Genomic DNA, 229,923 nt, shown 5'->3' with positions numbered 1-229,923 from the left:
TGTCGCTCGAGAGCCACTGCGGGCGCTCGGGCAGCTTGCGGACGTCCTTGAAGATCTCCACGAGCTCCGGCGCGTCGAGCGTCTCCTTCTCGAGGAGTTCGCCGGCGAGGCGGTCGAGGATGTCCCGGTTGGCGTTGAGCACCTGGTAGGCCTCGTCGTGCGCGGCCTCGAGCAGGGCGCGGGTCTCCGCGTCGACGGTCTCGGCGATGTTCTCCGAGTAGTCGCGACCGGTGCCACCGCTCATGTCGCGGCCGACGAACGGCTCGGTCGACCCGGCGCCGAGCTTGACGGACCCGACGGCACGGCTCATGCCGTACTCGGTGACCATCTTGCGCGCGGTGCCCGTGGCCTTCTCGATGTCGTTCGACGCGCCCGTGGTCGGGTCGTGGAAGACGATCTCCTCGGCGACGCGACCACCCATGGCGTAGGTGAGCTGGTCGAGCAGTTCGTTGCGGGTGACCGAGTACTTGTCCTCGAGCGGCAGGACCATCGTGTAGCCGAGTGCCCGGCCGCGCGGCAGGATCGTGATCTTCGTGACCGGGTCGGTGTGACGCATCGCGGCGGCCGCGAGGGCGTGTCCACCCTCGTGGTACGCCGTGATGAGGCGCTCCTGGTCGGACATGATGCGCGTGCGGCGCTGCGGCCCGGCCATGACGCGGTCGACGGCCTCGTCGAGGGCGCGGTTGTCGATGAGCTGCGCGTTCGACCGTGCGGTGAGCAGCGCGGCCTCGTTCAGGACGTTCGCCAGGTCGGCGCCGGTGAAGCCCGGCGTCTTGCGGGCGAGCAACTCGAGGTCGACGCTCGCGGCGAGCGGCTTGCCCTTCGCGTGCACCTCGAGGATCTGCTTGCGGCCCTGCAGGCCCGGCGCATCCACGCCGATCTGCCGGTCGAAGCGACCGGGGCGGAGGAGCGCGGGGTCGAGCACGTCGGGGCGGTTCGTCGCCGCGATGAGGATGACGTTCGTCTTGCCGTCGAAGCCGTCCATCTCGACGAGGAGCTGGTTCAGCGTCTGCTCGCGCTCGTCGTTGCCGCCGCCGATGCCGGCGCCGCGGTGACGACCGACGGCGTCGATCTCGTCGATGAAGACGATGGCGGGCGAGTTCTGCTTGGCCTGGTCGAACAGGTCACGGACACGGCTCGCACCGACACCGACGAACATCTCGACGAAGTCCGAACCGGAGATCGAGTAGAACGGCACGCCGGCCTCTCCCGCGACGGCGCGGGCGAGGAGGGTCTTGCCGGTACCGGGAGGGCCGTACAGCAGCACGCCCTTCGGGATCTTCGCGCCGACGGCCTGGAACTTCGCTGGCTCCTTGAGGAACTCCTTGATCTCGTGGAGTTCCTCGATGGCCTCGTCGGAGCCCGCGACGTCGGCGAACGACACCTGCGGGTTCTCCTTGTTGTTCATCTTGGCCTTGGACTTGCCGAACTGCATGACCTTCGAGCCACCCCCCTGGGCGCTCGAGAGCAGGAACCAGAACAACGCGCCGATGAGCAGGAACGGCAGCAGCGTCAGCAGGAGCGACACGAGGACGTTCGACTGCTGGACGTGGTCGTTGTAGCCCTTCGGCAGGTCGGCCTGCGAGACCGCCTCGACGACCTCGGGCCCGCGGGGCGTCGAGTAGTAGAACTGCTCGGTGCCGCCCTCGCCGCGGAGGGTCAGGTCGACGCGCTGCTCCGTGGAGTTGATGACGGCCGCCGAGACCTTGCCGTCCGAGAGCTGCTCGAGGCCCTTCTGCGTGGAGATCTCCTGGGTGCCGGACTGGGCGATGAACGTCCATCCGATGAAGATCCCCACGAGCGCGACCAGTATCCAGATGTACGGCCCGCGGAGGATGCGCTTGAAGTCCATGTGATCCGGGCCCGACGGCCCGACACCTTTCTCTGCCTGAAGTGCGTGCGAGTCAGCATACGGCGGTGACTCTGTGGCGAGAATGGGTGTCCTCTGCGGGCGAACTCCCGCTCGCCTGTCAGGAGTAGACGTGCGGCGCGAGGACGCCGATGCCGCGCAGGTTGCGGTAGCGCTCGTCGTAGTCGAGACCGAACCCGACGACGAAGGCGTCCGGGATCTCGAACCCGGCGTACTTGACGTCGACCTCGACCTTGGCGGCCTCGGGCTTGCGGAGCAGCGCGACGATCTCGACGCTCGCGGCCCCGCGGGACTCGAGGTTCTGCTTGAGCCAGGACAGCGTCAGGCCGGAGTCGATGATGTCCTCGACGATGATGACGTCACGGCCGTGCAGGTCGGTGTCGAGGTCCTTGAGGATCCGCACCACGCCGGACGACTTCGTGCCGGAGCCGTAGGAGGACACGGCCATCCAGTCCATCCGCGCCTGCATCTTGAGGTGGCGGGAGAAGTCGGCCATGACCATGACCGCGCCCTTCAGCACGCCGACGAGCAGCGGGTCGCGCCCGGCGTAGTCACGGTCCACCGCTGCGGCGAGCTCGGCGATCTTGTCGTCGATCTGCTCGGGGGTGAAGAGCACTTCGGAGAGGTCTGCCTGCACGTCGGAGAGTTCCACCACACCACCCTAACCGCCCGGGTGGGGCTCCCTGGCGGCGAAGGACACCCGCTCACCGGACCGGATGGCCCGGACGCCGGGGAGGTCGATCGGCCCCTGCCCGCGCCAGTCGGTCACGAGCCGGCACACCTCGAGCGTCTGCGCCCGGGACAGCGTCACCCCGAACTCGCCCTCCACCGCGAGCCGGACCAGCCGCTGCCGGAGCGCCGGGGGGTTCGCGGCCAGCTCGGGGACGGACAGCGAGATCCCCGCCTCGGAGTGCTCGGCGAGGTCCTCGGCCATCTCCTCGGCGAAGTGGTCGAGCGCCGCGGCGTCCTCGCGGAGCTGGTCGGCCGTGCGCGCCAACGCCTCCGGGACGCCGGCCCCGAGCTCGCGTTCGAGCACGGGCATCAGCGCGGTCCGCACCCGCACGCGGGCGTACGTCGGGTCGTTGTTCTGCGGGTCGTCCCACGGCACCAGGCCGGACGCGGCGCAGGCCTGCCGGGTCACGTGCCGCCGGACCCCGAGGAGCGGACGTCCGTACGCGGGCCCCGCGGTGCGGACGGTCAACGGCGCCATCCCGGACAGGCTGTCCGGTCCGCTGCCGCGCAGCAGGCCGAGCAGCACCGTCTCGGCCTGGTCGTCGAGCGTGTGCCCGAGGAGCACGAGGGGTGACCCGGTGGCGACCGCGGCCTCGGTGAGGGCCGCGTGGCGGGCCTCGCGGGCGGCGCCCTCCGGACCGCCGTCGGAGCCGACGGTGACCCGGCGGACCCTCACCGGGTCGAGTCCCAGCTCGGCGGCCTGCCGGGAGGCCCGTCCCGCCACCGCCTCGGACCCCGCCTGGAGCGCGTGGTCGACGACGACGGCACCGGCACGGAGGTCCTGCTTCGGCGCCTCGAACGCGGTGGCGGCCGCGAGCGCGAGCGAGTCCGGGCCACCGCTCAGGGCGACGAGCACGAGGTCACCCGACGCGACGGTGCCGTCGGCCCGGGCGCGTTCGAGAAGGGACCGGACGGACCGCCGGATCTCGGCGACCGCGGGGTCCAGCCGGGGGCGCGGAGTGTTCACCCGGTAACGTTAGCCGGGCCGTCCCGACGGCCGACAGACCACCACCGGAAGAACCAAGGAGTGCACATGGCCGCGTACGACGTCGTCGTCGAGATCCCCAAGGGCAGCCGCAACAAGTACGAGGTCGACCACGAGACCGGTCGCGTGTACCTGGACCGCGTGCTCTTCACCTCGTTCGTCTACCCGACGGACTACGGCTTCTTCGAGAAGACCCTGGCCGACGACGGCGACCCCGTGGACGCGCTGCTGCTCCTCGAGTTCCCGACCTTCCCCGGTGTGGGCGTCAAGGTCCGCCCGGTCGGCGTCTTCAAGATGAGCGACGAGGCCGGCAAGGACGAGAAGGTCCTCGTCGTCCCCGCGAAGGACCCGCGCTGGGCGCACATCCAGGACATCGCGGACGTCCCGGAGCAGACCAAGGCCGAGATCGCGCACTTCTTCGAGCGCTACAAGGACCTCGAGCCGAACAAGTGGGTCAAGGCCGAGGGCTGGGGCGACGCCGCCGAGGCCGAGGCCATCGTGCAGGCCGGCCAGGCCGCGTACGTGCCGACTGGTCACTGACGCCGGGGCCTCGCGCCCCGCAACGCACAACGCGCCCCGTTCCGACGGGGCGCGTTGTTCGTTGTGGGGCGCGTTCCGCGGCAGTGTTCCGGGTCGGCTCGCGTCAGACCGCGCCGGAGGGCCGCGCCACGTAGGGCAGCAGGTCGCCCGGCAGCCAGATCGGCCGCTCGACCACACCGACCCGGGGGTTCGCGGCCTCGACCATCATGCCGCCGCCCGTGTAGATCGAGTCGTGGTAGCCGCCGGCAGCGGTACCGGTGTGCGAGTAGAACAGGATGTCGCCGGGCTGACGCTGCGACAGCGGCACGAGTCGGCCGATCGAGCCGAAGTAGTTGTATTGCCAGACCACGTTGTGGCCACCGGTCGCGATGCCCTGCGAGTTGTAGGCCATCATCACGAGGCCCGAGCAGTCCCACGAGTTCGGCCCGGCGCCGCCCATCGAGTACGGCTTGCCGAGCTGCCCGCGGGCGTACGCGATCGCGCCGGCGGCCTTCGACGGACTGCTCACGGGCTTGGGTGCCGGAGCCGGCGCGGGCGCAGGAGCGGGGGCGGGCTTCGGCGCCGCCGGCTGCGGGGCCGGTGCGGCGGGCCTCGGGGCTGCGGGCTTCGGAGCTGCCGGCTTCGGGGCTGCGGGCTTCGGTGCTGCCGGTGCCGGGACGGACGGGTTCGCCGGGTTCCTCGACGGCGTCGACCCCGTGGCGTTCCCCCCACCGGCGGCCGCACCGTCGGCGCCGGTCTCCGCCGCGGGACGGGCAGCACCCGGCCGGGTCGGACGCGCCGCCGCCCGCTTCGCCTGCGCCGCGAGCTCGATCTCCGCCTGCTCGGCCTGCTTCGCCGACCAGTACGCCTGCTCGGTCGCGACCGTCGTGCCCTTGAGGAAGGCGAGCTGCTCGAGCACCTCGTCCTGTGCCTCCTGGCCGGCCTGCAGCGCCGACTGCGCGTCGGCGGCGACGTCGTTCGCGGCGTCGAAGGCGTCCTTCGTGGCGTCCGTGGCGTCCGTGAGGGCCTTCGTCGCCTGACGCTGCTGCGCCGCGAGGGAGTCGACCGTGCGGCGGTCGGCCTGTGCTCGCTCGAGCACGGTGGCCGATCGCTCCGACAGGTGTGACATCGTGCCGACCTGGTAGAGCAGGTCGTCGACGTCACGCGAGTCGACGAGCATCGAGGTCGACAGGTCACCGCCACCCGACCGGGACAGCTCGACGACGAGCGCCGCGACCTGACCGGCCGACTCGTCCGCCGCGGCCTTCGCCCGCTCCGACTCCGCGGTGAGGCCGTCGAGCGTGTCCTTCGCCTGCTGCTGCCGGGAGGCCGCCAGGGCGTACGTCTGCCCGGCCTCCTGCACGGTCGCACCGGTGCGGTCCACCCGGTCCTGCAGCGTCGCCATCCGGGCGGTGAGCGCGTCGACGGTGCGCTGCTGCTCCGCCTGGTCGTCCTTCGCCGCCTGCACGTCCTTCCACGACGGAGCGGACGGTGCGGCCTGGGCGGGGACGGCGACCGCGACGGACAGCCCGAGGCTGAGCATCGAGACGGTGGCGATCCCGCAGACCAGGGAACGTGCAGGCTTCTTCATCGGGTCAGTGCCTCCTGGCAGTGCTCGTGCTCATACCGAGATCCCCCGCGCTGCCATGAAGGGGACGGGGTCGACGGCTGCGCCGTTCACCCGGGTCTCGAAGTGCAGGTGGCAGCCGGTCGACCAGCCGGTCGAACCGACCTGGGCGATCTGCTGGCCGGCTGTGACGTGCTGCCCGGAGGAGACCATGATCCCGCCGTCGACGATGTGCCCGTAGGCCGTCGAGATGCCGCCGCCGTTGTCGAGGATGACCTCGTTGCCGTACCCGCCGCCGTTCCCCGCGAAGGTCACCGTGCCGGATGCCGCTGCGTAGATGGGCGAGTAGCAGGCCGGGGCCAGGTCGACGCCCGCGTGCAGTGTGTAGACGTGCGTGTACGGGTCGACGCGCAGGCCGTACGGGCTCGACTGGTAGCCGGCGGCGGGCCGGACCCACCCGGACGAGGCCGCGGGGACGTTCCCGGTCGCGGGTGCGGGCACTCCGGCCGTCGCGGCCGGCGGTAGTGCCTTCGCCGCTTCGGCAGCCGCCGCGGCGCGGGCCGCCGCCAGGCGGGCCTGCCGCGCCTTCTCGGCGCGGACGCCCTTCTCGTACTGGGCCTGCGTCGTCTCGGTCTTCGACGTCAGGGCGGCGAGCTGGGCCTCCAGGCGGTCCTGGTTCGCCTGCTGGGCGGCGACCGCGGCCTGCGCCTGGTCGGCCGCGTCCTGCGCAGCACGCATCTTCGCCTGGGCCTCGTCGGCGAGGTCACCGAGGGCGTCCTCGGCGACCTTCGACTTGTCGGCCAGCGCCTGCGCGGTGCCGCGGTCCTGGCTCGCCTCGGAGTAGATGCCGTCGGCCTGTTCGGTGAGCTTCGACATGGCGCCGAGTTCGTACAGCAGGTCGCCGGAGGCCGAGGGCTTCGTGAGGAGGTCCGTGGTGACGTCCTCGGCGTTCGAGCGGCCGAGCTGCGCGGCGAGCTGTCCCGCCTGCGCCTCGGACGCGGAAGCCGTCTTGGCCGCCTCGTCCGCCTGGGCCTGGAGCTTCCGCTGCTCGAGCGCCTTGCGGTCGTACTCCGTCTGGGCGTCCTGGTAGGCCGTCCCGGCAGCAGCGGCGGCCTTCTCCTTGGCGGCGGACGCGGACTCGAGCTGGGCGATGAGGCCCTTGATCTCGGAGACCTTCTCGGACTGTGCGGCCTGCGACTGCTTGGCGGCCTGCACGTCGTCCCAGCTCGGGTAGCTCGCGGCGGAAGCGGCGCCGCTCGGCACGAGTGCCACGAGGGCTCCGGCCGCGAGGACGACGGACACCCCGGCGGCGACGAAGCGGCGGCGGGGGCGAGCGGGCGATGAGGATGTCGTCATGGTCTCGATCTCGTAACGGTGCGGTGCGGCGTGCGTCACACTGTCAACAAACGCAACAGTAACAACACGACCGAGCCCGGGGACACCCCCGTGGAGGGGTGAGTGGCCGCTGTCGATGGTTCCACCGCGGCGGGCGTCACCGTGGGACACCGCTCGGCTCGCTTGCTGAAGGTCCGTCGAGGTGCACGTCCTGAGCGGTGCGGGAGTCAGCACGCTCGGACGTGCGGGAACACCCGCGACACGCCGAAGGACGGCGTCGGACGGGCTCGATTTGGCAAGAGGGCCGACCGTCCGTATGCTTGTCCATCGGTAGCGCGATGCACTGCTTGCGGCCCCATCGTTTAGTGGCCTAGGACACCGCCCTTTCACGGCGGCAGCACGGGTTCGAATCCCGTTGGGGTCACTCCTCATCGGGGGACAGCAAGCAGAACAGAACGAAACCGAGCAAGATCAGCAATAACAGCAATTCCACATGGCCCTGTAGCGCAGTTGGTTAGCGTGCCGCCCTGTCACGGCGGAGGTCGCGGGTTCAAGTCCCGTCAGGGTCGCCACGGCTGGGTAGCTCAGTTGGTAGAGCGTTCGACTGAAAATCGAAAGGTCCGCGGATCGACGCCGCGTCCAGCCACGGTGAAGAGCCCCTCACGAGAGTGAGGGGCTCTTTTGCGTTGGTGGGGCCGGCCAGCCCGCGGTCGCGGTCGCGGTTCGGTTCGCGGTCGCGGTTCGGATCGTCCCCGCACAACAGGACGCGGCTCGAACCGCGGGGATCCACGGTTCGAGCCGCTTTCTGTTGTGCGGCGTCGGCCAGGAGGCTCCTCCCGGCCGGGCAGCGCGGCCTACGCCTCGCGGGTCTTCGGGCTGCTGTCGTTCGTCTTCGCCGGGTCGCGCTCGACGACACCACCGAGGGCGTCGTCGATGCGGCTCATCAGCTCGGCCGGGATCTGCACCCCGGCAGCGCCGGCGTTGTCGTGCACCTGCTCCGGTCGCGAAGCGCCGATGATCGCCGACGCCACGTTCTCGTTCTGCAGGACCCACGCCACGGCGAGCTGCGCCATCGAGAGACCCAGTTCGTCGGCGATCGGCTTGAGCTCCTGCACGGCCGAGAGGACCTCGTCGTTCATGAAGCGCTCGATCATCTTCGCGCCGCCCTTGTCGTCGGTGGCGCGCGAGCCCTCGGGCAGCGGCTGCCCGGGCTGGTACTTGCCCGTCAGGACGCCCTGCGCGATCGGCGACCAGACGATCTGCGAGATGCCGAGCTCCTTCGAGGTGGGGACGACCTCCTCCTCGATGACCCGCCACAGCGCGGAGTACTGCGGCTGGTTCGAGATGAGCTGGAACCCGAGGTCCTTCGCCAGTGCGGCACCGGCACGGAGCTGGTCGGCCGTCCACTCGGAGACGCCGACGTACAGGACCTTGCCCTGGCGCACGATGTCGGCGAACGCCTGCATCGTCTCCTCGAGCGGCGTCTCGTGGTCGAAGCGGTGCGCCTGGTACAGGTCGACGTAGTCGGTCTGCAGGCGGCCGAGGGAGCCGTCGATCGACTCGAGGATGTGCTTGCGCGACAGCCCGGTGTCGTTGTGGCCCTTGGGACCGGTCGGCCCGAAGACCTTCGTGGCGATCTCGAGCGACTGGCGGCGCTCGCCCTTCAGCGCTTCACCGAGGACGGTCTCGGCGCCGGTGTTGGCGTAGACGTCCGCGGTGTCGAACGTCGAGATGCCGACCTCGAGGGCGGCCTTGACGCAGGCGATCGCCGCGTCGTTCTCGACCTGGGAGGCGTGGGTGAGCCAGTTGCCGTACGTGATCTCGGAGACCTTGAGGCCCGAGTTGCCGGGGTAGCGGTACTCCATGTGCTGTCACTCCTGTCGTGGCCGCTTCGGTGCGGCACCGCCCGTGACGGTAGTCCTCAGCGGGTGAACCGCCTCTGCAGCGGCCCACACACCAGTACGCTGAAGTATCAGTGGCGGCCGGACACGACGAAACCCCGGCGATGTGGCCGGGGCCAGGGATCGTTCCGGGGTCTTCAAGGGGATGCTACACCGGAGGGGAACGATGACGGAAGGACGTCTACGGCCGCAGGATCACCGCGTGCTCGCCGAACTCCTCACCGCGGCGCGCTTGTCCTCCTACGAGCGATCCATGGACTCACGTGGAGGAGCGCTGCGGTTGTACGAGTGGAACATGCGTGCCGCAGCGAGCGTGATGGAACTCACCGGGATGGTCGAGGTCCTGTGTCGAATTCGCTCGACCGGGAGTTACGTGCCTGGGCGGCTCGCCGTGGAACGGAGGGCGACCTCTGGTTCGACTCGGTGCCCTTGGACTCGCACGGCCGAGCGGATCTCGCGAAGGCTCGTGTGCGGGCCGCGCGCGGTACCCGCAGGGAGGAAGCACACGGGCGCGTTGTCGCTGAGTTGACCTTCGGCTTCTGGCGCTACCTCGTCGAGTCCAGATACCACACGTCCCTCTGGGTCCCGGATCTCCACCGGGCCTTCCCGTACGGACCCGCTGATCTCCGATCCCGGAGGAACGAGGTGAAACGCCGGCTGCAGCAACTGCACTTCGTCCGCAACCGCGCGGCTCACCACGAGCCGATCCACCAGCGAGACCTTCGCCGGGACCACGACTACGCGATCGAACTGCTCCGCTGGGTCAGCCCGATCGCCGCCGAGTGGGCGTCCGCGACGACGAGCCTCCCCGCGGTCCTCGACGCCCGCCCCAGCCCCTGAGGTGCAGGATCGCAAGGGACGCGGTGCGCGGATGCACCGCCGGGAGCAAGGGAGCATCCATGACCGGACCCAGTGTGCTGTTCATCGGCGGGAGCGGCGTCATCAGCGCCGCCTGCGTCCGCGAGGCGGTGGACCAGGGCTTCGACGTCAGCGTGCTCAACCGGGGCACGACGGAGAAGCGGGCGCTCCCGGACGCGGTGACGCGCCTCCAGGCCGACGTGTCGGACCGCGACGCCGTCGCGTCGGCGCTCGGCGACCGCACGTTCGACGTCGTGGCGGACTTCGTGGCGTTCACGCCCGACCAGGTGCAGGCCGACATCGACCTGTTCGCCGGGAAGACCAGGCAGTACGTCTTCATCAGCTCGGCCTCGGCGTACCAGACCCCGCCGACGCACCTGCCGGTGACGGAGTCGACGCCGCTGAAGAACCCGTACTGGCAGTACTCGCGGGACAAGATCGCGTGCGAGGACCTGCTCGTCGCGGCCTACCGGCAGGACGACTTCCCGATGACGATCATCCGGCCGTCGCACACCTACGACGAGACGCTGCTGCCGTTCGACGGCGGGTGGACGGTCGTGGACCGCATGCGCCGCGGCAAGCCGGTCATCGTGCCGGGCGACGGGACCTCGCTGTGGACACTCACGCACGTGCGGGACTTCGCGGTCGCGTTCGTCGGGGTGCTCGACCGGGCGGAGGCGATCGGCGAGGCGTTCCACATCACCGGCCAGGAGTCGCCGACGTGGGACCGCATCCACCAGGAGGTCGCAGCCGCGGCGGGAGCGCCCGAGCCGACGATCGTGCACGTCCCCTCGGACGCGATCATGGCCGCCGACGCCGAGTGGGGCGCCGGGGTCGTGGGCGACAAGGCGAACAGCATGGTCTTCGACAACAGCAAGGTGCGGACGCTCGTGCCGGGCTGGGCGGCGCGGACGACGTTCCGCGAGGGTGCCCGCGAGCTGGTCGCCTGGTACGACGCCCACCCGGAGGCGCAGGTCGTCGACGAGGAGAAGGACGCACTCATGGACCGCCTGGCCGAGGCGTACGCGCCGGGCCGCGTCTAGCGAGCGCCGTCGGACGGGAGGCGCGGCCGGTCTGGCCCCGCGCCTCCCGTCCGGCGCGCGGCAGGCTCCGGCCGCCGCGGCGCGCGAGGTGCGGAACGCGGCGCGCACTGGCGGGGCACAACAGGAACCGGCTCGAACCGCGGACGTCCGTGGTTCGAGCCGGTTCCTGTTGTGCGGGTGCGGCTCGCGCCGGCCGGCGTTCGGCGCCGGCCAGCCGGCTGGCCGCCGCTCAGGCGCCGCGCGTGGCGGGGGCGCGGAGGACCGCGCCGAGGGCCTGCATCGCGGTGCCGATCTCCTCGTCCGTGACGACGAGCGGCGGGGCGAAGCGGATCGTCGAGCCGTGCGTGTCCTTCACGAGCACCCCGCGGTCCGCGAGGTCCGCCGCGACCTCCTTGCCGGTGCCGAGCGCGGGGTCGATGTCGATCCCGGCCCACAGTCCGGCGACCCGGTGTGCGACCACGCCCTCGTCCATGAGCTCGTCGAGGTACCCGCGGAGCACCGGTTCGCCGTCGAGCGCCCGCTGCTGGAAGGTGCCCTCGGCGAGCATCGCGACGACCTCGGTGCCGACGGCCGCGGCGAGCGGGTTGCCGCCGAAGGTCGACCCGTGCTCCCCGGGGCGCAGGACCCCGAGCACGTCCGCGCGCCCGACCACGGCCGAGACCGGGACGATGCCACCGCCGAGCGCCTTGCCGAGCGTGATGAGGTCCGGGGTCACGCCGACGCGCTGGACGGCGAGGGTGTGCCCGGTACGGCCGAGCCCGGACTGGATCTCGTCCGCGATGAACAGCGCACCGAACTCGTCGCAGACCGCGCGGACCGCGGGCAGGTAGTCCGCCGGCGGGATCACCACGCCGCCCTCGCCCTGGATCGGCTCGAGCAGCACGGCCACGACGGTGTCGTCCATCGCGTCCCGGAGCGCCGACGCGTCGCCGTACGGGACGGTCCGGAAGCCCGGCGTGTACGGACCGAAGTCCGCCCGCGCCGAGGGGTCGTCGGAGAACGAGATGATCGTCGTGGTGCGGCCGTGGAAGTTCCCGCTCGCGACGATGACCGTGGCCTGCCCCTGCGGGACGCCCTTGACGCGGTAGCCCCAGGCTCGGGCGACCTTGATCGCGGACTCCACCGCTTCGGCGCCGGTGTTCATCGGCAGCATCATCTCGGTGCCGGTGAGCTCGGTGAGGGCGGTGGCGAACGGGCCGAGCCGGTCGGTGACGAACGCCCGGCTCGTCAGCGTCACGCGGTCGAGCTGGTCGCGGGCCGCGGTGAGGAGGCGCGGGTTGCCGTGCCCGAAGTTCACCGCCGAGTACGCGGCGAGTCCGTCGAGGTAGGTGCGGCCGTCGACGTCGGTGACGGTCGCCCCCGATCCGGACGCGATGACGACCGGCAGCGGGCTGTAGTTGTGGGCGAGGGTGCGGTCCTCCACGGCGAGCGCGGCGGCCGTGTTCGCCCCGAGCGCGCCGGCCATCAGGACCGCGCCACCGAGGTGCCGGTGCCGACGGGGTGCAGGTCGAGCGTGCAGCACTTCACGCCACCGCCACCGAGGAGCAGCTCGGACAGGTCGACGCCGATCGGGTTGTAGCCCTTCTCGCGGAGCTGCGAGGCGAACGTGGTGGCCCGGGAGGCGATCACGACGTTGTACCCGTCGGAGTACGAGTTGAGCCCGAGGATCGCGGCGTCCTCCTCGGTGGCGATGATCGCGTCCGGGAAGCGCTCGCGCAGGATGGCGAGGGACGGCTCGTCGAAGGCGCTCTCGAGGTACGCGATGTTCGACTTCCCCTCGGCGTCGGGCACCGGGTCGAGCGCAGCGATGGCGGTGTCCAGGTGGTAGAAGCTCGGGTTGATCAGCTTCAGGGTGACGACCTCGCGGCCGTACACCCGGGCGAGCTCCTCGTGGGAGGTGCTGTCCGAACGGAACCCGGTGCCGGCGTAGATGGTGTCGCCGATGAGGAGGAAGTCGCCCTCGCCCTCGTTCGTCTCCTCGGGCTCGGCGACGGTCAGGCCGGCCTGGCGGAACCAGTCCATGTACGCCGGACCCTCGGGCTGGCGCTCCGGGTACTGGAACTTCGCGCCGTACGCGACACCGTCGAGCACGAAGCCGCCGTTGGCCGCGTAGACCATGTCCGGCAGGCCCTCGACGGGCTCGATCTGGTGGATCTCGAAGCCGAGCTGCTCGTAGACGTCGACGAGGGACTGCCACTGCTCGACGGCCTTCGAGGTGTCGGTCGGCTCCTCCGGGTGCATCCAGGGGTTGATCCGGTAGCTGACCGTGTAGTGGGTCGGCTTGCACATGAGGATGGTGCGCTTGGTGGCCGTGCGCTGCGGAACGGCGGTGGGCTGGGGTGCGGTGTTCGACACGAGGTCCTCCAGGACCGGGGCCCGAGCCTGCCAGGAACCACCACGGTGAGAGCTCCGACGAGACGCAGGCTCACTCGCCGGAGGCGGACCAGGTCGACGCCTGTCCTGAGTCTGGCACAGGAGGGAGGTCCGGCACAGCACCGACGCCGCGCTCCGGGCGCACGATTCCTGCGTCGGACGTGCTGGTCTCGCAAGGAGCCCGCGTAGGATCGGGACAATGGATTCGCTCGACCACCGCATCCTCGACCAGCTCCGGGAGAACGCCCGCGCGGGCTACGGCGAGATCGGTTCGGTCGTCGGGCTCTCCGCCTCCGCCGTGAAGCGTCGCGTCGACCGACTCGTGGCCGACGGGGTCATCCAGGGCTTCACGATCAAGGTCGACCCCGCGGTGGACGACCGCGGCACCGAGGCGTGGGTCGAGCTGTACTGCCGCGGCACGGTCTCACCCGACGAACTCCGCACGCTCCTCGACGCCGTGCCCGAGGTCGTCGACGCCGGCACCGTCACCGGCAGCGCTGACGCCGTCGTGCACATGCGGTCGCGGGACCTCCCGGCGCTCGAGGAAGCCCTCGACCGGGTCCGCCTCGCGCCCCAGGTCGACCACACCCGTTCGGCGATCGTGCTGTCGAAGCTCGTCAGCCGCGGCTCCGACTGAGCCCGGTGCGGAGCTTCGCGACCATGGGACGGACGACGACAGCCGGGAGGCAGGGCACGCCTCCCGGCTCGACCACCGCCCGGCGGATGGTCACCGCTGCGGCCGTCGCGTACGTCGTCAACTGCCTGTGGGGCACCGCCGTGGCGGTGCGCCTCATCCGCACCCGCAGGCTGCGGGTCGTCCACCACGGCCTGTTCGTCGTCACCGCGGCGCTGACCGGTGCCGCCGCGACGACGCCGATGTGGACGCGGTCGCGGGCCGGCCTGTTCCTGCTGCCCGCGCTCGTGCCGCTGGCGCTCGCTCCACGGACCGACCCCCGCAGCGGAGCACACTGGAAGACCGCGGTCGCCGCGGCGCCGTCCTACCTGGGGGCGGTCCTCCTGCGGCGCTGACCGCCCCAGCCGACCCAGTCCGAAGGACAGCAGTGGAACTCATCGAGGCCATCCGGCGCCGTCGCACCACCAACGGGGCGTTCCTGCCCGACCCGGTGTCCGAGGAGCACCAGCGACTGCTGGTCGAACTCGCGGGTCGCGCCCCCTCGCAGCTGAACAGCCAGCCGTGGCGGTTCGTCCTGGTCGAGGAGCGCGAGACGATCGACCGGATCGCCGACATCAGCGGTCGGACGATGACGAAGACCATGTCCGAGGGGACGTTCTTCGAGCGGTACAAGCCGTACTTCCGGTTCTCGCAAGCGGAGATGGACGAGCGCCGCTCCGGCATGCTCTTCGACAAGCTCCCCGCGCCGCTGCGCCCGTTCACGAGCCAGGTGTTCACCAGGCGCGGGCAGTTCCTCATGAACGCGCTCCGGGTGCCGCAGACCCTCGGCGAGGAGAACCGGAAGCTCGTGGCCGGCTCGCCGCTGCTCCTCGGGGTGATGCTCGACCGGGACGAGTACCGGAAGGAGGCCCGCAACGCCTTCTACTCGGTGTTCAGCATGGGCGCCGCGATGGAGAACATCTGGCTCGCCACGACCGAGCTCGGTCTCGGCATCCAGTTCGTCTCGTTCCCGATGGAGATCGAGGAGTCGTGGAACGAGGTGGAGCAGCTGCTCGAGGTGCCACCGGAGCTCGAACTGATGGCCGTCTACCGGATCGGGTACACCCCGCCGGAGCGTCGCCGGCCGGCGATCGACTGGGTGTCGAACGAGCGGAAGCGGCCCTCGCAGTACGTGTTCCGCGGCACGTGTGCGACGCCGCAGGAGGGCTGGGACGACGTCTCGGCCGTCGGACACCTCGACCCCGAGGCGACGGACGGGGGCACGCGGTGACGGCGACCGTGCCTGCCGGTGGTGGTCCGGTCCTCCCGGGCGGGCCCGTCGACCCGGTCTCGGCGACCGCGCCCGCGCTGCCGGGGCGCCCGTGGATCGAGCAGGCCTGGCGCGACGTCGTCTTCGTGCACTGGCGGGTGGACGTGTCCGCGGTCGCACCGCTCCTGCCGGCCGGGACCCGACCGGACACCATGGCTCCCGACGGCTCCGACGACGGGGCGACGACGTGGGTGGGGCTCATCGCGTTCAGCTTCGAGGACACCCGGTTCCCGCCGCTCGGACCGCTCGGCCGGACCGGCGGCCTCGGCGACTTCCTCGAGGTCAACGTCCGCGTCTACACACGGGACGACACCGGACGGCGCGGCGTCGTGTTCCTGTCGCTCGACGCGGGGAAGCTGCTGCCCGCTGCCGCCGCCCGGGTCGTCACGGGGACGCCGTACCACTGGGCGCGGACCGGCCGACGGCAGGACGGCGACCGGACGGCGTACGCGGTGCACCGCCACGGGACGCACCTGCGGTCCCGTCTGGAGGTCGAGGTCGGCGATCCGATCGCCGAGCCGACCCCGCTCGAGTCGTTCCTCACCGCACGGTGGGGCATGCACGTCGGGCGGGCCGGTCGGACCGCGTGGTGGCCGAACGAGCACGACGCGTGGGTGCTGCACCGGGCGACGCTCCGCGGGCTGCGCGACGACCTGGTCCGCGCCGCCGGCCTGCCCGCCGCGCTCACCGAGCTCGAGCCGGACTCGGTGCTGTACTCCCCCGGCGTCGTGACGCGGTTCGCGGGGCCGCGCGCCTGACCGATCGCGAGCGCGTCGGCGGGCCGGGGATCGGGGGACACCGGCTGACACACGGGTCGCAGCGTCCGGTAGAAGGGACGCATGACACGAGTGGCTGTGGTGACCGGTGGATCGGCTGGACTGGGACGGGCCACGGTCCGGGAGCTCGCGGCACGCGGGTGGGACGTCGCCGTGCTCGCCCGTGGTGAGGACGGCGTGCGCGCGGCCGTCGCGGAGGTCGAGGCGGCCGGGCAGCGTGGACTCGCGCTCGTGGCCGACGTCGCCGACCGCCAGGCCGTCGAGGACGCCGCCGACCGCGTCGAGGCGGAGCTCGGCCCGATCGACCTCTGGGTGAACGGCGTCATGGTCGGGGTGTTCGGCAGGTTCCTCGACACCGCGCCGGAGGACTTCGAGCGCGCGACCCAGGTCGACTACCTCGGGTTCGTGAACGGCACGCGTGCGGCACTGACGCGCATGGTGCCGCGCGACTCCGGGCACGTCATCCAGGTCGGTTCGGCCCTGGGCTCGCGGGGCATCCCCCTGCAGGGCGCCTACTGCGGGTCGAAGCACGCGATCGTCGGGTTCACCGAGTCGGTCGTCTCCGAGCTCATCGAGCAGGGCAGCAAGGTGCAGATCAGCCGGGTGGACATGCCGGCCCTCAACACGATCCAGTTCGGGTGGGTGCAGTCCTCGCTCCCGCACCACGCGCAGCCGGTCGCGCCGATCTACCAGCCCGAGGTCGGTGCCCGCGCCATCGCCGTCACCGCCGAACGCCCCCGTCGTCGCACCTGGGTCGGGGAGTCCACGGTCTACACGATCCTGGCCAACCGGATCAGCGGGCGCTTCGCGGACTGGTACGCGGCGAAGACACTCGTCAGCGGGCAGCAGATCCCGGACAAGGACGGCGAGGAGATCGGCGTCAACCTGTACGAGCCGGTACCCGGTGACCACGGGGCGCACGGGGCCTTCGACGAGCAGTCGCACGACTGGTCACCGCAGACCTGGTGGGTCGAGCACCGCCGACTCGGCAACGGGATCCTCGGAGCGGCGCTCGGCGTCGCCGGGGTCGCCCTCGCCACCGCGGCAGGACGCCGCCGATGAGCCGCCGGACCAGCACCACCGGGGTGGACCGCGCCGCCGTCGTCGAGGTCCTCCGCGCCGGCATCGGTGTGGCGCACCTGCTCGGGGCACGGCGGGCGCTCGGTCGCCCCGCGGTCCTCGGGCGGGTCCTCGGCGTCCGGCAGCTCGCGCAGGCGACGATCACGGGACGTGCCGGGACCCCGGAGGCCCACACGCTCGGCGCCGTCGTGGACGCCGTGCACGGGCTCACGATGGTCCCGCTCGCGCTGTTCGACCGGCAGTCCCGACGCTTCGCGGTCCGGCAGGTGTGGATCGCCACGCTGCTGACGGTGTTGGAGGTCGCCCTCGTGGGGACCGGGCGCCGCCGCTGATCGTCCACCCGTCGGCGCGACTGGTATACATCACACCCATGTGATGTTCATGGCCGCGCGTCATCATCCAGGAGTCCGTACACACTCCAGGAAGGTGCACCATGAACATCCGCCCAGTCCTCGTCGGCTCGGCTGCCGTGCTCGGCACGTGTCTGCTCGCCCCCGCGGTCCTCACCGCCCCGGCGAACGCCGCTCCGCTCGCGCCGACCGTGCGCACCGCTGCTGCGGCCGCCGCGTCCTCCGTCGTCACCGACGTCGTCCAGGAGCAGCACGCCTCCGGCGCGAAGCGATGGGTGCGCCTCGCCGTCAGCGTCTCCGCGCGGGCCACAGTCCTGCTCCGCGACGCCTCTGGTGATGTCGTCCAGGCCGAGTCGGCGACGCCGCAGCACGACGCCGTCTTCCGGCTCGAACCCACGGGAGCGGACACGGCCCGGTACACGATCGTCGCGAACGGCACGGAACGGCCCGTCGACGTGGACTTCCACGGTCTCGGTCTGAGTGCACCCGTCGACCAGACCGACGAGCGCGGCCTCGAGCGCCTCCGCCGGGCGATCGTCGCTGGCGACACCGAGCACGGGATCCGGTACCGCGCGGTGCCGGGAGCGGAGGTCGAGGTCTCCGCGAACGGTCGGACCGAGACCGCCGTGGCCGGCGCCGACGGCATCGCCACCGTCCACGTCCACTTCGTCCGCGGTGAGAACGAGGTCTCGGTACGTCAGACCCTCGGGAACGCGTCCTCGGACGTGGACGTGGACCACTACCGCTTCGACGGCGACGAGGCCGGCGGTGGTGACGGCGGCGGCCACCCGGGACCCGGCGAGGGCTCCGGCGACGGCGGCGGGCACCCCGGCCCCGGTGAGGGCGACGGCGGCGGGCACCCCGGCCCCGGTGAGGGCGACGGCGGCGACGACGGGTCGACCATCCCGTCCGACGACGCGTTCTCCGTCGACGTCGACCGTGCCCACCCCCTGCAGCCCGTCGACGGGAAGGTGACCGTCAGTGGGACCGCCACCCGTGGTGCGGTGACCGTGACGGACGCCGAGGGCGTGCCGCTGGGGACCGCGCCGGTGCAGGACGGGCGGTGGCGCGTCGACGTGCCCGCGACGGAGTCCGGCGTGCTCGTCCTGCGCTTCGACCTGCGACCGGAGCCCGGCGGCCAGGTCAGCGACAGCGTGCGGCAGGCCTTCGTCGTCGCGGCACAGCCGAGCACCCCCTTCACCTTCGAGCAGGCGGCGGAGTACCAGCGCCACGACGGGCTGGTGCACTTCGAGGGCACCGCGCCGGAGGGCCGCCTGGTCGTCTTCCGTCTGCGCGAGAAGATCGGTGAGACCCGCGCGTCCGGCGGTCGCTGGTCGATCGACGTCCCGCTCGCTGCGGGGCACCACGGTGTGCGGTTCCTGTTCGTCCCGGACGGCTCCGGGGCCACGGAGGAGAAGACCGCGCTCGTGCACGTCGTCGACTGAGGACGGGGACGCCGACGCGACGGAGCCCCGCCGGCCAGGTGGTCGGCGGGGCTCCGTCGTGCGCGGGGGCCGGGGCTACTCGACCTCGGACGCCGGGTCCTCGGCCTCGACACCGGTCTCGTCGAGACGGTCACGGAGGTGGTCGGCCATCACGCCGGCGCCCTCGTCGCCGTGGTCGTGCTGGACCTGCTCCACGAGGCCGTGCAGCTTGTCGTCGTTCGTCGCGTCGTTCGCACCGTCCATGATCGGCTCGGTCTGGACGCCGTTGTCACGCTCTCCTGCAGTCATGGTCGCGACGTTACGCCGCTCCGGCAGTGCCCTCACGGGGATGCCCCAGGTCCACGCGGTCAGAGCCGGAGGCGGGCGAACTCCGGGTCGACGTCGCCGTGACGGTGGGCCGTGACGATGACCGTCTGCTCGCGGAGGTAGTGCGCCATCTCGACGACACCGGCCTCGACGACGGGCGCGTCGTGGATGGCGGTGTCGATGCCGGCGCCGAGCGCTTCCTCGACCGCGAGGGGGTCCCCGCCGAGCAGCCGGATCCGGGAGCCCGGCCCGGCGAACGCGGTGTGCGGCCGCGGTTCGAAGCCCTGGGACAGCACGATGTCGATCGCGTCCTGCGGTTCGTCGGTGCCACCCGACCAGTCCTCGCGGAAGAGGGCACCGGACGCCGCCCGGGCGAGGAACTCCTCGTCCGTCTCCACCAGGTGGTCGACCACGTCGAGCGGTGACCGACGCCCCGCGAACAGCTGGGTCAGCGGGCCGGGCAGCGCGCGGGCGGTGCTGAGCAGGACGTGCGCGCGGGCGGCGGTCGCGGCGGCGAGGGTCCGGACGAGCTCACCCGTCCCGACGCCCTCGGACTGCCGGACGACCACGGACTGCGGGCGGTACCGGAGCACGTTCCGCTCGACCCGGAGGTCGGCGGTGTCGCGGGAGCGGCCGAACCGGGTCTGCCGGGCCTCCGCGTCGCTCGTCGCACCGGCACGGACCAGGTCGAACTCCTCGAACGACAGCCCGCTGCGGGCGGCCTCGATGAGCGCGGTGACCCGCGGCGGCAGGCCGTGCAGCTGGATGCTCTTGTGGACCGCGCGCGGGACGGGTGCCCAGTGACCGAGCACGGCGACGGACTCCGGTCCCCCGCGTGCGGCACCCGCGCCGACCGCGGCGCGCCCCCATCCCCCGGCCGGCTGTCGTCCGACGACCGGGTCCGTGGTCGGCCGGTTCACCACGAGGGAACCAGCGGCCACGCGGTCCGTCCACGCCGCGACCTCGTCGACGTCGAGCGTGTGCAGGGCCTCCACCAGGCCGTGTTCGGCGCCGTTCTGGATCGCGATCGCCTCGTCGAGGGTCTCGACGTGCACCACACCGAGCACGGGGACGGCCGCGGCGGTCTGCGCGAAAGCGCTGCCGGGACGGACGCCGACGCGGACGCCCGGCGACCAGAGCCGACCGGACTCGTCGAGGACGGTGGGCTCGACGAGCCAGGACTCCCCCGGCGCGAGTTCGGTCAGCGCGGCGCGGGCGGCGCCGGTCGGTTCGACGAGGAGCGGTCCCACCTGTGCGGCGGGGTCCGTCGGCCAGGCGACCCGGAGCGCGCGGGTGGCGTCGGCGAGCTGACGACGGAAACGGTCGTCCTCGCCGACGGACCCGACCAGGACGACGAGCGACACCGCGCGGGCCGCCTGGCCGGACTGACCGAACGCCGAGGCGACCACGTCGCGCACCGCCTGGTCGACGTCCGCCGCCGGGGTCACCACGGCCGCGTTGACCGCTCCGGTGTCCGCGATCAGCGGGAGGCCCGCCCGCCACCAGCGGAAGGACCGGGCGGTGTCGGAGGAGCCGGTGAGCAGCACCCGGTCGACCGCGGGGTGGGCGACGAGGTCACGGCCGAGTTCGTCGACGTCGAGGTCGACGAGCTGCAGGAGCGAGTGCGGGACCCCGGCGTCCCAGAGCACGTCGGCGAGCACGGCGCCGGACCGCTTGGCGAGGGGGGACGGCTTCAGCACGACACCGCTGCCGGCCGCGAGCGCCGAGAGCACCCCGTCGGCGGGCGTCGCGACCGGGGAGTTCCACGGCGGGACGACCACGGTCAGACGCGGTGGGACGAAGACGGCGCCGGCGACGTCGGTCAGGTGCCGGGCACGGTCGGCGGCGTGGTGCGCGGCGTCGACCGCTGCGCTGACCTGCCGGTCGGCGTCGGTGAGGGTCATCGCGGTCTCGGCGACCACGACCTCGACCAGGGCTGCGCGACGGACCTCGAGCTGGTGGGCGACGAGGTCGAGCAGCTCGGCACGGTCCTGGGGATCCTGCCGCCCCCAGTTCACGCCCGCCTGGGCTGTCCGGGCGATGGTCCGTTCGAGTCGCTGACGGTCGGTGACCCGGGCACCGCGGATCGTCGCGGTGCCGAGCTGCGACCGGGGCACCCGACGGAGCAGGTCGGCCGCCCACTCCCGGTTCGCGGCGACGGTGGGGTCGGTGTCCGCTGCGGGTGGGTGCACGACGGTGATCGGGGGAGGACCGAGGGGCGCACGGCGGTCCTGCATGCGGAGGGTCGTCGGCGCCGGGTCGTCGAGCGCGGCGACGGCGGTGGTGAAGCGCTCGCGTTCCCGTGCGGCCACGGCGTCGTCCGTGCCGATCGAGAACGCCGTCGAGGTCGCACCCTCGCGGAGCCGTCGGGCGAGGTACGGGATCGCGGCGTCGAACTCGTCGGGCTGCACGACCGGGGTGCTGACGATGACGGTCCCGAGGTCGGCCCGGACGGCGTCGAGGGCGGTGCCCGCCGTCCCGAGGAGCACCTCGACCTCGAGTGCGTCGCCCACCCCGCGGCGGTCGGCGAGCACCCGCGCGGCGGCGATCGCGAACAGGTCGTGTCCGGCGAGCGTCACCCGGACCGCGTCGGTGTGCTCGGGCGTCAGCGCCGCGTCGAGCAGGCGGAGGAGGGCGGTGTCCGTCGCCTGGCGCGTCGCGTACGTGGCCAGGGGACGGTCGTGGACGAGCGCGTCGGCCAGGCCGGACGCACCGCGTGCACCGGCGACGAGTCGGACCCGGACCGGTGCCCCACCACGGTGGCGCCGCGCCGTCGCCCACTCGGTCAACGAGGCGAGCACCCCGGCGCTGTCGGGGAGGTCGGCCGGCAGGGTGATCCCGGCGGTGGTGTGGGCGAACTCGTCCATGTCGAGCAGCTCGCGGAAGACCGCCGCGGTCAGGTCGAGGTCGCGCGGGTCACCGGTCCGGAACGTGATCATGCTGTCCCCCGCGACGGCGGCGCGGACCACCGGGACGAGCCGTTCGACGGCCTGCTCGGTGGCGGTGTCGAGCGCCCACGGCGACGACGGCGGCAGGACCTCGGACACCGCGAAGGACACGGCCGGCACGTCGGGACGACCGAGCAGGTCGGTGATCCAGCGGAGGCGGCGAGCACTCTCGTCCGGGCCGAGCACGGCCGGGCCGAGCGGGACGACGTCGAGGCGGCTGCCGGTCCCGGCGACCTTGGCGAGCGCCGACCCGAGCCGCGCGGGTGGCGCGTCGACCACCAGGTGCCCGGCGAGTCGTCGCAGCACACGTCGCGCGGACGGGATGACGGCCCACGGTGCCATGGTCGCGAACCCGCCGCCGACCGTGACCGCTCCGCGGAGGTACCAGGCGAGGAAGTCGGGGACGTCCCGGCTGGCCTTCTCGAGGTTCCGCGCCGCGACCTTCGGGTCGTCAGGGCGGATCACCTTGTCGATGAACCCGCGGGCGAAGTCGAGACCGCGGTCGTCGCGCAGGACCTCGGCGAGTCGGGCCGCCCCGGCGTCGGGCTTCGCGCCCCGGGAGGCGTCCAGCCACCGCCCGACGAGGGCGAGTGCGTCGTCGGTGCAGTCCTGGAGGCGTGCGGGCGGCATGCTCTCGATCGTAGGCCGCTCCCCCGACGTCTCCTCGGAGGCCGCCGTGTGCCGCCCAGGAGTCAGCCGGACGGATGATCCTCGGCCCCGACCGCCGCCGCCGTCGATACGCTGGCCCGATGGTGGAGCACGGCGTCGACGGCCACGACTGGGCCACGTGGGACGCGTTCCACGACGTCTGGCGCGGCCTCGACCGGGCGCTGGACCTGGCCGTGCAGCGCGGTGCGGGCATCTCCGTGCCCGAGTTCGAGATCCTCATCGGGCTGCACCGCGACCCCGAGCACCGCCTGCGGGTCCGCGACGTGGCCGCCGGCATCGGGTGGGAGAAGTCGCGCGTCAGCCACCAGGTCACGCGCATGGTCGCCAGGGGACTCGTCGAGCGCGCCGACTGCCCGTCGGACGGCCGCGGCAGCTGGGTGGTCATGACCCCGGACGGCCGCCGGGCGGTCCTCGCCGGCATCCGCGCGCACACCGCCGCCCTCGAGCAGCTGTTCTGGAGGCCCGTGGCGGCGGATGCGGAGACCCTCCGGTCGGTCTCGCACCGCGTTCTCGACGCGCTCGGTCCGGTCGACACCGACACCGACACCGAGGGCGGGCCCGATCCGGGAGACACCTGACCGTGCCCGGGACGGGCGTGGGAGGATGCCTCCGATCGACCTCGTGGGGGAGCAGATGGACACCGACGGTTCGCCGTCCGCGCGCGCGGCACTCGTGGCGGCGTTGGACATCGTCGACGCGGCCCCGACCGAGCGCCTCGAACGCATCGTCCGCATCGCGCGCGACCTCTTCGCCGTGCCGATGTCGTACGTGAACCTGCTCGACGACGCGCTCCTGCACACGCTGACGCCGAACGTCCCGGGCGAGGCCACGACCGTGCCGCTCGAGTGGTCGTTCTGCCAGCTCACCGTGCAGCGGCCCGGGCCGACCGTCGTGCCCGACACCGCCGCCGATCCGCGCACCGCCGACCTGCCGGGCGTCACGAGCCGGGGCATCCGCTTCTACGCCGGTGTCCCCCTGACCATGCCGGGCGACGTCGCCATCGGGACCCTGTGCTTGATGGACGTCGAGCCGCGGGAGTTCAGCCCCCAGGACGAAGCGGCCCTCATCGACCTCGGTCACTGGACCGAGCGGGCCCTGGCCATGGGCCTCCAGCACGACCGGTTGCTCGAGGTCGTCGAAGCCCTCGCTCCGCAGCCCCTGGACGTGCCGGGCTACCGTCTCGCCGGCATCAGCGTGCCGTACGGCGACCTCAGCGGGGACGTACACGACTGGACTGCGGGCGACGACGCCGTGACGTTCACCCTCGCCGACATCATGGGCAAGGAGCAGCCCGCGGCACTGCTCGCCGCCGGGCTCCGCGCAGCACTCCGGCAGCACGAGGACCTCTTGCCCGTCGCAGCCGTCGCCGCGATCGAGCCGCGGATCAGCGAGGACCTCAGCCGCGCCTCGGCCTTCGCGACGCTGTTCCACGCGCGCCTGACGCCGAGCACCGGCCGTCTGGACTTCGTCGACGCCGGACACGGCCTCGTGCTGCACCTGCGATCCGACGGCACGTCGGAGATCCGCCGGTCGCGGGACCTCCCGCTCGGCCTGCACCCGGGCGGCATCCCCTTCCGGGCCGGAGCGCTCGTCCTCGAGCCCGGGGACACGCTCGTCGTCACGAGTGACGGTGCGCTCGACCTGGGCGACGGGACCATCGACACGCTGACCGACATCGGACGGACCCTGCGGCGCGCGCCGGACACCGCCGCGTTCCTCCAGACCGTGCGCCTCCGCGCCGCGGAGCACGCCGAGGACGACGTGACCGTGGCGGTGCTGGCGCGCGACGCCGACGGCTGAGCGCGAGCAGGGCGACGCGGACGGAAGGCGGTGTCGGTACCTGCCCACAGGTACCGACACCGTTGGCTCGTGCGCCTGACCCGAACAGGAACATCGAACTGCGGACGAGCCTGCCGGGTACCACCGACATCGGTGGTGTGCCGACGCGTCAGCGGGCTCCGCCTGCGAGCAGCACCGCGACCGACGCCGCCACCGCGTCGGCACCGGCGTGGTCGTCCGCCGTGATCGTCACGACCGCGCCCGCGGCCTCGTCGAACAGCTGCAGCTGCCCGTTCGCCCCGTGCATCCGCCACAGCCGGCCCGGGCCGTCCCACCCGGCGAGCGCGTACCGCTCGTACGCCGGGCTCCGTCCGGCGGCGACCCAGTCGCCGTGCATCGCCGCGACCCACTCCGGCGCGACGAGCTGCCGGTCCGCGACCCTGCCGCCGTCCCGGACGAGCCGACCCAGACGTGCGACCTCCGCCGTCCGGAGCAGGAGTCCGCCTCCGCCCGCGATGTGGCCGTTCGGGCAGCGCTCCCACTCCGCGTCGTCGATGCCGAGCGGGGTGAGCAGCCGTTCCTGCACGAAGCGGCCGACGTCGCCGACCCGGGCCCCGAGGACCCGCATGGCCGTGTAGGTGCTGGCGTTCGAGTACTGGAACACCCGCCCGTGTGAGGGTCGGCCGAGGAACTCGCGCGCCAGGTCCGGCCAGTCGGTCAGCAGGGTCGGCGACCACGGCAGGTCGACGCCGCTCGTCATGGTCAGCAGGTGACGCAGTGTGACCGCGTCGGTACCCGCTCCGAAGTCCACGTCGGTGAGGGACGCCGACACCGGAGCGTCCGGGTCGATCGCCCCGTCAGCGACGGCGATGCCGGTCGCGATGACGCAGACGCCCTTGGCGATGGACTGCACGTCCTCCCGCACGTCGGGCGTCCAGCGGTGCTCGGCGTCGTCGTCGCCCACGAGCACGTGCAGACCGTGCGCTCGGAAGCCGGTCCGGGCGACCTCGGCCACGACGGCGTCGCGGACGGTCTCGGCGCGTGTCATCCGGCCATCCTCGCGCCTCGGCGGCCGGGAGACGAGTTCGCGGGCAGCCGCCAGTAGTCTGTGCGATCGGACAGTGTTCGGGAAGCGACGAGGGGACCACCACATGTCAGTCGGACTGCTCGCCGTCGTGGACGACATCCTCAGCGCGGCCCTCAAGGCCAGCGCGAAGACCGCGGGTGTCGTGATCGACGACGCCGCCGTCACCCCGCAGTACGTGCAGGGCCTCCAGCCGGCCCGGGAGCTGCCGGTGGTCGGACGGATCGCCCTCGGCAGCCTGTTCAACAAGTTCGTCATCATCATCCCGCTGGCGCTCCTGCTGTCGGCGTTCGCGCCGTGGGTGCTGCCGTGGCTGCTCGTCATCGGCGGCACGTACCTGTGCTTCGAGGGTGCCGAGAAGGTCACCGAGTGGTTCGGCGTCCACCACGAGGCCAGCAGCGACACCACGGTCTCCGAACCGAAGCTCGTGTTCGGGGCCATCCGCACCGACCTCATCCTGAGCACCGAGATCATGCTCATCGGCCTGGCGAGCCTGGACCCGGACCTCGGCTTCTGGCCGACGCTCGGTGCCCTGGCGGTCATCGGTCTCGGCATGACCCTGATCGTCTACGGCGCCGTCGCGCTCCTGGTCAAGGTCGACGACATCGGCCTGCAGATGATGAAGAACCCGTCGCGCGGCACCCGGCGCACGGGCGCCCGCATCGTCAGCGCGATGCCCGCGGTCTTCCGGTTCATCAGCATCGTCGGGACCGTGGCGATGCTCTGGGTCGGTGGGCACCTGGTCATCGCCAACATGGCGGAGACGTTCTGGGCGGGCCCGTACGAGCTGCTGCACCACGTCGAGCACGCGGTCGAGGCCGCCGGACCCGTCGTCACGTGGATCGTCGACACCGCGATCTCAGCCGTCGCGGGCCTCGTGCTCGGCATGGTCGTCGTCGGGATCGTGCTCGGGATCGGCCGGCTGCGGGGGCGCACGCACTGACGGGCAGGCTCGGTCCTCCCGTTCCCTGACCTCTGGCCCCCCTGCCGGGTGGAGACTGCCGGCAGAGGCCAGGACGGCGCCGCAACCGGCGCGGAGACGCAAGGAGCAACGGTGACGGGACTCGACCGACGGACCAGGGTCCTGGGACGACTGATCGGACTGGCTTCGGTGACGCGGCGTTCCGAGGCGCAGATCATCGCCGACCAGCGACGAGTGGTCGGCCACAACGCCGTCACCGACCTGCTGCTCGGCGGCCTCGCGCCGGGGGTCGGCGTCCGCGACACGACCGCCGCCGGGCAGGACGGGCCGATCGGGGTGCGCCTGTACCGTCCGACCACGTTCACCGGGACACCGCCGCTCGTGGTCCTCCTGCACGGTGGTGGCTGGACCTCGGGCACGCTCGACACCTACGACTGGTTGGCCTCGAACATCGCACGGGACGCCCGGGTGGTCGTCGCGTCCCTCGACTACCGACTCGCCCCGCGTCACCGCTGGCCCGCCGCCGCCGAGGACTCGTACGCCGCCACCGTGGACCTCGTCGGGCGCGCGGGCGAACTCGGTGCGGACACGTCACGGGTCGCGGTCGTCGGCGACAGCGCCGGCGGCAACCTGGCCGCCGTGGTCGCGCTGATGGCACGCGACCGGTCCGGCCCCGCGATCGCGTTCCAGGCGCTCCTGTACCCGGCGACCGACCTGACGATGGCCAGTCCGTCGATCGACGAGAACGCCACCGCCCCCATCCTCACCAAGGCCGACATGCTGGCCTTCCGGCAGCACTACCTGGGCGGCGCCGACCCGCGCGAGCCGTACGCGTCGCCGTTGTCCGCGGACCTCACGGGGCTCCCGCCAGCCCTGGTGCAGGTCGCCGAACACGACCCGCTCCGGGACGACGGCCTCCGGTTCGCCGCTGCCCTGCAGGACGCTGGGGTCACCGTCCGGACCACGACCTACTTCGGCATGCCCCACGGGTTCATGGCGTTCCCGCGCATCAGTCGTGCGGTGCCCCAGGCCCTCGGAGAACTCTGCCAGGAGCTCCGCCGGGCGCTCGCCGTCGCGTGAACCGCGCCGACGGGCCGTGCCGAGGAGTCCGTCCGGATGCCGCCGGATCATCCACGCAACGAGCCCGCACAGCGGTGGACGTGGGTGCCACGTTCGGACGGCGTTACGCTTCCGCCACCCCAACCCGCGTGGCCCCGTCTCCGCCCGGTGACAGCGACGTCGCCCGGATGCCGACGGGTGCTGCACATCTGCAAGGAAGCAGGTTCCGGTGAACCCCTTCGCCCCAGCGCCCCTCGGACGGGCCCGAACCAGCAGACGCGTCATCGGCGCGACGGTGGCCGTGAGCGCAGCGGTGCTCGGCGTCGTCGCCACGACGCAGACGGCCGTCGCCGCACCGCACAGCCACGCTCCGGCAGGCGACCTCGGCCCGAACGTGCTCGTCTTCTCCCCGGACATGCCGCAGGCGGACATCCAGGCGAAGGTCGACGCCGTCTACGACCAGCAGGTCGACAACGAGATGGGGACGTCCCGGTACGCGCTGCTGTTCGAGCCCGGCACCTACGGCTCGGCCACGGACCCGCTCGACATCCGCGTCGGGTACTACACGGAGGTCGACGGCCTCGGGCAGGACCCGAGCGGCGTCACCATCAACGGCGGTGTCACCGCGACGGGCCGCAACGGCAGCGGCTCACTCGACACGTTCTGGCGGTCGGTGTCGAACCTGACCGTCCACGTGGTGCCGACCGCTGACGCATGCCACACGGGGAGCGAGATGTGGGCGGTGTCGCAAGCCGCGCCGATGCGCCGGGTGGACGTGAAGGACCACACGACGTTCATGCCGTACTGCGAGGACCCGAACTACGCCAGCGGCGGGTTCGTCGCCGACTCGAAGCTCGAGGGCGGCGCGCTGAACGGATCGCAGCAGCAGTTCTACGTGCGCAACACCGACCTCGGTGCCGGATGGTCGAACGGGGTCTGGAACCAGGTGTTCTCCGGCGACCTCAACGCCCCGGCACAGTCCTTCCCGGTGCCGCCGTACACGACACTGACGGCGACGCCGGTCTCCCGCGAGAAGCCGTACCTGTACGTCGACGGCCGCGGCGCCTACCGCGTGTTCGTGCCGCGCGCCGTGACCGACTCGGTCGGCCCGAGCTGGGCGAACGGGCACACGCCCGGCCGGTCGTTGCCCCTCAGCGACTTCTTCGTCGCGCACCCCTCGGACTCGGTCGCGAAGATCAACGCCGCCCTCGCAAAGGGGAAGAACCTGCTCGTCACGCCGGGCGTCTACGACGTCGCGAAGAGCATCTCCGTGAAGCGCGCCGACACCGTCGTGCTCGGACTCGGCCTGGCCACCCTCACCGCGCAGCACGGCGCGGTCCCGATGGTCGTCGGCGACGTGCGGGGCGTCGACATCGCCGGGCTCACCTTCGACGCCGGCACCGTCAACTCGCCGACGCTGCTCAGGATCGGCAGCGGCCACCACAAGGGCGACCGGCACCGGTCCACCGCCGGCAGCGCAGCCGACCCGACCGCCCTGCAGGACGTCTTCTTCCGCATCGGCGGCCCGCACGTCGGCAAGGCGACGACGAGCCTCGAGGTCAACAGCGACCACACGATCCTCGACGACATCTGGGCCTGGCGGGCCGACCACGGGGTCGCCGGCTCGGTCGGCTGGACCGTCAACACCGCGGACACCGGGGTCGTCGTGAACGGCGACGACGTGACCGCGACCGGCCTCTTCGTCGAGCACTACCAGAAGTACAACGTGATCTGGAACGGGGAGCGCGGTCGGACCGTCTTCTTCCAGAACGAGCTGCCCTACGACGCACCGGACCAGGCGTCGTGGCGACACCAGAAGACCGACGGATGGGCGGCGTACAAGGTGTCCGACCACGTCCGGACGCACGAAGCATGGGGCCTCGGGAGCTACATCTTTACGAACGTGGACCCGACGCTCCACGCGACGCAGTCCTTCGAGGTCCCGGACCGACCGGGCGTGGTCATGCACGACCTCACGACGGTCGCGCTCAACGCGGATGCGGGGACGATCGACCACGTCATCAACGGCCAGGGTTCCGCCGCGACGGGAGCCGTGTCCGGGCAGCCGCAGACCGTGACGCGCTACTCGAACGGGGCCGTCGAGTAGGAGCCGCGCTGTCCGCCCCGGCGCCTCAGGGCGGAGCGGCGACCGTGCGGTCGCACGGACGGAACAGGCCGTCCCGCTGGGATGCGGGACGGCCTGTTTCGATCCGGTCCACCATCTCCGGAGTTGCACGTGTGACGTGCTGGTGCGCGCACCCGGCCGGAGCCGGGGCGCGGTGTCGCTCGACTAGTTCGAGCGGCCGTTGCCGTCGCGGCGGTCGTCGTCGTCGTGCTCCGGCTTGCGGACGCCGGCCTTCGCGATGCCACGGCTGAGGATGTATGCCATCGTCACGAGCGCGACGTAGAGCCAGGCCTGGTCGGCGCCGAAGCCGGTGTGGCCCTCGTCCGCGTTGTCGACGACGGCGGACGCGATGAGGATCGCGAGCGAGACGACGATCCACGCGTAGAACTCCGTGGTCTTCAGGGCGGACTTGGTCTCGTTCCAGGTGCGGCGCACGACGTTGTCGTGGCGCGCGGTGTTCCCTGTCGTGTTCGACATGGTGTCTCCTTCGTGTTCAGTGCCACCGGGCGTCCGGTGGCCGCGTGATCTCGACACTCCTCCAACCGCGCTGATTACTCACCCAGTTTCGTACTTCGCAGAATACGCACTCTGCTTGCTTCCGCCGCTGAGGAGGAGCAGCATCATCGAGAGCCGAAGGACGAGGTCCGATCTGATGCCGAACGAGGACAACGCACGCAACGCCCACCGTTCCGGAGCAGAGGAGCCCCGCAGCACGGCGGGAGCGGCCGCCATCGAAGCCCTGCAGGCACTGAGTGACAGCGTGCACGACGCCGACGAGCAGGCCCTGCGGGCGTTGCAGATGCGTCCCGTCGACGCGGTGGCCCTGCTGCACCTGGTGGAGGCCGGGCGCACGGAGCGATTCCTCAGCCCTACGGAACTGGCGGCGAAACTCCGCCTGACCACGGCCGGCGTCACGAAGCTGGTGGACCGGTTGAGCGGCGCTGACCGGGTCGAGCGACGACCGAACCCGCGCGACCGTCGCAGTGTCGTGCTGGTGCCGACCGAGAGCGCGACCGCCGACCTCACCCGGGCGTACGGGCACATCCACACGCCGTTGATCACCGTCATCGACGAGCTCTCCGACGACGAGGCCGCCGTGGTCACCCGGTTCGCCTCCCGCTTCGCGGACGCGATCCGCCGGGCCGGCGAGCGCGACGACGCGAGATCCGACGGCTGAACCGCTCCGCCGGGTGTCGACTCGTGGGCGCCGCCCGCTGACGGCGCTGACCGACGCGGTCGGGGCCACCCCAGGAGTCGCGGGGACGCGGTCGGGCTGCTGCAGGCGTCGCGGAGACGCACTGCAGCAGCCCGGACCTCACCGTGTCACGCGTCGCCGCACAGCGGGAGGCCGACGAGTGGCCTCCCGCTGCTGGTCACGAGGAGTGACGACGGCGGCGGAGCGCGATCGTGGCCACTCCCGCCGTGAGCAGGAGCGCCGCTGCAATCAGCGCCGACCGGACGGACGCACCCGTGAAGGCCAGGGCCTGCCCGCCGGTCCCGCTGGTCCCGCTGGTCCCGCTGGTCCCGGCCGGGCTGGACCCGTCGGGCGAGAGCGCGCCGGGCGCTGCCTCGTTGCCGCCGCCCTGCCCGGGCGCGCCGTCGTCCTGACCGGCGTCCCCGCCTCCCGGAGCCCCGCCGTCGACCGGCGGATCGACCCGCTCGGTGGTGACGACGGCTGCCGAGACGTCGGCACCGAGTCCGGAACGGTCCGTGAAGTGGACGGCCGTGACGGACCGGTCGGCACCCGTGGTGCGCTGCTCGTTGAGGACGAGCGTGCCCGCGCCTCCCGGCACCGCGATCCGGGTGTCCGCTGCGACCGGACCGGCCGGGATCGTCGTGCCGGCGATCCGACCGCCGCCGGTGGTCACCGTGGTGGCGGTCCCGCTGACCGTGACCTGCACGTCGCGCAGCTCACCCGCAAGGCGCGTGCCGGGGAAGAGCACGACCCGGTCGAGTCGCACCGCACCGCGGTCCTGCGCGGACCGGACGGAGGCCCCGGTCACCCGGAGCTGCCCGGCACCACCGTCGCCCACCACGTCCGCGCGGGCCGTGACCGGACCACCGGAGGCAGCCGGTGCCGCGAGGGGTTGCGCGCCGACGTCACTGGCTCCCGTGCTCCGGAGCCCGTAGGCGTACCAGCGACCGGGTGCCGGGTCGTCGGTGCCGGGAGCCGGTGCGGGCGCCCCGTCGCCGTCGCCGTCGCCGTCGCCGGGGTCACCTCCGGCCGTCGGGGCGATGGTGACCTGGCCGAGTCGGACCTCCGGGTACGTGCCGGTCAGGTCCTCGTAGTGCAGGGCGGTGAGCGTGACGGTGCCGTCGGCGTTCTCGACCCGCTCCCCGACGTGCACGCGGACCCGCTCGTCCCCGTCCCCGTCGAGGCCGGTGTACAGATCGGTGGCGGTGTTGATCCAGACGCCGTTGACGAACACGGCGTTCGCCTCGTCGTCGAACGTGACGTCCATCGTGCCGTCCGCCGTGACCTCGGCGTGCAGCCCGTTCACCTTGAGGGCGGGCCACCGGTACTCGGCGACGGGGTCGTCGCCCTCACCCGGGACCTGTTCGTAGTGTCCGACCGAGAGGGTGGCGGTGTCGCCCCCCGCCCCGATCGCCGCCGTCACGTCCGTGGCCCGGGCGGGGTAGCCGTCCGGGGCTCCGATCCGCTCGGCTGACCGTCGGTCGCCGGCTGCGGTCACCCGCGGCTGCGGGCTGACCAGGGTGCTGCCGTCCGCGGCCGTGACACCGACGCCCCACGCCTCGGTGACCCGCGCGTCGGGAGCGGGACTCGCGGCGGGTGCCGGGAGGGTGACGATCCCGAGTGCGACCTCCGGGTGGGTGCCGGTGAGGTCCGTGTAGCGCAGGGCGGTGAGGGTCGTGCTGCCGTCCTCGTGCACGGTGCGCTCGCCGAAGGCGACCCGCACCCGCTCCTCCCCGTCGGCGTCGACGCCGGTGTACAGGTCGGTGGCGGTGTTGATCCAGACGCCGTTGACGAAGACCGCGCTCGACTCGTCGTCGAACCCGACCGTCATCGTCCCCTCGGGCGTGACGTGGGCGTGCAGGCCGTAGACGCGGAGCGCCGGCCAGCGGTACGCGGCGACGGGGTCGGTCGCGGCGTCGGGGACCTGTTCGAACGAGTCGATCCCGATGTCGGAGGCGCCGTCGGCCGTCGTCGTGACGGTGACGCCACGACCCGTCGAGGCGGAGCCGTCAGCCGCTGTGACCCGGTCCACGCTGCGGGTCCCGGTCCCGGTCAGCGCCGGCTGGCCGTCGATGAGGACGGAGCCGTCGGGCGCGGTCACGGTGATGCCGGAGACCGAGCGGGCGTGTGCTGCGTCGTCCGGGTCGGCAGTCGGCGGTGCGGTCGGCTCCGGCGTGGCTGTCGGCGTGGGTGTGGGTGTCGGCGTCGGGGTCGGCGCCGGCGTCGGTGCGGGCGTCGGCCAGGTGCTCGCCGGTGCGCAGGAGACGGAGCCCGCCCGGACGCGGGAGATCTCGGAGGCGCCCGAGTCCCCGTCGATCCGCAGCCCGACCGTCGTCGCCGTCCCGTCCGCGCTGGTCGTCGTGGTGCCGACCAGGACCCGGGTCGGCCCGTAGCGGGAGTCGGGCAGGTCGGTGCTCCACCCGGGTCGGGCGGTCGCCTCCGCGGTGACGTCGGTGCCACCGATCGACAGGCTGCCGAGGGTGACGACCGGATCGGCACCCGGGGTGCAGGCGACCCGGAGGTCCCGGAAGGTCACCGCCGGGCGGTCACGGAGCGTGAACGTCCCCGACTCGATCGTCGACACGGCGCCGTCCGGTCCTGCCGTCGTCCGCAGCCCGGTCGTCTGGGTCGTGTTGAGCTTCAGGACGTCCGTCGTCCCGTCGGCACGGGCCTCCACGGCTTCGCCGGAACGCCACTCGACGGCGGGCGTCGGACGGGTGAGCGTGCCGCCGTCGATGTCGACGACCTCGACACCGGACGCCTTCGCGAGCGGTGCCCCGTCGGCGGCGAGCGCCGGGGCGGCGAGCGCCGGGGTGGCGATCCCGAGCCCGAGGAGCATCGTCGCGGCGAGCGCGACGGCGGCCCTCGTGCTGGTCCTGCTGCGGGTGCTGGTGCGTGCGGTCATCGGTCGTCCTCCTTGCCGAAGCCCTCGATGAAGGCGCGTCCGTCGGGCACACCAACGCCGGTCACGTCGTCCCAGCCGGGGGCGGACTGCAGGCTCTGCGGCTTCGTGTCCCAGACGAAGACGGTCTCCGGCCAGAGGGCTCCGGCGTCGGGGCCCTTCGGTGACCAGGTGGCCGCCGACGCGGGCGTGACGTCACGGATCGCGTCGGTGCCGAGCAGGTCGTACAGCGCCGGGGTGGCGAGCCCGACCTCGACTCCGGTCGCGGCCTTCGCGAGCGCGACCATCGAGGCGACCATCGGCGTCGCGAGGCTCGTCCCGCCGTGTGTGGCGTACTCGACGCGGCCGTTGTGCGGGCCGTGGACGACGAACCCGGTGTTCGGGTCGCCGATCGAGGCGACGTCCGGGACGAGGCGCCCCGTCCCCGGCTCGTCGAGCAGCTGACGCTGCCACGTCGGACGGTCGTACACGTCGGACTCCCCACCGCCGGCGCCGTACGCGAAGCCGGGCGGGATCAGGGCACCGTTGCGGGCGAACCGGGTCTCGGTCTCCCACCCGGCCTCGACCGCGACGGACCCGTCGGCGGCCAGACCGGTGCTCGTCGCGCCGACGGCGGTGATGTACGGGCTCGAGGCCGGGGACGTCACGTCGGCACCTTCGTCGTGGTCGCCGAAGTCGCTGTGGTCGCCGTCGTTGCCCGAGGACGCGAAGACGGAGATGCCCCGCGACGCCGCCTCGACGAGCACCCGGTTCAGGAGCTCGCGGTCGTCAGCACTGTCGAGGTCCTCGGTCGACCCGAAGGACAGGCTGATGACGTCGGCCTGGTCGTCCTCGACGACGTCGAGGATCCGTGTGAAGAGCGCTGTGGTGCTGCAGTCGTCGGCACCCCAGTAGGCGACGGAGGCATCGGGCGCCATCGCGTGGACCGCCTGCACGTCCAGGTGCTGCTCCTCGGTCCAGCTCTGCGGGCCGCCGCACCGGTCCACGTCGGGCGAGGCCGGTGCGTGGTGCTGGTACTGCCCGCTGCGGAACGGCTGGGCGCCGGCCGCGCGGAAGTACGTGTTCGTGTTCGCTTCCACGTCCGGGTCGTCGTACGCGGCGACGATCGCGATCCGTGCACCCTCGCCGGTGTACTCCGCCGGGACGTGGTGGATCTCGCGGAGCTGCTGCGGCTGGTACCCGCACAGGGCGTTCGAGCGGTGGGTGACGTCCACCGAGGCGGGCCACGCATCGGTCACCCGCTCACCCCAGTAGGCGGCGCACTGGCCGTCGTCCGCCAGGACCGGAGGCCGGGCGTCCGTCTCGCCCGGACCGGGAGTCGGATCGTCGGTCGGACCGGCGACGGTCGGTCGGATCCCGTCGGCGTCGACGACACCGGCCACGCCGACGACGGCGTCGAGCGCACGCGGCACCGAGAGGGCACGGTCCGGTGCGACCGCGGTCGCACCGGCGGTGGTCCAGGAGGCGAAGGACGTCCCGAACGCGTCGCCGACGCGGTCGGCCGGACCGGAGACCGGCAGGACCGCGACCGACTCGCGCAGGTCGTCGACCTGGAGGCCCGCCCCGCGCAGCCACGCGGCCACGTCCGGCGCGGCGTCGGTGCGCGCGGGATCGAGGAGGACGGAGAAGTCCAGGGTGTCGGTGGTCACCGGGGCACCACGCTCGGCGTGGGCGACCCAGGTCGGGACGGAGTCGGAGAGGGTCCGCGTGTCCGCGGCTGGTGGTGCGGGGCGCGCGAGGAGCGCGCCGGGGACGAGCACGGCGAGCGCGAGCGCACCGATGACGAGACGGGTCTGCATGGGGGTCCTGGTCAGGTGGGAGACGGGAGCGCAGCGCGGCGCGCTGCTCCCGGAACCTTACAGGCAAATGAGAATCGTTATCGCTACTGCGAGAGCTCGCGGTCCAGGCGGTCGAGGAGCGCTTCGAGCGAGACCTCGAACTCCTCGTCGCTGCGGTCCTCGCTGAGCAGGGCACGCAGCCGCTGCACCTCCGGGGCGATGTCGAGGGACAGGTTCCCGTCGCCCTCCGGGACGGCGGCGCCGCCCTCGTCGAGCGGCTCCTCGGCGGGTCCTGCCTCGGCTCCCCTGACCACGGACTGCAGGAGGAGCTGGCCGAGCAGGAAGCTGCTGAACGCGCGGTAGGCGTTGACGGCCTGCGCGTCGGAGAACCCGTTCCCGGTGAGGGCCCGGAGGAACGTGTCGACGACCTCGATGCTCCGGAGCGGCGGACGCAGCCAGGGTGCCGCGGGATGGCGGGTGGCGACGAGGGGGAACGCCTTGGGGTGGTCCGTCGCGATCCGGCGGACCGCGTGCGCGACCGTCTGGAGGAACGCCTGCCAGTGCGTGCCCTCGGCCTCCTCGAGGTGGGAGACGAGGTCGCTCATCAGTGAGGCGACGATGCCCTCGAGCAGGTCCTCCTTCCCGTGCACGTACCGGTAGAGGGACATGGCCTCGACGCCGAGCTCCTGCGCGAGGGAGCGCATCGACAGCCCCTGCGTGCCCGACCGGTCGATCTGCCCGAGCGCGGTCGCGACGATGAGGTCCCGGCTCAGCCCGGGTGCGGTCGTCCTGTCGCGTGCCGCCATGGCGGATCTCCCTCGCTGTGGGTGGCTTCCGGCCCCGACTGCGTCCTCGGGGTGCGTCGCTGCCGTACCTGAGACCGTACGCGCGCTTACGTCGTAAGCTCCGACGCGGGCTTACGCCGTAAGTCCGCCGAGGTGATCCCGCACCTCCATCTCGGACGCACTCCTCATCGGATCCGGTGACCACGCCGGGGAACAGGAGCACCACCATGATCGACAGCAACAGCATCAACGACCTCATCGGCGCCGACGTCTACGGCAGCGGCGAGGCCAAGATCGGCACGGTCGGACAGGTCTACGTCGACAACGACACGCAGGCGCCGACCTGGGTGACGATCCGCACGGGGCTCTTCGGCTCGTCCGAGACCTTCGCCCCGCTGACCGACGCCAACTTCGACGCCGGCATCGTCCGCGTCGCGTACGAGAAGGCGTTCGTCAAGGACGCACCGCGCGTCGAGGCGGATGGTGCCCTCAGCGACGAGGAGGAGCAGGCGCTCTACTCGTACTACGGCATGACCGACACCTCCGTGGCGGACGAGCAGCCCCTGTACGACCAGGACGCCGACCGTGGTGTGAACACCCACGGCACCCAGGGCCACGACACCTCCGGCCCGACGACCGACGACGCCATGACCCGCTCCGAGGAGCGTCTGCACGTCGGCACCGAGCAGGTCCGGACCGGCCGTGCTCGTCTGCGCAAGCACGTCGTCACCGAGCAGGTCACCAAGACCGTCCCGGTCAGCCACGAGGAGGTCACCCTCTCCCGCGAGCCGATCACCGACGCGAACGCCGCCGACGCCCTCGCCGGCCCGGAGCTCAGCGAGGAGGAGCACGAGGTCGTCCTCTCCGAGGAGCGCGTCGTGACCGCCAAGGAGACCGTCCCCGTCGAACGCGTCCGCCTCGGCACGGAGACCGTCACCGAGCAGCAGACCGTCGACGAGGAGGTCGCCCACGAGGAGATCGAACTCGACGACAGCGAGGTCCGCAGCGCCACCGGGTCCACCGACCGCGACCTCCGCTCCTGAGCACCACCGGCGGCGACCCCTCCGTCGCCGGGACTGAGCCCGCTCACACCTGTCGGCCCCGATCATGACGAGCGGGGCCGACAGGCGTACCCGCCCCTCCCGTTCCCTCAACGGAGCACCGCACGGCCCAACGGAGCAGAGCATGAACCGAGACCAGCAGCACGTGTCCGACGCCGACGACCACGTCGAGGTGGTCCGCAGCGAGGAGCGCCTCGCCGTCACCACCGAGCGTCACGCCACGGAACGCGTCCGACTCGAGCGGTACATCGTCACCGAGCAGCGCACCGTCACGGTCGACGTCAGCCGTGAGGAGATCCGCCTGACCCGCGAGCCGATCACCGGTGAGACCCGCCTGCCGGCCGGCACCGGCGACACCGTCCGCGAACCGATCGTGGTCGTCCTGCACGAGGAGCAGCTCGTCGTGACCAAGACCGTCGTGCCGGTCGAGCGCGTCACGCTCACCACGCACACCGTCACGCACGACGAGGTCGTCGACGAGACCCTCCGGCACGAGGTCGTCGACGTCGACGAGGTGCGCGCGCCGATGGCCTGAGCAGCCCACCCGAGTGCACCGGGCCTCCTGGCCGTCATCGCGACGGACGGGAGGCTCGTCTCGTTCCCGGCAGGACCGCGTGCTCCACAGGGGTCGGTTGCGCGTTCTGCACAGAACGCGCAAACAGTTGCGCGTTCTGTGCAATCCTGGAGACACCGAGCACGTCAGCGCCCGGGAACGAAACGATGGAGTTGCGTATGTCCGTTCCGATCAAGGCCGGGATCGAGAAGGTCCCCGGCGGCATGATGCTCGTCCCGCTCCTCGTGGGTGCCGTCCTCGCGACGGTCGCCCCGGGCACCGCGGACTTCTTCGGGTCCTTCACCGGAGGCCTCCTTACCGGGAGCACGCCGATCCTGGCCGTCTTCTACGTCTGCATGGGTGCGAGCATCGACCTGCGCGCGACGCCGTACATCCTCAAGAAGGGCGGGGCGCTCTTCGGCTCGAAGGTGCTGCTCGCCGTCGTCATCGGTGTGGTCGCCGGGCAGTTCATGTCCGAGCTGCCCATCCAGGGCGGCTTCCTCACCGGCCTGTCCGTCCTGGCCCTCGTCGCCGCGTTCAGCGACACGAACGGCGGCCTCTACATGGCGCTCATGGGCCAGTACGGCAAGCCCAAGGACGTCGCCGCGTACTCGATCATGACGATCGAGTCCGGCCCCTTCCTCACGATGCTCATCCTCGGGGTCGCCGGGCTGTCCGCGTTCCCATGGCAGGCCCTCGTCGGTGCACTCATCCCCCTGGTGCTCGGCATGGTCCTCGGCTCGCTCGACCCGGCGATGCGGAAGTTCCTCTCCTCCGCGGCACCGGTCCTCATCTTCTTCTTCGGCCTGGCGCTCGGCTTCGGCATCAGCCTGCAGACCGTCCTCAGCGCGGGACTGCTCGGTGTCCTGCTCGGCCTGGTCGTGCTCTTCCTCGGCGGCAGCGTCCTGTTCCTCGCCGACCGCCTCACCGGTGGCACCGGCCTCGGCGGCCTCGCCGCGTCCTCCACCGCGGGCAACGCCGCCGCGGTGCCGATGCTCGTCGCCGCCGCCAACCCGGCCTACAAGGAGGCAGCGGGTCCCGCCACCGTGCTGGTGTCCGCCGCCATCGTGGTGACCTCGATCGGGACCCCGCTCGTCGTCGCCTGGTACGCACGGCGGATCGCGGCGAAGAAGGGCGGCACGGACACGACGCCCGCGAACGCCGCTCCCGTGGAGAGCGCGGGGAACGGAGCCGCCACGTGAGCGGGACGCACGCGACCCTGACGATCGTCGCCGACGACCTGACCGGGGCCGCCGACGCCGCCGGCGGCTACGGATCGGCGCGCACCAGCGCCGTCGTCCTCGGCCCCGACGTGCCGTGGCCCGCCGCGGACGTCCTCGCCGTGGACACCGAGAGCCGGTACCTGCCCGAGCAGGAGGCCGCGGATCTGGTCGGGTCGGTCGTCCGCCGCTCGGTCGCCCTCGGCCGACCGGTCTTCAAGAAGATCGACTCGCTCCTCCGCGGGAACGTCGGCGCCGAACTCGCCGCAGCCCTCACCGCGATCTCCGGCGCTGAACGCGGCCTGGCTGTCGTCGCCCCCGCCTTCCCCGGCACCGGCCGCACGACCGTCGGCGGGGTCGTCCACGTGGACGGCGTCCCGAACACGGACGGCGACCACGCCGGCGACGTCGTCGCCTCGCTCGCCGCCGCGGGCCTCCAGGCCGGGAGGCTCACCCCCGGTCCGGCGGACAGCCCCGCGGTCCTCGCCGGTCGCCTCGACCGTCTTCGCACCGACGGCGCTGACGCGGTGGTCGTCGACGCGGTCACCGACGCCGATCTCGAGCAGATCGCCCGGGCCTCCCGGCTGGTCGCGGGTCCGGTCCTGGCGACCGGGTCCGGCGGACTCGCCGCGCACATGGTGCCGACCGACGGCGCGACCGCGATGTCGGCTCCCCCGCTGCCGGCCGTCGACCGCGTGCTCGTCGTCGTCGGGAGCTACTCCGGCCCCGCCCGGTCCCAGATCGACGAACTCGTACGCCGCGGCGCCGAGCACGTCGAGTTGCGGCACCGCGACGACGGCGAGCAGGCTGCGACGGACCAGATCTCCAGCGCTCCCGGCGACGTCGTCCTGACGCCCGACCTGGGCATCCCGGTCGACAAGGGGAACGCCCTCGACGTCGCCGCGGCACTCGCGACGACCGTCACGCGGAGTGCGCACCGCTTCGACGCCCTCGTCCTGACCGGCGGGGAGACCGCGCGGGCCGTCCTCGACGCGCTCGGCATCGACAGCGTCCGCGTGCACGGGACCGTCGAACCCGGCGTCGTCCTGAGCAGCCACCCCGACCACCGCCCGATCCTCGTGACGAAGGCGGGTGCGTTCGGCGACGCCGGCACCCTCGCCCGCACGGTCCGGGCCCTCCGACAGCTGAACACCGAAGAGTGAGGAACACAATGAAGCCGATCATCGCGATCACGATGGGTGACGCCGCCGGCGTCGGGCCCGAGATCATCGCCAAGGCGATGGCCGACCAGGCGACCCGGTCGCTGGCGACGATGTTCGTCATCGGCGACCTCCGCCGTCTGCAGCTCGCCATGGACGTCATCTCGAGCACGCTGACCCTCAACCGGATCAGTGACCCGTCCGAGGTGACCGAGGACCCGACCACCATCGACGTCCTCGACATCCCGTGCATCCCCGAGGACCTGGCCTGGGGCGAACTCTCCGCCGAGGCCGGACACGGCGCCTTCCTGTTCATCGAGAAGGCCGTCGAGCTCGCGATGGCCGGCACGATCGACGCCATCTGCACCGGTCCGCTCAACAAGGCCGCGCTGCACATGGGCGGGCACCAGTACCCCGGCCACACCGAGATGCTCGCCGAACTCGCGGGGATCGACGAGGTCTCGATGATGCTCACCGCGCCGAACATGCGCGTCATCCACGTCACCACGCACCTGGGCCTCGTCGACGCCGTCGCCGCCATCAACGGTGACCGGGTCTACCGCACCATCGCGCGCGGCAACGACCTGCTCGTCCGCTCCGGCAACGAGCGTCCGCGCATCGCCGTCGCCGCGATCAACCCGCACGGTGGCGAGAACGGCCTGTTCGGCAACGACGAGGAGGCCCAGAAGATCCAGCCCGGCGTCGACCGAGCACGTGCCGAGGGCCTCGACGTCATCGGTCCGCTGCCCGCCGACACCCTCTTCATGCTCGCCAGTCGCGGCGACTACGACCTGGTCGTCGCCCAGTACCATGACCAGGGCCACATCCCGGTGAAGGTGCTCGGGCTGAAGAACGGTGTGAACGTCACCGTCGGCCTGCCGTTCGTCCGGACCTCGGTCGACCACGGAACGGCGTTCGACATCGCCGGGAAGGACATCGTGGACCACGAACCGCTGCTCGAAGCGCTCCGTCAGGCCGCCGACCTGTCCCCGGAGCGCGAAGGCTGACGTGAACGCCCGCGACCGTCGGCGCGAGATCAGCCGCCTGCTGCAGGAGAAGCCCGTCACCGTCGACGAGCTCGCAGCGGTGTTCTCGGTCTCCGCGTCGACGATCCGGCGGGACCTCGACACGATGACGCGGGACGGCACCATCGTCCGGACGTACGGCGGTGCGCAGACCATCGGCGGGGCGGAGCGGAGTCTGCGGGAGCGTGAGGCGATCGCCGTCGAGCAGAAGGCAGCGATCGGCCGGCTCGCGAGCACGTTCGTGGAGGACGGGGCCGTCGCCGTGCTCGACGCCGGGACCACCGTGGGGGCGCTCGCGCGGAACCTCGTCCACCGCGAGGGCATCACCGTCGTGACGACCGGACTGACGACCACCAACGCACTCGAGCACAGCACGGGAGTCGAGCTCATCGTCGTGGGCGGGCGGCTGCGGCACATCAGCTCGGGGTTCGTCGGGCCCTTCGCCGAGCGGGTGATGGCGGATGTGTCGGCCGACGTCGCGTTCCTCGGGGCCGACGGGGTCTCCGCGGAGTTCGGGCTCGGCGAGGAGACGCCGGAGCAGGCGTCGTTGAAGCGCGTGATGGTCGAGCGGGCGCGCGAGCTGTACGTGCTGGCGGACTCGACGAAGCTCGGGGTGGCCTCGGCCCACTGGTGGACGCGGATCGAGCGGCCGTGGGTGCTCGTCACGGACGACGGGGCGACGGAGGAGCAACTGGCGGCGTTCCGGGGGGCGGAGTCGGTGACGCTGCACGTGGCGGCGACCGGTCACCTCGCCTGAGGACGGGCGCTCATCGCACCGGTTCGCCTGCGCACCGCCGGACACCGGCGCACCTTCCGTGGAAGGGTCGAGCCATGCTGCACCACCAGACCGTCGTCATCGCCGGCTGCGGCGACCTCGGCACCGAGGCCGCCCTCCGCTTCGCCGACCTCGGGTACCGCGTCGTCGGACTCCGTCGTCGCGCGGAGCTCCTGCCCGCACCGATCGAGGGCCGGAGCACCGACCTGCGCCAGGACGTGCCCGAGATCGACGCCGACACCGCGATCGTGGTCGTCGCCCTGGCCGCGGGCAGCCGGGACCCGGACGAGTACCGGGCGACCTACGTCGACGGCCTCCGGAACGTGCTGGACGGCATCGACCGGTCGGGAGCGAGCCCGCGGATCGTCGTCGTGTCCTCGACCGCGGTCTACGACGTGTCGGACGGCAGCGTCGTCACCGAGGAGACCCCGGCGACCGGCGGGACGCCCACGGCGCAGGTCCTCGTGGAGGCCGAAGCGCTCCTCCGAGAGCGAGCGCCGCGTGCGGTGCTCCTCCGACTCTCGGGGATCTACGGGCCCGGGCGGGAGCGGCTCATCGACCAGGTGCGATCCGGCGCGGCCCGACTCGCGCCGAGCCCGGGGGCGTCTCCCCACACGAACCGCATCCACCGCGACGACGCCGCGGCCGCGATCGTGCACCTCGCGACACTCGACGACCCGGCGCCGACCTACCTGGGCACCGACGACCAGCCAGTCCGACTCGACGACGTGCTCCGGTTCCTCGCCGACGAACTGGCGGTGCCGGCACCGGGGTCGGGTCCGGCGTCCGACCGGCAGGCGGGAGGCGACAAGCGGCTGTCGAACGCGCTCCTGCGGTCGACCGGCTTCACGTTCCGCTACCCGACCTTCCGCGAGGGCTACCGCGCGGTGCTCGCCGGCGAGGGTGCACGGCACAGCTGACCGCGGGACGCTGCTGCTCCTCCGAGCCATGCCCGCGCGGCTGGCCGTCGGGAGCTACTCATGGGCGGAGCGTCAGTACATGCCGGACACGCGATGTCTCGGACACGTGGCTGTAGACCGCTGGAGCGATGCCATTGAGGATGTTCAACATCTCCCGGTGTACCTGAGCGGGGTCCGGGCTCCCCGACCGCGTCGCTATGGGTTCGTGATGCGCGATCCGGTTGCGGAGCGTGTTCACCGACTCGATCGTGTGGTCGACGTGAGAGCGTTGCGTACCCTTCGGGAAGGCGTGGTGCAGGTACGGCACCCAGACGGTCTTCTCCATCGCGTTGGTCGTCAGCTGCCGCCAGAACCCGAGGGTCAACTCCGCGATCACCTTCCCGGGGGTCGCGCTTCCGAAACCACAGCGAGCGATGGCGGCATCGACTGCTTTCCGGTTGAGGGCGTTGACGTCCGAGCCCCGTTTGATCCCCTTGACGTTCCTCGTGCGCCAGATCGGGACGATCGCAGGCGATTCCGCATCGAGGAGCCAGTGCGTGTTCGTTCGCCAGCGCGCCGAGATGGCCGTGTCGTAGGCGTTCCGCAGTGCCACTTCGAAGTGGGCGATGTCGTGCATGAGCGCTTGCCCCGCCTGGACGTTCCATTCGTACAGGCGAAGGGCCCGGCTTCGGTCGCCGTCGGCGTCTGCCACGTACCGCGCGAACCGCGCGGCGCCGAGCCAGTCGTCCACCCAGGAGTCCGACACTTCCCCAACTTCCCCGCAGAAAAAAAGCAGAGCCCCGGCGACATGGTCGAAACCAGCGGTCCACACGGGGCTTACGAGCACCAGAGTAGCGGAGCCTCGATCGGGCGGCAACGGCGACGGATGTTCAGTGCCCGCGGTGGTCCTGGATCGTCATCCGCGGCCCGAACGCCGGCTTCCGGAACCCCGACCCCGAGATGAGCCGCACGACCCGTTCGCGGTGCCCCCGCCACGGTTCCAGCAGTTCGAGCATCCCGTCGTCGTCGACCGGCCCTCCGGTGAGTGCCCATCCGACGAGGGCTGGCACGTGGTAGTCCCCGACGCTCGGCGAGTCCGGGTCCCCGTGCGACCGCTGCGCCGTCTCGGCAGCGGTCCACGGTCCGACGCCGGGGATCGACTGCAGCCGACTCGCGACGAGCTCCCCGCCGCGGCCGAGCGCCAGCGTCCGTTCGAGTGCGGGCGCGACCTTCACGACGCGCATCACCGTCGCCGAGCGCCCGGGCTCGATGCCGGCCTTGTGCCACTCCCAACTCGGGATGCGCGCCCAGGTGTCGGCGTCCGGCGGGACGACCATGCCCTCGGGAGCCGGGCCGGGTGCGGGCGTGCCGAAGCGTCGGACGAGGTACCGCCACGCACGCCAGGCCTGCCGCGAGGTCACCTTCTGCTCCATGATCGCGGGCACGAGCATCGCGACGACGGTGTTCGTCCGGAGGAGCCGTAACCCCGGCTGGCGGTGTCGCGCCTGTTCCAGGAACGCATGCGCGGACACGTCGAGTTCGGACCAGTCGTCACCGCGGCCGACGAGGTCCGGTCCGTGCGACACGGCCCACGCGGCTCCGGCACCCCACGCGCTGATCGCGACGGCGTCGCCGACGGCCCGGACGAGGACGGACGCCGGCCCCTCCGGGGTGCGCAACGCGAGCCAGACGTCGGACCCGACCACCCGGTGCGCCGGGTCACCGGAGCCGCGCGACAGGGGCCGCAGCGTCGCGATCACGTCCACCGGGCCTCCCGGCCGGTAGACGGTGTCGACGCGGCGTAGGTCGACGAGCGGGTCGCGATCCTGCTCGGCGTCGCCGGTCGACGCCGCAGCGGATCGGACGGAAGCCATGCAGGGATCGTAAGCGTCGGCACGGACACCAGCGACCGTGGCGGACGGCACCACCGGCGGTTGTCCACAACCTCGGTCACAGCGTGGCGGTCCCGGACCCGCGTCGGCCATGATGAGGGAGTCCACCGAACCCGACATCGGAAGTCCTCTCCATGCGCATCGGCATCCTCACCTCCGGCGGCGACTGCCCCGGTCTCAACGCGGTCATCCGGGCCATCGTGCTCAAGGGCATCGCGATCCACGGCCACGAGTTCGTCGGCTTCCGGGACGGCTGGCGGGGCGTGGTCGAGGGTGACATCGTGCCGCTCGGGCGCAAGGACATCCAGGGCATCGCGAAGCAGGGCGGGACGATCCTCGGCACGAGCCGGACGAACCCGTTCGAGGGCCCGAAGGGCGGCGTCGAGAACATCACCGCGACGCTCGAGCGGCACGGCATCGACGCCCTCGTCGCCATCGGCGGCGAGGGCACGCTGGCCGCCGCGAAGCGCCTCACCGACGCCGGGCTCAAGATCGTCGGCGTCCCGAAGACGGTCGACAACGACCTCGGCGCCACGGACTACACGTTCGGCTTCGACACCGCGGTGGCGATCGCGACCGAGGCGATGGACCGCCTCCGCACCACGGGAGAGTCCCACTCGCGCTGCATGGTCGCGGAGGTCATGGGCCGGCACGTCGGCTGGATCGCCCTCCACTCGGGCATGGCGGCGGGCGCGCACGCGATCCTCATCCCCGAGCAGAAGACCTCCCTCGCGCAGATCGCGGAGTGGGTCCAGGCCGCCTACGACCGCGGGCGTGCACCGCTCGTCGTGGTCGCGGAGGGCTTCGTCCCCGACCACGAGGACACCGCCCACACCGAGCGCGGCCTCGACGCCTTCGGCCGACCGCGCCTGGGCGGCATCGGCGAGCGCCTCGCCCCGCTCATCGAGGAGATGACGGGCATCGAGACCCGCGCCACGACGCTGGGGCACATCCAGCGCGGCGGCACCCCCACGGCCTACGACCGGGTGCTCTCGACCCGGCTCGGCCTGGCGGCGATCGACGCCGTCGTCGAGGAGCGCTGGGGCCGGATGGTCGCCTTGAAGGGCACCGAGATCGTGCACGTCTCCTTCGAGGACGCGCTCGGCGAGCTGAAGACCGTGCCGCAGGACCGGTACGACGAAGCCGCCATCATGTTCGGCTGACGCCGGGCGCCGGGACCTCGATCGGTCCTCGGCCACCCGGGTCGCACAACACGCCGCCGGCCGTTCGCCGAGGTCGTACGACATGCCGTTCGCTCCGGAGACGAGCGGCATGTCGTGCGACCTGGAGCGTGTGGCCCACCTGCATCGGCTGCGCCCGCGCCCGACCGGGAGGCCCGGGGTAGCGTCGCGCCCATGACCCGCGCCGTCCTCGTGTCCCGTTCCGCCGCCCCCATCGTCACCGACGTCGACCTGCCCGCCCCCGGCGACCGGGAGGCCTTGGTCACCGTCACGCGGTCGAGCGTCAACTACAAGGACGGCCTGGCCGTCGCCGGCGACCCCGGCGTCGTGCGGACCGACCCGCTCGTGCCCGGCATCGACGTGGTCGGCACCGTGGCCGCGGTCGGACCGAACGTGCAGGACGTGGCGGTCGGCGAGCGCGTGGTCCTGACCGGCGCGGGCGCGGGCGAGACCCGGCACGGCGGCTGGGCGGAGCAGTGCGTCGTCCCGGTGGACGCGCTCGTCTCCCTGCCCGACGGCATCGACGACGACCTGGCGGCAGCGATCGGCACGGCCGGGTTCACCGCGATGCTCAGCGTCCTGGCGCTCGAGCGCGGAGTCGCCCCCGAGGACGGGCCGGTCCTGGTGTCCGGAGCCTCGGGCGGGGTCGGCACGGTGGCGATCGCCCTGCTCGCGGCCCGCGGGTACCGGGTGACCGCGTCGACCGGTCGGCCGGAGAACGGCGACGCGCTCCGGGCCCTCGGCGCGGCGGACGTCATCGACCGCGCGACGATCGCCGAGCCGGGGAAGCCGATGCAGCGCGCGGTGTGGGCCGGCGCGGTCGACAGTGTCGGTGGTGCGACCCTCGCGAACGTCCTCGCGGCGACGCAGTACGGCGGCTCGGTCACGGCGTGCGGGTTGGCGCAGGACACCTCCCTGCCGACGACGGTGCTGCCGTTCATCCTGCGCGGGGTGTCCCTGCTCGGCATCGACTCGGTCGCGGCGCCGCTCGACCTGCGGCAGCGGGCCTGGGCACGGCTCGCGACGGACCTCGACCCGGCGCTGCTCCGGGCGGCGACCCGCACGGTCGGCCTCGCCGAGGCGATCGAGGTCGGCGCGGAGGTCGTCGCTGGACGGGTGCACGGGCGGACGGTGGTCGACGTCACGCGGTGATCCGGGCCTCCCGGCCGGCGGTGCCGACGGGGCTGCACCGGTCAGCACGAGGGCGGGCACGGGTGGCGGCGACTCCCGCTCCTGCGCCTGCTGCTTAGCAAGCGTTTGCACAATGTCACGTTAGGATTTGAGTACCGAACACCTTCATTGAGGAGACCCGGATGCCGGTACCCAAGTCGACCGTCGAGAACTCGCCCCGGAAGCTCCTCCGCGACGTCGTCCTCGAGAAGATGCTCGCCGCGATCCAGGACGGCACCCTGCAGGCCGGGGAACGCCTCAACGACGACGAGCTGGTCGCCTGGCTTGGTGTGAGTCGCACCCCCATCCGCGAGGCGATCGCGAAGCTGGTCGACTACGGCCTGGTCGAGATGGAGGCGAACCGCTACACGCGCGTCGCCTCCCCCACCCGCGAGCAGTACGACGACGCCTTCCAGGTGCTGTTCGGCATCGGTGAGCTCGCCGCCCGCTGGTCGTTCCCCCGCTTCGAGGACGCCGACGTCAAGGCGTTCGGCAAGATCCTCGACGACATGCGCACGCACGCCGAGGCCGAGGACCGCGCCCTGAACGACGACATCGACAAGGCGATCGCGTTCATGGTCGCCAAGTCGGGCAACGAGCTCCTGGTGAAGACGAGCGAGTCGCTGCTGAACCGCGCGAAGTTCGTCCGCATCGGTGAGCCCGAGTTCGTGTTCTGGGACGTCGCGGACGCGCTCGACGGCTTCCGTGCCGCCGCGAAGGGCCGCGACGGAGAGGCCGGCGGCGCACTCGTGCGCGGGCTCGGTCGCGCCATGGCCGAGCACCTCGCGACGGCACGGGCGGCGAAGGCCGCAGAGGCCTGATCCGGCGACCGGTCGGCCCCGCCACCCCATGTGGCGGGGCCGTCCTGCGTCCTGTGTCCTGCGCGAGGATGGAGACGTGACCGACGTCCTGCTCCGCGCCACCGCCCTCCGTGTCACCCGCAGCGGACGCGACCTGCTGCACGACGTGGACCTCACCGTCCGCAGCGGGGAGCACTGGGCGCTGCTCGGCTCGAACGGCGCCGGCAAGTCGACCCTGCTCGCGGTGCTCGGCGCCACCGGGCACCCGACCGCCGGCCACGTCGAGGTGCTCGGTCGACAGCTCGGACGTGTCGACGTCCGTGAGCTCCGCGAGCACATCGGGCACGTCGACCCTCGGCACCGGATGCTGTCGCCGCTGACCGTCCTCGAGACCGTGCTGACCGGGCGCACCGGGACGACCGACCTCATGACGCGGTGGGAGCCGACGGCCGACGACCTCGTCCGTGCCGAGCAGCTCGTCGCCGACGTCGGACTCACCGCGCGCCGCGACGCCCGATGGCCGGTGCTGTCGCAGGGCGAACGGGGACGTGCGCTCATCGCCCGGGCGCTGCTGTCCGACCCGCGGCTGCTGCTGCTCGACGAACCCGCGACCGGACTCGACGTCGCCGCACGGGAGCACCTGCTCGAGACCGTCGACGCCCTCCGTGTCCGGCAGCCGGAGCTCGGCAGCGTGATGGTCACCCACCACCTGGAGGACCTGCCGGCCTCGACCTCGCACGCGATGCTCCTCCGCGACGGGGGCGTCGTGGCGCAGGGGCCGGCGGACGAGGTCATCACCTCGGCGCTGGTGTCGGCCGCGTTCGACTTCCCGCTGGCGGTCGAGCGCAGCGGTGGGCGCTGGCACGCACGACGGGCCGATTGAGGCGGGCGGGCCTCCCGGCTGGCACGGACCGGTCGCGCGACCGCGGTCGTCGCGCGGCCACGAGACGCCCCCGTCAGTGACGGACGCCTCCTTCGTCGCAGCACGCCGTCGAACAGGGCGGCGTCTCGCGCACTCGGCGGCGTCACGGGCAGACGCCTCCGTCACGGGCGGACGGCGGCGTCTCGCGCACCTTGCGGACGGACCGACGGGAGGCGCGGCCCCTCCGGATCGCGCCTCCCGTCCGTCGTCGGCCGGCTACTCGGTCGCGGCAGCGGCCGCCTTCGCGGCAGCCGGCAGCGCGTCGAGGATCTGCGACACCGCGCGCTCGTCGTGCGCGGCGGTGAGGAACCACGCCTCGTACACGCTCGGCGGCAGGGTCACGCCGGAGTCGAGCATGCTGTGGAAGAACGCCGCGTACCGGAAGGCCTCCTGCGCGCGGACGTCGTCGTAGTCCCGCGGCGGGGTGTCCAGGAACGCGAACGAGAACAGGTTCCCGGCGTGCTGGACGGTGTGTGCGACGCCCTCGGCCGCGAGCGCCTCGCTCGTGGCCCGGGAGACGACGTCCGCCGTCCGGTCGAGGTGCGCGTAGACGTCGGCGGTCGCGGCCCGGAGCGTGGCGATGCCCGCGGCCACCGCGAGCGGGTTCCCGGACAGCGTGCCCGCCTGGTACACGGGGCCGAGCGGGGCGAGGAAGTCCATGACCTCGCGGCGCCCGCCGAGTGCGGCGAGGGGCATGCCGCCGCCGATGACCTTGCCGTAGGTGACGAGGTCGGGCTTCCACCCCGTCCCCTCGGGCACGGTGCCGTCCGCTTCGAGCCCCCACCAGCCGGCCGGGCCGACACGGAAGCCCGTCAGGACCTCGTCGACGATGAGCAGCGCGCCGTGCGCCTGCGTGATCTGTGCCAGGGCCCGGTTGAACCCGCGCTCCGGGGCGAGGACGCCCATGTTCGCGGGGGCGCCCTCGACGATCACGGCCGCGATGCGCTCCGAGTGCTCGTCGAAGGCGCGACGGACGGCGTCCAGGTCGTTGTACGGCAGCACCAGCGTCTGCGCGGCGGTCTCGGCGGTGATGCCCGCGCTGCCGGGGAGTGCGAGCGTGGCGACGCCCGAACCGGCCTCGGCCAGGAGCGAGTCCGAGTGGCCGTGGTAGTGCCCGGCGAACTTCACGAGCAGGTCCCGGCCGGTGTAGCCGCGGGCCAGGCGGATCGCCGTCATGGTCGCCTCGGTGCCCGTGGACACCATGCGGATCTTCTCGATCGGACCGTCGCCGTCCACCTGCACGCGCTGCTTCACGAGCTCCGCGAGTTCGGTCTCCCCGGGCGTGGAGGCACCGAACGACAGACCCCGGGCCGCCGCCTGCTGCACGGCCTCGACCGTGCCGGGGTGCGCGTGGCCGAGGATCGCCGGGCCCCACGAGGCGACGAGGTCGACGTACTCGCGACCCTCGGCGTCGGTGACGGTGGCGCCCTTCGCGGACACCAGGAAGCGGGGCGTCCCGCCGACCGAGCCGTAGGCACGCACCGGCGAGTTCACGCCGCCGGGGATGCTGTCCTTCGCGCGGCCGAACAGGTCGTCGTTGGTGGTCGTCGTCGTGGTCATTCGGGTGCCTTCCCGGTCGGTGCGATGCCGGCGACGTCCGCCGAGCTGCCGGAGGTGCGCAGGCCGGCCTCCTCGTTGAGCTTGCGGGCCATGTCGACGGCGAAGTAGGTGAGGACCGCGTCGGCGCCGGCGCGCTTGATGCCGATGAGGGCCTCCATCGCGGCGGCGTCCCGGTCGATCCACCCGTTCTGGGCGGCGGCGGTGATCATCGCGTACTCGCCGGAGATCTGGTACGCCCAGACCGGCACCGGTGAGGTGTCGGCCGTGCGGGCGAGGACGTCGAGGTAGCTCATCGCGGGCTTCACCATGACGATGTCGGCGCCCTCCTCGATGTCCTGCTCGACCTCGCGGAGGCCCTCGCGCCCGTTGCCGGAGTCGAGCTGGTACGTGCGGCGGTCACCCTGCAGGGTGCTCGCGACGGCCTCCCGGAACGGCCCGTAGAACGCCGAGGCGTACTTGGCCGCGTAGGCGAGCAGCGCGGTGCCGGAGTGCCCGGAGACGTCGAGCGCGTCCCGCGCGGCGGCGATCTGGCCGTCCATCATGCCGCTCAGGCAGACGAGCTCGGCGCCGGCCTCGGCCTGGGCGACCGCCATGTCCCGGTAGCGGAGCAGCGTCGCGTCGTTGTCGACCGAGCCGTCCGCCGCGAGGACACCGCAGTGCCCGTGGTCGGTGAACTCGTCGAGGCACAGGTCGGACTGCACGACGAGGGCGTCCCCGACCTCTTCCTTCGCCACGCGGATCGCGACGTTGAGGATGCCGTCCGGGTCGGTCGCGCCGGAGCCGACCGCGTCCTTGTGCTGCGGGACGCCGAACAGGTTCACGCCGCCGATGCCGACCGACGCGGCCTCGTGCAGTGCACGGCGGAACGAGTCGAGGGAGTGCTGCTGCACCCCGGGCATGCTCGAGATGTCGATCGCGTCGGTGGCGCCTTCGCGGATGAACATCGGCAGCACGAGCTCGGCGGGGTGGAGCCGGGTCTCGGCGACGAGACGACGCATTGCGGGGGTGGCGCGGAGACGTCGGGGGCGGACCTGGGGGAAGCGGCCGGTCACGGGTGGCCTTCCTGTTCGGGGGTGGATGGGTCGAGGGCCTCGACGACGGCGTCGAGGAGGGCTTCTGCGGACCGTTCAGCGGCGACGACGTCCACCGGCAGGCCGGCGGCGCGGGCCTCGTCGGCGGTGCCGGGGCCGATGCAGGCGATCCGGGTGCGGGGGTCGAGGGGGGTGAGACGACGAGCGACTTCGCGGGCGATGCTGCCGCTCGTCACGAGGACGATGTCCGGCGCGGGGTCGCCCGGGATCGGCGCGTCACCGGTCCCGACCGTACGGTACGCGACCACCTCTGACACGTCGATGCCCCTGGCCCGCAGGCCGTCGACGAGGGTGGGTGCGGCCAGGTCGGAGCGCGGGTGGAGGACGAGTCGGGCGTCCGCCGGGAGCGCCCGCACGAGTCCGGCTGCCGAGTGGTCGTCCGGCACGAGGTCGACGGTCCACCCGACGGCGCGGGCCGCGCGGGCGGTCACCTCGCCGACGGCGGCGACGCGGACCCCGGCCGGGAGGCCCGGCAGGCGTTCCGCGAGCACCCGCACGGTGGTCGCGCTGGTCACCACGAGCCAGTCGTCGCCCGCTCGACCGGCGCCTGCGCCGTCGAGGTGCGACGACTCGCCGCGTGCGGGTCGTCGAGGTTCCACGATGTCGGAACCTGACGCCTCGAGGTTCCGGAATTCGGGAACCGGGGCGGGGCGGCCGGCACCGGGAGCCGGGGCGGGGCGGCCGCCGCGAGCCGCGCGACCATCCGGTCGAGGGGACCGGCGTCGAGCGGCGGCGCGTCGGTGACGAGCGGGACGATGCGCGGGTCGAGCCCGCGGGCCGCGGCCGCCGCGGCGACCCGCGCACCCCAGGAGCCACCGCGCGGGACGACGACCACGGGCCGGTGCCCGGTCGTGTCGTCCCGCGTGGTGTCCGTGGTGATCGTCGCCCTACTCGGTCGTGGTGGCGGACGTGTCGGACGGCCCCTCGGTACCGGGGGTGTCGAGGCTGGGGCCGACGGTGTGCCCGGCGTCGTGCTCGGCCGAGTCCGACCCGGCGGAGCTCGACAGGTCGGCCAGCTCGGCGGCACCGTTCTCGAGCAGCTCGGCGGCGACCCGGTCGGCGACGGACAGGGCTTCGTCGAGGCGGTCCTGCGCCGACCCGTCGAGCACGGCCGCGTGCGACGCGGTCCGGTACTCGGAGCCGTCGGGGCGGTAGACCGTCGCCGAGACGAGGAGCATCTCGGCGTCGACGACCGCGGTCGCGCCGATCGGTGCGGAGCAGCCGGCCTCGAGCTTGGCGAGCACCTCGCGCTCGGCGGTGACGGTCAGGCGGGTCGGGGCGTGTTCGATCTTCCGCAGCGCGGCGAGCAGGTTGCGGTCGTCCTCGTCCGTGCGGATCTCGACCGCGAGCGCGCCCTGACCGGGAGCACTCGGCCAGAACCCGAGGTCGAGCAGCTCGGTCGCGGCATCGAGCCGTCCGATGCGTCCGAGCCCGGCGGCCGCGAGCACGACCGCGTCCAGGTCGTCCTCCACACGGGCGAGCCGGGTGTCGATGTTGCCGCGGATGTCGACGACGTCCAGGTCCGGCCGGTCCGCCTTGAGCTGCGCGACACGGCGGGGCGACCCCGTGCCGACCTTCGCGCCCTCGGGCAGGGTCTCGACCGTGGCGCCGTTCCGCGCCACGAGGACGTCACGAGCGTCGGCACGCTTCGGCACGGCGCCGATCGTCAGGCCCGGGTACGGCGCGGTCGGCAGGTCCTTCAGCGAGTGCACGAGGACGTCCACCTCGCCCGCCACGAGCGCCTCGCGCAGCGCGGACGCGAAGACGCCGGTACCGCCGAGGGACGCCAGGGAGGCCCGGTTCGTGTCGCCCTCGCTCGTCACGGTGACGAGTTCCACCGGACGGCCGGCGGCCTTCGCCAGGCGGTCGGCGACGTCCTGCGACTGGGCGACCGCCAGTCGGCTGGCACGGGTGCCGAGCCGGATCGGGGCCGGGCCGTCGGTCGCCGGAGTGCTGGGGTGGTCCGCGGTCGCCTCGGTCACGGAGCGACGCCGGCGGCTGCGGGCTTGAACCCCGCTCGCACGTTCTCGCAGCACCCCGGGCGGCACACGTCGTACCAGGGGCCGATGTCGGTCATGTGCGGACGCTCGGCGGTCGGCGTGCCGTTGACCCGCTCGAGCACGAGGTCGACGAGACCGGACACGTAGGCCGGGTCGACCCCGGGGGTCTGCGTGCGGAGCGACCAGAAGCCGAGCTCGCCGGCGGTCTCGGTGGCTTCCTCGTCGAGGTCCCACATGACCTCCATGTGGTCGCTCACGAAGCCGAGCGGGACGATCAGCACGGCGCGGGTGGGGCCGCCCTTGAGCTCCTCGTTCATGTAGTCGTTGATGTCGGGCTCGAGCCACGGCTGCGTCGGGGGACCCGAGCGCGACTGGTAGACGAGCTTCCAGGCGGGCTTCGACGTGCCCTGCAGGTGCGCGTGCTCGGGCTGCTCGAGCAGTTCCGCCCACGCCTGGTCGAGGACGACCTGCCCGACGGCGAGGTGCTGCGCCTCGTACGCACCGTGCTCGTCGAAGCCCCGGTAGTCGGGGCCGGAGCGGGCGGCGTCGGTCGACGGGATCGAGTGCGTGGAGAACAGCACCTGGAGCTCCGTCGCGACGTCGAGGCCGTCGTTCTCGGCGATCGCGCGGGCCAGTCCGTCGCGGACCCCGTCGATGAACGGCCGGACGAAGCCGGGGTGGTCGAAGAACTGGCGGACCTTGTCGATCTGGATCGTGTCGATCAGACCGGTCTCGTCGAGCACGCGGGCGTAGTCCTCGCGGTACTGACGGCAGCTCGAGAACGACGAGTACGCGCTCGTGGCGATCGCGATGAGCTTGTTGTAGCCCTTGTCGGCCGCCTCGGTGAACGCCTCTTCGAGGTAGGGCTCCCAGTTGCGGTTGCCCCAGAGGACGGGCATGTCGATGCCCCGCGAGGCGAGCTCGGCCTCGAGCGCGGCCTTGAGCGCACGGTTCTGGGCGTTGATCGGGCTGACGCCGCCGAAGTGGCGGTAGTGGTGCGCCACCTCTTCCAGACGCTCGTCCGGGATGCCGCGACCGCGCGTGACGTTGCGGAGGAACGGGATGACGTCGTCCTGACCCTCGGGCCCACCGAAGCCGGCGAGCAGGATCGCGTCGTACGCGGTCGGCACCTCGACGTGCTCCGGGCCGGACGCGGCCGCAGCGGTGGCGGCGAGGACGGGCTGGCCGTTCGTGATCATGCTGGTGTCGGTCATGACAGCACCTCCGGGAGTTCGGCGGTCGTCACGCGACGACCCGTGTAGAAGGGCACTTCCTCGCGGACGTGCATGCGGGCCTCGGTGTAGCGGAGGTCGCGCATGAGGTCGACGAGGTCGACCAGGTCCGGGCTCTCGAGCGGCAGGATCCACTCGTAGTCACCGAGGGCGAAGGACGCGATGGTGTTCGTCAGGACGCGGCGGTACTTCGCGCCGGCGATGCCGTGGTCGCGCAGCATCTTCGAACGCTCTTCCTCGGGCAGCAGGTACCACTCGTACGAGCGCACGAAGGGGTACACCGTGATCCACGGCTCCGGGTCCTTGCCGCGCAGGAACGCCGGGGTGTGCCGCTTGTTGAACTCGGCTTCCCGGTGCATGGCCATGGCGTGCCAGACCGGCTCGGCCTCGGCGAAGAGGGCCGTGCGGCGGATCTCGCGGAGGACCGCCTGGATCGCCTGTGCGTCGTCGCCGTGCAGCCAGATCATGACGTCCGCGTCGGCCCGGAAGCCGGAGACGTCGTAGAAGCCGCGGATGGTGACGCCGCGCTCGGCAGCCGCGGAGACGACCGCGTCGAGTTCCGCGACCGCATCCGCACCGCCGGGTCGGACGGCGCCGACCGGGCGGCGGAAGACCGCCCAGAGGGCGTAGGCCGTGAGCAGGTTCGGGTCGATTCCGGAAGCCGGGTCCGTCTCGTGCGCTGTACTGGCCGCTGGTGCTGCGGGAGTTGCTGGGGTGGGCACGTCAGTGCTCATGGATCGGTCGTCCTCCACGTTCGCCGGGGGTGTGGTTCGCCGGCCCCCTTCGCCGAGCGGGTGTCCGGGACGATCGTCCACTGCGGCTCGCGAAGGCTCGCCGCGTGTGGATCACCGCCGTCGGAGCACCGCTACGACGATACCCCCGACCACTGCCACTCCCGCTGCGAGCCCGGCCAGGTAGGGCACCGGGTTCGCGTCGACGCCACGCTTGACCTTCGACGCGGCGATGCCGAGCTGCTTCGGCACGTTCAGCTTGTCCTCGATCGCGTCGAGGGTGTCGAAGAGCTGGGCACGGGTCGCAGCGACGCGGTCGGCGATCTTCGACTGGTCGTCGTGCTGGGGGTCGGTCACTGGTCCTCCGAGGGAGTCGTGGGGATGACGGGCGTCAGAACCGGCCGTCGACGTCCGGCTTCCGTGACGCACGGAGCGTCTCGGGGGTGGGCTTCCGGCCGAGGCCCTTCACCGCGTTGACGTCGTTCTTGACGCTCGCGATGGTGCGCTTCGGCGTGACCGGCAGGCCCTTCTTGAGCCGCTTCCACCCGATGAACCCGAGGATCGCCGCGACGATCAGCATGAGGACGGCGAGCAGCAGCGCGGCGAGCCACGCGGGCATCACCGTGGCGAGGCCCATCACCGCTGCGGTGAGGAGCACGCCGATCGCGTACAGCACGATCACCAGCGCGGCGACGAGGATGCCCGCGGCGACCGCGAAGACCTTCGCCTTGCCGATCATCTCGGCCTTGAGGAGGGCGATCTCCCCCTTGACCAGGTCCTTGACGAGGTCGGGGACGTCCTTCACGAGGCCGAACAGCGACCGCGACTTCCGGTCGCGTGTGTCGGTCATGAGATCTGCGAGCCCTTGCCGGACGACGCCTTCGAGCTCACCTTGCGGACGACCTTCTTGGTCTGCTCACCGATGAAGTCGGCGACGTCGGGCGTGCGGTCGGACACGAAGTCCTCGACCTGGTTCACGCTCTTCTGGACGCCGTTGCTGTTCCAGATCTTGCCGCTGACGGTCTTGATCTGCTCGTACCGCGCCCGTCCGGCTCGCGATCCCAGGACGTACCCGAGTGCTGCGCCGGCGACGAACAGGAGCTTTCCTCGCATGAGCGATTCCTCCGTTGGGTCAGTGTGCTGTGAAGGCACCGTGCGTGGTCATGCACCGATCGGCATGTGTCCGACGGTTCCCCCAACAGTAGCCCTCGGAGGGTCAGCGGTCCGCTCAGGAATCCAGGATGCGCTCAGCAGCCGCCCGGGCAGCGGTGACGATGCCGGACAGCCCTCGCCCAGAGGACGCCTCACCGATCCCGACCACGCCCTCCGCCAGCCCGGCGGCCTCGGCGTCCGGTCCGTGCCAGCGGACGCGGGCCGCGCCGACGACGTGCTCCGGACGGACGGGCAGGCCGAGCAGCGCGGTCGCGTCCGTCGTCGCCCGTGCGCTCACCGCACCGGCGGGGTCGACCGGGAGGCTCGTGGCCACCTCGTCCGCGTTCGTCGCGCCGGCAGCGCCGGTCGCCTGGTCCGCGCCTGCCGGGGGCAGGGCGTAGCTGAGCCGCAGCACGTGCCTCCCGGCCGCCCGCTCCGCCAGCCAGGGCCACTTGACCGTCGCGTGCGTGAGCGCCTTCGCGGCGACGCCGGTCGCGGCGGGGTGCACGAGCATCCCGGTGCCGCGGGGTGCAGCGTCCAGCTCGGGCCGGTCCACGACCAGGGTGACGAGCTCGATGCCGGACCGACGCGGAGCCGCCGTCCGGGCCGGGTCGGCGACCGTCGCGAGGACGTGGTCCGCCGCCAGCCGCTCGGTCGTGCCGTCCGCCGACACGGTCTCGACCGCCGCTCGTCCGACGGAGGTGGCCCGCGTGTGCAGCCGCACGTCGACGCGGTACGTGTCGAGGTCGGCGACGAGCTCGTCGACGAGCCGCGCGATGCCGCCTCGGAGCCCCTGCACGGCGGACCCGGCGACGGCACGCTTCCGGAGGGCGAGCACCGCACGGGCCAACGAACCCTCGCGCTGCAGGGCGGCACGGAGCCCGGGCGCCACGCGGTCCGGGTCGAGGTCGTCGGGGTGCGTCGAGTGCACGCCGGCCACGACCGGGACGACCAGGTCGTCGAGGACCTTCGCGCCCATCCGGCTCCGGACCATCGCGCCGAGCGACGTCGCCCGTGCGCCCACCGGCGAGGGCAGCAGCGCGTCCATCTGTGCGCGGAGGGCGCCGGCACCACCGACGACCGCGATGACGTCCGCGGCCATCGGGGTGCCCGGGATCCCGAGCAGGCCGGTCGACGGGATCGGCGCGGTCCGCCCGTCGCGGGTCATCAGCCACGCACCCCGCGGGTCCGGGGAGACGATGTCGTTGCCGAGACCGAGTTCGACCGCGAGCGAGGACACGGCATCCGTCCGGGTCGCGAACGAGTCCGCCGCCATGTCCAGGTCGAGGCCCGCGACCGTGTGCCGTCGGATCATCCCGCCGAGCACGCCCGAGGCCTCGAGCAGCACGACGTGGGCGCCGCCCTTCGCCAGGTCACGCGCGGCGACGAGCCCGGCGACCCCGCCGCCGACCACGACGACCTCGGTCACGACGCGGCCCGGTCGGTCCCGTCGGTCCCGACGTCGGTGCCGTCGCCCAGTGCGTGCACGAGCTCGACGACGCGGGTCAGCACGGTCGGGTCGGTCTCGGGCGGGACGCCGTGGCCGAGGTTCACGACGTGCGCACGGGCAACGCCTCCGCGGCGGACGACGTCACGGACGTGCGCCTCGAGGACCGGCCACGGGGCCGAGAGCATCGCCGGGTCGATGTTCCCCTGCACGGTCACGTCACCGCCGACGCGCTGCACGGCCTCGTCGAGGGGCAGCCGCCAGTCCACGCCGACCGCGTCCACCGCACCGACGGAGCCGCCGACGGTCGCCATGTCGGCCAGGACCTCGCCGCTGCCGACGCCGAAGTGGATGCGCGGGACGCCGAGGTCGGTCACGTGGGACAGTGCCCGCGCCGAGTGCGGAGCGACGCGGGAGACGTAGTCCGCGCGGGACAGCGACCCGACCCACGAGTCGAAGAGCTGCGCGGCCGAGGCACCGGCGAGCACCTGGGCACGGAGGAACGCCCCCGACACGTCGGCGGCCCAGTCGAGCAGCCGTGCCCAGGTCTCCGGCTCGGCGTGCATCATCGTGCGGGCCCGGATGTGGTCCTTCGACGGGCCGCCCTCGACCAGGTACGCGGCCAGTGTGAAGGGCGCGCCCGCGAAGCCGATCAGCGGCGTGCTGCCGAGCTCGGCGACCGTCCGGGCGACCGCCTCGGTGATCGGGGCCAGGGCCTCCGCCTCGAGCGGACGCAGGGCGTCCACGTCCGCCGCCGTCCGGACGGGCGACCCGAGGACCGGACCACGACCGGGGACGATCTCGACGTCCACGCCCGCGAGCTTGATCGGCACGACGATGTCGCTGAAGAAGATGCCGGCGTCGACCCCGTGCCGACGGACCGGCTGCAGGGTGATCTCGGACGCGAGGGCCGGGTCGAGACACGCGTCGAGCATCGCCGTCCCGACGCGGAGCTCCCGGTACTCCGGCAACGACCGGCCGGCCTGCCGCATGAACCACACCGGCAGCGTCTCCGGCCGGTCCCCACGGAGGGCACGGACGAGCCGCGAGCCCGTGGTGCGGCCGTCGGCGAGCGGATGGGTGGTCGGGAGCGCGTCGGTCACCGGATGATTCTCGCACCGCGAACAGGACGGCTCCCCGACCCGGTGCTCGGGGCACCGGGGTTACCATTGAACACGTGCTCATCTGTCTCACGGCGTCGCATCGCAACGCCAGCTTCGACCTCCTGGAGCGTCTGAGCATCGGAGCACCCGCGGCGGCCAGCCACCTCGTCACGGACTCGGACGTCCTCGACGGCGCCGTGGTCCTCGCCACGTGCAACCGGTTCGAGGCCTACCTCGACATCGCGGGCGACGACGACGCAGCCGTCCGCGCCACCGTCGAGGCCGTCTCGGCGGCGAGCGAGCTGCAGGCCGACGAGGTCCTCGACGCCGTGCAGGTGCTCGGCGGCGGAGACGTCGTGCAGCACCTCTTCGCCGTGTCGAGCGGGCTCGAGTCCGTCGTCGTCGGCGAGACCGAGATCTCCGGACAGGTCCGCCGGGCCCTCGAGGACGCGCGCCGGAACGGCACCACCACCTCGGACCTCGAACGGCTCTTCCAGGAGGCCGCGCACACCTCCCGCGGTGTCAAGACCCGCACCCGGATCGGCGCCGCCGGCCGGTCGCTCGTCCGCCTCGGGCTCGAGCTCGCGTCCTCGCGGATCACCGACTGGGCCGCGACGCGCGTGCTCCTCGTCGGGACCGGCAGCTACGCCGCCACCACCATCGCCGCCCTCCGTGACCGCGGCGCCCAGCACATCCAGGTCTTTTCGCCGTCCGGCCGGGCGCCGTGGTTCGCCGCCAAGCACGACCTCGTCGCCGCCACCGACCTGCGCACCGCGATCGGCACGAGCGACGTCGTCATCACCTGCACGTCGAGCGAGGTCCCGGTCGTCGAGGCGTGCGACCTCGACGACGGTGCCCGCCGCATCGTGATCGACCTCGGCCTCCCCCGCAACGTGCACCCGGACGCCGCCGACGTCGAGGGCGTCGAACTGCTCGACCTCGAGACAATCAGCATCCACGCCCCGATCGCCGAGCTGAACGCCGAGACCGAAGCACGCGCGATCGTCGACGACGCCGTGTCCCGTTTCCGCGCCCAGGCCCTCGAGCAGTCGACCACCCCCGCCCTCGTCGCCCTCCGCAAGCACGTGTTCGACATCCTCGACGACGAGATCGACCGCGTGAAGCGGCGCGGCGACACCACCCCCGAGTCCGCCGAGCAGACCGAGCGGGCACTCCGGCACCTGGTCGGCGTGCTCCTGCACCGCCCCTCGGTCCGGGCCCGCGAACTCGGCCGTGCCGGTCGGGGCGACGACTTCACCGGCGCGCTCGACGCACTCTTCGGGGTGCGCCCCGAGCCCGTCGCGGACGTGCCGTCCGCCGTCGTGCCCCTCGCCGACCGGGCCGCGCGTGTGCGCGACGACGAGGCGGACGCGAGCTGACCGGCTCGGGCGATCCGGGCCTCCCGGCCGCCGCCCCGCTGCTGCGGGTCAGCGCCCTCCTGCTCGTCCGCGACCGTCGCGTGCTCATGGTGCGCGCCCGCGGGCGCGGCGTCCTCTACCTGCCCGGCGGCAAGGTCGAGCCCGGCGAGAGCAGCGTGGACGCCGCGGTCCGCGAGGCGTTCGAGGAGACCGGGCTGCGGCTCACGCGCGCCGACGTCGACGAGTTCGCGACCGTGACCGAGCCGGCGCACGGGCAGGCACCGGGGACGATCGTCGCGATGACGCTGTTCCTGGCCCGGCCGGGAGGCGCGCTCGACACCGCCACGCCCCTCGCCTCCGCAGAGGTCGACGAGGTGGAGTGGGTCACCTCCGCGGACGCCGGCCGGTGCCCGCCCGCCGGGGTCGAGACGCTGCGCCTGCTCACGCAGGCCGACCTCGTCGACTGAGGTCGGCCCGCCTCGCCGCTACTGGTCGCGGTCGGTGTACTCGCCGGCCGTCTCCGGGCCGCCGGGCTCGACGTCGCCGGGGATGTCCGACTCGACGTACTCGCCGCGCTCACCCTCGGACTCCGGACGCCGTTCGCCGGGGATGTCGCTCGACACGAACTCACCGACCGGTTCGTCGTCGGCGACGCGGTGCTCGCCGGGGATCTCGCTGTCCACGAACTCGCCGGCGCGCTCGTCCACGCCGTCCGCGCGGTCTTCGTCGCCGCGTGCTGCCTCGTGCTTGCCTGCTGCCATGGGTCTGTCCTTCCGTCCGGCACGTCGTCGTCGACGTGCACGCTGCCGATCCTGCCCGATGTCGCTGTGCGGCGGTGTGCTCCTGGGAGGACGTGCGCCACGGGAGCCCTGCCGTCTTCGGGCTCGTGCACCTCGTGCCCACGCCGCTCGAACCCGACTCCATGCCCGAACGGGTGCTCTTCGCCGTGGTGAGCATCCCCGTCGTGTGCGGCATCGTCGGGGTGTGGCACGGCCTGACGCGCGAGGCCGACGGCCGCGTCACGCGGGTGATGGCCGGGGCGAGGATGCGCTAGGCCCACGGGGTCAGCGCTCGGCGGGGGCGTGCACGACCTCGAGCACCTCGGTCCCCATGGTGCGCAGGGCGTCGACGACCGCGAGGCGGCGCTGCAGCGAGTCGTCCTCGAACCGGATCGTGACCGCGTAGCAGACCGACGACGCCGGCCCACGGAGGACCCCGGCCTCCGCGCGGACGCCGGGTCCGGAACCGGTGACGGCGACGGACTGCAGGCCGTGGTCGAGGGCCCGGTGCGCGAGCGGGTCGAGCCCGAAGGACCCCGCGACGAGCGACAGGTCGGCGGCGAGCGACAACCAGCCGAGCACCCGGTTCGACACCGCCTCGTCGACGACCTCACCGAGCGCGAGGCCGCGGAACAGCCAGCTCAGTTCACCCGCGGCGGCGACGGACACGTCGGGGGCGTCGTCGGGTCCGCGCCGGTCGCGCACCCGGTCGATCAGGGCCGTCCGTTCGATGCCGAGCGACTCCGCGCGGGACCGCACGGCGTCCATCCCGACCGTGGTGAGCAGCGCGTTCGTCGCCCAGGCGTCGGCGGTGGCGCCGACCAGGGTCGCCAGGTCCGACACCTGCATGGTCGGTTCCTGCAGGAACTGCCACAGGCCCGCGCCGGTCGCGGTGTCGCGGGCCATCCGCTGGAGGCGGTCACCGTGCAGGCGACCGTCCTCGAGTTGCGCGGCGACCTCGATGAGGAGCAGCACCCGTCCGAGGCTCGCCACCGGTTGCACGAGGCGGTCGTCGATCGCGAGCAGCGCCCGACCGGTGGACGTGTCGATGATCGACGCGCTCACCCCGGCGCCGTCGACGGCGATCGCGCCGAGCGCTTCGGTCGTCGCTGTGAAGCGCTCGTCCGCACCTCCCCGGTGCTTGCCGCGGCTGCGACCGCCACCACCGGCGCGGCCACCGCCGGACCGAGCGGCACCCCCGCTTCCTGCGGTGGTGCCGTCGTCGGAGGGGCGTCCCGGGCGGCGCCGGCGCGACGAGTTCGGCGCGTCCGGCTCCACCATCACCAGATGGCGACGCGCTCGGCCGGAGCCAGGTACATCGCGTCACTGTCGGAGACGGCGAAGGTGTCGTAGAACACGTCGATGTTGCGCACGATCTGGTTGCAGCGGAACTCGTTCGGCGAGTGCGGGTCGATGCTGAGCAGGCGTGCGGCCTCCTCGGGGCGGATCGCCATGCGCCAGGCCTGCGCCCAGCTCAGGAAGAACCGCTCGGCACCCGTCAGGCCGTCGATCACGGGGGGCTCGGCGCCGTCCAGCGAGATCAGGTACGCCTTCCACGCGATCGAGAGGCCGCCGAGGTCGCCGATGTTCTCACCGATCGTGAGGGCGCCGTTGACGTGGCCATCCGGCACCTCGGTCGGGACGAGGGCGTCGTACTGCGCGATGAGGGCCTTCGTGCGCTCCTCGAACGCCTGGCGGTCGGCCTCGGTCCACCAGTTCTGCAGGCGACCGTCGCCGTCGTACTGCGAGCCCTGGTCGTCGAAGCCGTGGCCGATCTCGTGCCCGATGACGGCGCCGATCGCGCCGTAGTTCGCGGCGGCGTCGCGGGTCGCCTCGAAGAACGGGAACTGCAGGATCGCCGCGGGGAAGACGATCTCGTTGAAGCCCGGGTTGTAGTACGCGTTGATCGTCTGCGGGGTCATGAACCACTCGTCGCGGTCGATCGGCTTCCCGATCTTGCCGAGCTCGCGGTCGACCTGGAACGACGCGATCGCGCGGACGTTGGCGAGCAGGTCGTCCGCCCGGATGGGCAGGGCGCTGTAGTCGCGCCACTTCACGGGGTAGCCGATCTTCGGCGTGAACTTCTCGAGCTTGTCCAGCGCGCGGGCGCGGGTCTCGTCGGTCATCCACTCGAGCCCGGTGATGCTCTGCCGGTAGGCCTCGACCAGGTTCGCGACGAGGTCGTCCATCGTCGCCTTGGAGGTCTCGTCGAAGTGCTCCTCGACGTAGATCCGTCCGACGGCTTCACCCATCGCACCCTCGACCAGGGAGACTCCGCGCTTCCAGCGGTCACGCTGCTTCGGCGCACCCGTCAGTGCCGTGCCGTAGAACGAGAAGCTGGTCGCGGAGAACGCGCTGGTCAGGTACGGGGCGGAGGCCCGGATCACCTGCCAGCAGAGCCAGTCCTTCCAGACGGGCAGCGGCTGCTCGCGGAAGAGCTGTGCGAGGCCGGTGATGAACGAGGGCTGCCGGACCACGACCGTGTCGAACGCACCCGCCGGTGCGGCGATGGCGTCCCACCAGATGCGGAGGTCCACGCCTTCGGCGAGCGCCGAGACCTCGTCCCACGGCATCTTGTTGTAGGTCTTCTGGCTGTCGCGGGTGGCGACGTTGTCCCAGTGTGCCGACGCGATGGCCGTCTCGAGGGCGATCACGTGCTCGGTGCGGTCGCCGCTCTCGTCGTAGCCGGCCAGCGGGAACATCGACCCGACGAACTCGCGGTACTTCTCACGGATGTCGGCGAACCGGTCCTCGCGGTAGTACGACTCGTCGGGCAGACCGAGGCCGGACTGCTCGAGGAAGACGATGTAGGCGTCCGGGTCGCCCGGGTCGTTGTCGACGAAGAGCTGGATGAAGCTCGGCAGCCCGAGCCGCTCGAAGCGACCGACCATGCGGAGCACGTCGTTCTTGTCCTCGATCGCGGCGATGTCGGCCAGGAGCGGCTCGATCGGCCCGGAGCCCGCGGACTCGAGGGCGACCTCGTCCGTGAAGGACGTGAACAGGTCGCCCACCTTCCGCTGCTCGGTGCCCGGCTCAGCCGTCTGCGCGCGCTCGATGATCGTCCGGACGGCGGCCTCTGCCTCTTCCGCGAGGACCGTGAAGGACCCGTAGCGGGCCTTGTCGTCCGGGATCGGGGTGTCGGCGATCCACCTGCCGTTGACGTGCCGGTAGAGGTCGTCCTGCGGTCGCACCGACTCGTCGAGTTCGTCGGTGCGGATTCCGGTGGTGCCTGCGACGTCGGTCATGGGTTCCACGATAGCCACCGGTCCCTCCTCCGCCACCCGGTGCTCGCTCACCGACCTGTCCACGTCGTCAGCCCCTCACCGACGGGGAGTCGTACGCCGGCGCACGACCCCGGCGAGCGGGAGGGTGCCGGCTCCGAGCACGAGCAGGACGAGGGACGCGACGGCCGGGTGCACGACGTCCGCACCGGTGTAGGCGAGTCGTCCGGCAGCGGCAGCACGCGTGCCCGCGGTCCGGAGGCGGGCCGCGGCCGGATGACGGGCCTCCTCCCCGCTGGTGACGCCGCCTCCCGTCGGAGTGCCACCGGCGCTCCCGGCGCTCCCGGCGCCCGGACCGGGGCGTCCCGGTGCGCCGGGGAGCACGAGCCGCAGGGCGCCCTGCTCGACGTCCTGCACGCGCTGCTGTGCGACGACGGCAGCGGCGGGCAGGGCGTCGCGCGGGACGACGAGTTCCCACGACCGACCGATCGTGGTGCGGAGCGGTTCGCCGTCCGCGGCGGTGAGGGTCTTCCCGGCCTCGTCCTCGAGCGTCACCGTGCCGCCGACCTCTCCTGTGCCGCTGAACCGGAGGCGGCCGTCGCCGAGTCGCTCGACCGTGCCGGTGAGCGCGGACGGGATCGTGACGTGCGCGTCCGTCCGACCGATCTCGTCCCCTCCGTCGGAGGCGATGACCGAGACCACGTCCAGACGGACGTCGTCGGGGATCGGGAGCTCCGCCCGCCACGACGTGTCGTCCCCGACGTGGACGACCACGGGCTCGCCGTCCGCTCCCGTGACCGGACCCCGGCGGTCCGCGAAGGTCACCGTGCTGCCGGCGGGAGCACGCCCGTCCAGGACGAGGTGCTCCGTCTGCCGGGAAGCCGTCGCGTGCTCGACGGTCGGGGTGCCCGAGAGCTCGTAGACGTCGTCGACCCCGCCGTTCAGGGTGCCGTCGAAGTACTGGCCGACCTCCACGTGGTGGCGACCGAACGCGAGACCACGCAGCACGACGTGCCAGGTGCCGTCGTCGGCGACGTCGGTCTCGGCGCGCTCCGTCCCGCGGTCCCGGACGACGAGGTGCGCTCCGGGATGGCCCAACCCGTCGAGCGTGATGGTCCGTCCGATGCCGTTGATGGTCGCGGTCATGTCCGGGGGCAGCAGCACGAGCATCCGGACCGGGATGTCGATCGACTGCCCGGACACCTGGGACGTGGCCCGGATGACGTGCTCGCCCGGATGCACCCGGACCCGCGCCGTCCAGCGACCGTCCGCGTCCCCTTCGGTCCAGACGGGCTCGACGACGTCCCCGGCGACCTGGACGCTCTCGCCTGTCGGGACGGTGCCGGTGACGGTGACGACGCCGGTGCCGTGTGCGATCGACCGCACCCCGGCGGTGAAGTCGACGGGGGCAGGCGGGTCGGACGCCGGCGACCGCGAGGTCTCCGTCGCGTGCCGGTCGACACCCGCGGCCAGGGCGGGGTCGGCGACGAGCACGGGCGCGGCCGTCAGTGCGCCGACCGCGAGTGCGGCGAGGACGGGGACAAGGACGTGGCTGGTGGTTCGCATGGTGCTCCTCGTGGTGTCCCACACACCATATCCAGCATTCCGGCCGTCCGTCACGGTTCTCCACAGGGCGGGTTGCGGACCCACGGACGCCCGTGCGCCCGCTACGGTCATCGCATGGGACTCCCTTGGAAGCTGCACGGCGACGGCCGCACCGTGTCCGCCTCGGCGATCGTGGCGCCGGACGAACGACTCACCTGGGGCCGGACGGTCGGCCTCGGCGTGCAACACGTGGTCGCCATGTTCGGCGCCACCTTCCTCGTGCCGCTCATCACCGGCTTCCCCCCGTCGACGACCCTGCTGTTCAGCGGCATCGGCACGATCCTGTTCCTGCTCATCACCGGCAACCGGCTCCCGAGCTACCTCGGCTCGTCGTTCGCGTTCCTCGCGCCGATCGGGGCCGCGACGAAGATCGGCGGCATCCCGCTCGCACTGTCCGGGATCATCGTCGTCGGGGCGCTGCTCGCGGTGGTCGGACTGATCGTGCACCTGGCCGGCGCCGGGTGGATCGACCGTCTCATGCCACCGGTGGTCTCCGGCGCCATCGTCGCGCTGATCGGGTTCAACCTCGCGCCGGCCGCCCGCGACAACTTCGTGGAGGCGCCCGTGATCGCCGCGGTCACGCTCGCCGCGATCGTCCTCTGCACCGTGCTGTTCAAGGGGCTCGTCGGTCGCCTGTCGATCGTCGTCGGTGTCGTCGTGGGCTACCTCGTCGCACTCGTCGCGGGCGAGGTGGACCTGGGTGCCGTGCAGGACGCCGCCTGGGTCGGACTGCCGACCTTCACGGCCCCGGCCTTCGACCTGTCCCAGACCGCCGTCTACCTCGGCTTCCTGCCCGTCGTGCTCGCCCTGGTCGCCGAGAACGTCGGCCACGTGAAGGGCGTCGGCCAGCTGACCGGACGTGACCTCACTCCGCTGACCGGGCGCGCGTTGCTCGCCGACGGGGTCTCGACCGTGCTCGCCGGCGTCGGCGGCGGTTCGGCCACGACGACCTACGGCGAGAACATCGGCGTCATGGCGGCGACGCGGGTGTTCTCCACCGCGGCGTACTGGGTCGCGGCGATCGCGGCCGTGCTGCTCGGGCTGTCGCCGAAGATCGGTGCGGTCATCTCGACGGTGCCGGCCGGCGTGCTCGGTGGCGCCACCACCGCGCTGTACGGACTCATCGGCGTGATCGGCATCCGCATCTGGGTCGAGAACCGGGTCGACTTCGCCAAGCCGAAGAACCAGCTCACCGCTGGCATCGCGCTCATCATGGGCATCGCCGACTTCACGTTCTCGTTCGGCGGCGCGACCTTCGGCGGGATCATCATCGGCACCATCGCCGCGATCGTCGTCTACCACCTCATGGACCTGGTGGGCCGGGCCCGGGGCACCGATCCGGTCACCCCGGACGCGACCGACGCCGACCGGGCCGCGACGGGTGGCGTCCCCGTCGAGCCGCGGGTCGACGGGCGCCGGAAGGGCTGACCGGCCCCGGTGATCGTCCGCTCGTTCCGGCCGATCACCTGCGAGAACGGTCGAGCGGAGGTCCCGCCGGCTGGTGTTCCGCCGGCGACTCCTGACGAAGGAGCACGCTCCAGCCCGGGCCCGGAACGACCGCGACGCTACCCGCGGAGCCCGAACACCTGCAGGAGTTCCGGGAGCAGGAGGAGTATCGGCAGGACACTGAGGACGGTGAGCACCGCGCCGACGACGACGCCGGTGACTGCCAGCCCCCGGCCGTTCTCACCGGTCCTCCTGATCTGCGACAGACCGATGATCCCGACGACGATCCCGCCGACGGGAACGACGAAGCCCAGCACGAGCGCGACGATCGCGAGCACGTTCGTCGGGGCCGCGGCTACCACGGCTGGCTTGTTGAGTTGCGACACAGGAGCCGTCCTTCGTTCTCAGCGGGAGCTTACCGAGGCTGCAGCGCGCATCGCGGCGAACAGTGCAGCATCCGAGGGCCCAGACCCGAGGTGGATACGATCGTGCGCGCCACCCGGTCCGTCCGAGGCTGAACGGTGTCGCGGTGGTGCGGGTGGACGATCCGCATGGTCGAGGGGAAGAGCATCGTGGTGCGTCAGAAGAAGAACCAGTCCCCGACGCCCGGAGCGCCTGCGCGTCGACACGTCAGCCGGATGGTCGCCGCCGGTCTCGCGATCGCGGTGTCGGCAGTGGCCCTGGTCGGGATCGATGCGACCGCAGCACCGGCGGAGAGCGCAACGCTCGACGCTCCTGGGGTGCACACCGTCGCCATCGAGTCGAACGCCTCGGCAGCGACGGTCACCAAGGTCACCGCGACCAACACCGTCACCTCCACCGGCACGGCCGTGCGGACCACCCTGACGGTCGAGAACACCAGCTCGGTGCGGAAGCCGGCTGCCCACGCCTGGCTCTACCTGTCCGCCGGCAGCAAGAAGTACACGCTCGGCCACGTGACCGTGAAGCCGCTCGCCGCCGGCGCGAGCACCACGGTCCGCGCGATCCACAGGTCACCCCTCCGCGCGAAAGCCGGCAAGTACAGGGTCCTCGGCTGCACCGGGGTCTACTCCGTACAGCGATGCCGCACGTCTGCCACGACCGTCACGAGCAGACCCGCGTCCCGCGCACGTCCCGAACCGGGTGTGATGCTCGACGTCGCTCGCGCCTACTACCCGGTGGCGCTGATCAAGCGGTACGTCGACCTGCTGGCCGACAACGGCGGCCGTTTCCTGCACCTGCACCTCACCGACGACCAGAACGTCGGGATCGAGAGCGACGTCCTCGGCCAGACCCCCGCGAACGCCGATCTCCACGACGGCGTATACACGAGCCGCGTGACCGGCCGTCCGTTCCTGAGCGCAGCACAGGCGCGGAAGATCGCGGCGTACTCGGCCCGGAGGGGCATCGCGATCGTGCCCGAGGTCGACACTCCCGGCCACATGGCAGCCGCGTTCGCCCTGCTCGAGGCGCGACACGGCAAGGAGTGGGTCGATCGCATCCGTTCGGGCGAGAGTGAGCTCGACACATCCGCGCCCGCCAGTCTCACGCTCGCGACCGAGCTGGCAGCGGAGGTGACGCGGACGTTCCCGTCCAGCCGCACCGTGCACATCGGTGGTGACGAATGGGGCGGTGGCGTCACTGCCGCTGACCGCGTCGGGTGGTTGAACGCCATGGCGGCCGCTCTCGGCGATCGTGAGGTCTGGGCCTGGAACGACGGCATCGACCGGGCTGCGGTGAAGCGACTGGATCCGCGCATCCACGTGACGTACTGGAGCTTCGACGGCGACACCGAGGACCCTGCGGAGCGCCGCGAACGCCGACAGCGGCGAGCGGGTGCCACCGACCTGTACGCCGCGGGGATCGAGCTGCTCAACTACAACTCGTACTACCTCTACGAGGTGCCGAGCGACCTCGACGAGGCCGACAGCGACTACACGGTCGCCGATCTCCGGGAGAACTGGTCACTCCGGACGTGGGACGGCGAATCGGGTGCGCTCCTCGCTGCTCCGATGGCGGGCGCGGCGGTCGCGATCTGGGGAGAGGACCTCGAGGACTCGCCCTCCGATGACCTCCTGCGATGGAGTACGCCGCACGTGCTCGCCATGATCGACAAGGCGACCTCGTGATCACCACCACCCGCCACCATCGGTAGGAGGACCCGTCACGGAGCGACCACTCGACCACTCGTGCAGGTAGCCCGTGGACGGGTCGTTCTCGCCGAGGAGGCTCCGCCGGTCGCGTGCGGGTCTGGACCGGAGGGACTGACGAAGAAGCGAGCACGCCAGATGCTCGCGGCCGTCGGTCCGACCCGAACAGGGGCCTGCAGCGGCGACGGCGCATTCACTAGCCTCACCGCGTGAGTCGCCCGGCGCTGAGAACCTCCGTCCACGTCGTGCGTGCGATGATGCCGGCCTACCGATGGCAGTACGAGACGTTGCGGTGGGTCGGACTCGGGCTCGTCGTGGTCGGTGTCGTCCTGTCCGTGCTCGGGACGGGGGTCGTCGGCGTGCTCGCCGTGGTCCCGGTCCTGGGCGGTGGCGCGCTGTTCACCGTGTCGACCGTCCGGTGGTGGAACCTCGCCGTCGACACCGCACGGGCGATCCGCGCCCAGGACGACCTCCGCGCCTGGCCGGTCGCCGGCGACCCGACGGTCTCCGTCGCCGCCGTGAGCAGCGCTCGGCGGGTCGCGCTGGTGCTCAGCGCGACCCTCTCGGTCCTGGCGCTCGTGGGGGGGCCGGTGCTCAGGGCCTCCCGGCGCCCGTCCCCGCACAGTCCACGGCAGCACGCCCCGCCGTCGTGGGCGAGCCCACACCGACACCGACCGTCGCCGCGACCCGCGGCGCCCGCGGCTTCCCCGTCCCGCCGTTCGCCGTCGAGGGCGGTGCCGTGCGCATCGGGCAGGTCGAGGACGAGGACGCGTGGTGGGCACTCTGCGGAGCGGCCATGGGCGACTCCGACTGTCTGGCGTGGGGCGTCGTCGCTTCCGTCGAGTGCGACCTCGACCTGACGATCAGCTTCGCCGACACCGAGACCGGGCCGATCGCTCGCACCGAAGTGCGATCGGTGCGTGTCCGACCGGGGACACCGGCGTTCATCGCCTCGGTCGGTGAGGAGTCGTGGAGCAGCATCGACGCCGCCGGGTGCCGACCGCGACCGGTGATCGACGACCACGTCGCGACCTGGTTCCCCACCCTGGACCACGAGGCCCAGCCCGAAGGGTGCTGGGACCTCGGTTGCGTCGGCTTCGACGTCATCCCCGGCCGCGACTGCGCGCGAGCCGACGTGCAGTTCGCCGTGTACGACGACTACGGCGCCACCGGGAACCCGCACGACCTCGTGATCCCCGTCGAGCTCCACGAGGACGTCCCCCTCACCGTCTGGGCGGGCGGCGTCGAGAGTTTCGAGGGCGACGCCGTCCTCACCCGGATCTCCTGCCCGGCTGAGCCGGACGCCCACCGCGCCGGTGTCGCAGCGTCAGCAGCGACCGCGCGCTGACAGGTCCTCGACGAGAGTCGTCCCACTGGAGGGGTGGCCCTCGGCCCGGAGCGGCGGGGTCACCAGCCCGGCCGGAGCGACGGCAGGATGTCCTGGTGCCCTCCGCGTCCGACACCGACCCCCGCCACGTGCGTCGAGCCGTCGACCGCGACATCGTCCGCCTCGCCCTGCCCGCACTCGGCGCGCTCGTCGTCGAACCGCTCTTCCTGCTGACCGACACCGCCCTCGTCGGGCACCTGGGCGCGACACCACTCGCCGCCGTCGGGGTGGCGAGCGCGGTCCTGCAGACGGTGACGGGCCTCCTGGTCTTCCTCGCCTACGCCACCACGCCGGCCGTGGCCCGGGCGCTCGGCTCCGGTGACCGCCGCGGCGCCGTGCACGCTGGCATCGACGGTATGTGGCTGGCGCTCGCGCTGGGGGTGGTGCTCGCGCTCGTCGGCTGGCCGCTCGCCGGGCCGCTCGTCGACCTGTTCGGGGCGACGCCCGGGGTCTCCGCGGCCGCCACGGCGTACCTCACCGTCTCGCTGATCGGGTTGCCCGGCATCCTGGTCGTCACGGCCTCGACCGGGCTGTTCCGCGGACTGCAGGACACCCGCACCCCCCTCGTCGTCGCGAGCGTCGGCTTCGTCGCGAACGGTCTGCTCAACGCGCTCCTCATCTACGGGTTCGGCTGGGGCGTGGAGGGGTCGGCCGCGGGCACGGTCGTCGTGCAGTGGGCGATGGCCGCGGTGTACGTCGGCATCGCCGTCCGCGCCGCCCGGGCATCGGGCGCACCGCTCCGGCCCGGCGCCTCCGGGGTCGTACGGGCGCTGCGGTCCGGCGCGTGGTTGTTCCTCCGGACCGCGTCGTTGCGGGTCGCGATGCTCGCGACGATCGCCACCGCGGCCGGCCTCGGCACGATCGGTCTCGCGACGACCCAGATCGGGCTGACGGTGTTCAGCACGCTCGCGTTCGCACTCGACGCGCTCGCGATCGCCGGACAGGCGCTGGTCGGGCACGCCCTCGGGGCGCGGGACGCCGGGCGCGTCCGCCTGGTGACCGGGAGGCTCGTGGTGCTCGGGATCGTCGGCGGCGTCCTGCTCGGGGTGCTGACCGCCGCTGCCAGCGGCGTGCTCGGGCCGGTCTTCTCCGACTCCGCCGACGTCCGGGCGGCCCTCCCCCTCGTGCTCGTCCTCATCGCGGTCGGGCTGCCGGTCGCCGGCTACGTGTTCGTGCTCGACGGGGTGCTCATCGGTGCGGGTGACGCCCGCTACCTGGCGCTCGCGGGCGTCGTGAACCTGGTCGTGTACCTGCCGCTGCTGTGGTGGCTCGGGGACGGGCTGGCGGCGCTGTGGGCGGTGTTCTCGTTCGGGTACATCGGCGTGCGGGCGGTGACGCTCGGGGTCCGGGCGCACCGGCCGGGGTGGATCGCGGCGGCTCTGGCACGGTGACGACGCGGTCCGCCGGCTGCGGGCCGACCGGTCGACACGCCGGTGCCCGCGAGGTCGGGACTCTCAGTCCCGCTCGATTGCTGCGAGCCCCTCCCAGAGGTGTGCGATCGACGCGGCGCCGTCGAGCAGCATCCCGACGTCGATGCTCTCGTCGCTCGAGTGCCAGTGGTCCTCGGGCAGGCCGGTGCCGATGAAGAGGACCGGTGCGTCGAAGGTGCGCCCGAGGAGCTCCGCCGGACCGCCGCCCGCGTTCCCCATGCGTCCGGCGGTCCCTCCACCGTGACCTCGTTCCATGGCGCGGACGAGCGCCTCCAGTGCCGGCCCGTCCGGGGTCACGTAGGGGTCCTGGCCGGACTCCTCCGGGATGGTCAGCTCGTACTCGACCCCGTCGGGCATCGTCGATCCGACGAAGCGGCGGAGTTGGTCGGCGACGGCCGCGACGTGCTGTCCGGGGACGGTGCGGATGCTGATCTCCGCCGTTGCCTCGCGGGGGATCACCGCCCGGGGGAACCCGGTCGGGTCGCCCGCGAGCAGGGTCAGCACCTCGATGGCCGGTCGTGCCCAGAGACGTTCCTCGACCGTGTGACCGGACTCACCGGTGACGCTCCGGGTCTCGGTGCGCTCGAGCCACACGTCGGTGTCGAACGACAGGTCGCCGAGCTGCTCCCGGCGCTCGTCGGTGAGTTCCTCCACGTCGTCGTAGAACCCGGGCAGCGCGATGCGTCCGTCGTCGTCGTGCAACGCGGCCAGCACGGTGACGAGTGCGTGGACCGGGTTCGGTGTGGGTCCTGACGCGGCACCGCTGTGCACGTCGCGCAGGGGCCCGGTCACGGTCAGGGTGGCGCCGGTCATGCCACGCATCGACGTCACCACCGCCGGGTCCCCGTCCTTCCACTGCAGGGTGTCCGAGAAGACGACGACGTCGCACGACAGGCGCTCGTGTTCCTGGTCGAGCAGCGAGGCGAAGTGCGTCGACCCCAGTTCCTCCTCGCCCTCGACGACGTACTTCAGGTTCACCGCCGGACCGGCGTCGCCCCGTCCGGCGAGGTGTGCGCGGAGACCCCAGAGGTGCGCGACCACCTGTCCCTTCGCGTCGGAAGCGCCCCGCCCGTACAACCGCCCGTCGCGCAGCACCGGCTGGAACGGCTCCGTCTCGGCCCACTCCTCCGGCTTGGCGTGCCGGACGTCGTGGTGGCTGTAGACCAGGACCGTCGGCTTCGCCGGATCGACGATCCACTCGCCGACCACGGTGGGTGACGGGCCCGCCCAGAGGATGTCCGTGGTGAGCCCGACCTCGCGCATGGCCGCTGCGAGCCACCGGGCGGATCGCTCCACGTCGATGGAGCGCTCGGGCTGGGACGCCACCGACGGGATCCGCACCCAGTGCTCGAGCTGGCCGAGCACCTCCTCGCGGTTGTCGGCCAGGAAGCGACCGACACCCGAGGGGTCGGACGGTCCGGGCAGGGGCAGGGAGGGCGTGGAGTCCATGGTGTTCGGTCCTGACGTCGAGGGTGTTCCTCGCACACGGTCCCCCCGTCAGGGGCCGAGGCGTCACAGACGGCTCGCACGGCGGACATGGGCCACCGAACGCGGGAACGGGGAGGGGACACGGTGTCGGACGCCTTGGCTGAGGGCATGCGGACCATCGGTGTCGAAGAAGAACTGCTCCTCGTGGACGGGACCACCGGAGCGCCGGTCCCGATCGCGGACCTGGTGCTCGAACGTGCCCGGGCGGAGCGGCTGCCGCTCGACGGCGCGGAGTTCGCCGGTGAGATGCAGCTGGAGATGCTCGAGGTGATCACACGTCCCCACTCGACGCTGGCGACGCTCGGCCGGCAGGTCCTCGACAACCGTGCCCTCGCGATGCGGCTCGCCGGCGAGCACGGTGCCCTCGCGGCGCCGCTCGCCAGCTCGCCGCTGCCCACCGTCCCCCACCTGCGTTCCTCCGACCGGTACGAACGGATGGTGCAGCGGTTCGGCGCGGTGCCCCGGCACAGTCTCACCTGCGGACTGCACGTCCACGTGGCCGTCGAGTCCGACCACGAGGGCGTCGCCGTCCTCGACCGCATCCGGACGTGGCTGCCGATCCTCATCGCCCTGACCGCGAACTCGCCGTTCCACGCCGGTGAGGACACCGGTCACGCGAGCTTCCGGTCGGTGACGTGGAACCAGTGGCCGACCGCCGGACCAGCGGAACGGTACGAGACGGTGGCCGGGTACCGGGGGGTCACCGCCGCGATCAACGGGACCGGAGCCCTCCTCGACCCCGCGATGCTCTACTTCGACGCCCGACTGTCCCGCAACCACCCGACCGTCGAGGTGCGGGTGACGGACGTACCGCTCGACCCGACGATGACGGTCGCCGTGGCCGGGCTCGTGCGGGCGCTCGTCGACACCGCGGTCGACGAGTGGCACGCCGGGAAGCCGCCTGCCGCCACGCCTGCCTGCATCATCCGGCTCGCGAACTGGCGGGCCGCGATCGAGGGACTCGACGGACACCTCGTCGAACCGCTCACCAACCGGCCGCTCCCCGCGCACGAGGTCGTCCTGATGCTGCTCGAGCACCTCCGACCCGCCCTGACGGTGAACGGCGACGACCAGCTCGTCGAGCACGCCGTCCACCAGGCCTTCGTCTCGGGCAACGGGGCGACCCGGCAGCGCGCCGTCCACGCCACGTCCGGGGACCTCGGGCAGGTCGCCGTCCGAGCCGCAGGCGCGGAGCCGACCCCGTCGACCCTCCCGGAGACCGCCGTGCGGACCCCACGGTGACGACCGCAGCGTGCGTCGTCCGGGAGCCGCGACCGCTCGCGTCCCGTCCCGTCATGCCCGGAGCAGGTCCGAGCCGGATCCCGCGGGTTCCGCCCTGGAGGCCGCTCCGGAGTCCGCATCACGCGGCACGTCCACCAGTGCCCCTGTGCAACCGCGGACATGACGGCGAGAGTGGCCCCACTGCCGCCGGATCGTCGACGCAGCCACCGATCGACGGAGGATCCCCATGACGCAGACGACGACACCGCCGGCCCTCGGCGAGGAACCCGACGAACTCCTCGGACGTCGTCCGCTGCGCACCGGCATCCGTGCCGTCAACTGGCACACGTCGACGGACCACAAGACGATCGGCAACCTGTACCTGGTGACGGCGTTCGGCTACTTCTGCGTCGCCGGGCTGATGGCCGTGGTCATGCGCACCGAGCTCGCGACACCCGGACTCGACGTCATCGACACCCGTGAGCAGTACAACCAGCTCATGACCATGCACGGCACGGTCATGCTGCTGCTGTTCGCGACACCACTGTTCGCGGGCTTCGCGAACGCGATCATGCCGCTGCAGATCGGCGCACCGGACGTCGCCTTCCCCCGACTCAACGCCCTGTCCTACTGGATGTACGCGTTCGGCAGCGCCATCGCGATGGGCGGCTTCCTCACGCCGGCGGGCTCGGCGTCCTTCGGCTGGACGGCGTACGCGCCGTTGTCCGACACCACCTTCGAGCCCGGACTCGGCAGCACCCTCTGGGTCGCCGGCCTGAGCATGACCGGGTTCAGCACCATCCTCGGTGCGGTGAACTTCATCACGACGGCCATCACGATGCGCGCTCCCGGCATGACGATGTTCCGGATGCCGATCTTCACGTGGAACGTGCTCATCACGTCGATCCTCGTGCTGATGGCGTTCCCCGTGCTCGCAGCGGCGTTGTTCGGGCTCCTCCTCGACCGTGCCTTCGACGCGCAGATCTACAACCCGGCCAACGGCGGCCCGTTGCTCTGGCAGCACCTCTTCTGGTTCTTCGGCCACCCCGAGGTCTACGTCATCGCACTGCCGTTCTTCGGCATCGTCTCCGAGGTCTTCCCGGTCTTCAGCCGCAAGCCGATCTTCGGGTACAAGACCCTCGTCTACGCCACCATCTCGATCGCCGGACTGTCCGTCACGGTCTGGGCGCACCACATGTTCGCCACCGGAAGCGTGCTGCTGCCGTGGTTCTCGCTCCTCACCATGCTCATCGCGGTCCCGACCGGCGTGAAGATCTTCAACTGGGTCGGCACCATGTGGCGCGGCTCGGTGACGTTCGAGACCCCGATCCTCTGGGCGATCGGGTTCCTCGTCACGTTCACCTTCGGCGGCCTGACCGGGGTCATCCTCGCGTCACCGCCACTCGACTTCCACGTCCACGACAGCTACTTCGTGGTCGCGCACTTCCACTACGTCGTCTTCGGCACGGTCGTGTTCGCGATGTTCTCCGGCTTCTACTTCTGGTGGCCGAAGCTGACCGGCAAGATGCTCGGCGAGCGCCTGGGCAAGATCCACTTCTGGATGCTGTTCATCGGGTTCCACATGACCTTCCTCATCCAGCACTGGTTGGGCGTGATCGGCATGCCGCGCCGGTACGCGAGCTACCTGCCGAGCGACGGGTTCACCTGGCTGCACCAGGTCTCGACGGTCGGTGCGTTCCTCACCGCCGCCTCGATGCTGCCGTTCTTCCTCAACATCGTGCAGACGATGCGCCACGGACAGCGCGTGCGGGTCAACGACCCATGGGGCTACGGCCGCTCGCTCGAGTGGGCCACCTCTTGCCCGCCGCCTCGGCACAACTTCACCGCGGTCCCTCGTATCCGCTCGGAGTCCCCGGCCTTCGACCTCAACCACCCCGAGGCAGGCGTCCCCGTCGGCGTCGGTCCGGCGATGGACGCCCCGGACGCAGCCACGCACGACCAGGCGAGCGGCAGGACCCGGAACGCGTCGGGCACGGGCCAGCAGTTCTGACCACGGATCCCACTCCGCTCCCTCCGGACCGCCGCGCTGTGCGGGCGGTGGTCCCGCTACGGCGCCGTCTCGTCGCGCGGAGCGGTGGCGGCGAGTGCCGTCGTGCGGCGTGGCGGACCGGGCTTGGGACGGAGGTCCGTCACGTCGCCGTCCTCGCGCGTGACGACCAGCCCCCGGGAACTCGAAGCGGAAGCGGCGAGTTCCCGCAACCACCGCTCGTTGATCGCCGGGACACGACTGCCGTCGAACTTGAAGTGCACGAGGACGTTCGGGTGCAGCCAGATCGAACTCCGCCCGGACCCCACGTCCGCGGCGTCCTTCCACGACATCAAGAACGCCTCGCCCCGACGCAGCTTGTTGACGATGACGATCTGGAGATGGGTGAGCGTGCGGTCGTCCACGACGACGACCAGACTGTCGTAGCTGATGAATCCCATGCCGACCTCGCCAGGCCACCGGGTGATGACGGGAGCCGCCGCTGCTCGAACCACCCGGTAGCTGGGAATGGCTCCTGGGCCGTGTTGCTTGGATGGCCGGTAGCCGCAGCCTACTCGGGCACGGTCGACAGACGGGAACCCCTTGCGCCGGATCACGATGACCGTCGACGGCACGTCGCACGCGCTCGCGCAGGGCCAGGACCTGCACGCGCTGGAAGCAGCCGTGGTGGCGGCGGATCGTGCCGGCGCCGACGTCGTGACGGTGACCCTCTACGGGAACCGGGCACTCGACGTGGTCGTGACCCCCGGGGTGGCGATTGCGTTCGAGGTCGAGGACGTCCCCGACGAGGACCGCGACGACGGCGACCTCGACAACCCGTTCGACGTCCCGGACTTCGAGGCGTTCGACGGGTAGTCGCGGTGACCCGCGGCGCGGGCGGACGCACGCGCACGGCCGCGGGCCGCTCGCCCATCCGCCCACCGACGGACCGCACGCGGTCCACGCCGTCAGTCGCGCTGTCGCCCGCTCGGTGGTCCCGTTGTGTCGCCGATCCGCAGCTCGGACCGGAACGACGCCGGCTCGGGCGACTCCCCCTCGAGCATGGCGAGTGCGGCGCGGGCTGCCGCTTCGCCCTTCGGCACGAACGGCTGCACGAGCGTCGTCAACTGCCGGATCGGGGATCGGTAGAGCAGGCTGTCGTCCACGTGGATGCCGTCGAAGCCCACGACGCTGACGTCCTCGGGGACGCGGAGTCCGGCGTCGAGCGCGGCCGAGATCACCCCGACCGCGAGCAGGTCGCTCTGTGCGACGACCGCGGTGGGGGGCTCGACGCCGGGGGTGAAGAGCGCCGCTCCGGCGATGCGGCCCTCCTCGACCGAGCTGCCTGCCGACGCGATCGCCGGTGCGTCCGGGTAGACGTCCCGGACGCCGCGGAGTCGCTCGGTCGTGGTGAACGCGGACGATGCGCGCTCCCGCTCGGCGCTGACGGGACCGCGCTCCCGGGCGCTGTCGAGGGGCAGGGTCACGACGGTGACCTGCCGGTGACCGAGGTCGTGGAGGAACGCGGCAGCCCGTCGGGACGCGTCGCGGTTGTCGAGGTGCACGGGGACGGCGCCCTCGATGGCGTCCGCCTCGATCGCGACGACGGGGATCGAGCGTCGCCGGAGGACGGCGACCGCCGGGTCGATCCGGACGTTGCACCCGATGAGGATGACGGCGTCCATCGGGGCGTCGACGAGCGGTGCCATGCCGCGCTCGTCGTCGAGCGGGCTCCGGACGAGGAGCAGCGACACCCCCGCGGCTCCGGCGACCTCGGCGATGCCGTCCAGGGTGAGGACGTTCACGGGGTCGCGGAACGCGTCGCTCAGACGGTCGTCGAGCACGACGCCGATCACGCCGGACCGCCCACGCCGGAGGGAGCGGGCGCGTGGGTCCGGTCCGTCGTAGCCGAGCTCGGCGGCGACGGCGAGGATGCGCTGGCGGGTGTCCTCGGACACCGGGCCGGTACCGCTGAAGGCGAGGGAGGCGGTGGACGGCGCGACGCCGGCCGCACGGGCGACGGCGGCGAGCGTCGGGCGCGTGGGGCGACCGGACCGGGAGGCCCGGGGTGCGCCCGCAGCGTCGGGTCTCCGGGCAGCGTCGGCCGTGGGGGCGTCGTCCGGACCGTCGGTGCGGTCCACGCCCGGGCGGGGGCCCGACGCGCCGGGGTCACTTGCCGTGTCGTCCATCGCTCGTTAGCGTAACGGCTACCCCTCCTCGAATCGATTCGATCGGACAGTTCCATGACGACGGCCGGTACCCGCCCCGCTCCGACGACCCGCGCCTGGCGCAACGCGGTGTTCGTGGTGTTCACCCTGTCCGGGCTCGACATCGCGACCTGGCTCGGACGCGTGCCGAGCGTGCGGGACTCCCTGGACGCCTCGACCTTCACGATGGGCCTGCTCGTCCTCGGCATGTCGGTCGGGTCGATCGCCGGCCTGACCTTCGCCGGCCACATCGTCGCGAGGCTCGGTGCCCGTCGCGGTGTCCTCGTGGCCGCCGCGTGCCTGGCGCTCGGCATGGTGGCCGCGGGCATCGCCGTCACGATGGACTGGGGCTTCGCCGCGATCTGGATCTGCCTCATCGCGTTCGGGTTCGGCAACGGCCTGTGCGACGTGTCGATGAACGTGTCCGGAGCGACCGCCGAGCGACTCGGCGGCCGGACGATCATGCCGCTGTTCCACGCGGCGTTCAGCGTCGGGACGCTCGCCGGCGCGGGCATCGGCGCCCTCGCCGAGCGCTTCGAGGTCCCGGTCGCGCTGCACTTCGTGGTCGTCGGCGTCATCACGAGCCTGGCGATGCTCGTCGCCATCCGCTGGTTCGGCGAGGACCGGCACGTCGAGCCCGAGCCGACCGACACCAGCCCGGTGGCACTGCCGGTCTCGCGGTGGGCGATCTGGAAGCAGCCGTCGACCCTCCTCATCGGGGTCGTCGTGCTCGGCATGGCCCTGGCCGAGGGCTCCGCGAACGACTGGCTGCCCCTCGCGATGATCGACGGCCACGGCCTGGCGAACGACGGCGGTTCGGCCGTGCTCGCCGTCTTCCTCGCCGCGATGACCGTCGGTCGCGTCGCCGGCAGCCCCCTCATCGACCGGTTCGGACGGGTCCCGGTGCTCCGGGCGAGCGCGGTGGTCGCGGTCGTCGGCCTCGGCATGCTCATCTTCGTGCCGAACGTCCCGATCGCGATCGTCGGTGTCGTGCTCTGGGGGCTCGGTGCATCGCTCGGGTTCCCGATGGGGATGTCGGCCGCCGCGGACGACCCCCGCACCGCGGCCGCCAAGGTCAGCGCCGTCGCGACGATCGGCTACGTGGCGTTCCTCGCCGGACCGCCGATCATCGGGTTCACCGGCGAGCACGTCGGCCTCCTCAACGGGCTCCTCATCGTGTTCGTGTTCATCATCGCGGCCGGCCTCGCGTCCGGTGCCGCGCGGGAGCGGACCGCGATCACCCGCCCGGGCGACGGACGGACCGGCGGCGACCCCGGCCTCCCGGCCGGCGCGGCTGGCGGGGCCGACCGGACCGACACGGCTGACCGGCGACGCTGAGCCGCCGGCACCGACTGCCTCCGCCCGGAGCAGCGAGCAGCGAGCAGCGAGCACAGGGGCCGGCGGGCGACCCGCCGGGCCGCCTGCGATCCCCGTTAGGCTTCCCGGGTGCGTCTCGTCATCGCCCGCTGCTCCGTCGACTACGCCGGTCGCCTGTCGGCCCACCTGCCCCTCGCGACCCGGCTCCTCATGCTGAAGGCCGACGGCTCGCTCCTCGTCCACTCGGACGGCGGCAGCTACAAGCCGCTCAACTGGATGAGCCCGCCGTGTTCGATCGCGATCGCGGAACCCGACGACGACCAGGCCTCCGCAGGCATCACGCAGGTGTGGACGGTCACACAGAAGAAGACGCAGGACCGCCTCATCGTCAGCATCCACGAGGTGGTCGCCGACGAGTCGCACGACCTCGGCGTCGACCCCGGTCTGGTCAAGGACGGGGTGGAGGCGCACCTGCAGCAGCTCCTCGCCGAGCAGATCGAGCTCCTCGGTGACGGCCACACGCTGGTCCGCCGCGAGTACATGACCGCCATCGGTCCGGTCGACATCCTGGCGCGGGACGACGCGGGCGCGAGCGTCGCGGTCGAGATGAAGCGGAACGCCAACATCGACGCCGTCGAGCAGCTCACCCGCTACCTCGAGCTCATGAACCGCGACCCGCACCTGCGGCCGGTGCAGGGCGTCCTGGCGGCACAGTCGTTCGCCCCCCAGGCCCGCACCCTGGCCGAGGACCGCGGCATCCGCTGCCTCGTCCTCGACTACGACGAGATGCGCGGCATCGAGGGCGGGCACGCGCGCCTCTTCTGAGCGCGCCGGCGCCGCGACTCGGTTCCGACCGCGGGCCGGGAGGCCCGACCCGCCCCGGCGGGCGGCTCACCCCGCCGCCGGGCGGCTCCGGCGGCGCGGCTAGGCTGGGCGGGACATGACAAGCAGCCCGGAGCGCCCCTTCACCGCCGTCCTGTTCGACCTCGACGGCACCATCAGCGACTCGGCGCCGGGCATCATCGAGAGCCTGACGCACACGTTCCGACAGGTCGGCGTCCCCGTGCCCGACCAGGACACCCTCATGTCGTTCGTGGGGCCGCCGATCCTCGACACCTTCCGCATCGCGATGGGCATGGACGACGAGCTCACCGAGCGCACCCTCGCCGTGTACCGCGAGCACTACTTCTCGCACGGAGCACTCGACTCCCGCATGTACCCGGGCATCGACGTCGTCCTGCACACCCTGCACGAGGCCGGCGTGCCGATCTCGACCGCGACGAGCAAGCCCGAGACCCCGGCGACCTACATCCTCGAGCACTACGGCCTGACCGGGGACATCGACGTCATCACCGGGGCGAGCGACGACGAGGTGCGCTCCGCCAAGGCCGACGTGGTCGAGGAGGCCCTGCGCCGGCTCGACGCCCGTGGGTTCGACATCAGCCGTCCGGTGCTCGTCGGGGACCGCCTGCACGACGTCGAGGGGGCGGCTGCGCACGGCGTCCCGACCGTCTTCGCCGAGTGGGGGTACGGCTCCCCCGCCGAGGCCGCGGGCACCGTCGCGCAGGCGGCGACCCCGCTCGACCTGCTGCCGATCCTGCTGCCGAGCACGTGAGCGGCAGGGGCGAGACCACCGGCGCGGCAGCTCGCCGTGCCGGACTCCGCGGGGCCGCGTGGCTGCTGCCCGCCGCGATCGTCCTCGTCGCGCTGAACTTCCGCGGCCCGATCGTCGCGCCGGCGCCGGTCATCGGGGACATCCGGGTCGACCTCGGCATGACCGCGACGGTCGCCGGGCTCCTCACCACGATCCCGGTGCTCTGCTTCGCCCTCGCGACGCCGTTCGCCAGCTGGGTCATCGCCCGGTTCACCGCGGAGCGCGCCGTGTCGCTGTCGCTGCTCATCGTGCTCGTCGGCACCGTCCTCCGGTCGGTCCCGCACGAGGCCGCGCTGCTCGTCGGCACCGCGGTGATCGGCATCGGCATCACGATCGGCAACGTGGTGATCCCGGTCGTCATCCGGCGGGACACCTCACCGAAACGGGTCGGCCTGGTCACGGGCGTGTACACGTCCGCGCTCAACGTCGGGTCGATGACGACCTCACTCGGCACGGCACCGATCGCAGCCGTCTGGGGCTGGCCGGTCGCGATCGCGATCTGGGCCGTGCTCGCGGTCGTCGCCGGTGCCGCGTGGACCTACGCGGTCGGGGCGGGTGCCGCATGGCGTGGTGTCGACCGCGACTCCGGACCGGTGCCGGCGACCGGACCGATCGACCAGGTCCTGGACACCGGCGCGGTCCGCACGGTCCCGGCGGCCCCCGTCGTGGCGACCCTGCCGCACCCCGCCAAGCGCTGGGTGACGTGGGGGCTCATGCTCGCGTTCGGTGGGCAGGCGTTCTCGTACTACGCGCTGACCGCCTGGATCCCGACGCTGCTGCACGACGAGATCGGCTTCGACACGGCGTCGTCCGGAGCGAGCTCCTCGGTGTTCCAAATCCTGGCGGTCGTCGGGGCGCTCGGGGTGCCGGTGCTCGCCAGCCGGTTCCGGCCGCGCGCCATCATCGCCCTCGTCGCGTTCTTCTGGCTCGCGATGCCCCTCGGCCTGCTCGTCGCCCCACAGCTCTGGTTGCTGTGGTCGGTGCTCGGCGGGGCTGCCCAGGGCGGCGGCATCACGATCATCTTCATCGTCATCGTGCGGCTCGTGTCGAACGACGACGACGCCCGCCGGCTGTCCGCGTTCGTGCAGGGCGGCGGGTACCTGATCGGGTCGGCGGGGCCGCTCGTGGCCGGGGCCCTGCACGGGGCGACCGGCGGCTGGACGGCACCGCTGCTGACCGTCCTGGTGGCGGTGCTGCTCCTCGGCGTCGTCGGGTCCCTGTCCGCACGGAAGGTGCGCTGAACCTCCCGCACCGCGAATCGCCTCCCGCACCGCGCACCGCGCACAGCGCACCGTGAGCGGGCCGCGACCGGCGCGGTCAGGCGCTCCGGGCCTCCAGGACCTGGCGGAGCGACATCGGCGCCTGCCCGGTCACGCGCTCGACGTCCCCGGACACCTTCACCAGCGCGCCCTCGCCGATCGCCGTGTAGGTGCTCACCCACGCGTCGGCCTGCCACGGCTCCGGGTCCCAGCGCTGCCGGGAAGCGTAGGCCTCCTCCACCGTCTCGCGGTGGTAGCTCACCGGCCGACCCCGGACGGCGCTGACGGTCGCGGCCGCCTGCTCGAGCGTGATCGCCGCGGGTCCGGTCAGGTCGTACGTGCGGTCCATGTGCCGTTCCGGCGCACGGAGGACCGCGGTCGCCACACGTGCCACGTCGGCCCGGGCCACGGCGGCCATCGCCCCGTCGCCCGCCGGGCCCCGGATGACCCCGTCCTCGCCGACGAGGTCCTCGACGAAGTCCAGGTAGAACGAGTCGCGCAGGAACGTGTGCGCCATCGAGGTGTCGCGCACCGCCTGCTCGGTCCACCAGTGGTCGCGGCCGAGCGTGAAGGTCGCGTCGGGGGCCGCGCCCTGGAAGGACGTGTAGACGACGTGCTGCACGCCGGCACTGGCCGCTGCGCGCACGACGGTGCGGTGCTGGTCGAGCCGGTCACGGGCCTCCGCACCGGACACCAGGAACAGGACGTCGACGCCCTCGAGAGCGGCGCGGGCCGCGTCGCCGTCGGCGTGCGTCGCGACGGCGACCTCGGCCCCGGGCAGCCGTGGGGCCCGGGAGGCGTCGCGGACGACCATGCGGAACGGCACCTCGTCCGCGGCGAGCGCGCGGGCGACGGCGCCGCCGATGTTGCCGGTGGCCCCGGTGATGGCGATGGTCACGTCGTGCTCCTGTCGGTCGGTGCTGCTGTCGTCGGTGGGTCCGGTCAGGTCCGGACCAGGACGGAGGCCCGGTGCAGGTCCGCCGTCACCCGCTCGGCGTTCACGCCGTCGACCTCCACGGCCCACCGTCGGGCGGCCTCGTGGTCGCGGCCGTGCCGCATGTGTCGGCCGACCAGTCGGTCGATCCGCACGGAGTCGTCGACGACGCAGGCCCAGGTCTCGGTGAACAGGTCGGGCAGCTCCCGCCACGGGGCGGTCTGGTCGAGCAGGTAGTTGCCCTCGGAGACCACGAGCACGGTCTCCGGCGGGACGGCGATGCTGCCGGCCACGGGCTCGTCGACGCGACGGTCGAAGTCGGGCGCCCAGACCGTGCCGTCGGTCCCCCCGGTCGCGGTCAGCCGCCGGACGAGTGCGACGTACCCGGCGGCGTCGAACGTGTCGACCGCGCCCTTGCGTCCGCGCCGGCCGAGGGTGTCGAGGGCCGCGTTCGCGAGGTGGAACCCGTCCATCGGCACCTGCACGGCGACGCCCGGACCGAGCCGCGTCACGACCTCGGTGACGACCCGACGGGCGAGCGTGGACTTGCCCGCCCCGGGAGCGCCGGCGATGCCGACGACGCTGCGGCCGCCCGCCTCGGCGAGCGCCACCGCACGCGCCACGGCCTGGTCGACGGACAGGGTCTCCTGGGTGCGCACGGGTCCATCCTCGTGCATCGAGTGCCCGGACGGAGGGCGATCCCGCGGACGCGTCCGCTCGCCGTCGCCGGGCGCCGTGCCCCACGAACGGGCGCGTTCCCCCCGCGGCGGACGGCCGGTAGCGTTCGTCACCTATGGCGCAGACGACATCCGGCCCGGCCGTCGCACAGGTCACCGCTCCCGACCGTGCGGCGCCGCTGGCCGTGCGGTCCTCGGCCAGGACGACCCCGCTGACGAACCAGGCGGTCATCGCCGCGGTGTCCGTGGTCGCCGCGGTCTGCAGCGTGCTGCTCCCCTGGCTCACGGTGACGAACGCGCCGAGCATGTGGGCCGGGACGGGACTCGCGCTCCTCGGGCTGGCGTTCACCGGACTGCTCGTGGCGCGACCCGGGCTCGCACGGTTCGAGCTGCTCGTCCCCGCGCTCGACTTCATCGCGATCGGCCTGCTGCGCTTCGGGACCGGCGACGCCCGGTCGCCCTTCCTCGCGGCCGTGCTCCTCCCGCTGATCTGGATCGCCGCCCGACCGGGTCGGCAGCACGTCGTCTACCCGCTGATCGGCACCGCGGTGACGTTCCTTCTGCCGACGGTCGTCGGTCAGGCGGAACTCGGCGCCAGCGAGGTCGTGCGCCTGGTGGTCGTCCTGGTGGTCTTCGTCGGGGTCGCCGGCGTCACGAACGAGCTCGCCCGGCAGGCCGTGGTCCGGTTGCAGGCGATGCAGGACCTGCGACAACAGGCGGAGGCGGAGATCAGCCAGGCCGCCCTCGTGCAGCGCTCCCTGCTGCCCGTCACCGCCGTGGACATCCCGGCCGTGCTGACGGTCCGGGCCGTGTGCCTCCCGACACGCTCGGTCGGCGGCGACTTCTACGACTGGTTCCCGATCACGGACGGCGCCGCCTTCACGCTCGGGGACGTGATGGGCAAGGGCGTCGGAGCGGGCATGATCGCCGCCGTCGTGCGTTCGGTCCTGCGCTCGTCCGTCCGCGAGGGAGCGCCCGACGAGGCGGTGAGCCGCACCGCGACGGGCCTCGACGTGGGCCTGGACGCGCCCGCCACCGAGCAGTTCACGACCTGCTTCCACGTGCACGTCAGCGTCGACGGGATCGCGCGCTGGGTCGACGCCGGGCACGGCCTGACCCTGCTGCTCCGTGCGGACGGCAGCCACGAGTGGCTCCGGAGCGTCGACCTGCCGATCGGTGTGGGGACGTCCTGGACGACGCAGGAGACGGTGCTCCGTCCGGGCGACGTGATCCTCAGCGTCAGCGACGGTGTCCTCGACCTGTTCGGCGACGGTCTCGACGCCGTCGACCGGTTCGCGGAGTTCGCCGTCGCCGACCCGGACCCCGACCACCTCGTCGAGCGGCTCGAGGAGCGCGGTCGCGCCGGCCACAACGAGGACGACGTCACCGTGCTCGCGATCCGGTACGACCCGGAGCTCGAGGTCTCCCGGTCCTAGGCACCACCCGGACCGGCCTGCGCCCCGGACCGGCCAGCGCACCGGACGGCTGCGCCCCGGACCGGCCAGCGCACCGGACCGCTCGGTGCCGGCGGCCCTGCGCGGTCAGACCGTGGTGCCCCCGCCGACCCGGGCCCACCGCAGCGCCTGCACCACGAGCAGCCCGTGCCGGTGCGCCCCGAGCTCGTCGAGTGGCACCCACCGCGCCATGTCCGTCGTCCCCACCGCTTCGTGGCGCAGCGCTCCCCCGATCACCCGAGCCCGGTGCACCACCTGCACGGCCTTCATCGGTCGACCGTTCTGGTGCTTCCGACGCTCCGGCGGCACGACGTGCGACCGGATCCCGAGCAGCCCCTCGACCACGACGTCGTACCCGGTCTCCTCGCGGACCTCACGGACGGCACCCTCCTCGACCGTCTCGTCCAGCTCGACCCCGCCGCCGGGCAGCGTCCAGAGCCCCGCGTCCGGCCAGCTCAGCCGTGCGAGCAGCACCCGGTCGCCGTCGGTGACCACGGCGTAGGACGCCAGCCGGGTGTCGTAGTCCGTGTACTCCATGACCAGACCATCGCAGCAGGCGGGCCGATGCCGGCGAGCCGCGCCGTGCCTCCCGTCCAGCGGGTCGTGGACCGGTCCGGCGGCACGACCGCCGCCGCCTGCATCGGAGGATGCAACCTCCCGGGTCCCACCCTTCGGCCCTCGGCCGCGAGCGCTCGCGTTCCTAGCGTGGACGACGCACGCCGTCCCGCACCGTCCTCGTCAGGAGTCCTCGTGTCCACAGTCCTCTCACCCGCCCGCACCGGCACCGCCGTGCACCTCGGCCGGGTCACCAAGACGTACCCGAACGGCCCGTCGACCGTGACCGCGCTCGACGGCGTCTCGCTCGACATCGCCTCCGGCAGCTTCACGGCCGTGATGGGTGCGTCCGGGTCCGGCAAGTCCACGTTCCTCAACTGTGCAGCCGGTCTCGACACCCCCTCGAGTGGCCGGGTGGTCATCGGAGGCATCGACCTCGGCGCGTTGCGCCCGGACGCCGTGACGCGGTTCCGCCGCGACCACGTCGGCTTCGTGTTCCAGGGCTACAACCTCGTGCCGCACCTGACCGTCGGCGAGAACGTGCGGCTGCCCCTGACACTCGCCGGCACCCGCGCCGACGAGCAGCGGATCGCGGAGCTGCTCGACGCCGTCGGCCTGGGGGGCATGACCGGCCGCCTGCCCGGGGAGCTGTCCGGCGGCCAGGCGCAGCGAGTCGCCATCGCGCGGGCCCTCGTCGCCGGGCCGGACGTCGTGTTCGCCGACGAGCCCACCGGTGCGCTCGACACCGCGACCGCGGAACGGATCCTGCAGCTCCTGCAGCACGCGGTGCGGTCACTCGGGCAGACCCTCGTGCTCGTCACCCACGACCCCCGGGCCGCGGCCTTCGCCGACCGGGTCGTGTTCCTCGCCGACGGTCGGGTGCGCGACGAGCTCCACTCCCCCACGCTCGAGTCGGTCACCGCCCGCGTCCTCGGCCTGGGGCGCTGAGCCGTGCGCGCCGCTCTCCGCTCCCTGCTCGTCGTCAACCGCGCGGCCGTCGTCGGCGCCGGGGTGGTCGTCGCCCTGGCCGCCGTGCTCCTCGCGGTCACGGGCGCCTGGCTCGGGGCCGGCATCCGGCACCCGGACGCCCCGTTCCTCTCCACCGTCGCGGGCTCCTTCGCCGGGACGCTGCTGCTCATCACGGTGTTCATGGTGGCGAGCGTCTTCGCGGGGGTCCTCCGCGAACGGCGCCGCGAGTTCGCCCTGCTCCGGGCGATCGGTGCGACCGCCGGGCAGATCCGCGGCACGGTCCGCACCGAGGTCCTGGTCCTGCTCGCACTCGTCGCACCCGCGGGCGCACTCGTGGGCACCTTCGTCGCGCCCCTCGTGACACCCCTCCTGCGCTCGAGCGCGGTCGTCCCCGCCGGCTTCACGCTCGCACCGACGATCGTGCCGCTGGTCGGCACGCTGGTCGTCCTCGTGCCCACCGGACTGCTGGCCGCAGCGATGGCCGCGCGCGCAGCGACCCGCCCGAGCCCGACCGACGCCGTCCGTGCGAGCACGACCGACGTCCCCACGCTCTCGCGCGGTCGACGGATCGCAGCCGGGGTCACCGCGCTCATCGGCCTCGCGACCGCGACCACGCCCTTCTTCACCCCCGGTCTGGTCGGCAGTGCGACCGGCGCCACCTCCGCGATCGTGCTCGTGGTCGCGGCGGCCCTCGCCGGGCCGCTCCTCGTGCAGTGGGGTGCGCGGCGCGCCCTCCGCGGGGCCTCCGGACCGGCGGCCACGCTCGCGCTCCTCAACGCCCGCGGGGCCTCCCGCCGGCTCAGCGCCGCGGTGGTGCCGCTCGCGCTCCTCGTCGCGCTCGGGACGGTGCAGACCGGGACGGACGCCGCCGTCCAGCGTGCGACGGGGGACCAACTGCGGGCGGGCCTCCAGGCCGACCTCGTCGTGACCGGAGCGGACGGCGTGACCGCTGCCGAGGCGGACCGGATCGCAGCGATGCCGGGCGTCCGCGCGACGACGACGATGCGGGACACCGCCGGCTCGGTCCAGATCGAGCAGGCCGACGAGGACCTCCCCGCCCTCGGCGACCTCGAGTGGGAACCGACCGTGATCCGTGCACTGTCGGGCGACGACGGTCGCGTCGACCCCGCCGTCCGCGCCGGTTCCCTCGACGCGCTCGACGAGCCGGGCACCGTCGCGGTGAGCACCGACGTCATCGCCCTCACCCCGACCGGCCTCGGGGACACCATCCGGATGCGGACGGGTGAGGGACCGGCGACCCCGGCGCGGGTCGTCGCGGTCTACGACCGCGGCCTGGCGTTCGGTGACGTCCTCGTGCGCGACCGGACGAGCGGCCCGGCCGGCACGCTGCTCGTCGACACGGCCGCCGGTGACCGTGCCGCCGTCCGGGAGGCCCTGCTCGCCACCGGCCTCGGCGTCACCTCGGTCGACGGCTACGTCACGACCGCCCTCCGGTCAGGGGACGGCGACCGGCGGCTGTCCCTGGTCCTCGTCGTCGCCCTCCTCGCCTTCGTGGCGGCCGCCGCGGGCAACACGTTGCTCACCACCACCCGGGGTCGCCGCGACGAGTTCGGGCTGCTGCAGCGGACGGGCGCCACCCGCGTCCAGCTGCTGCGGATGGCCGGCGTCGAGACGGCCTACACCGCGGTCGCAGCCGTGGTGATCGGGACCCTCGCCGTCCTGCCGGCGCTGGTCGGCGTCGGGTTCGGGCTCGCCGGTGCTCCGGCAGCCGGGTTCGACCTCGCGTCCTGGGCCGGGTTCTCGCTCGCGGCGGTCGTCGTGGCGGTCGTGGGGGTGCTGCCGGTGGCGGGGCGGATCGCGCGGGGGCGGTGACGGGTCAGCGGGAGTGCGGCGCTGCCCCGGACGTGACCGGGGCAGCGCCGCTGGCATACTGACGGCATGACGATGGCGCAGCCCGTCATCGGGCGCGAGCGGGAGATCGCGGCCCTCCGCACCGCGATCCGGGACGTGGACAGCGGTGGTTCGGCGTTCGTGGTCGACGGCGAGGCGGGGATCGGCAAGTCGTCGCTCGTCGCCGACGTGGTCGAGTACGCGGACAGCCGTGGCGTGCGGGTCCTCACGACGACCGGCACGCTCGACGAGTCGGCGGAACCGCACGCCGCCCTCCACATGCTCCTGTACCCGCTGCGTGCGGGCATCCCGAACCTGCCGGCACCGCAGCGGCGGGCGTTGGACGTCGCGTTCGGGGTCGAACCAGGCGTGCAGCCGTCACCGCTCCTCGCGACGGGTTCCGTCAGGCCCTCGCGGCGAACCGCGCCGACTTCTTCCGCGCGGTGGCTTCCGGCCCCTTCTACGGCTACAACCGTCCCGGTGTGACGCCGTCGGAACCGGTCATCGACAACTGGTGGCGTCAGGGCATGACGGGCAGCGCCGTCGCGCACTACGAGGGCATCAAGGCGTTCTCCGAGACGGACCAGACCGAGGACCTCCGCGCCATCACCGTGCCCGTCCTCGTCCTGCAGGGCGACGACGACCAGGTCGTGCCGTACCAGGACGCCGCCGTGAAGCAGGCCGAACTGCTCAGCGACGCCACGTTGAAGATCTACGAGGGCTACCCGCACGGGATGCTGACGACCCACGCGGACGTCATCAACCCCGACATCCTCGCGTTCATCCGCGGCTGACACCGCTCGCTGCGTCCGCAGCGGTCCGGACTGGAGGCGCGGTGCAGGAGGGCCGACCGGCTCACCCGCACCGCGCCTCCCGTCCGTCACCGCCGGTCCCGGCAGGTCGCCGGCGGCTGCTCAGACCAGCGCGACCGCGCCCCAGCCGGCGCGCATCCGGGCGACGGCCCGGTCCCAGCCGGAGAGGAGGTCCGCGTCGTCCCGGAGCATGGCCTGCAGCTGCAACCCCTCGTACAGGGCGACCAGTTGCTCGGCAGCGTGTCTCGGGGAGGTCCCGCGCGGTTCGCGTCCGGCCACGACGTCGCGGACGAGGGCCAGGGTGACGTCGTCGAACGCGTGCTCGTACTGGGTGTGGAACCACCCGGCAGCGGGGTGTGACGGCGCGGAGGCGGCGCTCAGCGTGGCGATGCGCATCCGGACGAGCGCGGGGTCGGCGAGACCGGACTGCAGGCGTGCGCGGAGGTAGGCGGCTGCCCCCTGTTCCTCGGCCAGGTGCCACAGTCGCCGGCGGTCCCCGTTGTCCCAGCGGTCCATGACGGCGACGACGAGCAGCTCCCAGACCGGGTACGCGTCGGTGACCTGGGCGACGGTGACGTCGGCGAGCGCCGCGACCTCGGCCGGTCCGACGCTGTGGAAGTCCGACCGCCGGAAGGCCTCGACCGCTGCCGTGACGATGCGGTGGCGGAGATCGGCGTCGGGCATGAGGACGATCATCCGTCGCGGGCGGCGACGGCGCGACCGCCAGTTCGAGGGGTGCGGCGGGTCAGCCCCGGTCGAACGTCAGCGTCTCGTCGTCGACGGCCGTGACCCGTCCCGTACGGGCGAACTCCGCCCAGACCGCGCGGATCCCCGGACCCCGTCGCTCGACGGCTGCCCAGTCCCGCTCCGGCACGAATCGGCTGCCGGCCCAGGCCTGACGGTCGCCGAGCAGCAGCGGCACGTCGCTCATGTGCACGGCCCCGGTCGGTCGGACCGTGACCCCGCGGTGCAGCCGGTAGACGACGGCACGGCCACCCGCGGCGCGATGTCGTGCGGCGAACGCCCGGGCGTCCCGGCCGTAGATCACCGCGGTGAGGGGTCGGACGAGCAGCCAGCGGACGAGCGCACGGCCGGCGCGCGTCCGGCAGAGCGCCGCCAGGCCGGGGATCATCGGGATGTAGAGCGCGGCTTCGTCGGAGGCGGACCCGATCAGGACCTCGACGTGCGGTGCCGCCCGGCGCCAGGCCGCGTCGAGGTGGCGCTCGGCCGGCAACGGCGCGTGCCCGTACTGCGTGCCGAACGGCATCCCGCCGCGGAGGCCGTAGGGCAGCGCGACCCGCTCCGCCGCGGCCTGCAGCGACAGGACCTCGTCGAGTCCGGTCTCCGGCCCGACCGTGCCGACGGCCCGGACCATGGCGCGGTTCATCCGGGCACGTCGCCGGGACAGGCCGAGCGGCGCGCTCTGCACGATCACCCGGCGGAAGAGCCCGGCCGTGCCGTCCGCCGCCATGAGGTGGGCGATCGCGTCGCCGCCCGCGGACTGCCCGAACAGGGTGACGGACTCCGGGTCGCCGCCGAACGCCGCGATGTTCCCACGCACCCACCGGAGCGCCTGGACGATGTCGAGCAGCCCGAGGTTCGCCGGTACCCGCTCCCCGTCGCCGAGGAACCCGAGCACCCCGAGCCGGTACGTCACGGCCACGACGACCACGCGCTGCTCCTCGACGAGGGCGCGCGGGTCGTGGATCGGGATGTCCCCGCCGCCGACGACGTACGAGCCGCCGTGGATCCACACCATGACGGGCAGCCGCTCGTCGTCGCGGACGTCCGCCGGCACGGTCACCGACAACGCCTGGCACTGCTCGGAGACCTCGGCCTCGATGGGGTGGATGAGCGCCTCGAGCACGGGCGTCGACGGTTGCGGCGGCACAGGGGCGGGGGTGTCGGCGACGAAGTCCTCCGGTGACGGCGGCACCGGCTCCGGACACGCGAACCGCTCCGACCGGGCGTACGGGATGCCGAGCGCGCGGACGACCGCGCCGTCGTGGTGGCCGACGATCCGGCCGACGGCGGCGGTGAAGGTGCGGGTCGGCGCGGTGGTCATCCCGCAACCGTACGACGGACGGGAGGCCCGTGGCCGCGTGGCCGCCGGGCCCTCGCCGGCCGGTCCCGGACCGACGCGCCAGCGGCGGGACGGCCGTGACCGGTGGGGAGCCTCCCGTCCGGTCCGGGTCGCGTCAGCGGACCCGCTTGATCGGCAGCACCACCAGTGCGCCGATGATGGCGACGCCTCCTGCCGCCCAGCACATGAGCTCGTAGTTGTCGGGCGTGCCCCCGGTGCCGAACTTCAGGAAGAACAGCGCCGCGGCGGGGGCGAGGGACTGCGGCAGTGCGTTCGCGATGTTGATGACGCCGAGGTCCTTGCCCGGCCGGTCGGCGTTCGGCAGCACGTCGACGACGAGCGCGGTGTCGATCGCGGAGTAGATGCCGTAGGCGAAGCCCATGATGACCTCGGCGACGTAGAACCCGTTCACCGTCTCGGCGTGGGCGAGGACGATGAGCCCGACGGCGAACAGCGCGGTGGACCCGGCGACGAACACCTTCCGGCGCCCGAGCCGGTCCGAGGCCCAGCCGGACAGCGCAGCGCTGACCAGGAGCGCGATCGTGTAGAGCAGGACGCCGAACGCGACGGCGGCGGTGGCCTCGGCGTCGCTCGACAGGCCGATGTGCTCCTTCATGTAGAGCAGTCGGTAGGTGGTGAACATGAACGTCGCGAAGATGATGAGGAAGCGCGACCACCACGCGAACGCGAAGTCCGGGTTCTTGACCGGGTTCGTCCAGAACGACGAGATCAGGTTCAGGAACGTGAACTCCTTCAGCGGGTACGTCGGCAGTTCGTCCCGGGCGACGACGGCGTAGACGACCACGAGCACGATCGCCAGGATGCCCGGCGCGATGAACAGCACGGGCAGGTTCGCGACGAAGAACACGGACAGGTACGTGCCGGCCAGGACCGCGGTGTTCTGGGCGAGCGCGATGATGCTCGACGACTTCCCGCGCTGGAACTCGGGCACGTTGTCCGCGAAGCTCGCGGTGAGCGTGGAGAGCACGGTGTTGGCCGCGAGCTGCGCGAGGAGCCACCCGAGCGTCAGCTGCAGGGTGTCCGGGGCGTACGCGATCCAGGCGAGGGCGACCGCGAAGACGACCACGCCGGTGAGCATCCACGGACGCCGCCGACCCCAGCGCGTCCGGGTGCGGTCGGACAGCGCGCCGGCGAGCGGGTTCATGATGAGCGCACCGAACGCGCCGATCGGCAGCACCGAGCCGATGACGTTCGCGGCGTCGCTGCCGACGAGTGCCTCCGCCTTGAGTTGCATGCTCACGTAGACCGGCGCCATGAGGGCCACGAACAGGCCGAACTGCCCGAGGAACAGTGCGATCTGGTAGCCGACGCTGACACGCAGGGTGCTGACCGGCTGGGTGATGCCCTGCTCCGGGTGGACCAGCACCGGGGTCTCCGCGGGTTCGGGTGTGCTCATGACGCCTCCTTGAGTCGATGAAAACCATACCTCGCACGGTTTTTCGAGGGCGAGCATACATGCCACCGAGAACTCCGCGACAGCGAAAACTACACAGCGGGTGGTTTCTGCGGTAGCGTCGTCATCGTCTCGCCGTGGAGCAGTGTCTCCGTCGGCCGCACACCAGTCAGGATCGAAGGAGCCTCTGCAATGCCCACCACCTCTGTGCAGCTCTACTCACTGCGCGACGCCATCGCCGAAGACCTCGACGCGGCCATCGCGCGGGTCCGCGAGATCGGCTACGAGAACGTCGAGCCCTACGCGTTCGTCGAGCGTGCCGCCGACCTCGAACGTGCCTTCGCCGCCACCGGCCTGCACGCACCGTCGGGTCACGTCGCCGTGATCGACGCCGAGGACACCGCGCCGATCTGGGACGCCGCCGAGCGCCTCGGCATCCGCACGGTCATCGACCCGTTCATCCCGACCGACCGCTGGCAGACCGCCGACGACGTCAAGGCCATCGCGGAGCGCGTCAACGTCCTCACCGCCGAGGCCGCCGCTCGCGGCCTGCAGTTCGGGTACCACAACCACCAGTGGGAGTTCACGAACAAGGTCGACGGCCGCACGGTCTACGACCTCTTCGTGTCGCAGCTGTCCCCGGAGACCGTCCTCGAGGTCGACACCTTCTGGGCAACCGTCGGCGGTGCGGACGCCCCCGCCGTGCTCCGCGGCCTCGGCGAGCGCGTCGTCGCCATCCACGTCAAGGACGGCAAGGTCGACGGCGACATCCGCACCGCGCTGCCCTCGTCCGAGAGCGCACTCATCGTGCCCGAGGCCCTCCAGCGGGCCTTCGAGAACCAGACCCCGGCCGGCCAGGGCGACGTCGACGTGGCGGGCATCCTCGCCGCGGCGCCGCAGGCCATCCGCGTCGTCGAGTTCGACGCGTACAAGGGCGACGTCTTCGAGGGCATCGCCGAGTCCCTCACCTGGCTGCAGGCGAACGACACCGCCGGGGACGCCGCGTGAGCCGTGTCGGGGTCGGCATCATCGGTGCCGGCAACATCTCCACCCAGTACCTCGAGAACCTCACGCAGTTCGCCGACGTCGAGGTCCGCTTCGTCGCCGACGTCCTGACCGACCGTGCCGCCGCCCAGGCGGAGGCCTACGGCGTCGCCGCTTCCGGCACGGTCGAGGAACTCCTCGCCCGCGAGGACATCGCCATCGTGATCAACCTGACGATCCCGGCCGCGCACGCCGAGGTCGACCAGCAGATCATCGACGCCGGCAAGCACGTGTGGAGCGAGAAGCCGATCGCGACCGACCACGACTCGGCCGCTGCCGTGCTCGCGTCGGCGCAGGCGAAGGGCCTCCGCGTCGCGACCGCCCCGGACACCGTGCTCGGCGCCGGGATCCAGACGGCGCTCAGGGCCATCGCCCGCGGTGACATCGGTGAGCCGCTCACCGCGACGACGCTGTTCCACGTGCCCGGACCCGAGGCGTGGCACCCGAACCCGGACTTCCTGTTCGCCACCGGCGCCGGCCCGCTGTTCGACATGGGGCCGTACTACGTCACGACGCTCGTGCACGCCTTCGGCACCGCCAGCCGCGTGCAGGCCGTGTCGTCGAAGTCGCTCGACCGCCGCACGATCGCGTCGGGTGACCGCGCCGGTGAGACGTTCCCCGTCGAGGTCCCCACCCACCACGCCGCGCTCATCGAATTCGCCGGCGGGCAGTCCGCCCAGTCGACGTTCTCGTTCCAGCACGCGCTGCCGCGGATGGGCTTCGTCGAGATCAACGGCACGCTCGGCACGATCTCGCTCCCGGACCCGAACACGTTCGAGGGGTCCTCGCAGCTCTGGCGCTACGGCCAGGAGGAGCCCGAGACGCTCGAGGCCGTCGGCTCCACCTGGGGCCGTGGCACCGGTGTCGTCGAGCTCGCCCGCGCCGTCGCCGAGGACCGCCCGGAGCGCGCCTCCGGTGCCGTCGCGCTGCACGTCCTCGACGTGCTGCTCGGCATCCGTGACGCCGCCGAGTCGGGGTCGGCCGTCGAGATCACGTCGTCCGTCGACGCGGTCCCGCCGCTGCCGGAGGACTTCGACCCGGCCGCCGCGGTCCTCACCGCGTAGCACCACCGCTCCTCGACGCCAACGGCCGGCTCCCTCCGGGGGCCGGCCGTTCCGCGTTCCACGGCCCGTCGACCCGGAGCAGGACGACCGCCGTCGAAACCGGTCAGCGCGGTGCCTGCTCCTCCGCGCCACCCGCGGGCACGATCCGCTCGAGCAGGCGCAGCACCCGCTCCCCGTCGACGGCGTCCGGGTCGAGCAGCCACTGCACCTGCAGCCCGTCCGAGGCCGCGATGCTCAGGCTCGCCAGGTCCTCGGGGTCGAGGTCGTCGCGGATCCGGCCGGCGGCCTGGTCCCGGCGGATCAGCTCACTCAGGTCGGCGCGTAACCGGGTGAACCGGTCACGCATGAACTCGCGCGTGGTCGGGTGCCCTTCCTGCACGGCGTCGGCGGAGAGGGTCGTGTAGAGCTGCACGAGTCCGGGGACGGCTCGGTTGCGGGCGGCGCTCTCCCGCATGTCGCCGATCGCGGACTTCATCCGTTCCGGAGCACCCTGCTCGCGGACCTCGTGCTCGCGGTAGACGGCGAGGAGCAGGTCGTCGCGGCTCGGGAAGTAGTGCCGGAGCGCCGCGTGCGTGATGCCGAGGGCGTCCGCCACGGACCGGAGCGAGGACGCGTCGACGCCCTGTTCCGCGACCATCCGGATCATCTCGTCCAGGATCTGCGCACGTCGCTCGGTGCCCTTGCGGTACCCGCCGCGGCGCGGCGGAGCCGCGTCGTCCTCGTCGGCGGGGTGGGTCATCCTGCCAACTTACCGCTGGAAGGTTTTCGCGGCCAGTGCCGGTCGGGAGGCCCGGATCACCACGCGTGCCGGGCCTCCCGTCCTGTGCGTGTCAGGAGCCGTCGTCCGCCGTCGGGTCCGGCAGGGAGCGGACGGCGACCCCGTCGACCGTGTACTCGTCCACCGGTCTCGGCGCACCCGCGTCGAGCGCTGCCGTGATCTGACCGAGGCACCGGGTCAGGACCTCGTTGTCCTCGGCGGAGAGGTGGTCGATGACCTCGACGACCGCCTGGTGGAAGGTCTCGTACGACACGTCGATCTTGCGCGCCGCCTGCACGGTCGGCTCGAGCACCTGTGCACGACGGTCGGTCGGGTGTGGCGACCGGACGAGGTCGCCCTTCTCGACGAGCCCGTCGACGATCTTCGTCACCGAGGCGTTCGACACCCCGAGCATGACGGCGAGGTCCTTCGGTCCCATGCTCCGGCCGTCGCGGTGCGCCTGGAGCATGTAGCGGACGGTGAGGAACTCGTTCTTCGTCAGGCCACTCTCGACCCGCGCGCGTTCGAGCTGGTCCTCCTCCGCGTGCTGGAGGCGGAGGAGCGCGTCGACGGCGGTCTTCGCGGACCGGGTGCGCGGCTCACGGGCGTAGAGGTGGACGTGTTCACGTCGGACGACGGTCAACGGCATGGGTCGTGGTCTCCCTCACCCACTCGGGCGGTCGTGCTGGTGCTCCGTGCTCGGCTCAGGCGGCCGGTGCGACGAAGAAGTCGGCGTACGAGACCTCCGAGCGGCGGGACAGCAGCGACGGGTCCTGGATCCGTCGGGCGACGTAGGCCTCGATGACGGCCGGGTCCGTCAGGCCCACGCGCGGGTGGGAGCCGCCGAAGCGAGTGTCGAGTGACGTGGTGTGGTACGTGCTCTGCATGATGGCGCCTTCCTCGTCGAGAGACTGCTGTCCGTTCGGACGAGGAAACTCTTTCACACCGTGAACTATGTGGTCAACGAACTTTTCGACTCGTTGTACATTTCGCGCGCCGAACCACCAGGCGGCCTGGTGGAACGACACGAGCCCCTCCTCGTGGTGAGGAGGGGCTCGTGCGTGGACCGGGGTCGGACTACTCCTTGTTGAGCTTGTCCTGCACCGTGCCGGCGATCTTCTCGATCGTGTTCGGCAGCTCGGTCGTGCCGTAGAAGCGCGAGTCCGGGTGCGTGGGCGGCGGCATCGGCGACGACGTGGTGGGGCCGTCGTGGTACGAGTACTCGCCCTTGCCGTCGAACGAGGGGCCGCTCGCCCAGGGGCCGTTCTTCGCCTCGGCCCCGTCGGAGAAGTTGAGGTACTGGTAGTTGACCTCCTGGTTCTCCTTGTGCTGCGGGAAGTTGCTCGGCACCGGCATGGTCTCGAGACCGGACTCCCGGAGTTCCGCAGCCGCGGTCGCCCACATGTTCTGGTGCATGGTGTCGCGGGCGATGAGGAACTTCAGCAGGTCCCGCACGCCGTGGTCGTCGGTCATGTGGTAGAGCCGGGCAGCCTGGACGCGGCCCTGCATCTCGGCGTTCTCGTTCGCCGTGAAGTCGGCGAGCAGGTTGCCGCTGGCGGTGATGTACGAGCCCTGCCAGGGGTTGCCCATGCTGTCGACCGGGCGCGCACCGGCGCCGGCGACGATCGCGTGCTGGATGTCGGTGCCGCCGAGGACCGCGGCGACCGTCGGGTCGTCCTGCACCGCGTCGCCCGTGATGCCGAGCGGGGCCTTCTCGAGCAGCTGCGCGATCATCGTCGCGAGCATCTCGACGTGGCCCATCTCCTCCGCGCCGATGCCGAACACCATGTCGCGGTACTTGCCCGGGATGTGCATGTTCCACGCCTGGAACTGGTACTGCATCGCGACGGAAATCTCGCCGTACTGGCCTCCGAGCACCTCCTGGAGCTTGCGGGCGTAGACCGCGTCGGGCTTGTCGGGGGTGGACTTGAACTGGAGCTCTTGCTTGTGGAAGTACAAATCGTTCTCCTGTTTCTGTGTCGGTTCTGGTGGGCGGTCAGAGGATCGGCGTGCCGCCGGTGACGGCGATCCGCGCACCGGAGACGTAGCTGCCGTCGTCGCTCGCGAGCAGGACGTACACCGGGGCGAGCTCCGCCGGCTGTCCGGCGCGACCGAGGGGCGTCTGCTTGCCGAACTGCTCGACCTGCTCGGGCGGCATGGTCGCCGGGATGAGCGGCGTCCAGATCGGCCCCGGGGCGACGCTGTTCACGCGGATGCCGCGCTCCCCGACGAGCTGCGCGAGCGCGGCCGAGAAGTTCGCGATGCCGGCCTTCGTCACGTCGTACGGCAGGAGGGTCGGCACCGGGTTGTCGGAGTTGACCGAACTGGACCCGATGATCGAGGCACCCGCGGTCATGTGCGGGAGTGCCGCCTTCACGAGGTGGAAGTACGCGCTGAGGTTCGTCGCGAGGGTGTGGTCCCACTCCTCGTCGGAGATCTCCTCGAGCGTCTCGTGGGTCATCTGGTACGCCGCGTTGTTGACGAGCACGTCGATGCCGCCGAGTTCGGACACCGCGGTCTCGATGATGCTCCGGCAGTACGCCGGGTCGCTCACGTCGCCGGGGAACAGCACGGCCTTCCGGCCCGCTTCCTCGATCCAGTGCTTGGTCTCCTGCGCGTCCTCTTCCTCCTCCGGCAGGTAGGAGATGAGGACGTCCGCTCCTTCACGGGCGTAGGCGATCGCGACCGCCTTGCCGATGCCGCTGTCCCCGCCGGTGATGACGGCGCGCTTGCCCGTGAGCTTGCCCGAGCCGGTGTAGCTCGTCTCACCGTGGTCCGGCTTCGGCGTCATCGCCTGCTCGGAACCCGGAGGTTGCTGTTGCTGATCGCTCATGTCGCTCCCTCGTGACGGATGTGGTTCGTCGTACGAGGGCGATGGTCGGCCGGGCTCGCTGTGTGCCCGTCAAGAGTGTTCAGATCACGCGGCCGGGGCAGCGGTCAGTACAGCGTGGAGATCCCCCGCGCGTCCCCCGCGCCGAGGGTGCGCTGTGCGACGTCGCACGTCGTCGCCGACGACTTCATGACCTGGCCGGTCGCCTGGTCCACGTGCCCCAGGCCGTACGCGTGCCCCCACTCGTGGGTGGCGACACCGCGGAAGTCGTACCGGTTGCCGGAGCAGGTCGCGGTGGAGGCCCAGAGGTACCGGGTCGAGTACCGCTGGTCCATCTCGACCGCGACACCGGACCGGGACCAGACGCAGGTGACGCCGAGGGTGCCGGTCGGGAGCGCGCCCCACCCGGTGACGCTGTAGCGGTTCGCCGCACCGCAGCCACCCTGGTCCGTGAGCGCCGGTGCCTGCTTCGCCGTCCCGAGGTACTGCTCGGCCGCCGTCGAGGTCACGGTCCGCCCGCACGAGGTGATCGACCCCGTCCACGCGTCGGCACCAGCCCGGAGCGCCGACACGTTCGACGCCTTCGCGTTCGCGGGGTTGTACCGCCACTCGATCGCCCCAGCCCAATGGTGCCCGGTGAGCGAGTACGCAGTGCTGCCACAGCTCGCCGTGGCACCCGCACCCGTGGTCACCGCACCCGGCGCGGCCACCGTCGCGCCCAGCACCCGACGCTGCAGTGCCGCGCGTTCACGGGTCACGGCGGCCGGCGAACCCGACCAGGCCCCCTCGGTCCGCACCGCGACGCCGGCGGCGCCCGCGTTCGCGACGACCAGGTCGCCGGGGTCCTCGGCGCCCGCGACGACCACCGGGGCGACGGTCAGGGTCGTGCCCGGCGCGGGGACGACCACCGTCCGGCCGTCCGGCAGCGCGAGCGTGGTGCCCGGGTCGACCGTGCACCCGGTCGCCAGGTCGGCCGTCGACAGCGTCGCGCCGGAACACACCGCCGCCGCACCCGCCGCACTGGCCGGTACCGCGGCGAACCCGGTCATGGTGATCGCCAGTGTGGCCACGATCGCGGCCGTCGTCGTCCGACGCATGCTGCTGCCCCTCGTCCCGCGCCGGCACCCCTGATCGACACCCGCGACCCCGACAGTGTGCGGAACGGGCACGAACCAGGTCAACCACCCCTGCGGGGGACGACGGCACCGTCCGCGCATCCGCAGGACGGACGTGCGGCGGCGGTCGGACGCGGCCGGGCCTCCCGTCCGTACCGGCCTCCCGTCCGTCCGCGGGCACCGCGGCGTAGCGTCACGCTCGTGGACCTCCAACTGCAGGACCGGGTCGCCCTCGTCGTCGGCGGCGCCGGGTACATCGGCTCAGCCGTCGCCGACCGTCTCCGTCGTGAAGGTGCGACGGTGGTCGTCGCCTCGCGCACCACAACGGACGGCGTGACGGTGGACACCACGGACCAGACCTCCGTCGACACCGCCGTCGCCACGGTGCTCGAGCAGCACGGCCGCATCGACGTCCTCGTCGTGACGGCGGCACCGGCCGCCGGCACCCTCGACCCGGAGCGACGCTCGGACCCCGACCAGGTGGCGTCCGCGATCGACGGCAAGGCCCTCGGCTTCCTCCGCGTCGCGAACGCCGTCCTGCCCCTGCAGCGGGCCGCGGGCTTCGGCCGGGTCGTCGTCGTCAGCGGACAGAACGCCTACCTGACCGGCAACATCACGACCTCGCTCCGGAACGCCGCGACGAACGTCATCGCGAAGAACCTGGCCGACGAGCTCGCCGGCACCGGCGTCACGGTGAACGTCGTCAACCCAGGCGCGGTCACCGACACCCCGAGCGCGGAGGTCCGGCCGGGTGCCGGTGGTGCGTCCAGCCCGCAGCAGATCGCGGACCTCGTCGCCTTCCTGTCGTCCCCGCTGTCGGTCGTCTCCGGGGAGTCGATCTCCGTGGCGCACCGTGTCCTCGGGAGCGCCACGGTCTGACCAGGGCTCGCGCGCCCCGGGACCCTGCTGCGCGCTGAAGCCGGCCTGACGAGGCTGAGCGACCGGCCGGACGGGGCTGGCGGGCACGACGAAGGCCCCGGTCTCCCGACCGGGGCCTTCGTCGTGCTGCTCTCCACCGGAGAGCCCTGGTGCGCGAGGGGGGACTTGAACCCCCACGCCGTTTCCAGCACACGGACCTGAACCGTGCGCGTCTACCAATTCCGCCACTCGCGCCAGCGACGAGAACACTACCACGCACAGACGGCCCCCGGAGCCAACCACTACCATGCAGTGGTCAGCGACCGAGAACGTGGAGACCATGGGCCTACTGGACAACTTCGAGCGAGGGTTGGAGCGCGCCGTCAACGGTGCATTCGCCAAGACCTTCCGCTCCGGTGTGCAGCCGGTCGAGATCGCTGCGGCCCTCCGACGCGAGCTCGACACCAAGGCGGCCGTCGTCTCGCGCGAGCGCATCCTCGTGCCGAACGAGTTCACGGTGCGCCTGGCTCCGCCGGACCACACGCGCATGAACGACGTCGGACGTCCCCTGATCGACGAGCTCACGCAGCGGGTGCAGCAGCACGCCGTTGCACAGAACTACTCGTTCTCCGGTCCGGTGACGATCCGCCTCCAGCAGGACGGCACGCTGTCGACGGGGATCCTCGAGATCGACTCCACCACCGTGCAGCGCGACGTCGCGTGGGTGGCCGTCCTGGACATCGGCTCCCAGCGGCACCGACTGCACCGCGGACGCACGGTCATCGGGCGCGGCACGGACGCCGACATCACGGTCGCCGACACCGGGACCAGCCGGAAGCACGTCGAGGTGCTGTGGGACGGCAAGCACGCGCAGGTCAACGACCTCGGCTCGACGAACGGGTCGAAGCTGAACGGCGAACGCTTCCAGCAGGCGATCCTCGAGCCGGACTCCACCATCGAGATCGGTCGTACCCGTATGGTGTTCCGGGTGATCCCGGAGAACGACGGAGGTGCGCGATGACCACAGGCCTGACCCTGCTCGTGCTGCGCTTCGCGTTCCTCGCTGTGCTGTGGCTGTTCGTCTTCGTGATCGTCTTCGCGCTCCGGAGCGATCTCTTCGGCCAGCGTGTGCGCGCGATCCCCACCGACCCGAAGGCCGGCCCCTCCGGGCCGACCACGCCGCCGGTGCCCGCCGGGACCGGTGCTGCCGCCGCCCGGAACAGCTCCTCCGCCAGCGCGTTCACCGAGCTGATCGGTCAGACAGGAGGCCCGGTCGCCCCCGCCGCGTCGGTCGCCACCCGCCTCGTCATCACCGAGGGCGCACGCGAGGGCATGGAGATGCCGCTCGGCGGCGGTCCGATCACGATCGGCCGCTCGAGCGAGAGCAACGTCGTGATCCGGGACGACTACACGTCGACCAACCACGCCCGGCTCGACCTGCAGGGCGGGGCATGGGTCCTCACCGACCTCGGGTCGACCAACGGCACCTTCGTCAACGGACAGAAGGTCACTGCCCCCACCACCGTCGCGGAACGCACCCCGATCACCATCGGGACGACGACGTTCGAGCTGCGGCGGTAGGCCCGGATGCCGGCTCGCACGCTGAGCGCCGCTGTGTCCCACGTGGGGCGCATCCGCGCGAACAACCAGGACTCCGGTTACGCCGGGCAGCACCTGTTCGCGGTGGCCGACGGCATGGGCGGGCACGCCGGCGGTGACGTGGCATCGGCGATCGCGATCCGTCGCATCCGCGAGGTCGACCGCGAGTTCACCTCCGCGCACGACGCCGAGTTCGCCCTGCAGTCCGCCCTGATCGCCGCGAACCAGCTCATCACCGAGACCGTGTTCGAGCACCAGGAGCTCACCGGCATGGGCACCACGGTGAGCGCCATGATCCGCGTCGGCGACCAGCTCGCGATCGCGCACATCGGCGACTCACGGATCTACCGCTGGCGCGACGGCGAACTGCAGCAGATCACGTCCGACCACACCTTCGTGCAGCGGCTCGTCGACAGCGGTCGGATCACGCCCGAGGAAGCCGCCGTGCACCCTCGGCGCTCCGTGCTGATGCGCGTCCTCGGCGACGTCGACGCGGCGCCCGAGGTCGACACGGCGGTCATGGACATCCGCCCCGGCGACCGCTGGCTGCTCTGTTCCGACGGCCTGTCCTCGTACCTGGCCGAGGAGCGCATCCGGCACGCCCTCGCGTCCTCGATGGACGCGAACCAGGTGACGCAGCGCCTCGTCAAGGAGACGCTCGACCACGGCGCGCCCGACAACGTCACCGTCGTCGTGCTCGACGTCACCGACTCCGAGCCCGGCGAGGACGACGACGCGGCCACCACCGTCGGGTCCGCCGCGGCCCCGCTGACGTTCGAGGCGCCCACCGGCCGGAAGCCGATCCGCCTCCCCACGATCCTGCTGCACCCGCTCAAGGTCTCCACCGCCCCGGAGGACTCGCACTTCGAGCCCGAGTCGGACCAGTACTTCGCCGAGCTCATCGCCGAGGACCGTCGTCGCCGCATCCGCCGTCGCATCTCGTGGTCGGTCGCGCTCGTCGTGGCGGTCCTGGTCCTCGTCGGAGCGGTGTTCATCGGCTACCGCATCGTGCAGGACCACTACTACGTGGGCACCGACGGCGGCTCGGTCGCGATCTACAAGGGCGTCCAGCAGACCATCGGGCCGGTGTCCCTGTCCGAGGTCTACGAGGACACCGACATCGCGATCGCCGAACTCCCCGACTTCACGCGTGACAACGTCCGCTCCACGATCAACGCGACGTCCCTCGACGACGCCCGCGAGATCGTCGAGCGACTGCGCACGGCGGCCGAGACCGGCCAGGACCAGAGCGGCACCGGCGGCTCCGGCGACCGTCCGTCGTCCTCACCTTCGCCCGGCCCGTCGTCGACGCGTAGCCCGTCGCCGTCCCCCTCCCCGTCCAGGAGCGCACGATGAGCGCCACGACCGCACCGTCGCTGACCCAGGCGATCACGATCAAGCTCCGCGAGCCCGCGCGCGCCCGGAACCTCGAACTCGTGCTGCTCGTCATCGCGTGCGGCATCTGCGCCGGCGCGATGGTCCTGGTGCAGCTCGGCACGAAGGGCAGGGTCTTCGACACGTCGGTGTTGTGGACCGGTGCGGCGATCCTCGGGCTCGCCCTCGTGATGCACGTCGTGCTCCGGGTCGTCGCGAAGAACGCCGACCCCTTCGTCCTGCCGGTCGCGCTCGTGCTCAACGGCATCGGGATCGCCGAGATCTACCGGATCGACATCCACAACGGCGACACCGGGTGGGACGCGATCGGTGTCAAGCAGATCGTCTGGACCCTGCTCGCCATGGTGCTCGCCATCGCGACGCTGCTGCTCGTCCGGAACCACCGGTTCCTGCAGCGCTACCGCTACATTTTCATGCTGCTCACCATCGCGCTGCTCCTGCTGCCGATGCTGCCCGGGATCGGGACGAACATCGGCGGGGCCCGCGTCTGGATCCAGATCGGACCGTTCTCGTTCCAGCCCGGCGAGCTCGCGAAGATCACGATGGCCCTGTTCTTCGCCGGTTACCTGGTGACCGCGCGGGACAGCCTGTCGATCGTCGGCAAGAAGTTCCTCGGGATGACCTTCCCGCGGGCCCGTGACCTCGGCCCGATCCTCATCGTCTGGGGCGCCGCCATGAGCGTGCTGGTGTTCCAGCGCGACCTCGGCACGGCGCTGCTCTACTTCGGCCTGTTCCTCGTGATGATCTACGTCGCGACGGCGCGCCTCGGCTGGGTCGTCATCGGGCTCGGGCTGTTCATCGGCGGTGCCCTCGCAGCGGCGAGCGCCCTCGTGTACGTGCAGGGCCGGTTCGAGCAGTGGCTCGACCCGTTCGACCAGCAGATCTTCCTGCGGCAGACCCAGGGCAGCTACCAGCTCGTGCAGGGGCTCTTCGGCTTCGCGAACGGCGGCATCACGGGCACCGGCCTCGGCCAGGGCCGCCCGTACATCACGCCGGTCGCCAACGCCGACTACATCATCGCCTCCCTCGGCGAGGAGCTCGGGCTCATCGGGGTCTTCGCGATCCTCGGGCTCTTCGTGGTCCTCGTCTCCCGCGGCATCCGCGTCGGCTTCATGGCGCAGGACGACTTCGGCAAGCTGCTCGGGATCGGCTTCGGGTTCACGATCGCCCTGCAGGTCTTCGTGGTCGTCGGCGGCATCACCCGGATCATCCCGGTCACCGGCCTCACGACGCCGTTCATGGCGGCCGGTGGTTCGTCCCTCGTGGCGAACTGGATCATCGCGGCGATGCTGCTGCGGCTGACTGACTCCATCCCCGCCGAGCAGCGCATCCAGCAGGGTGCGGTCGCCGAGCGGGGCGACACCGGCCGCCGCCGACCCAGGAAGGAGCGCCGATGAACCGCCAACTCCGCGGCGTCTCGACCGTGATCGTGCTCATGTTCGTGGCCCTGTTCGTGTCGACGACGTCGATCCAGTTCTTCTCGGCGGACTCGCTCCGCGCGGACTCCAGGAACTCTCGAACCATCCTGGACAGTTACTCGACCAGGCGTGGTGCGATCCTGGTCGACGGCAAGCCCATCGCGCAGTCCACCGCGGTCGACGACCAGTACCAGTACCAGCGCGAGTACACCGACGGCGAGCTCTACTCCGCCGTCACCGGGCACTTCACGATCGGCCAGGGCAACACCGGCATCGAGAGCGCCGAGAACGCCGTCCTGTCGGGCAACTCCGACGAGTCCTTCTTCCAGAACCTCAACGCGATCCTGACCGGCCAGGACGTCCGGGGCGACAACGTCAACCTGACGATCGACCCGGACGTGCAGCGGGCCGCGTACGACGCCCTCGGCGCGAACACCGGCGCGGTCGTCGCGATCCAGCCGAAGACCGGCAAGATCCTCGCGATGGTGTCGAAGCCCGGGTACGACCCGAACACGCTGACGTCGCACGACACCGACGAGGTGATCGCGCGGTACCAGGCACTCGAGGCCGACGCGTCCAAGCCGCTGCAGAACCGTGCGATCGCCGGTGACCTGTACACCCCCGGGTCGGTCTTCAAGCTCGTCGTGGCCTCGGCCGCCCTGGCGAGCGGGGACTTCACCCTCGACTCGACGCTGCCGAACCCGTCGACCCTGACGCTCCCGGGCACGAGCTCGCGGATCAACAACGCCGAGGGCGGCAGCTGTGGTGGTGGCGACGAGGTGAAGCTGCGCGTCGCGATCCAGTACTCGTGCAACATCCCCTTCGCGGAACTCGGTCAGAAGCTCGGGTACGACACGATCAAGAAGACCGCCGACGCCTACGGGTTCGGCGACGTCATCGACATCCCGACCTCAGCTACACCGAGCCAGTACCCGGAGCCGGAGTCCACCGCGCAGCTGATGCTCAGCGCGTTCGGCCAGGCCAACGACCGGGTGACCCCGCTGCAGATGGCGATGGTGGCCTCCGGCATCGCGAACGGTGGTCGGGTGATGAAGCCGTCGCTCATCGAGTCGATCGAGACGAGCGACCTGAAGACCGTCGAGTCCTTCACCCCCCAGCAGTTCAGCGCTCCCCTGTCGTCCGGCCAGGCGGCCGACCTCACCGAGGCGATGCAGAGCGTCGTCGCCGCCGGGACGGGAACGAATGCGAAGATCGACGGGGTCGACGTCGCGGGCAAGACCGGCACCGCCGAGGGCGGCACGGGTGACCCGTACACACTCTGGTTCACGGGCTTCGCCCCGGCGAAGGACCCGGAGGTCGCGGTCGCCGTGGTCGTCGGGAACGGCGGCGGGCTCGGGCAGTCCGGGGTCGGCAACACGGTCGCGGCTCCCGTCGCGAAGAAAGTCATGGAGGCGGTGCTGAACAAATGAGACCCACCAGCGGACTCACCTTCGGTGGGCGGTACCAGCTCTCGTCCCGCGTCGCCATCGGCGGCATGGGAGAGGTGTGGCAGGCGACCGACCTGGTCATCGGTCGCACCGTCGCCCTGAAGATCCTCAAGGACGAGTACCTCGGCGACCCCGGGTTCCTCGAGCGGTTCCGCGCGGAGGCCCGGCACGCCGCACTCGTCAACCACGAGGGCATCGCCAACGTCTTCGACTACGGCGAGGAGGACGGCAGCGCCTACCTCGTGATGGAGCTCGTCCCGGGCGAGGCGCTCTCCACGATGATCGAGCGGGAGCACACCCTCCCGGTGGACAAGGTCCTCGACATCGTCGCGCAGACGGCGAACGCGCTGCAGGCCGCGCACGCGGTCGGACTGGTGCACCGCGACATCAAGCCGGGGAACCTGCTCATCACCCCGGACGGCCGCGTGAAGATCACCGACTTCGGGATCGCCCGCATCGCGGACCAGGTCCCGCTGACGGCCACGGGCCAGGTCATGGGCACGGTCCAGTACCTCTCGCCCGAGCAGGCGAGCGGTCACCCCGCCTCCCCCTCGACGGACATCTACTCCCTCGGCATCGTCGCGTACGAGTGCCTGGCCGGACGCCGACCCTTCACGGGCGAGTCGCAGGTCGCGATCGCGATGGCGCACATCAACGAGCAGCCGCCGGCGCTCCCGGGCACGGTCCCGGAGCCGGTGGCGGCACTCGTGATGTCCTGCATCGCGAAGAAGCCCGCCGACCGTCCGGCCACGGCCGCGAACCTCGCGCGCGCCGCCCAGGCCCTCCGTCGCGGTGACGTCGCCGCGGCGACCGTGGCCGTGCCCGCCCTCGCCGGCGCCGGGACCGTCGCCTTCAACCCACCCGCCGGGAACGACGACGCCACGGCCCTGATCGGCACCCAGCCGAACGCCCCCGTGGTCGGCGGCGCCCCTCGGACGCCCGTCGGGCCGGAGGACGAGGACGACGAGCGGAAGAGCCGCGCCTGGATCTGGTGGGTCATCGCGGCCGTGGTCGTCGCGGCACTCGTCATCGGCGGTGTCGTGTTCGCGAACCGGGACCAGGACGCCGGTCCCGATCCCGACCCGGCCCCGTCATCGGCGCCCAGCCGGACGAGGACACCCAGCCAGGAACCGACCACGGCACCCCAGCCGACCGTGGTGCGGACGACGATCAACCCCGGCGACTACGTCGGACGTCCGACCGCCGAGGTCCGCTCGGAGCTCCAGGGGCTCGGCTTCGACGTGCAGGTGCAGGACGGCGACCCGGCCGCCGCCGCCGAGCAGGCGAACACCGTGCAGTCGATCAGCCCCACCGGGAGCCTCGCCGAGGGCGCGCTCGTGACCCTGCGGGAGTACACCGCACCGCCGTCGGTCAACAAGCCGAACACGCCGAGCGCGGGCGCTGTCTCGGCCACCGGCGCCGTGACGTTCAGCTGGTCCACCGCGACCTGCCCGACCGGGTACACCGTCTCGAAGTACTCCTGGACGGTCTCGGGCGGCAAGGACGGGTCCGGCGCGACGAGCGGCGACACGTCGGAGACGTCCGTCGACATCCAGGCCGACCAGCCCGGCAACGACGTGACGCTGTCGTACACGGTCACCTGTGGCAACCTCGCCGCGTCCAGCAGCTCGGACCCGGCGACGGCCACGTGGGTGCAGCCGCAGGAGCCGACCGACGCGCCGACGCCGACGGCGACGCCGCAGGACTGACGCGACGGAAGAGCCGTTCCGAGGCCCCGACACGATCCGTGTCGGGGCCTCGCCACGTTCCGGTAACGGTTGACTCCGGGAGGCCGCCGGCCAGGGTCTCACCAGAAACCCCTGCCGTACACTTGCCCGGACGGACATTCGGAGGAGTACGTGCCAGAAGGTGTGACCGCGGGGATCACGCTCCTCGCCAACCGCTACGAGATCGGTGAGGTCATCGGTCGAGGGGGCATGGCCACCGTCCACGTCGGGACCGACACTCGACTGGGTCGGCGGGTCGCCGTGAAGCTGCTCAAGCCGAGCCTGGCCAACGACCCGGCCTTCCGCACGCGGTTCCGGCAGGAGGCCCAGGCGGCTGCCCGCATGGCGCACCCGACCATCGTCCGCGTCTACGACGCCGGCGAGGAGACCGTCCGCGAGTCCACGGGCTCGGAGGTGCAGGTCCCCTTCATCGTCATGGAGTTCGTCGAGGGGCGTCCGCTCAGCGAGATCGTGGCCGAGGGTCCGGTCGTGCAGGAGGAAGCGGCCCGCATCGTCGAGGGCATCCTGACCGCCCTCGAGTTCTCGCACCGGGCCGGCGTCGTCCACCGGGACATCAAGCCCGCGAACGTGATGATCACGCACTCCGGCCAGGTGAAGGTGATGGACTTCGGCATCGCCCGCGCCATCACGGACACGTCGGCCACGGTGGCGCAGACCACGTCGATCCTCGGCACCGCGTCGTACTTCTCACCGGAACAAGCGCGCGGCGAGCTCGTCGACGCCCGGACGGACCTCTACTCGACCGGCATCGTGCTGTTCGAGCTCCTGACCGGCCGGCCGCCGTTCCTCGGGGCCTCACCGGTCGCGGTCGCGTACCAGCACGTCAGCGAGCAGCCGGTCGCGCCGTCGACCATCACGACCACCGTGTCACCGGCGCTCGATGCCGTCACACTGCACGCCCTCGTGAAGGACCGCACCCGACGCTTCCAGAACGCGGCGGAGTTCCGTCGCGACCTGCAGCAGGCGGCCGCTGGTCACGTGCCCACCTCGTCGAAGAAGCTCGCCGCGGCCGCGGCCGACGACGCCTCCCTGCTGTTCGGGGTCAACCCGCGAGCGGCGGCCACCGCCGACGTGGCGTTCCGTGAGCTCGACGAGACGCAGGAACGGCCGCCCCAGCGCACCCAGAACCGCCCGCCGGTGGCGTGGATCTGGCTCGGCATCCTCCTGACGATCGCCGTCATCGCAGCGGTCGCGTACTTCGTCGTGAACCTCGAGCCGGGCAAGCCCCCGGTCAGCTCCTCGATCAAGGTGCCGTCCGTCGCCGGGCAGACCTACAAGGACGCGCGCCAACGACTCCTCACGCGCGGGTTGACACCGGTGGGTGTCGGGGAGTCCTCCGACGACGTCCCCAAGAACGACGTCATCCGGTCGGAGCCCGGATCGGGGACGTCGGTCGCCCGCAAGCAGGAGGTCCGCGTCGTGTACTCGACCGGCCCCGAGGAGGTCACCGTCCCGGACGTCGGCTCGGCCGCGCAGGACGCCGCGACGGAGCAGCTCGAGGACGCCGGGTTCGTGGTCGGTGCCGTCACCTCCGACTACTCGGCCACGATCCCCGAAGGCACCGTCATGAGCACGGACCCGGCTTCCGGCGGCACGCTCCCGAAGGGCTCGGTCATCGACCTGGTCGTGTCGAACGGCAAGGTCCAGCTCCCCGACGTGACCCAGCAGCCGTTCACCACGGCCGACTCGACCCTGCGCGGCCTCGGCCTCACGGTGCAGGGGTCGCCCACGAACGTCTGCGCGGGCAACACCGTCACGCAGCAGAGCGTCCCGCGCGGCGACGTCCCACAGGGCAGCACGGTCGTCCTGACGTACTGCGCGGCGTCCGTCCAGCCCACCCGTCGGCCGGACGTACCCGCGGCACCGTCGGGCGGGGACGACGGTGGGAACGGCGCCGGGTTCCAGGGCGACGACGACGGGGACGACTGACCGCCCGGTCTGACTAGCGGCCCGTGATGAGCGGTCCGAGCCCGGCTGCACGCTCCGCTGCGCCGCCGAGGCCGGTCGTCTCGAGCCAGTTGCCCACCATGCGGTAGCCGCCCTCGGTGAGCACCGACTCCGGGTGGAACTGCACGCCGTACACCGGGGCGCCGCGGTGCTGCACGCCCATGATGACGCCGCCGGCGGTCCGTGCCGTCACGGTCAACTCGTCCGGGACGGTGCCGTCGACGATGGCCAGCGAGTGGTACCGAGTCGCGGTGAAGGGGTGCGGGACACCCGAGAACAGCACGCTGTCGTCGTGGTCCACCTGCGAGGTCTTGCCGTGCATGAGCTCCTCGGCGTGGGTGACGGTCGCTCCGAGCGCCTCCGCGATGGCCTGGTGCCCGAGGCACACGCCGAGCAGGGGCTTGTCGGCGGCGATGGCCGCACGGACGGTCGGGATCGAGACGCCCGCGTCCGCCGGGGTGCCAGGGCCGGGCGACAGCAGGACGCCGTCGTACTCGGCGATCCGGTCCGCGATCTCGTCCTCCGGGAAGGCGTCGTTGCGCACCACGTCGGTGTCGGCACCGAGCTGCTGGACGTAGCCGTTGAGGGTGTACACGAAGCTGTCGTAGTTGTCGACGACGAGGATCTTGGTCATGGGCCGTTCACCGTACTCGTGGGGGATGTGAGCAGCCTCCGTCGGCCCGCGCTCACGCCTGGTGACGGTAGGATACCGGCCATGGCCATGGACAAGGACCGCACCAAGCCCGCCCGGACGACCCGAGCCGACTCGGTGGACACCGCGGGGGACCAGCCCAACCCCGTGTGGTTCAAGCCGGTCATGTTCGGCTTCATGCTCATCGGCCTCGCGTGGGTGATCGTCTTCTACGTCTCCGGCGGCACGCTCCCGGTCCCGACGCTGAACTCCTGGAACATCCTCATCGGCTTCGGCATCATGTTCGTCGGCTTCCTGATGACCACGCGGTGGCGCTGAGCGCCACTGCCCGATCGACGCCCGTCGCACCCGCTGGTGCGGCGGGCGTCGTCGTTTCTCCACAAGCTCGTCGCTCTTCACGCGCCGGACGGGAGGCTCGGCAGTGCTTCTCCACAGATCAGCCGGTTCTCCACACATCGCTCCACACCCCCGTCAGGGAGTTGTCCACAGCCTCTTCCACAGTGGGGATAATCACACCGCTGTAACTCACTGGTTTGTCCACACCTGTGGAGAAGTCCTGCGGATGGTGTGGACAACCGCGGCATCCCGTCCCTCCGCAGAAGTGCGCCGGGCAGGACAGCCGGCAGCGAACGTGAGAACGCCCCGTCGCTGAGGCGACGGGGCGTTCTCGAGATGGTGCCGAGCTGTCTCAGGCGGAGGTGAGTGCGTACCCGACGAAGCAGAGCGCGATGGCGACCACGGCCTCCAGGCCGAGCAGGGTGGCCTGCAGCCCACGCTGGCGCACGTTCCGCGTCCGCGCGAAGACGAACCCGGTGACGAAGCCCGCCAGGACGCCGCCGACGTGCGCCTGCCAGGAGATGTTGGTCCCGGGCAGGAACCCGATCACCAGGTTCAGGCCGATGATCACGAGCAACTGGACCGCGTTGTTGCCCAGGCTGCGCTGCAGGACGAAGAACGCCGCGAACAGTCCGAAGACGGCGCCCGACGCCCCGACCACCCAGGTGCCGGGAGCCAGGAACGTCACGAGCATCGACCCGGCGATCCCGGAGATGACGTACAGCGCCAGGAACCGCCACGTGCCGAGCATGTTCTCGAGCATCCGTCCGAAGATGAACAGCGCCCACATGTTGAACAGGATGTGGAAGACACCCGAGTGCACGAACAGCACAGTGACGATGCGCCACGGCTGCGTCGGCAGGAGCGCCGAGTTGTACGCGAGCCACTGCGCCAGGAAGCCCCCGGACAGCCGGTCGAGCAACCAGACGACCACCGAGACGGCGATCAGGACGACCGTCGCCTTCTGGTCGAGCATCGCGAAGCGGCGCCGCGCGACGGTCAGGCTGCTCGGGCCGGAAGCCCGACGGTTCTCCGTGAACTTCGCCCGCTGCTCACGGACGCACTCGGGGCAGTGCACCCCGACCGCCGCCGGCGTCTGGCACTCCGGGCAGATGGTCCGCCCGCAGCGCTGGCAGAGCACGAAGCTCTGCCGATCGGGATGCCGGTAGCAGGTGTTCGACGACGCCGAGGTGGGATCGGTCACTCGGGTCAGACGTCCTCGACGTCGATGCTCTGGATGACGACGTCCTCGACCGGCTTGTCGCGGCCGTCCGTCTGGACGCCCTCGATCGTGTCGACGACCGCGCGGGACTCGTCGTCCGCGACCTCGCCGAAGATGGTGTGCTTGCCCTGGAGCCACGGGGTCGCCACCGTGGTGATGAAGAACTGCGAACCGTTGGTGCCACGGCCGCCCTGGATGCCGGCGTTCGCCATGGCGAAGATGTAGGGGTTCTGGAACGTGAGCTCGGGGGAGATCTCGTCGTCGAAGCGGTACCCGGGGCCACCGATGCCCTGGCCGAGCGGGTCGCCGCCCTGGATCATGAAGTCCTTGATGATGCGGTGGAAGACGACACCGTCGTAGAGCTTGTCGGTCGACACCTTGCCGGTGCCGGGGTGTGTCCACTCCTGCGTACCGGTCGCGAGACCGACGAAGTTCTGGACGGTCTTCGGTGCGTGGTTGCCGAAGAGGTTGACGCGGATGTCGCCCTTGTTGGTGTGGATCGTTGCGACAGCGGTGTGCAGAGACATGACCCGATTCTCGCATGTGCCGCTGGATGTGCACGGGACGCACAGCCGGTGATCTGTGACCTGTCAGGCGTCCTGGTGGCAGGATGGGGGCACGTCGACCCATGGAGGTACCGAATGTCGATCGAGATCCCGCGCAAGCGTCGGAAGCAGATCAAGAAGCTCAAGGGCAAGACCGCCACGCTCCTCGGTGAGCAGCGGAAGGTCCTGGAGCACGCGAACGCGATCCTGGCCGAAGCTCGTGGCCACGCCGCAGATGCTGCCCGGAAGGACCTCGCTCCCCGCGTCCAGAACGCCATCGACAACGGGCTCCGTCCCGCGGTGGCCACCGGTGTGCACGCCGCGACCTCTGCAGCGCAGAGTGCCTCGCACCGGTTCCAGTCGGAGGTCGTGCCCGGCCTCATCTCGACCGCGGGCTCCGTGCTCAGCGTCGGCGACCTGGCGAAGGACCCGCGCGTGCAGAAGATCGTGCAGGAAGCACAGAAGCGCGGCGGGAAGTTCCTCAAGCAGGCTCCCGTCCCGCAGAAGAAGGGCATCGGGTTCGGTGGGGTCGCCCTCATCGTCGTCGGTGTCGTCGCGGTCGCGGGCGCTGCCTACGCCGCGTACCAGACGCTCCGTGCGGACGACGACCTCTGGGTTGCCGACGATGCGGACAACGCGGGCAAGCCCGCCGCCTGACCTCCTGGTTCGTTCGAAGGGCCCCGGCACTGCGCCGGGGCCCTTCGTCGTTCCCGGAGGCCCGGGCGCCCTGCGCCGTCCGGTCCCTGCCCCACCCCGACCCGGCCCGAGGTCGCACGACTCGCCGCCGCCCCAACGTCGAGGTTCCACAATTAGCGCACCTCGAGCGCCGAGAGCAGCACATTTCGGAACCTCGACGGACAGCGCGCGGCACGTCGTGCAACCTCGCTGCGACCGCCGAGGTGACCCCGCGAGGACCGATGCCCGAGCGAGCACGGCCACATCAGAGCACCCTGACCCGCGTCATGTCGGAGCTCGAGGTCCCGCAGCACGCCGTGACCCGATCGTGGAGGTTCCACAATTCGCGCATCTCGAGCGCCGAGAGCAGCACATTGCGGAACCTCGACGGACAGCGCGCGGCGCGGCGCGGCGCGGCACGGCAGGACGCAGGAGCAGCGGCGCCGATCGGCACGACGACCGACCGCGGCGGAGCGAGGGACGAGCGGAGCAGAGCTCACGCAGAGGGAGTGGAGCCTAGGAGATTCGAACTCCTGACATCTGCCTTGCAAAGGCAGCGCTCTACCAACTGAGCTAAGGCCCCGGAGCGACCAGACCGGTCGCGACGTCGAGACTTCCGACGCGGGAGTTGAGTTGTGGTGGGGCTACAAGGACTTGAACCTTGGACCTCTTCGTTATCAGCGAAGCGCTCTAACCGCCTGAGCTATAGCCCCTCAGACCGGATGAAAGCCTACCCCACGATCACGCTGGAGCGAAATCGAGGCGTTGGGCGCCACCCGGACCGGGTCAGTTGTTGGTGAAGCCCACGAGCACGCCGCCCGTGATCCGCACGCTGAGGTTGTACAGGACGCTGACGATCGCGCCGAGCACGGTCCCGACCACGACGTTGAGGATGCCGACGACGACCGAGAAGCCGAGGACCTGGCCCAGCGAGAACTGGTCCATGATCGAGTAGCTGTTCTGCCCCGTGACGTCCTTCAGCAGGCTGTCGATCTGCTCGAACACCCCGGTCTGGTTCAGGATGATCCACACCAGCGCCGTGGCCACGACGATCACGATCGAGCCGGCCAGGGCGATGAGGAAGGAGAGCTTCACCATCGACCAGAAGTCGACGTAGACCAGACGGAGTCGCACCTGACGAGTGCCGACGGGCCGCTTCGCCTTCCGCTGGAGCTTCTCGGCGACACTACTCATTGCTTGACTCGTCCTCTCCGGCCTCGGCAGGCTCGGCGTCGGTGGGCAGTGCGTCCGCGGAGACTTCCTCCACGAGCTCTGCGTCGGCGGCGTCGGCGACCGCGTCGTCCGGGCTGACGGTCTCGACCGGGCCGGCGGGCTCGATCTCGGCGTCCTCCTGGTCGTCCAGGTTCCGCTCACTGTTCCGGGCCACGGCGATGATCCGGTCGTTCTCCGCGAACCTCGCGAAGACGACCCCCATCGTGTCGCGTCCCTTGGCGGGGACCTCGGCCACGGCAGACCTTACCACCTTGCCCGATTGCAGCACGACGAGCACCTCGTCGTCCGCACCGACGATGAGCGCGCCGACCAGGTCGCCGCGATCGGCCGCCAGACGGGCGACCTTGATGCCGAGTCCGCCGCGTCCCTGGATGCGGTACTGGTCGACGGACGTGCGCTTGGCGTAGCCGCCCTCGGTCATCACCCAGACGAAACCGTCGTCCGAGACGACCGAGGCCGAGAGCAGGGTGTCGTCGCCGCGGAAGGACATGCCCTTCACGCCGGACGTCGACCGGCCCATCGGCCGGAGTGCGTCGTTCGTGGCGGTGAAGCGGAGCGACATGCCGTGCCGGGACACGAGCAGCAGGTCGTCGTGCTCGTCGACGAGGAGCGCCGAGCGGAGCTTGTCGCCCTCGCGCAGGTTGATCGCGATGATGCCGCCGGTGCGGTTCGTGTCGTACTCGGTGAGCGCGGTCTTCTTCACGAGACCCTGCTCGGTGGCGAGGACGAGGTACTGCGCCGCCTCGTAGTCGCGGATGTCGAGCACCTGCTGGATCTGCTCGTCCGGCTGCATGGCGAGGAGGTTCGCCGAGTGCTGGCCCTTGGCGTCCCGCCCGGCCTCCTGCAGCTCGTACGCCTTCGCCCGGTAGACGCGACCCTGGTCGGTGAGGAACAGCAACCAGTGGTGGGTCGTCGTGACGAAGAAGTGCTCGACGACGTCGTCCGCGCGGAGCTGGGCGCCGCGGACACCACGGCCACCGCGGTGCTGCGAGCGGTACTGGTCGCTCCGCGTGCGCTTGACGTACCCGCCGCGGGTGATGGTGACGACGACCTCTTCCTCGGGGATCAGGTCTTCCATGCTCATGTCGCCGTCGAAGCCGAGCATGATCTCGGTCCGACGGTCGTCACCGAAGCGGTCGACGATCTCGGTGAGTTCGTCGATGATGATCGAGCGCTGGCGCTCCGGGCGGGCGAGGATGTCCTCGAAGTCGGCGATCTTGAGCTCGAGCGCCTCGGCCTCCTCGTGGATCTTCTGACGCTCGAGTGCGGCCAGACGACGCAGCTGGAGTTCGAGGATCGCGCGGGCCTGGATCTCGTCGACGGACAGCAGCTCCATCAGGCCGTTGCGGGCCTCCTCGACGTCTGGCGACCGACGGATGAGGGCGATGACCTCGTCGAGGGCATCGAGCGCCGCGAGGTACCCGCGCAGGATGTGCGCTCGCTTCTCGGCCTCGCGCAGGCGGAACCGGGTCCGCCGGACGATGACCTCGATCTGGTGGTCGACCCAGGCGGAGATGAACCCGTCGAGCGCCAATGTGCGGGGCACGCCGTCGACGATCGCGAGCATGTTCGCGCCGAAGTTCTCCTGCAGCTGCGTGTGCTTGTACAGGTTGTTGAGCACGACCTTGGCGACCGCGTCACGCTTCAGCACGATGACCAGGCGCTGCCCGGTGCGGCCGGAGGTCTCGTCACGGATGTCGGCGACGCCGGCGAGACGGCCGTCCTTGACGAGCTCGGCGATCTTGATCGCGAGGTTGTCGGGGTTGACCTGGTACGGCAGTTTGGTGACGACGAGGCAGGTGCGGCCCTGGATCTCCTCGACGTTGACGACCGCCCGCATCGTGATCGATCCGCGACCGGTCCGGTAGGCGTCGACGATGCCCCGGGTGCCGAGGATCTGCGCGCCGGTCGGGAAGTCGGGACCCTTGATGCGCTGCATGAGCGCCTCGAGGAGTTCCTCGCGCGAGGCGTCCGGGTGCTCGAGCGCCCACACCGCGCCGGCGGCGACCTCGCGCAGGTTGTGCGGCGGGATGTTCGTGGCCATACCGACCGCGATGCCGACCGAGCCGTTGACGAGCAGGTTCGGGAAGCGCGACGGCAGGATGGACGGCTCCTGCGTGCGACCGTCGTAGTTGTCCTGGAAGTCGACGGTCTCTTCCTCGATGTCCCGCACCATCTCGAGCGCGAGCGGGGCCATCTTGGTCTCGGTGTACCGCGGGGCCGCGGCGCCGTCGTTGCCCGGGGACCCGAAGTTGCCCTGACCGAGCGCGAGCGGGTACCGGAGCGACCACGGCTGCACCAGTCGGACGAGTGCGTCGTAGATGGCGCTGTCACCGTGCGGGTGGAACTGGCCCATCACGTCGCCGACCACGCGCGAGCACTTCGAGAAGGCCCGGTCCGGTCGGTAACCACCGTCGTACATCGCGTAGATCACGCGGCGGTGAACGGGCTTCAGGCCGTCGCGGACCTCCGGCAGGGCGCGTCCGACGATGACGGACATCGCGTAGTCGAGGTACGAGCGCTGCATCTCGAGCTGCAGGTCCACCTGCGAGATGCGGTCACCGGAGACGACGATGTCCCCGCTCGAGCCGTGCACGATCTCGGGCTCGTCGGCGCCGTTCTCGTTGTCGTCAGCCATGTGCTTGCGTTGCCTTCCTTGACAGCCTGGAGGCTCGTCGTCCGTTGGTCACGCCGGGCGCGACCACGAGGTGTCGGGACGGGTCGACGCGGCGTCCGCCGCGTCTCCCGGCCTAGATGTCCAAGAAGCGGACGTCCTTCGCGTTCTGCTGGATGAACTGGCGACGGGACTCGACGTCCTCGCCCATCAGCGTCGCGAAGACGCTGTCCACCGCGGCGGCGTCCTCGAGCGTGACCTGCAGGAGCGTGCGGGTGTCCGGGTTCATCGTGGTGTCCCAGAGCTCCTTGTAGTCCATCTCGCCGAGGCCCTTGTAGCGCTGGATCCCGTTGTCCTTCGGGATGCGCTTGCCTGCGGCGATGCCGGACTGCAGCATCGCGTCGCGCTCCCGGTCGCTGAACACGTACTGGTCCGCGGCGTTCGACCACTTCAGGCGGTACAGCGGCGGCTGCGCGAGGTACACGTAGCCGCGCTCGATGAGCGGACGCATGTAGCGGAAGAGGAGCGTGAGCAGCAGCGTGGTGATGTGCTGGCCGTCGACGTCGGCATCGGCCATCAGCACGATCTTGTGGTACCGGGCCTTGTCCGGGTCGAAGTCCTCGCCGATGCCGGCACCGAACGCCGTGATCATCGACTGGATCTCCTGGTTGGCGAGGGCTCGGTCCAGGCGGGCCTTCTCGACGTTGAGGATCTTGCCGCGCAGCGGCAGGATCGCCTGCGTCATCGGGTTCCGACCCTGCACGGCGGAACCGCCGGCGGAGTCACCCTCGACCATGAAGATCTCCGACAGCGTCGGGTCCTTCGACTGGCAGTCCTTGAGCTTGCCCGGCATGCCGCCGGACTCCAAGAGGCCCTTGCGGCGGGTGGTCTCGCGGGCCTTGCGGGCGGCGAGACGCGCCTGGGAGGCCTGGATCGCCTTGCGGACCACGTCGCGCGCCTGCGACGGGTTGCTCTCGAACCAGTGCACGAGTTCCGTGCCGACCACGCGCTGGACGAAGGACTTCGCCTCGGTGTTGCCGAGCTTGGTCTTCGTCTGGCCCTCGAACTGCGGTTCGCCGAGCTTCACGGAGATGACGGCGGTCAGGCCCTCGCGGATGTCGTCACCCGTGAGGTTGTCGTCCTTCTCCTTGATGATCTTCGTCTCGCGCGCGTAGCGGTTCACGAGGGTCGTCAGCGCAGCGCGGAAGCCCTCCTCGTGCGTGCCGCCCTCGTGCGTGTTGATCGTGTTCGCGAAGGTGTGGACGCTCTCCTGGTACGAGGTGTTCCACTGCATCGCGACCTCGAGCGCGATCTTGCGCTCCGGGTCCTCGGCCTCGAACCCGATGACGTCGGGGTGCACGAGGTCGGCCTTCTTCTGCGCGTTGAGGTACTCGACGTAGTCGGCGAGACCGCGCTCGTAGCGGAAGGAGTCCTTGCGCGCCTCTTCGCCCTCGGCCGGCGTCCGCTCGTCCACGAGGGTGATGCGCAGGCCCTTGTTGAGGAAGGCCATCTGCTGGAACCGGGTACGGAGGGTCTCGTAGTCGAACTCCACCGACTCGAAGATCTCGGCGTTCGGCCAGAACGTGATGGTCGTGCCCGTCACGTCGGAGGCCTCGTCCTGCGAGAGCGGCGCGACCGGCACCCCGTCCGTGTAGCTCTGCCGCCAGACGTGGCCCTGCCGACGGACCTCGACGTCGAGTTCGCTGGACAGGGCGTTGACGACGGAGGACCCGACACCGTGCAGCCCACCGGAGACGGCGTACCCGCCACCGCCGAACTTGCCGCCGGCGTGCAGGACGGTCAGGACGAGCTGGACGGTCGAGATGCCCTCGTTGGGGTGGATGTCGACCGGGATGCCACGGCCGTTGTCGACCACGCGGACGCCACCGTCTTCGCGGATGGTGACGTCGATCGTGTCGCAGTACCCGGCCAGGGCTTCGTCGACGGAGTTGTCGACGATCTCCTGCACCAGGTGGTGGAGACCACGCGGACCGGTCGACCCGATGTACATGCCCGGGCGCTTCCGGACGGCCTCGAGCCCCTCGAGCACCTGGATCTGGTCTGCGCCGTACGATGGTTCGCTCTGCGGGGCCTGCGGCTGGGCCTCGTCGTTCTGCGGGTCTCGCTGGTCGTCGTCAGATTCAGATGTCATGTCGGGAGTGCTCCTGCCTGCGCGCGGAACACCCGCACACTGCACGTCCCAGTCTACCGCAGGGAGGGCTCCGTCCGGGGGCCGTACGCCTCGCAGAGCGACGAATCTCAGACGGATGGATGATTTCGTCTGGTCAGCCGTAGGTATCGCGGGGGCCGCGCCCCTGGACCGACCTGAGGCCGCGTTTCCATGTGGGGGCGTCCGGGCCGGAAACCCGGATCGACTCGACGCCCGCCGCGGGGTACCGCTGGGCGATGGTCGTCGTGACGGTCCCGCGCATGAGTCGGAGTTGCGTCGCCCACGCCGTCGAGTCGCACCGGATGACGAGTGCACCGTCCTCGATCGTCACCGGCGTGGAGTGCTTCGCGAGCTCGTCACCGACGACGCTCGGCCAGTCGACGAACAGTTCCGAGCGGGCCAGTGGCTCCGTCCATCCGAGCTCGGCGGTCAGCGCACCCATCACGTCGCCGAGGCCGGTGGGCTCCCGTCCCTTCCCGTACGGCACCGAGTCCGGGTCCTGTCCGGCGGCCCGGCGCCGACGCGCGTCGACCCCCCGCTTCGACGGGTCGCCGAACACGGCCTTGAAGTGCTGGTACACCCGCGAGGGCTCGGCCGGTCTCCAGGGCTTCGGCATCAGGGTGCCGTCCGGTCCACGGCGTCGGCCGACCGGGCGGGGTCGGCCGGAGAGGGATCGGCCGGGGCGGGTTCGGCCGGAGCGGCGTCGGCCGGAGCGGCGTCGGTCGCCTCCGGCACCTCCGGACGGGAGGCCCGACCCGCGTCGTCCGCGTCCCGCACGATCGCGCCCGCTTCGATCCGCACGGTGTGTGCCGCGAGCTGACCGGGCACGTCGCCGTGCACGGCGGCCGTGATGAGCACCTGCTCGTAGTCGGCGACCGCCCCGGCCAGGCGCTCCCGCCGTGACTCGTCGAGCTCCGCGAACACGTCGTCGAGGATGATGATCGGGTCGCCGAGGGATGACTCGGCACGCAGGATCGTCGCCGACGCCAGCTGCACCGCGAGCGCGAACGACCAGGACTCCCCGTGGCTGGCGTACCCGCGGGCCGGTAACCCGTTCAGCTCGAAGAGCACGTCGTCCCGATGGGGTCCGGTGAGCGTCAGGCCGCGGTCCAGTTCGTCCCGCCGACGGCGCTCGAGCGCCACGCGGAACGCCTCTGCCGCGGACGCGGTCGTGACCGGTTCCTCGGGCGTCCCGAGGACCGGGTCGGTGGCCGCCGCGTCCTCCGGATCAGCACCCCGCACGCTGAGGACACCGGCGATCGACGCCTGGTGCCGCTCGCCCGCGACCGTCGCGTAGGACTCGGTGACGAACGGGGCGAGCCGCCGGGTGAGGTGGTCGCGGGCGGCGATGATCTCGGCGCCGAACGCCACGAGCCGGTCGTCCCAGACGTCGAGCGTCGAGAGCGCCCCGGCCTTCGCCCCGGTCGTGCGGGCCGACTTCAGCAGGGTGTTCCGCTGGCGGAGCGTGCGGTCGTAGTCGGCGAGCACGCCCTGCATGCGCGGGGCGATCTGGACGAGGAGCTCGTCGATCATCCGCCGGCGCCCCGACGGCTCGCCGCGGACGAGTGCCAGGTCCTCGGGGGCGAAGAGCACGCTGGTGCAGTAGCGCGGGAGCTCGCGGGGCTTGATCGCGGACCGGTTCACCTGCGCCCGGTTCGACCCCGTCCGGTTGATCTGCACCTCGGCGAGGATGCTGCGGTCCTCGTGCGCGACCCGTGCCCGGACGATCGCCGAGTCACATCCCTGTCGCACGAGCGCCGCGTCGGTGGGGACGCGGTGCGACCCGAGGGTCGAGAGGTACCCGATCGACTCGACCAGGTTCGTCTTGCCCTGGCCGTTCCGACCGACGAACAGGTTCGGCCCGCGTGCGAAGTCGACGTCCGCCTCCCGGTAGTTCCGGAAGTCGGAGAGTTGCAGATGGTCGACGTGCACGCGGGCCGAAACGGGTCGAGGGGGTTACCCCGACCGGCTACGCCTTCTTGACGGCGTGGCCGCCGAACTGGTTGCGGAGTGCCGCGACGGCCTTCATCGTCGGGGACGCGCTGCCCTGACGCGAAACGAAGCGCGCGAAGATGGACGCCGAGATCGCCGGCATCGGCACCGCGTGCTCGATGGCCTCTTCCACGGTCCACCGGCCCTCGCCGGAGTCCTCCACGTAGCCCTCGATGGCGTCGAGCTTCGGGTCCTCGTTCAGCGCGAGGACCATCAGGTCGAGCAGCCAGGAGCGGACGACGGTGCCGCGCTGCCATCCGGCGAACACGGCGGGGACGTCCTTGATGATGTCCTTCGCCTCGAGGAGCTCGTAGCCCTCGCCGTACGCCTGCATGATCGCGTACTCGATGCCGTTGTGGACCATCTTCGCGTAGTGGCCCGCGCCGATGCCGCCGGCGTGCGAGAAGCCCTCTTCGCGCGGGCCCTCGGGGCGCAGTGCGTCGAAGACGGGCATCGCGAACTCGACGTCCTCGGCAGCACCGCCGACCATGAGGCCGTAGCCGTTGTCCTTGCCCCAGACACCGCCGGAGACGCCGACGTCCATGTAGCGGATGCCCTTGGCAGCCAGCTGCTCGGCGTGGACGGTGTCGTCGAGCCACTTCGAGTTGCCACCGTCGATGACGAGGTCGCCTTCGCTGAGCACGCCGGCCAGGTCGGTGATCACGTCGTCGGTGATCTTGCCGTGCGGGACCATGACCCACACGAGACGCTTGCTGTCGGTGAGGGCTTCTGCCAGGGCGCCGAGGTCGGCGACGTCCGAGACGGCGGGGTTGGCGTCGTACCCGACGACGTCGATCCCTGCGTTGCGCAGACGCGCACGCATGTTGTTGCCCATCTTCCCGAGGCCGACAAGACCGATCTGCATGATTTCCTCTTCTTCGTCGATGTCGCGCTGATGCTGGTGTCCACGCGTCAGCGCTGGATGGCTGTTGCGGCTAGCGCAGCAGCAGGTTGGGCTGCAACAGGTACCGGTACCCGTCCGTGGCAGCTTCCTCTCGCGAGGACTGCCCGGTGATCAGGACCGGTCCGGGCTTGTTCGGGTTCTCCGTCTTGGTGAAGGAGATCCGGACGAACTCGGAGTGCACCGCATTCAACCCGTCCAGGAGGAAGGCCGGTTTCAGGGAGACCACCGTTTCCTCACCGGTCAGCAACGCATCGATCGACTCTGACGCCTGCGCTTGTTCGGAACCGATCGCCTCGAGCGTGAGCCCGTCGACCGAGAAGGAGAAGCGGAGCGCGGCTTCGCGCTCCAGCACGAGGGAGACCCGTCGGACGGCCTCGACCAGTTCCGCGGTGTTGATCACCGCGTGGTCCTGGACCGTGTCGGGGAACAGTCGGCGGACCGGCGGGTAGTTGCCCTTGATGAGCAGCGACGTCACGGTCTTGTCGTCGGCCTGGAAGGCGATGAGCTCACGGTCGGAGCCACCGCTGATCGACACCGAGACGGTGGTGGCCGAGCCGAAGGTACGGCCGACCTCCTGCAGGGTGCGGGCCGGGACGAGTGCGTGCAGCGTCGGCGCCGGCTCGGCGTCTCCGCCGGGACGGCCCGAGTCCCACTGGATGGTCCGGACGGCGACGCGGTAGCGGTCGGTCGCGATGAGCGAGACGTCGCTCTCGCCGACCTCGAGCTGGACGCCGGTGATGACCGGGGTCACGTCGTCGCGGCTGGCGGCGACGGCCACCTGCGACACGGCTTCGGAGAACGAGTCGCCGGGGATGACACCGGTCTGCGGACCGATCTCCGGCAGCGTCGGGTACTCCTCCACCGGCATGGACAGCAGCGTGAAGTGCGCGGATCCGCAGGTGACGGTGATGCGGGAGTCCTCCGTGGAGAACGTGACCGGGGCGTTCGGCAGCCGGCTCGCGATGTCGTTCAGCAGCCGGCCGGAGACGAGCACCGTGCCGGGGTCGTCGATCTGGGCGGCGATCGACGTCTGTGCCGAGACCTCGTAGTCGAACGACGAGAGCGTCAGACGATCACCGTCGGCGTGGATGAGCACACCGGACAGGATCGGGAGGGTCGTGCGCTGTGGGAGGAGCTTCACCGCGAAGGAGACGGCTTCGGAGAAGACGTCCCGGTTGACCTCGAACTTCACAGCGTGGACCCCTGTCGATCGGTTGACTGTCCGGCCGCCCCATTGTGGCACAGCGGCGGCAGACCGCCGATCCGTGTCATCCGCCGTCCCCAGGGGTTGGCCCAGGGAGAGGGAGAGAGAAGGAAGGAGTAATGGTCTTAACGCCTGTGCACACTGTGGACAACTCTGGGGATGCCGCTCGGCGACAGGGAACTACAACCGTGTCACTTGTTGGCGGCGTGTGGGCGACCTATGGATGAGGGAAAGTCATCTATCCACTTCCATCCCCAGTTTCCACAGACACCCCACCAGCTGTGAACAACGGAGCGGCGTGTCCTCCATAGTTATCCACAGGCTTTCCACACTGTGGGGAATCCGCCGCATGGAACCGTCTCAGATGGTGGACGCACGCAGAAGGAGGCCGATCCCGGGTCTGGGACGGGCCTCCTGGACGGGGGGTGGCAGCGGGATGCTCGCTACCGGTAGCGGCGGTCCTGCTTGATCCGACTGGTCAGTTCCGTGACCTGGTTGTAGATCGAGCGCCGCTCCTTCATGAGCTCGGCGATCTTCTTGTTCGCGTACATGACCGTCGTGTGGTCGCGGTTGCCGAACAGCTGGCCGATCTTCGGCAGCGACAGGCTCGTCAGCTCACGGCACAGGTACATCGCGATCTGTCGTGCGGTGGCGATCGCCTGCGACCGGGACGAGCCGTAGAGGTCGTCGACCGAGAGCTTGAAGTACTCCGCGGTGTGGTTGATGATGTCCGTCGGCGCGATGACGTTGTCCTCGTCGAGCGTGATCAGGTCCTTGAGGACCGTCTGCACCAGCGCCATGTCGACGGCCGTCCGGTTGAGGCTCGCGAACGCGGTCACCCGGATCAGGGTCCCCTCGAGCTCCCGGATGTTGCTCGAGACCTTCGACGCGATGAACTCCATGATGTCGTCCGGCACCTGCAGGTGGTCGGACTGCGCCTTCTTGCGGAGGATCGCGATGCGGGTCTCGAGGTCCGGCGCCTGCACGTCGGTGATGAGACCCCACTCGAAGCGGCTGCGCATCCGGTCCTCGAAGCCGGTGAGGTGCTTCGGGGCGACGTCCGACGTGATCACGACCTGCTTGTTGTGGTCGTGCAGCGTGTTGAACGTGTGGAAGAAGGCCTCCTGCGTGGAGTCCTTCCCCTGCAGGAACTGGATGTCGTCGATGAGCAGGATGTCGATGTCGCGGTACCGCTGCTGGAACTGGTTCGAGCGGTTGTTCGCGATCGAGTTGATGAAGTCGTTGGTGAACTCCTCGCTCGACACGTACCGGACGCGGATGCCCGGGTACAGGCTCTCCGCGTAGTGGCCGATCGCGTGGAGCAGGTGGGTCTTGCCGAGACCCGAGTCGCCGTAGATGAAGAGCGGGTTGTACGCCTTCGCCGGCGCTTCCGCGACCGCGACCGCGGCTGCGTGGGCGAACCGGTTCGAGGCACCGATCACGAAGTTGTCGAAGTTATACTTCGGGTTGAGTCGGGACTCGGGGCGCCCGCTGGTGCCCGGGGAGTCGACCTGGCTCGGGACGAACGGCGCCTCGATGTACTGCCGAGGAGCGGCGCTCTGCTGCACCTGCTCCTGGACCGGTTCGGCGTAGGACGGCACCGCGAGGGCGTCGACCCGGGGCTCGGAGGCCATGTCGGGGTTCACCGTGATCGCGAAGTTCGCCACCGAGTCGTCTCCGATCCGGGAGACCGCTTCGGTGATGGGGACCCGGATGCGCTGCTCGAGCATCCCGCGGGTGAGGTCGTTCGGCACTTCCAGGTAGAGCGTGCCGGCCAGCACGCCCTTGGGCTCGACGAGGTTGAGGAAGCCGTGGAGCTGCGGGGTGATCCGGTCGTCGTCGGACAGGATGCCGAGCACTGACGACCAGAGGTCCTCGACGGGGTCGGCCGGCGTCATGTCGCGCTCGTCTCCTGGTCTCGTTGCTCGGTTGCGGCTTCGGGTGTGGTCTCTCGCCCGTCGGGACGGGCGGTGGCGGCCACCGACCGACGACACGCGGGTGCGGGCGGAACCGCTCCCGCGTTCCGCGGACGGCTGGTGCGGTGGTGCGGGCGCTGGTCCGACGACGAGCTTCCCACAGGGTTGTCCACAGTGTCCTCCCCGGCTGGTCCACCGGAGACGAGTGAGGTACTCCCCCGCAGTACCGGGCATCCGGCCGTGCAGTGCCACAACTGTACGGGACCGCGCCGTGTCCCACCGAACGGGAGTTGTCCCCAGTGTGGAGAACCCGGAGGCGTCACCGTGGGAGCGCGGACGGGGACGGGATCGTTTGACCTCCCAGCCGTCGTCACGTACCGTTGTCCAGTTGACTGCGGCCGTTCGGTCGCGCCATCCGCGTCAACCAATGCATACGTGACGGCTCGCCGCGAGCAGCCGTGTGGAGATCATCATGAGCAAGCGCACCTTCCAGCCGAACAACCGCCGCCGCGCCAAGAAGCACGGCTTCCGCGCCCGCATGCGCACCCGTGCCGGCCGCGCCATCCTCGCCGCACGCCGCGGTAAGGGGCGCACCGAGCTCTCCGCCTGATCCGCGGGGTCCTCGCCGTGTTGGCCCGAGCCAACCGCATCGTCCGAGGCGACGACTACCGATCGACCGTGCGTCGTGGCCGCAGGAGCGCCACGGCGCACGTCGTCGTGTCGGTGGTCCGTCGCCTAGATGACGACGGCGGTCCCACCAGGTTCGGGTTCATCGTGGCGAAGACCGTCGGGAACGCGGTCACGCGCAACCTCGTGCGACGCCGGCTGAAGGCGATCGCACACGGTCTGCTGCCGGGCGCTCCGCTCGGGTACGACGTCGTGGTGCGCGCACTGCCAGCCGCCGCGCAGGCCGGATGGCCTACCCTGCTCGGAGACATCACGCGTGCCTTCGCGCGGGGTGTGGAGAAGGCAGCATGAACCGGTTCCTCTGGGTCGTCGCGTTGCTCCCGCGCAACGCGTGCGTCGTCGTGCTCCGGGCCTACCGAGCGGTGATCTCGCCGCTCTACGGCAACGTGTGCCGGTACCACCCCTCGTGCTCCCGGTACGCACTCGAGGCGATCCAGCAGTACGGGGTAGTCCGCGGTTCGGCCATGGGAGCGTGGCGGATCGCACGGTGCAACCCCTGGGCCGCCGGTGGGATCGACGACGTCCGGGAACGTCGCCGCCCCTTCAACGTCAGTCGGTTCGGGTTCGTGCTCGCACCGAGCCCGCAGCAACAGCAGGACCCGGTCGGCATGATCCGCCCGGTGCTGCTCCCCCAGCGCACTCGAAAGGCGTGACCTCCTCATGGAGATCCTGAACACTCTCCTCTGGCCGCTCAAGTGGGTGGTGTCCGCGATCCTCGTCGGGTTCCACTGGCTCTTCGAGACCATGGGGATGGACCCGTCCGCGGGCATCACGTGGGTCCTGTCGATCATCTTCCTGACCTTCGTGGTCCGGGCCGCGCTGATCCCGATCTTCGTGCGGCAGATCAAGTCGCAGCGACGGATGCTCGAGGTCGCGCCGCAGCTGAAGAAGATCCAGGACAAGTACAAGGGCAAGAAGGACCAGTTCTCGCGCGAGGCGATGTCCCGCGAGACGATGGCGCTGTACAAGGAGACGGGGACGAACCCGCTGAGCTCCTGCCTGCCGCTGCTCATCCAGATGCCGATCTTCTTCTCGCTGTACTCCGTGCTGCACGAGGCGCAGATCAACAAGGCCGGCATCGGTCTGCTCACGAACGAGCTGGCGGCGGACTTCGGCAACGCTGCACTCTTCGGTGCGCCGCTGCACGAGACCTTCACGAACGCGTCGGGCTGGGAAGTCCGGATCATCGCGGGAGCCATGATCGTCGTGATGACGGCATCGCAGTTCATCACGCAGCTGCAGCTCGTCGCCAAGAACATGTCGCCGGAGACCAAGGAGTCTCCGATGTACCGCCAGCAGAAGATGATGCTGTACATCCTCCCGCTGGTCTTCGTCATCTCCGGCCTGTCGTTCCCGCTGGGCGTCATGTTCTACTGGCTCGCCTCGAACATCTGGACGATGGCCCAGCAGTACTTCGTGATCCGCAGCATGCCGACGCCGGGCTCGGAGGCGGCCCTGGCGCGCGAGGCGCGTCTCGCCAAGAAGGCCCAGCGCCGCGGCACCCCGGCCACTGCCGGTGTCCTGACCGAGGCCGGTACGGGCGCCTCGGTGGCCGAGGTCGAGGCACGTGTCACCACCCAGCGCCAGCAGCCGGTCGGCAAGTCGCGCGCGAAGAAGAACGGGAAGAGCAAGTGACCGAGCAGGACACCACGGCCGTCGTCGACGCGACCGAGGACGAGCAGGTGCTCGGCCAGTCGAGCGAGCAGGGCGGCGACGACGAGAGCCGCGACGAGGCGGACATCGCCGCCGACTACATCGAAGAGCTGCTCGACATCTGCGACCTCGACGGGGACATCGAGATCGAGGAGCGCGCTGGACGTGTCTACCTGACGGTCTCGGACGACGGTGAGGCGCTGCGCGTCCTCGCGAAGCCCGACACCGTGTCCGCCCTGCAGGAACTCACGCGGATCGCTGTCCAGGCCGAGACCGGTGAGTTCAGTCGTCTGATCCTCGACATCGGGGGCTCCCGCGACGCTCGGGCGACCGAGCTCCAGCGGCTGGTCGACACCGCGATCGAGCGCATCGAAGCCGGATCGACAACTGCGGCGCTGCCGCCGATGTCGTCGTACGAGCGGAAGCTCGTCCACGACCTGGTCTCCGAGAAGGGCTTCCACTCGGAGTCCGAGGGCGAGGGTCGGGACCGTCACACGGTCATCACCCGATGACGGAAGCGGGCTCCGCTGACGCTCCGGTCCTCGAGACCGAGCCGGCGGTCGCAGCGACGCTGTTCGGGGACCGCCTCGAGGTCGCCCGGTCCTTCACGAACGAGTTGGCGCGTCGCGGCGAGGAACTCGGGCTCATCGGACCCCTTGAGCTCCCGCGACTGTGGACGCGACACATCCTCAATTCTGCGCTCCTGGCTCCGCTCCTGCAGACGGGCGGAACGGTCGGCGATGTGGGATCGGGTGCGGGCCTGCCCGGCCTCGTGCTGGCGATCGCACGACCGGACGTCTCCATGACGCTGATCGAGCCGATGGAGCGCCGCGTGGAGTGGTTGCGAGGCGAGGCGGAACGGCTCGGTCTCGAGAACGTGGCGGTCGTCCGAGCCCGGGCCGAGGACGTCGCAGACGAGTTGGTGCTCGACCAGGTCACGGCCCGAGCCGTCAGTGCGCTGTCGAAGCTGATCCCCCTGACCGTGCCCCTGGTCCGGTCCGGTGGGCAGCTCATCCTCATGAAGGGTGCGCGCGTCGACGACGAGGTCGCCGCAGCCCGGAAGGTCATCCTCCGCAAGCGCCTCGAAGACGTCGAGGTGCTCGAGCTCGGAGTCGGAGTGGTCGAAGAGACCACCCGCGTCTTCCGGGCTACAGTTGACTGACGCTCCCGGTCCGGTCTGACCGGGGATCCGCGCCCTGCGCCGGACGAGGCGTTCGGGTCGCGGCCCATGTTCCACGTGAAACACCGACCGGGGAAGAGGCACTCGTTGAGTTCATCGACCGACTACGACGCTTCGACGCCCCTGGCGCGTGAGATCGCTGACCTGAACCGACGGCGCCGGGCGATCGCGACGCAGCAGTTCCCGCTTCCGGACAAGACCCGCGTGTTCACAGTGTCGAACCAGAAGGGTGGGGTCGGGAAGACCACGACGACGGTCAACCTCGCTGCGGCCCTCGCGCGCGGCGGAGCTCGGGTGCTCGTGATCGACCTCGACCCACAGGGCAACGCGTCGACCGCACTCGGGATCGACCACCAGGCCGAGGTCGCGAGCATCTACGACGTGATCGTCGACGAGGCACCGATGGCGGACACGGTCCAGCGGTCCCCCGAGTCCGAAACCCTCTGGTGCGTGCCGGCCACCATCCACCTTGCCGGCGCCGAGATCGAACTCGTTTCCTTGGTAGCTCGAGAACAGCGTCTGCGGACCGCTCTCGACCAGTACCTCGCTTCCGTCGACGAGCCGTACCACTACGTGTTCATCGACTGCCCGCCGTCGCTCGGGCTGCTGACGATCAACGCCTTCGTGGCAGCGAAGGAGGTGTTGATCCCGATCCAGTGCGAGTACTACGCGCTCGAGGGGCTCAGCCAGCTCCTTCGCAACATCGAGCTCATCGAGCGTCACCTCAACCCGAACCTCGCGGTGTCGACGATCCTGCTCACCATGTACGACGGTCGGACGAACCTGGCCAACCAGGTGGCCAACGACGTCCGGACGCACTTCGGCGATCAGGTCCTGAAGGCGATGATCCCCCGTTCGGTCCGCGTCAGCGAGGCACCGAGCTACGGACAGAGTGTCGTGTCCTACGACGTCAACTCCAGCGGGTCACTCTCCTACCTGGAGGCTGCTGCCGAGATCGCAGAACGAGGAGCGAAGCACTGATGGCACCCAAGCGAACCGGACTCGGGCGCGGTATCGGCGCCCTGATCCCCACCGCCAACGAGCAAGAGCGTCCCGTCGACGTGTTCTTCCCGACCGGAGGCACCTCCGCCGCCGATGCGAATGCCGCCTCGGGACAGTCGGCAACGGCGGAGGAGCTCCTCGCGGTTCCCGGAGCTCGTCTCGCCAACCTCAACCCGCTGGACATCGTCCCGAACGCGCAGCAGCCCCGCAAGGAGTTCCGTGAAGAGGAACTCCAGGAGCTGATCCACTCCATCCGGGAGATCGGACTCCTGCAGCCGATCGTCGTCCGCCCGATCACCGGTGCGGCTGGCACCGAGCCGCAGTACGAGCTGATCATGGGTGAGCGCCGTCTTCGTGCGACGAAGGAGCTCGGGCTCGCCACGATCCCCGCGATCGTCAAGGACACCCCCGACGACGCGATGCTCCGCGACGCGTTGCTCGAGAACCTCCACCGCGCGCAGCTCAATCCGCTCGAGGAGGCTTCGGCCTACCAGCAGCTGCTCGCCGACTTCGGCATCACGCAGGAGCAGCTCGGGCAGCGGATCGGGCGCTCACGGCCCCAGATCACGAACACGATCCGTCTGCTGCGCTTGCCCTCCCCCGTGCAGCGGCGCGTGGCCGCCGGTGTGCTCTCGGCCGGGCACGCACGCGCGATCCTCGCAGCGCCGGACGCGGAGGCGATGGAGTACCTCGCCGAGAAGATCGTGAACGAGGACCTTTCCGTGCGGGCAGCGGAAGCCATTGCTCAGCAGATGTCGACGAAGGCGCCGGCGAAGGCGCCGTCGCAGCCGTCGAAGCGGCAGGTGCACTTCAACGACATGGCCGAGCGACTGGGCGACCGGTTGAACACCCGCGTGAAGATCGCGGTCGGGGCCCGGAAGGGATCCGTGACGATCGACTTCGCGACTGCCGACGACCTCAACCGCATCCTCGGCGAGCTCGGGATCCAGGACCTCGCGGGCTGACGGCGGCCGCCGGTCGCTTCCCCGTCAGAATCCATGAGGAGCACGCCTCCCCTGAGCGCTGTGTGGCGCCCTGAGGGGGAAGGGGCGCTGCTGCTGACCCGGAGGACGTGGTTGTCCTTCTCGGCCCGCAGAAGGGGCGTCAGACGCTGTCAGGAGCGTCCTGCGGTCATCCGGCCTGTGCGCACGGGGGAATGGCGCCGCGAGGATCGCGCCAGGCCGTCGCAACGTCCAACTGGCGGTTGGCTCGCCGGGCAGGTGAGCGGCCGACGATCGGCGGTCGGTACCGGTGCGTAGTGTGACCCCGCCGCCAATCTGCTCGGCCAGCTCTTGCTCCAGGACGACAACCCCGCCCCCGACGGTCGGAAGCCGAGACCTGGTCCTGCGGCTGATGGTTCACGCGCCCGGGATATCGGTCGTCCCTGGTCGGTGATCCTCTTCGGTACTCGGCGGCCACGGAGGAGCGACTGCGCTCGTCACACGTGGTCAGACGACGCGTCTCTTCTTCCGGCGTCCTGCTGTCGTGCCCGGAGCGTGAGGCGCTCCGCCAATGACCAGGCGACGCCTTTGCCCCGCGGCTACTCGGCGGAGCGACGTCGAGGGCGCCCATGAGGCGAGCCCGATCGACACGGCAGAGACGTTGCTCCTCGATGTTGCGGCGACTTGGATCGAACCGAGGCCGCGGGGGTTGCATGCATGCTCGCGGTGCTCGCCGCGCGCCTCGGGAGACGGTGGTCGTGGTGGTTTCACGTGGAACATGCGAGCCAAGGCTGCTTCGTCTGGCGCTGCGATCGCCCGGAGCGCGTCGGTACACGGTGCCAGGCGGTCAGCTGACGAGCGGGTCGACGCCCCGCACCACAACGCTTGCTCCGGGCCTGCTCTGCCAGGGTGGCAGTCGCCGTCCGGATGGCAGGACGACGGTGTCTGCACGCGGCGGAGAAGGACGGTTCGGTCCGGAGCCGCGGAACGCCCGAACCCGCGAGACGCCCGACGAGGCCCGATAGTGCGCCCGTGCTCGACGAGGGCAGGTCGGGCACCGCGGGCACCTTCACCAGGAGTTTCAACTGGTGGCGATGTTCCACGTGAAACGTCGATCTCCACGACGCCGCTCTCGGGGCCTACCGACCCTGCCGGAGGGAAAGAGCATCACGCGGAGGGCAAGGAACAGCGATTGAAGGTGGCAGCTGGCAGTCGTGTCCCAGCGGTGCCGCACACACAAGTTCGATGCCCCACGATCCTCGGCAGCCTGCAGGCCAGCACAACGCTCGCGGCCTGAGCGGTGAGTGTGGGCCGAGGGGCGCGGATGTCGATCGGTCAACAAGCGGTGCGGAGTAAGCGACTTGCTCTGTAGCGAGTCAGCCGTGTCGCCACCCCGGCTCAGCTTGATGGGCATGGTCCGCGCCGCGAGACCGCGACCGGTTCCGCTCCCTCAGCTGCGACCACCGCGTGCAGCATGCCCGACTGACCCCGCTTCGGCGGGGCCTCGATGCGAGCGGCGATGAAAGGCGCCTCTTCCGAAGTCCTGCTCACACCGCCTCAGCGGACGAGCCGTACTTCGGCTCCCCGGCGGGATGGTCGCACGCCGGCGGGTGGACAACGGCAGTCGGAATGTCCTCGCCGTGCCGCCTGCCGACGGCAGGGTGCTGATCGACCGACAGAAGGTGATGGTCGTGAGCGGCACCGTGGCTGCCGCTCAAATCACAGTGTCGGGCCAACGGGGACGGGCTCAGACGATGCTTCCCGCCATGTCACGGGTTGGGAGGTCAACCTCCGCCCTCCCGGAGCTTCCACGCAGCGCCCGCCGCTGCGTAGCCCGAGCTACGTGGTCCTCCGCGGCAGCCGCAGGTCCAGGAGGGCTGACATGGTCCGAGTTCGGTCGCCCGATGCGCATGCGCGAAGGAAACGAGCCGCGGGCACGTCCGCGATCAGCAGGCAGTAGCCGCGCCGGTGCCGCGGAAGAACAAGGCGTGCTCCACCACTGCGGTACCGGTCACGCGAACGGGCAGGCGGACCGTTCGCACCCGGCCATCCGCTGCCAGGCCGACCGGTCTCGGCAGCCAGGCGGGTCACAGGCGATAGCTGGGCCCGGCAACGCACCCGACCGCCCCAAGGCGCCGGTTCTCCGAGTCAGGACGGCTGTCGCGTCTCGACCACAGCGAACACGATCGGTCGATGTTCCACGTGGAACGTCCGAACGTCGGAGACCTTCCCCGCTCAGGCCGAGTGGTCCCGGATGGCCTGCTCCGCGAGTTCGGCGTACGTCCACCCGAGGTCGAACCCCGACGCCGACAGCGCCTGCGGCACGAGGGACGTCTCGGTGAGCCCCGGGAGCACGTTCGCTTCGAGGAACCACGGCGTCCCGGCTCCGTCGACGATGATGTCGACGCGGGACACGTGCCGCAGACCCAGAGCGCGGTGGGCGAGGACCGCCGCTGCCGATGCGGCCTTCGAGTGTTCGTCCGCCAGGCGGGCGGGCGTGTAGAACGTGGTCTCCCCCGCGTTGTAGCGCGCCTCGTACCCGTAGAACCCGTTGCGGGGCACGATCTCCACCGGCGCCAGCGCGAGCGGCCCGTCGCCCGTGTCGATGATGCCCACGGCGATTTCGGTCCCGCGGATGAGCTGCTCGACCACGGCGTCCTCGCAGTACGTGTACGCAGCGACCATGGCACGAGGCAGGTCGTCGACGTCCTCGACGAGGGTGACGCCCTGAGCACTCCCGCCACGGGCAGGCTTCACGGCGAGCGGCACGGGGTGCTCCGCGGCGATGGCCCGCAGCACACCCACGGCACCGAGTTCCCGGAACACGTCGTGCGACAGCGTGACGGAGCGGGGCGTCCGGACGCCGGCCCGAGAGACGAGCGCCGATGCGGTCGGCTTGTCCCATGCCAGGCGAGCCGACGTGGAGCGTGAGCCGACGTACGGGATGTCGAGGGCCTCCAGGATGCCGCGCAGCGCGCCGTCCTCACCGGACGCTCCGTGCAGCGCGGGCCACACGACGTCCGGGCGGTCTGCGCTCAGCGCCGGCAGCAACGACGCGTCGGCGTCACGGAGGTCGACCTGCCATCCGTACCCGGCGAGCGAGTCCGCGACGCGTCGTCCGGACCGCAGAGAGATGTCGCGTTCGTGCGAGATCCCCCCGGCGACGACGACGACGTGACGGCGGGCGAACTCAGCCATGTGTGTTCCTCTGCGAAGGGGTACGGTGAAGCGAAAATGCCTGATCAGGACAGGTTCGGCGGCGGCGAGCTGACCGTGGAGCGGCTGACGGACGAGGCGGTCCGCGCCGTCGGGCCGAACGTCTCGATGAGCTCGAGCTCGTCGTTCACCACGGAGGCCAGGCGCTTGACGCCGACGCGGATCTGGTCAGAAGTGGGGTAGCAGAACGACAGGCGGATGTTGCCGGCTCCGCGACCGTCGGCGAAGAAGGCCGTGCCCGGTGTGTAGGCGACGAGCTCCTTGACGGCGCGCGGGAGCATGCCCTTCGAGTCGAGCGAGTCCGGCAGGGTCAGCCACACGAAGAAGCCGCCGTTCGGCACCGTCCAGTGCAGATCGGGCAGGAACTCCCCCAGCGCGGACAGCATCGCGTCGCGGCGCTCGGCGTACAGGCCGCGGAAGGTGTCGATCTGCCCCTTCCAGTCCGCTGCGTCGAGGTACGCGTTGACGACGTACTGACCGAAGGAGTTCGGGGCGAGGACGGCCGACTCGTTCGCGAGCACGAGCTTCTCGCGGATGGCGTGTGGCGCCAGGGCCCACCCGACGCGGAACCCGGGCGCGAGCGTCTTCGAGAACGAGCCGAGGTAGACCACGCCCTCGTCGTCGATCGACCGGATGGCCTGTGGGGCGGGCTCGTCGAACCAGAGCAGCCCGTACGGGTTGTCCTCGAGCACGAGGATGCTGTTCGAGCGGCAGATGTCGAGGACCTCGATGCGGCGCTCGCGGCTCATCGTGACCCCGGCGGGGTTGTGGAAGTTCGGGATCGTGTACAGGAACTTCATCCGCTTGCCAGCGGCCCGGAGACGGCCGATCGTCTCGCGGAGGGCCTCCGGGACCAGTCCGTGCTCGTCCGTCGCCACGTGCACCGTCTCCGCCTGGTACGACCGGAACACACCGATGGCACCGACGTAGGACGGCGACTCCGCCAGGACGACGTCACCCGGGTCGATGAACAGCCGCGTCACGAGGTCCAGGGCGTGCTGGGACCCCGTGGTGACCACGACGTCCTCCGGGCTGGCACGGATGCCCTCCAGGCTCATCACGTCGACGATGTGCTCACGGAGGGGTCGGTGTCCCTGCCCACCGCCGTACTGCAGCGCCATGGCGGCGTCCTCCTGCATGACGCGGTCGATGGAGCCCGTGACGAGCTCCCGCGGCAGTGCGGAGACGTACGGCATGCCGCCGGCGAGCGAGACCACCTCGGGCCTCGACGCGACGGCGAACAGAGCTCGGACCTCGGAGGCGCTCAGCCCGGCGGTGCGCTGGGCGTAGGAGTCGTACCAGGGGTCGAGACTGTTGCCGTTCGTCATCGAGTTTCCTCCACTCGGTCGTTCTCGCCACAGTACGACATGCAACCGGGCATCCGTCGGTCCGCGACGAGGCCGATCGTCGATCGGTGGCCCGCTCCGGCCTGGAGGCCCGCCCCGCGTCCGCCCCGCCCGGCGCGCGGACATCGGCCCGGGACAGGCGAACGCCCCGCCCTCCGATGGAATGGAGGACGGGGCGTCCGGGTCTGTGGTGCGGGTCCCGCTCTACCGGTTCCGCTGTGCCGGTTCCTCAGGCGAGGAAGTCGGCGAGGTCGGCCTCGAGGGCCGGCTTCGGCTTGGCGCCGATGACGGTCTTGACGACCTCGCCGCCCTTGAAGACCTTCATCGCCGGGATCGACGTGATCTGGTAGTTCATGGCCGACTGCGGGTTGTCGTCGACGTTGAGCTTGACGATCTCGATCTTGTCGGCGTGCTCCGCGGCGATCTGGTCGAGGATCGGCGACACCGCACGACACGGGCCACACCACTCGGCCCAGAAGTCGACGAGGATCGTCTTGTCGGACTTGAGGACTTCGGCCTCGAACGTGGCGTCGGTGACGGCCTTGGCGTTGCTCATGTTTGCTCCTTCGACGGAAGTCGGTTCGGTGAGGGGAACGTGGTCCACGGACCGGGCATTCCCCCGGTCGGCCGCGCCCGGGTCAGACCCGCGCGGTGACGTCGATGATCGCCTCGGTCGGGGTGACGCCCTCGGCCTGGTCGGTGATGCTGTGGTCGAGGTCGGCGAGGTACTTCTCGGCGTCGAGTGCGGCCACGGCACCGGAACCGGCGGCCGTGATCGCCTGGCGGTACGTCGGGTCGAGCACGTCACCGGCGATGAAGACGCCCGGGACGCCGACCGCGCGGGACGAGCGGCCCTCGACCGCGAGCGTGCCCTCCGGGGCGATCTCGAGCTGGCCGTGCACGAGGTGGGTGCGGGGGTCGTTGCCGATCGCGATGAACAGGCCGTCCAGCGCCATCGAGGACTCCTCGCCGGTGACGGTGTCCCTGAGCGTGACGCCCTCGACCGCCGTGTCGCCCGTGATGCCGGTGACCGTCTTGTTCCAGGCGAACTCGATCTTGGGGTCGTTCATGGCCCGGTCCTGCATGATCTTCGACGCGCGCAGGGTGTCCCCGCGGTGGATGATCGTCACCTTGTCGGCGAAGCGGGTGAGGAAGGTCGCCTCCTCCATCGCGGAGTCACCGCCGCCGACGACGGCGATGTTCTTCTGACGGAAAAAGAAGCCGTCGCAGGTGGCGCACCACGAGACGCCGTGACCGGAGAGGCGCTCCTCGTCCGGGAGGCCCAGGTGCCGGTACGCGGACCCGGTCGCGTAGACGACCGCGAGGGCCTCGTACGTCTCGCCGGAGCCGACGGTGACCTTCTTGACCTGACCGGTGAGGTCCACCGAGACGGCGTCGTCGTACAGGACTTCGGCACCGAACTTCTCGGCCTGCTCCTGCATCTTGATCATGAGGTCGGGGCCCTGGACACCCTCGGGGAAGCCCGGGAAGTTCTCGACCTCGGTCGTCTTGGTCAGCTCGCCGCCGGTCTCGACGCTCGAGGCGACGATGAGCGGCTTCAGCTCAGCGCGCGCGGCGTAGATGCCGGCCGTGAACCCGGCGGGACCGGAACCGATGATGATGAGCTCGCGCATGACTGCCCTTCCGTTGCGTGCCACCGAGACAACCCATGCTAGCCGCGGGCCATTCCCGGGCAGCCGTGAGCGTCAGGCCCGCGGACGTCCCCCGTCTGGGCCCTGCTCAGCGGCCGAGTCGTGCCCGGACGAGGTCGACGGCGCTGCGCACCTCGGCGTTGCGGATGGCCGCCAGGACGCCGAAGTACACGGCCACCATGACGACCCCGCCGAGGACGACGGTGATGGCCGCGCTCGTGAAGTCCGCCATGGCGAAGCCGTCCTGGCGGAAGGCCCCGAAGAAGTGGACGACGACGAGGCCGACGGCGCCGGCCACGAGTGCGGCGACGACGAACTGCAGGTGCGACCGGGTGACCACCGGGCCCTCGATGCCGTCGAGCCGCCGACGGACGAGCACGAGCGCCACGATCGTCTGGGCCGACCCGGCGACGGTCGTGCACGCGGCGACGGCGAGACCGATGACCTGCCCGGGCAGCGCGGTCACGGCCAGGGCCCCGATGACGAACAGGCCCGACTGCACGAGCTGCATGAGGAACGGGGTCCGGTGGTCGTGCATGGCCCAGAACACCCGCTGGATGATGAAGAGCATGCTGAACAGCACCAGGCCGGGCATGTAGGCCAGCAGCACACCGCCGATGGACACCGCGCCCTCGAAGGTGTTCGAGAACATCCGGCCGAACGGCACCGCCACCACCATGAGCGCGACGGCCGAGAACACCGTGAACAGGCCGACGATCCGCAGGGACAGCGACAGGTTGCGGCGGACGGCGGCCAGGTCGCCGCGTTCGGCGTCGTGGCTCATCCGCGTGAAGTACGCGGTGGCGATCGACACGGCGATGATCGAGTGCGGCAGCATGAACAGCAGCCAGGCGTTCTGCAGCACGGCGTTGCCGGCGTTGCCGGAGCCGAGCGATGCCACGCGGGACTGCACGATCCCGGCCAGCTGCGTGACGAGGATCATCGCGAACAGCCATCCGGCCGCCGTCCCGGTGGCCTTGAGGCCGACGCCCCGCCAGCGGAAGTCGGGTCGGAAGGTCAGGCCGGCGCGCTTCCAGAAGAACGGCAGGAAGGCCGCCTGCGCGAGGACACCGAGGGAGGCGCTGCCCGCGAGCACCGCGATCTTCAGCGGCGTCCAGTCTTCCGTCCCCGCGTTCATCGTGCGGTTGCCGAACAGCGCGATGAACACGACGAGGCCGGCGATCGCGATGACGTTGTTGATGAGCGGCGCCCAGGTGAACGGACCGAACACCTGCTTGGCGTTGAGGACCTCGCCGAGCAGCGAGTACATCGCGTAGAAGAGGATCTGCGGCAGGCACCAGAACGCGAAGGCGACCGCCAGGTCCGTCGCCGCCGGGGAGAAGCCCTTGCCGTCGTCCGCCTGCGCGGCGTACACGCGGACCAGGACCGGGGCGAGCAGGGTCGCGATGACGGTGATCACGACGAAGACCGAGCCGCCGAGCGTCACGATCTTGTTCACGTAGGCGCGCCCGCCGTCGCCGTTCTGGCTCATCGAGCGGACGATCTGCGGGATGAGCACCGCGGAGAGCAGGCCGCCGGCGATGAGCGCGTAGATGTTGTTCGGGAGCTGGTTCGACACCGCGAACGCGTCCGCCGCACGGGAGTTCGCCTGCCCGATGGCGTACGCGAGCACGAACGTCTTCGCGAAGCCGAGCAGCCGCGACACCATCGTCCCGACCGCGAGCAGGGCACTCGCCCGTCCGAGGTCGCGTCCGCCCTCCGCTGCGGTGTCGACGTTCCCGGTCGTGGTGGGCGGGGTGGTGCTGATGGTCGGCTCCTCGGACGCACGGCGGTCGGTGGGCTGGCGACGGTCGTCACGGGTGCTGTCGTCGTCGTGGTGGTCTGCCGGGAGGCTCGACTGCACCCCGGCTCGCATGATCGCGTCCTCGAGCCGGTCGCCGTCGGCCGCCACCGTGTCGGTGCCGGAGCTGGCCGCGGCGATCGCGGTGGCGGCCCCGGGAACGGGGGCGGCCCCGGGGACGGGGCTCGGGCCTCCAGGCGGGGTGTCGACGGCGGGCTCCCCCGGCGCCGGCGGCTGGACCTCGAGCGGACGGTTCGGGTCCTCGTCCTCGGGCTCGGGCTCCCCGTTGCGACGACGGAGTCGGCGCCGCACGTTGCGGATGATGCCGAAGCCGAAGACTGCGATGACCGCGATGGCGGCGACGGCCGTGATGACCGTCTCCCACTGCGCCTGCACGTTGATCTCGACCGTCGCGGGCGTCGAGATCCGGGCCCCGGTCGCGCTCGTCAGCGACATCGACAGGGCGACCTTGCCGTTCGCGACCGACTGCACGGGGAAGGTGGTGCGGGTCGAGGAGCGGGGCTGGATGGTGACCTCGACCGCGTTCTGCTCGATGCGCAGGAACGAGTTCGACGGCGAGACGGTCAGGAAGACGGTGACGGCGTGGTCGGACCGGTTCCGCACCGAGATCGGCAACGAGGACCGGTCACCGAGCAGGGTGATGTCGCTCGAGTTGACGATGTTGACGCTGTTCACGGTCTCGTCGTTGTCGGCGACGAGCGTGTCGATCGCCGTCGAGAGGCCTTCGGGGTCGGCACGCCACGCGTTCGAGGCCGCCGCGAGGGTCGCGAGCCGGGCGGGGGCGGTGACGGACGCGGGGTCCTGCACGGCGCTGGCGAAGTCGGTGAGGTCCTGCTCCGACCCGACCAGGCGGCGGAGCGTCTCGAGCCGGTCGTCGTCGACGCTGGCGCTCTGCAGCGTGAGCGAGCCGGGGGTGGCGTCGACCACGGTGGAGAAGTCCGTCGGCGAGACCCAGACGGTGCTCTCGAGGGTGTCCAGGGCCTGGTCGAGGCGGCTGGAGTCGGTCGGCCAGGACCGGTCGAGCGTGAGGAGGAGCGGCCCGGTCGCGGTGCCCTGGACGGCCACGGTCGCCAGGGTGGCGGTGAGTTCCGACATCGCGTCCGTGTAGGCGCGACCGTTCGTGGCACCGGCGGCGTCCCGGAGGAGCGCCGACATCGCCTGGTCGGCCACGAGCCCCTGCGTCGGACCGATGGACTCCGACGCGGCGACGGTGGCACCGGCACCGGCGGAGGTGTTGCCGCTCGAGACGATGGTGGAGCGGTACCCGGCCTCGCTGAGGGCCGGCAGGTCGTCGGTGGCGACGGTGCCGTCGGCGGGCCAGGCGACGGTGTCGAGCGTCCACGGGAAGTCGACGAGCGACTCCGACGTGGGGATGGTCGTCGGGGCGTCCGGCTCCGTGGTGCTGCCGTCGTCCGTCGGGTCGCCGGGGCTCGCGGGACCGGTCGCCGCGTCGGTGGCGCCGACACCGTCCTGGTCCGGTGCGTCGGTGCTCGAGGTCCCGGGGGTGGCCCCGTCCGCGGGCATGGCCGTCGGGCTCGGGGTCGCGCCCGGGAAGCGGTCGTCCTCGACGGCGGCGGCGATCGCCTGGTCGAAGGAGATCGGCGCGGCGATGCCCGGCGACCCGGCCTGGTGGAGTCCGGTGACGTCGGCGTCCGCGTAGGTGAGCGGGAACTTCTCGTTCCGCAGGCCCTCCAGGCGCTCCAGCCAGGCCGTCGCGGTGCTCGGGGCGTCGTCCCCGAGGAGCCGGATCGACGCGATGATCCGCGGGTCGACGGCGAGGGCGACGCTGTGGTCCTCCGCTGCGTCGAGTTGCTGGGTCAGCGTGCCGTCGACCGCGGTGGCCGAGGCGAGCGCACCGGCGGTGAGCACGCCGTCCTCGGTCGCGGGCACCGTCACGGGCATCGCGACGGCGACGTCGACGGGCGCGCGGTCGAGCGCGGGGTTCCAGGTGAAGGCGGACCGCCCGACCGCGAACGTCGAGCCGGCTGCGTACGAGGCCGCGATGCGTCGTGCACCGAACGGGTTGAGCGTGCCGAGTCGGACGTCGGCGAACGGGACGCTGATGTCACTGACCGTGACGGAGCGGTGTGCCGGGACGACCGGGACGTCCACCTCGCCCATGGGCTCACCGGGGTAACCGTCAGGCGTGGTGTCGCCCAACCAGTCGGTCAGGATGTCCCGGGTCCCGACCACGGGTCGGATGATGTCGAGGTCGGCGCTCCCCGCGGGCAGCGCGGCGTCCGTGTCGTTCGTCACGGTGAGGGACAGCGAGAGGTCGTCACCGAGCTCGAGGACCCCTCGCCCCGACGGGGTCAGCGCGACGGAGGTGGTGCCGGACTGTGCGGCGCTCGGATCGGCGGGCTTCGTGGTGGTGGCGGCGTCGGCGACGTCCATCGCGGCGGGCGCGATGACCAGACCGGTGGCGACCAGGGCGGACGCGGCGGCGGCGAGCACGGTACGGAGTATCTGCATGTGAGAGGGCCCTGGTCGTGAGCGGGCCACGACGAGTGTATGAGGCACGACCATGACGACAGGCGGGCGCGCAGGTGCTCGCCGTCATCATCTGGGATGATCGACGGCGTCATGCAGTCCGTAGCCCAGGCCGTCGAACGTCTCGACGCACTCGCCGCCACCGACACCGTCGACGTCCTCGCACGGGCGTTCGCCGCCGCCGGTCACGAGCTCGCCCTCGTCGGCGGGCCCGTCCGCGACGCCTTCCTCGGCCGCCCGGTGACCGACCTCGACTTCACCACCGACGCACGTCCGGACGAGATCCTGGCGATCGTCGGACCCCTCGCGAAGACGACGTGGGACGTCGGGCGCCAGTTCGGCACCATCGCCGCACTGGTCCGGGGCGAGCAGGTCGAGATCACGACCTACCGCAGCGACGTCTACGACGGCGAGACCCGCAAGCCCGAGGTCACCTTCGGCGACACCATCGAGGACGACCTGCTCCGCCGCGACTTCACCGTCAACGCGATGGCGCTCCGACTCCCCCAGCGGGAACTCGTCGACGTGCACGGCGGTGTCGAGGACCTGCTCGCCGGACGTCTGGCGACCCCACAGGCTGCCCCGATCTCCTTCCGCGACGACCCGCTCCGGATGATGCGGGCGGCACGGTTCACGGCGCAGCTCGGGTTCACGGCGTCCGACGACGTCCGGGGCGCGATGTCCGACCTCGCCGACTCGATCGACATCGTCTCCGCCGAGCGCGTGCGGGACGAGCTCGTGAAGATGCTCAACACGTCCGACCCGGTCGAGGGGCTCCGGCTCCTCGTCGACACCGGGATCGCCGAGCGGATCCTGCCCGAGCTGCCGGCGATGAAGCTCGAGATCGACGAGCACCACCACCACAAGGACGTGTACGAGCACTCGCTCACGGTCCTGACCCAGGCGATCGGGTACGAGGCGGAGCGTCACCCCGGCGACGCCCCCGACACCGTGCTCCGGCTCGCCGCGCTCCTGCACGACATCGGCAAGCCCGCGACCCGCAAGCTCGAGCCCGGCGGCGCGGTGAGCTTCCACCACCACGACCTGGTCGGGTCCAAGCTCGCGAAGAAGCGACTGCGGGCGCTGCGGTTCGACAACGACACGATCGCCTCGGTCGCGCGCCTGATCGAGCTGCACCTCCGGTTCTTCGGGTACACCGAGGGCGCCTGGACCGACGCCGCCGTCCGCCGCTACGTCCGCGACGCCGGCGACCAGCTCGAGCGGTTGCACGAGCTCACCCGCTCCGACGTCACCACCCGGAACCGTCGGAAGGCGGACCGGCTCGGCTTCGCCTACGACGACCTGGAGGCCCGGATCGCCGTCCTCGCGGAGCAGGAGGAACTCGACTCCATGCGTCCGGACCTGACGGGCGACGACATCATGCGCATCCTCGACATCCCGCCGGGGCGGGCCGTCGGCGAGGCGTACCGCTTCCTGCTCGAGGCGCGGATGGACGAGGGGCCGCTCGGCCCCGAGGACGCCGAGGCGCGCCTCCGCGCCTGGTGGGCGTCCCGCGACGCGTCCGCCTGACCGGCGCCGGTCGCTCTGCACAGCCGGTGGCGCGCCTCCAGGCCGTCCGCTACGATGGGCAGGTTGTCTCGCGCGCATGCAGCGTGCCGAGACACATGCATCAACCCTCCTGCCCCGGGAACTGCCCGGGGCCGCTGAGACCAGAGGAGGTGGGTTCCGCATGCACCAGTACGAACTGATGGCGATCCTCGACCCCGAGATCGATGAGCGCACCGTCGCTCCCAGCCTGGACAAGTTCCTCGCGGTCATCCGCAACGACGGTGGCACCGTCGACAACGTGGACGTCTGGGGCCGTCGCCGGCTCGCGTACGAGATCGCGAAGAAGAACGAGGGCATCTACGCCGTCGTGAACTTCACGTCGTCCGCCGACTCCGCCAAGGAGCTGGACCGCCAGCTCGGTCTCTCCGAGGCCGTCCTGCGCACCAAGGTCCTCCGCGCCGAAGAGGGCATGGCCCAGGTCGCCGCTCAGAAGGAGCGCGACGAGGCCCGTGCCGCCCGCAAGGCCGCCAACGCGTCGGCTTCGGCCGCCACGACCGCGAGCGCCGAGTAGCCCGTGGCCGGCGAAACCGTCATCACGGTGGTGGGCAACCTCACCGCGGACCCGGAGCTGCGCTACACGCAGAACGGGCTCGCCGTGGCGAACTTCACCATCGCGTCGACCCCTCGCACGTTCGACCGTCAGGCGAACGAGTGGAAGGACGGCGACGCGCTGTTCCTCCGTGCGAGTGTGTGGCGCGAGTTCGCCGAGCACGTGGCGGGGTCGCTGACGAAGGGCTCGCGCGTCATCGCGCAGGGTCGTCTCCGTCAGCGTTCCTACCAGGACCGTGAGGGTCAGCAGCGGACGAGCATCGAGCTCGAGGTCGACGAGATCGGCCCCTCGCTCCGGTACGCGACCGCCCAGATCACCCGTGCACCGGGTGGCAGCGGCGGTGGCGGCGGGCGCGGCCAGGTCGGCGGCGGGGGCAACTCCGGCGGTGGCTTCGGCGGCAACTCCGGTGGCGGCGGTCAGTCCGACGCACCGTGGTCCCCGCAGGGTGGTCAGCAGGGCGGCGGCAACGCACAGTCGAACGACGTGTGGAGCACCCCCGGCGGCACCTACGACGACGAGACCCCGTTCTGATCCGCGACCACACGGTCTGACGGACACACAACTTCTCTCTCTGTAAGGAAGAACAATGGCTGGAAAGAGCACCGGCGACCGCCGGAAGCCTCGCGGCAAGGGCGGCAAGAACGCCGCTCCCGCGAAGGCGATCAAGGTCGGCGTCATCGACTACAAGGACGTCGCGACCCTGCGCAAGTTCATCTCGGAGCGTGGAAAGATCCGCGCCCGTCGCATCACCGGCGTCTCCGTCCAGGAGCAGCGCCTCATCGCCCGTGCCGTGAAGAACGCCCGTGAGATGGCGCTCCTCCCCTACGCCGGCTCCGGCCGCTGATCGGAGGTCGACACATGTCGAAGCTCATCCTCACCCACGAGGTCTCCGGCCTCGGTTCCGCCGGTGACGTCGTCGACGTCAAGAACGGCTACGCCCGCAACTACCTGATCCCGCAGGGCTTCGCCGTGTCGTGGTCGAAGGGCGGCGAGAAGCAGATCGAGTCGATCCGTGCAGCTCGCACCGCGCGCGAGCTCGCCACCATCGAAGAGGCACAGGACCTCAAGATGAAGCTCGAGAACGCCACCATCCAGCTGTCGGTCAAGGCCGGCAAGGACGGTCGTCTGTTCGGCTCCGTCCGCCCGGCTGACGTCGCTGACGCCGTCCAGGCGCAGGGCGTCGGCTCGCTCGACAAGCGCAAGGTCGAGGTCCCCGCGACCATCAAGACCGTCGGTGACCACGAGGCCACCGTGCGTCTGCGCGAGGACATCGTCGCGACCATCTCGCTGAAGGTCGTCGCCGCGAAGTAGCAGCACACAGCACCGCCGGAGGGCGGGTCTCCCACCACGGGAGGCCCGCCCTCCGTCGTTCCCGCACCGGGTGCACGACCGCGCCCTGCACGGTTGCCCTCCCGGCGTGTCGGAAGGGGTCGGAACCGCTCCGGAGGCCCTGGTCGGCTGAGGGGTTCCGGTGCAAGGAACACCGATGGCCGGTTACCGCCGGCCCCCGCCCTGCGCCTGGGAGCCACCCGAGTGGGACCGGATCACGAGGCCGTTTGTCAAGTCGGTTCTGCACAGTGGAAGGCTCGTAGGTGAACCTTCGACTCGCAGTTGAAGTCGAGTTCTCCACACACGGTGTGGAACGAAAAAGTCCCGATCAGGAGTCGAAAGTGTGTTCTCCGGCGGAGTTCTCCACAGCGGAGTGCACAACCATCCACACAGGTCTCCGGCGTGTTCCGCAATCGATCCACAGAGTTGTCCACAGGTGCTGTTGCTGGGGATAACTCTGTACCCGTAGCGTGAGCCAGCGACTCGGGGATGTCGGTCGCCCGGGGTAGAACTGCTCGGTGGGGGACGGTTCGGCGGGTCGTCCGCCAGCACCGCCATGGACACCACACCGCCGTGAGCACCGCCCCGCCATGAACACCGCCCCGCCATGAACACTGAGGAGCACCTGTGTCGATCGCGCATCTGGAGCCGGCCCCCCGGGAGTACGCCGAGCGGAACGCCGACCGGACTCCCCCGCACGACATGCTCGCGGAGCAGTCGACGATCGGCGGCATGATGCTGTCGAAGGACGCCGTGGCCGACGTCATCGAGACCGCCCGCGGTGTCGACTTCTACATCCCCAAGCACGAGGTCATCTTCGACGCGATCCTGTCGCTGTACTCCCACGGTGAGCCGACCGACGTCATCGCCGTCACCGACGAGCTGACGAAGACGGGCCTGCTGTCCCGCGGTGGTGGCGCCGAGTACCTGCACAGCCTGACCAGCATGGTCCCGACCGCGGCGAACGCCGGGTACTACGCGGCGATCGTGGCCGAGAAGGCCGTCCTCCGTCGTCTGGTCGAGGCCGGTACCCGCATCGTGCAGATGGGCTACGCGAGCGAGGGTGAGGTCACCGACCTCGTCAACAGCGCGCAGGCCGAGGTCTACAACGTCGCCGGTGGTGTGCAGACCGAGGACTACGTCCCCCTGACCGAGGCCATCGGCACCGCCATCGACGAGATCGAGGCCGCGAAGGGTCGCGACGGGCAGATGACCGGCGTCCCGACGGGGTTTGCCCAGATGGACGCCCTGACGAACGGTTTCCACCCCGGACAACTCATCATCGTGGCCGCCCGACCCGCACTCGGAAAGTCGACCCTGGCGCTCGACCTGTGCCGCGCCGCCGCGCTGAAGCACAACCAGACCGCCGCGTTCTTCTCGCTCGAGATGGGCCGCGCCGAGATCGCCATGCGTCTGCTCTCCGCCGAGTCGAGCGTCCCGCTGCAGAACATGCGCAAGGGCACCGTCGACACCCGCGACTGGACCACCATCGCGCAGACCCGCGGGCGCATCAACGACGCTCCGTTCTTCATCGACGACTCCCCCAACATGACCCTCGTCGAGATCCGTGCCAAGTGCCGGCGCCTGAAGCAGCAGCACAACCTGAAGCTCGTCGTCATCGACTACCTGCAGCTCATGACCTCGGGCAAGAAGGTCGAGAGCCGCCAGCAGGAGGTGTCCGAGTTCTCCCGTGCGCTCAAGCTCATGGCGAAGGAGCTCCAGGTCCCCGTCATCGCACTGTCGCAGCTGAACCGTGGACCCGAGCAGCGTGCCGACAAGAAGCCGATGATCTCCGACCTGCGTGAATCCGGGTCGATCGAGCAGGACGCCGACATGGTCATCCTGTTGCACCGTGAGTCGGCGTACGAGAAGGACAACCCGCGGCAGGGTGAAGCCGACCTGATCGTGGCGAAGCACCGCAACGGGCCGACGGACACGATCACGGTGGCGTTCCACGGGATGTTCTCGCGGTTCGTGGACATGCCGCAGTAGGGGAGTGTTGTCGTCCGCCAACTAACTTGTCCGACTGCCACTCAACGTGTCTGAAATATCGACATGGACGCGTTGTTTGGCAGCGACGATGATGAGGCCCTCGTCGTGCTCGGGGCAGTGCGTAGTGCGGAGTTGCGCGACCGGTCGGTGGCCTCGGCTCGCCCTTCGATAGGGACGGACCCGAGGCGCGGGTAGTCGCCCTGAGAGGCGGAAGGTCAGGTCATGACGGTCGTCTTGGTCAATATCACCGTCACTCTCAACGACTACGAGGCCGACCGGATCGAAAAGTTCGCAGCGAACGTGATCGTCACGAGCAACCGTCCGACGGAAGAGGTCACGAGCGACACCCGTGACCGCATCGACAACGCGGTGGGGCTCCGGGACCGGATCTCGGTTGCGCGTACCGCTGCGGAGAAGGCGGCTGGAAGTGAGCGGGGCGCCGCTGCGGAGCACCCGCGGCGGGCTTGTCGGCGTGGGATAGCGCCGACCGTCGCGACCGCCACGCGGAGCAGATGGCCGCCGCCGACGTCGACCCCGTCGCCGTGCAGGCGCAGTACGGTGCCGACGTCTCCAACGCCAAGCATCCGCGGCCTGCCATCACGACCACGCGTGGTGCCGCGAAGGCCCGCAAGAGCGTGACCCGGGCGATGGGTACTCAGCATGAGCGCGGGGAGCGCGGCCGGTGAAGACCGCGCTCCCCACTGCCGTGGGCTAGTCACCAGCCGGCGGGTCGAGATTCTGTGACGGAGCAGTCGTCGATGAGCAACGTCCCGCCGGTCGATGGGTCCTGCTGTGTGAACACCTGCAGTGTTGAGGAGTTCCCGTCCGTGCTGATGTGCCCAATCCATTCGATCTTCGTCCATACGCCCACGGTGAGTTCTGGGATGTCCCAGCCCCTTGGGAGCGCTTGCCGCTCGGATCCGGGTGCCCATTCAACGTCGCGCATCGCGGCGCTCATGCCCGCGGCGGTGGGCCGCACCCAGCAGGAAGCCCAGTACCCTCCGAATCGGACTCCGTTGCGCTCAACGACACGCTGAACCCCGATCGTCCCGGCGGCGCTTGATGCGGGGATGACGGACAGGGCGCCAGACCCTCCGTGTGCCGGTGATGCCACACGATTGATCGTGCCGTCTCCGATGGCGGTCCATTCGTCCGTGCCGCGCTCAAATCCTGGATCCGTCAGTACCTCTCCAGGCGTCGGTGTGACGGGGGCGCGCTTTGCTGCCAGGAACGTTTGCACGCCGCAACCGGTAGACACGAACATTCGGCGTTGTGCGATGACGAGATTGCCGTCTGAGCTGCTGCCATCCGTGCACGCATCCACAGTCTCGGTCCGCTGAGCGCCGGTCACTTCGTCAAGCGCGACCACGGTGGTCGGACTGCCCGTGTTGGCGCGCTGCGTGAACCAAACCAACCCATTCGAGACGACGGGAGCTGCGACGGCACGGAATGCAGTCGAGCCGTCGATCGGCAGGGCATGAGTCCAGAGCACCTTCCCGGTCGTGAGGTTGATAGCGCGGACGGTCGACGCGATTCGCGGGAATCCGGTCAGTTCGCTTTTTGAGGTGAAGAACCCGACATTGCCGTCGAAAGCGATCGCTTGATCCGAGACCGGTAGGGTGCGGACGATTCGTCCAGTCTTCGCCCCGAGCACGACTGTCTTGCTGCCGGAAACGTAGAGCATCCGTCCGTGAGCTGAGATGTCCGGCCTGTCGCCTGACGCATACAGGCCCTCGACGCCGGCGGGGTACTTGGTGCTCCACAGCAGCCGACCCTTTGGGTCCGTCGTTCTGACTTCACCGGAGTCGGCGTAGTGCACTCGGCCGCCGGTCACTATCGAGACTCCAGGTGACGACTCCTCGCCGAGGCTGAGCTTGAAGAGGAACTTCCCCGTTGCTGCGGATGCAACCCTGTCCAAAGTGGAGACCACCCCGGATCCAACGCTGACTGAACGTCGCGGGTTACCGCCGATGGCATGTGACCACAGAACCTTCCCGGTCTGGGCCGAGAGCGTCTTCGTGACCCGCGACGATCCGTTGCTGTCGACCTGCGTGACGTACACCTTGCCACCGGTGACCGTTGCCGAACCGACCCAGTCGGCTTGGTTTCGCCACTGCAGTTTTCCAGTCGCGGTTGCATACGCGGAGAGGCTCGAGCACCCGTATTGCTGTTCGGCAACAATTGTTGACGTTGCGTTCACGCTGATGGAGGTCGCGGTGACGTTCCCGGCCTGCGGGCATTTTGGCGGAGCATTCCGCCAGCTTGGGGTGATCGTGGCAGGCAGCTTTTCAGCCAATTGCGCATTCTGGTTCGCGCCATCGATGCCAGCACCAAGGGCGATGGTGCCGCCGCTCGGGGCCACGGTGTGGCCAGCAGTGATTCCGATAGCAGCCGTGGCGGTTTCGGGCGCGACTATCACGCTGAGGAGAACGGCCACGGAGACGAGGACGGCGGACGTTGAACGCCAGGGCATGCGGAACTCCGATCGGCGGCGACGCTCGCACAGCATCGCTCTCCCGGCAGCGTAACGGTCGAGCGGTCCTCGCGTTTCCGCTGTGGCCAGGTCTCTAGCGGCGAGCTCTTTATGTGCGGCGGATCTCTGCTTACCGATCGAGGTGCAGCGTGAGTTCCTTGCTGCTCTCAAGGTCGGGATCGCGCAGCATGAAGACGATCAGACGAGGCGAGTCGTCTGTGACGGTCGCGGTCCACTCCGTGCCGTTTGCAGCTGCCCAGGACATGTCGGTGCCGGTGAAGTTGATCAGGTGGCTGTCGTTCCTGAGTCGCCACGAGCCGCCGCCGTCGACGGGGTCACCTGTCGCCTCGAGGCGCACTGCGGCCCGCGGGAAGTCAGTGAAATGCGCTTCGCCGTCGCTGGTGAGTTCGAGCGTGCTGCCGCTTTCCGATGTCCAGGTGCCGACCAGGGCACTCTGTCGGGGTGGGGCAACTGAGGTGCACCCGGCAAGGACGCCTAGGCCGACGACGGCGAGGCAGACCCCTGGAATCAGCTTCAAACGGCGCTTGCCGTGCATGAGTACCTAACGTGAACGAGACCTTTGGGTCCTCGCTTCGATGAAGACCGACCCAATCCTACGAGGGCAGCCGTGCTAACCGGAGAGCTGCCCTCGCACACTTGGGGCTCGGCGATCCCGGCGCGGTGCGTGCTGCTCTCTACGATGGTGCGGGTGACTCGCGCGATTGATCCCTCCGCTGCCGACCGCAGTACCCACGTATGGGGAACCGCCGGCCTGGTGTTCATCGTCGGTCTCGTGATCGGTCTGGTCGGGGTTACCGAGCGGACATTGTGGCTCGATGAGTCCGCAACGGTGATCGCTGCGACCCGGTCATGGTCAGGCCTTGCCACGCTGACGGGTGAAATCGACCTCGTACATGCTCTGTACTACGCGGTGCTGCATGTCTGGTTCGGTGTGGTCGGGTACTCGCCGGTGTCGTTGCGTGCACCGTCTGCGGTCGCGATCGCAGCGACCGCGGCACTCCTGGTACCCCTGGGGCGTCGACTGCTGAGCTACCGTCTCGGGGTTCTCGCTGCAGCCGTATTCTTAGCAACCCCTGCTGCGCTGCTCGCGGCAACGAACGGCCGATCCCAGTCCTTTGAGATGCTCGCAGCCGTTGCCGCAACGCTGCTGCTGGTCACAGCAGCGCGTACCACGGCTCCAGGTTCGCGGTCTCGCCTCGTCGCGGCGTGGGCGGGGTACTCGCTCGTCGCGTTCATCGGGGTGCTGTTCAACCTGTGGTTCGTCTTCGTCGTGATCGCGCACGCCCTAACCGTCCTCGTCCTCGCAGCGCGACGACGCGAAAGCCGGATACAGCTTCTTGGCGGAGCGGTTACCTCGATGCTGGTTGTCGCCGTCGCCACTGTCCCGTTCGCAGTTGGAGCAGTTGCACAGAGCTCCCAGATCGGCTTCCTGCAGCGGCCCAGCGCCCGGAGCGCTGTTCTGACCGTGTTCCGGGACCAGTCGTTCGCGCTGCCGTTGGTGCACACCGGCACGACTTGGCCGTTGCTGCTCGCAGGTGGGAGCTGGCTGCTGGCGATCATCGGTGCCATCTGGCTCGTGCGTATTCGGCCGGGCGTGCTGAGCGTCGTCGTGCCGTGGCTCTTCGTCACGCCAGTTGGACTGTTGGCCGTAACGATTATCGCGTCTCCAACGTTCTCTGACCGGTACTTGGCGATGTGTGTGCCGGCGCTTTCGCTGCTGGTTGCAGCAGGTGTGATGGCGTTGACGTACCGATTCCGGGCAGTGCTGGCGGTCGTTGCAGGGCTGGCGTTGCTGGTGTTCGGGGCGCACGCGTGGCAGTTGGTGCGTTGGGGCGACCCGGCCACCGTGGACTGGCGCACTGCAGCGACAGAGATCGAGCAGGAACGTTCGGCAACTAGTGGTCGAGCAGGGATCATCTACGGCGCCATGGCCCGACCGCCGCTTCAGCTTGCGGTGGACTACCCCGACGAGCTCGAGCACGTGAGCGATCTCACGAAGACTCCGCCTGCTCCGTCCACCGGGTTTTGGGCGAAGAGCCGCTCCGTGGGTGACGCAGTGGCTCGTACTGACGGCTACGCGGTCGTTTGGTACGTCGGGGAGCCTGCGAGCCCCGAAGTGCCGGCGGTGACGAGCGCTATGCGCGGCAAGGGGTTCATCGCCGAGGAGACGACGCTTTTCGACGGCGGCATACTCCTCGAATATCGTCGTATCGATTAGCTCCGGTTCTGTCGAGTCCCTTGTTGTGGGGGAGCGGGCAGCGCCGTCAATCTCTATCGTTCTCAGTGTCCGTACAGGTTCTCCAGAGGGGCTGGTTGAGCGTGCGGTGACTTCGCCGTGGAACGGCGTGAGGGGTTGGTCTCGCCGTGCGCGTTTCGCGTCAGAGCTGGATTGTCACTGTCGGAATCGCACTGGTTGCGTTGCTCGCCTCGATGCTGTCGGTCATCGCGCAGCCAGCGCCTGCGCAAGCTGCCGTGACGGGTGATGGCGGTCAGTACGTGTGGTCGTACGGGCGTGTGCTGGATACACGTGACGGGACCGGTGGGTTTTCCACCCCGATGCCGGCGAACACGGAGCGGAAGATCCAAGTTGGCGGTACGGCGGGTGTTCCCAACGACGCGTCCGCGGTGGTCCTGAGCGCGACGGTCGTGCACCCGGGTGGGCAGGGCATCCTGCGCGCCAAGCCGGACCGTGACACCCCATCGGCGATGGTCATGGTTTACGGCGGCGGCGGCCTCGACACCATGTCCAACATGGTGACCGTGCCGATCGGTGACGACGGCAAGGTGACGTTCACCGCAACGACATCCGTCGACCTGGTGCTGAACGTGCAGGGCTACTACACCTCCACCGACGGTGGCGTCGCGCCGGGCGGATTCGTGGTCGGAACTGGCAAGGAAGCAGCGAACACGACGAACGGCACGGGGCTGCCGCAGCAGAAGATCGGTGCGGGTAAGAGCGTCGACATTCAGATCACTGGTGATGAGGCTGGCGTCGATGTCCCCGCGAACGCGTCAGGGATCGTTGCGAACTTCCTCGTCCTCTCCCGCGATGGCAACGCTGGCCTCATCAAGCCCTACGCCGCGGGCGGAACCGAGGGCAGCGTCGGCATGAACTACCCGGCCGCGACAACGTCGGCGATGTCGGCACATGTCGCGCTGAGCGGTGACGGGAAGATCACCGTCTACAACCAGTGGGGCATCATCGATCTCGTCGTCGAGATCCAGGGCTACTTCACCCAGACCAATCAGGGCGGCGTTTTCACGCCTGCGTCTGGGACCCTCTACGACACCCGCACCGGCACTGCCGTGCCCTCCGGCGGGACCCGCGCAGTCCAGGTCGCAGGTCAGCAGGGCGTGCCGCAGATGGGTGCCGGTGTCTCCGCGGTTGCCGTGACGCTGACCGCGATCAACGGCACCTCTAGTGCTGGCACCGCGACCCTCTGGGCGAACGGCGTGACCCGCCCCAACCCGCTGTACTCGGTGACGTTCCCCGCGAACACGACTCGGTCGAACACCGTCATCGTGCCGCTAGGAACGGATGGCAAGATTCAACTGTGGAACTCAGGGCCAGGGGCCGTGAACTACCTCGTCGATCTGCAGGGCTGGTACAACGCCCTGCCAACAGGCCCCGGAACGACGGGAATCACGGGAAGTCGTCCGTCCGCGACGACGTTGCCGTTCAACATCACCGACCAGACCAGCGCCCGAGTGGACGTCGCCACCGGCAACCTGAACGTGCAGAACGTCGGCCTCACTTTGCCCGGGACAACCTCCTCTGTGCCGATCGGCATGGCGTACAACTCCCGTGGCTGGCGAGTCGATGACACGGTCTCCTATGAAGCGAACCGGTGGGAGGGCGCTTTCGCTGGCGTCGGCACGCTCTCAACTAACGGCACCGGCGTTGTCTATACGGACGCCTCCGGTGCGACGTGGCCGTTCGCGACGACGGACAACGTCAACTACGTCACCCCGGCCGGATTCAAGGGCGACCTGGTGCGTTACGCATCCGGTTACACGATGACGATGTGGGGCTCGAACACGAAAGTCGCGTTCAACCCGAACGGGTACCCACTGACCGTCACCGATGACAACAAAGAGCCGCAGCAGGTGAAGCTCGCCCGTACGGGACTTCGTTTGGACTCGATCACCTCCACCGCTGGCCCAGCTGCCGCCCGGAAGGCGTCAGTGGCGTTCCAGAACCGGACCACGACGATCACTCAGGCGGCCGGCACGAACGCCGCGCGCTCGATCCGGTACGGCAAGGACACCAACGGGAACCTCACTTCCTACACGGACGCGACGGGCAAGACCACCACGTTCGGCTACAACGGCAACGACTTGACCTCGATCACTGCTCCCGAGGGCGGCGTCACTGAGTTCACGTACGACAGCCAGCAGCGAGTCACCAAGATCGCCCAGCGCAACACCACCGCCGGTTCCCCCGGAACGGCCATAACGCGGATCAGCTACGCCAGCACCACCTCGACGCTCGTCGCGGGACCGCGCTCGGACCAGAACGCTGCAATCGCGGACGCCAAGCACACCACCTACGAGCTCAACGCAGACACGCACCTGGTGAAGAACGCCACGGACGCGATGGGCCGCCAGCAGTCCCGCGAGTACAACCCGCAGAACAACGGTGTCACCTCATCGACCGTCGGCACCGGGAGCGCCGCGTCGACGACGACAGGGGAGTACGGAGCGAATGCGTCGCAGTCGCTGACGAAGGTGCAGTCATCCTCCGGATCAGCGTCCTCCGCCACATACGGTGGCGCCTCCTCATCGCCATACCTCGCAGACAGCTCCACCGACAGCGCTGGCAACAGCGTCAAGATGGGCTACGACCCGGCCGGAAACATGACCTCGTCCAGCACCGGCGAAGGCGACAACGCAGCGACCGCAAAGCTCGAGCGCAACGACGACGGCACCGTCAAGACTGCCCTCGCTCCGGGCCAGGTCGAAGCCATCAGCAACAAGACGCAGTACTTCTACAACAGCAACAAGCAGCTGCGGAACGTCACCGCGCCTGCCGAAACCAGCATCGGAGCGAAGGACTACACCTACGACTCCCTCGGTCGGCTCGCGACCGAGACCGACGGCCGCGGGAACACCACCTCGTTCACGTACGACAACAACGACCGACTGCTGAGCACCGCGTTCAGCGACGGCACCACGACCGTGACGAACACCTACGACGGCAACGGCAACAACACCAGCCAGGTCTCCGCCACCGGCACAGTCACCAACACGTACGACCAGCAGAACCGCTTCACCAGCACCCTCAACACCGCCGGTGGCGGACAAGTCAGCTACGGGTACGACCTCGCCGGCAACACCGTCAAGGTCACCGACAGTCAGGGCACCGTCACCCACGACTACGACTCCTCGAACGCCCTCACCGCCACCACCTACCCATCCGGCGCTGGCACGGCGAAGCAGCTGTACAAGATCGACGACCACGGCCGCCGTACCGACACCTGGCTCAACGCCACCCCCAACGGCGGCGACGACCCGACGGTGTGGAAGGCGCACCAGAAGCTCGAGTACGACGGCTCCGGCAAGGTCACCCGCGTGCTCGGATCCCGCGACAGCAGCAGCCCGTCCTCCGTTGTCGACACGAAGTACTGCTACATCGCCGGCACAACCGCCGGCGGCAGCTGTGATCCCGACAAGGGCAATGACCGCGACCAGCTGCAGTGGTCCAAGGACATGACCGGTCAGATCACCGAGTACGACTACAAGACCAGCGACGGGAAGAGCTCCACACGACTGCAGAAGGTCAAGCAGACCGGCGGCGCCCAGAACACGACCTGGACGTTCACCTACGACAAGGCGGGTGACCGAACCGAAGCGAAGGCAGTCGACACGGACACTAAGCGCGTCATCTCGGACACACAGCTCAGCTTCAACGCGCTTGGGCAGATCACCACCGCCGGGTACCAGTACGACGGCACCGGCAACCTGATCGCTGCGCCGGGGGAGTCCTTCACCTACAACAGTGCCCAGCAGATGACGTCTTCTACGAAGGATGGCGTCAAGACCAGCTACACGTACGCTGGCGCCGACATGAACAAGATGCTCTCCCAAGCAACCGACGGCGGCAAGGCGTACCAGTACACGTATGGAACGTCCGACAGCAACGGTGTCCCCGTGATCACCGCCCGTGCCATCGCCGGCGTCGGCACTGCATCCGTGCTGAGCGATCCCTCGAGTGGAAGTCCGCTGGCTCTTCGGACGACCGACGGGGCCACGAGCATGTGGGTCATTGACGGCATCGGCAACCCCGCCGCCGCCATCACCGACAAGGGTTCGACGGCCTATACCGTCTCGTATTCGCCGTACGGCGGTGAGACCGTCTCCTATGGTGATACCAGTATCCAGTGGCAGCAAAGCCCTTACGGGTTCAAATCAGGTATTCGCTCAAGCAACTCCGTTAACGGAATTACGAAGTTCGGTTATCGTTGGCAATCCGCCGTCACTGGTATGTGGATCGAGCGCGACACCCTGGATGCCCCCCTTGATCCCGGCAATGCGAACCGATACGCGTACGCTGGGGATGACCCAATTAACAATTCCGATCCCACAGGCCGAGACTTCTTTACTGCTGCCGAGCAGTACATCACGACCGCAGGAACATATGCGGCTGGCGGTGGAGTAGTTGGTGGGACGATTGGGTGCGTCGCGGGAGGAGTTACCGGCGCCGTCGGTGGAAGCGCAGTTCCCGTAGCAGGGACGGTCGCTGGCGCGGTTGCGGGCTGCGCAGCTGGATTTGGCACAGCGGCAGAGGTGGGTGTAGGGATTGGCGGCGCTGTGGGTATTGGTGTTGCTACCTACCGAGCTATCCGTGGCGATTACTCCTGACGTCACGGTAGATAGGAGCAGGGCATGTCCGCCAAAAGTAGAATCATTTTCGAACGAATTGGTTTCGTATCGTCAGTGGTAGCACTCGTCCTAGGTGTGTTCAATTTGATTTTTTCGCCTGAGAAGCCAGGGTCGTGGCTTCCACTAGTAATAATCATGCCTATCGTGCTGATGGCTTCCGCCAAGCGACGCAAGGGTGCCAATAAGAAAAAATGAGATTCGTGGCGGTCCTCGCTTACTGCCTTCGCTGCTATGAGTTACGTCCGCGACACCACGACGCAGGTCGTCCCTGCAGGAGTCGACCAGTTGCGTCGAGTGGAACTGTCTCAGACGTCGAACTGTCTCAGACAGGGCAAACTGGGCTGAGGTGATTAACGAGGTGCCAAGCGTGAATACGACGCTGATGAATTGACAGTACCGGTGCCGCACGCCTTGGCTGGACTGCCATCGATACGACGGCAAACTGGGTTCGGGTGCGTCTCGCACCTGGAGATTGGATCGGCGGCCGATTTGGCCGCCGGTCCTATTTCAGTACCTACCCAGAGCCACATGACCTGTTCATCGAGGAACAGTGGAAAATGAGCGATGACGGGGAGTTCACGGCGCCAGTCGAGAACGCTGCTGGATTATGGCGATCGTGGCCGGCGGGCGGCCGAGCACGTGCCAGTCGTCCGGACGTTCAGTGAGCAGCTCACGCACCCGCGGTGCAACCTGCTCGCCGAGGAGTCGGATGCTCCGCTCGCGCGCCTCGCGCGGGATGCCGGGAAGGTCGTACTTCAGGTCGAAGCGGGAGAGGTGGTTCGACCGGGCGACGGAATCGATCCGCCGAGCCAGAGTCTCGACCGAACCCACGAACAGCGCTCCCGTCGTGACCTCTTTCGCGTAGAGGGCTCGGGAGGGGGCCGGGAAGCCGCGCTCAGTGCTGGCTTGGGTCATCAGCGCTTCCCAGTGCGGCCAGTACGCGTCCTGCGCCTCCTCGTCGGTTTCTGCGATGAGGCCGTTCCCGTGGTGCGCGATGGGCAGCTCGGGCCGGCCGAGTTGGTCGAGGCTTCGCAGATACAGGTCCGCGTGCGCGGCGAAGCGTTCCGGCGGTCCGGCGACGACGGAGATCATGAGCGGGAGCCCGTAGCGCGCCGCCCGGACGACTGACTCGGGGCTGCCACCGATGCCGATCCAGGCGGGGATACCCCCTTCGGGCATGCGCGGCTGCAGGCGCACGCCCTGCAGCGGGCTGCGGTGTTGACCCGACCAGGTGACTCGTTCTTCGCGCATGAGACGGACGAACAGGTTCAGGTTCTCCTCGAACAGTGCGTCGTAGTCCGCCATGTTGAACCCGAACAACGAGAAGGACTCCACCGAGGAGGCCCTGCCGAGGATGACGCGCGCACGGCCGTTCGACACCGCATCGACGGTGGCGAACGCTTGGTACAGCCGTACCGGGTCGTTCGTGGACAGCACGGTCACCGCGGTACCGAGCCTGATCGTGGAAGTGGCCTGAGCTGCGGCCGCGAGCAGCACGGGGGTGGCCGTGTCGACGTTCCCGGGGCGGTAGTGCTCCCCGATGCTGAACACGTCGATGCCGACAGACTCGGCCAGCTGCGCTTCCCGCACGAGGAGGCGCACCTGCTCTGGGTCGCTCAGTACGTGGCCGGCGTCCGTTGCTGGATCCCCGAAGGAATCCGCCCCGATCTCGAATTTGGTGGGATCGACCTGCATGGTGGCGCGCTCCTGTGCGGCGGTCGTGGGGCTAGTTGCCGGCGAGAGCGCCCATGAAGCCGGAGATGTCGCCGATGGCGTTGTGCTCGACGATCTGACCGTCGCGGATGACGTCGACGGCGACTGCCTCGAGGCGGGTCATGTTGCCGTTGGCGGGCATGCCGAACAGTTCGCCGGTGCTGAAGGTGCCCTCGAGGACCCAGTGGGTGTAGACCGTGTCGCCGTCTGCGGCCTGGCCGAGGATCGTCATGGTCTGCTCGGGGATGGCGGTCTTCGCGGCGAGGTCCGACCCCATCCACATGTCGCGGTTCATCGCACCGCCGTTGGTGTGGTTGATGAGGTCCTGGGAGATGTAGGTGTCAAACGCGCCTTGCAGGTCGCTGCCGTTGTAGGCGTCGTAGAACGTGCGCGCGATGGTCTTGTTGTCGTCGGTGGTGCTCATGGTCTTGTCCTCACGGTGAGAGTGTTTGCCCACGGATGTGGGTGGGGAGGGGTGCTGCTCGTAAGCGAGCGGGAAATCAGTTGGCGGAGAGCAGCAGCGTGTTCAGGCTGGGGTCTCGGACGAGGAAGCCGGCGTCGGATTCCTCGATGGGTCCATCGACGGTGCCAAGGACATGGTCGAGGCGCTCGTGCGTGTCGAGGCGGAGGGTGAAGGCGCGCATGCGTGCGGTCCCTGCGGGGGATTGCGGTGCGCCGATGCCTTGCCAGGTGTTCACCGCGATGCGGTGGTTGAACGCGCCGCCGCCACCGAGGTCGCCCATGTGGAAGCGGGGTGCCCACACGGCCTGGTTGAACCCGAACGTGCGGTAGAAACCGTAGGCGGCTTCGAGGTCCCCGACGTACAGGTGGACGTGGCCGATCTTGGTGCCCTCCGGTACGGGGAGGGTTGTGTCGTCGTCGGGCAGTGCGGCGAGGACGGCGCGGACGTCGAGCGGCTCACGACCGTTGGAACGGCTGCCGTCCTGGCGCAGCACGTACGGGCCGTTGTCGTCGAAGTGGAACCCGCGGAGACGTTCCGGGGTCTCGAGGGTGATCTCGACCGTGATGCCGTCCGGGTCGAGGAGGTAGATCGCCTTCGACATGATGTGGTCGGTCGGTGAGATCTGCCAGCCGACGCGGATGAGGCGGAGCAAGATCCGGGCGAAGTCGGCTTCTGTCGGCGGGTGCACGGCGAGGTGGTAGAGCCCGCTGTGGCCCTGCAGGAACCCGGTCTGGGCGCCCGGGTGCAGGGTGACGAGGGTCTGTGCCTTCGTGCCGAGCTCGACCTCGTCCTGGGACTCGGACCGCAGGACGAGGCCGATGACATCGGTCCAGAACGCGGTGGAACGGCCGAGGTCGGTGACCTCGAGGTGCACGGCACCGAACTCCGCGACCTCACGGTCCGGCGTGCCAGGCGCGGCCGCGTTCGGGGCGGAACGCGGGCCCGAAGAAGTGTCGAGGGGGTTCATTGCTGCTCCTGCAGAGTTCGACGTCGGCGTGGGTCCTGGCCGCGCGAGCTGCTGCCGGAACCGAGAGTTACTTGAACGATCAAGTAATGAGCATCACTGTACGCCATCTTGTTGAACTGTCAACAACCGTGTGCAGACCATTCCTGACTGCTCGTCGCGGCAGGAGCGGGCCTGGATGCAGACGCCCGCCAGCTGGGCGACGAAGGTGTCGTCAGCTGGCGGGCGGGAAGAGGAGTCAGCGTGCGATCGGGAGGAACGTGCGGTAGATCGGCACCGCAACCGCCGTCGTCACGAGGTGCATGATGCCCAGCGCCACTCCCGCGGTGATCGCAGCGGAGCCACCACTGACGGCGAGGAGCACGTCGGGGATGAGGGAGAGCACCAGGACGACCGGGACGAGGATCGCGAGCGCGCGCCCAGCCGAACGCGTGCGGCTGATGAGCGCCCACCCGATCGCGCCGATCAGGACCCCGACGACGGTGAAGGTGATGTAGGCCGGCGGCGTCAGGCCTTGCACTGCAGGGTCAGCACCGGCCGCGAGGGCGCTGACGGCGATGATCGCGTTGGCGATGCTGCCGATGACGGCGGCGAGGACAGTCGCGACGAGGACCCCGCGGAGGCGGCTCGGGCGGCGGGTTGTCGTGTCGATCGTGCTCATGGGAGTTTCCGTTCTGGGAGGCGCGGCCGCATCGGACGAGCGGGCGCGACGGAGCAACGGGCTGGCGAGTGCCAGTCCGGGCGGTCGGGGGTCTGTGGAGTGGGCGGCCTGTGGAGTCGTCGATCAGTCGTGAGCGACCGGCGCAGCGGCGGCGCGCGCCGCCGGACCGCAGTCGGCGTCCGGCGTCAGGAGGTTCGCGGCGATCGGCCGCAGGATCTCGGCGAGATCGCCGACCCGCTCGGGCGGGATCGCATCGAAGAACGCGCGTCGAGCCTCCTCGACGTGATGCGGAGCCGCTCGCTCGATGAGTGCTCGTCCGTCCACGGTCAGGGTGGCCACGAGCGAGCGCTTGTCCGTCTCGGACGGCACGCGACGCACCCACCCACGCTTCTCGAGCTTCGTCACCGCGTGTGACAGACGGGAGAGTGATCCGTTCGTGAGGAAGGCCAGGCTGCTCATCGGAGCGCTGTCGTCGGGAGACTCGCTGAGCATCGCGAGGACGTTGTACTCGAAGCGGGTCATCGCGAAGTCACGCTTGAGCTGCGCGTCGAGCGCCGAGGGCAGCAGCTCGATGATCGCGAGGAGATCCATCCAGGCTGCCGCCTCGGTCTTGTTGAGCCAGCGCGGTTCGTCCATGCGCACATCGTCGCAGAAAAAACTTGACCGTTCAACAAAACGCTGTGTACTGTCGGCCTCGTTACTTCAACGTTCAAGCACAAGGAAGATCATGCTCATCGCACTCTGGATCATCAACGGCCTCCTGGCGCTCGCGTTCCTCGGAGCCGGCCTGATGAAGCTGGCCCGTCCCGCGGAGGCCCTGGCCAGCAGCGGCATGGGCTGGGCGGCCGACTTCGCCAGCAGTCACGTCAAGCTCATCGGCCTCGCGGAGGTCCTCGGTGCGATCGGCTTGATCCTGCCGCTGCTGCTCGACGTCGCGCCGGTCCTCACCCCGATCGCCGCGATCCTCCTCGCTGTCCTCATGCTCGGCGCCGTGGTCGTCCACCTGCGCCGCAAGGAGTCCCCGGCGGCTCCGATCGTCCTGGCGATCCTCTCGATCGTCAGCGCGATCCTCGGTTTCGCCGCCCTCTGACCACACCCTCTCCAACCGCACCACCTCTGAAACAGGAGCACACATCATGACCAGCATCAGCATCCTCGGTACCGGCAACATGGGCACCGCGATCGCCTCCGTCTTCTCCGACGGCGGCGCTACCGTCGAGTCGATCAAGCACTCCGACGAGCCCACCTCCTTCGCCGGCGACATCGTCGTCCTCGCCGTCCCGTACGCCGCCCTCCCCGAGATCGCCGACAAGTACAAGAGCGTCCTCGCCGGCAAGACCGTCGTCGACATCACCAACACCGTCGACTTCGCCACCTTCCAGCCGGTCGTCTTCGACGCCGGCAGCGGTGCCGCGGACCTCGCCGCCCGCCTGCCCGAGTCGCACGTCGTCAAGGCGTTCAACACCAACTTCGCCGGCGCGCTGGCCACGAAGAGCGTCGGCGGCAAGAAGACCGCCGTGCTCATCGCCGGCGACGACGCCGACGCGAAGGCCGCTCTCCGCGACGCGATCACCGCCGGTGGTCTCGACGCCTTCGACGCCGGCCCCCTCGCCCGCGCCCACGAGCTCGAGGGCATCGGCTACCTCCAGATGGGCCTCGCCGTCTCCGAGCAGATCAGCTGGACCGACGGCCTCGGGGTCATCAAGTGACGATCGCCGTCACCGGCGCGACCGGCAACCTCGGTCGCCTGATCGTCGGACACCTCCTCGCTCGTGGCGTGACAGCCGACGACGTCGTCGCCATCGGCCGGAACGCCGAGCGCCTCTCCGCGCTGTTCGCTGACTCCGGTGTCCGCACCGCCGTTGCCGACTACGCCGATCCGGCGGCCCTCGCGTCCGCGTTCGACGGCGTCGAGACCCTGGTGCTCGTCTCCGGCAGCGAGGTCGGTCAGCGTGTGCCGCAGCACACCAACGCCATCCGTGCTGCGGAGCAGGCCGGCGTACAGCACATCGTCTACACCAGCGCTCCCCGCGCCGATACGTCGACGCTGTTCGTCGCTCCTGAGCACAAGGCCACCGAGGACCTCCTCGCGGCCTCGCCCGTCACGGCGACCGTGCTCCGGAACAACTGGTACAACGAGAACTACGAGCAGGCCTTCGCCCAGATCGCCGCGACCGGCCAGTGGCTCGCCAGCAGCGGTACCGGACGGATCGCTTCGGCGGCTCGCTCCGACTACGCCGAAGCGGCCGCCGTCGTCGCTGCGACGGGTGCCCACCGTGGCGAGACGCTCGAGCTCGCCGGTGACACCGCCTGGGACGGCGCGGAGTTCGCCGCGACCGCAGGCCGCGTCCTCGGACGTGACGTCGCGTACGCCGACGTCTCGTCGCAGGAGCACCAGCAGGTTCTGGTGTCCGCCGGTCTCGACGAGGGCACCATCGGGTTCCTCGTCGGCCTCGACGTAGCCGTCGCCGACGGCGCCCTCGACGGCCCCTCCCCGGTCCTCTCCACGCTGATCGGTCACCCGACCGTGACACTCGAGGAGACCTTCCGCAGGCTCCACACGGCCTGACCCATCCGCGGAACGACAACGCTCCGTGGTGCCGGACGACAGACGGCACCACGGAGCGTTCTCGTGTTCGTGACACCCGCCGCAGGTTCGGAAACTCCCCGTCAACGGGCCGCGCAAAGGACTTGCACTTTCGTCTTGGAAGTGCAAAACTGCAGAGCGTGAAGACATCTGAGCGGACCCGACTGCTTCGCCGTCGCATGATCGCCACAGCCCGTCGTCGAACGATCTCCGATGGGCTGAACGGCTTCACCATCGAGCAGCTCTGCGAAGAAGTCGGCGTGTCCCGTCGCACCTTCTTCAACCACTTCGCCTCCAAGGAGGACGTCGTACTCGGCATCGAACTCGGCGTCGAAGACGGCCTGCTGACCGCGTTCGCTGCCGGAACGGCCGTCGATCCAGATCTCGCCCCCATCGATGCGGCAGTCGCCCTGGCCATCGAGCACCTGCACGTCGTCGGCCTCGACCGCGGCGAAGAATCCCTCATGCGGGACGTGCTGGATCGCGAGCCGTCCCTCGTGGCCCGGTTCGTGTCCGCGACCGACCGGCAGATGGAGCTCGTCGGGGACGCCCTGCGCTCCCGGTTTGGATGGACCGAACCGACCGACGACCGCGGACGCCTGGTCGCCGAGATCGTCGGCGCGCTCCTCAAGGCGACCGCCTGGCGGTTCTTCGCCGACGAGGACGGACCACCGTTCGAAGACACCCTCTGGACCAACTTCCGCCTCGTCACGGCGATGGCGACCTCGGACGGCGCAACCGTCCCGACCAGCACGCCGCTCGGAGCGGCCCACTCGACAAACGAACTGGAGCACACCCCATGAGCTCGACCAAGAGCGCGACACGAGCAGGACGGTCAGACGGACCGCTCCTGCTCACCCAGCGCCGCATCTGGACCATCTTCTCCGCACTCATCGCGGGGATGCTGCTCTCCAGCCTCGACCAGACCATCGTCTCGACCGCGATGCCGACCATCGTCGGCGAGCTCGGTGGTGTCGCGCACCAGGCGTGGCTGACAACGGGGTACCTGCTCGCGTCGACGATCGTGATGCCGATCTACGGCAAGTTCGGTGACGTCCTCGGACGCCGGAACCTGTTCCTCATCGCGATCGCCCTGTTCACGATCGCCTCTGCCGGGTGTGCCTTCGCCGGCGACTTCACACAGCTGATCGTGTGGCGTGCGGTGCAGGGCCTCGGTGGTGGTGGCCTGATGATCTTGTCGCAGGCGATCATCGCGGACATCGTCCCCGCCTCCCAGCGCGGCAAGTACCTCGGCCCGCTCGGTGCGATCTTCGGCCTCTCCGCCATCGGTGGCCCGCTCCTCGGTGGCTTCTTCGTCGACCACCTCACCTGGAACTGGGCGTTCTACATCAACATCCCGGTCGGGATCGCCGCGTTCTGCATCGCTTGGTTCGCGCTGACCCTGCCGACCAAGAAGGCCGAGAAGAGGATCGACGTCCTCGGCGTGCTCCTGATGTCCGCAGCCACGACGTGCCTGGTGTTCTTCTCCGAGTTCGGCGGAAACAAGGACCACGGCTGGGATGCGCTCGAGACGTGGGCCTGGTTCGCGGGCCTCGTCGTCGCCGCTTCGTTGCTCGTGCTCGTCGAGACCCGCGTCGAGGACCCGGTGCTCCCGATGTCCTTCTTCCGCAACCGCACCTTCCTGCTCGCGACCGGCATCGGTCTCGTGCTCGGTATCGGCATGTTCGCCGCCATCGGCTTCGTCCCGACGTTCCTGCAGATGGCGTCCGGCACCTCGGCCGCGGTCTCGGGTCTGCTGATGCTGCCGATGATGGTCGGCCTCATCGGGACCTCCATCGCGTCCGGCAACCTGATCTCGAAGACCGGTCGCTACCGCGCGTTCCCGATCGTCGGCACGATCCTCGTCGCGGCCGCGATGCTCTGCCTCACGCAGCTCGCCGCGGACACTCCGATCTGGCTGATCTGCGTGTACCTGTTCGTCTTCGGCGCGGGCCTCGGCCTGATCATGCAGGTCGTGGTCCTCGTCGCGCAGAACGCGGTGCCCGCATCGCAGGTCGGGACCGCCACCTCGACGAACAACTACTTCCGCGAGGTCGGTGCATCACTCGGCACGGCCGTGTTCGGTGCACTGTTCACCGCACGGTTGACCACGTCGCTGACCGACGTGTTCCGCGGCGCCGGCGGTTCCGCGACCGATGCCGCGTCCTCGGCGGGCAGCATCGACCCGGCGACCGTGGCGAAGCTGCCGGAGGCGGTACAGGACGGCATCGTCAACGCGTACGCCGACTCCCTCGCGCCGGTGTTCTGGTACCTGCTGCCCTTCATCGCCGTGGCGTTCCTGCTCGCCCTGTTCCTGCCGCAGATCAAGCTCTCCGACACGGCCGGCATGGTCGCTCGTGGCGAAGCCATCGGCGGTGCAGAAGCCGACGAACTCGAGAAGGCGCGACAGGACGCCACCGCCGGTGGCCACCCAGCCGCAACGGCAGCCCCCTCAGTTCCCGACTCCGTCCGATCCGGGGCGCTGCGCGACGAGTAGCCGGGACGCAGTGAGGAGGGCGCTGCGAGGCGCCCCCTCACTCCGTCCGTCGGACGCACCAGCGAGGACGCTCGACCCGCAGTCACATCAGCAGCCCCGACCGAATGAGAGAGAGCACATCATGGCCGCACCCCTCGGCATGCGCGTCCGGACCTGGGCGATGTCGACCCTCGTCACCCGCATCATCCGGGCACCGAAGGTGGAACTCACTTCCCGTGCCGTTCCCGACAACGAGATCGTGCACGTCCCCACCCGTCACGGTTCGATCCGCTGCTCCATCACGCGGCCTCCCGCTGACGCCCCCCTCGCCGCGAACGGTGCCACGCCGCCGGTGGTCATCAACACCCACGGTGGTGGGTTCGTGATCGGGAACCCGCTGCAGGACAACCACCTCGCTCGAGGGATCGCGGGCGAAGTGGGCAGCGTCGTCGTGAACGTGGACTACAGCACATCACCGAGAGCCCGGTTCCCGCAGGCGTTGGAGGAGTGCTTCGACGTGCTCACGTGGGTCGCCCGCTCCGGGGAGACCATGGGGTGGGACGGTACCCGGATCGCGGTGACCGGCAGCAGCGCTGGTGGGAACCTCGCCCTCGGCACCCTCACGCAATCGACACGCGAGCACGGCCCTGCTGTTCGCGCTGCCGCCCTCATCGTTCCCGCCGTGGACCTGTCGATCCCGCCCGCCGGAGCGACCTTCCTGACCGAGAAGCCGTTCGTCAACGCCGCGATGCTCGAGATGGTCGACGCGGCCTACCCGCTGCCGAGCACGGACCGCAAGAACCCGCTCGTCTCGCCCGCTTTCCTCCCCGAGGCGGAGCTCCGCGCACTGCCACCGACCCTGGTCGTCACCGCGGAGTACGACACGCTCCGTCCCTCGATCGAGGAGTTCACCGCGCATGCTGTGGAGGTCGGTGCGCCGGTCGAGACCCGACGGTTCGACGGGGTCGATCACGACTTCTACTACGCCGGCTCCACCCCGAAGGCGACGCTCGACACGCTCATGGCCGCGTTCACCACGCACCTCCTCGAACACCTCCGCTGACCCGCGCGCTCCAGGGCATTGCAGCGCGGGCGGGCTCGTCAGCGGGAGATGATGCCCCGCGCTGCGCTCTCGAGGAGCATCGACGTGGCCAGCACCATGAAGCCCGCGAACCGTAGCACCGCGCTCGTGGTGGCGACCGCTGCCCAGAGCGGCAGCAACGGCACGCGCGCGATCGTCCCCGCTCGAGAACGGTGGATCTGCTGGTCGTACCCATCGTCGAGCTCCGCCGGCGTCGAGACGAACATCGCCGCCGTGGCGAGTGGTGCGGGGAGAAGCGTGGTCATGAGGTGTCCCTTCATCGGTGCGACTGGTGAACAGCATCAGCGCAGCGACACCCGCCGGCGTCGTTCCCCGGAACTGGAGAACCTGATGCAGATGGAGTACATGTTCGGCACCGGCCTCCCTCAGACTCAAGGGATGACCGTTCCGACGCCCAGTGTGTCCGCGACGCCGCGCCCGCTGTGGCTGCGCGCGCAATCTGTGCTCGAGCGCCTCCCGCTGTGGGTGAGCGTGACCGCGATGATCGTGGAACTGGTCGTCATCGTCACCGACGGCGATGGTCTGCTCGCCGGTGTCGGCGCACTCGTGACCCTCACCGGAGCGCTCGTCGCCGTCCGACTGCCGCAGGTCGGTCTCGCGTTGACGATGGCTGGCGTCGTCGTGGTGATCGTCGGAGGGCGGGACCCGATCGGTGAATGCACCGTCGTGGTGTTCGTCCTGTTCGCACTCACCCTGCGCGGCTTGCCGCCCACGCGCAGCACCGGGATCACGGCGCTGGCGATGGCCGTCATCTTCGGACTCGCGAGTTTCCTGTCCGCCGGCCGCGCGGTCGGTCTCGACGCCGTGGCGGTCATCGTCGCCGTCGTCGCCGGTGGTGCGGTGGGCGCGGCGCTGCGGCTGCAGCGCCAGTACTGGGAGTCACTCGAGCAGCGCACCCGCGACGCGATCGCGACGCGGGAGGCCGAAGCTGAGCGGCGAGTGGCGGAAGAGCGGGTCCGCATCGCCCGTGACCTGCACGACATCGTCGGCCACCAGGTCGCCGTCGTGAGCATGCACCTCGGCGCGGTCGAGGTCACCGCCGGCCGTGACGAGGCCGCGACCCAGCGGTCGCTGGTCGCGGCGCGCACAGCGGTGCAGTCGATCCTCAGTGACACGCAACGGACGCTGGCCATGCTCCGCAGCGACGACGCCGACGACGATCACGCGGGGCGCCCGACACCCGGCCTGTCGAGCATCGACGAGCTGGTCTCCTCGTTCCGGGACGCCGGCCTGTCGATCGACGTGCAGATCACCGACCAAGCTCGCCGAGCGCACGAGGCCGTCGGGGTGACGGTGTTCCGGGTGGCGCAGGAAGCGTTGACCAACGCGCACCGGTACGGTACCGGGGAGGCCGCGCTGACGGTGCTGACGGACGAGGCTGACCTGATCATCAGCGTCACGAACCCGGTCGCGTCCACGCCGCCGACCGCCCACGGCAGCGGGTACGGACTCGTCGGCATGCGCGAACGCGTCGAGTCTGCTGGCGGAACCCTGCAGCTCGGCGCCGACGATGATGTCTTCACCGTCACGGCACGGATCCCATGGAACGAAGGAGCAACCCCGTGACACGCGTGCTGCTGGTCGATGACCAAGAGATGATCCGGCTCGGACTGCGCACCATCATCGACGTGCACCCGGACTTCGCCGTGGTCGGTGAAGCAGGGGACGGGTTCGCCGCCCTCGCGTTCCTCCGGGACCACGATGTCGACCTCATCCTCATGGACGTCCGCATGCCCGGGATCGACGGCGTCGAGACGACGCGACGCATCCGGGAGCGGATCCCGTCCGAACAGACCCGCATCGTCGTCCTGACCACCTTCGAGCACGACGACACCGTCCTCGCCGCGCTCCGGGCTGGCGCGAACGGGTTCCTCGGCAAGGGCGTCGGACCAGCTGAGCTGATCGCGAGCCTGCAGGAAGTCATCGGCGGGGGAGGTGCCCTGTCCGCAGCTGCCTCTGCCGCGCTCATCGGGCACGTCACCGACAGCCCGAGCCGCGTCATCGACGCCGACCTCGCCGACCGGTTCACTGCCCTGACAGCCCGCGAACGGGACGTCGTCCTCAGCATCGCAGAGGGCCACGACAACGACTCCATCGCAGCGGAGTTGTTCGTCTCACCGTTCACCGTGAAGACCCACGCGAGCCGTGCGATGGCGAAGGTCGGCGCCCGCGACCGGGCCCAACTGGTCGCCTATGCCTACCAAGCCGGTCTCATTTCCTGAACCGGCCGGCCTCGTCGCCTGAAGCGGTACCCGCCGAGGGAGGAAGTTCCGGGCCTGCTCAACGAAACGCGGCATCACGGCCAGGGCAGGAACCCCTCGGCTTGGATCATCCACCCTTCCTTCGGGAACGATCCCGTTAAGGCCATGAGCGACACAGCGGCGAGCAACGACCCGTTGCCGGGCAGGTATACGGGCAGGATCGAACCGATCTGTGCGTTGTGACCAACTGCGGAGTACGTGTTCTTGGCCTCGTCCCTGAGCAAGGCGTCGACGGCGAGATCCAGCTGTCCGGTCCGTGTAGCAGTCATGGCCATGACCGGGAAGTCCCACCCCCAAGCCGAAGACCAGTCCCATGCCTCCCACACGCTCGTGAGCGTGGCGGCCATCAGGTCCTGATCGACGATCGGTGTCGGCGGCAGGAGACCGAGAGCGGCGAGGAGCGACGGGTGGTCGTCTCGCCGGAGATACGGATCCGTTGCGATCGCGGCGTAATGGCCGTCCAGGATCCGAGGCACAGCCAGTCGGGCCTGAACATCGGCCCAGTCCGCTCTCCGCGGGCGTCCTGACCGCTCCTGCCAACGCTGCGCGAGCTCCAGTCCCCACCACCAGTACACCAGCTCGAACGTCGGGTCCTCCGCCGTCGCAGTCTCGTAGAACTCCTGGGCAGGCATCAGGGGTGCGGGGAGGTGGAACACACCGTCGCGCTCCTCGACGAACGACGCCATGAACGCGGCCGTGTCGTCTACGACCTGCGTGAAGTCGTCGAGGAGCTCCGCGTGGTGGTCACCTGCGGAGCTCGTCCACAGCAGCTCCAGCAGGTAGAGCAAGTGCGGCTGCTGCCAGATGAGGAGTGAGCCGGTGGGATCTGGGCTTTCACGTCCGTCCGGTCCGACCTGCTTCGGCCACCGCAGACCCTCGTACCCCTGCATCCGGGCGGTTTCCCGGGCTGAACCAGCGATCGACAGGTACCACGGGAGGCTCCGTGCGAGGAGTTCCGGCCTGCCCCAGGTGGCGAAGTGGGCTCCATGCCACAGGTGCATCTCGAGGTGGAACTTGCCCTGCCATGAGTTCGTGACGAGCCCCGTCTCCTGGGGAGGGAGGGTGCCGGCTGCGTGCACGGCGGTGAGGTACTGCGACAGCACCACGCGCCGCTCGAGCTCGCGGGCTCGTCCGTCCGTGCTGCCCGTGAAGTCGATCGCAGCACCGGACTGCCAGAACTCTGCCCAATGGTCGGCCGAGTCGGCAGCGACGACGGAGAACGGGATGCGCTCGTCGACCGGTTCGCCGGCGGCGTCCGAGCTGAAGGTCGCGACGATCTCGATCCGCTCGGCGTGCGACGACAACTCGAACGTGTGGGGTTCCGCTGCGGTGGTCAGCCCTGCCGAGCTGTGGCCGAGCAAGACGTCGTAGCTGGTGCCGTCGATCTCACGACGGAGGCGTGTCGTCCCTGGGTCGCTCGGCAGGACGTTGGTGGTGTGTCGGTCAGGATGCGCCCAGTCGTCCGTGTGGAAGAAACCGTCGCTCGGGTACGGGAACCGGACGCCGACCCGCAACAGACCTGCGTTGATCAGCGCAGACTCGACTCGGAACGCGACGGTGGCGGTGGTCGGCGAGGCGACGGTGGTCACCGTGACCCGTTCGCCTGCGAACTCGAACGTCGACGTGATCGTTCCGGTCCAGAGATCGAGGCGCTGCGACGGGTCCTGCAGGCCAGTAGGGTCATCCAGCCATGGGCTGTCTACCGTCTCTCGGAGGAGCAGACCGATCCGTCCCAGGTCGATCCGTTGCGGATTGGCGTTCAGCCATGCGCCGGCGAGATGGTCTGCAGGGAGCGTGCCCTGCATGGCGGCCTGCATGTCGAACTTGTCGGCGTAGCGCACCGTGCCCCGGCTGGTGGTGTGCTCGCTGAGGGCGTCGTCCAGCACGAAGCCGTTCGGGTTCGGCATCTCGTGCCAGCCCCAGTTGCTCATCGTGGCCGTGTTGATCACGGTGGGTCCGCGTGAGGCGGCCCCAGGGTCGCCTGCTGCTGTGGCGCGAGCCATGGCGGCGAGCGGGTCGTGGAACGTCGCGAACGTCTGCATCCCGGTGATGTCGCAGGTGTACGCGAAGTCACCGTTCCCGACGGTCAGGACGTGGTCGGGACGCGCCTCGGTGAGATGCACGTCGTGACGGGTGACGAGCGCGTGGCGGTCGATGCCGGTCATGGGCACTCCTGCGATGTCACGGTCACGGTGACGGGTGCCAGCCCAGCCGAGGTGGCGGTGACGGTGATCGGGCCTGCACCGGTCGGTCGGACGACCGCGAGGATCCGGCCGTCGAACGTGTGGTGGGTGTCGGTGTCGTAGCGTTCCGGGTTGTCAGGGCGGGCGCTGCCGAACCCCTGGAGTACTCCTGGGCCCTCGACGGTCACGGTGACGGGTCGGTTCTCGGTCGTCGCCAGGATGCCCTGCTCGTCGCGGATCTCGATGGTGACGAAGGACAGGTCGGTGTCGTCCGCACGGATCGTGGTGCGGTCCGGCACGACGTCGAGACGCCGTCGCTCCGAGGCGGAGACCACCTGACTGCGGGAGTGTTCTCGTCCGCCGGTGTAACCGATCGCGGTGATCTCCCCGCGTGCGTACGGGACGTCGAATCGAGCGAGGAATGCGTGATCTCGGCCGGCGGGCTGGCGGCCTGCCGAGACTCCGTTGACGAGGATCTCGACCTCGTCGGCGTCGCTGTAGACCTCCACCTGTGTCATCGTCCCGTCAGGCACGTCGAAGGTCCAGCTGGAGAGGGTGTCGCTCCACGCCCACATGCCCTGACTGGTCGGACGGCCGAAGTGCTCGGGACGGAGAACGGCGATGTACGGTTCGTGGCGCAGACCGAACACCGTCTCCCGGTAGTAGGAGATGGTGCGGCGGTGACCGCTGATGTCGATGTCCCCGACCCAGGCCGTGATCCAGGGGAAAGGAGCCTCGAACGCGGGCGGCTCGTCGGTGTACTGAACGCGGCCGATACCGACTTCGCCGAGGTAGTCCCACCCGGCCCAGGTGAAGTCGCCGAGGACGTGCGCGTTGTCCTCGACGAGTCGCCAGTACCGGGCGATCTGCGGTGGGAAGGTCTCACTGCCCACGATCACCCGGTCCGGGAACAGGTCCTTGTCGACGACGTAGCGCGCGTCGCCGTAGTTCAGCCCTGCTACGTCGAGGACGGAGAATGACTCCTCCGTCTTCGACGTGACGAGCGGGGACGCGCTCACCTGGTTCATGAAGTCGGCCGCGGAGTTCATCAGGCCGTTGACACCGCCGTCGGCTCCGCCGGCCTGGTCGCCACCGCGGGCCTGCATCATCTGGACGACGTCGCGCAGCACCGAGACGAAACCGTTGATCCCGTTCGTGACGAACCGGGTGTGGTCGAGGGACCGGACCTTCTCCGCGAGTCTGCGGCCCCACTCGGATCCCAGGGGATCACCGGTCTCGAGGATCTCGTTGCCGATGGAGTAGAAGACGACGCTCGGGTGGTTGTGGTCCTTCGCGACGAGCGCCTCGACGTCGCGCTCCCACCATTCGGGGAACGCCAGGGCGTAGTCGAAGGTGGACTTCCCCTCCGTCCACATGTCGAAGGTCTCGTCCATCACCAGCATCCCGAGGCGGTCACAGGCGTCCAGCATCGCCGGGCTCAGGGGGTTGTGGGAACTACGGATCGCGTTGAAGCCGGCGCGCTTCAGGATCTCGATGCGACGTTCTTCTGCTCGTGCGATCGTCGCAGCACCGAGGATCCCGTTGTCGTGGTGGACGCAGGCGCCGCGGAGTTTCACGCTCTCGCCGTTGATGCGGAGGCCGTGTTCGGGGTCGAGTTGCAGCGTGCGGACACCGAACGGCGTCTCGCGGACGTCGAGCGGTTCGGCGTCGTCCTCCGTGCCTCCCGACGTGACGCGCGTTGTGGCCCGGTACAGCGTCGGCGTCTCCACGCTCCACAGGGACGGTCGCGTGACGTACAGGCGCTGTCGTGCGACCGCTGAGCCACCCGCCCGCACGGTCACCGGCGAACTCCCACGTGCTACGACCGCCCCCGTCGCATCGGTGATGTCGGTCGCGACGACGACGGTCCGCGTACCGGCACTGTCGTTCCTGATCTCGGCGGACACTTCGACGACAGCGCGCGCGGGTTCGATGTCCGGGGTCGACACCCGGAGCCCGGCCGGTGCGATGTGGACCAGGTCGGTGACGTTCAGGGTGGTGTCGCGGTAGATCCCCGCGCCGGTGTACCACCGCGAGTCGTCGTGGGTGCGGGCATCGACTCGGATCGTGTTGGCTTCCCCGTAGCGCAGGTACGGGTCGAGTTCGACCACGAAGGTCGAGTAGCCGGACGGTCGTTGTGCGGCGAAGGCTCCGTTGACGAACACCATGGCGTCCCGGTAGACGCCCTCGAACTCGACCGAGACGCGCTTTCCCCGGTACTCCGCCGGCACGTCGAACACCTTCGTGTACTCGTACGCTCCGCCGGGGAAGTAGGCGCTGCGTCCACCCTGGGGTTCGTCAGCCGAGCGCTCCCGCGTGATCGTGGCGTCGTGGGGCAGCGTCACCGGGACCCCGGCGTCCTGCGGGTTCTGGAGTTGCGCGTACGGGCTGACCTTCGGCCGGACGGTCCAACCCAGGTTGAAGGAAGTGGTGGTCATGCGAGTTCTCTCTGTCGTCCTTCGGCCTCGATCGCTCGAGGCGGTACCAATCGCTGCGTCGTCGGCTAGACGACGATGAGCTCGGTCGTGAGCGCTGCCCGCGAGCTGCCTCCGACCCAGATGTCGAACACGGTGGCGTCCTGGACCCAGCCCCCCGTGACCGCGCTCCAGTAGCGGAGCTCGTCCGGGCCGAGCGTGAAGGTGACGGTCTTCGTCTCTCCGGGACCGAACGCCAGGCGCCGGAACCCCTTCAGCTCCTGCACGGGCCGGGAGGACGTGCCGTGGCGCTGGTGGATGTAGAGCTGCACCACCTCGTCCGCGGCGCGGTCGGAGGCGTTCGTGACCTGCACGGAGACGGTCGCCGTGTCGCCTCGAGCGACCTTGTCACGATCCGTCCGCAGCTGGTCGTAGGTGAAGCTGCCGTAGCTGAGTCCGTGTCCGAACGGGTAGAGCGGGGTCGACTCCTCGTCCCAGTACCGCTTGTCCTGGTCCTCGGGCTGGAAGGTCCGGAGGTGCGAGTAGACCATCGGCACGTGACCCACGTGGCGGGGCCAGGTGAACGGCAGGCGCCCGGCCGGGGACACGTCCCCGAAGACGACGTCGGCGACGGCGTCACCACCGCGACTGCCCGGATACCAGGCCTGGAGGATCGCCGGGACGTTCTCGTCCGCCCACCGCAGGTCGAGCGGTCGGCCCGACATCACGACCAGGACGACCGGCGTGCCCGTCGCCGCGATGCGCTGCAGCTGCTCGAGTTGCCGGCCGGGGAGGTCGAGCGTCGACCTCGAGGCGTTCTCGCCGATCTGGTTCTGCCGCTCCCCGACGACCACGACGGCGACGTCCGCATCCGCCGCGATCGCGACCGCGCGATCGATCTCCGCGTCGTCGTCGTGGTCGCCCGGCGTGTTCACCACGGTCGGGTCCGAGCGATCGAACATCGACGCGAACTCGCGGGACGGGATCCCCGCGCCCGGCGCGAACCAGACCTCGCCGTCCGCTCGCGCCGTGATCCCCTCGAGGATGCTGACGGTCTCGTCCGTCCCATGAGCGAAGACCCAGGGGCCGAGGGTGTCGCGCTTGCTCTCGGCCAGTTGCCCGATGACGGCGATGGAGCCGGCGGTGCTGGCGGCGAGCGGTAGGGTGCCGTCGTTCTTCAGGAGTACGATCGTCCGTTCTGCGGCGACCCGCGCCAGTTCGCGGTGGTGCTCGGTCGACAGGATCGCGTCGCTGGCCCCGGCGTCGACGTACGGGTGCTCGAAGAGCCCCAGGGCGAACTTGACCGCGAGGATCCGGCGGACGGCGGTGTCGAGGACGTCCTCGCTGACCAGCCCTTGGGCCACGGCGTCCGGCAGACGGGAGAACGCCGGGTCGAACGTGCACATCTCCATGTCCAGCCCGCTGGTGATCGCCCTCACAGCGGCCTCGGTGGGCGACGCCGCGAAGTGCTGGGTCTCCATGGACTTCACCGCGTTGGCGTCGGAGACGACGAAACCGTCGAAGCCGAGGTCGTCCCGGAGGAGGTCCGTGAGCAGGCGCGCGTTCCCGCTCGCCGGTACGCCGTTGAAGTCCATGTAGGCGCTCATGACGTTCTGCGCACCGGCCTCGATCGCCGCTCGGAACGGAGGCATGTAGACGTTGTGGAGTTCGGAATCGGACACCTCCACGTCGTCGTAGTCCCGGCCACCGCGAGCGGCGCCGTAGCCGACGAAGTGCTTGGGACCCGCGAGCACGTTCTCGGAGCCGAGATCGCCCTGGAATCCACGGACTTGCGCTGCGGCGACGGCCGCTCCGAGGTACGGGTCCTCGCCGGCGCCCTCGATGATCCGACCCCAGCGAGCGTCTCGGGCGATGTCGACCATCGGTGCGAACGTCCAGTGGATGCCGACAGCGCGGGCCTCGCGTGCCGCCGCGGCCTGCGATGCGCTGATCGTCCCTTCGTCCCAGGACGCGGCCATGGCGATCGGTAGCGGGAAGATCGTCCGGAGTCCGTGGATGACGTCGAACCCGAAGAGGAGGGGGATCCCGAGGGGTGCGGTCTCGACCGCGAGCTTCTGCAGCCGATTGGCCATGTCGGCCCTGGTCACGAACAGGACGGAGCCGGCGTGGCCGGCGGCGATCGCGTCCTCGACCATCTTCGGTTGCCGGAGGTACGCCTGGTGTTCCGGGGGGAGCGAGTCGATGTCGAGGTCTGCCGGTGGCTCGCCGAACCCCGCCAGGTAGAAGTACTGGCTGAGCTGGCCCGCCTTGTCCTCGACGGACATCCGGCCGAGGAGGTCGTCGATTCGTTCATCGACGGGTCTCGCTGGGTCGAGGTGGGGAGCAGGGTACGTGCTCATGGGGTCGCTTCCAGGTCCACGGCGTTGCTGCGGGCGATGCCGCCCAACCAGGCGAGGCTCGGTTTGGGATGGCGGGAGAAGTCGGAGCGGTCGACGGCGATCAGTCCGAAGGTGGGTTCCCAGTGGCCCCACTCGAAGTTGTCGAGTGCCGACCAGTGCAGGTACCCGCGGACGTCGACGCCGTCGGCGACGGCCGCGAGCAGACCCGCCAATGCGCCTGTGGTGTAGGAGATCCGCTGGTCGTCGTCCGCCGTGGCGATGCCGTTCTCGGTGACGAGCGCCGGCACACCGGCGACGTCGGCTGCATGGCGCAGGGCGATGCCGAGCGATTCCGGCCGGTAGGCGTCACCGGTCAGGGTGTTGTCGGGGTGCGGGGCTGCGGTGACGAGACCGTTCTCGTCGACCTCGCGGGTGGAGTACGCCTGCACTCCGATGAAGTCGTCGCCGCGAGCCGCCTCCAGGTAGAGGTCTTCGCGTGCGTAGCGCTCCCGCTCGAGGTGCTCGGCGTTCTCGGGTGTCGCCCACAGGTTGAGGCACGCGACTGTCCACCCGACGTTCGCGTCGGTCCGCTGCCGCAGCACGTCCCGCGCGGCGTGGTGCGCCTGGACGAGCCGCTGCCCGACCTCGAGGGTCGGTGCGGGGATGACGACTCCCTGCCGGGTCTGCACGGTCGGTGTGGCGAACGCGGGGACCGCGTCGGGGTTGATGGCTCGGGACATGAGCACCATCAGCGCGAGCATGTTGGGCTCGTTGATCGTGCAGACCCACTCCACGCCGTCCAGGATCTCAGCGACGCGGGAGACGTACGCCGTGAAACGGGCGATGGCTGTGTCGCCGAGCCAGCCGCCTTCCTCGACGAACCACCGCGGCGCCGTGAAGTGGTGCAGGGTCACCACCGGAGTCAGGCCGAGCCCGATCGCCGTGTCGATCATGCGCCGGTAGTGCGCGAGTTCGGCGACCGAGAACTGGCCCGGCAGCGGCTCGATGCGCGCCCACTCGACGCCGAAGCGGTAAGCGGTGAGGCCGGCGTCGGCCAGCAGCCGCATGTCCTCCTCGAAACGGTGGTAGCTGTCGACCGCGTCACCGCTCGGCCCGAAGTGCGGCATCATCTGCTCGTACGTCCACCAGTCGCTGTTGATGTTGTTGCCTTCGACCTGGTGCGGCGCGGTCGACGCGCCCCAGAGGAAGGACGTGGGGAGTGTGCTCATGGAACGCGGTCTTCTTTCGTCGTGGACGGTGGACGGTGGATGGTGCCGACCCGTCCCGGCGGTCGTGTCGGCGTCACCGCGGGACCTCGATGCTCGTGGTGGACTCGAGTGAGCGCCGGCCGAGGCTGATGGGCAGGATCGCCGCGGCACCGAGAACAGCACAGACGCCAGCAACGATGTAGACGGCCGTGTAGTTGCCGACCGCGATCGCCACCACGGCACCTGCCAGGAAGGGGCCGACGGCCTGGGGAATCTGGTTGGCGAGGCCCAGCGTGGACAGGAACCGTCCGTTCTGGTCCTCCTCCTGCGGGAGGACGTCCAGCTGGACTGCCTGGTCGACGGCGCCGTAGACGCCGATCGCGAAGGACCCGAGGATCGAACCGAGGACGAACTGCGGGATGCTGCCCGTGGTGCCGACGATCAGGGCGGCGACGCCGATGAGCAGCGCACTGACCAAGAGGAAGGGCTTGCGGCTCCCGACCTTGTCGGACACCCAACCCGAGCCGATCGCTCCGATGATGGAGGTGGCCACACCGGCGACTCCGGTCAACCACTCCTCCGACTGCTGCCGCGTCCAATCCGAGGCGCGACGTGAGCAGGAACACGGAGTAGATGCTCGTGAATGCGAGGGAGAGGAAGACGAGCGCCTTGCTGAGCCACACCCACCCGAGGTTCGAGTACTTCCGCGGGTTGAACCAGAACCCGTTGAAGATCTCGCTCATCCGGACGGCGACCTTCGGAGTGGTGACGACCTCGTCTCGCATCACGAGGACGAAGACGAGGCCGCCGATCAGCGCGAGGGCGCCGGGGACGAGGAACATGGCAGCGGGGGACTCGTGCAGTTGTGTGGCGACGAGGATGCCCATGATCGGGCCGATGTAGGTGATGGATCCGTTCAGGCCCATGACGCGGCCGCGCTGGTTCTCGGGGAGTTGGTCCCCGAAGAACGCGAGGATCATGATCGCGGTGATCGTGTACCCGATGTAGGCGACGGTCCACCCCGCGATGAGCGCACCGAGACTCGGAACGACGGCGATGATGACCGAGCCGGCGGCGCCGGTGGCGATCCCGGCCAGCAGCCACGGCCGCCGGCGCCCCCAGGCGGAACGCGTTCTGTCACTCAGGACGCCGACGAGTGGCGTGATGAGGATGACGATCGCGCAGGGGATGCCGATGGCGAGCGACAGCGCGGTGTCACGGGACTCCGGCGCGAGGTCCTGGATGCGAACCGCGAGCGAGTAGGACGACGGCGCCACGAAGGCGATGTACAGGGTGAGTTGTGCGATGAGGGCCGGCAGGATGCGGCGCTTCGGCATCCGCCCCTGGTCGCCTCGTGCGGATGGAGTGGAGCTCGCCATGCCCAGCTCCTCGGCAGCACGCTCGAAGGCGGCTCCCGCGGTGCCCGAGGCGTTGGGGGGAAGGGACGTCGGATCGGGCGCGTCTGTCATTTCATAACCTCGTTGTTGTGAAGAAGAGAGCCAACTCGCGGTCCGCCGGACGGAGGAACGTCGCACCACAGCGAACGACGCCAATCTAGCGACCACTAGATAAGACCTAGTGGTCGCTAGATTAGCGCGGCTCCTGCTGCGAATACAATGGGTCCGGACAACAAGTCAGGGAGTAGCACGTGACGACAGCACCCCCCGGGGAGAAGCGGGCGCAGACCCGTCTCGCTCCCGAGGTCCGGCGGCGCCAGATCGTGACCGAAGCCACGCGGCTGATCTCGGTCGCCGGCTTCAACGCCGTGTCCCTGACCGACGTCGCTGACGCGTGCGGTATCCGCGGCCCCTCGGTCCTCCATCACTTCCCGTCGATGAACGACCTGCTCGCGGCCGTGCTGGCCTACCGGGACGAGGTCGACTCGACGGACCCGCCCGCCTCGGACGCGATCTCCACGCCGGATTCGGTCAAGGTCTTCCTCCGGGGGAGGGTGCTGCGCAATCTCGAGCGCGGTCAGCTCGTCCGGCTCTACGTCGTGCTCGGCGCGGAGGCGGTCGATCCGGCACACCCTGCTCACCAGTACTTCGTCCGACGAGAGCAGTCGACGTACGAAGGCTTCGAGCGACTGGTCCGGTGGAAGACGCACCCCGACCTCGCTGCGCGGGAACTGCTCGCGTTCTGGACCGGGCTCGAGCGCCAATGGGTCATGGACCCGTCGGTCGACTTCCTGGCGGTCTGGGACAACTTCGCGGACCGGTTCTTCGTCGCGTCCTGAGTGTCCGTGCGCGAGCCGCACGACTTTCGGTGTGGACGGCCCCCAGCGGATCACGCTGGGTCGACACCGTCCGCAGCACCGGCACCGGGGGTCCACCGCAGGATCCGCTCCGCGGTGCCGCCGAGGACGGCATGGCGCTCCGCGGCACCCAGCTCGGGGTTGTCACGGACGGCGTGGAGCACCTCCGACCAGCGCAACCCGGGGAGCGCGGTGTGGTCGCCCGCCCACATGATGCGTTCTGCTCCGAAGGCGTCGAGCGCGCGGCGCAGGTGGGGACGCGTCCCGAGGAACGGGTACTGCTCTGACCCGAACACCACCTGCTCGTGGCTCCACTTGAGGGCGACGTTGCCGTGTTCGGCGAGCGAGAGGACGGCGTCGAAGGGGTGCGTCCTCCCGTCGCCGGGCTCTGCGCTCGGCGACGGGACCGGCAGTCCGGGTTGCGGCATGCCGCAGTGGTCGATGACGACCGTGAGGGCCGGGAACCGACGAAGGTACCCGCGGAGGAGGGCTGTGCGACCCGGAGTGTAGACGAACACCGGAAGTCCCACGTCGGCGGCGAGGCCGAAGAGACGGTCGCAGGATCCCTCGGCGAAAGCCCTGGCGGCCCCCTCCGACCACGTCGGCAGGACCCGGAGCGCCTTGACGTGGGGTTCCGCCGCGAGCGCGGGGACGAGCCATGACAGACCGTCGTCGTCCGGATCCACACGCACGACGGTCGCGAAACGGTCCTCGTGCAGGAGCGCGGCGGTCTCGGCCGTCGGGAAGGCGCTGCGCCAGGCTCCGCCGGGCAACCGTCGGCCGGGCTCGAAGAAATCCGGGTGCCCGTACGGGTGCCGTGCCCAGAACTCGTCCACGAGGACCGAGTCGATGCCCAGTGCGTCCATGGAAGCGAGGGTGGTGTCGATCTGGCCTGGCCCCAGGTGCAGCTGCGAATCGATGATCCGCATCACAGAGACCCCGCGGTCACCAGTTCCAGCTTGACGACCATCGGCTTGTCGTACCCGGGGGCGTCGGCGAAGTGGTTGAACTCCGTGACCGGGATCACCACGGTCGCCTCCGGGCCCGCGCCCTTCGGCGTCATGGACATGCGGTAGGTGTGCGCGGTGACACCGTCAGCGACGATGCAGCGTTCGATGACGCCCATCTCCATGTCGTAGGCATCGCGGAACCCCTTCATCTTCGACTGGTACGCGCTGAACACCTCCGGAGCATCCCCGCTCATCGCGATCATCTCCGCATCGGGGTGGTACAGCTCGTTCGACCACGCGACCCAGTCCGCGTACCCCGGCTTCCACGCGTCCCACGCCTCGTACAGTCGATCCTTCGCCCGCTCCGAGAAGCTCTTGGTCATGACGCTCTTGTCCATGGTTGCTGTCCTTTCATCCGGAAGTCGATGAACCGAGCGTTCCAGCGGAACACCTGGCGTACCTAGTCCGAGTGGAGCGGCCGATCTCATCGGAAGGGAGTACGCACGGAACACGTCCGGGTCTACGATCCGCGATCGAACACGACCGACCGGGCGCGGGCCTGGCGTCCTGACACCGGTGGCTATGCTCGATCCCATGGCGGAACGGGGCGCGTACGCGAAGGGCATCGAGAAGCGCAACGCGATCCTGGCGACCGCGCTCGAGGTCATCGCCGCGCGGGGGTTCCACAAGACGACGGTGCGTGACCTCGCCGAAGCGGCCGGTACGAGCACGTCCGGCCTGCTGCACTACTTCGGGACGAAGGAGGAGCTCTTCATCGAGATCCTGCGTCGGCGCGATGCCGACGCCGCGGCACAGGAGCCACCAGCCGTCCCGGGTGAGATCGAGGGGCTCATCGACATCGGCAGGCGGAACGCCGAGGTGCCTGGGCTCGTGCAGCTCTACGCGCAGTTCTCGACGGCCGCGGCGGAGGAAGGCCATCCGGCTCGACCGTACTTCCAGGAACGTTTCGCCGAGTACCGGGAGCGGATCGGGAGGATGGTCGTCGCTGAGCAGGCCGCGGGGCGCATGCCCGCCTCCCTCGATCCCACGCGGTTCGCGACCATCCTCGCCGCGGTGACGGACGGCCTGCAGACCCAGTGGATGCTCGACGAGTCGATCGACATGTCCGCCCACATCCGGTACTTGTTCGAACTGGTCGGAGCGGATGTGGAGCACGGTCGGTCCTGAAACCAGGACAACGTTTGAGTTTGAAACTCGAACGTTGTACGGTATCGAGGCACGCTCACCGTAGAGCGCCTCCTCGAAGGAACCCGACCATGACGACGACGTCCGACCGCAGCTCCGAGCCACCCGTCCTCGGCGGGACGACCGAGCCTGCTCCCCTCGTGCGTGGGACCATGCGCCGCCTCCTGGCGTGGATCATCCCGGCCAACATCAGCCTCTTCCTCATCAACGGCGCCGTTCCCGGTGTCCTCCTGCCACTCCAGCTCGAGCAACTCGACTCGAGTGGCAAGGTGGCGTCCTTCGCGCTCGTGTCCACCATCGGTGCCGTCGTCGCGATGATCGCGCAGCCGGTCGCGGGTCTCGTCTCCGATCGCACGCGATCGCGGTTCGGGAAGCGCGCCCAGTGGATCCTCGGCGGAGCGATCGTGGCCGGGCTCGCCCTGGTCGGCATGGGCTCGGCCAACGGGATCGTGCAGGTGACGATCTCCTACGTCATCCTGCAGCTCGCCATCAACTTCATGCAGGCGCCACTGAGCGCGATCCTGCCCGACCGCGTACCGCGGGGAGCTCGGGGTACCTTCTCGGCGCTCGCCGGTCTCGGGGCGCTCGTGGGCGCTTCCGCCGGTCAGGTCGTCGGGGCGACGTTCGCGCGGTCGGTCGGCACGGGGTACGTCATCTTCGCCGGCCTCGTCGTCGTCGTGCTCGCCTCTTCCTGGTCTTCAACCCCGACCACCCGAGCAAGGACGCCGACCGCGAGCCGTTCTCCGTCAGCCTCTTCCTGCACACGTTCTGGATCAACCCGGTCCGCCACCCGGACTTCTTCTGGGCGTTCACCGGCCGGCTGCTGCTCTACACCGGCTACTTCGGGGTACTCGGGTACCAGCTGTACATCCTGCAGGACTACATCGGACTCGGTGCCGACGCCGCGGCCGCCGTCCCCGTCGCCGGTCTCCTCAACCTCGCCGGCATCATCGTCTCGACGGCCGTCTGCGGGCCGATCTCCGACCGCTTCGGAGGTCGCCGCAAACCGTTCGTCTTCGCATCGTCGCTCATCGTGGCGATCGCGCTGGTCATCCCGATGGTCTCGCACACCTACGGCGCATGGCTGCTGCTCTCCGCGATCGCCGGGGTCGGGTTCGGCGCGTTCAGCGCGGTCGACCAGGCGCTCATGGCCGACGTCCTGCCCTCGGCGAGCTCGTACGCCAAGGACCTCGGCGTGGTGAACATCGCCGCTACCCTGCCACAGGTCATCGCCCCCGCCGTCGCCGGCGCTGTCATCCTGCTCTTCGGCGGGTACCTCGCACTGTTCCCGATCGGGATCGTGCTTTCCGTCCTCGGCGCTTTCGCCGTCTGGTTCATCAAGGGAGTCCGATGACCACCCAACCCACCGTCCCCCCGACCGAGGTCTCGGTCAGCCCCGCCGACGCGGTCGACGCGCTCACCCTCGAACAGCAGGCGGCGCTGAGCAGCGGGGCCGACTTCGTCGCCACGAAGGCGCTCGGCGCCGTACCGTCGGTGACGATGGTGGACGGCCCGGCGGGTCTGCGCATGCAGGACCTCACCAAGGGTGCCGACCACCTCGGGCTCCGGCCGAGCCTCCCCGCGACCGCGTTCCCGTCCGGTACGGGGCTCGCACAGTCGTGGGACCCCGAGCTGGTCGGACGGGTCGCACGCGCCATCGGCACGGAGGCCCGCGCCGCTGGGGCGAACGTCGTGCTCGGCCCCGCGATCAACATGAAGCGTGATCCCCGCGCAGGGCGGAACTTCGAGTACTACTCCGAGGATCCGCACCTCACCGGCGTGCTCGCCTCCTCCTACGTCACGGGGTTGCAGAGCACCGGCGTCGGCGCGTCACTGAAGCACTTCGCGGCGAACAACACCGAGCACGAACGCTTCCGGTCGAGTTCCGACGTCGACGAGCGCACGCTCCGCGAGATCTACCTCCGTGCCTTCCAGCGGGTGGTGCAGGACGCCGAACCGTGGACCGTCATGTGTTCGTACAACCGCCTCAACGGCGTCCCCGTCGCCGAGAACCGGTGGCTCCTGCACGACGTGCTGCGCGCAGAGTGGGGGTTCACGGGCGCCGTGGTCAGCGACTGGGGAGCCGTCGACGACCGGGTGGCGTCCGTGCACGCCGGAGTCGACCTGGAGATGCCCGCCAACAGCGACGGGTCCCACGACCGCGCCCTCGCGGACGCAGTCGAGAACGGCCTGATCGACGCCCGCGAGGTTCGTGCCGCCGCCGAACGCGTCGCAGAACTCGCGATCCGGACGCACGCCGCGGCTGACGACATCGCCTGGGACGAGCAGCAGCACCACGACCTCGCGCGGGAAGCAGCAGCAGCCGGCATCGTCCTCCTGCAGAACGACGAGACGCTCCCGTTGTCCCCCGGAGCATCCGTGGCCGTCATCGGCCACTTCGCCACCGTCCCACGTGCGCAGGGTGGGGGGAGCTCCTTCGTGAACGCTCTCCGGATGGAGGTGCCGCTCGAGGAGATCCGCAAGGCCGCTTCGTCCGCCACGGTCGCATGGGCTCAGGGCTTCGATCCTGACGACCCCGGGGTGTCCGAGCGCCTCCGCACCGAAGCGGTCGCCGCCGCACGGGCAGCGGACGTGGCGGTGGTGTTCCTCGGCCTCGCCGGCACCCAGGAGGCCGAAGGCTTCGACCGCGATTCGATCGCGCTGCCCGCGGACCAGCTCGCACTCCTCGCCGCGGTCCGCGCTGTCCAACCCGACGTGGTGGTCGTCCTCTCGCACGGCGGAGCGCTGGAGCTCACCGCGGTGACGGAGCAGGCCTCCGCGATCCTCGACGCGCCGCTGCTGGGTCAGGGCGCCGGCGGGGCGATCGCGGACGTCCTCTTCGGCGTCGTGAACCCGTCCGGTCGGCTGGGCGAGACGCTTCCCGAGCGTCTGCAGGACGTGCCCGCTTTCGGCAACTTCCCCGGCGAGCACCTGCACGTCCGCTACGGCGAAGGGCTCTTCGTCGGGTACCGCTGGTACGACGCTCGGGACATGCCCGTGGCGTTCCCCTTCGGGCACGGCCTGTCCTACACCTCGTTCGACTACTCCGACCTCGAACTCGACGTCCAGCACAACGGAGTCACCGCTCATCTGACCGTCACCAACACCGGATCTCGAGCGGGCCGGGAGGTCGTCCAGCTCTACACCGGACTCGACCAGTCGACCCACGTCCGGCCGGTCCGGGAGCTCAAGGCGTTCACGTCGGTGCACCTCGAGCCCGGCGAACAGCGGCGTGTCCGTCTGCACGTCCGCCGTGACGACCTGGGCGTCTGGGACACCCGGCTCGCCCGCTGGACGATCGAGCCCGGTTCCTACCGGATCGACATCGGAGCATCCAGCCGGGACGTCCGCTCCACGGGGCACGTCGACGTCGCCGGTGAGCCCCGTCGCGTGCACCTCACCCTCGAGTCCTCGATCGAGGAGCTCCTGCAGGACCCGGTCGCCGGTGCGGCGTTCAAGCCGATGCTCACCGGCGCCTTCGGCGGCGGTGACGACACTTCCGCGCACGGAACCGGGATCGACATCCTCAGGATGATCGGCAGCACGCCTGTCCGTCGGTTCGTGGCGTCACTCGGCGGTGCCGAGCAGCTCGGCATGATCCAGCACGTCCTCGACCAGGCGAACGCAGCGCACACCGACTGATGCGTCGCGAGCGACCAGGGCTGGCAGCAGTCGCTGCCGGCCCTGGTCGGGTCGGGCACGCAGCACAGCACGCGCGGCTGCGCCGCGTGGTCGTTAGGCTCCGTTGGGACCGTGAGGAGCCTCCATGACCGACGCCCAGCAGCACACCCGAGCGTCCCGCGTCGCCGCCACGCGGGAGGCGATCCTCACGGCCGCCGAACAGCTCTTCGGCGAGTACGGGATCGCTCATGTGTCGAGCCGGCAGATCGGGGAGGCGGCCGGGCAGGGGAACACCGCTGCCGTCGGCTATCACTTCGGTGGCAAAGCAGAGCTCATCCGCGCGATCCTCGCCCGACACCAAGGCGCCATCAACGCGCTCCGACTCACAGAACTGGAACGAGTCGAAGGGTCCGACGACATCCGAGAATGGATCGCGTGTTTCGTGCGTCCGACCACGACGCACCTCGAGTCCCTGAACTCCCCGACCTGGTACGGCCGGTTCAGCGCACAGGTCGCAACCGATCCCGCATGGGCCGACATCGCAATGGACGAAGCGAGAGAAGCGCCCGGTCTCATGCGGATCGCGCACGGCATACAGCGATGCCTCCCGGACCTCCCGGCCCGCGTCCGCGCTGAACGGATGACGATGGGCCGGATCCTCCTGACCCAGGTCATCGCCGAGCACGAGCGCGCGCTGGAACGGGGCGGCGCTCGCATCTGGACGGACTGGCCCGCGGTGGCGGACTCCCTCGTCGACGTCGTGTCGTCCCTGTGGCTCGCCGAAGCGCTGGTGACCGGACGTGCTGCCGGGCCGGCGCCGGCGTGAACCCAGGTCCACCGTTCGGGGGACCCCCCGTTCGTGGCACGTGGAAGTATCCCGAGAATTTAAATCATGCGTTTGATTCACTGATGGCTCCGAGGTTGACTGGTCGGAGCGGCAACACCTGTTGCCGCCAGACCCATCGCGAGGAGCACGATGACGGACATCGCCACGGACAGCACAATGAGCGAGACCGAGTTGGACGCGCTGCGCGCCCGGTACCGGGTCGAACGAGATCGACGCGTCCGCCCGGACGGGCTGCGGCAGTACCAGGGCACACGCGGGGCCTTCGGGTACTGGGCGACGGACCCCTACACGCCCCGCACCGACCGGCCGGAGAAGACCGACCGCGTCGAGGTGCTCGTCGTCGGCGGTGGGTTCGGTGGACTCCTGACCGGTGCCCGGCTGCGGCAGGCGGGCTTCACCGACATCCGCATGACCGAGGAAGGGGGCGACTTCGGCGGGACGTGGTACTGGAACCGGTACCCGGGCATCCACTGCGACATCGAGGCCTCCGTCTACATGCCACTGCTCGAGGAGGTCGGGACGGTCCCCACACGGCGGTACGCACCGGGGGAGGAGATCCGGCAGCACGCGATGGCGATGGCACGGCACTTCGACCTGTACGACGACGTGCTGTTCCACACCCGTGTGACGGAGCTCCGATGGGACGACGACGCAGCCGAGTGGGACGTCCGGACCGACCGCGGCGACGCGATGCGCGCCCGGTACGTGATCGTCTCCTCCGGATCGCTCTCCCAACCGAAGCTCCCCGCCATCCCGGGCATCGAGACGTTCACGGGTCACACGTTCCACACCAGCCGGTGGGACTACGGCTACACGGGTGGCGACCAGACCGGCGGGATGACCGGCCTCGCCGACAAGCGCGTCGCGGTCGTCGGGACCGGTGCGACCGGCATCCAGGTGATCCCCCTCGTCGCGGAGGACGCCGAACACCTCACGGTGTTCCAGCGCACCCCGTCGAGCGTCGACGTCCGCGACAACCGCGACCTGCCCGCGGACTGGACCACGGGCCTCCCGACCGGATGGCAGCAGGAACGCATGGAGAACTTCCTCGCGGTCGTCTCCGGCGAGGAAACCGACGTGGACCTCATCCAGGACGGATGGACCTCCACCGCGGCGCTGCAACGCACGATGCTGACCGGGCAGACGGAGGACACGCTCGACCCGGAGGAACGCGACCGGCTGATCGAGATCGCGGACGCCCGCAAGATGGACCAGATCCGAGCGCGGGTCGACTCCGTCGTCACGGACCCTGCGACCGCAGAGGTCCTCAAGCCCTGGTACCGGTACATGTGCAAGCGGCCGACGTTCAGCGACAAGTACCTGCAGACCTTCAACCGTCCGAACGTGACACTGGTCGACACCGCCGACACCGGCGGGATCACCGCGATGACCGAGACCGCCGTGGTCGTCGGCGACACCGAGTACGAAGTCGACGTTGTCGTCTTCGCCACCGGGTTCGAGACCGGCGTCTCCGGAGTGATCTCCGGGACACTGCCCGTCCACGGCCGGGACGGCACGCAGCTGCTCGAAGCGTGGGCGCGAGGCCCGCGGACGCTGCACGGATTCGTGTCCCACGGGTTCCCGAACCTGTTCCACCTCGGTGCGCTGCAGAACGCGAACTCGGTGAACTTCGTCCACATCCTGCAGGAGCAGGCGACCCACATCGCAGCGATCCTCGAGCACGCTCGCGACGATGGCGCCCGGCAGGTGGAACCGACGGTGGAGGCCGAGGACCGGTGGTTGGCGACGATCCGCGATGTGGAAGTGGACAACGCTGCGTTCCTGGCGGAGTGCACGCCCGGCTACTACAACGGTGAGGGCACCCGGAAGCGCGGCGGCGGCGGGTACAGCCCCGGCCCGGTCCGGTTCCACGAGCTGCTCCGGCAATGGCGGGAGTCCTCGATCGACGAGGTCCTGGTGCCCGAACTCGCCGTCAGCGCCTCCTGATGCGCCAGCTGTACACGAGCGGTACACCGTGGGAAGGAGCCGCGCGATCCGGCAGAGTACGAATCGGCGCGGTGCTGACGATGTCGGCGGCCGCAGCAGTCGTGCTGTCGGGCTGCGCTGCGCCCGCGGACCACGCGGCCCCGGCTACAGCGCGCACGGACGACCGGACAGCACGCCGCGTCGTCCAGGTCGCGCCTGCACCGGAAGCCGGCACCGGGTACGGACCGCTGCTCGAAGGGCCGACGTTCGCTGCTGACGGGCGACTCATCGCCGTCGACGTCACCGCCGGAACCGCGCGGCCGAAGGTCGTCCGGATCGACCTCGACCGCCGGAAGGTCACGGCGTTCGGGGACGGTGCGGGGCTCGCCGCGCCGACTTCTGCGCAGTCCAACCCGCGCGACGGCCGATTGTACGTCACCGACTTCGCAACGGGGAAGGTCGTCAGCCTGGACGGCCGGGGCGGTGGCCTCCGCGTCGAGTTCGAGGGCCCCGTCGACGGCCGGCCCATGCAGCCGGACGACTTGACCTTCGACCAGGACGGGAACATGTTCGTCAGCGATGCGGCAGGGAATGCTGCATCGACGGAGGACCCTGTCGGACGGGTCGTTCGGATCGACGCTGCTACCCACCGCGCCACGGTGGTGCTCGACGGGCTCGCGTCGGCGAACGGAATCGCCTTCGACGAGGACCACCGTGGGCTGTGGGTGAGCGAGTACAACCGCAACCAGATCGACCACGTCCAGCTCGACGCCGAACACGAGGAGGCGACGGCGGTGTATCCCGCCATCCGGCCTGACGCCGGGGCGAGCCGGGTCGACTCCGTCGCCGTCGATGCCGCCGGCAACGTCTACCAGGGGTACGAAGGGAAGCCCGTGATCGATGTCTTCAGTCGCGACGGTGACCCGGTCGCGCAGGTCACCGTGCCCAGTCACGACCGGCGAGCCGTGACCTCCGCGACGAACCTCGCGATCAAGCCGGGGACGACCGATGCGTACATGACGGTGAGCGGCCCGGGTGGGTCGTTCGTGTACGAGTTCCGCGCCTACGGCAGGGGTACGCAGCAGTCGAACGGCGGATGACCAGACCTCGGACTTTCGTCAGGAGACGAGCCAGCGAAGCCTGAGCTCGTCCCGGAGCACTCCCGGTGCCCCCGGCGACTCGCGTGCAATGCCCGCGACCAGCCTACGGGCCGCCACCGGCCGGTCGGTGATGACGCCGTCCAGGCCCGCCCTGAGCAGGACCCGGATGCGCACGTCGCTGTTCGCCGTCCATGCATAGACCGCCCGTCCGTCGCGATGGGCCCGACGGATCATCGCCGATGTGATGGACGCCTGTTCCACCGCGTAGAAGTCGACGGGGAGCTCCGGGAGTGGACCGACGTGTGGCCCCACAGTCAGGCCGACACGGTGCTCCGGGTGCTGCTCGAGCATCTCGTGCACGACCGTCGGGTCCAGCGAGTGGAACCACGTGCCGGGCGGTAGGCCCACACGATCGAGCTGCGCAAACAGGTCCCGCACGGATCCGCCGTTGGTCGCTGCCGTCACCTTGAGTTCGATGAGCAGCGGCATGCCGAGCTGTCGTGCGTGCTCAACGTAGGCGGTCATCGTCGGGATGGTGTCGGCGCGGCCGTGCATCCGGACGGTTGTGCTCGTGACTGCAGCGGTCGACATGTTCGGGATGTCCTCGTCCCGGCCTGCGAGCACGAGGAGGTTCGTGTCGTGACTCGCGACGAACGTGCCGTCCCGCGTCTGCTGGACGTCGACCTCCACACGGTCCGCATGCAGGGCAGCCGCCGCTTCGAGGCCCGCGATCGTGTTCTCCGGACCGCCACGATCGTGCCCACGATGGGCGATGACCGAGGCGCCTCCTTCTGAGCCGACGACGGACGGGGGGACGGCAGGTCGTGACACGGCGGGCGAGGGAACGAGGAGCATGCTGCAGCCCAGGGTGACGACCATCCCCACCGCCACGAAGCGGCCAGACGCCGAACGCCGGACGTGGACCCGTTCGTTCACAGCGGGTGGCCGTCCGACTGTTGCCCGGACGGTCCCCACGAGGGACAGGGCGACCGCCTGCGCGACCACGACCGAGAGAGCGGACAGGACCAGGACCGGGAGGACATCGACCGCTTCCTGTACCCGCACGGACGGGACGAGTCTCATCAGTGCAGTCGAAGTCCGGATGACCAGCGAGTTGACGATGGTGGAGCCAGCGAGCAGCACCGTCACCTGACCTGCGACGGCGAGACCACCGCGGCGTGTGGCTCGGAGGCTGGCGATGATCCCTGCGGCCGGCCCCTGCCCAGCGACGATCATGAACGCCGGAGCGAGAATGAGACGGAGGCTGACGAAGACGACCAGGGCAGCGAGGGTGCACCAGAGTGTCGCGCTGAGCGGCGCCTTGAGGAATTCCCGCCCGATGAACGGTGGGACAGCGAGTCCGCCCGTGAGCGGCGCGAACACCGCGATCCCTGCTAGGGGCTGCAACACGGCGAGCTGTAGCCCGGTCACGACCACGCCCGGGCGGAGGAACCGTCGAGCCGAAGCCAGGGTTCCACGCGCCGCTGCTCGGACGGACAGCGGCTCACCTGCGAGTTGGAGGTCGGCAACCGTCAGGACGAGGACGGCCCAGCAGAGGGTGGCGGCGAGCGTGAGACCCGCCGCGGTCGCGATCCCGGCGAGGGCGATCGGGTCACCGAGCAGGGCAGCGAAACCGGTTGGGGTCGCAGCCACCCCGTTGGCTCGGTGGTCGGTCGCGAGCGCGATCGACCACCGAGCCGCTGGACGCGCGGCCACCGCGATGACAGCGGAGGCCACCAGGAGCAGCAGCCACACGCGGGCCGGGACCCGGACCAGCTGGGTGAGCGTGTTGCGAAGGGGCGGCACCACGAAACGGACGGGACGCGCGTCGTGAGCTCGCACGGCGCCTCCCGTCCAGTCCGTGACCGTGTCGACTACTGGACCGACCATCCGCCGTCGGACGGCAGGACGACTCCGTTGAGGTTCGTGCCGTCGTCGCTGAGGAGGAACGTGATCGACGCGGCGAGCTGCTGCGCCGTCGCCACCGCCGGGATCGTCTGCAGGAGCGGCTGGAGCCGGGATGATCCCAGCTCGGACTCGAATCGGGTCGGGATGCCGGTTGCGACGCCGCCCGGCGCTACTGCGTTGATCCGGATGCCGCTCGGGCCGTACATGAAGGCGCTGTTCTTCGTGAGGCCGACGACTGCGTGCTTCGACGTTGTGTAGGCCACCCCGGCCGCGTTGCCACGCAACGCCGCCTCCGAGGCGATGTTCACGACCGAGCCGCGCCGAGCCGCGAGCATGGCCGGCAGCACCGCTCGGGTCAGGCGGAACATCCCAGTGACGTTCACGCCCATCACGCGCTCCCAGACGGCGTCGGACGTCTCGTGCAGTGGCGCCATCGTGTCGGTGATGCCCGCGACGTTGGCGAGTCCGTCGATGCGGTCGCCCGCGGCCTGGACCACGCGTTGGACGTCGTCCTCGCTCGTGATGTCACCGACCACGGTCACGACATCAGACCCGGGCAACTCGTCGACCAGTGCCTCCAAGCCGGCCGGGGCGATGTCTACTGCGACTACACGCCCGCCTTCTCGGGCGATGCGGGACGCGGTGGCGCGGCCGATGCCGCCGCCGGCACCGGTGACGACGACGGTCTGTCCCGCGAAGCGGCCCGGGACGACCACCTCTGCGTCGCCGTTCGCCGCCGCTTCGACGGGCATCTCTCCGCCGTTCGCCGCGAGGACCAGCCCGTCGATCGCGGCCTGGGGGAGCTGACCGTTCGAGAGTGCGACGAGCTGCTGTAGGGGCAGGCCACGTACGGGAGTGAGCGACTCGGGGTCGGTGCCGCCCTGGGCGAGGAGCTCGCGGATGAGCTCACCGCCGACGGGGTGGTCCAACCATGTGCCGACGGTTGAGGCGGCGGTGAGGATGGTGGTGTCGTTCGACATGATGTTCGTCCTTTCGTTGCGTGCCCCCACCGTCCGGCTCTGCACGGGGCGACGCATCGTCGTCTCGGATCGATCGGTCTACTGCATCGGCAGTACGTGCGGCAGCGCTGGCGCAACACCGTCAATCGGCGACCGTGACGGACAGCGGTGCTGTGCACGAGGGTGGGAGGTCTGCCTCCTCGCCTGATCCGATCACCTGCGTCCCCCGGAACCGATTGCCGCTCAGTGAGCAGCGGACCGTCGCGCCTACTGGTTGCGCTGGGAGAGGGGGGATCTACTGCAAATGGAGTAGTTCGGACGCTGCAAAAGGAGGCCGTACCGAAGCGTTCCGCCCGGAATCGTTGACGTTGTTCGCACCTCGCGGACCACGACGACGAAGGAAACCGCATGTCCACGTTCCTGTCCCACCTCGGGCGCTTCAGTGCCCGGTTCCGATGGCTGGTGATCGGAGCGTGGCTCCTGATCATGGCCGTCCTGATCGGCATCTTCGTCGTCGGCAGCGGCATCGAGAAGGACGCCGCGACCACGAGCATCCCCGACACCAAGGCCTCGCAGGCGTTGGAGCGGATGAACGAGGAGTTCCCCTCCACGACCGGCTCGGACACCGCGTCCCTGCAGCTGGTGTTCCAACCGGAGTCCGGCGACGTCACGGACGCGTCGACTGCGAAACAGATCGAGTCGTTCCTCGCGAAGGCTGACAAGGTCGACGGAGTCCAGTCCGTCAGCGACCCACTGAACGCCGAACAGCCGTACATCTCGAAGGACCGCACGATCGCCGTCGCCACGGTGACCTACGGCGACCTGACGAAGGCCCAGCAGACGAAGTTCTACGACGCGGCCCTCGACCTGCAGGAGAACGCTCCTCCGGCGCTCGGCGTCGAGCTCGGCGGGAACCTGGTTCCCCTCGGCGCCCCGGCCACCGGCCCGGGTGAAGGCGCCGGCGTCATCATCGCGTTCATCATCCTCGCGATCACGTTCGGCTCGCTCCTCGCCGCGGGCATCAACCTCCTCGTCGCCGTCTACGGCGTCGGCGTCGGCCTGATCGGTGTCCTCGCCTACGGCGCGCTCACCCCGATCGGTGACAACGCGATCATCCTCGCGACCATGCTCGGCCTCGCCGTCGGGATCGACTACAGCCTCTTCATCCTGTCCCGCTTCAAGACCGAACTCCGCTCCGGACGGAGGGTCGACGACGCGATCGCCCGGGCAACCGGTACCGCCGGCACCGCCGTGGTCTTCGCCGGCATGACCGTCATCGTCGCCCTCGTCGCGCTCCTGGTCGCGAACCTCAGCTACATCACCGAGATGGGTGTCGCGGCCGCGTTCGCCGTCGCCGTCGCCGTCCTGCTCTCGCTCACCCTGCTGCCGGCACTGATGCGGTTCATGGGTGTGAAGGCCCTGTCGAAGAAGCACCGTGCGGCACTGCAGCGCGGGGAGCTCTTCACCGAAGACGGCCCGCAGAAGCGCGGCGTCCTCCGCTCGTGGGGCAGCTTCGTCGTGAAGCGCCCGATCGTGTCCCTCCTGAGCGGGGTGCTCGTCCTCGTCGTCGTCGCGCTCCCCATGCTCAGCATGAAGACCGCCTCCAACGTCCCCGGCGGGTCCGACCCGGAGTCCACCGAACGTACCGCCTACGACCTCATCGTCGGCGAGTTCGGCGGCATCCAGAGCCCCCTGATCGTCCTGGCCGAGGGCGACGACATCACCTCGAAGACCGCCGTGATCGAGAAGGAACTCACCGCTCTCGACGGCGTGCAGCAGGTCGTCCCGGCTCAGGTCAGCTCCGACGGCGACTACGCACGGATCACTGTCATCCCGACCGAAGGGCCGATCGACGACTCCACCAAGGACCTGGTGCACCAGATCCGTGACGACGCGGACACCATCAGCGGAGCGCACCTCGAGGTCACCGGTGAGACCGCGATCGGCATCGACTCCGACGACCAGCTCGCTCAGGCGCTGGTGAAGTACGTCATCGTCATCGTCGTCATCTCGATCATCCTGCTCATCGTCCTGTTCCGATCGCTCCTCATCCCCGTGATCGCGACGCTCGGCTACCTGCTCTCCGTCGGCGCATCCTTCGGCGCGAGCGTCGCGGTGTTCCAGTGGGGCTGGCTGGACTTCCTGCCCGCACCGCAGGGTGACCCGATGCTGAGCATCCTGCCGCTGCTGCTCGTCGGAGTGCTCTTCGGACTCGCGATGGACTACCAGGTGTTCCTCGTCTCCCGCATCCAGGAGATGTACCGCAAGGGCCTCGACCCGAAGCAGGCGATCCGCGAGGGCTTCTCCCGATCCGGACCCGTCCTCGTCGCCGCCGCGAGCATCATGATCGTCGTCTTCGGCGGGTTCGCCACCGGAGAGTTCGCGATCGGCGCCTCCATCGCGTTCGGTCTCCTCGTCGGCGTCGCCGCGGACGCGTTCATCGTCCGCATGGTCCTCATGCCGGCTGCGCTGTCCCTCCTCGGACGCTCCGCCTGGTGGATCCCCAAGTGGCTCGACAAGGTCCTCCCCGACGTCGACGTCGAAGGCCACGCCCTCGACAAGCACGACGACGCGGCACCCGCCGCGCACGACCAGCCACGAGTCCTCGTCGGCTGACACTCCGAAGGGCCCCGGTGAACACACCGGGGCCCTTCGTCCTCCGCTCGTCGAACGAAAGTGGCCAGCTGATGCAGCACCCCGTCCGCCCCGAAGACATCCACCTCCCCCCGACTCAGCCCATCGACATCACCGGCTACCTAGCCGCGGAAGCAGCCCGTGCGTCCGCCGAGAACGGCTCCGCACCAGGGTTGAGCGGTCAGGATCCCGAACCGCCTTGCTGAGCGCAGAAGCAGCTGGCAGCCGCTGCCCGACTCGTGCGTGGTGAACGACCGTAGACGGAGCGCCAGGCGGCAGACTGACCCTGTTGCAGGGCGACGCCGCCGGTGAGCGCGACCTGGGTCAGCTCGCGACCTCGATGCTGTAGTTCGGCCAGCGACACGACCCTGCCAGGTCGCGCTTGAAGGCGTTCGACCTGGGGTATCCCGCAGGCGACACGAGACGCTTCGAAGAGGTCGCGACAAGGAATCTGCAACCCGAGTCGGAATGCGACGTCACGCGACACTTTGCGTTGACGATCACATGTGAGACGGCGATGCCCCGGTCAAGCAGGACAGGGAAGTCGTCGTGGTTGTCGCCCCCAGTCGCGTACCGGTGGACGAGCGGCTTTCGAGACGGTCTCGCAGTACCGTTCCGGGATGGACTACTCCTTCTCCGCGCCGACCGCGATGGAGTTCAAGACGCTCTACGACGAGACTGGTTGGGGGGACTGGACTCTGGACCGATTCGAGCGCGCCCTGTCCGGGAGCTGGATCGTCTGCACCGTCAGGGATGACGCCGGCCGCCTGGTCGGCATGGGCAGGCTCATCAGCGACGGGGCGCTGCACGCCTTCGTGACCGAGATGATTGTCACCGAAGAGGCTCGAGGTGGAGGTATCGGCGGTCAAGTCCTCGCGCGCCTTGTCGACGAGGCACGTCGCCGCGGAGTGGACGACGTACAGCTCTTCGCGGCCCGGGGTCGGGCTGAGTTCTACGAACGCCACGGCTTCGAGCGCCGGGCCGAGAGCGGACCCGGCATGGACGTAGCGAGCGTTCGCTAGCCCATTCCCTACGGGCGGCTGTCGTGAGCACCACGCGTCCCCGTCGTCGCAGCGTTGTTCGGCAGCGACGATGATGAGGCCCTGGTCGTGCTCGGGGCAGTGCGTAGTGCTGAGTTGCGCGACCGGTCGGTGGCCTCGGCTCGCCCTTCGATAGGGACGGACCCGAGGCGCGGGTGGTCGCCCGTGAAAGGCGGAAGGTCAGGTCATGATGGTCGTCTTGGTCAATGTCACCGTCACTCTCAACGAATACGAAACCAAGCGGATCGAGAAGTTCGCAGCGAACGTGATCGTCACGAGCAACCGTCCGACGGAAGAGGTCACGAGCGACACCCGTGACCGCATCGACAACGCGGTGGGGCTCCGGGACCGGATCTCGGTTGCGCGTACCGCTGCGGAGAAGGCGGCTGGAAGTGAGCGGGGCGCCGCTGCGGAGCACCCGCGGCGGGCTTGTCGGCGTGGGATAGCGCCGACCGTCGCGACCGCCACGCGGAGCAGATGGCCGCCGCCGACGTCGACCCCGTCGCCGTGCAGGCGCAGTACGGTGCCGACGTCTCCAACGCCAAGCATCCGCGGCCTGCCATCACGACCACGCGTGGTGCCGCGAAGGCCCGCAAGAGCGTGACCCGGGCGATGGGTACTCATCGTGAGCGTGGGGAGCGCGGCCGGTGAAGACCGCGCTCCTACTGCCGTGGGCTAGTCACCAGCCGGCGGGTCGAGATTCTGTGACGGAGCAGTCGTGGATGAGCAACGTCCCGCCGGTCGATGGGTCCTGCTGTGTGAACACCTGCAGTGTTGAGGAGTTCCCGTCCGTGCTGATGTGCCCAAATCATTCGATCTTCGTCCATACGCCCACGGTGAGTTCTGGGATGTCCCAGCCCCTTGGGAGCGCTTGCCGCTCGGATCCGGGTGCCCATTCAACGTCGCGCATCGCGGCGCTCATGCCCGCGGTGGTGGGCCGCACCCAGCAGGAAGCCCAGTACCCTCCGAATCGGACTCCGTTGCGCTCAATGACACGCTGAACCCCGATCGTCCCGCGGCGCTTGATGCGGGGATGACGGACAGGGCGCCAGACCCTCCGTGTGCCGGTGATGCCACACGGTTGATCGTGCCGTCTCCGATGGTGCCTTGCTCCTCTCGTGGGCAGGGATGTTTGGGGCTAGCTTTGGCGGGGGGAACCCGACTTTCGCAGCAGTCGCAAACGTCGATCCGGCGCTCGTCGGCGTTGAGGGGGTCGGCGGCAGTCGGATGGACATCGACAGCTTCGTACTACCTCCAGCAGCGCCGAACTGAGCCCCCGGCAAATCCACGGATACCATCGACCCGACGGGTACCCGCTGGTATCGCGCGTATGTCAGGATCGCGGCGTGGCCGCGCCGACGGCCGGGCGGGGGACCCGATGACCGACGCGATGACAGCCAACGAAGGCCGGCCGACAGCGGAGGGCCGGTGGTGGATGGGGGCCCGGGGCGTCCTCTCCGCCGCGACGATCGGCGCTCTCGTGCTGCTCGCCGGCCTCGTCGTCGCAGAGCAGCCAGGCCGACCCGACCTGCGGACGGTCGCTGCCGATGGTGGTTGTGGCGGATGGTCCGAGGACAGGCCAGGGTTCGATGAGTCGGTGATGACCGTCGCGTTCCTCGTCGAGAACCCGTCGGCCGAGCCGGTGACGATCCGAGGGACCCGCATGACGTGGGACGCCGGGCTCAAGTCGGTGCGCGTGCAACTCGCGCGACCGATCGTCGGCGTCGACGAGGGCGCGATGTTCGGCTACTTCTCCGACGACATCGACGCGGACCACGTGCTGCCGACCCGGGGCGCGGTCATCCCGGCGGATGGGTCGATCCGGGTCGCCGCCGAGATGCACCTCCGGCCGGGGGCGGACTCGGGGCACCTGACCGGGCTGCGGTTCCTGACGGACGGGCCGCTCGGCACACTGCGGACCGAGACACTGCCGGTCGGGGTGGGGATGATGGCACCGGACGTGAAGAGCTGCTGACGAGGAGGTCTCCGGCGCTCATTCGTCTGACGCGAGCAGCAGGTGGCTTGGCGCAGACGACAGCGCTCGGATCCGGGCGTGCGATCCATCTCCCACACATCTCAGGGATGGTCGCTGCTCTTGTTCGGTCGCCGCCTTCGGTCGCGAGCACCTCTCCGACGCGCCCTCGCACGCACGCCAGGTGTCCTCGGGCTGCTTCTATGATGCGAGGATCTGAGCCACGACCGCGTACAGCTCCTTTGGGTCCCGGGCGAGCATCTGCTTGATCAACGCAGCCTGCTCGTCCACCACGACCTCGTAATCGTCGCGCTCGACCCCGTCCAGGGTCGCGCGCGCCACGTCCGCGGGGTCGGTCTTGGCGATCGAGAGTCCCGCCGTCATGTCCGTGTCGGCTACTCCGAGGTGCACCGACATCACCGCTGTTCCTTGTCCGGCCAGCTCATGACGCAACGCGTTGCCCATGTTCCACAGGGCAGCTTTCGACACCGCGTAGGCGGACGCCCCTGGCATCGCCAGCCAGGAGGCGCCCGAGGCGATGTTCACGATGCTCCCACCGCCGTTCGCGGCCAGGACAGGTGCGAAGGAGCGGATGACGTTGAGGGTGCCCCAGACGTTCGTGTCCATGTCGGCGTGCGCTGCGTCCAGATCGCCCAACAGGGTCGCTGTGGTCGCGATACCGGCGTTGTTGATCAACAGATCAACGTCGGTCGCTAGAGCGGCGGCCGCGGCGACGGACTCGGGGGAGGTGATGTCGAGGGCGAGGCGCTCCACACCCTGGAGGTCGATCAGTTCAGGACGTCGGGCGGTCGCGTACACGTTCGCCCCGCGTGCGACCAACTGGGCGGCGAGATGACGACCGATACCGCGGTTCGCGCCAGTGACGAGGGCAGTGGCTCCAGAGAGGTTCATGCCGCTACGCTAGAACCTGACATCAACGTGAGAATCAAGCCCAGGAGCCGAAGAATGCGGATCGGTGCACTTGCAGAACGCGCTGGCGTCAGCGTTCGGTCGCTTCGGTACTACGAGGAACAGGGACTCCTCGAGTCGGAGCGGACCACGGGCGGGCACCGGGAGTACCACGATTCCGACGTGACGCGTGTGCGCTTCATGCAGATGCTCTACGCAGCGGGCATGCCGAGTCGCCGAATCGTCGAACTCTTGCCGTTCCTCGACACCGGCGTCGCGACACCGACGATGCTCGACCACTTCGACGAGGAGAGCGATCGCATCCAACGCCAGATCGAGGACCTCACCGCCACCCACGATCGCCTCACACGGCTCCGCGACATCGCGGCGGAATCAGTCGCGGGGCGGCCACCAGAAGAGTGTCGCTCCTCAGCGAACGCAGCCGCCGCTTGACCGGGTCGTTCCCCCTGCCCGTGAGCACCACGCCCTGCGTGGCGCCGCGGTGTTTGCACCTGCAGGGCGGAGAGCCATCACAGTCGACAGTCGTTGTTCAAGTGTCAGAAACCCCGCTCGAACTCGGGGCTCGAGCGGGGTCGTGATCACGGATGTGCTGACGTCAGTTCTGTCCGCCGCCAACGAGCAACTGACTGCCGCTGACCCACCGCGCAAGCGGCACGACGAAGAACTCGACGGGGTCTGCGACGTCGTCGACTGAGCCCATTCGCGACCCGGTGGGGCTTGCACCCTGCACGAACGCGCGCAGCGAGTCATCCTCGGACACGGCGAGGAACGAACAACACCACCGACGGTCGAGTGGACACCGGCGGAGTGGACACCGGCGGAGTGGCAGAACGAAGTCGTCCCGCTGCGGTGGCAGGCGGGACGGCTTCGTTCTGTCGGGGGACTACTGGGCAGCTACCGAGATGCTGCCGGTTCCTCGCTGGCGCTCGGTGGCTCGGTCGAGTCCGTGGCCTTCGGTGTCGAGGTTCGGGATGATCTTCTGCATCCAGCGGGGCATCCACCACGCGGCTTCACCGCAGAGGGACAGCAGTGCCGGCATGATCATCATCCGGACCAGGAAGGCGGCGGCGAGGACGCCGACGAGCAAGCCGACGGCGATGGAGGCGGCGACGGCCATCTCGCTGGTGGCGAAGCCGGCGAAGACGACGGCCATGATGGTCGCTGCGGCGACGAGGACGGTGCCGGACTTGGTGAAGCCGGAGTGCACCGCGTCCTCAGCAAGCTCACCTCCGTCGAGGACGAGATCACAGGGCTCAACCACGTCGAAGCCGTCGTGCCCGGCCAGATCACGAAGTCCGATGACGCCGCCCTGCTGACCGTCATCCCGACTGGCGGACCCATCGCCGACAGCACGAAGCAACTCGTCACCGGGGCAGCGGTGGTCACACGGTGGCGCGGTAGCGCAGCCCGTCGACCAGGAGCCCGACGAGCTGCTGGCTCTGCTCGGGCGTCGCCGCACCGTGGGACAGGTCGGCGACCGCCCGGAGCAGCTGGGGTGCGTCGATGTCGGCGCGGACCGTTCCGGCTGCTGACGCTGCGTCGAGCAACTCCGCCAGGGTGCCACCGAGGCGTGCGACGAAGTAGGCGGGCAGGGCTGCGAAGGCGGCGTCGCCGGACTGCAGCGCGGCGGCGAGCCCGCGTTTGGTGGCGACGAACTCCGTGAACCGCTGGAGCCACCGAACGAGCGCCTCGTCCGGCGCGTGTGCTGCGCGCAGGTCGTCGGCGGCGTCCGCGCAGGCTTCGACGGCCTGCTGGAACACCGCCACGACCAGGTCGGATCGCTGGGGGAAGTGACGGTACAGGGTGCCGACGCCGACACCTGCCCGGTCGGCGATGGCCTTGGCAGGGGCGTCGACGCCGTCGGAGGCGAAGACGGCCTTCGCGGCGTCGATCAGCGCGTCCAGGTTGCGGCGGGCGTCGGCACGCACGGGTCCTCCTCGGATGGGGGTTGTGAAACGGAAAGGCGTTCCGTATAGTTCCGGAAGAGCGTTCCACTTCGAGTCAGCCTACGACATCTGCACTCGGGACGCCATCGACAGGAGGAACCCATGCAGTACCGCACCCTCGGCAAGACCGGCATCCAGGTCAGCCCCTTCGCGCTGGGCGCCATGATGCTCGGCACTGACGGCCGCATCGGCAACGGTGACGAACAGGACTCGATCCGGATCGTCCACCGGGCACTGGACGCCGGCATCAACCTCATCGACACCGCCGACCGCTACTCGCAGGGTGGGTCGGAGACCCTGCTCGGCAAGGCGCTCGCGGGTCGCCGTGACGACGTCGTGCTCGCCACGAAGTTCAACGGGCCGATGGGGGACGACCCGAACCGCCGCGGGAACTCCCGTCGGTGGATCATGCGCGCTGTGGAGGACTCGCTCCGCCGTCTGCAGACCGACCACATCGACCTGTACCAGGCACACCGACCGGACGACACGGTCGACCTCGAGGAGACCCTGTCGGCGCTGACCGACCTGGTGCGCAGCGGCAAGGTGCGTGCCATCGGCACGAGTGACTTCCCGGGGTCGCTCCAGGTGGAGGCGCAGTGGACCTCGGAGCGCCGGGGCCTGGAGCGGTTCCGGACGGAGCAGCCGACCTACTCGATCCTGAACCGCGGCATCGAGCGCGAGGTCCTGCCCGTCGTCGAGCGCTACGGCATGGGCGCGCTCGTCTGGAGCCCGCTGGCCGGCGGCATGCTGACCGGTCGGTTCCGCAAGGGCCAGCAGAGCGACCTCGCCCGTGTCGGCATGTTCCGCCACAACCAGGACGAGCGACGCATCGACGCCGTCGAGCAGGTCGTCGCGCTGTCCGAGGACACGGGCATCCCGATGACCCACCTCGCGATGGCGTTCGCGATCGCGCATCCCGGCGTCACGAGTGCACTGATCGGCCCGCGGTCGATGGAGCAGCTCGACGACCTGCTCGCAGGCGCCGACGTGGCGCTGTCGGACGAGGTCCTCGACCGGATCGACGCGATCGTCCCGCCGGGCACGGACGTCGGACGGCTCGACCAGCAGTACGCGCCGCCGGCGGTCCTGGAGGCCAGCCTGCGTCGACGTCCGGCACCTGAGCGCCGAGCGGCCTGAGGGCGACGGCCGGCCCCTCGAGACGACGGGCGCCTGGATGCGGTGACGACAGCATCCTCAGGGCGTTGGCGAGCCTGGCCCGTCGGTCTCCTCCGGCCACAGCACCCGGAACCGTTCACACACCACCGGCATGTCCGACGCCCACCCCCGCGGGTTCTCCGAGTGCTCCCGCCAGTACCGCTCGTGCGACGCGCGCCAGTAGGCAAGGGTGCGGTCGCCCTCACCCTCGGCGCGGGCGTGCTCAACGCTGACCTGGTCGAACGGCACGATCCGGACGTCGGTCGACACGAGCACCGCTCGCGGCTCGTCGGTGCCGTCGAGGATGATGCTGTACTCGCCTGCCTCCGGCAGGGGTTCACCGGTGGCCTCGTAGTCCCAGAGCGAGGACGCGGTCCCGTCCTTCACGCCGGCGAGCACGAGGTCGAGCAGGGCGTCCGCGTGGTCCGGGGTCGCACCGAACGCCCACGCGGGGGGAACGGTCGCGGGCAGTTCGGGGGAGTCGCGGCGACGCGCCTCCCAGAAGGCGACCACGGACGGCGAGGGTGCGTTCACAGCAGTGACCCTAGCGAGCGACGAGATCCGAGCGACGGCCACGCCACGCACCGGACGTGACAGGATCGACCCGTCCCCACGAGCCTCCCGGAGCCCCGATGACCACGCGCGTCCGCACCGTCAGCGCGGTGCCGCCGCGCCAGCGCGCAGCGGTCGCCGCCCCGCGCTGGACGCCGATCGTCTCCGCCGAGAAGGCCGACCTGTACGGCAGCGACGACAGCCGCCGCGAGCTCCATCCGTAGACGCGTGACGGGCGCGCACCGCGCCTCCAGGCCGACGGCTCCTTCTCCTGCACAGCAGGCGGGGGAGCAGCGGCCCGACCCCGCACCTCCCACCTCTCGGAACAGGAAGCACCGTCATGCCCGCACCCTCACCCTCACCCCCTCCGGCTCCCCGGCGATCGACTGGGCCACCCGCTCGATGCCGCTCCTCGCGGCCAGCATCGAGCAGGACGCCCCGGTGTTCGCCGGGCTGCACGTCGGCATCTGCATCCACATCGAGCCGAAGACCGCCGTCCTGTGCCGGTGGCTGCTCGACCAGGGTGCCCGCGTGACGATCACCGGCAACGTCGGCACGACCGTGCCCGAGACGGCGGAGGCCCTCCGGACGCTCGGCGTCACGGTGATCGGCGGCCGCAGTGACGACGCCGAGCAGCACGACCGGAACCTCGACGAGCTGCTGGCCGCCCTGCCGGACCTGGTGATGGACAACGGCGGCGAGCTCATCGCGAAGCTGACCAGGGGGGCGCCGCGGTCGAGCACGTTCCTCGGCGCGACGGAGGAGACGACCACCGGCGGCATCGCCGTCCGCGCCCTGCCCCAGGCGCCGGACTTCCCGGTGGTCGTCATCAACGACAGCCGGCTGAAGCTCATCGTCGAGAACGAGCACGGCGTCGGGCAGAGCATCGTGCAGGGCTTCATGAACGCCACGAACGCCATGGTGCCGGGCGCCCGTGCCACCGTGGTCGGGTACGGCCCGTGCGGCAAGGGCGTCGCGGACACGCTCCGGAACCTCGGGGCCGTCGTGAGCGTCGTCGACACGGACCCGTTCCGCGCGCTCGAGGCGATCATGCGCGGGCACCGCGTCGGCCCGATGGAGGCGGTGCTGCCCGGCACCGAACTGCTCTTCCTCGCGACCGGCGCGCGGGGCGTGATCGGCTCCGCCGAGATCGCCCTGCTCCGCGACGGGGTGGTCATCGCGGGCGTCGGTCACGAGGGACTCGAGCTCGACCTGGAGGCCCTGCTCGCGGTGACCGCGGAGACCACAGCCCTGTCGGGGCCGGGTTCCGACCCGGACGCGCGCGTCTTGCACCGCCTGGTCGACGGCCGCGAGGTGGTCACGCTGTCCGGGACGCGGATGATCAACCTCACGGCCGCGGGCGGCAACCCGATCCAGGCGATGGACCTCGGGCTGTCACTGCAGGCGCGGAGCCTCGCGGCGATCGCGCGCGGGGACGTCCCGGCGTCCGAGGTCGGACCCGTCCCGGTGGACGTCGACTCCTGGCTGGCGACGTCGCTCGTCGCGATGCTCGGGAAGGACGGTCGGTAGCGCTGGGGCGCCGAACCACCGGGGGAGATCCACGTCGACCGGACGCGGAGCGTGCTCCCTGGCTACGGTGGTGACTGACTGGTCGGGGGGATCATGACGAACGTGCAGCGGGACGACCTGGTGGTCCATCGGGACACTCGACTGCGGCAGTGGTCGATCGCCCTGGCGGTCCTGGGCCCGGTGCTCGCGGTCGTCGCGTTCTGCATCCTGGTCGGGTTCAGCCTCGACTCGTCGTTCGGGGACCCTGCGAACGCGTTCGAGTACCTCCACGTGTGGGTCCTCGCGATCGTCCTCGGCGGACTGGTCCCGATGGCGGGTGCCGTCGTGCTCGCCGTCCTGTGCGTCGTCCGACGGTCGCAGTCCTTCGCGGGTGCGCTCGTCGGCGGCGCCGCGGGCCTGCTCCTGACGGCACTGCTGGCGCCGGCGCTCTTCGCGACCCGGATCCCGGACGCGCAGGAGTACCGGGCCGCGCTCGACCGCACCACGGCCGCAGAACGGCAGGACCCCGACTCGATGCGCGACGAGTTGGAGCAGGTCCACGCCGATGCCGTCGCCACGCTGCCGGAGCCGCAGCCGTCCGGCTCCGCCCCTGAGCCCGGCAGCGAATCGTCCGACGACATGGAATGGCTGCGCGGGGACATCTGCGACCTGTCCGTCGGGTACGACGGCGTCGACTGGTCGAGTGTGGACCTCGAGTCCTACGAGGTCGACGACGTCCAGGACGCGATCGACGCCATCCGCGAGGACGCCGAGGCACACGGCCGCTCCGTCGAGGTGGAGACGGACGACGACACCGGTGGCGTCTCGCGGCTGGTCGTCTCGACGCGCTCCGGAGACCTGTTCGTCGACGTGGAGTCTCCTGTCCCGCCGCCCGGACACGAGGCATCGACACTCGAACTGGACGCGGTCACCCACTGCGTCGTGGACTGACGAGTTCGGGCACACGGCTGACGTTGACTCCACCGCGGCTGCACGTCAGGCGCACCGGGACCGTGTGTCCCCTGCGCCTGTGTCCACGCGCACGCCGGACCGAGGAGCGTGGGACACCGCACGCCCCCGACCCTCCGGGTCCCGGACGGAACGCGACAAAGGAGCTCCACCATGACCAGCACCACCGCCAAGCACGTCACCCTCGACCCGACCGGCACCCTGCGCACCCTGGTGCTGCAGGAGCCGGGAGCCCAGGACGTGGACCTGACCGTTCGTGGCATGGCCCCGGAACGACTCCGCTACCTGGGACGGATGTGGGCGGCGACGCACGCCCGCCTGCACCGCCCCCTCGCTGCCGACGGGTACGGCTACCGCGTCGTGGGTTCGCTCGCCTGATCGACGGCCTCGAGGCGCGGGGGCTCAGTCGCCCATCGACACCACGACCTTGCGGGCGGACACGCCGTTCCGCAGCGTCTGCAGGGCGCCGGGGAGGGCCTCCAGTCCGTGTCCGACGACCATCGCTTCCGGGGCTGCGCGGAAGCGCCCGTCGGCCAGCGCCGCGGGCAGGAAGTCGCGGAAGACGGCCGGACCGACGGGGGAGACCACCGGGGTCCCGCCCCAGATGGCGGAGACGCGGATGCCGCGGAGGCGGGCGATCCGTGACCGCACCGCGGTGACCGGATCGGGGTAGGCGGACGCGATGCGCTTCGCCCCGGATGCGCGACGAATGATCCGCAGGGCGTGCCCGAGCGACCCACTACCGATGGCGATCGTGCCCGCGAGCCGACGGCCCCGCAGTGCCGCGACGACCTCGGCGTCCACGTCGTCGTCCCGGTAGTCCAGGACGGCGTCGGCGCCGAGGGAACGGACGAGGTCGTGGTTCGCCCGACCGGCGGTCGCGACCACCGTGTAGCCGCTGGCACGGGCGAGCTGGACGGCGTTGCTCCCGACGCTCGTCGACGCGCCCCAGACGAGGACCACCTGGTCGCTCCGGTCCGTGCCGTCGCCCGGCAGGGGGAGGGCCAGCTGGTCGGCTTCGTACAGGCCCGCAGCCGCCGTCGCCAGCGCGAGCGGCAGGACGGAGGCCTGCTCGAATGACAGGTCGTCCGGGAGGCGCGTGGTGACGCGCTCGAGGACGGTCACGATCCGCTGGAACCCGCCCTCGGCCGTGCTGTTCCGCGGCTTCTCCTGTCCGGCGGCGAACGCGGTCACCCGGTCGCCCACCGCGAGGGCCGTGACGTCCGGTCCGACGGCGAGGACCTCGCCGGCGACGTCGCTGCCGAGGACGGTCGGGAAGCGCACCCACGGGGTCACGAGGCGCCGGAGCGGGCCGGTGATCGCGTCGACGGGGTTCACCGCCACGGCACGGACGCGGACGACGACCTGGCCGGCGGCTGGGGTCGGCACCGGGGTGGGCCGGACCTCGAAGGGGCCGCGAGGGCTGAGCAGGAACAGTGCGGCGTTCGTGGTGGTGGGGTCGTCGGCGGTCATGCGGGCTCCTCGCTCTCCGGTGCCGATCATCGCGATGACACGTGATGTCATCGTACGCCTCATGACACGTCGTGTCGTCAGCTACGATCGGACGATGCGATGGGCTCCGGATGCACGAGGACGGCTCGAGCGCGCCGCGTTCGAGCTCTTCGCCGAGCAGGGGTTCGCCGCCACGACGGTGCCGCAGATCACCGCGCGCGCCGGGCTGACCACCAGGACGTTCTTCCGGCACTTCACCGACAAGCGCGAGGTCGTCTTCGCCGGGTCCGAGATCCCCGAGACCGCAGCGCGACTGATCGTCGGCGCACCGGCGGACCTCGACCCGACGCAGGTCGTCCGGCACGTGCTGCACCAGATCTCGGCGGCGCGCTTCGACGGCCACCACGAGCAGACCGCCGCCTGGCGCCGGATCATCGAGGGGAACGACGAACTCCGTGACCGGGACGCCCGCAAGCGGTCCGACCTGGTCCGTGCCGCGCAGGCCGCCTTCGTCGAGCGTGGACAGACCCCGCTGCAGGCGACCGTCGTCGCGGAACTCGGCGTGCTCGTGTTCCAGGTCGCCCTCGAGCAGTGGGCGGCGGGGACCGGGGAGCGGTCGTTGGCCGAGACGATCGACGAGGTGTCCACACTGGTCCGGGAGCGCACGACCCCGGCTCCGGGTGCGCACTCCTCGGGCACGCGTCCGGTCAGCGACCACCCGGCGGACTGACCGTCGGGCCTCCCTCACCAGCCGGCCCCGAGGAGCGGTACGGCAGCATCCCGGTGTCGGCGTACCCGCGAGCCAGCCGGATGGCGGCCATCCAGCCCCAAACACGCGTCCGCTTGCCGATGTACGCCGGGCCGAACCAGGTCTCCTGTCCGGCGTCACTCGGAGGCACCGATCCGACGACCTGGAGGCCGCCCTCGGTGAACACCTCGATCCGGGTCGCAGCACGCTCGAGCGGCGCGACGCCGCTGACGGTCTCCGGTGACGGCGGCCCGTCCGCCCGCCAGTCGAGGATCCCGACGACGAGGTTCACGCGGACGCGCGGCTGCAGTTCGAGGACCTGCAGACACGACCACCGCCCGCTCTCGCCCTGCACGGGGACGAGGTCCCCGACCCGGAGCGCGGTGGCGCTGCGCGGGGAGAACGGGAACGTCCTGGCGGTCACCACGCCGTCGACACTACGGGCCGGGATGGGAGGATCGTGCCCATGCGCGCCGTGACCTTCACCGCCTTCTCCGCGACGCCGGCCGTCACCGAGGTCCCCGACCCGGAGTGTCCGCCGCACGCCGCCGTGGTCCGCGTGGTCGCGACCGGCGTCTGCCGCAGTGACTGGCACGCCTGGCGCGGGCACGACGACACGGTGTCGCTGCCGCACGTCCCCGGACACGAGTTCGTCGGCGTCGTCGAGCAGGTCGGGGACGAGGTCCGGCAGTGGCAGGCCGGCACACGCGTCACCGCCCCGTTCGTGAACGCGTGCGGCACCTGCCCCACGTGCGTCGCCGGCCGCCAGAGCATCTGCCCGAACCAGACCCAGCCCGGGTTCGACCGGCCCGGGTCCTTCGCCGAGCGGGTCGTCGTGCACCACGCGGACACGAACCTCGTCGCGGTGCCGGACGCCATCGACGACGCCACCGCCGCCGGACTCGGCTGCCGGTTCGCCACCGCCTACCGCGCGGTCGTGAACCGCGCCCGAACCGCCCCCGGCGAGCACGTCGTCGTGTTCGGCTGCGGGGGAGTCGGGCTCTCGGCGATCGTCGTCGCCGTCTCCCGCGGTGCACGGGTGACCGCAGTGGACGTCTCCGCCGAGGCGCTCGCGCTCGCCCGCACCCTCGGCGCCACCACCACGGTCGACGCGCGGACGGACGACGTCGACGAGCAGGTCCGAGCGGCGACGGAGGGCGGCGCGCACGTCGTCGTCGAGGCGCTCGGACGCGCCGCCCTGGTGCGGCAGGGCATCGCCGCCCTCCGCCCCGGCGGTCGGCACGTGCAGGTCGGGCTCCTCGCCGGCGCGGACGCCAGCCCGCAGGTCGACCTCGGCCGCGTCATCGGCCTCGAGCTCGAACTGCTCGGCAGCCACGGGATGTCCGCGCACGAGTACCCGGCGATGCTCGCCGAGATCGCCGCGGGCCGTCTCGACCCGGCACCGCTGGTCGGGCGGACGATCGCGCTCGAGGACGCGCCGGCGGCGCTCGCCGCGATGGACCGGCCGGCGACGGCGGCCGGCACGACGGTCGTCGTCCTGTAGTCGCCACCGTGTGGCGGCCGGGAGGCGCACCGCGGCACCGCCACGGGCCTCCCGGCCGCGACCGGCCCGGTCCGGCAGACTGAGGGCGGGGGCCGCGCCGACCGTGCGCGGTGACGAGGGGGAGACCATGTCGGAACCGCGACCGCGCGTCCGTCGCCGCTGGCGGCTGTTCGCACTGCTCGTCGTGGTCGTCGACGTGCTGATGGTCCTGCCACTGCCCTTCCTGATCGTGAGCTACCCGCTCGGACTGGCCTCGTACAACGGGATCGCGTACGGGCTGCTCACGTGGGGTGCGCCGGCAGCGGCCGTGCTCACGGTGATCGCGCTGGTGGTGGTGCCGGCACCCCGCGAGCTGCTCGACGCCGGAGCGGGCGTCCTGGCCGGGCTGATGGCGTTGGGCGGGGTCGTCTGGCTCGGTGTGGCCGCGAGCTTCGGTGGGGCAGCGGGTCCGCTCGGTCTCCTGTTGCTGGGGGCGGCGGCGCTCATGGTCGCGCTCATCGTCAGGGGCGGTCCGCGTTCCGAGCGCTGAACGGGTCCGGAGTACGAAGCCGTACCGGTGCCCGGGCAACGTGGCTACCATGCCACCCATGGGGGTCGAATTCGACGATGCTGCAGCGGGGGCGCTGATCAGGGCGGCGCAGTCCGCGGACGGAGCCTTCACCGGGCAGAGCGGTGCCCGGCGAGGCGCGGTCGAGACCGCGATGCAGGAGTTCCGCGGGGGGTACGCCGAACTGTTCCGGACGGCGAGCGTCACCGAGTCCTCGGAGCGGGGTCGGCTCGCTCGTGCGATGGACGACCTCGCACAACAGGTCGAGCGGGCGAAGCAGCAGGCCGCGGAGGAGAACCGACGGCTCGACGAGGTGCGGGCCTGGGAGGGTCGGGAGGCCGACCGGGACGAGCGTCGACGGACCCAGCCGCTCGGTCCCGTCGTCAGCGACATCGAGGAGCTGTTCGACCCCCGACCGTCCGAGCCCGCGGTCCGGCCGTCGACGATCTCCGTCGCGTTCACCGCCTCGCAGCGAACGCGGACGAGCAGCGGCAACGCATCGGGGACCAGCAGCGCGAAACCGGATGCCCTCCGGTCCTTCGCGACGCAGTCCCGGTCGTGCAACACCACCATGCGGCAGCACCTGGAGGAGGTCGCGGACGCCTGGACACGGTTCACGTCGAGTTCCTCGTGGGTGCCGGTCGGTGGCTCCGGCTTCCTCGACAACGGGTCGCGCTTCGTCGACGAGAACGACGCCGACGTCACGTGGATGGAGCACGTGGCCGCCGCGTTCGAGCACGCCGGCAGCGGGACCCTCACGAACCACGCGCTCGACCTCGCGGTCGCCGCTTACCTGACGACGCAGGGCCAGGACCCGGTCGAGGTCCTCCGGCACATGGACGCCGACGTCGGTGCTGCGTGGCTCGCCGCGCACCCCGAGGTGCTCGACGCCCTGGTGACGACACCGCCCGCATGGGGCACCCCGTCGACCGTGTACTCCGCGATCGTCCAGGCGGAGCGCGCCCGCGGAGCCGATCCGGTCGACTTCGCGACCGTGCTGCAGCGCATGTACGTGTCGCGGGCAGCGGAGAAGGTGGGGATCGACATGGCCACCTGGGACACCGCTCGGGGCGCAGAGGCGCTGCTCGGACAGGTGACGGGGTCGTACCAGTACTACGCACAGCTCTACCTCGACAACCCGGACTTCATGTGGGCGGGGATGGCGAACATGGTCGGGCCGGACTTCGCCGCCGGGTTCCTCGACCTGCACTCCTTCCGCGACCACATCGGCGAGGTGACACCGTTGCTGCCGCAGTCGATGCGGCCGCTCACGGACGTGCTCGCGACCATGGGCGACAACGAGATCGCCTTCTACGAGAAGACGTTCCTCGACATGCAGAAGGGCATCTTCCTCGATGCCTCCACCATGCACGAGGCGTACCTCGACGCCGGGATGGACGGTGTCAAGGAGCTCCGCGCGGCTGGACTGCTCGCTGGTGGCGCTGACCAGTCCCCGTCCGAGCAGGCAGTGTCGGCACAGTACGCGGAAGACGCCTGGAACGACATCGACACGGGGATGCGAACCGGGTCGCAGGACCTGGTCGACCGGGGGAACGGGGCGCTGCTGTACCGGGAGCAGCACGACACGATCCAGCGCCAGTACAACACGATGCGGGACCATCCCGTCACCGGTGAGGCCTTCACCACGGTGCTCGGCATCGTCGGGGATGCGTCCATCCCGGGGACGAAGACACTCGGCCAGTACGAGGGCGGGGCGTCCGTCACGGTGGATGCACTGCCGACGGTGCCCGGGGTGCAGGGCGTGACCGAGACGGTGTACATCCCGTCGCAGAACCTCTCCGACTTCCCGGTCCGCTGGGACTACATCGAACACGACACCCTGCCCGCCTGGCAGACCCTCGCGCACGACGACCCGGAGCGTGCGCGCGAGCTCGTCGCCGGGTCGGTCCCCGACCGGATCCAGGACCGACGACTCGACCACCGCCTGGGCGACCTGGTGGACGACCTGCACGACACGGAGTTCAGATGGCGATGACACCGACCCGCGTCCTCGGGCCCGCGATCGCCGCCCTGGTGGTCGTGCTCCTCACCGGGTGCACGCCCGGACCCCCCGACCCGGCGCCCGTCGGGTCGTCCACCTCCGACGGAAGCGAGCACGGCGTGAGCCATCGAGGCCCTGAACCCACCGCCAGGTCATACGAGAACGGGGTCGAGACCTGGGACCTGACGGTGCCGCCCTCGGTCGAGGCGTTCGGGATCGACACGGACGTCCCGGAGAACACCGCCGCCCTCGTCGGCGCCTATGCCTCCACGGGTCCCGGCGGTCGCCCGGTCAGGCTGCTGCTTCCCGGCGGCGAGGAGGTCCAGGTGCAGGCGACCCAGGTGATCTTCGACGCACTCGACAGCAAAGAGGAGCGGAAGGACGACTCGGGTGCGGTGACCCTGCCCGAAGGTCGGCTGTTCCACCTCCAGGTCGATGCCCTGACGGTCGAGGGCGCAGATGCCGGTGTCGACGGGTATCGGGACGTCCTCCGGCAGCTCGACCTTCCGAGTACGTCCGTTCGGAAGCTCCAGGACAAGGTCGCAGCAGCCGACTCGGTCGACCCGGTGGACGCGTCCCAACCAGTCGGTGCCAACGCCAGCGTGCCGAAGACGAACGGGCTCGACTTCGGCGTGAGTTCGTCGTTCCGGCCGAACGACGAGCCGCTGCTCTTCGCCCTGCGGCTCAACGGCGCGTGGGACCCCGTCCCGATCCCGTGATGTACTTCGGACGGGGACGCCGCAGACGAGTCGGCATCGGGGTGGGAGTGGTCGTGACGTCGTTGCTCCTCTCCGCATGCGCAGCAGCGGTCGTCCCGTCCCGTCCTGAAGCCGTTCCCGTTGCCCCCGCGGACCGTGCAGCACACGACGTGGACCACCACGGTCCCCGTCCGACAGCAATGGCGATCAAGGACGGTGTGGAGGTCTGGGACCTCACGGTTCCGCCCACAGCCGAGGCATTCGGGATCGATCCCGACGACACCGTGATGGTCGGCGCCTACAGTTCGTCCACCCCCGGTGGTCGTCCTGTCCGCTTCCTGCTCCCGGGGGGAGAAGACGTCGACGTCCGAGCGAACGAGGTGGTGTTCGAGCTCAGCGAGAACGACCAGGCGATCACGAGTCGAGCGACCGGCAAGGAGCTCTCGCCGGCGGGGCGGTTCTTCGACCTCCGCGTCGATGCCCCGGCTGCTCAGGGAGCCGAGGCGGGTGTGGCTGCGTACCGTAAAGCCCTGCAAGAACTCGGCTTGCCGGATGACACCGTGTCCGAGTTGCAAGAGCAAATCGAACGTGCCGCAACCGTCGACCCGCTCAGCTCACCGCGAGTCGGCGTGAGTGCGAGCATCCCGAAGACAGACGGTTTCCGGTTCAGCGTGAGCACCGCCTTCCGCCCGGACCGGGACGATCCGACCTTCCTCCTCGAGTTCCACGGCGCTTGGGACCCGCTACCCGTTTCCTGAGCTCGGTTTCCAAGGGCGCGGATGACCCGGGACCAAGGACGCCCGGTCAGGTGATGGCAATGGGACATCGGGGAGCACATGAGCAAAGAACATCGGGATCCGGGACGCGCCACCAGCAACGGCGCGGGAGGCGGCTTGCGGCGCCTCCCGGCGGCGGTGATCACCGTCCTGCTCGCCGTCCTGCTCGCGGGGTGTGTGGCTGCCGAACCCATGGGCTCGGTCAGCGAGCCGAGCAACAGCGTCACGGCTCGTCAAAGCGTGAGCCACGTCGGCCCCGAACCGACGGCGATGACGGTCGAGAACGGGGTCGAGACCTGGGACCTGACGGTGCCGCCCTCGGTCGAGGCGTTCGGGATCGACACCGACGTCCCGGAAGGCGCGCGGACCCAGGTCGGTGCGTACGGCTCGGAGTCCGGCGGGGGACGTCCGGTCCGGTTCCTGCTCCCCGGCGGCGAGGAGGTCCGGGTCCAGGCGACCCAGGTGATCTTCGACGCCCTCGACAACGCGCAGGAGATGACGGACCAGTCGGGCAAGGTGATCCTGCCGCAGGGGCGGCTGTTCCACCTCCGCGTCAACGCCGTGCCGGTGGAGGGCGCGAAGGCCGGCGTCGACGCGTACCGCGACGTCCTCGAGCAGCTCGACCTGCCGGACACGTCCGTCGGGGAGCTCCAGCAGAAGATCGCAGCGGCCGACTCGGTCGACCCGGTGGACGCGTCTCAGCGGGTCAGCGTCGGGGCCAGCGTGCCGAAGACGGACGGACTCGACTTCGGGCCCAGCACGTCGTTCCGGCCGAACGACGAGCCCCTGCGCTTCACCCTCCGGTTGAACGGCGCGTGGGACCCCGTCCCGATCCCGTGATGGGCGCCGGACGGCGGACTGGGGCGTGAGCGTGCCCGTCTCCTGACCTCGGCCGCCGAGGGCGAGCCGACCACTGCTACGGTGCGAGCACGGACCGGGGGGAACACGATGCGGACACTGACCGCACTCTGCGCAGCCGTCGTCATGGCGACGGTGACGATCGGCATGACGGGGTGCACCGACGCACCCGACGGCGGGACGCCACCATCGGCAGCCGCAGCGAGGCCGACGGCGTCCGCGACGCCGGGGCTGCCGGAGCACCTGGCGATCCTGCACCGGCCCTTCGCGGCGACGGACGCGTTGCCGGACACGGAGGCGGCCGCTTCGACGCTCGACGAGGTGGTGCTGAACGGCCAGCGTCGTGCCGGTGCGTGGCACGGCACCACCTACTGGGTGGCTGCGGCGTCGAACGGCGGAGCGTGCCTCATCGCGGAGAACCCCGACCCGGCCAGCCCGGACGACTGGGCGACGTGCGGCGGGACCGATGTGCCGGCCGCGGAGGTGCTCGTGACCATGGAAGGCGACGACGGACACCGGGTCTCGCTGGTGTCCGACGGCTACACCGACCGGGGGCCGACTGCGCTGCACGAGGTCGTCCCCAACGTCTGGGGGAACTGACCGCATGCGTCCGAACGGCCCCGACGTGACTGGACAGGTCTTGTACATGTAGTCTCCTCTGCATGCCCGTCCCACCGAAGCGACGCCTCGTCGCCGATGCCCTCCGCGACGCGATCGCGACGGGCCGCTACGCCCCGGGCCAGCGCCTGCCCGGGGAGCACGACCTGGCCGAGCGGTTCGCCGTCAGCCGCGGGACGGTGCGGGCGGCGCTCGCCGACCTGGCGGACGAGGAGTACATCGCGATCCGCGGCGGCATCGGCTCGGTCGTCACGTTCGACGGCGCCGCGCTCGACCCCAGGAGCGGCTGGGCCCGGTCCCTCGAGGCGACGGGCACCGAGGTCGCCGTCCGCGTCCTCCGGATCGCCGCGGTGAGCGCGCCGGCGGTCGCCGCGGAGCTCGGGCTCGACGACGCCGACTTCGTCGCCGTCGACCGCGTCCGGCACGTGGCCGGGGGACCGGACATCTCCCTGGAACGCAGCCTGGTTCCGCCGTTCGGGAGGCTCGCCCGAGCCGTCGACGAGGGTCTCGTCGACGGGTCGCTCACCGCCACGATCGCGGAGACGGGCCTGGTGCCGGCGCTCGCCGAGCAGTGGGTCGACGTGCTCCCGCTGACCGAGGAGGACGCGGTGCTCCTCCACAGGACTGCGGGCGACCCGTTCCTCCACAGCCGACGCGTCTCGCGCACGGCCGACGGCACGTTCGTGGAGGCTGTCGACAGCCTGCTCGACCCGAGCCGGTTCCGCATCCACATGACGTTCGGGAGCGCACGATGACGACGACCAGCACCGCCGCCGAGCACGCCCTCGCCGCTTTCCGGGGCCTGGCGATCGGCGACGCCCTCGGGATGCCGACGCAGTCGCTGTCGCTCGAGCAGATCCGTTCCGACCACGGGGTGATCAGCGGGTTCGTCGACGCCGGGCCGAACCAGCGCATCGCACACGGCATGCCGGCGGGGAGCATCACCGACGACACCGAGCAGGCCGTCCTCGTCGCCGAACTGCTCGTGCAGGGGCAGGGTCGGCTGGACCCCGTCGACTTCGCCCGCGCGCTCATCGACTGGGAGCGGACGATGGCGGCCAAGGGCTCCCTCGACCTGCTCGGGCCGAGCACGAAGACCGCCGTGCAGCGCATCCTCGACGGTGTCCCCGCGTCCGAAGCGGGCTCGACGGGCACGACGAACGGTGCCGCGATGCGGATCACCCCGGTCGGGATCGCGACACCGCTCGGTACCGGGTCCGACGGGCTCGCCGGACTGGTGGACGCCGTGCAGGACGCCTGCCGGGTCACCCACGACACCGGGCTCGGCATCGCGGGGGCCAGCGCGGTCGCGGCAGCGGTCTCGGCCGGCATCGACGGCGCCACGCGTGCCGAGGCGCTCGACGTCGCCGTCGCCGCCGCCCGGATCGGCGAGACCCGTGGCCACTGGGTCGCCGGTGGCTCGATCGCCGACCGCACGGAGTGGGCACGCGGCCACCTGGCCACGGTCCCCGACGCCGAACGGATCGACGTCGTGTCCGGGCTGATCGGCACGAGCGTCGCGTCGCAGGAGTCCGTCGTCGCCGCGCTCGCGCTCGTGGCGCTCGACCTCGACCCCTGGCGGACCGTCTGCACCGCGGCGAGCATCGGTGGCGACACCGACACGATCGCCGCCATGGCCGGCGCCGTCCTCGGTGCCGTGCACGGTGCGGTCGCCTGGTCCGCCGACGCGGTCCACCAGGTGGAGACCGTCAACGACCTGCACCTCGAGGAGCTCACCGAGCGCCTCCTCGACCTCCGCACCGGCCCCGGCCGGTAGCGGCACCCAGACCGCCGGGCGGCGGTTCCCCCCTTGCCGCCGCCCGGCTTCCCCCTCGCACCCTTCCGATGACGTAAGAGGACCTGATGACCAGCACGCCGACCGACGCCACCACCCGCGCCGGGACCCTGACCACCGTCGAGCAGCGGGGCATCGAGCCGGTGCCGGCCGCCGAACGCACCGGGACGCCCGGCGCGCTGTTCTGGGTCTGGTTCGCCGCGAACATCTCGATCCTCGGGCTCCCCCTCGGTGCCACGCTCGTCGCCTTCCAGGGACTGACCGTCTGGCAGGCGCTCCTCGTCGCGGTGATCGGCGCCGCAGGCTCGTTCGCCGTGGTCGGGGTCATCTCGATCGCCGGACGCCGCGGGGGAGCGCCGGGCCTGACCCTGAGCCGCGCGGTGTTCGGCGTCCGCGGCAACGTCGGCCCGACGTTCATCTCGCTGCTGAGCCGCCTGGGCTGGGAGACCGTGAACACCACGACCGCCGCGTTCGTGCTGCTGTCGCTGTTCACGATCCTCTTCGGCACCGACGGGGGCTCGAAGGCGCACCCGGTCATCACGATCGTCGCGATCCTGGTCTTCGTCGCCGCCACGGTGCTCATCTCCGGGCTCGGGCACGCGTTCATCGTCGCCGTGCAGAAGTGGGCGACGTGGGTCTTCGGTGCGCTGAACGTCTTCGTCGCGGTGTTCCTCGTCGCCCGCATCGACTGGGACGTCGTCGGCGCGCAGCCCGCCGGCCCGGTCGCCGCGATGGTGATCGGCATCGGGACGATCGCGGCCGGGACCGGTATCGGGTGGGCCACCGCGGGCGCCGACATCGCCCGGTACACGCGCACCAGCGTCCGCGCCGGCAAGCTCGTCGCCGCGAGTGCAGCCGGTGCGGGTATCCCGCTCGTCGTCCTGGTCGGACTCGGCTCGCTCGTGTCCGCCGGTGACCCGACCCTGGCGCAGGCCGGGGACCCGGTCGCCGCGATCCGCGACATGCTGCCGAGCTGGATGGCCGTGCCGTACCTGATCGCCGCGTTCGGCGGGTTGCTGCTGTCGAACCACCTGTCGGTGTACTCGGCGAGCCTCACCACGCTGACCCTCGGCGTGAAGGTGCCGCGGGTCTGGGCCGTCGCGGTCGACGTCGTCATCACCACGCTCGGCGCCATGTACTTCATGCTCGTGGCCGACGGCTTCTACGCCCCGTTCATCACCTTCATCTCGGTGCTCGCCGTGCCGATCACGGCCTGGCTCGGTGTCTTCATCGCCGACATGCTCCGCCGCACCTGGTACGACCCGGAAGCGCTGCTCGACCTCCGCCGTGGTGGCCGCTACTGGTACGCCGGTGGGGTCGCCTGGCCCGCAGTCATCGCCTGGGTCGTCGCGATCGTCGTCGGCTTCCTGTTCACGAACGTCCAGGTGGGCGACGCCGACCCGGTGTTCGTCGGGGCGTTCTCGGACACCTGGATCGGCGTGAACGGCCTCGGCTGGGTCGTCACGTTCATCGTCGCGGCGGCGGTCTACCTGCTGACCGGCGGCCCCCGCGGCACGCTGCACGAGCAGCCCGACCAGTCCGCTCCGCTGCCGCACACCGAGCACACGGTCTGATGGGCCGCCTCGTCTCGGTCGGCAACGTCATCGTCGACATCGTGATGCGCATCGACGCCCTCCCGGAGCCGGGCGGGGACGTCATCGCCGCGGGCTCCGAGATCACGGCCGGTGGCGGCCTGAACACGATGGTCGCCGCCCGCCGGGACGGCATGGACGTCGTGTTCGCCGGGCAGTACGGCACCGGCCCCTTCGGGGACGTCGTCCGGCGGGCGCTGGCCGACTCGGGCGTCACCGTCGTGCAGCCCGGGCTCGCCGACGTCGACAGCGGCTACTGCGTGGCGCTCGTCGACGCCACGACCGAGCGCACCTTCGTCACGAGCGTCGGCGCGGAAGGGCAGCTCACCCGCGCCGACCTGGACCGTGTGGACCTGCAGGACGACGACATCGTCTTCGTGTCGGGCTACAGCCTGGCGCACCCGGTGAACGGTGCGGCCATCGCCGACTGGCTCGAGACCGTCCCGCCGTCCGTCCGCGTGGTGTTCGACCCGTCGCCGCTCGTCGACACCCTGCCCGGAGACCTCCTGGCCGCCGTGTCCGCACGGTCGGACGTGGTCAGCGCCAACAGCCGGGAGGCACGACTGCTCTCCCCGACGTCGACCACCCTCGCTGCGGCGACCGCCGCGATCGCGGTGACAGCGCGGGGGACCGCCCTGGTCCGGGACGGTGCCCACGGCTGCTGGGTCGTCGAGTCCGGTGGCACACCGGTCCTGGTCCCCGGGTTCCCCGTCGTCGCGGTCGACACGAACGGGGCGGGGGACGCGCACGCCGGCGTGCTGGCCGCCGCGCTGGGGCGTGGGGCGGGCCTCCCGGACGCGGTCCGCCGGGCCAACGTGGCGGCGGCGCTCGCGGTGACCCGGTCCGGGCCGGCGACCGCGCCGACGGCGGAGGAGACGGACGCGCTGCTCGCCGGAGCGTGACGCGGTGACCTCCGCGATCGCCGCACCCGTGCGGCTCGAGCGGTCCGACCGGACGGTCCAGCCGCTTGCTGGAGCCGTTCATCGCGTTCCGTGGCTGAGGCGGGGCGCCGGTGTTTCCCGCCCGTCAAGTGTTGGTTACGAGCCCGTTTCCGATGCTCGGCGAACGCTCACGCTCCTCGAAGCTTCCTCTTGAGAACCCCTTCACTCGAGGAGCCCCTTGTCCAGAACCCGTTCCCGGAGTCGGCTCGCCGCACTGGCGATCACCGCCACGCTGACTCCCGCCCTCGTCCTGACCGCAGCCCCTGCGTTCGCGGCACCAACCCCTGACCCCGTCGTCGCCTCCGGCTCCGACTGGGACGTCACGACCGCTCCCGGCGGGTACCTCGTGTCCCTCGACCTCGACGCACCGCTGCCGATGGTCGACGACGCCCCCACACTCGTCGTCGACGGTGAGCCCATCGGCCTCGCCACCGAGTCGGCGGACGGGAAGACCCTGCAGGTCCTCACCGCCGACCGGTCCGTCGCCGACGCGAAGGACGTCACCAAGGCCTGGTCGAGCGGCGACGCGGACAAGGCGACCGAGACGACGACGGCCCCGGTCACCCCGGCCGTCCCCGAGAACCGCACCCTGAAGCGGCAGATGAAGTCCCTCGCCACGGCGGACGCGGTCGAGGACCCGTCCACGCCGGGCGCCTACGAGGTGACCGAGGCCGAGTACGACTTCGGTGACCAGGCGATCCCCCTCGCGGCGATCGGCGGCATCCGCGGTGAGCTCACCGGGAAGATGTACCTGACGAGCGCCGCCGGCGAGCGTCCGACCGTCGTGCTGCTGCACGGCCGCCACACTTCCTGTGCGGGCACCGGTGCGAACCCGCTGCGCTGGCCCTGTGGTCCGACCCAGTCCAACGTGCGCTCGTACCTCGGGTACGAGGGCACCGCGCGTGCGCTCGCCACCCGCGGCTACAACGTGGTCTCCATCGCGGCGAACGCCGTGAACTCGAACGACAACCAGCTCGCCCTCGACTACGGCGCACAGGCCCGCGGTCAGCTGATCCTCGACACGCTGGACATGCTCGGCAAGGCCGACGCCGGGACGGCCGTCTCGTACGACGACGTCACGACGGCGACGACCTCCGCCCCGAGCACGACCACGACCCGCACGCTCGACGACGCCCTCGTCCGCGCGACGACCCGCACCGACCAGCCGGCCGCCGCCTCCACCGTGACGGCGGCGTCGCTCAAGGGCCGGTTCGACCTGACGCACGTCGGCATCATGGGCCACTCCCGTGGCGGTGAGGGTGTGGTCTCGGCCGCCACCCTCAACGAAGCGCTCCCGAAGCCGTTCGGCATCGAGTCGGTCCTGCCGCTCGCACCGGTCGACTTCGGCCGCATGACGCTGCCCGACGTGCCGACCGCCGTCTTCCTGCCCTACTGCGACGGCGACGTGTCGAACCAGCAGGGGCAGCACTTCATCGACGACTCCCGGCACGCCTTCGGTGACGAGGTCCTCCGCTCCGCGGTGTGGGTGATGGGCGCGAACCACAACTTCTTCAACACCGTGTGGACCCCGGGCAAGTACCCGGCGGCGACCGGCGACGACTGGAACGTCCGCGACACCACGTCGACCTGTGCCACGACCAGCCCGACCCGCCTCACCGCGGACCAGCAGTACCAGGTCGGCGTCAGCTACATGACCGGCTTCTTCCGCCTCACCATGGGCGGCGAGACCCAGTTCCAGTCGATGTTCGACGGTTCGGTCAAGCCCGCGACCACCGCGACGCCGTTCGCCGACGTCCGGACCATGGCCGCGCAGCCCACCTCGAAGACGAAGCTCGTCACCGACTTCACGAAGTCGAGCTCCCTCGTCCGCACCGTCGGGGGCGCCACGGCCGCGGTCTGCTCGAACCTGACCGGTCGGACGCTGCCGCAGTCGAACCCGTTCTGCGCCACCACCAAGGGCTCGGCCCAGGTGCCGCACTGGACGCCCGGCTCGTTCGCACCGAACGTCCCCGCGTTCCCGACCACCCGGTTCCTGTGGACCGGAGCCTCCACCACCGACCCGGCAGCGCCGAGCACCGGTGAACTCCGCGTCTCGGTCCCCGCGACGGCACGCAACGTCTCCGACAGCACGCAGCTCACGCTGAAGACCGCGCCCGACGAGGCGGTGTCCACCGGCACCGACTTCCGGATCACGATCCTCGACGGCTCCGGCGGGACCTGGTCGACCGCTGCGTCTGCGGTCAACCCGCTCGCCGTCAACCGGATGCCCGGCGGCACGAACACGACGCTCAACAAGATCGTCCTGCAGCAGCTGACGATCCCCACGGCGTCGATGACCGGCCTGGACCTCACCGACGTCCGCGAGGTCCGCTTCACCGCGGGCGTCGGGGCCGACGGCACCGGCACCGGCGGGGTCTACTTGTCCGACCTGGCGTTCGACACCCCGAGCGTCGGCACCGCCGTCGCCCAGACGCGCACCACGGTGAACGTCGCCCCCACCGCGGTGGAGGAGGGCGCCGGCCCCGGCACCGCCGACGTCGCCGTCTCCCTGTCGCGTGCCGAGTCCCGTCCGGTCACCGCGTACGTCAGCGTCCTCGGCTCGGCGACCGGCACCGTCGGCGTCGGCATGGAGCGCGTGACCTTCGCACCCGGCGAGACCTGCCGCGCGGTCACCGTGCCGACGGCCGGCAACACCATCGCCTCGGCGACGCCCAGCTCCGCCCTGAAGGTGAGCGTCACGAACACCAGCAACGCCGTCATGGGCGCGTCCGCGTTCACGAACCTGACCGTCCGCGAGGACGACGGCGTCACGGCGCCGGCGAAGGCGATCGCGCCGGTCGGCAAGCAGGGTGACGTGTGCGCCGAGCGGACCGCCGCGGCCGCTCCGGTGGCGCTCGGCACCTCCGCTGCGAAGGTCACGCCGGGTACCACCGTCCTGCTCACGGGCACGGGCTTCCGCCAGGGCGAAGGCGTCACGTTCCGCTCCGGTGAGACGGTCGTCGACACGGCCGTCGCCGGGTCGAGCGGCGCGGTCGCCGGCACCCTGCAGGTCCCGGCCGACGCGGACCTCGGCGCGCTCGCCGTGTCCGCCGTCGGTGCCGGTTCCGGCCGGGAGGCCCGAGCCACCGTCACGGTCGTCGCGACCACGCCGAAGCTCGCGCTGAAGGAGGGCAGCCGCGCGACCGTCGGCGGGTCGTGGAAGGTCGGCCGGACCATCACCGCGAAGCCCGGTTCCTGGAACGCGAGCGGGGTCACGTTCACCTACAAGTGGTCGCGTGACGGGAAGTCGATCCCCGGAGCGACCAAGGCCACCTACAAGACGACGTCGAAGGACGTCGGGGAACGGCTGAAGGTGACCGTCACCGCCAAGAAGACCGGCTACACGACCGGGACCACGACCGGGCTGTCCGGTCGGATCCACAAGTAGTGCCGCACTGATCGACGAGGGCGGGTGATCGCGAGGTCACCCGCCCTCCGTCGTCCCACGAGCCGGACGGGAGGCGCAGCACGGGCCCGCCCCGGGCCTCCCGGCCGGCACCGACGCACCGCGACCACGCGACCCGAACACGGGACTGGTGCGGTCGCCCGTCGCGCGTTTGACTCGTGCCAGGGCATCCGGCCCCGCCACGACCAGGGAGGCCGACCGTGCGCACACTCGTCTACACCAGCACGCAGACCCGACCGATCTCGGACTCCGAACTCGCGCAGATCCTGGCGGTCGGACGCGAGAAGAACACGCGCCTCGGCATCACCGGCATGCTCGCGCACCGCGACAGCAACTGCATCGGCATCATCGAGGGCGAGGACGACGTCGTCCACCAGCGCTTCGAGCAGATCCGCCTGGACCCCCGGCACACCAACGTCCGGGTGCTCTGCGACGACCCGGTGCAGCAGCGCTCCTTCCCGGACTGGTCCATGGCGTTCCAGCCCCTCGACCCGCTCATGCGCGAGGTCCCGGGCTTCAGCGACCTGTTCGAGGCGCAGCGGCCGAGCGACGCCGAGTTCGGGGCCTCGCGGGCCCGCGCCCTGCTCGAGTGGTTCCGCAAGCACCCGCTCGCGCCGCTGACGAACCAGAACGCGGCCGACGACGAGGTCCCGCGCACCCGCGCCGTGAACGGCGCGATCGCGGTCCTGCACGACGGCGGGACGACGAGCTTCTCCATCGAGGCGGTGGCCGAGCGCAGCGGCATGAGCGTGTCCGAGCTCGAGGGGCTGTTCCCGAACCGGCACGCCCTCCTCGCGGCGACGGTGGAGCGCTGGACGCGTGCGGTGTCGGCACCCCTGCTCCCGATGATCACGGAGCGCGGAACGGTGGCGTTCATGCACGCCCTGCTGGCCGCGCACGTCGAGGAATCGGGACTGATGCGCCTGCTCGCGTCGACACTCGCCGCGGCGACGGACCCCTCGGTCGACGGTGCCGACTACTACCGGTCCGCCTACCGGCAGTTCCGGGAGACGATCCGCACGGCACTCGCCGCGGACGTGCGGGAGGGCCGTGAGCCGGCGACGATGGACCCGGAGCGGGGCGCACAGCAGCTGCTCGCCCTGTACGACGGTCTCCGGCTGCAGGCCCTGCTGACGGGTGACACCGACCCGGTGGAGGCGTTCGACCGTGCCGCCGCGCGCATGCGGCGGGGGTGGTCGGAGCAGTACGAGCAGCCGAGCTACTGGGAGATCCCGGTCGCTCCGGCACCCTGACGCGGGAACCGTCCGTTCTCCCCCGTGAGTTGGGGGCGGTGGAGCGCTCCGCGATCGGGCAGGATGGACCGCGGGGCGTGGACCGGGTATCCGCGCCCTGCTCGCTCACCCAGGGTGGTGAGCCCGGCCGTCTGGTCGCCTTCGGGTGGTGATCAGGCGGCCGAACACGTTCCGGGACGCCGCGCTTGTCCGCCGTTCGTCCGACTGCGGAACGCGCATGATCGGGTCTACCGTCGCGTCCGTGCGGCAACGGGGCCGCACCGGTCATGAATCGAGCATCATGCAACGACGGATGAGAAGTCTCGTCGCCCTCGCCGTGAGCGCCGGCGTCGTGGGGGCCCTGGTCCCGGCGATCTCGGCGCAGGCGGTCACGACGAGCGACACCCCGGACTTCGGGAGCAACGTCAAGGTCTACAGCCCATCGACCCCCACCTCGACCATCCAGGCCGACGTCGACGCCGCCTTCACCTCGCAGCTCCGCAGCACCACGGCGCAGTTCGGGTCCCAGCGGCACGTCTTCCTGTTCAAGCCGGGCAGCTACAACCGTGTCTGGGCGAACCTCGGCTTCTACACGACGGTCGCCGGCCTCGGGAAGAGCCCCGACGACGTCACCATCACCGGCGCGGTCAACGTGGACTCCGGGTGGAACGCGGGCGACGAGAAGAACGCCACGCAGAACTTCTGGCGGTCGGTCGAGAACGTCGCGGTCGTCCCCGAGGGCGGTACCGACCGCTGGGCCGTGTCGCAGGCCGCTCCGATGCGGCGCGTGCACATCAAGGGCAACCTGACGATGGGCCCCTCGAACCAGGACGGCGGCCAGGGCTACTCGTCCGGCGGTTACATCGCGGACAGCAAGGTCGACGGCACCGTCACCTCGGGGTCGCAGCAGCAGTGGTACACCCGCAACTCCACGCTCGGTTCGTGGCAGGGCGGGAACTGGAACATGACGTTCTCGGGAGTGCAGGGTGCCCCGGCGAACGACTTCTCGAAGAGCTACACGACGCTCGCCACCACGCCGACGACGCGCGAGAAGCCCTACCTGTACGTGGACTCGTCGAACAAGTACCACGTGTTCGTCCCCTCGCTCCGGCAGAACTCGAGCGGTGTCACCTGGCCGAACACCGCGGGCACGGACATCCCGATGCGGAACTTCTACGTCGCGCACCCGGGTGACACGGCGGCGACGATCAACAGCGCGCTCGCGCAAGGGCTGAACCTGTTCTTCACCCCGGGCACCTACCAGCTCGACGCGGCGATCAACGTGCAGCGGGCGAACACCGTCGTGACCGGCATCGGCTTCCCGACGCTCGTGCCGACCAAGGGCAACTCCGTCCTGGTGTCGAACGACGTCGCTGGTGTGAACGTCTCGAACCTCGTCGTCGACGCCGGCACGCAGAACAGCACGCAGCTGATCCGACTGGGGACGGCGGACTCGCACATCGACCACGCGGCGAACCCGCAGAGCATCCAGGACGTCTTCTTCCGCGTCGGGTCGAGCATCCAGGGCAAGGCCAGCACCTCGCTGCGGGTCAACGCCGACGACACCCTGATCGACCACATCTGGGCGTGGCGCGCCGACCACGGTGGCGCACCCACGGGGTGGACGGTCAACACCGGTGCCACCGGCGTCGAGGTGAACGGCAACGACGTCCTCGCCACCGGGCTCTTCGTCGAGCACTACCAGAAGTACGAAGTGCAGTGGAACGGCAACAACGGCAAGACGATCTTCTTCCAGAACGAGATGCCGTACGACGTGCCGGACAACGCCTCGTGGCAGAGCCCGACCGGAGCGGGGTACGCGGCGTACAAGGTCGCGGCGAACGTCACCACGCACGAGATCTGGGGCGGGGGTGTCTACTGCTTCTTCAACACGAACCCGTCCGTGCACGCGGACCGGGCGTTCGAGGTGCCGCAGACGCCGGGCGTGAAGGCGCACGGTCTCGTCACGGTGTCCCTCGGTGACGTCGGCACCATCTCGAGCGTCATCAACGGGGTCGGCGGCGCCGTCCCGACGCCCGCCGGCAACACCTCGCCGAACCGGGTGGCGAACTACAACTGACCGGCCGTCGCGACGCGACCACCTGACGAACGGGAGGCTCGGTGCCGGCTGGCACCGGGCCTCCCGTCCGTCGTCTGCCGACCCTTCAGGACCGCAGTCCCTTCACCGTGATCAACATGATATTCACCGGGTGGAATCTGGTGTCCCCGTACTACTGTTGCCTCTCGAGTCGTCCGTCGGGCGGCTTACAGACCAGAGGGGGGAGAAGATGTCGTCATCCACGACCCGCACGTTCGCGATCGTCGTCTCGATCGGAGCGATCGTCGCCGGTTCGGCGTGCTTCGCGGCGACGGTGGGGACTCCCGCACAGTGGATCGGCGTGCTGATCTCGAGCCTCGCCACAGGACTGAGCGGGATGTACGTCGGGACCGTTGCGCGTCACCGCTCCCGGAAGCCCAGGCGCTGACCGCGGGAGGCGCGGTGCCAGCTGGCACCGGGCCTCCCGTCCGTCGCCTGCCCGGTCAGGGCTGCAGCGCCTCCAGGTCCTCGAGGAGGCCCGGGTGCGTCGGCTCCCAGCCGAGCGCCTGCCGGGTGTGCGCGCTCGACGCCGGCTGGTCCATGGCGAAGATCGGCCCGAAGGGACCGAACGTCTCGTCCGGCACGGGCCGCACGGGGAGTCCGAGGCGGCGGCCGACCACGGTGGCGATGTCGACGACGCGGTCGCCCTCGTCACCGACGGCGTGCCACGCGGTGCCGGCCGGCGCGGACTCGAGGGCGATGCGGAACAGCGAGGCGGCGTCCCGCGCGTGCACGGCGGGCCAGCGCTGCTGACCGTCGCCCGGGTACCCCGCGATCCCGGTCCGACGCGCGGCCTCGGTGAGCAGGCCGGCGAACCCGCCCTGCCCGTCCTCGTGAACGGTCCGGGGCATCCGGACGGCCGAGGCGCGGACGCCCTGCGACGACAGTGCGAGCAGGTCGGTGACGGCGACCGCGCGGCTCGCGACCGGACCCTCGACGGGCAGCGGGTCGTCCTCGGTCGCAGCGCGTCCGGCCACCCAGGGCGTGCCGGACACGGTGACGATCGGCTTGCCGCTCTCGATGAGTGCTGCACCGAGCGTGGCCATGGCGTCGCGCTCCTCGCTGAGGCCCTGCTCGAGTGCCTCGGCGCTACCGTAGTCGCGGCTGAACGCCAGGCTGATGACGCCGTCGGCGCGGGTGGCTCCCTCGCCCAGGACGTCGAGGTCGGTGAGCGAGCCGCGCAGGACCTCGGCGCCGGCGGCCTCGAGGGTGGCGGCGGACGCGTCCGACCGGGCGAGGCCGAGGACGGTGTGACCGGTGGCGAGCAACTCGGCGACGACGGCGGTGCCGATCGTGCCGGTTCCGCCCGTGACGAAGACGTGCATGGGGACTCCTCGAGTGATGGGACGTTGGTACCGTCACCATAGGACGCTGACGGCACTCTTGTCCCGTCGGAGTGCGTTGACGGGACAAGAGTGCCATCAGTAGGATGGTGGGCATGGCGCGATGGGAACCGGGAGCACGGGAGCGGCTCGTCATCGCCGCTGTGGACCTGTTCACGGAGCAGGGCTACGACGCGACGACCGTCACCGAGATCGCCGAGCGCGCCGGCGTCACCAAGAGCACCTTCTTCCGGCACTTCCCGGACAAGCGCGAACTGCTCGTCGCCGGACAGGAGACCCTGAGTCGTCTGCTCGCCGAGGGCATCGCCGGTGCCCCGACCGAGGCGAGCCCGCTCGAGGCCGTCGCTGCCGGACTCGAGCGGGCCTCCGGCGAGATGGGGCCGCGGAACCGGGAGCTCGGCCCCCGACTCAAGGCCGCCGTGGCCGCGAGTACCGAGCTCCAGGAGCGGGACGCGCTGAAGAGCGTCGGCATGGCCGCCGCGATGACGACGGCGCTGCTCGAGCGCGGGGTGCCCGAGACGACCGCGCACCTGGCCAGCGAGATGGGCGTCCTCGCGTTCAAGCAGGGCTACGCACGGTGGTCCGAGGGTGAACGGAGCGACGACGACGGTCTCGCACGCCACGCACTCGACGTCCTGCAGGAGCTCCGGAGCGCGACGGCAGCACTCGGCTGATCTGCGCAGGGTCGCTGCACGGGACCGCGGTACCCACGTCAGTCCCGCGCGACGACGCCCTGCCGCAGCATGTCCCGCGCGACCCGGGCCCGCGGGATCACCCACAGCGCGCTCCACAGCGCCAGTCCGGCCCAGAGGCCGAGGAGCAGCAGGGTGATCACCGTGCCGTGCTGGTCACGCATGGACCAGGTCATCGCGCTCCAGAAGACGCAGAGCACGATCTTGCCCCAGCCGCCGACCTGCTGGTCCGCCTGGGCCTGCAGCCGCGGGACCCAGACGTCTGCGGGCACCTCGGCGGGGACGTGCCGGTCGGTCACCCACCGCTCGACCATCACCACGCGCTCGTACCCGCCCTCGGCACGCCAGGACCGGAGCCGCAGCCAGCCGGCCACCGCGGCCCCGACCACTCCGGCGGGGAGGCCGACGGACACGAGCACCTGCGGGGTCGCGGTCCGGAACGACGACAGGACGAGCATGGTGAGGACGAGCGCGAACGCAGCACCCGCCACCGCGGTGCCGAGCAGCCGGAGCCGCCCGGCTTCGTCGACCACTCCGACCCCGTGCACGCTCCGACCGTACCCGTGGCGGCCGACCTCCCGCTGCCCGCCGGGGGCAACGCACAGGAGGCCCGTCACCGGTCCGACGGACGGGTGACGGGCCTCCTGGAAGGGGTCCGCCGGTACTGCGGTACCGGCATCGGCGTGCCGGCCCGGGGTCAGTCCCCGGCGTTGATGAGGCCGAGCCAGCGGCCGAAGCCCGCGTGGTCGTCGTCCTGCAGGTGGAGGTGCGGGTGGCGGGCGAGGTCGTCGCGCTGGCCAGGGGTGCGGTCGTCGTCGATCACGGCGGACTCCTTCTCGTTCGGGGGTGTTCATCTCTACACGCGGGCCGCCGCGGACATTCCCGACCCTGCGGAACGCCGGCGTGCCTGCGGGTGCCGGTGTGCCTGCGAGACGCCGGTGTGCCTGCGAGACGCCTCGGCCTGGCCGGGACGCCGTCACTTCCGGCGGCGTCTCGAGGCGATGGAGGTGTCGCTCGCTGACGGGGGTGTCTCGATGCGTCAGCCGTCCCCGCCCGGCCGTACCGGGGGACACCGCTGCGACCCGGCTGAGTCCGGCCCGCCCGGTCCTGGTACTGCTTGGGATCGGCTGCGCCCGCAACCGAGGACGAGGTGACGCCATGGTCGACGCGAGGACCTACGACGAGTCCGGGTACTGGTACCCCGACCGTGCGGCGAAGAGCGGCGTGGAGCTGCTCAACGCCATGCGCCGCTACCGCTCCGCCGAGGTCGCCATGCGCCAGCGCACGCGCGACACCATGCACATGGGCGCCACCGACATGGCCGCCGTCCGGTTCCTCCTGCAGGCCCGACAGCGCGGCACCGCGGTGAAGCCGACCGGACTGGCCGCACACCTCGGCATCACGACCGCGTCCACCACGGCCCTCGTGAAGCGACTCGTCGCCGCCGGACACGTCGACCGGCAGACCGACCCCGACGACGGCCGCGGGTTCCTGCTCGTCGCGACCGACTCGGGCGACGAGACGGTGCGGTCGAACCTCACCGCGGTGCATGCGCGGATGATCGCCGCCGCCGACCGGCTCTCCCCGACGACGATCGCCGAGATGAGCGCCTTCTTCGCCGAGATGACGGCCGCGATGGACGACGCCGCCGCGGTGGTCCCGGACGACGCTCGCGGTGCCGTGGCCGTCGCCGTGCCCGCCCACCACTGACCGCCACCAGCCGCGCTGAGTAGCGTCGGGC

The 229,923-nt window shown here is 70.5% G+C and carries 208 protein-coding genes, 6 tRNA genes and 3 pseudogenes (1 of these 217 running past the window's edge); 123 read left to right on the top strand and 94 right to left on the bottom strand.

Annotated elements, in window-relative coordinates:
- From ftsH to tilS, 3 genes are all read right to left on the bottom strand, one after another.
- Positions 1–1,852, bottom strand: the 5' portion of a protein-coding gene (ftsH, locus tag DEJ16_RS06750) for an ATP-dependent zinc metalloprotease FtsH (RefSeq protein WP_110825670.1). It extends 137 nt beyond the left edge of the window; only the first 1,852 of its 1,989 coding nucleotides appear in the window; its start codon is at positions 1,850–1,852; its stop codon lies off the left edge, out of view.
- 118 nt (positions 1,853–1,970) lie between these two features.
- The gene (gene hpt / locus DEJ16_RS06745; RefSeq protein WP_110825671.1) at positions 1,971–2,522 is read right to left on the bottom strand and encodes a hypoxanthine phosphoribosyltransferase; all 552 of its coding nucleotides are present in this window, start codon (positions 2,520–2,522) and stop codon (positions 1,971–1,973) included.
- Between the two features lie 9 nt (positions 2,523–2,531).
- On the bottom strand, positions 2,532–3,569 hold the full coding sequence (gene tilS / locus DEJ16_RS06740; RefSeq protein WP_110825672.1) for a tRNA lysidine(34) synthetase TilS: 1,038 nt from the start codon (positions 3,567–3,569) through the stop codon (positions 2,532–2,534).
- 66 nt (positions 3,570–3,635) lie between these two features.
- On the opposite strand from tilS, the gene DEJ16_RS06735 reads away from it, so the two are divergent.
- A complete protein-coding gene (locus tag DEJ16_RS06735) occupies positions 3,636–4,127 on the top strand; it encodes an inorganic diphosphatase (RefSeq protein WP_110825673.1) in 492 nt (163 codons plus the stop codon).
- A 103-nt stretch (positions 4,128–4,230) separates the two neighbouring features.
- Here DEJ16_RS06735 and DEJ16_RS06730 read toward each other — a convergent pair whose 3' ends face one another.
- Positions 4,231–5,697 carry an NlpC/P60 family protein gene (locus tag DEJ16_RS06730; protein ID WP_110825674.1) on the bottom strand — a complete coding sequence of 489 codons (1,467 nt, stop codon included), beginning with the start codon at positions 5,695–5,697 and terminating at the stop codon, positions 4,231–4,233.
- Positions 5,698–5,727: 30 nt separating this feature from the next.
- Entirely contained in the window at positions 5,728–7,029 is a 1,302-nt protein-coding gene (locus tag DEJ16_RS06725; protein WP_146232833.1) for a M23 family metallopeptidase, read from the bottom strand.
- 330 nt (positions 7,030–7,359) lie between these two features.
- Here DEJ16_RS06725 and DEJ16_RS06720 point away from each other — a divergent pair.
- The 3 genes from DEJ16_RS06720 (at position 7,360) to DEJ16_RS06710 (ending at position 7,654) form a co-directional block, all read left to right on the top strand.
- Positions 7,360–7,432: transfer RNA gene (locus tag DEJ16_RS06720), tRNA-Glu, on the top strand.
- Between the two features lie 71 nt (positions 7,433–7,503).
- A tRNA-Asp gene (locus tag DEJ16_RS06715) sits at positions 7,504–7,580 on the top strand.
- A gap of 1 nt (position 7,581) precedes the next feature.
- Positions 7,582–7,654 (top strand) — tRNA-Phe (locus tag DEJ16_RS06710).
- A gap of 208 nt (positions 7,655–7,862) precedes the next feature.
- Here DEJ16_RS06710 and DEJ16_RS06705 read toward each other — a convergent pair.
- Complete coding sequence (locus DEJ16_RS06705) at positions 7,863–8,873, bottom strand: aldo/keto reductase family protein (RefSeq protein WP_110825676.1); 1,011 nt, start codon at positions 8,871–8,873, stop codon at positions 7,863–7,865.
- Positions 8,874–9,554: 681 nt separating this feature from the next.
- Between DEJ16_RS06705 and DEJ16_RS15510 the strand changes: the two genes are divergently transcribed.
- Complete coding sequence (locus DEJ16_RS15510) at positions 9,555–9,749, top strand: hypothetical protein (RefSeq protein ID WP_146232832.1); 195 nt, start codon at positions 9,555–9,557, stop codon at positions 9,747–9,749.
- Positions 9,750–9,808: 59 nt separating this feature from the next.
- Positions 9,809–10,810 (top strand): SDR family oxidoreductase, encoded by a 1,002-nt coding sequence (locus DEJ16_RS06695; protein ID WP_110825678.1) that lies wholly within the window; start codon positions 9,809–9,811, stop codon positions 10,808–10,810.
- Positions 10,811–11,039: 229 nt separating this feature from the next.
- On the opposite strand, the gene rocD is transcribed toward DEJ16_RS06695, so the two are convergent.
- Together rocD and ddaH are read right to left on the bottom strand one after the other, a co-directional pair.
- Positions 11,040–12,275 carry an ornithine--oxo-acid transaminase gene (gene rocD, locus DEJ16_RS06690; protein ID WP_110825679.1) on the bottom strand — a complete coding sequence of 412 codons (1,236 nt, stop codon included), beginning with the start codon at positions 12,273–12,275 and terminating at the stop codon, positions 11,040–11,042.
- A complete protein-coding gene (ddaH, locus tag DEJ16_RS06685) occupies positions 12,275–13,165 on the bottom strand; it encodes a dimethylargininase (RefSeq protein ID WP_220032665.1) in 891 nt (296 codons plus the stop codon). Before ddaH ends, rocD begins: the two co-directional genes overlap by 1 nt.
- Positions 13,166–13,382: 217 nt before the next feature.
- On the opposite strand from ddaH, the gene DEJ16_RS06680 reads away from it, so the two are divergent.
- The 7 genes from DEJ16_RS06680 (at position 13,383) to DEJ16_RS06650 (ending at position 18,777) form a co-directional block, all read left to right on the top strand.
- On the top strand, positions 13,383–13,820 hold the full coding sequence (locus DEJ16_RS06680) for an Lrp/AsnC family transcriptional regulator (RefSeq protein ID WP_110825680.1): 438 nt from the start codon (positions 13,383–13,385) through the stop codon (positions 13,818–13,820).
- Between the two features lie 86 nt (positions 13,821–13,906).
- On the top strand, positions 13,907–14,212 hold the full coding sequence (locus DEJ16_RS06675) for a hypothetical protein (RefSeq protein WP_110825681.1): 306 nt from the start codon (positions 13,907–13,909) through the stop codon (positions 14,210–14,212).
- A 32-nt stretch (positions 14,213–14,244) separates the two neighbouring features.
- Entirely contained in the window at positions 14,245–15,087 is an 843-nt protein-coding gene (locus DEJ16_RS06670) for a nitroreductase family protein (RefSeq protein WP_110825682.1), read from the top strand.
- Positions 15,084–15,884 carry a YqjF family protein gene (locus DEJ16_RS06665; protein ID WP_258365849.1) on the top strand — a complete coding sequence of 267 codons (801 nt, stop codon included), beginning with the start codon at positions 15,084–15,086 and terminating at the stop codon, positions 15,882–15,884. Before DEJ16_RS06670 ends, DEJ16_RS06665 begins: the two co-directional genes overlap by 4 nt.
- An 81-nt stretch (positions 15,885–15,965) precedes the next feature.
- Entirely contained in the window at positions 15,966–16,964 is a 999-nt protein-coding gene (locus DEJ16_RS06660) for an SDR family oxidoreductase (protein WP_110825683.1), read from the top strand.
- Positions 16,961–17,314, top strand: coding sequence for a hypothetical protein (locus DEJ16_RS06655; protein WP_110825684.1), 354 nt, complete (start codon positions 16,961–16,963; stop codon positions 17,312–17,314). The genes DEJ16_RS06660 and DEJ16_RS06655 overlap by 4 nt, the downstream gene beginning before the upstream one ends.
- 101 nt (positions 17,315–17,415) lie before the next feature.
- Positions 17,416–18,777 carry a hypothetical protein gene (locus tag DEJ16_RS06650; RefSeq protein ID WP_110825685.1) on the top strand — a complete coding sequence of 454 codons (1,362 nt, stop codon included), beginning with the start codon at positions 17,416–17,418 and terminating at the stop codon, positions 18,775–18,777.
- Positions 18,778–18,852: 75 nt separating this feature from the next.
- On the opposite strand, the gene DEJ16_RS06645 is transcribed toward DEJ16_RS06650, so the two are convergent.
- Positions 18,853–19,065: a hypothetical protein gene (locus tag DEJ16_RS06645; RefSeq protein WP_110825686.1), complete on the bottom strand. Its 213-nt coding sequence runs from the start codon at positions 19,063–19,065 to the stop codon at positions 18,853–18,855.
- 59 nt (positions 19,066–19,124) lie between these two features.
- A complete protein-coding gene (locus tag DEJ16_RS06640; protein WP_110825687.1) occupies positions 19,125–22,661 on the bottom strand; it encodes a proline dehydrogenase family protein in 3,537 nt (1,178 codons plus the stop codon).
- Between the two features lie 119 nt (positions 22,662–22,780).
- Between DEJ16_RS06640 and DEJ16_RS06635 the strand changes: the two genes are divergently transcribed.
- Together DEJ16_RS06635 and DEJ16_RS06630 are read left to right on the top strand one after the other, a co-directional pair.
- Positions 22,781–23,278 (top strand): MarR family winged helix-turn-helix transcriptional regulator, encoded by a 498-nt coding sequence (locus tag DEJ16_RS06635; RefSeq protein WP_181419496.1) that lies wholly within the window; start codon positions 22,781–22,783, stop codon positions 23,276–23,278.
- A gap of 25 nt (positions 23,279–23,303) precedes the next feature.
- On the top strand, positions 23,304–24,500 hold the full coding sequence (locus DEJ16_RS06630) for a PP2C family protein-serine/threonine phosphatase (RefSeq protein ID WP_181419495.1): 1,197 nt from the start codon (positions 23,304–23,306) through the stop codon (positions 24,498–24,500).
- A gap of 148 nt (positions 24,501–24,648) precedes the next feature.
- On the opposite strand, the gene DEJ16_RS06625 is transcribed toward DEJ16_RS06630, so the two are convergent.
- Entirely contained in the window at positions 24,649–25,527 is an 879-nt protein-coding gene (locus DEJ16_RS06625; RefSeq protein WP_110825690.1) for a serine hydrolase, read from the bottom strand.
- 103 nt (positions 25,528–25,630) lie between these two features.
- On the opposite strand from DEJ16_RS06625, the gene DEJ16_RS06620 reads away from it, so the two are divergent.
- From DEJ16_RS06620 to DEJ16_RS06610, 3 genes are all read left to right on the top strand, one after another.
- The gene (locus tag DEJ16_RS06620; RefSeq protein ID WP_110825691.1) at positions 25,631–26,506 is read left to right on the top strand and encodes a DUF808 domain-containing protein; all 876 of its coding nucleotides are present in this window, start codon (positions 25,631–25,633) and stop codon (positions 26,504–26,506) included.
- 111 nt (positions 26,507–26,617) lie between these two features.
- On the top strand, positions 26,618–27,565 hold the full coding sequence (locus tag DEJ16_RS06615) for an alpha/beta hydrolase (protein ID WP_181419494.1): 948 nt from the start codon (positions 26,618–26,620) through the stop codon (positions 27,563–27,565).
- 280 nt (positions 27,566–27,845) lie between these two features.
- On the top strand, positions 27,846–29,651 hold the full coding sequence (locus DEJ16_RS06610) for an adenylyl cyclase (RefSeq protein WP_258365848.1): 1,806 nt from the start codon (positions 27,846–27,848) through the stop codon (positions 29,649–29,651).
- A 183-nt stretch (positions 29,652–29,834) separates the two neighbouring features.
- On the opposite strand, the gene DEJ16_RS06605 is transcribed toward DEJ16_RS06610, so the two are convergent.
- Positions 29,835–30,146 (bottom strand): hypothetical protein, encoded by a 312-nt coding sequence (locus DEJ16_RS06605; protein ID WP_110858041.1) that lies wholly within the window; start codon positions 30,144–30,146, stop codon positions 29,835–29,837.
- A gap of 175 nt (positions 30,147–30,321) precedes the next feature.
- Between DEJ16_RS06605 and DEJ16_RS06600 the strand changes: the two genes are divergently transcribed.
- Positions 30,322–30,846: a MarR family winged helix-turn-helix transcriptional regulator gene (locus tag DEJ16_RS06600; protein WP_181419493.1), complete on the top strand. Its 525-nt coding sequence runs from the start codon at positions 30,322–30,324 to the stop codon at positions 30,844–30,846.
- Positions 30,847–31,042: 196 nt separating this feature from the next.
- On the opposite strand, the gene DEJ16_RS15725 is transcribed toward DEJ16_RS06600, so the two are convergent.
- From DEJ16_RS15725 to DEJ16_RS06575, 3 genes are all read right to left on the bottom strand, one after another.
- Complete coding sequence (locus tag DEJ16_RS15725) at positions 31,043–33,769, bottom strand: hypothetical protein (protein ID WP_181419492.1); 2,727 nt, start codon at positions 33,767–33,769, stop codon at positions 31,043–31,045.
- A complete protein-coding gene (locus DEJ16_RS06580; RefSeq protein ID WP_110825699.1) occupies positions 33,766–35,565 on the bottom strand; it encodes a S8 family serine peptidase in 1,800 nt (599 codons plus the stop codon). The genes DEJ16_RS15725 and DEJ16_RS06580 overlap by 4 nt, the downstream gene beginning before the upstream one ends.
- Before the next feature lie 83 nt (positions 35,566–35,648).
- On the bottom strand, positions 35,649–36,350 hold the full coding sequence (locus tag DEJ16_RS06575; protein WP_110825700.1) for a TetR/AcrR family transcriptional regulator C-terminal domain-containing protein: 702 nt from the start codon (positions 36,348–36,350) through the stop codon (positions 35,649–35,651).
- A 206-nt stretch (positions 36,351–36,556) separates the two neighbouring features.
- Between DEJ16_RS06575 and DEJ16_RS06570 the strand changes: the two genes are divergently transcribed.
- From DEJ16_RS06570 to DEJ16_RS06535, 7 genes are all read left to right on the top strand, one after another.
- Positions 36,557–37,372, top strand: a complete 816-nt coding sequence (locus tag DEJ16_RS06570) for a DUF2382 domain-containing protein (RefSeq protein WP_110825701.1) — start codon at positions 36,557–36,559, stop codon at positions 37,370–37,372.
- A 142-nt stretch (positions 37,373–37,514) separates the two neighbouring features.
- Positions 37,515–37,925 carry a YsnF/AvaK domain-containing protein gene (locus DEJ16_RS06565; protein ID WP_181419491.1) on the top strand — a complete coding sequence of 137 codons (411 nt, stop codon included), beginning with the start codon at positions 37,515–37,517 and terminating at the stop codon, positions 37,923–37,925.
- A 197-nt stretch (positions 37,926–38,122) separates the two neighbouring features.
- Positions 38,123–39,145 (top strand): 2-keto-3-deoxygluconate permease, encoded by a 1,023-nt coding sequence (locus tag DEJ16_RS06560; protein WP_110825703.1) that lies wholly within the window; start codon positions 38,123–38,125, stop codon positions 39,143–39,145.
- The gene (locus DEJ16_RS15720; RefSeq protein WP_181419490.1) at positions 39,142–40,326 is read left to right on the top strand and encodes a four-carbon acid sugar kinase family protein; all 1,185 of its coding nucleotides are present in this window, start codon (positions 39,142–39,144) and stop codon (positions 40,324–40,326) included. The genes DEJ16_RS06560 and DEJ16_RS15720 overlap by 4 nt, the downstream gene beginning before the upstream one ends.
- Before the next feature lie 8 nt (positions 40,327–40,334).
- Positions 40,335–41,330 (top strand): 4-hydroxythreonine-4-phosphate dehydrogenase PdxA, encoded by a 996-nt coding sequence (gene pdxA, locus DEJ16_RS06545; RefSeq protein ID WP_110825704.1) that lies wholly within the window; start codon positions 40,335–40,337, stop codon positions 41,328–41,330.
- 1 nt (position 41,331) lies between these two features.
- The gene (locus tag DEJ16_RS06540; RefSeq protein WP_110825705.1) at positions 41,332–42,105 is read left to right on the top strand and encodes a DeoR/GlpR family DNA-binding transcription regulator; all 774 of its coding nucleotides are present in this window, start codon (positions 41,332–41,334) and stop codon (positions 42,103–42,105) included.
- A gap of 74 nt (positions 42,106–42,179) precedes the next feature.
- Positions 42,180–43,043, top strand: a complete 864-nt coding sequence (locus DEJ16_RS06535; RefSeq protein ID WP_110825706.1) for an NAD-dependent epimerase/dehydratase family protein — start codon at positions 42,180–42,182, stop codon at positions 43,041–43,043.
- Between the two features lie 58 nt (positions 43,044–43,101).
- On the opposite strand, the gene DEJ16_RS06530 is transcribed toward DEJ16_RS06535, so the two are convergent.
- On the bottom strand, positions 43,102–43,773 hold the full coding sequence (locus tag DEJ16_RS06530) for a hypothetical protein (protein WP_258365847.1): 672 nt from the start codon (positions 43,771–43,773) through the stop codon (positions 43,102–43,104).
- A 139-nt stretch (positions 43,774–43,912) separates the two neighbouring features.
- Positions 43,913–44,896: a DNA-3-methyladenine glycosylase gene (locus tag DEJ16_RS06525; RefSeq protein ID WP_181419489.1), complete on the bottom strand. Its 984-nt coding sequence runs from the start codon at positions 44,894–44,896 to the stop codon at positions 43,913–43,915.
- A 152-nt stretch (positions 44,897–45,048) separates the two neighbouring features.
- Between DEJ16_RS06525 and DEJ16_RS06520 the strand changes: the two genes are divergently transcribed.
- The 4 genes from DEJ16_RS06520 to DEJ16_RS06505 all read left to right on the top strand — a co-directional run bounded on the left by DEJ16_RS06520 (position 45,049) and on the right by DEJ16_RS06505 (position 48,948).
- The gene (locus tag DEJ16_RS06520) at positions 45,049–46,077 is read left to right on the top strand and encodes a 6-phosphofructokinase (RefSeq protein ID WP_110825707.1); all 1,029 of its coding nucleotides are present in this window, start codon (positions 45,049–45,051) and stop codon (positions 46,075–46,077) included.
- A gap of 192 nt (positions 46,078–46,269) precedes the next feature.
- On the top strand, positions 46,270–47,247 hold the full coding sequence (locus DEJ16_RS06515; protein WP_110825708.1) for an MDR family oxidoreductase: 978 nt from the start codon (positions 46,270–46,272) through the stop codon (positions 47,245–47,247).
- Between the two features lie 161 nt (positions 47,248–47,408).
- Positions 47,409–48,086, top strand: a complete 678-nt coding sequence (locus DEJ16_RS06510) for a GntR family transcriptional regulator (RefSeq protein ID WP_110825709.1) — start codon at positions 47,409–47,411, stop codon at positions 48,084–48,086.
- Between the two features lie 76 nt (positions 48,087–48,162).
- Positions 48,163–48,948, top strand: coding sequence for an ABC transporter ATP-binding protein (locus DEJ16_RS06505; RefSeq protein ID WP_110825710.1), 786 nt, complete (start codon positions 48,163–48,165; stop codon positions 48,946–48,948).
- A 255-nt stretch (positions 48,949–49,203) separates the two neighbouring features.
- Here the strand turns inward: DEJ16_RS06505 and hemL are convergent, their stop codons facing one another.
- The 11 genes from hemL to hemE form a co-directional block, all read right to left on the bottom strand.
- Complete coding sequence (gene hemL, locus DEJ16_RS06500) at positions 49,204–50,547, bottom strand: glutamate-1-semialdehyde 2,1-aminomutase (RefSeq protein WP_110825711.1); 1,344 nt, start codon at positions 50,545–50,547, stop codon at positions 49,204–49,206.
- On the bottom strand, positions 50,544–51,599 hold the full coding sequence (gene hemB, locus DEJ16_RS06495) for a porphobilinogen synthase (RefSeq protein ID WP_110825712.1): 1,056 nt from the start codon (positions 51,597–51,599) through the stop codon (positions 50,544–50,546). Before hemB ends, hemL begins: the two co-directional genes overlap by 4 nt.
- On the bottom strand, positions 51,596–52,237 hold the full coding sequence (locus DEJ16_RS06490; RefSeq protein ID WP_181419487.1) for a uroporphyrinogen-III synthase: 642 nt from the start codon (positions 52,235–52,237) through the stop codon (positions 51,596–51,598). Before DEJ16_RS06490 ends, hemB begins: the two co-directional genes overlap by 4 nt.
- A gap of 288 nt (positions 52,238–52,525) precedes the next feature.
- Entirely contained in the window at positions 52,526–53,620 is a 1,095-nt protein-coding gene (hemC, locus tag DEJ16_RS06485; RefSeq protein WP_258365846.1) for a hydroxymethylbilane synthase, read from the bottom strand.
- A complete protein-coding gene (locus DEJ16_RS06480) occupies positions 53,617–54,852 on the bottom strand; it encodes a ferrochelatase (RefSeq protein ID WP_181419486.1) in 1,236 nt (411 codons plus the stop codon). The genes hemC and DEJ16_RS06480 overlap by 4 nt, the downstream gene beginning before the upstream one ends.
- Entirely contained in the window at positions 54,849–55,604 is a 756-nt protein-coding gene (gene hemQ / locus DEJ16_RS06475) for a hydrogen peroxide-dependent heme synthase (protein WP_110825714.1), read from the bottom strand. Before hemQ ends, DEJ16_RS06480 begins: the two co-directional genes overlap by 4 nt.
- Positions 55,605–55,715: 111 nt before the next feature.
- Positions 55,716–55,958, bottom strand: a complete 243-nt coding sequence (locus tag DEJ16_RS06470) for a DUF3618 domain-containing protein (protein WP_181419485.1) — start codon at positions 55,956–55,958, stop codon at positions 55,716–55,718.
- A gap of 34 nt (positions 55,959–55,992) precedes the next feature.
- Complete coding sequence (locus DEJ16_RS06465) at positions 55,993–56,451, bottom strand: phage holin family protein (RefSeq protein WP_110825716.1); 459 nt, start codon at positions 56,449–56,451, stop codon at positions 55,993–55,995.
- On the bottom strand, positions 56,448–56,714 hold the full coding sequence (locus DEJ16_RS06460; RefSeq protein WP_110825717.1) for a hypothetical protein: 267 nt from the start codon (positions 56,712–56,714) through the stop codon (positions 56,448–56,450). Before DEJ16_RS06460 ends, DEJ16_RS06465 begins: the two co-directional genes overlap by 4 nt.
- Positions 56,715–56,829: 115 nt before the next feature.
- Complete coding sequence (locus tag DEJ16_RS06455) at positions 56,830–58,182, bottom strand: NAD(P)/FAD-dependent oxidoreductase (protein ID WP_110825718.1); 1,353 nt, start codon at positions 58,180–58,182, stop codon at positions 56,830–56,832.
- Positions 58,179–59,303: a uroporphyrinogen decarboxylase gene (hemE, locus tag DEJ16_RS06450; RefSeq protein ID WP_110825719.1), complete on the bottom strand. Its 1,125-nt coding sequence runs from the start codon at positions 59,301–59,303 to the stop codon at positions 58,179–58,181. Before hemE ends, DEJ16_RS06455 begins: the two co-directional genes overlap by 4 nt.
- 74 nt (positions 59,304–59,377) lie before the next feature.
- Here hemE and DEJ16_RS06445 point away from each other — a divergent pair, with 74 nt between their 5' ends.
- A complete protein-coding gene (locus DEJ16_RS06445; RefSeq protein WP_110825720.1) occupies positions 59,378–60,682 on the top strand; it encodes a glutamyl-tRNA reductase in 1,305 nt (434 codons plus the stop codon).
- A complete protein-coding gene (locus tag DEJ16_RS06440) occupies positions 60,679–61,128 on the top strand; it encodes an NUDIX domain-containing protein (RefSeq protein ID WP_258365865.1) in 450 nt (149 codons plus the stop codon). The genes DEJ16_RS06445 and DEJ16_RS06440 overlap by 4 nt, the downstream gene beginning before the upstream one ends.
- A gap of 18 nt (positions 61,129–61,146) precedes the next feature.
- On the opposite strand, the gene DEJ16_RS06435 is transcribed toward DEJ16_RS06440, so the two are convergent.
- The gene (locus tag DEJ16_RS06435) at positions 61,147–61,422 is read right to left on the bottom strand and encodes a hypothetical protein (RefSeq protein WP_110889459.1); all 276 of its coding nucleotides are present in this window, start codon (positions 61,420–61,422) and stop codon (positions 61,147–61,149) included.
- A gap of 92 nt (positions 61,423–61,514) precedes the next feature.
- On the opposite strand from DEJ16_RS06435, the gene DEJ16_RS15500 reads away from it, so the two are divergent.
- Positions 61,515–61,715, top strand: coding sequence for a hypothetical protein (locus tag DEJ16_RS15500; RefSeq protein ID WP_146232830.1), 201 nt, complete (start codon positions 61,515–61,517; stop codon positions 61,713–61,715).
- Between the two features lie 10 nt (positions 61,716–61,725).
- On the opposite strand, the gene DEJ16_RS06425 is transcribed toward DEJ16_RS15500, so the two are convergent.
- The 3 genes from DEJ16_RS06425 to DEJ16_RS06415 form a co-directional block, all read right to left on the bottom strand.
- The gene (locus tag DEJ16_RS06425) at positions 61,726–62,721 is read right to left on the bottom strand and encodes a serine hydrolase (protein ID WP_110825723.1); all 996 of its coding nucleotides are present in this window, start codon (positions 62,719–62,721) and stop codon (positions 61,726–61,728) included.
- Complete coding sequence (locus DEJ16_RS06420) at positions 62,721–64,685, bottom strand: M13 family metallopeptidase (RefSeq protein WP_110825724.1); 1,965 nt, start codon at positions 64,683–64,685, stop codon at positions 62,721–62,723. Before DEJ16_RS06420 ends, DEJ16_RS06425 begins: the two co-directional genes overlap by 1 nt.
- Before the next feature lie 75 nt (positions 64,686–64,760).
- Entirely contained in the window at positions 64,761–66,227 is a 1,467-nt protein-coding gene (locus DEJ16_RS06415; RefSeq protein WP_110825725.1) for a hypothetical protein, read from the bottom strand.
- A gap of 114 nt (positions 66,228–66,341) precedes the next feature.
- Between DEJ16_RS06415 and DEJ16_RS06410 the strand changes: the two genes are divergently transcribed.
- Entirely contained in the window at positions 66,342–67,694 is a 1,353-nt protein-coding gene (locus DEJ16_RS06410) for a uracil-xanthine permease family protein (RefSeq protein ID WP_110825726.1), read from the top strand.
- 137 nt (positions 67,695–67,831) lie between these two features.
- On the opposite strand, the gene DEJ16_RS06405 is transcribed toward DEJ16_RS06410, so the two are convergent.
- Positions 67,832–68,098, bottom strand: a complete 267-nt coding sequence (locus DEJ16_RS06405) for a DUF4190 domain-containing protein (RefSeq protein WP_110825727.1) — start codon at positions 68,096–68,098, stop codon at positions 67,832–67,834.
- A 165-nt stretch (positions 68,099–68,263) separates the two neighbouring features.
- On the opposite strand from DEJ16_RS06405, the gene DEJ16_RS06400 reads away from it, so the two are divergent.
- From DEJ16_RS06400 to DEJ16_RS06390, 3 genes are all read left to right on the top strand, one after another.
- On the top strand, positions 68,264–69,820 hold the full coding sequence (locus DEJ16_RS06400) for a family 20 glycosylhydrolase (RefSeq protein WP_110825728.1): 1,557 nt from the start codon (positions 68,264–68,266) through the stop codon (positions 69,818–69,820).
- Positions 69,821–70,490: 670 nt separating this feature from the next.
- Positions 70,491–71,189: a hypothetical protein gene (locus DEJ16_RS06395; RefSeq protein WP_110825729.1), complete on the top strand. Its 699-nt coding sequence runs from the start codon at positions 70,491–70,493 to the stop codon at positions 71,187–71,189.
- Positions 71,190–71,284: 95 nt separating this feature from the next.
- Positions 71,285–72,619, top strand: coding sequence for an MATE family efflux transporter (locus tag DEJ16_RS06390; RefSeq protein ID WP_258365845.1), 1,335 nt, complete (start codon positions 71,285–71,287; stop codon positions 72,617–72,619).
- 63 nt (positions 72,620–72,682) lie between these two features.
- Here DEJ16_RS06390 and DEJ16_RS06385 read toward each other — a convergent pair whose 3' ends face one another.
- Positions 72,683–74,107, bottom strand: coding sequence for a M20/M25/M40 family metallo-hydrolase (locus tag DEJ16_RS06385; protein ID WP_110825730.1), 1,425 nt, complete (start codon positions 74,105–74,107; stop codon positions 72,683–72,685).
- Positions 74,108–74,254: 147 nt separating this feature from the next.
- On the opposite strand from DEJ16_RS06385, the gene DEJ16_RS06380 reads away from it, so the two are divergent.
- Both DEJ16_RS06380 and ctaD read left to right on the top strand, forming a co-directional pair.
- Positions 74,255–75,388, top strand: coding sequence for a glutamate--cysteine ligase (locus DEJ16_RS06380; RefSeq protein ID WP_181419484.1), 1,134 nt, complete (start codon positions 74,255–74,257; stop codon positions 75,386–75,388).
- Between the two features lie 226 nt (positions 75,389–75,614).
- Positions 75,615–77,378, top strand: coding sequence for a cytochrome c oxidase subunit I (ctaD, locus tag DEJ16_RS06375; RefSeq protein WP_110825732.1), 1,764 nt, complete (start codon positions 75,615–75,617; stop codon positions 77,376–77,378).
- 56 nt (positions 77,379–77,434) lie between these two features.
- On the opposite strand, the gene DEJ16_RS06370 is transcribed toward ctaD, so the two are convergent.
- Complete coding sequence (locus DEJ16_RS06370) at positions 77,435–77,815, bottom strand: ATP-dependent DNA ligase (protein WP_181419483.1); 381 nt, start codon at positions 77,813–77,815, stop codon at positions 77,435–77,437.
- A 142-nt stretch (positions 77,816–77,957) separates the two neighbouring features.
- Here DEJ16_RS06370 and DEJ16_RS06365 point away from each other — a divergent pair, with 142 nt between their 5' ends.
- The gene (locus DEJ16_RS06365) at positions 77,958–78,230 is read left to right on the top strand and encodes a hypothetical protein (RefSeq protein ID WP_110825733.1); all 273 of its coding nucleotides are present in this window, start codon (positions 77,958–77,960) and stop codon (positions 78,228–78,230) included.
- Between the two features lie 92 nt (positions 78,231–78,322).
- Here the strand turns inward: DEJ16_RS06365 and DEJ16_RS06360 are convergent, their stop codons facing one another.
- Positions 78,323–79,543 carry a LacI family DNA-binding transcriptional regulator gene (locus DEJ16_RS06360; protein ID WP_110825734.1) on the bottom strand — a complete coding sequence of 407 codons (1,221 nt, stop codon included), beginning with the start codon at positions 79,541–79,543 and terminating at the stop codon, positions 78,323–78,325.
- A gap of 54 nt (positions 79,544–79,597) precedes the next feature.
- On the opposite strand from DEJ16_RS06360, the gene DEJ16_RS06355 reads away from it, so the two are divergent.
- The 4 genes from DEJ16_RS06355 (at position 79,598) to DEJ16_RS06340 (ending at position 83,773) form a co-directional block, all read left to right on the top strand.
- Entirely contained in the window at positions 79,598–80,899 is a 1,302-nt protein-coding gene (locus DEJ16_RS06355; protein WP_110825735.1) for an MFS transporter, read from the top strand.
- 108 nt (positions 80,900–81,007) lie between these two features.
- Complete coding sequence (nucS, locus tag DEJ16_RS06350; protein ID WP_110825736.1) at positions 81,008–81,703, top strand: endonuclease NucS; 696 nt, start codon at positions 81,008–81,010, stop codon at positions 81,701–81,703.
- Positions 81,704–81,818: 115 nt separating this feature from the next.
- On the top strand, positions 81,819–82,493 hold the full coding sequence (locus tag DEJ16_RS06345; protein ID WP_110825737.1) for an HAD hydrolase-like protein: 675 nt from the start codon (positions 81,819–81,821) through the stop codon (positions 82,491–82,493).
- Positions 82,490–83,773 carry a CynX/NimT family MFS transporter gene (locus DEJ16_RS06340; protein WP_110825738.1) on the top strand — a complete coding sequence of 428 codons (1,284 nt, stop codon included), beginning with the start codon at positions 82,490–82,492 and terminating at the stop codon, positions 83,771–83,773. The genes DEJ16_RS06345 and DEJ16_RS06340 overlap by 4 nt, the downstream gene beginning before the upstream one ends.
- Before the next feature lie 76 nt (positions 83,774–83,849).
- Here DEJ16_RS06340 and DEJ16_RS06335 read toward each other — a convergent pair whose 3' ends face one another.
- The gene (locus tag DEJ16_RS06335; protein ID WP_181419482.1) at positions 83,850–84,689 is read right to left on the bottom strand and encodes an SDR family oxidoreductase; all 840 of its coding nucleotides are present in this window, start codon (positions 84,687–84,689) and stop codon (positions 83,850–83,852) included.
- Between the two features lie 44 nt (positions 84,690–84,733).
- Entirely contained in the window at positions 84,734–85,384 is a 651-nt protein-coding gene (locus tag DEJ16_RS06330; protein WP_258365844.1) for a nucleoside/nucleotide kinase family protein, read from the bottom strand.
- A 134-nt stretch (positions 85,385–85,518) separates the two neighbouring features.
- On the opposite strand from DEJ16_RS06330, the gene DEJ16_RS06325 reads away from it, so the two are divergent.
- The gene (locus tag DEJ16_RS06325; protein WP_110825740.1) at positions 85,519–86,838 is read left to right on the top strand and encodes a PP2C family protein-serine/threonine phosphatase; all 1,320 of its coding nucleotides are present in this window, start codon (positions 85,519–85,521) and stop codon (positions 86,836–86,838) included.
- Positions 86,839–86,943: 105 nt separating this feature from the next.
- Here DEJ16_RS06325 and DEJ16_RS06320 read toward each other — a convergent pair whose 3' ends face one another.
- On the bottom strand, positions 86,944–87,393 hold the full coding sequence (locus DEJ16_RS06320; protein WP_110825741.1) for an NUDIX hydrolase: 450 nt from the start codon (positions 87,391–87,393) through the stop codon (positions 86,944–86,946).
- 213 nt (positions 87,394–87,606) lie between these two features.
- Between DEJ16_RS06320 and DEJ16_RS06315 the strand changes: the two genes are divergently transcribed.
- From DEJ16_RS06315 to DEJ16_RS06300, 4 genes and pseudogenes are all read left to right on the top strand, one after another.
- Positions 87,607–88,359 (top strand): ABC transporter ATP-binding protein, encoded by a 753-nt coding sequence (locus tag DEJ16_RS06315; RefSeq protein WP_258365843.1) that lies wholly within the window; start codon positions 87,607–87,609, stop codon positions 88,357–88,359.
- 3 nt (positions 88,360–88,362) lie between these two features.
- Complete coding sequence (locus tag DEJ16_RS06310) at positions 88,363–90,213, top strand: FtsX-like permease family protein (protein ID WP_110825743.1); 1,851 nt, start codon at positions 88,363–88,365, stop codon at positions 90,211–90,213.
- Between the two features lie 66 nt (positions 90,214–90,279).
- Entirely contained in the window at positions 90,280–90,717 is a 438-nt protein-coding gene (locus tag DEJ16_RS06305; protein WP_110825744.1) for an AAA family ATPase, read from the top strand.
- Positions 90,621–91,025, top strand: a pseudogene (locus DEJ16_RS06300) (alpha/beta fold hydrolase); the annotation flags it as partial. The gene DEJ16_RS06305 and the pseudogene DEJ16_RS06300, both read left to right, overlap by 97 nt.
- 120 nt (positions 91,026–91,145) lie before the next feature.
- On the opposite strand, the gene DEJ16_RS06295 reads toward DEJ16_RS06300, so the two are convergent.
- The 3 genes from DEJ16_RS06295 to DEJ16_RS06285 all read right to left on the bottom strand — a co-directional run bounded on the left by DEJ16_RS06295 (position 91,146) and on the right by DEJ16_RS06285 (position 94,543).
- Positions 91,146–91,727, bottom strand: coding sequence for a TetR/AcrR family transcriptional regulator (locus DEJ16_RS06295; RefSeq protein WP_146232829.1), 582 nt, complete (start codon positions 91,725–91,727; stop codon positions 91,146–91,148).
- A gap of 61 nt (positions 91,728–91,788) precedes the next feature.
- On the bottom strand, positions 91,789–93,108 hold the full coding sequence (locus tag DEJ16_RS06290; RefSeq protein WP_110825746.1) for a carboxylesterase family protein: 1,320 nt from the start codon (positions 93,106–93,108) through the stop codon (positions 91,789–91,791).
- Positions 93,109–93,241: 133 nt separating this feature from the next.
- A complete protein-coding gene (locus DEJ16_RS06285; protein WP_110825747.1) occupies positions 93,242–94,543 on the bottom strand; it encodes an MFS transporter in 1,302 nt (433 codons plus the stop codon).
- A 189-nt stretch (positions 94,544–94,732) separates the two neighbouring features.
- Here DEJ16_RS06285 and DEJ16_RS06280 point away from each other — a divergent pair, with 189 nt between their 5' ends.
- Complete coding sequence (locus DEJ16_RS06280) at positions 94,733–95,548, top strand: sugar phosphate isomerase/epimerase (RefSeq protein ID WP_181419481.1); 816 nt, start codon at positions 94,733–94,735, stop codon at positions 95,546–95,548.
- Positions 95,545–96,648: a Gfo/Idh/MocA family protein gene (locus DEJ16_RS06275; protein WP_110825749.1), complete on the top strand. Its 1,104-nt coding sequence runs from the start codon at positions 95,545–95,547 to the stop codon at positions 96,646–96,648. Before DEJ16_RS06280 ends, DEJ16_RS06275 begins: the two co-directional genes overlap by 4 nt.
- Before the next feature lie 103 nt (positions 96,649–96,751).
- On the opposite strand, the gene DEJ16_RS06270 is transcribed toward DEJ16_RS06275, so the two are convergent.
- From DEJ16_RS06270 to DEJ16_RS06245, 6 genes are all read right to left on the bottom strand, one after another.
- Positions 96,752–97,387 carry a TetR/AcrR family transcriptional regulator gene (locus DEJ16_RS06270; RefSeq protein WP_110825750.1) on the bottom strand — a complete coding sequence of 212 codons (636 nt, stop codon included), beginning with the start codon at positions 97,385–97,387 and terminating at the stop codon, positions 96,752–96,754.
- Positions 97,388–97,478: 91 nt separating this feature from the next.
- Positions 97,479–98,054, bottom strand: a complete 576-nt coding sequence (locus DEJ16_RS06265; protein ID WP_110825751.1) for a MarR family winged helix-turn-helix transcriptional regulator — start codon at positions 98,052–98,054, stop codon at positions 97,479–97,481.
- A 55-nt stretch (positions 98,055–98,109) separates the two neighbouring features.
- Complete coding sequence (locus tag DEJ16_RS06260) at positions 98,110–98,292, bottom strand: hypothetical protein (RefSeq protein WP_110825752.1); 183 nt, start codon at positions 98,290–98,292, stop codon at positions 98,110–98,112.
- A 190-nt stretch (positions 98,293–98,482) separates the two neighbouring features.
- Positions 98,483–99,364 carry a manganese catalase family protein gene (locus DEJ16_RS06255; protein WP_110825753.1) on the bottom strand — a complete coding sequence of 294 codons (882 nt, stop codon included), beginning with the start codon at positions 99,362–99,364 and terminating at the stop codon, positions 98,483–98,485.
- Positions 99,365–99,401: 37 nt separating this feature from the next.
- Positions 99,402–100,238: an SDR family oxidoreductase gene (locus tag DEJ16_RS06250; protein WP_110825754.1), complete on the bottom strand. Its 837-nt coding sequence runs from the start codon at positions 100,236–100,238 to the stop codon at positions 99,402–99,404.
- A 104-nt stretch (positions 100,239–100,342) separates the two neighbouring features.
- Positions 100,343–101,332: a matrixin family metalloprotease gene (locus DEJ16_RS06245; protein WP_110825755.1), complete on the bottom strand. Its 990-nt coding sequence runs from the start codon at positions 101,330–101,332 to the stop codon at positions 100,343–100,345.
- Between the two features lie 219 nt (positions 101,333–101,551).
- On the opposite strand from DEJ16_RS06245, the gene DEJ16_RS06240 reads away from it, so the two are divergent.
- Entirely contained in the window at positions 101,552–102,229 is a 678-nt protein-coding gene (locus DEJ16_RS06240; protein WP_110825756.1) for an SDR family NAD(P)-dependent oxidoreductase, read from the top strand.
- Positions 102,230–102,376: 147 nt separating this feature from the next.
- Here the strand turns inward: DEJ16_RS06240 and DEJ16_RS06235 are convergent.
- Positions 102,377–102,463: transfer RNA gene (locus DEJ16_RS06235), tRNA-Leu, on the bottom strand.
- Positions 102,464–102,548: 85 nt separating this feature from the next.
- Between DEJ16_RS06235 and DEJ16_RS06230 the strand changes: the two genes are divergently transcribed.
- From DEJ16_RS06230 to pknB, 7 genes are all read left to right on the top strand, one after another.
- The gene (locus DEJ16_RS06230) at positions 102,549–103,229 is read left to right on the top strand and encodes a DUF3662 and FHA domain-containing protein (protein WP_110825816.1); all 681 of its coding nucleotides are present in this window, start codon (positions 102,549–102,551) and stop codon (positions 103,227–103,229) included.
- Positions 103,226–103,789 carry an FHA domain-containing protein gene (locus DEJ16_RS06225; protein WP_110825757.1) on the top strand — a complete coding sequence of 188 codons (564 nt, stop codon included), beginning with the start codon at positions 103,226–103,228 and terminating at the stop codon, positions 103,787–103,789. The genes DEJ16_RS06230 and DEJ16_RS06225 overlap by 4 nt, the downstream gene beginning before the upstream one ends.
- A gap of 6 nt (positions 103,790–103,795) precedes the next feature.
- Entirely contained in the window at positions 103,796–105,163 is a 1,368-nt protein-coding gene (locus DEJ16_RS06220; RefSeq protein ID WP_110825758.1) for a Stp1/IreP family PP2C-type Ser/Thr phosphatase, read from the top strand.
- Positions 105,160–106,599 carry an FtsW/RodA/SpoVE family cell cycle protein gene (locus DEJ16_RS06215; RefSeq protein WP_110825759.1) on the top strand — a complete coding sequence of 480 codons (1,440 nt, stop codon included), beginning with the start codon at positions 105,160–105,162 and terminating at the stop codon, positions 106,597–106,599. Before DEJ16_RS06220 ends, DEJ16_RS06215 begins: the two co-directional genes overlap by 4 nt.
- Positions 106,596–108,050, top strand: coding sequence for a penicillin-binding protein 2 (locus DEJ16_RS06210; RefSeq protein ID WP_110825760.1), 1,455 nt, complete (start codon positions 106,596–106,598; stop codon positions 108,048–108,050). Before DEJ16_RS06215 ends, DEJ16_RS06210 begins: the two co-directional genes overlap by 4 nt.
- Positions 108,047–109,777: a serine/threonine-protein kinase gene (locus DEJ16_RS06205; RefSeq protein WP_110825761.1), complete on the top strand. Its 1,731-nt coding sequence runs from the start codon at positions 108,047–108,049 to the stop codon at positions 109,775–109,777. Before DEJ16_RS06210 ends, DEJ16_RS06205 begins: the two co-directional genes overlap by 4 nt.
- A 150-nt stretch (positions 109,778–109,927) precedes the next feature.
- Positions 109,928–111,745 (top strand): Stk1 family PASTA domain-containing Ser/Thr kinase, encoded by a 1,818-nt coding sequence (pknB, locus tag DEJ16_RS06200; RefSeq protein ID WP_258365842.1) that lies wholly within the window; start codon positions 109,928–109,930, stop codon positions 111,743–111,745.
- Between the two features lie 13 nt (positions 111,746–111,758).
- Here pknB and DEJ16_RS06195 read toward each other — a convergent pair whose 3' ends face one another.
- On the bottom strand, positions 111,759–112,397 hold the full coding sequence (locus tag DEJ16_RS06195) for an aminodeoxychorismate/anthranilate synthase component II (protein ID WP_110825763.1): 639 nt from the start codon (positions 112,395–112,397) through the stop codon (positions 111,759–111,761).
- 81 nt (positions 112,398–112,478) lie between these two features.
- Between DEJ16_RS06195 and DEJ16_RS06190 the strand changes: the two genes are divergently transcribed.
- The gene (locus DEJ16_RS06190; RefSeq protein ID WP_110825764.1) at positions 112,479–112,733 is read left to right on the top strand and encodes a cell division protein CrgA; all 255 of its coding nucleotides are present in this window, start codon (positions 112,479–112,481) and stop codon (positions 112,731–112,733) included.
- A 370-nt stretch (positions 112,734–113,103) separates the two neighbouring features.
- Here DEJ16_RS06190 and DEJ16_RS06185 read toward each other — a convergent pair whose 3' ends face one another.
- Together DEJ16_RS06185 and DEJ16_RS06180 are read right to left on the bottom strand one after the other, a co-directional pair.
- Positions 113,104–113,955, bottom strand: coding sequence for a rhomboid family intramembrane serine protease (locus tag DEJ16_RS06185; protein ID WP_110825765.1), 852 nt, complete (start codon positions 113,953–113,955; stop codon positions 113,104–113,106).
- 5 nt (positions 113,956–113,960) lie between these two features.
- A complete protein-coding gene (locus DEJ16_RS06180) occupies positions 113,961–114,500 on the bottom strand; it encodes a peptidylprolyl isomerase (RefSeq protein ID WP_110825766.1) in 540 nt (179 codons plus the stop codon).
- 114 nt (positions 114,501–114,614) lie between these two features.
- Between DEJ16_RS06180 and DEJ16_RS06175 the strand changes: the two genes are divergently transcribed.
- Complete coding sequence (locus DEJ16_RS06175) at positions 114,615–115,175, top strand: hypothetical protein (protein ID WP_110825767.1); 561 nt, start codon at positions 114,615–114,617, stop codon at positions 115,173–115,175.
- Positions 115,176–115,703: 528 nt separating this feature from the next.
- Here DEJ16_RS06175 and DEJ16_RS06170 read toward each other — a convergent pair.
- From DEJ16_RS06170 to dnaA, 10 genes are all read right to left on the bottom strand, one after another.
- Positions 115,704–115,776: transfer RNA gene (locus DEJ16_RS06170), tRNA-Ala, on the bottom strand.
- 53 nt (positions 115,777–115,829) lie between these two features.
- A tRNA-Ile gene (locus tag DEJ16_RS06165) sits at positions 115,830–115,906 on the bottom strand.
- A 73-nt stretch (positions 115,907–115,979) separates the two neighbouring features.
- Positions 115,980–116,387 (bottom strand): DUF3566 domain-containing protein, encoded by a 408-nt coding sequence (locus DEJ16_RS06160; protein ID WP_110825768.1) that lies wholly within the window; start codon positions 116,385–116,387, stop codon positions 115,980–115,982.
- The gene (gene gyrA, locus DEJ16_RS06155; RefSeq protein WP_181419480.1) at positions 116,380–119,064 is read right to left on the bottom strand and encodes a DNA gyrase subunit A; all 2,685 of its coding nucleotides are present in this window, start codon (positions 119,062–119,064) and stop codon (positions 116,380–116,382) included. The genes DEJ16_RS06160 and gyrA overlap by 8 nt, the downstream gene beginning before the upstream one ends.
- A gap of 112 nt (positions 119,065–119,176) precedes the next feature.
- The gene (gyrB, locus tag DEJ16_RS06150; RefSeq protein ID WP_110825769.1) at positions 119,177–121,192 is read right to left on the bottom strand and encodes a DNA topoisomerase (ATP-hydrolyzing) subunit B; all 2,016 of its coding nucleotides are present in this window, start codon (positions 121,190–121,192) and stop codon (positions 119,177–119,179) included.
- 133 nt (positions 121,193–121,325) lie between these two features.
- Complete coding sequence (locus DEJ16_RS06145; RefSeq protein WP_110825770.1) at positions 121,326–121,826, bottom strand: DUF721 domain-containing protein; 501 nt, start codon at positions 121,824–121,826, stop codon at positions 121,326–121,328.
- On the bottom strand, positions 121,826–123,142 hold the full coding sequence (gene recF, locus DEJ16_RS06140; RefSeq protein ID WP_110825771.1) for a DNA replication/repair protein RecF: 1,317 nt from the start codon (positions 123,140–123,142) through the stop codon (positions 121,826–121,828). Before recF ends, DEJ16_RS06145 begins: the two co-directional genes overlap by 1 nt.
- A gap of 37 nt (positions 123,143–123,179) precedes the next feature.
- Positions 123,180–124,067 (bottom strand): phosphogluconate dehydrogenase (NAD(+)-dependent, decarboxylating), encoded by an 888-nt coding sequence (gene gnd, locus DEJ16_RS06135; protein ID WP_110825772.1) that lies wholly within the window; start codon positions 124,065–124,067, stop codon positions 123,180–123,182.
- A gap of 70 nt (positions 124,068–124,137) precedes the next feature.
- The gene (gene dnaN, locus DEJ16_RS06130; RefSeq protein ID WP_110825773.1) at positions 124,138–125,298 is read right to left on the bottom strand and encodes a DNA polymerase III subunit beta; all 1,161 of its coding nucleotides are present in this window, start codon (positions 125,296–125,298) and stop codon (positions 124,138–124,140) included.
- Positions 125,299–125,753: 455 nt separating this feature from the next.
- Positions 125,754–127,208 carry a chromosomal replication initiator protein DnaA gene (dnaA, locus tag DEJ16_RS06125; RefSeq protein ID WP_110825774.1) on the bottom strand — a complete coding sequence of 485 codons (1,455 nt, stop codon included), beginning with the start codon at positions 127,206–127,208 and terminating at the stop codon, positions 125,754–125,756.
- A gap of 490 nt (positions 127,209–127,698) precedes the next feature.
- Here dnaA and rpmH point away from each other — a divergent pair, with 490 nt between their 5' ends.
- The 8 genes from rpmH to DEJ16_RS06085 all read left to right on the top strand — a co-directional run bounded on the left by rpmH (position 127,699) and on the right by DEJ16_RS06085 (position 132,713).
- Positions 127,699–127,836 (top strand): 50S ribosomal protein L34, encoded by a 138-nt coding sequence (gene rpmH / locus DEJ16_RS06120; RefSeq protein WP_043595303.1) that lies wholly within the window; start codon positions 127,699–127,701, stop codon positions 127,834–127,836.
- Between the two features lie 17 nt (positions 127,837–127,853).
- On the top strand, positions 127,854–128,204 hold the full coding sequence (gene rnpA / locus DEJ16_RS06115; RefSeq protein ID WP_110825775.1) for a ribonuclease P protein component: 351 nt from the start codon (positions 127,854–127,856) through the stop codon (positions 128,202–128,204).
- Positions 128,201–128,566 carry a membrane protein insertion efficiency factor YidD gene (yidD, locus tag DEJ16_RS06110; RefSeq protein ID WP_110825776.1) on the top strand — a complete coding sequence of 122 codons (366 nt, stop codon included), beginning with the start codon at positions 128,201–128,203 and terminating at the stop codon, positions 128,564–128,566. The genes rnpA and yidD overlap by 4 nt, the downstream gene beginning before the upstream one ends.
- Positions 128,567–128,573: 7 nt before the next feature.
- Positions 128,574–129,548 carry a membrane protein insertase YidC gene (gene yidC, locus DEJ16_RS06105; RefSeq protein WP_110825777.1) on the top strand — a complete coding sequence of 325 codons (975 nt, stop codon included), beginning with the start codon at positions 128,574–128,576 and terminating at the stop codon, positions 129,546–129,548.
- Positions 129,549–129,595: 47 nt separating this feature from the next.
- A complete protein-coding gene (locus DEJ16_RS06100; RefSeq protein WP_110825818.1) occupies positions 129,596–130,078 on the top strand; it encodes a R3H domain-containing nucleic acid-binding protein in 483 nt (160 codons plus the stop codon).
- A complete protein-coding gene (gene rsmG, locus DEJ16_RS06095; RefSeq protein ID WP_110825778.1) occupies positions 130,075–130,728 on the top strand; it encodes a 16S rRNA (guanine(527)-N(7))-methyltransferase RsmG in 654 nt (217 codons plus the stop codon). Before DEJ16_RS06100 ends, rsmG begins: the two co-directional genes overlap by 4 nt.
- A 66-nt stretch (positions 130,729–130,794) precedes the next feature.
- Entirely contained in the window at positions 130,795–131,727 is a 933-nt protein-coding gene (locus DEJ16_RS06090; protein WP_110825779.1) for a ParA family protein, read from the top strand.
- Positions 131,727–132,713 carry a ParB/RepB/Spo0J family partition protein gene (locus DEJ16_RS06085; RefSeq protein ID WP_110825780.1) on the top strand — a complete coding sequence of 329 codons (987 nt, stop codon included), beginning with the start codon at positions 131,727–131,729 and terminating at the stop codon, positions 132,711–132,713. Before DEJ16_RS06090 ends, DEJ16_RS06085 begins: the two co-directional genes overlap by 1 nt.
- 2,211 nt (positions 132,714–134,924) lie before the next feature.
- Here DEJ16_RS06085 and DEJ16_RS06080 read toward each other — a convergent pair.
- The 5 genes from DEJ16_RS06080 to DEJ16_RS15865 all read right to left on the bottom strand — a co-directional run bounded on the left by DEJ16_RS06080 (position 134,925) and on the right by DEJ16_RS15865 (position 143,197).
- Positions 134,925–135,887 (bottom strand): D-alanine--D-alanine ligase, encoded by a 963-nt coding sequence (locus tag DEJ16_RS06080; RefSeq protein ID WP_110825781.1) that lies wholly within the window; start codon positions 135,885–135,887, stop codon positions 134,925–134,927.
- A 44-nt stretch (positions 135,888–135,931) separates the two neighbouring features.
- A complete protein-coding gene (locus DEJ16_RS06075) occupies positions 135,932–137,233 on the bottom strand; it encodes a PLP-dependent aminotransferase family protein (protein ID WP_110825782.1) in 1,302 nt (433 codons plus the stop codon).
- 247 nt (positions 137,234–137,480) lie between these two features.
- Entirely contained in the window at positions 137,481–137,807 is a 327-nt protein-coding gene (gene trxA, locus DEJ16_RS06070; RefSeq protein WP_110825783.1) for a thioredoxin, read from the bottom strand.
- Between the two features lie 82 nt (positions 137,808–137,889).
- Positions 137,890–138,885, bottom strand: a complete 996-nt coding sequence (trxB, locus tag DEJ16_RS06065; RefSeq protein WP_110825784.1) for a thioredoxin-disulfide reductase — start codon at positions 138,883–138,885, stop codon at positions 137,890–137,892.
- A 106-nt stretch (positions 138,886–138,991) separates the two neighbouring features.
- Positions 138,992–143,197, bottom strand: coding sequence for a DUF6049 family protein (locus DEJ16_RS15865; RefSeq protein ID WP_220032664.1), 4,206 nt, complete (start codon positions 143,195–143,197; stop codon positions 138,992–138,994).
- A gap of 111 nt (positions 143,198–143,308) precedes the next feature.
- Here DEJ16_RS15865 and DEJ16_RS06055 point away from each other — a divergent pair, with 111 nt between their 5' ends.
- The 7 genes from DEJ16_RS06055 to DEJ16_RS15495 all read left to right on the top strand — a co-directional run bounded on the left by DEJ16_RS06055 (position 143,309) and on the right by DEJ16_RS15495 (position 149,341).
- Entirely contained in the window at positions 143,309–144,745 is a 1,437-nt protein-coding gene (locus DEJ16_RS06055; protein ID WP_110825820.1) for a CCA tRNA nucleotidyltransferase, read from the top strand.
- 160 nt (positions 144,746–144,905) lie between these two features.
- Positions 144,906–145,295 (top strand): 30S ribosomal protein S6, encoded by a 390-nt coding sequence (gene rpsF, locus DEJ16_RS06050; RefSeq protein WP_110825785.1) that lies wholly within the window; start codon positions 144,906–144,908, stop codon positions 145,293–145,295.
- A gap of 3 nt (positions 145,296–145,298) precedes the next feature.
- Positions 145,299–145,865, top strand: a complete 567-nt coding sequence (locus tag DEJ16_RS06045; RefSeq protein ID WP_110825786.1) for a single-stranded DNA-binding protein — start codon at positions 145,299–145,301, stop codon at positions 145,863–145,865.
- A 55-nt stretch (positions 145,866–145,920) separates the two neighbouring features.
- Positions 145,921–146,178, top strand: a complete 258-nt coding sequence (gene rpsR / locus DEJ16_RS06040) for a 30S ribosomal protein S18 (protein ID WP_056121021.1) — start codon at positions 145,921–145,923, stop codon at positions 146,176–146,178.
- 14 nt (positions 146,179–146,192) lie between these two features.
- Positions 146,193–146,645: a 50S ribosomal protein L9 gene (gene rplI, locus DEJ16_RS06035; protein ID WP_110825787.1), complete on the top strand. Its 453-nt coding sequence runs from the start codon at positions 146,193–146,195 to the stop codon at positions 146,643–146,645.
- Between the two features lie 645 nt (positions 146,646–147,290).
- Positions 147,291–148,655, top strand: coding sequence for a replicative DNA helicase (dnaB, locus tag DEJ16_RS06030; protein ID WP_110825788.1), 1,365 nt, complete (start codon positions 147,291–147,293; stop codon positions 148,653–148,655).
- Between the two features lie 464 nt (positions 148,656–149,119).
- The gene (locus DEJ16_RS15495) at positions 149,120–149,341 is read left to right on the top strand and encodes a hypothetical protein (protein WP_146232828.1); all 222 of its coding nucleotides are present in this window, start codon (positions 149,120–149,122) and stop codon (positions 149,339–149,341) included.
- 29 nt (positions 149,342–149,370) lie between these two features.
- Here the strand turns inward: DEJ16_RS15495 and DEJ16_RS06025 are convergent, their stop codons facing one another.
- Together DEJ16_RS06025 and DEJ16_RS15490 are read right to left on the bottom strand one after the other, a co-directional pair.
- On the bottom strand, positions 149,371–151,128 hold the full coding sequence (locus tag DEJ16_RS06025; RefSeq protein ID WP_181419478.1) for a PQQ-binding-like beta-propeller repeat protein: 1,758 nt from the start codon (positions 151,126–151,128) through the stop codon (positions 149,371–149,373).
- A 130-nt stretch (positions 151,129–151,258) separates the two neighbouring features.
- Positions 151,259–151,684: a hypothetical protein gene (locus DEJ16_RS15490; RefSeq protein ID WP_146232827.1), complete on the bottom strand. Its 426-nt coding sequence runs from the start codon at positions 151,682–151,684 to the stop codon at positions 151,259–151,261.
- A gap of 153 nt (positions 151,685–151,837) precedes the next feature.
- Between DEJ16_RS15490 and DEJ16_RS06015 the strand changes: the two genes are divergently transcribed.
- The 3 genes from DEJ16_RS06015 to DEJ16_RS16115 all read left to right on the top strand — a co-directional run bounded on the left by DEJ16_RS06015 (position 151,838) and on the right by DEJ16_RS16115 (position 158,696).
- Positions 151,838–153,367, top strand: a complete 1,530-nt coding sequence (locus DEJ16_RS06015; protein ID WP_181419477.1) for a glycosyltransferase family 39 protein — start codon at positions 151,838–151,840, stop codon at positions 153,365–153,367.
- A gap of 146 nt (positions 153,368–153,513) precedes the next feature.
- A complete protein-coding gene (locus tag DEJ16_RS06010) occupies positions 153,514–158,010 on the top strand; it encodes an RHS repeat-associated core domain-containing protein (protein ID WP_110826194.1) in 4,497 nt (1,498 codons plus the stop codon).
- A 473-nt stretch (positions 158,011–158,483) separates the two neighbouring features.
- Positions 158,484–158,696, top strand: a complete 213-nt coding sequence (locus tag DEJ16_RS16115; RefSeq protein WP_220032663.1) for a DUF6338 family protein — start codon at positions 158,484–158,486, stop codon at positions 158,694–158,696.
- Here the strand turns inward: DEJ16_RS16115 and DEJ16_RS06005 are convergent.
- The 5 genes from DEJ16_RS06005 to DEJ16_RS05985 all read right to left on the bottom strand — a co-directional run bounded on the left by DEJ16_RS06005 (position 158,608) and on the right by DEJ16_RS05985 (position 162,468).
- Positions 158,608–159,726, bottom strand: coding sequence for an LLM class flavin-dependent oxidoreductase (locus tag DEJ16_RS06005; RefSeq protein ID WP_110826193.1), 1,119 nt, complete (start codon positions 159,724–159,726; stop codon positions 158,608–158,610). The genes DEJ16_RS16115 and DEJ16_RS06005 overlap by 89 nt on opposite strands.
- A 31-nt stretch (positions 159,727–159,757) precedes the next feature.
- Positions 159,758–160,168 (bottom strand): ester cyclase, encoded by a 411-nt coding sequence (locus DEJ16_RS06000; protein WP_110826192.1) that lies wholly within the window; start codon positions 160,166–160,168, stop codon positions 159,758–159,760.
- Between the two features lie 76 nt (positions 160,169–160,244).
- The gene (locus DEJ16_RS05995) at positions 160,245–161,174 is read right to left on the bottom strand and encodes a VOC family protein (RefSeq protein WP_110826191.1); all 930 of its coding nucleotides are present in this window, start codon (positions 161,172–161,174) and stop codon (positions 160,245–160,247) included.
- 235 nt (positions 161,175–161,409) lie between these two features.
- Complete coding sequence (locus tag DEJ16_RS05990; RefSeq protein WP_220032662.1) at positions 161,410–161,832, bottom strand: DUF6069 family protein; 423 nt, start codon at positions 161,830–161,832, stop codon at positions 161,410–161,412.
- Between the two features lie 123 nt (positions 161,833–161,955).
- On the bottom strand, positions 161,956–162,468 hold the full coding sequence (locus tag DEJ16_RS05985) for a MarR family winged helix-turn-helix transcriptional regulator (RefSeq protein ID WP_110826190.1): 513 nt from the start codon (positions 162,466–162,468) through the stop codon (positions 161,956–161,958).
- A 91-nt stretch (positions 162,469–162,559) separates the two neighbouring features.
- Here DEJ16_RS05985 and DEJ16_RS05980 point away from each other — a divergent pair, with 91 nt between their 5' ends.
- From DEJ16_RS05980 to DEJ16_RS05955, 6 genes are all read left to right on the top strand, one after another.
- Positions 162,560–162,922 (top strand): DoxX family protein, encoded by a 363-nt coding sequence (locus DEJ16_RS05980; protein WP_110826189.1) that lies wholly within the window; start codon positions 162,560–162,562, stop codon positions 162,920–162,922.
- A gap of 46 nt (positions 162,923–162,968) precedes the next feature.
- A complete protein-coding gene (locus tag DEJ16_RS05975; RefSeq protein ID WP_110826188.1) occupies positions 162,969–163,541 on the top strand; it encodes an NADPH-dependent F420 reductase in 573 nt (190 codons plus the stop codon).
- A complete protein-coding gene (locus tag DEJ16_RS05970; protein WP_110826187.1) occupies positions 163,538–164,401 on the top strand; it encodes an SDR family oxidoreductase in 864 nt (287 codons plus the stop codon). Before DEJ16_RS05975 ends, DEJ16_RS05970 begins: the two co-directional genes overlap by 4 nt.
- Before the next feature lie 197 nt (positions 164,402–164,598).
- Positions 164,599–165,222, top strand: coding sequence for a TetR/AcrR family transcriptional regulator (locus tag DEJ16_RS05965; protein WP_110826186.1), 624 nt, complete (start codon positions 164,599–164,601; stop codon positions 165,220–165,222).
- Positions 165,219–166,916 (top strand): MDR family MFS transporter, encoded by a 1,698-nt coding sequence (locus DEJ16_RS05960; RefSeq protein WP_110826185.1) that lies wholly within the window; start codon positions 165,219–165,221, stop codon positions 166,914–166,916. Before DEJ16_RS05965 ends, DEJ16_RS05960 begins: the two co-directional genes overlap by 4 nt.
- A gap of 121 nt (positions 166,917–167,037) precedes the next feature.
- Complete coding sequence (locus DEJ16_RS05955) at positions 167,038–167,958, top strand: alpha/beta hydrolase (protein ID WP_110826184.1); 921 nt, start codon at positions 167,038–167,040, stop codon at positions 167,956–167,958.
- Positions 167,959–167,996: 38 nt separating this feature from the next.
- Here the strand turns inward: DEJ16_RS05955 and DEJ16_RS15715 are convergent, their stop codons facing one another.
- The gene (locus tag DEJ16_RS15715) at positions 167,997–168,242 is read right to left on the bottom strand and encodes a hypothetical protein (protein ID WP_181419476.1); all 246 of its coding nucleotides are present in this window, start codon (positions 168,240–168,242) and stop codon (positions 167,997–167,999) included.
- 133 nt (positions 168,243–168,375) lie between these two features.
- On the opposite strand from DEJ16_RS15715, the gene DEJ16_RS05950 reads away from it, so the two are divergent.
- Together DEJ16_RS05950 and DEJ16_RS05945 are read left to right on the top strand one after the other, a co-directional pair.
- A complete protein-coding gene (locus DEJ16_RS05950) occupies positions 168,376–169,563 on the top strand; it encodes a sensor histidine kinase (RefSeq protein ID WP_181419475.1) in 1,188 nt (395 codons plus the stop codon).
- Positions 169,560–170,219, top strand: a complete 660-nt coding sequence (locus DEJ16_RS05945; protein ID WP_110826182.1) for a response regulator transcription factor — start codon at positions 169,560–169,562, stop codon at positions 170,217–170,219. Before DEJ16_RS05950 ends, DEJ16_RS05945 begins: the two co-directional genes overlap by 4 nt.
- A 74-nt stretch (positions 170,220–170,293) precedes the next feature.
- On the opposite strand, the gene DEJ16_RS05940 is transcribed toward DEJ16_RS05945, so the two are convergent.
- From DEJ16_RS05940 to DEJ16_RS16110, 6 genes and pseudogenes are all read right to left on the bottom strand, one after another.
- On the bottom strand, positions 170,294–172,423 hold the full coding sequence (locus tag DEJ16_RS05940) for a hypothetical protein (RefSeq protein WP_110826181.1): 2,130 nt from the start codon (positions 172,421–172,423) through the stop codon (positions 170,294–170,296).
- On the bottom strand, positions 172,420–174,879 hold the full coding sequence (locus DEJ16_RS05935) for a glycoside hydrolase family 2 TIM barrel-domain containing protein (RefSeq protein WP_110826180.1): 2,460 nt from the start codon (positions 174,877–174,879) through the stop codon (positions 172,420–172,422). Before DEJ16_RS05935 ends, DEJ16_RS05940 begins: the two co-directional genes overlap by 4 nt.
- A gap of 65 nt (positions 174,880–174,944) precedes the next feature.
- A complete protein-coding gene (locus tag DEJ16_RS05930) occupies positions 174,945–177,215 on the bottom strand; it encodes a glycoside hydrolase family 3 N-terminal domain-containing protein (RefSeq protein ID WP_110826179.1) in 2,271 nt (756 codons plus the stop codon).
- On the bottom strand, positions 177,212–178,423 hold the full coding sequence (locus tag DEJ16_RS05925; protein WP_110826178.1) for a family 1 glycosylhydrolase: 1,212 nt from the start codon (positions 178,421–178,423) through the stop codon (positions 177,212–177,214). The genes DEJ16_RS05930 and DEJ16_RS05925 overlap by 4 nt, the downstream gene beginning before the upstream one ends.
- Positions 178,424–178,496: 73 nt before the next feature.
- A complete protein-coding gene (locus DEJ16_RS05920; protein ID WP_110826177.1) occupies positions 178,497–178,973 on the bottom strand; it encodes an MFS transporter in 477 nt (158 codons plus the stop codon).
- A 22-nt stretch (positions 178,974–178,995) separates the two neighbouring features.
- Positions 178,996–179,739 (bottom strand): annotated as a pseudogene (locus DEJ16_RS16110) (MFS transporter); the annotation flags it as partial.
- 311 nt (positions 179,740–180,050) lie between these two features.
- Between DEJ16_RS16110 and DEJ16_RS05910 the strand changes: the two are divergent.
- Positions 180,051–180,638: a TetR/AcrR family transcriptional regulator gene (locus DEJ16_RS05910; protein WP_110826176.1), complete on the top strand. Its 588-nt coding sequence runs from the start codon at positions 180,051–180,053 to the stop codon at positions 180,636–180,638.
- Positions 180,639–180,688: 50 nt separating this feature from the next.
- Here DEJ16_RS05910 and DEJ16_RS05905 read toward each other — a convergent pair whose 3' ends face one another.
- Positions 180,689–181,522: an amidohydrolase gene (locus tag DEJ16_RS05905; protein WP_181419473.1), complete on the bottom strand. Its 834-nt coding sequence runs from the start codon at positions 181,520–181,522 to the stop codon at positions 180,689–180,691.
- A 62-nt stretch (positions 181,523–181,584) separates the two neighbouring features.
- Entirely contained in the window at positions 181,585–182,004 is a 420-nt protein-coding gene (locus tag DEJ16_RS05900) for a hypothetical protein (protein ID WP_110826174.1), read from the bottom strand.
- Positions 182,005–182,200: 196 nt separating this feature from the next.
- Here DEJ16_RS05900 and DEJ16_RS05895 point away from each other — a divergent pair, with 196 nt between their 5' ends.
- The 7 genes and pseudogenes from DEJ16_RS05895 (at position 182,201) to DEJ16_RS05865 (ending at position 190,306) form a co-directional block, all read left to right on the top strand.
- Positions 182,201–182,794, top strand: coding sequence for a TetR/AcrR family transcriptional regulator (locus tag DEJ16_RS05895; protein WP_110826173.1), 594 nt, complete (start codon positions 182,201–182,203; stop codon positions 182,792–182,794).
- 89 nt (positions 182,795–182,883) lie between these two features.
- Positions 182,884–183,498, top strand: a pseudogene (locus tag DEJ16_RS16105) (MFS transporter); the annotation flags it as partial.
- Positions 183,499–183,503: 5 nt separating this feature from the next.
- Positions 183,504–184,166 carry an MFS transporter gene (locus DEJ16_RS05885; RefSeq protein WP_375232102.1) on the top strand — a complete coding sequence of 221 codons (663 nt, stop codon included), beginning with the start codon at positions 183,504–183,506 and terminating at the stop codon, positions 184,164–184,166.
- Positions 184,163–186,454, top strand: a complete 2,292-nt coding sequence (locus DEJ16_RS05880) for a glycoside hydrolase family 3 C-terminal domain-containing protein (RefSeq protein WP_110826171.1) — start codon at positions 184,163–184,165, stop codon at positions 186,452–186,454. The genes DEJ16_RS05885 and DEJ16_RS05880 overlap by 4 nt, the downstream gene beginning before the upstream one ends.
- A 124-nt stretch (positions 186,455–186,578) precedes the next feature.
- On the top strand, positions 186,579–187,259 hold the full coding sequence (locus DEJ16_RS05875; protein ID WP_110826170.1) for a TetR/AcrR family transcriptional regulator: 681 nt from the start codon (positions 186,579–186,581) through the stop codon (positions 187,257–187,259).
- Between the two features lie 150 nt (positions 187,260–187,409).
- Entirely contained in the window at positions 187,410–189,227 is a 1,818-nt protein-coding gene (locus DEJ16_RS05870; RefSeq protein ID WP_110826169.1) for an NAD(P)/FAD-dependent oxidoreductase, read from the top strand.
- Positions 189,228–189,307: 80 nt separating this feature from the next.
- Positions 189,308–190,306 (top strand): SMP-30/gluconolactonase/LRE family protein, encoded by a 999-nt coding sequence (locus DEJ16_RS05865; protein ID WP_220032670.1) that lies wholly within the window; start codon positions 189,308–189,310, stop codon positions 190,304–190,306.
- An 18-nt stretch (positions 190,307–190,324) separates the two neighbouring features.
- Here DEJ16_RS05865 and DEJ16_RS05860 read toward each other — a convergent pair whose 3' ends face one another.
- Positions 190,325–192,115 (bottom strand): glycerophosphodiester phosphodiesterase family protein, encoded by a 1,791-nt coding sequence (locus DEJ16_RS05860; protein WP_181419472.1) that lies wholly within the window; start codon positions 192,113–192,115, stop codon positions 190,325–190,327.
- A 65-nt stretch (positions 192,116–192,180) separates the two neighbouring features.
- A complete protein-coding gene (locus DEJ16_RS05855; RefSeq protein WP_110826166.1) occupies positions 192,181–193,194 on the bottom strand; it encodes an SDR family NAD(P)-dependent oxidoreductase in 1,014 nt (337 codons plus the stop codon).
- A gap of 387 nt (positions 193,195–193,581) precedes the next feature.
- Between DEJ16_RS05855 and DEJ16_RS05850 the strand changes: the two genes are divergently transcribed.
- The 4 genes from DEJ16_RS05850 to DEJ16_RS05840 all read left to right on the top strand — a co-directional run bounded on the left by DEJ16_RS05850 (position 193,582) and on the right by DEJ16_RS05840 (position 198,822).
- Positions 193,582–195,789 carry an MMPL family transporter gene (locus tag DEJ16_RS05850; protein WP_110826165.1) on the top strand — a complete coding sequence of 736 codons (2,208 nt, stop codon included), beginning with the start codon at positions 193,582–193,584 and terminating at the stop codon, positions 195,787–195,789.
- A 638-nt stretch (positions 195,790–196,427) separates the two neighbouring features.
- Positions 196,428–196,829 carry a GNAT family N-acetyltransferase gene (locus DEJ16_RS05845; RefSeq protein ID WP_110826164.1) on the top strand — a complete coding sequence of 134 codons (402 nt, stop codon included), beginning with the start codon at positions 196,428–196,430 and terminating at the stop codon, positions 196,827–196,829.
- Between the two features lie 495 nt (positions 196,830–197,324).
- Entirely contained in the window at positions 197,325–197,498 is a 174-nt protein-coding gene (locus tag DEJ16_RS15710) for a hypothetical protein (protein WP_181419471.1), read from the top strand.
- Positions 197,499–198,237: 739 nt separating this feature from the next.
- Positions 198,238–198,822, top strand: a complete 585-nt coding sequence (locus DEJ16_RS05840) for a hypothetical protein (protein WP_146232826.1) — start codon at positions 198,238–198,240, stop codon at positions 198,820–198,822.
- 198 nt (positions 198,823–199,020) lie between these two features.
- Here the strand turns inward: DEJ16_RS05840 and DEJ16_RS05835 are convergent, their stop codons facing one another.
- On the bottom strand, positions 199,021–199,731 hold the full coding sequence (locus tag DEJ16_RS05835) for an SDR family oxidoreductase (protein ID WP_110824420.1): 711 nt from the start codon (positions 199,729–199,731) through the stop codon (positions 199,021–199,023).
- Between DEJ16_RS05835 and DEJ16_RS05830 the strand changes: the two genes are divergently transcribed.
- On the top strand, positions 199,672–200,181 hold the full coding sequence (locus DEJ16_RS05830; RefSeq protein WP_309146406.1) for a MerR family transcriptional regulator: 510 nt from the start codon (positions 199,672–199,674) through the stop codon (positions 200,179–200,181). The two genes, DEJ16_RS05835 and DEJ16_RS05830, sit on opposite strands and share 60 nt — an antisense overlap.
- Positions 200,182–200,632: 451 nt before the next feature.
- Here DEJ16_RS05830 and DEJ16_RS05825 read toward each other — a convergent pair whose 3' ends face one another.
- Together DEJ16_RS05825 and DEJ16_RS05820 are read right to left on the bottom strand one after the other, a co-directional pair.
- The gene (locus tag DEJ16_RS05825) at positions 200,633–201,010 is read right to left on the bottom strand and encodes an MMPL family transporter (RefSeq protein WP_258365838.1); all 378 of its coding nucleotides are present in this window, start codon (positions 201,008–201,010) and stop codon (positions 200,633–200,635) included.
- 121 nt (positions 201,011–201,131) lie between these two features.
- Positions 201,132–201,677, bottom strand: a complete 546-nt coding sequence (locus DEJ16_RS05820) for a TetR/AcrR family transcriptional regulator (RefSeq protein WP_110824417.1) — start codon at positions 201,675–201,677, stop codon at positions 201,132–201,134.
- 120 nt (positions 201,678–201,797) lie between these two features.
- Between DEJ16_RS05820 and DEJ16_RS05815 the strand changes: the two genes are divergently transcribed.
- Positions 201,798–202,832, top strand: coding sequence for an aldo/keto reductase (locus DEJ16_RS05815; protein WP_110824416.1), 1,035 nt, complete (start codon positions 201,798–201,800; stop codon positions 202,830–202,832).
- Between the two features lie 57 nt (positions 202,833–202,889).
- Here DEJ16_RS05815 and DEJ16_RS05810 read toward each other — a convergent pair whose 3' ends face one another.
- Positions 202,890–203,384, bottom strand: coding sequence for an ASCH domain-containing protein (locus DEJ16_RS05810; RefSeq protein ID WP_258365837.1), 495 nt, complete (start codon positions 203,382–203,384; stop codon positions 202,890–202,892).
- 98 nt (positions 203,385–203,482) lie between these two features.
- Here DEJ16_RS05810 and DEJ16_RS15705 point away from each other — a divergent pair, with 98 nt between their 5' ends.
- The 4 genes from DEJ16_RS15705 to DEJ16_RS05795 all read left to right on the top strand — a co-directional run bounded on the left by DEJ16_RS15705 (position 203,483) and on the right by DEJ16_RS05795 (position 206,258).
- Positions 203,483–203,626 (top strand): hypothetical protein, encoded by a 144-nt coding sequence (locus DEJ16_RS15705; protein ID WP_181419470.1) that lies wholly within the window; start codon positions 203,483–203,485, stop codon positions 203,624–203,626.
- A 4-nt stretch (positions 203,627–203,630) separates the two neighbouring features.
- Positions 203,631–204,932, top strand: coding sequence for an adenosylhomocysteinase (locus tag DEJ16_RS05805; RefSeq protein ID WP_220032661.1), 1,302 nt, complete (start codon positions 203,631–203,633; stop codon positions 204,930–204,932).
- Positions 204,933–205,025: 93 nt separating this feature from the next.
- Entirely contained in the window at positions 205,026–205,862 is an 837-nt protein-coding gene (locus DEJ16_RS05800) for a hypothetical protein (protein ID WP_110824415.1), read from the top strand.
- 171 nt (positions 205,863–206,033) lie between these two features.
- The gene (locus tag DEJ16_RS05795) at positions 206,034–206,258 is read left to right on the top strand and encodes a hypothetical protein (protein WP_110824414.1); all 225 of its coding nucleotides are present in this window, start codon (positions 206,034–206,036) and stop codon (positions 206,256–206,258) included.
- A 24-nt stretch (positions 206,259–206,282) separates the two neighbouring features.
- On the opposite strand, the gene DEJ16_RS05790 is transcribed toward DEJ16_RS05795, so the two are convergent.
- Entirely contained in the window at positions 206,283–207,353 is a 1,071-nt protein-coding gene (locus DEJ16_RS05790) for a zinc-binding alcohol dehydrogenase family protein (protein ID WP_110824413.1), read from the bottom strand.
- A 94-nt stretch (positions 207,354–207,447) separates the two neighbouring features.
- On the opposite strand from DEJ16_RS05790, the gene DEJ16_RS05785 reads away from it, so the two are divergent.
- Positions 207,448–208,062 carry a TetR/AcrR family transcriptional regulator gene (locus DEJ16_RS05785; protein ID WP_181419469.1) on the top strand — a complete coding sequence of 205 codons (615 nt, stop codon included), beginning with the start codon at positions 207,448–207,450 and terminating at the stop codon, positions 208,060–208,062.
- Here DEJ16_RS05785 and DEJ16_RS05780 read toward each other — a convergent pair.
- Positions 208,040–208,507: a hypothetical protein gene (locus DEJ16_RS05780; protein ID WP_110824411.1), complete on the bottom strand. Its 468-nt coding sequence runs from the start codon at positions 208,505–208,507 to the stop codon at positions 208,040–208,042. The two genes, DEJ16_RS05785 and DEJ16_RS05780, sit on opposite strands and share 23 nt — an antisense overlap.
- Positions 208,508–208,546: 39 nt before the next feature.
- On the opposite strand from DEJ16_RS05780, the gene DEJ16_RS05775 reads away from it, so the two are divergent.
- The 15 genes from DEJ16_RS05775 (at position 208,547) to DEJ16_RS05705 (ending at position 226,535) form a co-directional block, all read left to right on the top strand.
- The gene (locus DEJ16_RS05775; RefSeq protein ID WP_110824410.1) at positions 208,547–209,584 is read left to right on the top strand and encodes a zinc-binding dehydrogenase; all 1,038 of its coding nucleotides are present in this window, start codon (positions 208,547–208,549) and stop codon (positions 209,582–209,584) included.
- A gap of 127 nt (positions 209,585–209,711) precedes the next feature.
- Positions 209,712–210,113, top strand: coding sequence for a hypothetical protein (locus tag DEJ16_RS05770; RefSeq protein WP_110858034.1), 402 nt, complete (start codon positions 209,712–209,714; stop codon positions 210,111–210,113).
- Between the two features lie 58 nt (positions 210,114–210,171).
- Complete coding sequence (locus DEJ16_RS05765) at positions 210,172–212,127, top strand: hypothetical protein (RefSeq protein WP_110824408.1); 1,956 nt, start codon at positions 210,172–210,174, stop codon at positions 212,125–212,127.
- A complete protein-coding gene (locus DEJ16_RS05760) occupies positions 212,118–212,852 on the top strand; it encodes a hypothetical protein (RefSeq protein ID WP_110824407.1) in 735 nt (244 codons plus the stop codon). Before DEJ16_RS05765 ends, DEJ16_RS05760 begins: the two co-directional genes overlap by 10 nt.
- A gap of 179 nt (positions 212,853–213,031) precedes the next feature.
- Positions 213,032–213,589, top strand: coding sequence for a hypothetical protein (locus DEJ16_RS05755; protein WP_110824406.1), 558 nt, complete (start codon positions 213,032–213,034; stop codon positions 213,587–213,589).
- A gap of 135 nt (positions 213,590–213,724) precedes the next feature.
- Positions 213,725–214,447 (top strand): hypothetical protein, encoded by a 723-nt coding sequence (locus DEJ16_RS05750; protein WP_181419468.1) that lies wholly within the window; start codon positions 213,725–213,727, stop codon positions 214,445–214,447.
- Between the two features lie 108 nt (positions 214,448–214,555).
- On the top strand, positions 214,556–215,065 hold the full coding sequence (locus DEJ16_RS05745; protein WP_110824404.1) for a hypothetical protein: 510 nt from the start codon (positions 214,556–214,558) through the stop codon (positions 215,063–215,065).
- 62 nt (positions 215,066–215,127) lie between these two features.
- Positions 215,128–215,838 (top strand): GntR family transcriptional regulator, encoded by a 711-nt coding sequence (locus DEJ16_RS05740; RefSeq protein WP_110824403.1) that lies wholly within the window; start codon positions 215,128–215,130, stop codon positions 215,836–215,838.
- Positions 215,835–216,860, top strand: coding sequence for an ADP-ribosylglycohydrolase family protein (locus DEJ16_RS05735; protein ID WP_110824402.1), 1,026 nt, complete (start codon positions 215,835–215,837; stop codon positions 216,858–216,860). The genes DEJ16_RS05740 and DEJ16_RS05735 overlap by 4 nt, the downstream gene beginning before the upstream one ends.
- Before the next feature lie 86 nt (positions 216,861–216,946).
- A complete protein-coding gene (locus DEJ16_RS05730; protein ID WP_110824401.1) occupies positions 216,947–218,452 on the top strand; it encodes a cytosine permease in 1,506 nt (501 codons plus the stop codon).
- Positions 218,452–219,372, top strand: coding sequence for a PfkB family carbohydrate kinase (locus tag DEJ16_RS05725; protein WP_110824400.1), 921 nt, complete (start codon positions 218,452–218,454; stop codon positions 219,370–219,372). Before DEJ16_RS05730 ends, DEJ16_RS05725 begins: the two co-directional genes overlap by 1 nt.
- Positions 219,373–219,589: 217 nt before the next feature.
- Positions 219,590–222,799 carry a hypothetical protein gene (locus tag DEJ16_RS15700; protein ID WP_181419467.1) on the top strand — a complete coding sequence of 1,070 codons (3,210 nt, stop codon included), beginning with the start codon at positions 219,590–219,592 and terminating at the stop codon, positions 222,797–222,799.
- Between the two features lie 218 nt (positions 222,800–223,017).
- Positions 223,018–224,070: a BLUF domain-containing protein gene (locus DEJ16_RS05715; protein ID WP_181419466.1), complete on the top strand. Its 1,053-nt coding sequence runs from the start codon at positions 223,018–223,020 to the stop codon at positions 224,068–224,070.
- 292 nt (positions 224,071–224,362) lie between these two features.
- Positions 224,363–226,129, top strand: a complete 1,767-nt coding sequence (locus DEJ16_RS05710) for a hypothetical protein (RefSeq protein ID WP_110824397.1) — start codon at positions 224,363–224,365, stop codon at positions 226,127–226,129.
- Between the two features lie 208 nt (positions 226,130–226,337).
- On the top strand, positions 226,338–226,535 hold the full coding sequence (locus tag DEJ16_RS05705) for a hypothetical protein (RefSeq protein WP_110824396.1): 198 nt from the start codon (positions 226,338–226,340) through the stop codon (positions 226,533–226,535).
- Between the two features lie 55 nt (positions 226,536–226,590).
- Here the strand turns inward: DEJ16_RS05705 and DEJ16_RS05700 are convergent, their stop codons facing one another.
- The gene (locus DEJ16_RS05700) at positions 226,591–227,472 is read right to left on the bottom strand and encodes an SDR family oxidoreductase (protein ID WP_110824395.1); all 882 of its coding nucleotides are present in this window, start codon (positions 227,470–227,472) and stop codon (positions 226,591–226,593) included.
- A gap of 113 nt (positions 227,473–227,585) precedes the next feature.
- On the opposite strand from DEJ16_RS05700, the gene DEJ16_RS05695 reads away from it, so the two are divergent.
- Complete coding sequence (locus DEJ16_RS05695) at positions 227,586–228,164, top strand: TetR/AcrR family transcriptional regulator (RefSeq protein WP_110824394.1); 579 nt, start codon at positions 227,586–227,588, stop codon at positions 228,162–228,164.
- Between the two features lie 38 nt (positions 228,165–228,202).
- Here DEJ16_RS05695 and DEJ16_RS05690 read toward each other — a convergent pair whose 3' ends face one another.
- Positions 228,203–228,730, bottom strand: a complete 528-nt coding sequence (locus tag DEJ16_RS05690; RefSeq protein ID WP_146232823.1) for a hypothetical protein — start codon at positions 228,728–228,730, stop codon at positions 228,203–228,205.
- A gap of 149 nt (positions 228,731–228,879) precedes the next feature.
- Positions 228,880–229,005 carry a hypothetical protein gene (locus tag DEJ16_RS15935; RefSeq protein WP_258365834.1) on the bottom strand — a complete coding sequence of 42 codons (126 nt, stop codon included), beginning with the start codon at positions 229,003–229,005 and terminating at the stop codon, positions 228,880–228,882.
- 335 nt (positions 229,006–229,340) lie between these two features.
- On the opposite strand from DEJ16_RS15935, the gene DEJ16_RS05685 reads away from it, so the two are divergent.
- Positions 229,341–229,892: a MarR family winged helix-turn-helix transcriptional regulator gene (locus DEJ16_RS05685; RefSeq protein ID WP_110824392.1), complete on the top strand. Its 552-nt coding sequence runs from the start codon at positions 229,341–229,343 to the stop codon at positions 229,890–229,892.
- The last annotated feature ends 31 nt before the right edge of the window (positions 229,893–229,923 follow it).

It is taken from the genome of Curtobacterium sp. MCJR17_055 (assembly GCF_003224335.1).
In the GTDB taxonomy this organism is placed as follows: domain Bacteria; phylum Actinomycetota; class Actinomycetes; order Actinomycetales; family Microbacteriaceae; genus Curtobacterium.
The sequence above is the reverse complement of the archived record's forward strand: the minus strand, read 5'-3'. Positions and strand labels throughout refer to the sequence as shown.

Coding starts and splice junctions, on each gene's coding strand:
- DEJ16_RS05955 (WP_110826184.1), top strand. CDS start 167,038: ATGGCCGCACCCCTCGGCATGCGCGTCCGGACCTGGGCGATGTCGACC.
- DEJ16_RS06220 (WP_110825758.1), top strand. CDS start 103,796: ATGCCGGCTCGCACGCTGAGCGCCGCTGTGTCCCACGTGGGGCGCATC.
- DEJ16_RS05950 (WP_181419475.1), top strand. CDS start 168,376: ATGACCGTTCCGACGCCCAGTGTGTCCGCGACGCCGCGCCCGCTGTGG.
- DEJ16_RS06180 (WP_110825766.1), bottom strand. CDS start 114,500: ATGTCTCTGCACACCGCTGTCGCAACGATCCACACCAACAAGGGCGAC.
- DEJ16_RS06145 (WP_110825770.1), bottom strand. CDS start 121,826: ATGCCGAAGCCCTGGAGACCGGCCGAGCCCTCGCGGGTGTACCAGCAC.
- DEJ16_RS06480 (WP_181419486.1), bottom strand. CDS start 54,852: ATGACCGACACCAGCATGATCACGAACGGCCAGCCCGTCCTCGCCGCC.
- DEJ16_RS06675 (WP_110825681.1), top strand. CDS start 13,907: ATGGTCACCGCTGCGGCCGTCGCGTACGTCGTCAACTGCCTGTGGGGC.
- DEJ16_RS05925 (WP_110826178.1), bottom strand. CDS start 178,423: ATGAGCACACTCCCCACGTCCTTCCTCTGGGGCGCGTCGACCGCGCCG.
- DEJ16_RS06325 (WP_110825740.1), top strand. CDS start 85,519: ATGGCGCAGACGACATCCGGCCCGGCCGTCGCACAGGTCACCGCTCCC.
- DEJ16_RS05775 (WP_110824410.1), top strand. CDS start 208,547: ATGCGCGCCGTGACCTTCACCGCCTTCTCCGCGACGCCGGCCGTCACC.
- DEJ16_RS15725 (WP_181419492.1), bottom strand. CDS start 33,769: ATGACCGCACGCACCAGCACCCGCAGCAGGACCAGCACGAGGGCCGCC.
- DEJ16_RS05740 (WP_110824403.1), top strand. CDS start 215,128: ATGCCCGTCCCACCGAAGCGACGCCTCGTCGCCGATGCCCTCCGCGAC.
- DEJ16_RS06570 (WP_110825701.1), top strand. CDS start 36,557: ATGATCGACAGCAACAGCATCAACGACCTCATCGGCGCCGACGTCTAC.
- DEJ16_RS15705 (WP_181419470.1), top strand. CDS start 203,483: ATGACCACGCGCGTCCGCACCGTCAGCGCGGTGCCGCCGCGCCAGCGC.
- DEJ16_RS06660 (WP_110825683.1), top strand. CDS start 15,966: ATGACACGAGTGGCTGTGGTGACCGGTGGATCGGCTGGACTGGGACGG.
- DEJ16_RS05800 (WP_110824415.1), top strand. CDS start 205,026: ATGACGAACGTGCAGCGGGACGACCTGGTGGTCCATCGGGACACTCGA.
- rsmG (WP_110825778.1), top strand. CDS start 130,075: ATGACGGAAGCGGGCTCCGCTGACGCTCCGGTCCTCGAGACCGAGCCG.
- DEJ16_RS05725 (WP_110824400.1), top strand. CDS start 218,452: ATGGGCCGCCTCGTCTCGGTCGGCAACGTCATCGTCGACATCGTGATG.
- dnaA (WP_110825774.1), bottom strand. CDS start 127,208: ATGACGCCGGCCGACCCCGTCGAGGACCTCTGGTCGTCAGTGCTCGGC.
- hemL (WP_110825711.1), bottom strand. CDS start 50,547: ATGACCACGACGACGACCACCAACGACGACCTGTTCGGCCGCGCGAAG.
- DEJ16_RS15490 (WP_146232827.1), bottom strand. CDS start 151,684: ATGCACGGCAAGCGCCGTTTGAAGCTGATTCCAGGGGTCTGCCTCGCC.
- DEJ16_RS06085 (WP_110825780.1), top strand. CDS start 131,727: ATGGCACCCAAGCGAACCGGACTCGGGCGCGGTATCGGCGCCCTGATC.
- DEJ16_RS06285 (WP_110825747.1), bottom strand. CDS start 94,543: ATGAGCACACCCGAACCCGCGGAGACCCCGGTGCTGGTCCACCCGGAG.
- gyrA (WP_181419480.1), bottom strand. CDS start 119,064: ATGGCTGACGACAACGAGAACGGCGCCGACGAGCCCGAGATCGTGCAC.
- DEJ16_RS06360 (WP_110825734.1), bottom strand. CDS start 79,543: ATGGACGACACGGCAAGTGACCCCGGCGCGTCGGGCCCCCGCCCGGGC.
- DEJ16_RS06250 (WP_110825754.1), bottom strand. CDS start 100,238: ATGAGCGATCAGCAACAGCAACCTCCGGGTTCCGAGCAGGCGATGACG.
- DEJ16_RS05900 (WP_110826174.1), bottom strand. CDS start 182,004: ATGGACAAGAGCGTCATGACCAAGAGCTTCTCGGAGCGGGCGAAGGAT.
- DEJ16_RS06345 (WP_110825737.1), top strand. CDS start 81,819: ATGACAAGCAGCCCGGAGCGCCCCTTCACCGCCGTCCTGTTCGACCTC.
- rocD (WP_110825679.1), bottom strand. CDS start 12,275: ATGGCCGGCGCGCTCGGGGCGAACACGGCCGCCGCGCTCGCCGTGGAG.
- DEJ16_RS05770 (WP_110858034.1), top strand. CDS start 209,712: ATGTCGGAACCGCGACCGCGCGTCCGTCGCCGCTGGCGGCTGTTCGCA.
- DEJ16_RS05960 (WP_110826185.1), top strand. CDS start 165,219: ATGAGCTCGACCAAGAGCGCGACACGAGCAGGACGGTCAGACGGACCG.
- DEJ16_RS06025 (WP_181419478.1), bottom strand. CDS start 151,128: ATGCCCTGGCGTTCAACGTCCGCCGTCCTCGTCTCCGTGGCCGTTCTC.
- DEJ16_RS06205 (WP_110825761.1), top strand. CDS start 108,047: ATGAGACCCACCAGCGGACTCACCTTCGGTGGGCGGTACCAGCTCTCG.
- DEJ16_RS06465 (WP_110825716.1), bottom strand. CDS start 56,451: ATGACCGACACACGCGACCGGAAGTCGCGGTCGCTGTTCGGCCTCGTG.
- DEJ16_RS06425 (WP_110825723.1), bottom strand. CDS start 62,721: ATGGTGGAGCCGGACGCGCCGAACTCGTCGCGCCGGCGCCGCCCGGGA.
- DEJ16_RS06000 (WP_110826192.1), bottom strand. CDS start 160,168: ATGAGCACCACCGACGACAACAAGACCATCGCGCGCACGTTCTACGAC.
- DEJ16_RS06175 (WP_110825767.1), top strand. CDS start 114,615: ATGTCGATCGAGATCCCGCGCAAGCGTCGGAAGCAGATCAAGAAGCTC.
- DEJ16_RS06305 (WP_110825744.1), top strand. CDS start 90,280: ATGACGATGGCGCAGCCCGTCATCGGGCGCGAGCGGGAGATCGCGGCC.
- DEJ16_RS06385 (WP_110825730.1), bottom strand. CDS start 74,107: ATGGACTCCACGCCCTCCCTGCCCCTGCCCGGACCGTCCGACCCCTCG.
- rpmH (WP_043595303.1), top strand. CDS start 127,699: ATGAGCAAGCGCACCTTCCAGCCGAACAACCGCCGCCGCGCCAAGAAG.
- DEJ16_RS05930 (WP_110826179.1), bottom strand. CDS start 177,215: ATGAGCACGTACCCTGCTCCCCACCTCGACCCAGCGAGACCCGTCGAT.
- DEJ16_RS05895 (WP_110826173.1), top strand. CDS start 182,201: ATGGCGGAACGGGGCGCGTACGCGAAGGGCATCGAGAAGCGCAACGCG.
- DEJ16_RS05790 (WP_110824413.1), bottom strand. CDS start 207,353: ATGACCGCCGACGACCCCACCACCACGAACGCCGCACTGTTCCTGCTC.
- DEJ16_RS06400 (WP_110825728.1), top strand. CDS start 68,264: ATGGTCGAGGGGAAGAGCATCGTGGTGCGTCAGAAGAAGAACCAGTCC.
- DEJ16_RS05830 (WP_309146406.1), top strand. CDS start 199,672: ATGACGACCGATACCGCGGTTCGCGCCAGTGACGAGGGCAGTGGCTCC.
- DEJ16_RS15715 (WP_181419476.1), bottom strand. CDS start 168,242: ATGACCACGCTTCTCCCCGCACCACTCGCCACGGCGGCGATGTTCGTC.
- DEJ16_RS05935 (WP_110826180.1), bottom strand. CDS start 174,879: ATGACCACCACTTCCTTCAACCTGGGTTGGACCGTCCGGCCGAAGGTC.
- DEJ16_RS06160 (WP_110825768.1), bottom strand. CDS start 116,387: ATGAGTAGTGTCGCCGAGAAGCTCCAGCGGAAGGCGAAGCGGCCCGTC.
- DEJ16_RS06410 (WP_110825726.1), top strand. CDS start 66,342: ATGGGACTCCCTTGGAAGCTGCACGGCGACGGCCGCACCGTGTCCGCC.
- DEJ16_RS05710 (WP_110824397.1), top strand. CDS start 224,363: ATGAGAAGTCTCGTCGCCCTCGCCGTGAGCGCCGGCGTCGTGGGGGCC.
- DEJ16_RS06460 (WP_110825717.1), bottom strand. CDS start 56,714: ATGCGAGGAAAGCTCCTGTTCGTCGCCGGCGCAGCACTCGGGTACGTC.
- gnd (WP_110825772.1), bottom strand. CDS start 124,067: ATGCAGATCGGTCTTGTCGGCCTCGGGAAGATGGGCAACAACATGCGT.
- DEJ16_RS06645 (WP_110825686.1), bottom strand. CDS start 19,065: ATGACTGCAGGAGAGCGTGACAACGGCGTCCAGACCGAGCCGATCATG.
- rpsF (WP_110825785.1), top strand. CDS start 144,906: ATGCACCAGTACGAACTGATGGCGATCCTCGACCCCGAGATCGATGAG.
- DEJ16_RS05705 (WP_110824396.1), top strand. CDS start 226,338: ATGTCGTCATCCACGACCCGCACGTTCGCGATCGTCGTCTCGATCGGA.
- rpsR (WP_056121021.1), top strand. CDS start 145,921: ATGGCTGGAAAGAGCACCGGCGACCGCCGGAAGCCTCGCGGCAAGGGC.
- DEJ16_RS06380 (WP_181419484.1), top strand. CDS start 74,255: ATGCGGACCATCGGTGTCGAAGAAGAACTGCTCCTCGTGGACGGGACC.
- DEJ16_RS06535 (WP_110825706.1), top strand. CDS start 42,180: ATGCTGCACCACCAGACCGTCGTCATCGCCGGCTGCGGCGACCTCGGC.
- DEJ16_RS06355 (WP_110825735.1), top strand. CDS start 79,598: ATGACGACGGCCGGTACCCGCCCCGCTCCGACGACCCGCGCCTGGCGC.
- DEJ16_RS06270 (WP_110825750.1), bottom strand. CDS start 97,387: ATGACCCACCCCGCCGACGAGGACGACGCGGCTCCGCCGCGCCGCGGC.
- DEJ16_RS05845 (WP_110826164.1), top strand. CDS start 196,428: ATGGACTACTCCTTCTCCGCGCCGACCGCGATGGAGTTCAAGACGCTC.
- DEJ16_RS06600 (WP_181419493.1), top strand. CDS start 30,322: ATGCCGAACGAGGACAACGCACGCAACGCCCACCGTTCCGGAGCAGAG.
- DEJ16_RS06210 (WP_110825760.1), top strand. CDS start 106,596: ATGAACCGCCAACTCCGCGGCGTCTCGACCGTGATCGTGCTCATGTTC.
- yidD (WP_110825776.1), top strand. CDS start 128,201: ATGAACCGGTTCCTCTGGGTCGTCGCGTTGCTCCCGCGCAACGCGTGC.
- DEJ16_RS06055 (WP_110825820.1), top strand. CDS start 143,309: ATGCAGTCCGTAGCCCAGGCCGTCGAACGTCTCGACGCACTCGCCGCC.
- DEJ16_RS05865 (WP_220032670.1), top strand. CDS start 189,308: ATGTCGGCGGCCGCAGCAGTCGTGCTGTCGGGCTGCGCTGCGCCCGCG.
- DEJ16_RS05695 (WP_110824394.1), top strand. CDS start 227,586: ATGGCGCGATGGGAACCGGGAGCACGGGAGCGGCTCGTCATCGCCGCT.
- DEJ16_RS06290 (WP_110825746.1), bottom strand. CDS start 93,108: ATGACCACCGCGCCGACCCGCACCTTCACCGCCGCCGTCGGCCGGATC.
- DEJ16_RS15865 (WP_220032664.1), bottom strand. CDS start 143,197: ATGCAGATACTCCGTACCGTGCTCGCCGCCGCCGCGTCCGCCCTGGTC.
- DEJ16_RS06520 (WP_110825707.1), top strand. CDS start 45,049: ATGCGCATCGGCATCCTCACCTCCGGCGGCGACTGCCCCGGTCTCAAC.
- hemQ (WP_110825714.1), bottom strand. CDS start 55,604: ATGAGCACTGACGTGCCCACCCCAGCAACTCCCGCAGCACCAGCGGCC.
- DEJ16_RS06245 (WP_110825755.1), bottom strand. CDS start 101,332: ATGCGTCGGACGACGACGGCCGCGATCGTGGCCACACTGGCGATCACC.
- DEJ16_RS05685 (WP_110824392.1), top strand. CDS start 229,341: ATGGTCGACGCGAGGACCTACGACGAGTCCGGGTACTGGTACCCCGAC.
- DEJ16_RS06415 (WP_110825725.1), bottom strand. CDS start 66,227: ATGCGAACCACCAGCCACGTCCTTGTCCCCGTCCTCGCCGCACTCGCG.
- DEJ16_RS06630 (WP_181419495.1), top strand. CDS start 23,304: ATGCCTCCGATCGACCTCGTGGGGGAGCAGATGGACACCGACGGTTCG.
- DEJ16_RS06725 (WP_146232833.1), bottom strand. CDS start 7,029: ATGACGACATCCTCATCGCCCGCTCGCCCCCGCCGCCGCTTCGTCGCC.
- DEJ16_RS05765 (WP_110824408.1), top strand. CDS start 210,172: ATGGGGGTCGAATTCGACGATGCTGCAGCGGGGGCGCTGATCAGGGCG.
- DEJ16_RS06265 (WP_110825751.1), bottom strand. CDS start 98,054: ATGCCGTTGACCGTCGTCCGACGTGAACACGTCCACCTCTACGCCCGT.
- gyrB (WP_110825769.1), bottom strand. CDS start 121,192: ATGACATCTGAATCTGACGACGACCAGCGAGACCCGCAGAACGACGAG.
- DEJ16_RS06260 (WP_110825752.1), bottom strand. CDS start 98,292: ATGCAGAGCACGTACCACACCACGTCACTCGACACTCGCTTCGGCGGC.
- DEJ16_RS06515 (WP_110825708.1), top strand. CDS start 46,270: ATGACCCGCGCCGTCCTCGTGTCCCGTTCCGCCGCCCCCATCGTCACC.
- DEJ16_RS06735 (WP_110825673.1), top strand. CDS start 3,636: ATGGCCGCGTACGACGTCGTCGTCGAGATCCCCAAGGGCAGCCGCAAC.
- DEJ16_RS05905 (WP_181419473.1), bottom strand. CDS start 181,522: ATGGACGCACTGGGCATCGACTCGGTCCTCGTGGACGAGTTCTGGGCA.
- DEJ16_RS06525 (WP_181419489.1), bottom strand. CDS start 44,896: ATGGCTTCCGTCCGATCCGCTGCGGCGTCGACCGGCGACGCCGAGCAG.
- ctaD (WP_110825732.1), top strand. CDS start 75,615: ATGACGCAGACGACGACACCGCCGGCCCTCGGCGAGGAACCCGACGAA.
- DEJ16_RS05875 (WP_110826170.1), top strand. CDS start 186,579: ATGACCGACGCCCAGCAGCACACCCGAGCGTCCCGCGTCGCCGCCACG.
- DEJ16_RS05730 (WP_110824401.1), top strand. CDS start 216,947: ATGACCAGCACGCCGACCGACGCCACCACCCGCGCCGGGACCCTGACC.
- DEJ16_RS06420 (WP_110825724.1), bottom strand. CDS start 64,685: ATGACCGACGTCGCAGGCACCACCGGAATCCGCACCGACGAACTCGAC.
- DEJ16_RS05835 (WP_110824420.1), bottom strand. CDS start 199,731: ATGAACCTCTCTGGAGCCACTGCCCTCGTCACTGGCGCGAACCGCGGT.
- DEJ16_RS06730 (WP_110825674.1), bottom strand. CDS start 5,697: ATGAAGAAGCCTGCACGTTCCCTGGTCTGCGGGATCGCCACCGTCTCG.
- DEJ16_RS06280 (WP_181419481.1), top strand. CDS start 94,733: ATGCCCACCACCTCTGTGCAGCTCTACTCACTGCGCGACGCCATCGCC.
- DEJ16_RS06560 (WP_110825703.1), top strand. CDS start 38,123: ATGTCCGTTCCGATCAAGGCCGGGATCGAGAAGGTCCCCGGCGGCATG.
- DEJ16_RS05760 (WP_110824407.1), top strand. CDS start 212,118: ATGGCGATGACACCGACCCGCGTCCTCGGGCCCGCGATCGCCGCCCTG.
- DEJ16_RS05870 (WP_110826169.1), top strand. CDS start 187,410: ATGACGGACATCGCCACGGACAGCACAATGAGCGAGACCGAGTTGGAC.
- DEJ16_RS06080 (WP_110825781.1), bottom strand. CDS start 135,887: ATGGCTGAGTTCGCCCGCCGTCACGTCGTCGTCGTCGCCGGGGGGATC.
- DEJ16_RS06650 (WP_110825685.1), top strand. CDS start 17,416: ATGAACATCCGCCCAGTCCTCGTCGGCTCGGCTGCCGTGCTCGGCACG.
- yidC (WP_110825777.1), top strand. CDS start 128,574: ATGGAGATCCTGAACACTCTCCTCTGGCCGCTCAAGTGGGTGGTGTCC.
- DEJ16_RS06005 (WP_110826193.1), bottom strand. CDS start 159,726: ATGCAGGTCGATCCCACCAAATTCGAGATCGGGGCGGATTCCTTCGGG.
- DEJ16_RS06620 (WP_110825691.1), top strand. CDS start 25,631: ATGTCAGTCGGACTGCTCGCCGTCGTGGACGACATCCTCAGCGCGGCC.
- DEJ16_RS06655 (WP_110825684.1), top strand. CDS start 16,961: ATGAGCCGCCGGACCAGCACCACCGGGGTGGACCGCGCCGCCGTCGTC.
- trxA (WP_110825783.1), bottom strand. CDS start 137,807: ATGAGCAACGCCAAGGCCGTCACCGACGCCACGTTCGAGGCCGAAGTC.
- DEJ16_RS05855 (WP_110826166.1), bottom strand. CDS start 193,194: ATGTCGAACGACACCACCATCCTCACCGCCGCCTCAACCGTCGGCACA.
- DEJ16_RS06680 (WP_110825680.1), top strand. CDS start 13,383: ATGGATTCGCTCGACCACCGCATCCTCGACCAGCTCCGGGAGAACGCC.
- pdxA (WP_110825704.1), top strand. CDS start 40,335: ATGAAGCCGATCATCGCGATCACGATGGGTGACGCCGCCGGCGTCGGG.
- DEJ16_RS05975 (WP_110826188.1), top strand. CDS start 162,969: ATGACCAGCATCAGCATCCTCGGTACCGGCAACATGGGCACCGCGATC.
- trxB (WP_110825784.1), bottom strand. CDS start 138,885: ATGCGCGAGCTCATCATCATCGGTTCCGGTCCCGCCGGGTTCACGGCC.
- DEJ16_RS06575 (WP_110825700.1), bottom strand. CDS start 36,350: ATGGCGGCACGCGACAGGACGACCGCACCCGGGCTGAGCCGGGACCTC.
- DEJ16_RS06090 (WP_110825779.1), top strand. CDS start 130,795: ATGTTCCACGTGAAACACCGACCGGGGAAGAGGCACTCGTTGAGTTCA.
- DEJ16_RS05990 (WP_220032662.1), bottom strand. CDS start 161,832: ATGAGCACGATCGACACGACAACCCGCCGCCCGAGCCGCCTCCGCGGG.
- DEJ16_RS06510 (WP_110825709.1), top strand. CDS start 47,409: ATGCCGGTACCCAAGTCGACCGTCGAGAACTCGCCCCGGAAGCTCCTC.
- DEJ16_RS06435 (WP_110889459.1), bottom strand. CDS start 61,422: ATGGCAGCAGGCAAGCACGAGGCAGCACGCGGCGACGAAGACCGCGCG.
- DEJ16_RS15710 (WP_181419471.1), top strand. CDS start 197,325: ATGGCCGCCGCCGACGTCGACCCCGTCGCCGTGCAGGCGCAGTACGGT.
- DEJ16_RS06625 (WP_110825690.1), bottom strand. CDS start 25,527: ATGACACGCGCCGAGACCGTCCGCGACGCCGTCGTGGCCGAGGTCGCC.
- DEJ16_RS06190 (WP_110825764.1), top strand. CDS start 112,479: ATGGCCATGGACAAGGACCGCACCAAGCCCGCCCGGACGACCCGAGCC.
- DEJ16_RS06705 (WP_110825676.1), bottom strand. CDS start 8,873: ATGGAGTACCGCTACCCCGGCAACTCGGGCCTCAAGGTCTCCGAGATC.
- DEJ16_RS05745 (WP_110824404.1), top strand. CDS start 214,556: ATGCGGACACTGACCGCACTCTGCGCAGCCGTCGTCATGGCGACGGTG.
- DEJ16_RS05840 (WP_146232826.1), top strand. CDS start 198,238: ATGACAGCCAACGAAGGCCGGCCGACAGCGGAGGGCCGGTGGTGGATG.
- DEJ16_RS05980 (WP_110826189.1), top strand. CDS start 162,560: ATGCTCATCGCACTCTGGATCATCAACGGCCTCCTGGCGCTCGCGTTC.
- DEJ16_RS06230 (WP_110825816.1), top strand. CDS start 102,549: ATGGGCCTACTGGACAACTTCGAGCGAGGGTTGGAGCGCGCCGTCAAC.
- rplI (WP_110825787.1), top strand. CDS start 146,193: ATGTCGAAGCTCATCCTCACCCACGAGGTCTCCGGCCTCGGTTCCGCC.
- DEJ16_RS06605 (WP_110858041.1), bottom strand. CDS start 30,146: ATGTCGAACACGACAGGGAACACCGCGCGCCACGACAACGTCGTGCGC.
- DEJ16_RS05795 (WP_110824414.1), top strand. CDS start 206,034: ATGACCAGCACCACCGCCAAGCACGTCACCCTCGACCCGACCGGCACC.
- DEJ16_RS06075 (WP_110825782.1), bottom strand. CDS start 137,233: ATGACGAACGGCAACAGTCTCGACCCCTGGTACGACTCCTACGCCCAG.
- DEJ16_RS05735 (WP_110824402.1), top strand. CDS start 215,835: ATGACGACGACCAGCACCGCCGCCGAGCACGCCCTCGCCGCTTTCCGG.
- DEJ16_RS06580 (WP_110825699.1), bottom strand. CDS start 35,565: ATGCAGACCCGTCTCGTCATCGGTGCGCTCGCGCTCGCCGTGCTCGTC.
- DEJ16_RS06195 (WP_110825763.1), bottom strand. CDS start 112,397: ATGACCAAGATCCTCGTCGTCGACAACTACGACAGCTTCGTGTACACC.
- DEJ16_RS06635 (WP_181419496.1), top strand. CDS start 22,781: ATGGTGGAGCACGGCGTCGACGGCCACGACTGGGCCACGTGGGACGCG.
- DEJ16_RS06640 (WP_110825687.1), bottom strand. CDS start 22,661: ATGCCGCCCGCACGCCTCCAGGACTGCACCGACGACGCACTCGCCCTC.
- DEJ16_RS06695 (WP_110825678.1), top strand. CDS start 9,809: ATGACCGGACCCAGTGTGCTGTTCATCGGCGGGAGCGGCGTCATCAGC.
- DEJ16_RS05965 (WP_110826186.1), top strand. CDS start 164,599: ATGATCGCCACAGCCCGTCGTCGAACGATCTCCGATGGGCTGAACGGC.
- DEJ16_RS06320 (WP_110825741.1), bottom strand. CDS start 87,393: ATGGAGTACACGGACTACGACACCCGGCTGGCGTCCTACGCCGTGGTC.
- DEJ16_RS05995 (WP_110826191.1), bottom strand. CDS start 161,174: ATGAACCCCCTCGACACTTCTTCGGGCCCGCGTTCCGCCCCGAACGCG.
- DEJ16_RS06565 (WP_181419491.1), top strand. CDS start 37,515: ATGAACCGAGACCAGCAGCACGTGTCCGACGCCGACGACCACGTCGAG.
- DEJ16_RS05785 (WP_181419469.1), top strand. CDS start 207,448: ATGCGATGGGCTCCGGATGCACGAGGACGGCTCGAGCGCGCCGCGTTC.
- DEJ16_RS06225 (WP_110825757.1), top strand. CDS start 103,226: ATGACCACAGGCCTGACCCTGCTCGTGCTGCGCTTCGCGTTCCTCGCT.
- DEJ16_RS05815 (WP_110824416.1), top strand. CDS start 201,798: ATGCAGTACCGCACCCTCGGCAAGACCGGCATCCAGGTCAGCCCCTTC.
- DEJ16_RS06370 (WP_181419483.1), bottom strand. CDS start 77,815: ATGGGATTCATCAGCTACGACAGTCTGGTCGTCGTCGTGGACGACCGC.
- DEJ16_RS06215 (WP_110825759.1), top strand. CDS start 105,160: ATGAGCGCCACGACCGCACCGTCGCTGACCCAGGCGATCACGATCAAG.
- DEJ16_RS06295 (WP_146232829.1), bottom strand. CDS start 91,727: ATGCCCGACGCCGATCTCCGCCACCGCATCGTCACGGCAGCGGTCGAG.
- DEJ16_RS05850 (WP_110826165.1), top strand. CDS start 193,582: ATGTCCACGTTCCTGTCCCACCTCGGGCGCTTCAGTGCCCGGTTCCGA.
- DEJ16_RS05940 (WP_110826181.1), bottom strand. CDS start 172,423: ATGACCGGCATCGACCGCCACGCGCTCGTCACCCGTCACGACGTGCAT.
- DEJ16_RS05755 (WP_110824406.1), top strand. CDS start 213,032: ATGGCGATCAAGGACGGTGTGGAGGTCTGGGACCTCACGGTTCCGCCC.
- DEJ16_RS05880 (WP_110826171.1), top strand. CDS start 184,163: ATGACCACCCAACCCACCGTCCCCCCGACCGAGGTCTCGGTCAGCCCC.
- DEJ16_RS05985 (WP_110826190.1), bottom strand. CDS start 162,468: ATGGACGAACCGCGCTGGCTCAACAAGACCGAGGCGGCAGCCTGGATG.
- DEJ16_RS05700 (WP_110824395.1), bottom strand. CDS start 227,472: ATGCACGTCTTCGTCACGGGCGGAACCGGCACGATCGGCACCGCCGTC.